General features: G+C 63.6%; 150 protein-coding genes, 17 tRNA genes and 2 pseudogenes (1 of these 169 only partly in view). 115 read left to right on the top strand and 54 right to left on the bottom strand.

What is annotated here, in order from left to right; genetic code table 11:
• From IX761_RS01840 to IX761_RS01815, 6 genes are all read left to right on the top strand, one after another.
• The coding region (locus IX761_RS01840; protein WP_228533146.1) for a heavy metal translocating P-type ATPase at window positions 1-2,457 on the top strand (2,457 nt) is incomplete at its 5' end.
• Window positions 2,439-2,651, top strand: coding sequence for a cbb3-type cytochrome oxidase assembly protein CcoS (gene ccoS / locus IX761_RS01835; RefSeq protein WP_194787836.1), 213 nt, complete (start codon window positions 2,439-2,441; stop codon window positions 2,649-2,651). The genes IX761_RS01840 and ccoS, both read left to right, overlap by 19 nt.
• Complete coding sequence (locus IX761_RS01830) at window positions 2,644-3,327, top strand: sulfite exporter TauE/SafE family protein (RefSeq protein ID WP_194787835.1); 684 nt, start codon at window positions 2,644-2,646, stop codon at window positions 3,325-3,327. Before ccoS ends, IX761_RS01830 begins: the two co-directional genes overlap by 8 nt.
• Window positions 3,328-3,539: 212 nt before the next feature.
• A complete protein-coding gene (gene hemN / locus IX761_RS01825) occupies window positions 3,540-4,922 on the top strand; it encodes an oxygen-independent coproporphyrinogen III oxidase (protein WP_194787834.1) in 1,383 nt (460 codons plus the stop codon).
• 187 nt (window positions 4,923-5,109) lie between these two features.
• Window positions 5,110-5,844 carry a Crp/Fnr family transcriptional regulator FnrA gene (fnrA, locus tag IX761_RS01820; protein ID WP_194787833.1) on the top strand — a complete coding sequence of 245 codons (735 nt, stop codon included), beginning with the start codon at window positions 5,110-5,112 and terminating at the stop codon, window positions 5,842-5,844.
• Window positions 5,845-5,898: 54 nt separating this feature from the next.
• Complete coding sequence (locus IX761_RS01815) at window positions 5,899-6,447, top strand: adenine phosphoribosyltransferase (protein ID WP_038705708.1); 549 nt, start codon at window positions 5,899-5,901, stop codon at window positions 6,445-6,447.
• A gap of 90 nt (window positions 6,448-6,537) precedes the next feature.
• Here the strand turns inward: IX761_RS01815 and recR are convergent, their stop codons facing one another.
• From recR to dnaX, 3 genes are all read right to left on the bottom strand, one after another.
• A complete protein-coding gene (gene recR / locus IX761_RS01810; protein WP_194787832.1) occupies window positions 6,538-7,140 on the bottom strand; it encodes a recombination mediator RecR in 603 nt (200 codons plus the stop codon).
• An 88-nt stretch (window positions 7,141-7,228) separates the two neighbouring features.
• Entirely contained in the window at window positions 7,229-7,564 is a 336-nt protein-coding gene (locus IX761_RS01805; protein ID WP_194787831.1) for a YbaB/EbfC family nucleoid-associated protein, read from the bottom strand.
• Between the two features lie 73 nt (window positions 7,565-7,637).
• Entirely contained in the window at window positions 7,638-9,674 is a 2,037-nt protein-coding gene (gene dnaX, locus IX761_RS01800; protein ID WP_194787830.1) for a DNA polymerase III subunit gamma/tau, read from the bottom strand.
• A 132-nt stretch (window positions 9,675-9,806) separates the two neighbouring features.
• Between dnaX and IX761_RS01795 the strand changes: the two genes are divergently transcribed.
• Window positions 9,807-10,586: a substrate-binding periplasmic protein gene (locus IX761_RS01795; protein ID WP_194787829.1), complete on the top strand. Its 780-nt coding sequence runs from the start codon at window positions 9,807-9,809 to the stop codon at window positions 10,584-10,586.
• 210 nt (window positions 10,587-10,796) lie between these two features.
• On the opposite strand, the gene IX761_RS27050 is transcribed toward IX761_RS01795, so the two are convergent.
• The 3 genes and pseudogenes from IX761_RS27050 to IX761_RS01785 all read right to left on the bottom strand — a co-directional run bounded on the left by IX761_RS27050 (window position 10,797) and on the right by IX761_RS01785 (window position 11,768).
• Window positions 10,797-11,222: an integrase core domain-containing protein gene (locus IX761_RS27050; protein ID WP_228533145.1), complete on the bottom strand. Its 426-nt coding sequence runs from the start codon at window positions 11,220-11,222 to the stop codon at window positions 10,797-10,799.
• Between the two features lie 31 nt (window positions 11,223-11,253).
• Window positions 11,254-11,415 (bottom strand): annotated as a pseudogene (locus IX761_RS27475) (hypothetical protein); the annotation flags it as partial.
• Between the two features lie 59 nt (window positions 11,416-11,474).
• The gene (locus IX761_RS01785; RefSeq protein ID WP_194787827.1) at window positions 11,475-11,768 is read right to left on the bottom strand and encodes a transposase; all 294 of its coding nucleotides are present in this window, start codon (window positions 11,766-11,768) and stop codon (window positions 11,475-11,477) included.
• Window positions 11,769-12,064: 296 nt separating this feature from the next.
• Between IX761_RS01785 and IX761_RS01780 the strand changes: the two genes are divergently transcribed.
• A complete protein-coding gene (locus IX761_RS01780) occupies window positions 12,065-12,301 on the top strand; it encodes a hypothetical protein (protein WP_194787826.1) in 237 nt (78 codons plus the stop codon).
• Window positions 12,302-12,484: 183 nt separating this feature from the next.
• Window positions 12,485-12,817 carry a ribonuclease E inhibitor RraB gene (locus IX761_RS01775; RefSeq protein ID WP_194787825.1) on the top strand — a complete coding sequence of 111 codons (333 nt, stop codon included), beginning with the start codon at window positions 12,485-12,487 and terminating at the stop codon, window positions 12,815-12,817.
• A 174-nt stretch (window positions 12,818-12,991) separates the two neighbouring features.
• Here the strand turns inward: IX761_RS01775 and IX761_RS01770 are convergent, their stop codons facing one another.
• Window positions 12,992-13,792: a cytochrome c gene (locus IX761_RS01770; protein WP_194787824.1), complete on the bottom strand. Its 801-nt coding sequence runs from the start codon at window positions 13,790-13,792 to the stop codon at window positions 12,992-12,994.
• A 528-nt stretch (window positions 13,793-14,320) separates the two neighbouring features.
• Between IX761_RS01770 and IX761_RS01765 the strand changes: the two genes are divergently transcribed.
• Window positions 14,321-15,055: an amidotransferase gene (locus IX761_RS01765; protein WP_194787823.1), complete on the top strand. Its 735-nt coding sequence runs from the start codon at window positions 14,321-14,323 to the stop codon at window positions 15,053-15,055.
• A 120-nt stretch (window positions 15,056-15,175) separates the two neighbouring features.
• Here the strand turns inward: IX761_RS01765 and IX761_RS01760 are convergent, their stop codons facing one another.
• The 3 genes from IX761_RS01760 to IX761_RS01750 form a co-directional block, all read right to left on the bottom strand.
• Complete coding sequence (locus IX761_RS01760) at window positions 15,176-16,147, bottom strand: magnesium and cobalt transport protein CorA (RefSeq protein ID WP_194787822.1); 972 nt, start codon at window positions 16,145-16,147, stop codon at window positions 15,176-15,178.
• An 88-nt stretch (window positions 16,148-16,235) separates the two neighbouring features.
• Window positions 16,236-16,955 carry a lysophospholipid acyltransferase family protein gene (locus IX761_RS01755; protein ID WP_194787821.1) on the bottom strand — a complete coding sequence of 240 codons (720 nt, stop codon included), beginning with the start codon at window positions 16,953-16,955 and terminating at the stop codon, window positions 16,236-16,238.
• A gap of 250 nt (window positions 16,956-17,205) precedes the next feature.
• Window positions 17,206-17,895: a crotonase/enoyl-CoA hydratase family protein gene (locus tag IX761_RS01750; protein ID WP_194787820.1), complete on the bottom strand. Its 690-nt coding sequence runs from the start codon at window positions 17,893-17,895 to the stop codon at window positions 17,206-17,208.
• Window positions 17,896-18,185: 290 nt separating this feature from the next.
• Here IX761_RS01750 and IX761_RS01745 point away from each other — a divergent pair.
• Together IX761_RS01745 and IX761_RS01740 are read left to right on the top strand one after the other, a co-directional pair.
• Window positions 18,186-18,275, top strand: a tRNA-Ser gene (locus tag IX761_RS01745).
• Between the two features lie 161 nt (window positions 18,276-18,436).
• Window positions 18,437-19,333, top strand: a complete 897-nt coding sequence (locus tag IX761_RS01740) for a class I SAM-dependent methyltransferase (protein WP_194787819.1) — start codon at window positions 18,437-18,439, stop codon at window positions 19,331-19,333.
• Window positions 19,334-19,340: 7 nt separating this feature from the next.
• Here the strand turns inward: IX761_RS01740 and IX761_RS01735 are convergent, their stop codons facing one another.
• Window positions 19,341-21,473 carry a TonB-dependent siderophore receptor gene (locus tag IX761_RS01735; protein WP_194787818.1) on the bottom strand — a complete coding sequence of 711 codons (2,133 nt, stop codon included), beginning with the start codon at window positions 21,471-21,473 and terminating at the stop codon, window positions 19,341-19,343.
• A 246-nt stretch (window positions 21,474-21,719) separates the two neighbouring features.
• The gene (locus tag IX761_RS01730; protein WP_194787817.1) at window positions 21,720-22,097 is read right to left on the bottom strand and encodes a hypothetical protein; all 378 of its coding nucleotides are present in this window, start codon (window positions 22,095-22,097) and stop codon (window positions 21,720-21,722) included.
• Between the two features lie 443 nt (window positions 22,098-22,540).
• Between IX761_RS01730 and IX761_RS01725 the strand changes: the two genes are divergently transcribed.
• From IX761_RS01725 to IX761_RS01705, 5 genes are read left to right on the top strand one after another with little or no spacing between them, the layout of a single operon-like run.
• Window positions 22,541-23,998: a serralysin family metalloprotease gene (locus tag IX761_RS01725; RefSeq protein WP_194787816.1), complete on the top strand. Its 1,458-nt coding sequence runs from the start codon at window positions 22,541-22,543 to the stop codon at window positions 23,996-23,998.
• A gap of 54 nt (window positions 23,999-24,052) precedes the next feature.
• A complete protein-coding gene (locus tag IX761_RS01720) occupies window positions 24,053-24,430 on the top strand; it encodes an AprI/Inh family metalloprotease inhibitor (protein ID WP_194787815.1) in 378 nt (125 codons plus the stop codon).
• Between the two features lie 43 nt (window positions 24,431-24,473).
• Window positions 24,474-26,195, top strand: a complete 1,722-nt coding sequence (locus IX761_RS01715) for a type I secretion system permease/ATPase (protein WP_194787814.1) — start codon at window positions 24,474-24,476, stop codon at window positions 26,193-26,195.
• Window positions 26,192-27,484, top strand: a complete 1,293-nt coding sequence (locus tag IX761_RS01710) for an HlyD family type I secretion periplasmic adaptor subunit (RefSeq protein ID WP_194787813.1) — start codon at window positions 26,192-26,194, stop codon at window positions 27,482-27,484. Before IX761_RS01715 ends, IX761_RS01710 begins: the two co-directional genes overlap by 4 nt.
• A gap of 15 nt (window positions 27,485-27,499) precedes the next feature.
• Entirely contained in the window at window positions 27,500-28,843 is a 1,344-nt protein-coding gene (locus IX761_RS01705) for a TolC family outer membrane protein (protein ID WP_194787854.1), read from the top strand.
• Window positions 28,844-29,117: 274 nt separating this feature from the next.
• Here the strand turns inward: IX761_RS01705 and IX761_RS01700 are convergent, their stop codons facing one another.
• The gene (locus tag IX761_RS01700; RefSeq protein WP_194787812.1) at window positions 29,118-30,308 is read right to left on the bottom strand and encodes an MFS transporter; all 1,191 of its coding nucleotides are present in this window, start codon (window positions 30,306-30,308) and stop codon (window positions 29,118-29,120) included.
• 108 nt (window positions 30,309-30,416) lie between these two features.
• Here IX761_RS01700 and IX761_RS01695 point away from each other — a divergent pair, with 108 nt between their 5' ends.
• Window positions 30,417-31,298, top strand: a complete 882-nt coding sequence (locus IX761_RS01695) for a LysR substrate-binding domain-containing protein (RefSeq protein ID WP_194787811.1) — start codon at window positions 30,417-30,419, stop codon at window positions 31,296-31,298.
• A 199-nt stretch (window positions 31,299-31,497) separates the two neighbouring features.
• On the opposite strand, the gene IX761_RS01690 is transcribed toward IX761_RS01695, so the two are convergent.
• Window positions 31,498-32,247, bottom strand: a complete 750-nt coding sequence (locus tag IX761_RS01690; RefSeq protein ID WP_194787810.1) for a 3-oxoacyl-ACP reductase family protein — start codon at window positions 32,245-32,247, stop codon at window positions 31,498-31,500.
• Between the two features lie 124 nt (window positions 32,248-32,371).
• Here IX761_RS01690 and IX761_RS01685 point away from each other — a divergent pair, with 124 nt between their 5' ends.
• Window positions 32,372-33,301: a LysR family transcriptional regulator gene (locus IX761_RS01685; RefSeq protein WP_194787809.1), complete on the top strand. Its 930-nt coding sequence runs from the start codon at window positions 32,372-32,374 to the stop codon at window positions 33,299-33,301.
• Between the two features lie 71 nt (window positions 33,302-33,372).
• Here the strand turns inward: IX761_RS01685 and IX761_RS01680 are convergent, their stop codons facing one another.
• Both IX761_RS01680 and IX761_RS01675 read right to left on the bottom strand, forming a co-directional pair.
• Entirely contained in the window at window positions 33,373-33,855 is a 483-nt protein-coding gene (locus tag IX761_RS01680; RefSeq protein ID WP_194787808.1) for a GreA/GreB family elongation factor, read from the bottom strand.
• Window position 33,856: 1 nt separating this feature from the next.
• Window positions 33,857-34,255, bottom strand: a complete 399-nt coding sequence (locus tag IX761_RS01675) for a hypothetical protein (protein ID WP_194787807.1) — start codon at window positions 34,253-34,255, stop codon at window positions 33,857-33,859.
• Window positions 34,256-34,391: 136 nt separating this feature from the next.
• Between IX761_RS01675 and earP the strand changes: the two genes are divergently transcribed.
• Both earP and efp read left to right on the top strand, forming a co-directional pair.
• Window positions 34,392-35,510: an elongation factor P maturation arginine rhamnosyltransferase EarP gene (gene earP, locus IX761_RS01670; RefSeq protein WP_194787806.1), complete on the top strand. Its 1,119-nt coding sequence runs from the start codon at window positions 34,392-34,394 to the stop codon at window positions 35,508-35,510.
• A 48-nt stretch (window positions 35,511-35,558) separates the two neighbouring features.
• A complete protein-coding gene (gene efp / locus IX761_RS01665; protein WP_060483780.1) occupies window positions 35,559-36,128 on the top strand; it encodes an elongation factor P in 570 nt (189 codons plus the stop codon).
• A gap of 226 nt (window positions 36,129-36,354) precedes the next feature.
• Here efp and IX761_RS01660 read toward each other — a convergent pair whose 3' ends face one another.
• From IX761_RS01660 to IX761_RS01650, 3 genes are all read right to left on the bottom strand, one after another.
• Window positions 36,355-36,783, bottom strand: a complete 429-nt coding sequence (locus IX761_RS01660) for an organic hydroperoxide resistance protein (RefSeq protein WP_023632623.1) — start codon at window positions 36,781-36,783, stop codon at window positions 36,355-36,357.
• Window positions 36,784-36,912: 129 nt separating this feature from the next.
• Window positions 36,913-37,368, bottom strand: coding sequence for a MarR family winged helix-turn-helix transcriptional regulator (locus IX761_RS01655; protein WP_194787805.1), 456 nt, complete (start codon window positions 37,366-37,368; stop codon window positions 36,913-36,915).
• Between the two features lie 55 nt (window positions 37,369-37,423).
• Window positions 37,424-38,380: a LysR family transcriptional regulator gene (locus tag IX761_RS01650; protein WP_194787804.1), complete on the bottom strand. Its 957-nt coding sequence runs from the start codon at window positions 38,378-38,380 to the stop codon at window positions 37,424-37,426.
• Between the two features lie 115 nt (window positions 38,381-38,495).
• Between IX761_RS01650 and IX761_RS01645 the strand changes: the two genes are divergently transcribed.
• Window positions 38,496-39,245, top strand: a complete 750-nt coding sequence (locus IX761_RS01645; protein ID WP_194787803.1) for a sulfite exporter TauE/SafE family protein — start codon at window positions 38,496-38,498, stop codon at window positions 39,243-39,245.
• A 66-nt stretch (window positions 39,246-39,311) separates the two neighbouring features.
• On the opposite strand, the gene IX761_RS01640 is transcribed toward IX761_RS01645, so the two are convergent.
• On the bottom strand, window positions 39,312-40,163 hold the full coding sequence (locus tag IX761_RS01640; protein WP_194787802.1) for a LysR substrate-binding domain-containing protein: 852 nt from the start codon (window positions 40,161-40,163) through the stop codon (window positions 39,312-39,314).
• Window positions 40,164-40,259: 96 nt separating this feature from the next.
• Here IX761_RS01640 and IX761_RS01635 point away from each other — a divergent pair, with 96 nt between their 5' ends.
• Together IX761_RS01635 and IX761_RS01630 are read left to right on the top strand one after the other, a co-directional pair.
• Window positions 40,260-40,478, top strand: coding sequence for a DUF1127 domain-containing protein (locus IX761_RS01635; RefSeq protein ID WP_194787801.1), 219 nt, complete (start codon window positions 40,260-40,262; stop codon window positions 40,476-40,478).
• Between the two features lie 266 nt (window positions 40,479-40,744).
• Window positions 40,745-41,965 (top strand): winged helix-turn-helix domain-containing protein, encoded by a 1,221-nt coding sequence (locus IX761_RS01630; RefSeq protein WP_194787800.1) that lies wholly within the window; start codon window positions 40,745-40,747, stop codon window positions 41,963-41,965.
• Here the strand turns inward: IX761_RS01630 and IX761_RS01625 are convergent.
• The gene (locus tag IX761_RS01625) at window positions 41,946-43,292 is read right to left on the bottom strand and encodes a class II 3-deoxy-7-phosphoheptulonate synthase (protein ID WP_194787799.1); all 1,347 of its coding nucleotides are present in this window, start codon (window positions 43,290-43,292) and stop codon (window positions 41,946-41,948) included. The genes IX761_RS01630 and IX761_RS01625 overlap by 20 nt on opposite strands.
• A 115-nt stretch (window positions 43,293-43,407) precedes the next feature.
• Here IX761_RS01625 and IX761_RS01620 point away from each other — a divergent pair, with 115 nt between their 5' ends.
• Both IX761_RS01620 and IX761_RS01615 read left to right on the top strand, forming a co-directional pair.
• Window positions 43,408-44,163 carry a spermidine synthase gene (locus tag IX761_RS01620; RefSeq protein ID WP_194787798.1) on the top strand — a complete coding sequence of 252 codons (756 nt, stop codon included), beginning with the start codon at window positions 43,408-43,410 and terminating at the stop codon, window positions 44,161-44,163.
• 408 nt (window positions 44,164-44,571) lie between these two features.
• Window positions 44,572-46,294, top strand: a pseudogene (locus IX761_RS01615) (DEAD/DEAH box helicase).
• Between the two features lie 47 nt (window positions 46,295-46,341).
• Here IX761_RS01615 and IX761_RS01610 read toward each other — a convergent pair.
• From IX761_RS01610 to IX761_RS01585, 6 genes are all read right to left on the bottom strand, one after another.
• Window positions 46,342-48,009 carry a lipase family protein gene (locus IX761_RS01610; protein ID WP_228533170.1) on the bottom strand — a complete coding sequence of 556 codons (1,668 nt, stop codon included), beginning with the start codon at window positions 48,007-48,009 and terminating at the stop codon, window positions 46,342-46,344.
• A 513-nt stretch (window positions 48,010-48,522) separates the two neighbouring features.
• Window positions 48,523-49,338, bottom strand: a complete 816-nt coding sequence (locus IX761_RS01605) for a hypothetical protein (RefSeq protein WP_228533144.1) — start codon at window positions 49,336-49,338, stop codon at window positions 48,523-48,525.
• Window positions 49,339-49,341: 3 nt separating this feature from the next.
• Window positions 49,342-50,115, bottom strand: a complete 774-nt coding sequence (locus tag IX761_RS01600; protein ID WP_194787796.1) for a hypothetical protein — start codon at window positions 50,113-50,115, stop codon at window positions 49,342-49,344.
• A gap of 14 nt (window positions 50,116-50,129) precedes the next feature.
• Window positions 50,130-50,951, bottom strand: a complete 822-nt coding sequence (locus IX761_RS01595) for a DUF4123 domain-containing protein (RefSeq protein WP_194787795.1) — start codon at window positions 50,949-50,951, stop codon at window positions 50,130-50,132.
• On the bottom strand, window positions 50,948-53,002 hold the full coding sequence (gene tssI / locus IX761_RS01590; protein ID WP_194787794.1) for a type VI secretion system tip protein TssI/VgrG: 2,055 nt from the start codon (window positions 53,000-53,002) through the stop codon (window positions 50,948-50,950). The genes IX761_RS01595 and tssI overlap by 4 nt, the downstream gene beginning before the upstream one ends.
• A gap of 137 nt (window positions 53,003-53,139) precedes the next feature.
• Window positions 53,140-53,892 (bottom strand): DODA-type extradiol aromatic ring-opening family dioxygenase, encoded by a 753-nt coding sequence (locus tag IX761_RS01585; RefSeq protein ID WP_194787852.1) that lies wholly within the window; start codon window positions 53,890-53,892, stop codon window positions 53,140-53,142.
• A 100-nt stretch (window positions 53,893-53,992) separates the two neighbouring features.
• On the opposite strand from IX761_RS01585, the gene IX761_RS01580 reads away from it, so the two are divergent.
• A complete protein-coding gene (locus IX761_RS01580) occupies window positions 53,993-54,640 on the top strand; it encodes a thiopurine S-methyltransferase (protein ID WP_194787793.1) in 648 nt (215 codons plus the stop codon).
• A gap of 142 nt (window positions 54,641-54,782) precedes the next feature.
• On the opposite strand, the gene htpX is transcribed toward IX761_RS01580, so the two are convergent.
• Window positions 54,783-55,670, bottom strand: a complete 888-nt coding sequence (gene htpX / locus IX761_RS01575) for a protease HtpX (RefSeq protein WP_194787792.1) — start codon at window positions 55,668-55,670, stop codon at window positions 54,783-54,785.
• A gap of 392 nt (window positions 55,671-56,062) precedes the next feature.
• On the bottom strand, window positions 56,063-57,274 hold the full coding sequence (locus IX761_RS01570) for a pyridoxal phosphate-dependent aminotransferase (RefSeq protein ID WP_194787791.1): 1,212 nt from the start codon (window positions 57,272-57,274) through the stop codon (window positions 56,063-56,065).
• 166 nt (window positions 57,275-57,440) lie between these two features.
• On the opposite strand from IX761_RS01570, the gene msrB reads away from it, so the two are divergent.
• Window positions 57,441-57,836, top strand: a complete 396-nt coding sequence (gene msrB, locus IX761_RS01565) for a peptide-methionine (R)-S-oxide reductase MsrB (RefSeq protein ID WP_194787790.1) — start codon at window positions 57,441-57,443, stop codon at window positions 57,834-57,836.
• 12 nt (window positions 57,837-57,848) lie between these two features.
• Entirely contained in the window at window positions 57,849-58,337 is a 489-nt protein-coding gene (locus IX761_RS01560; RefSeq protein ID WP_194787789.1) for a glutathione peroxidase, read from the top strand.
• Here IX761_RS01560 and IX761_RS01555 read toward each other — a convergent pair.
• Window positions 58,327-60,681, bottom strand: coding sequence for a hybrid sensor histidine kinase/response regulator (locus IX761_RS01555; protein WP_194787788.1), 2,355 nt, complete (start codon window positions 60,679-60,681; stop codon window positions 58,327-58,329). The genes IX761_RS01560 and IX761_RS01555 overlap by 11 nt on opposite strands.
• Before the next feature lie 172 nt (window positions 60,682-60,853).
• Here IX761_RS01555 and IX761_RS01550 point away from each other — a divergent pair, with 172 nt between their 5' ends.
• Together IX761_RS01550 and IX761_RS01545 are read left to right on the top strand one after the other, a co-directional pair.
• Window positions 60,854-61,741 carry an ATP-binding protein gene (locus IX761_RS01550; RefSeq protein ID WP_194787787.1) on the top strand — a complete coding sequence of 296 codons (888 nt, stop codon included), beginning with the start codon at window positions 60,854-60,856 and terminating at the stop codon, window positions 61,739-61,741.
• A complete protein-coding gene (locus IX761_RS01545; protein ID WP_194787786.1) occupies window positions 61,742-62,224 on the top strand; it encodes a GAF domain-containing protein in 483 nt (160 codons plus the stop codon).
• A 129-nt stretch (window positions 62,225-62,353) separates the two neighbouring features.
• On the opposite strand, the gene IX761_RS01540 is transcribed toward IX761_RS01545, so the two are convergent.
• Window positions 62,354-63,121 (bottom strand): hypothetical protein, encoded by a 768-nt coding sequence (locus IX761_RS01540; protein ID WP_194787785.1) that lies wholly within the window; start codon window positions 63,119-63,121, stop codon window positions 62,354-62,356.
• Window positions 63,122-63,543: 422 nt separating this feature from the next.
• Here IX761_RS01540 and IX761_RS01535 point away from each other — a divergent pair.
• The 5 genes from IX761_RS01535 (at window position 63,544) to IX761_RS01515 (ending at window position 64,103) form a co-directional block, all read left to right on the top strand.
• A tRNA-Glu gene (locus IX761_RS01535) sits at window positions 63,544-63,619 on the top strand.
• A 2-nt stretch (window positions 63,620-63,621) separates the two neighbouring features.
• A tRNA-Gly gene (locus IX761_RS01530) sits at window positions 63,622-63,697 on the top strand.
• A gap of 92 nt (window positions 63,698-63,789) precedes the next feature.
• Window positions 63,790-63,865: transfer RNA gene (locus tag IX761_RS01525), tRNA-Glu, on the top strand.
• 4 nt (window positions 63,866-63,869) lie between these two features.
• A tRNA-Gly gene (locus IX761_RS01520) sits at window positions 63,870-63,945 on the top strand.
• A gap of 82 nt (window positions 63,946-64,027) precedes the next feature.
• Window positions 64,028-64,103 (top strand) — tRNA-Gly (locus IX761_RS01515).
• 47 nt (window positions 64,104-64,150) lie between these two features.
• Here IX761_RS01515 and IX761_RS27370 read toward each other — a convergent pair.
• The 5 genes from IX761_RS27370 to IX761_RS01485 form a co-directional block, all read right to left on the bottom strand.
• Window positions 64,151-67,774 carry an RHS repeat-associated core domain-containing protein gene (locus IX761_RS27370; protein ID WP_194787784.1) on the bottom strand — a complete coding sequence of 1,208 codons (3,624 nt, stop codon included), beginning with the start codon at window positions 67,772-67,774 and terminating at the stop codon, window positions 64,151-64,153.
• A 1,763-nt stretch (window positions 67,775-69,537) separates the two neighbouring features.
• Window positions 69,538-69,942, bottom strand: coding sequence for a hypothetical protein (locus IX761_RS01500; protein ID WP_194787782.1), 405 nt, complete (start codon window positions 69,940-69,942; stop codon window positions 69,538-69,540).
• Window positions 69,943-69,965: 23 nt separating this feature from the next.
• Entirely contained in the window at window positions 69,966-71,696 is a 1,731-nt protein-coding gene (locus tag IX761_RS01495) for a hypothetical protein (RefSeq protein WP_194787781.1), read from the bottom strand.
• 11 nt (window positions 71,697-71,707) lie between these two features.
• Complete coding sequence (locus IX761_RS01490; protein ID WP_194787780.1) at window positions 71,708-72,817, bottom strand: hypothetical protein; 1,110 nt, start codon at window positions 72,815-72,817, stop codon at window positions 71,708-71,710.
• Window positions 72,818-72,841: 24 nt separating this feature from the next.
• The gene (locus IX761_RS01485) at window positions 72,842-74,326 is read right to left on the bottom strand and encodes a hypothetical protein (protein WP_194787779.1); all 1,485 of its coding nucleotides are present in this window, start codon (window positions 74,324-74,326) and stop codon (window positions 72,842-72,844) included.
• Window positions 74,327-74,491: 165 nt separating this feature from the next.
• On the opposite strand from IX761_RS01485, the gene IX761_RS27470 reads away from it, so the two are divergent.
• Window positions 74,492-76,537, top strand: coding sequence for a hypothetical protein (locus IX761_RS27470; protein ID WP_194787778.1), 2,046 nt, complete (start codon window positions 74,492-74,494; stop codon window positions 76,535-76,537).
• On the top strand, window positions 76,507-79,089 hold the full coding sequence (locus IX761_RS01475; RefSeq protein ID WP_194787777.1) for an RHS repeat protein: 2,583 nt from the start codon (window positions 76,507-76,509) through the stop codon (window positions 79,087-79,089). The genes IX761_RS27470 and IX761_RS01475 overlap by 31 nt, the downstream gene beginning before the upstream one ends.
• 24 nt (window positions 79,090-79,113) lie before the next feature.
• Here IX761_RS01475 and IX761_RS01470 read toward each other — a convergent pair whose 3' ends face one another.
• Window positions 79,114-79,524 carry a PA2817 family protein gene (locus IX761_RS01470; RefSeq protein ID WP_194787776.1) on the bottom strand — a complete coding sequence of 137 codons (411 nt, stop codon included), beginning with the start codon at window positions 79,522-79,524 and terminating at the stop codon, window positions 79,114-79,116.
• A gap of 176 nt (window positions 79,525-79,700) precedes the next feature.
• On the opposite strand from IX761_RS01470, the gene IX761_RS01465 reads away from it, so the two are divergent.
• Window positions 79,701-81,974: a hypothetical protein gene (locus tag IX761_RS01465; RefSeq protein ID WP_194787775.1), complete on the top strand. Its 2,274-nt coding sequence runs from the start codon at window positions 79,701-79,703 to the stop codon at window positions 81,972-81,974.
• Window positions 81,971-84,430, top strand: coding sequence for a hypothetical protein (locus IX761_RS01460; protein WP_194787774.1), 2,460 nt, complete (start codon window positions 81,971-81,973; stop codon window positions 84,428-84,430). The genes IX761_RS01465 and IX761_RS01460 overlap by 4 nt, the downstream gene beginning before the upstream one ends.
• A gap of 47 nt (window positions 84,431-84,477) precedes the next feature.
• Here IX761_RS01460 and IX761_RS01455 read toward each other — a convergent pair whose 3' ends face one another.
• Window positions 84,478-86,925, bottom strand: a complete 2,448-nt coding sequence (locus IX761_RS01455) for an acyl-CoA dehydrogenase (protein ID WP_194787773.1) — start codon at window positions 86,923-86,925, stop codon at window positions 84,478-84,480.
• A gap of 289 nt (window positions 86,926-87,214) precedes the next feature.
• Here IX761_RS01455 and IX761_RS01450 point away from each other — a divergent pair, with 289 nt between their 5' ends.
• The 3 genes from IX761_RS01450 to IX761_RS01440 all read left to right on the top strand — a co-directional run bounded on the left by IX761_RS01450 (window position 87,215) and on the right by IX761_RS01440 (window position 89,682).
• Complete coding sequence (locus IX761_RS01450; protein ID WP_194787772.1) at window positions 87,215-87,838, top strand: glutathione S-transferase; 624 nt, start codon at window positions 87,215-87,217, stop codon at window positions 87,836-87,838.
• A gap of 135 nt (window positions 87,839-87,973) precedes the next feature.
• A complete protein-coding gene (locus IX761_RS01445; RefSeq protein ID WP_194787771.1) occupies window positions 87,974-88,906 on the top strand; it encodes an ABC transporter ATP-binding protein in 933 nt (310 codons plus the stop codon).
• Entirely contained in the window at window positions 88,903-89,682 is a 780-nt protein-coding gene (locus IX761_RS01440; RefSeq protein ID WP_194787770.1) for an ABC transporter permease, read from the top strand. The genes IX761_RS01445 and IX761_RS01440 overlap by 4 nt, the downstream gene beginning before the upstream one ends.
• Here the strand turns inward: IX761_RS01440 and IX761_RS01435 are convergent.
• Window positions 89,566-90,192 (bottom strand): DUF2062 domain-containing protein, encoded by a 627-nt coding sequence (locus tag IX761_RS01435; RefSeq protein ID WP_194787769.1) that lies wholly within the window; start codon window positions 90,190-90,192, stop codon window positions 89,566-89,568. The two genes, IX761_RS01440 and IX761_RS01435, sit on opposite strands and share 117 nt — an antisense overlap.
• A gap of 142 nt (window positions 90,193-90,334) precedes the next feature.
• Between IX761_RS01435 and IX761_RS01430 the strand changes: the two genes are divergently transcribed.
• The 8 genes from IX761_RS01430 to murB all read left to right on the top strand — a co-directional run bounded on the left by IX761_RS01430 (window position 90,335) and on the right by murB (window position 97,496).
• Window positions 90,335-92,545: a DNA internalization-related competence protein ComEC/Rec2 gene (locus IX761_RS01430; RefSeq protein ID WP_194787768.1), complete on the top strand. Its 2,211-nt coding sequence runs from the start codon at window positions 90,335-90,337 to the stop codon at window positions 92,543-92,545.
• Window positions 92,546-92,960: 415 nt separating this feature from the next.
• A complete protein-coding gene (locus tag IX761_RS01425; RefSeq protein WP_138221286.1) occupies window positions 92,961-93,596 on the top strand; it encodes a MotA/TolQ/ExbB proton channel family protein in 636 nt (211 codons plus the stop codon).
• The gene (locus IX761_RS01420; RefSeq protein WP_194787767.1) at window positions 93,593-94,027 is read left to right on the top strand and encodes an ExbD/TolR family protein; all 435 of its coding nucleotides are present in this window, start codon (window positions 93,593-93,595) and stop codon (window positions 94,025-94,027) included. The genes IX761_RS01425 and IX761_RS01420 overlap by 4 nt, the downstream gene beginning before the upstream one ends.
• A complete protein-coding gene (gene lpxK / locus IX761_RS01415) occupies window positions 94,027-95,037 on the top strand; it encodes a tetraacyldisaccharide 4'-kinase (protein WP_194787766.1) in 1,011 nt (336 codons plus the stop codon). Before IX761_RS01420 ends, lpxK begins: the two co-directional genes overlap by 1 nt.
• 32 nt (window positions 95,038-95,069) lie before the next feature.
• The gene (locus IX761_RS01410; RefSeq protein WP_011532874.1) at window positions 95,070-95,255 is read left to right on the top strand and encodes a Trm112 family protein; all 186 of its coding nucleotides are present in this window, start codon (window positions 95,070-95,072) and stop codon (window positions 95,253-95,255) included.
• Window positions 95,252-96,016 (top strand): 3-deoxy-manno-octulosonate cytidylyltransferase, encoded by a 765-nt coding sequence (gene kdsB / locus IX761_RS01405; RefSeq protein WP_194787765.1) that lies wholly within the window; start codon window positions 95,252-95,254, stop codon window positions 96,014-96,016. The genes IX761_RS01410 and kdsB overlap by 4 nt, the downstream gene beginning before the upstream one ends.
• On the top strand, window positions 96,016-96,480 hold the full coding sequence (locus IX761_RS01400; protein ID WP_194787764.1) for a low molecular weight protein-tyrosine-phosphatase: 465 nt from the start codon (window positions 96,016-96,018) through the stop codon (window positions 96,478-96,480). The genes kdsB and IX761_RS01400 overlap by 1 nt, the downstream gene beginning before the upstream one ends.
• Window positions 96,477-97,496 (top strand): UDP-N-acetylmuramate dehydrogenase, encoded by a 1,020-nt coding sequence (gene murB / locus IX761_RS01395; protein WP_194787763.1) that lies wholly within the window; start codon window positions 96,477-96,479, stop codon window positions 97,494-97,496. Before IX761_RS01400 ends, murB begins: the two co-directional genes overlap by 4 nt.
• Before the next feature lie 172 nt (window positions 97,497-97,668).
• Here the strand turns inward: murB and rne are convergent, their stop codons facing one another.
• Window positions 97,669-100,845: a ribonuclease E gene (gene rne / locus IX761_RS01390; RefSeq protein WP_194787762.1), complete on the bottom strand. Its 3,177-nt coding sequence runs from the start codon at window positions 100,843-100,845 to the stop codon at window positions 97,669-97,671.
• A gap of 794 nt (window positions 100,846-101,639) precedes the next feature.
• On the opposite strand from rne, the gene rluC reads away from it, so the two are divergent.
• The 3 genes from rluC to IX761_RS01375 are packed head-to-tail and all read left to right on the top strand — an operon-like array spanning window position 101,640 to window position 104,267.
• On the top strand, window positions 101,640-102,593 hold the full coding sequence (gene rluC / locus IX761_RS01385) for a 23S rRNA pseudouridine(955/2504/2580) synthase RluC (protein ID WP_194787761.1): 954 nt from the start codon (window positions 101,640-101,642) through the stop codon (window positions 102,591-102,593).
• A gap of 4 nt (window positions 102,594-102,597) precedes the next feature.
• A complete protein-coding gene (locus IX761_RS01380) occupies window positions 102,598-103,278 on the top strand; it encodes an HAD family hydrolase (protein ID WP_194787760.1) in 681 nt (226 codons plus the stop codon).
• A gap of 2 nt (window positions 103,279-103,280) precedes the next feature.
• The gene (locus IX761_RS01375) at window positions 103,281-104,267 is read left to right on the top strand and encodes a S49 family peptidase (RefSeq protein ID WP_194787759.1); all 987 of its coding nucleotides are present in this window, start codon (window positions 103,281-103,283) and stop codon (window positions 104,265-104,267) included.
• A 139-nt stretch (window positions 104,268-104,406) separates the two neighbouring features.
• Here the strand turns inward: IX761_RS01375 and IX761_RS01370 are convergent, their stop codons facing one another.
• The gene (locus tag IX761_RS01370) at window positions 104,407-104,985 is read right to left on the bottom strand and encodes a Maf family protein (protein ID WP_194787758.1); all 579 of its coding nucleotides are present in this window, start codon (window positions 104,983-104,985) and stop codon (window positions 104,407-104,409) included.
• A gap of 96 nt (window positions 104,986-105,081) precedes the next feature.
• Here IX761_RS01370 and IX761_RS01365 point away from each other — a divergent pair, with 96 nt between their 5' ends.
• The 12 genes from IX761_RS01365 to IX761_RS01310 all read left to right on the top strand — a co-directional run bounded on the left by IX761_RS01365 (window position 105,082) and on the right by IX761_RS01310 (window position 114,934).
• Entirely contained in the window at window positions 105,082-105,609 is a 528-nt protein-coding gene (locus IX761_RS01365) for a YceD family protein (protein WP_194787757.1), read from the top strand.
• A 13-nt stretch (window positions 105,610-105,622) separates the two neighbouring features.
• The gene (gene rpmF / locus IX761_RS01360) at window positions 105,623-105,805 is read left to right on the top strand and encodes a 50S ribosomal protein L32 (protein WP_008096416.1); all 183 of its coding nucleotides are present in this window, start codon (window positions 105,623-105,625) and stop codon (window positions 105,803-105,805) included.
• A 3-nt stretch (window positions 105,806-105,808) separates the two neighbouring features.
• A complete protein-coding gene (plsX, locus tag IX761_RS01355) occupies window positions 105,809-106,819 on the top strand; it encodes a phosphate acyltransferase PlsX (protein WP_194787756.1) in 1,011 nt (336 codons plus the stop codon).
• Between the two features lie 156 nt (window positions 106,820-106,975).
• Window positions 106,976-107,914 carry an ACP S-malonyltransferase gene (gene fabD / locus IX761_RS01350; RefSeq protein ID WP_194787755.1) on the top strand — a complete coding sequence of 313 codons (939 nt, stop codon included), beginning with the start codon at window positions 106,976-106,978 and terminating at the stop codon, window positions 107,912-107,914.
• 16 nt (window positions 107,915-107,930) lie between these two features.
• Window positions 107,931-108,671, top strand: coding sequence for a 3-oxoacyl-ACP reductase FabG (gene fabG / locus IX761_RS01345; protein WP_194787754.1), 741 nt, complete (start codon window positions 107,931-107,933; stop codon window positions 108,669-108,671).
• Between the two features lie 204 nt (window positions 108,672-108,875).
• Window positions 108,876-109,112 carry an acyl carrier protein gene (gene acpP, locus IX761_RS01340; RefSeq protein WP_054893073.1) on the top strand — a complete coding sequence of 79 codons (237 nt, stop codon included), beginning with the start codon at window positions 108,876-108,878 and terminating at the stop codon, window positions 109,110-109,112.
• Between the two features lie 168 nt (window positions 109,113-109,280).
• Window positions 109,281-110,525 (top strand): beta-ketoacyl-ACP synthase II, encoded by a 1,245-nt coding sequence (gene fabF, locus IX761_RS01335; RefSeq protein WP_194787753.1) that lies wholly within the window; start codon window positions 109,281-109,283, stop codon window positions 110,523-110,525.
• Window positions 110,525-111,340, top strand: coding sequence for an aminodeoxychorismate lyase (gene pabC, locus IX761_RS01330; RefSeq protein ID WP_194787752.1), 816 nt, complete (start codon window positions 110,525-110,527; stop codon window positions 111,338-111,340). Before fabF ends, pabC begins: the two co-directional genes overlap by 1 nt.
• A gap of 4 nt (window positions 111,341-111,344) precedes the next feature.
• Window positions 111,345-112,511, top strand: a complete 1,167-nt coding sequence (gene mltG / locus IX761_RS01325; RefSeq protein WP_194787751.1) for an endolytic transglycosylase MltG — start codon at window positions 111,345-111,347, stop codon at window positions 112,509-112,511.
• On the top strand, window positions 112,508-113,140 hold the full coding sequence (gene tmk / locus IX761_RS01320; protein ID WP_194787750.1) for a dTMP kinase: 633 nt from the start codon (window positions 112,508-112,510) through the stop codon (window positions 113,138-113,140). Before mltG ends, tmk begins: the two co-directional genes overlap by 4 nt.
• Window positions 113,133-114,119 (top strand): DNA polymerase III subunit delta', encoded by a 987-nt coding sequence (locus IX761_RS01315; protein WP_194787749.1) that lies wholly within the window; start codon window positions 113,133-113,135, stop codon window positions 114,117-114,119. Before tmk ends, IX761_RS01315 begins: the two co-directional genes overlap by 8 nt.
• A gap of 32 nt (window positions 114,120-114,151) precedes the next feature.
• Window positions 114,152-114,934 (top strand): TatD family hydrolase, encoded by a 783-nt coding sequence (locus IX761_RS01310; protein ID WP_194787748.1) that lies wholly within the window; start codon window positions 114,152-114,154, stop codon window positions 114,932-114,934.
• 276 nt (window positions 114,935-115,210) lie between these two features.
• Here IX761_RS01310 and IX761_RS01305 read toward each other — a convergent pair whose 3' ends face one another.
• The gene (locus IX761_RS01305; protein ID WP_194787747.1) at window positions 115,211-116,353 is read right to left on the bottom strand and encodes an aminotransferase class V-fold PLP-dependent enzyme; all 1,143 of its coding nucleotides are present in this window, start codon (window positions 116,351-116,353) and stop codon (window positions 115,211-115,213) included.
• A gap of 73 nt (window positions 116,354-116,426) precedes the next feature.
• Here IX761_RS01305 and IX761_RS01300 point away from each other — a divergent pair, with 73 nt between their 5' ends.
• The 5 genes from IX761_RS01300 to IX761_RS01280 all read left to right on the top strand — a co-directional run bounded on the left by IX761_RS01300 (window position 116,427) and on the right by IX761_RS01280 (window position 119,929).
• The gene (locus tag IX761_RS01300; RefSeq protein WP_194787746.1) at window positions 116,427-117,062 is read left to right on the top strand and encodes a TetR/AcrR family transcriptional regulator; all 636 of its coding nucleotides are present in this window, start codon (window positions 116,427-116,429) and stop codon (window positions 117,060-117,062) included.
• Window positions 117,063-117,191: 129 nt separating this feature from the next.
• Window positions 117,192-118,160, top strand: a complete 969-nt coding sequence (locus IX761_RS01295; protein ID WP_194787745.1) for a GTP 3',8-cyclase MoaA — start codon at window positions 117,192-117,194, stop codon at window positions 118,158-118,160.
• A gap of 66 nt (window positions 118,161-118,226) precedes the next feature.
• Window positions 118,227-118,832 (top strand): DUF4823 domain-containing protein, encoded by a 606-nt coding sequence (locus IX761_RS01290; protein ID WP_194787744.1) that lies wholly within the window; start codon window positions 118,227-118,229, stop codon window positions 118,830-118,832.
• 11 nt (window positions 118,833-118,843) lie between these two features.
• The gene (locus IX761_RS01285; RefSeq protein WP_194787743.1) at window positions 118,844-119,404 is read left to right on the top strand and encodes a DUF1285 domain-containing protein; all 561 of its coding nucleotides are present in this window, start codon (window positions 118,844-118,846) and stop codon (window positions 119,402-119,404) included.
• 120 nt (window positions 119,405-119,524) lie between these two features.
• Complete coding sequence (locus tag IX761_RS01280; RefSeq protein ID WP_416366751.1) at window positions 119,525-119,929, top strand: cupin domain-containing protein; 405 nt, start codon at window positions 119,525-119,527, stop codon at window positions 119,927-119,929.
• Window positions 119,930-119,984: 55 nt separating this feature from the next.
• Here the strand turns inward: IX761_RS01280 and IX761_RS01275 are convergent.
• Together IX761_RS01275 and IX761_RS01270 are read right to left on the bottom strand one after the other, a co-directional pair.
• A tRNA-Asn gene (locus IX761_RS01275) sits at window positions 119,985-120,060 on the bottom strand.
• Window positions 120,061-120,121: 61 nt separating this feature from the next.
• Entirely contained in the window at window positions 120,122-121,318 is a 1,197-nt protein-coding gene (locus tag IX761_RS01270; RefSeq protein WP_194787741.1) for an amino acid aminotransferase, read from the bottom strand.
• A 289-nt stretch (window positions 121,319-121,607) separates the two neighbouring features.
• Here IX761_RS01270 and uvrB point away from each other — a divergent pair, with 289 nt between their 5' ends.
• Window positions 121,608-123,623, top strand: a complete 2,016-nt coding sequence (uvrB, locus tag IX761_RS01265) for an excinuclease ABC subunit UvrB (protein WP_194787740.1) — start codon at window positions 121,608-121,610, stop codon at window positions 123,621-123,623.
• 167 nt (window positions 123,624-123,790) lie between these two features.
• Here uvrB and IX761_RS01260 read toward each other — a convergent pair whose 3' ends face one another.
• Both IX761_RS01260 and IX761_RS01255 read right to left on the bottom strand, forming a co-directional pair.
• The gene (locus IX761_RS01260) at window positions 123,791-125,281 is read right to left on the bottom strand and encodes an MDR family MFS transporter (protein ID WP_194787851.1); all 1,491 of its coding nucleotides are present in this window, start codon (window positions 125,279-125,281) and stop codon (window positions 123,791-123,793) included.
• Between the two features lie 49 nt (window positions 125,282-125,330).
• Complete coding sequence (locus IX761_RS01255) at window positions 125,331-126,386, bottom strand: HlyD family secretion protein (RefSeq protein ID WP_194787739.1); 1,056 nt, start codon at window positions 126,384-126,386, stop codon at window positions 125,331-125,333.
• Between the two features lie 143 nt (window positions 126,387-126,529).
• On the opposite strand from IX761_RS01255, the gene gltX reads away from it, so the two are divergent.
• The 12 genes from gltX (at window position 126,530) to IX761_RS01195 (ending at window position 133,024) form a co-directional block, all read left to right on the top strand.
• Complete coding sequence (gltX, locus tag IX761_RS01250; protein WP_194787738.1) at window positions 126,530-128,011, top strand: glutamate--tRNA ligase; 1,482 nt, start codon at window positions 126,530-126,532, stop codon at window positions 128,009-128,011.
• Window positions 128,012-128,293: 282 nt separating this feature from the next.
• Window positions 128,294-128,369, top strand: a tRNA-Ala gene (locus IX761_RS01245).
• A 73-nt stretch (window positions 128,370-128,442) separates the two neighbouring features.
• Window positions 128,443-128,518: transfer RNA gene (locus IX761_RS01240), tRNA-Glu, on the top strand.
• Window positions 128,519-128,571: 53 nt separating this feature from the next.
• Window positions 128,572-128,647: transfer RNA gene (locus tag IX761_RS01235), tRNA-Ala, on the top strand.
• A 42-nt stretch (window positions 128,648-128,689) separates the two neighbouring features.
• Window positions 128,690-128,765: transfer RNA gene (locus IX761_RS01230), tRNA-Glu, on the top strand.
• A gap of 66 nt (window positions 128,766-128,831) precedes the next feature.
• Window positions 128,832-128,907: transfer RNA gene (locus tag IX761_RS01225), tRNA-Ala, on the top strand.
• Window positions 128,908-128,949: 42 nt separating this feature from the next.
• Window positions 128,950-129,025 (top strand) — tRNA-Glu (locus IX761_RS01220).
• 169 nt (window positions 129,026-129,194) lie between these two features.
• The gene (locus IX761_RS01215; protein ID WP_194787737.1) at window positions 129,195-129,734 is read left to right on the top strand and encodes a TetR/AcrR family transcriptional regulator; all 540 of its coding nucleotides are present in this window, start codon (window positions 129,195-129,197) and stop codon (window positions 129,732-129,734) included.
• A gap of 25 nt (window positions 129,735-129,759) precedes the next feature.
• Entirely contained in the window at window positions 129,760-130,593 is an 834-nt protein-coding gene (locus tag IX761_RS01210; RefSeq protein WP_194787736.1) for an alpha/beta fold hydrolase, read from the top strand.
• A gap of 325 nt (window positions 130,594-130,918) precedes the next feature.
• Window positions 130,919-131,353: an acyl-CoA thioesterase gene (locus tag IX761_RS01205; protein ID WP_194787735.1), complete on the top strand. Its 435-nt coding sequence runs from the start codon at window positions 130,919-130,921 to the stop codon at window positions 131,351-131,353.
• A 52-nt stretch (window positions 131,354-131,405) separates the two neighbouring features.
• Window positions 131,406-132,377 (top strand): tRNA dihydrouridine synthase, encoded by a 972-nt coding sequence (locus tag IX761_RS01200; protein ID WP_194787734.1) that lies wholly within the window; start codon window positions 131,406-131,408, stop codon window positions 132,375-132,377.
• Between the two features lie 203 nt (window positions 132,378-132,580).
• A complete protein-coding gene (locus IX761_RS01195; protein ID WP_194787733.1) occupies window positions 132,581-133,024 on the top strand; it encodes an Hsp20 family protein in 444 nt (147 codons plus the stop codon).
• Window positions 133,025-133,291: 267 nt separating this feature from the next.
• On the opposite strand, the gene IX761_RS01190 is transcribed toward IX761_RS01195, so the two are convergent.
• On the bottom strand, window positions 133,292-136,588 hold the full coding sequence (locus tag IX761_RS01190) for a PAS domain S-box protein (RefSeq protein ID WP_194787732.1): 3,297 nt from the start codon (window positions 136,586-136,588) through the stop codon (window positions 133,292-133,294).
• Window positions 136,589-136,653: 65 nt separating this feature from the next.
• The gene (locus IX761_RS01185; RefSeq protein WP_194787731.1) at window positions 136,654-137,532 is read right to left on the bottom strand and encodes a LysR family transcriptional regulator; all 879 of its coding nucleotides are present in this window, start codon (window positions 137,530-137,532) and stop codon (window positions 136,654-136,656) included.
• A gap of 130 nt (window positions 137,533-137,662) precedes the next feature.
• Here IX761_RS01185 and leuC point away from each other — a divergent pair, with 130 nt between their 5' ends.
• From leuC to IX761_RS01085, 20 genes are all read left to right on the top strand, one after another.
• Window positions 137,663-139,096 carry a 3-isopropylmalate dehydratase large subunit gene (gene leuC, locus IX761_RS01180; RefSeq protein ID WP_194787730.1) on the top strand — a complete coding sequence of 478 codons (1,434 nt, stop codon included), beginning with the start codon at window positions 137,663-137,665 and terminating at the stop codon, window positions 139,094-139,096.
• Window positions 139,093-139,737 carry a 3-isopropylmalate dehydratase small subunit gene (gene leuD, locus IX761_RS01175; RefSeq protein WP_194787729.1) on the top strand — a complete coding sequence of 215 codons (645 nt, stop codon included), beginning with the start codon at window positions 139,093-139,095 and terminating at the stop codon, window positions 139,735-139,737. The genes leuC and leuD overlap by 4 nt, the downstream gene beginning before the upstream one ends.
• Window positions 139,738-139,900: 163 nt before the next feature.
• Window positions 139,901-140,665 (top strand): class I SAM-dependent methyltransferase, encoded by a 765-nt coding sequence (locus tag IX761_RS01170; protein WP_194787728.1) that lies wholly within the window; start codon window positions 139,901-139,903, stop codon window positions 140,663-140,665.
• Window positions 140,666-140,718: 53 nt separating this feature from the next.
• Window positions 140,719-141,801, top strand: a complete 1,083-nt coding sequence (gene leuB, locus IX761_RS01165; protein ID WP_194787727.1) for a 3-isopropylmalate dehydrogenase — start codon at window positions 140,719-140,721, stop codon at window positions 141,799-141,801.
• A gap of 60 nt (window positions 141,802-141,861) precedes the next feature.
• A complete protein-coding gene (gene asd, locus IX761_RS01160) occupies window positions 141,862-142,974 on the top strand; it encodes an aspartate-semialdehyde dehydrogenase (RefSeq protein ID WP_194787726.1) in 1,113 nt (370 codons plus the stop codon).
• 305 nt (window positions 142,975-143,279) lie between these two features.
• Window positions 143,280-144,284, top strand: coding sequence for an aspartate-semialdehyde dehydrogenase (locus IX761_RS01155; RefSeq protein WP_194787725.1), 1,005 nt, complete (start codon window positions 143,280-143,282; stop codon window positions 144,282-144,284).
• Window positions 144,285-144,356: 72 nt separating this feature from the next.
• A complete protein-coding gene (locus tag IX761_RS01150; RefSeq protein WP_194787724.1) occupies window positions 144,357-147,035 on the top strand; it encodes a FimV/HubP family polar landmark protein in 2,679 nt (892 codons plus the stop codon).
• Window positions 147,036-147,228: 193 nt separating this feature from the next.
• Window positions 147,229-148,083, top strand: a complete 855-nt coding sequence (gene truA, locus IX761_RS01145) for a tRNA pseudouridine(38-40) synthase TruA (RefSeq protein ID WP_194787723.1) — start codon at window positions 147,229-147,231, stop codon at window positions 148,081-148,083.
• A gap of 60 nt (window positions 148,084-148,143) precedes the next feature.
• Window positions 148,144-148,764, top strand: coding sequence for a phosphoribosylanthranilate isomerase (locus tag IX761_RS01140; RefSeq protein WP_194787722.1), 621 nt, complete (start codon window positions 148,144-148,146; stop codon window positions 148,762-148,764).
• Window positions 148,765-148,983: 219 nt separating this feature from the next.
• The gene (accD, locus tag IX761_RS01135; protein WP_194787721.1) at window positions 148,984-149,877 is read left to right on the top strand and encodes an acetyl-CoA carboxylase, carboxyltransferase subunit beta; all 894 of its coding nucleotides are present in this window, start codon (window positions 148,984-148,986) and stop codon (window positions 149,875-149,877) included.
• Window positions 149,877-151,184: a bifunctional tetrahydrofolate synthase/dihydrofolate synthase gene (gene folC, locus IX761_RS01130; RefSeq protein ID WP_194787720.1), complete on the top strand. Its 1,308-nt coding sequence runs from the start codon at window positions 149,877-149,879 to the stop codon at window positions 151,182-151,184. The genes accD and folC overlap by 1 nt, the downstream gene beginning before the upstream one ends.
• Window positions 151,168-151,830: an SPOR domain-containing protein gene (locus IX761_RS01125; protein WP_194787719.1), complete on the top strand. Its 663-nt coding sequence runs from the start codon at window positions 151,168-151,170 to the stop codon at window positions 151,828-151,830. Before folC ends, IX761_RS01125 begins: the two co-directional genes overlap by 17 nt.
• Window positions 151,831-152,015: 185 nt before the next feature.
• Entirely contained in the window at window positions 152,016-152,570 is a 555-nt protein-coding gene (locus IX761_RS01120) for a CvpA family protein (RefSeq protein ID WP_194787718.1), read from the top strand.
• Between the two features lie 42 nt (window positions 152,571-152,612).
• On the top strand, window positions 152,613-154,118 hold the full coding sequence (gene purF / locus IX761_RS01115; RefSeq protein WP_194787717.1) for an amidophosphoribosyltransferase: 1,506 nt from the start codon (window positions 152,613-152,615) through the stop codon (window positions 154,116-154,118).
• 16 nt (window positions 154,119-154,134) lie between these two features.
• Window positions 154,135-155,346 (top strand): O-succinylhomoserine sulfhydrylase, encoded by a 1,212-nt coding sequence (locus IX761_RS01110; RefSeq protein ID WP_194787716.1) that lies wholly within the window; start codon window positions 154,135-154,137, stop codon window positions 155,344-155,346.
• Entirely contained in the window at window positions 155,346-156,116 is a 771-nt protein-coding gene (locus IX761_RS01105; protein ID WP_194787715.1) for an SDR family oxidoreductase, read from the top strand. The genes IX761_RS01110 and IX761_RS01105 overlap by 1 nt, the downstream gene beginning before the upstream one ends.
• Window positions 156,117-156,347: 231 nt before the next feature.
• Window positions 156,348-156,423, top strand: a tRNA-Val gene (locus tag IX761_RS01100).
• Window positions 156,424-156,502: 79 nt separating this feature from the next.
• A tRNA-Asp gene (locus IX761_RS01095) sits at window positions 156,503-156,579 on the top strand.
• 83 nt (window positions 156,580-156,662) lie between these two features.
• Window positions 156,663-156,739, top strand: a tRNA-Asp gene (locus IX761_RS01090).
• Between the two features lie 142 nt (window positions 156,740-156,881).
• Window positions 156,882-156,958 (top strand) — tRNA-Asp (locus IX761_RS01085).
• A gap of 83 nt (window positions 156,959-157,041) precedes the next feature.
• On the opposite strand, the gene IX761_RS01080 is transcribed toward IX761_RS01085, so the two are convergent.
• Complete coding sequence (locus IX761_RS01080; protein ID WP_194787714.1) at window positions 157,042-157,776, bottom strand: hypothetical protein; 735 nt, start codon at window positions 157,774-157,776, stop codon at window positions 157,042-157,044.
• A gap of 200 nt (window positions 157,777-157,976) precedes the next feature.
• Between IX761_RS01080 and IX761_RS01075 the strand changes: the two genes are divergently transcribed.
• On the top strand, window positions 157,977-158,855 hold the full coding sequence (locus IX761_RS01075) for a DUF2242 domain-containing protein (RefSeq protein WP_194787713.1): 879 nt from the start codon (window positions 157,977-157,979) through the stop codon (window positions 158,853-158,855).
• 165 nt (window positions 158,856-159,020) lie between these two features.
• On the opposite strand, the gene IX761_RS01070 is transcribed toward IX761_RS01075, so the two are convergent.
• Both IX761_RS01070 and IX761_RS01065 read right to left on the bottom strand, forming a co-directional pair.
• Window positions 159,021-160,106, bottom strand: a complete 1,086-nt coding sequence (locus IX761_RS01070; protein WP_194787712.1) for an AraC family transcriptional regulator — start codon at window positions 160,104-160,106, stop codon at window positions 159,021-159,023.
• Window positions 160,107-160,110: 4 nt separating this feature from the next.
• On the bottom strand, window positions 160,111-161,223 hold the full coding sequence (locus IX761_RS01065) for a nitrilase-related carbon-nitrogen hydrolase (protein WP_194787711.1): 1,113 nt from the start codon (window positions 161,221-161,223) through the stop codon (window positions 160,111-160,113).
• Between the two features lie 272 nt (window positions 161,224-161,495).
• Here IX761_RS01065 and katB point away from each other — a divergent pair, with 272 nt between their 5' ends.
• Complete coding sequence (gene katB / locus IX761_RS01060; protein WP_194787710.1) at window positions 161,496-163,037, top strand: catalase KatB; 1,542 nt, start codon at window positions 161,496-161,498, stop codon at window positions 163,035-163,037.
• Window positions 163,038-164,041: 1,004 nt separating this feature from the next.
• Here the strand turns inward: katB and IX761_RS27295 are convergent.
• Entirely contained in the window at window positions 164,042-164,170 is a 129-nt protein-coding gene (locus IX761_RS27295) for a hypothetical protein (protein WP_267241026.1), read from the bottom strand.
• 109 nt (window positions 164,171-164,279) lie between these two features.
• Here IX761_RS27295 and IX761_RS01055 point away from each other — a divergent pair, with 109 nt between their 5' ends.
• Window positions 164,280-166,316 (top strand): NADPH-dependent 2,4-dienoyl-CoA reductase, encoded by a 2,037-nt coding sequence (locus tag IX761_RS01055; protein WP_194787709.1) that lies wholly within the window; start codon window positions 164,280-164,282, stop codon window positions 166,314-166,316.
• A gap of 115 nt (window positions 166,317-166,431) precedes the next feature.
• On the top strand, window positions 166,432-167,325 hold the full coding sequence (locus IX761_RS01050; RefSeq protein WP_194787708.1) for a 1-aminocyclopropane-1-carboxylate deaminase/D-cysteine desulfhydrase: 894 nt from the start codon (window positions 166,432-166,434) through the stop codon (window positions 167,323-167,325).
• Here IX761_RS01050 and IX761_RS01045 read toward each other — a convergent pair.
• A complete protein-coding gene (locus IX761_RS01045) occupies window positions 167,316-167,861 on the bottom strand; it encodes a cytochrome b (RefSeq protein ID WP_194787707.1) in 546 nt (181 codons plus the stop codon). The genes IX761_RS01050 and IX761_RS01045 overlap by 10 nt on opposite strands.
• A gap of 175 nt (window positions 167,862-168,036) precedes the next feature.
• On the opposite strand from IX761_RS01045, the gene IX761_RS01040 reads away from it, so the two are divergent.
• Window positions 168,037-169,659, top strand: a complete 1,623-nt coding sequence (locus IX761_RS01040) for a WG repeat-containing protein (RefSeq protein WP_194787706.1) — start codon at window positions 168,037-168,039, stop codon at window positions 169,657-169,659.
• Between the two features lie 47 nt (window positions 169,660-169,706).
• Here IX761_RS01040 and IX761_RS01035 read toward each other — a convergent pair whose 3' ends face one another.
• The gene (locus IX761_RS01035) at window positions 169,707-170,687 is read right to left on the bottom strand and encodes a DUF1853 family protein (RefSeq protein ID WP_194787705.1); all 981 of its coding nucleotides are present in this window, start codon (window positions 170,685-170,687) and stop codon (window positions 169,707-169,709) included.
• Between the two features lie 44 nt (window positions 170,688-170,731).
• Between IX761_RS01035 and IX761_RS01030 the strand changes: the two genes are divergently transcribed.
• The 6 genes in view from IX761_RS01030 to pepN are tightly spaced (at most 13 nt apart) and all read left to right on the top strand, a layout consistent with a single transcriptional unit that may run on beyond the window.
• Window positions 170,732-171,622 (top strand): NAD(+) kinase, encoded by an 891-nt coding sequence (locus tag IX761_RS01030; protein ID WP_194787704.1) that lies wholly within the window; start codon window positions 170,732-170,734, stop codon window positions 171,620-171,622.
• Window positions 171,622-172,593 (top strand): metallophosphoesterase, encoded by a 972-nt coding sequence (locus IX761_RS01025; RefSeq protein ID WP_194787703.1) that lies wholly within the window; start codon window positions 171,622-171,624, stop codon window positions 172,591-172,593. Before IX761_RS01030 ends, IX761_RS01025 begins: the two co-directional genes overlap by 1 nt.
• Window positions 172,590-173,462, top strand: a complete 873-nt coding sequence (locus IX761_RS01020) for a rhomboid family intramembrane serine protease (RefSeq protein WP_194787702.1) — start codon at window positions 172,590-172,592, stop codon at window positions 173,460-173,462. Before IX761_RS01025 ends, IX761_RS01020 begins: the two co-directional genes overlap by 4 nt.
• A gap of 13 nt (window positions 173,463-173,475) precedes the next feature.
• A complete protein-coding gene (locus tag IX761_RS01015; RefSeq protein WP_051099822.1) occupies window positions 173,476-173,736 on the top strand; it encodes a YeaC family protein in 261 nt (86 codons plus the stop codon).
• A complete protein-coding gene (locus IX761_RS01010) occupies window positions 173,733-174,563 on the top strand; it encodes a DUF2797 domain-containing protein (RefSeq protein WP_125463278.1) in 831 nt (276 codons plus the stop codon). Before IX761_RS01015 ends, IX761_RS01010 begins: the two co-directional genes overlap by 4 nt.
• 12 nt (window positions 174,564-174,575) lie before the next feature.
• Window positions 174,576-174,963: the 5' portion of an aminopeptidase N gene (gene pepN / locus IX761_RS01005; protein WP_194787701.1), read on the top strand. 2,270 nt of this gene lie beyond the right edge of the window; only the first 388 of its 2,658 coding nucleotides appear in the window; it begins with the start codon at window positions 174,576-174,578; the stop codon falls past the right edge of the window.

Below are 174,963 nucleotides of genomic sequence, written 5' to 3'. Positions count from 1 at the left end.
CCCTGCTACCACTGCGCCCTGCCCGTCCCCGCCGGCAGCCGCTTCACCGCCGTGGTGCTCGGCGAGCCCCGGGCGTTCTGCTGCCCGGGCTGCCAGGCAGTAGCCGAGTCCATCGTCGCCGGGGGCCTGGAGCACTACTACCAGCACCGCAGCGACAACAGCGCCAACCCCGAGGCACTGCCGCGCCAACTGCAGGACGAACTGGCGCTGTACGACCGCGATGATGTGCAACAGACCTTCGTGCGCCACGAGGGTGAACTGGCCGAAGCCACCCTGCTGGTCGAAGGCATCAGCTGCGCCGCCTGCGGCTGGCTGATCGAGAAACACCTGCGCAACCTGCCCGGCGTCGCCGAGGCGCGCCTGAACCTGTCCAACCACCGTTTGCTGGTCAGCTGGGCCGACAGCCAGCTACCGCTGTCGAAACTGTTGGCCGAGCTACGCCAGATCGGCTACGCCGCCCACCCCTACCAACCCGACCAGGCCGCCGAACAATTGGCCCGGGAAAACCGCAGCGCCCTGCGTCGCCTGGGCGTAGCAGGCTTGCTGTGGTTCCAGGCGATGATGGCGACCATGGCTACCTGGCCGGAATTCAACATCGACCTGTCGCCCGAGCTGCACACCATCCTGCGCTGGGTCGCGCTGTTCCTCACCACTCCCATCGTGTTCTACAGCTGCGCGCCGTTCTTCAAGGGTGCTGCCCGTGACTTGCGTACTCGCCACTTGACCATGGACGTGTCGGTGTCGCTGGCCATCGCGCTGGCCTACTGCGCCGGGATCTGGACCGCGATCACCGGCCATGGCGAGCTGTATTTCGACACCGTGGGCATGTTCGCCCTGTTCCTGCTCACCGGCCGCTACCTGGAGCGCCGCGCCCGCGAGCGTACAGCGGCGGCCACCGCGCAGTTGGTCAACCTGCTGCCAGCCTCGTGCCTGCGCCTGGGCGGCGACGGCCAGGCCGAACGCATCCTGCTCGGCGAACTCAAGTGCGGCGACCGGGTGCAGGTGCTGCCTGGCGCGGTGATCCCCGCCGACGGGCGCATCGTCGAAGGCCGCTCCAGCGTCGACGAGTCGCTGCTGACCGGTGAATACCTGCCCTTGGCGCGTCGCACGGGCGACCACGTCACCGGTGGCACCCTCAATGTCGAGAGCACCCTCACTGTCGAGGTCCAGGCCCTGGGCCAGGACTCGCGCCTGTCGGCCATCGTCCGCTTGCTGGAGCGGGCCCAGTCGGAGAAACCACGGCTGGCGGAAATCGCCGACCGCGCCTCGCAATGGTTCCTGCTGTTCACCCTGGTGGCGGCGGCGGTGATCGGCCTGGTGTGGTGGCAACTCGATGCGCCGCGGGCGTTCTGGATCGTCCTGGCCATGCTGGTCGCCACCTGCCCCTGCGCCCTGTCGCTGGCCACCCCCACCGCCCTCACTGCGGCCACCGGCACCCTGCACAAGCTCGGCCTGCTGGTGACCCGCGGCCATGTGCTGGAAGGGCTGAACCAGATCGACACGGTGATCTTCGACAAGACTGGCACGCTCACCGAGGGGCGCCTGGCCCTGCGCAGCATTCGCCCGCTGGGGGGGCTCGACGCGGACCGCTGCCTGGCCCTCGCCGCCGCCCTGGAGAACCGTTCCGAGCACCCCATCGCCCGCGCCTTCGGCCGTGCCGCCCAGCCTGCCGAGCAGGTTAACGCGGTGCCGGGGCTGGGCCTGGAAGGCGACCTTGCGGGCCAGCGTCTGCGCATTGGCCAGGCCACCTTCGTCTGCGCCCTCAGTGGCACAGAGGTGCCCGCCGTGCCCGAGCCGCGCGGCCAGTGGTTGCTGCTGGGCGACCGCCAGGGCCCGCTGGCCTGGTTCGGCCTGGACGACCGCCTGCGTGACGACGCTGCGGACCTGGTGGCCGCCTGCAAGGCGCGCGGCTGGCAGACCCTGCTGCTGTCCGGCGATAGTTCGCCGATGGTCGCCGAGGTGGCCGCGCAGCTGGGGATCGACCAGGCTGTCGGCGGCCTGCGCCCGGACGACAAGCTCGAGCGCCTGCACACACTGCAAGCCAAAGGGCGCAAGGTGCTAATGCTGGGAGACGGGGTCAACGACGTGCCGGTACTGGCCGCCGCCGATATCAGCATCGCCATGGGCAGCGCCACCGACCTGGCCAAGACCAGTGCCGACGCTGTGCTGCTGTCCAACAACCTGCAGGCGCTGGTGCAGGCCTTCACCCTGGCCCGCCGCACCCGGCGCAACATTGTCGAGAACCTGCTCTGGGCGACCCTGTACAATGGCCTCATGCTGCCGTTCGCCGCCCTCGGCTGGATCACCCCAGTGTGGGCGGCAATCGGCATGTCGGTCAGCTCGCTGATCGTGGTTCTCAACGCCCTGCGCCTGACCCGGCTGCCCTCGGGCACGAGGCTGGCCGCCAATGAGCCACCGTCGCTGGGAAGGAAAACACTATGCCCGCCCTCTACGTGATGATCCCCGCCGCCCTGCTGCTGGTCGGCGTTGCCGTGTACATCTTCTTCTGGGCAGTGGACAGCGGCCAGTACGACGACCTTGAAGGCCCGGCCCACAGCATCCTGTTCGACGACCAGGATCCGCGCCACCAGGCCGCGGCCAAACACGCCGAAGCACAGCCCGACGACAAGGACCCAAAGCCCAGTGCCTGACCTGATCCCCCTGCTGGGTTCGGCCCTGGTACTTGGCTTGCTCGGTGGTGGCCACTGCCTGGGCATGTGCGGCGGCCTGATGGGCGCCCTCACCCTTGCCATTCCCCCGGAGCAACGCGACCGGCGCCTGCGCCTGCTGCTGGCCTACAACCTTGGGCGCATCCTCAGCTACGCCGCCGCCGGCCTGCTGCTGGGCCTGGCTGGCGTGGCCGTGGCCAGCAGCCCGCTGGCTACCGGGCTGCGGGTGATCGCGGCCTTGTTGCTGATCGCCATGGGCCTGTACCTGGCCGGCTGGTGGAGCGGGCTGACCCGCATCGAGGCATTGGGGCGCGGCCTGTGGCGCCATGTGCAGCCGCTGGCCACACGTCTGTTGCCGGTCTCCAGCCTGCCCCGCGCCCTGCTGCTCGGCGCGCTGTGGGGCTGGCTGCCGTGCGGGCTGGTGTACAGCACCCTGCTGTGGGCCGCCAGCCAGGGTGATGCGCTGCACAGTGCAGCGTTGATGCTGGCGTTTGGTGTCGGGACCTGGCCGGTGTTACTGGCCACCGGGTTGGCGGCAGAGCGCGTGGGGAGCGTGTTGCGCAACCGCAGTGTGCGCATGGCGGGTGGGGTGATGGTGATGTTGTTCGGCCTGTGGACCCTGCCAGGGCCGCACCAGCATTGGCTGATGGGGCACTGACACAACCCTCGCCCTGTAGCAGCGGCCTTGTGTCGCGAAAGGGCTCCGCATCATGCAAAATTGTCGGGGCCGCTGCGCGGCCCTTTCGCGACACAAGGTGCGCTCCTACAGGGATCCTTGAACGCGCCGACTGCCCTTGATGCAAGTCAACATGGCATCGCCATGACAGCCCTAGACTCCGGACACTGCCGCTCTATCCGGGGACTGCCCACATGCTCGACGACCTACGCTGGGACGCCGACCTGATCCGTCGCTACGATCTGGCCGGGCCACGCTACACCTCCTATCCGACCGCCGTGCAACTGCACGGCGAAGTGGGCTCGTTCGACCTGCTCCACGCCCTGCGCGAGAGCCGTCGTGCCACGCGCCCGCTGTCGCTGTACGTGCATGTGCCGTTCTGCGCCAACATCTGCTACTACTGCGCCTGCAACAAGGTCATCACCAAGGACCGTGGCCGCGCCGCGCCCTACCTGCAACGCCTCGAGCAGGAAATCCAGCTGATCGCCTGCCACCTCGACCCCAAGCAACGGGTCGAGCAGCTGCATTTCGGCGGCGGCACGCCAACCTTCCTCAGCCATGTGGAACTGCGCCAGCTGATGGCCACCCTGCGCCAGCACTTCAACCTGCTGGACGACGACTCCGGCGACTACGGCATCGAGATCGACCCGCGCGAAGCCGACTGGTCGACCATGGGCCTGCTGCGTGAACTGGGTTTCAACCGGGTCAGCCTGGGCGTGCAGGACCTGGACCCGGCCGTGCAGCGCGCGGTCAACCGCCTGCAGAGCCTGGAACAGACCCGCACCCTGATCGAGGCGGCGCGCACCTTGCAGTTCCGCTCGATCAACCTCGACCTGATCTATGGGTTGCCCAAGCAGACCCCGGAGGGCTTCGCCCGCACCGTCGAAGAGGTAATCCGCCTGCAACCCGACCGGCTGTCGGTGTTCAACTATGCCCACCTGCCCGAGCGCTTCATGCCGCAGCGGCGCATCGACAGCAGCGACTTGCCGACCCCCGCCACCAAGCTGGAAATGCTGCACGCCACCATCGACCAGCTGACCGCCGCCGGCTATCGCTACATCGGCATGGACCACTTCGCCCTCCCCGACGACGAACTGGCCATCGCCCAGGAGGAAGGCACCCTGCAACGCAACTTCCAGGGCTACACCACCCATGGCCACTGCGACCTGATTGGCCTGGGGGTCTCGGCGATCAGCCAGATCGGCGACCTCTATTGCCAGAACAGCAGCGACCTGAGCACTTACCAGGACACCCTTTCCAGCGCTCAACTGGCGACCCAGCGCGGATTGCTGTGCAACCAGGACGATCGGCTGCGCCGGGCGGTGATCCAACAGCTGATCTGCCATTTCGAACTGGATTTCGAAACGATCGAACAGCAGTTCACCGTCGATTTTCGCGGCTATTTCAATGCGCAATGGCCGCAGCTACAGGCCATGCAGCGCGACGGCCTGATCAGCCTCGACAGCAAGGGCATTCGCATCCTGCCGGCCGGCCGCCTGTTGGCGCGCTCGGTATGCATGGTGTTCGACGCCTACCTCGCGCAGCAGAACCACCAGCGCTTTTCGCGGGTGATCTGAGGCGATTGAGGCGTTTCACCGCATGGACAGCTCGCCCTCAGGGGCACACTATGGACAGTCGAAAGGTACCGGAAACACTCACTCCGGACCGTCGCCAGCACGCACCAAACAAGTGCACGCTGGCCTCCAGCCTACGCCGTAGGTTACCCTTACGGCTTATGTGTGCTTTCCCACAAGGATCGAAGAAATGTCCGAGCCAGTAAAACTGCGCCCACACAACCAGGCCCACTGCAAGGATTGCAGCCTGGCCCCCCTGTGCCTGCCCCTGTCCCTCAACCTCGAGGACATGGACGCACTGGATGAAATCGTCAAGCGCGGCCGCCCGCTGAAAAAGGGTGAGTTCCTGTTCCGCCAGGGTGACAATTTCGGCTCGGTTTACGCAGTACGCTCCGGCGCCCTCAAGACCTTCAGCTTGAGCGACGCTGGCGAAGAGCAGATCACCGGCTTCCACCTGCCCAGCGAGCTGGTCGGCCTGTCCGGCATGGACACCGAAGCCTACCCGGTATCGGCCCAGGCCCAGGAAACCACGTCCGTTTGCGAAATCCCCTTCGAGCGCCTCGACGAGCTGTCGGTGCAGCTGCCCCAGCTACGCCGCCAGCTGATGCGCGTGATGAGCCGCGAAATCCGCGATGACCAGCAGATGATGCTGCTGCTGTCGAAAAAGACCGCCGACGAGCGCATCGCCACCTTCCTGGTCAACCTGTCCGCGCGCTTCCGTGCCCGCGGTTATTCGGCCAACCAGTTCCGCCTGAGCATGTCGCGCAACGAGATCGGCAACTACCTGGGGCTGGCGGTCGAGACCGTGTCCCGGGTGTTCACCCGCTTCCAGCAGAACGGCCTGATCAAGGCCGAGGGCAAGGAGGTGCATATCCTCGACCCGATCCAGCTGTGCGCGCTGGCCGGCGGCGCGATCGAGGCCTGACAACGGCCGGATCAGGGTATACTGGCGCCTTGGTTTTTCCAGGATACCCGCCCCATGCACAGCGACACGTTCGACCTCAAAGCCCTGATCCGCCCGGTAGTGGACTTCCCCAAGCCGGGTGTGATCTTCCGCGACATCACCCCACTGTTCCAGTCGCCGCGCGGGCTGCGCTATGTCGCCGACCAGTTCATCGAGCGTTATGTCGAGGCTGAGTTCAGCCACATCGGCGCCATGGATGCGCGGGGCTTCCTGATCGGCTCGATCATCGCCCACCAGCTGAACAAACCACTCATTCTGTTCCGCAAGCAGGGCAAGCTGCCGGCCGACGTGCTGTCGGAGGGTTACCAGACCGAGTACGGCGAGGCCTTCCTGGAAGTGCACGCCGACAGCCTGTGCGACGGTGACTCGGTGCTGATCTTCGATGACCTGATCGCCACCGGCGGCACCCTGCTGGCCGCGGCCAACCTGGTGCGCCGCACCGGCGCCCAGGTGTTCGAAGCGGCGGCAATCATCGACCTGCCGGAGCTGGAAGGCTCGCGGCGGTTGCAGGCGGCCGGGGTACCGACCTTCTGCCTGACCGAGTTTTCGCTCAGCGAGTATTGACGTTCAGATCCATTTGCCGGCAAGCCGGCTCCTACAGGCATTGTGCTTCACCTGTAGGAGCCGGCTTGCCGGCGAAAGGTTCTTATCGAATCAAAGCGAAATCGGCCTGCGCCCAGCAAATGCGTGGGCCAACGTCCCGCCATCCACCAGTTCCAGCTCGCCCCCCAGCGGCACGCCATGGGCGATACGCGTGGCCGCCAGGCCCTTCTCGGCCAGCAGCTGGGCGATGTAATGGGCGGTCGCCTCCCCTTCCACTGTCGGGTTGGTCGCCAGGATCACCTCACTGAAGGTGCCCTGCTCGTCGATCCGCGCCATCAACTGCGGAATGCCGATCGCATCCGGCCCCAGGCCATCGAGCGGCGACAAGTGGCCCTTGAGCACGAAGTATCGCCCGCGATAGCCGGTCTGCTCCACCGCGTACACGTCCATCGGCCCTTCCACCACGCACAGCTGCGTGTCGTCACGGCGCGGGTCGGCGCACTGTGGGCACAGCTCCTGTTCGGTCAGGGTGCGGCACTGGCGGCAATGGCCGACACCGTCCATGGCCTGGCTCAGGGCCTGGGCCAGGCGCGTGCCGCCGCTGCGGTCACGCTCCAGCAGTTGCAAAGCCATGCGCTGGGCGGTTTTCTGGCCGACGCCGGGCAGGATGCGCAAGGCGTCGATCAGTTGGCGGATCAAGGGGCTGAAACTCATGTGTGCGTGCCTGCCAGTTCAGGAAACAGAATGAACAAGGGAGCAACGACCGCCTGGCCGTTGCTCCCCCGGGATGACGCGAAGTGGATCAGAACGGCATCTTGAAGCCTGGCGGCAGCTGCATGCCGGCCGTCATGTTGCCCATCTTGTCCTGGCTGTTCTGCTCGATCTTGCGCACGGCGTCGTTGAGCGCGGCAGCGATCAGGTCCTCGAGCACTTCCTTGTCGTCGGCGTCGGTCGACATCAGGCTCTGGTCGATGCTGACGCGCTTGACGTCATGGCGACCGGTCATCACCACACTCACCAGGCCGCCGCCGGACTGGCCGGTGACTTCGGCGTTAGCCAGCTCTTCCTGCATCTTCTGCATTTTTTCCTGCATCTGCTGGGCCTGCTTCATCAGGCCGGCCATGCCACCTTTCATCATGGGGTATTCCTCGATTGGGTCATGTAATGCGGCGCAGGCTACAAACCCTAGCACCGGCCGCATGGTTCATTGGTCATTGGCCCTGGGTGGCCAAGGCGTCCACAGGTTCAATAGTATCCTGCCGTACCGTCGCGCCGAACTGGCGGATCATCTGCTGGATGAGCGGGTCCTGCTCGATCGACAGCACCGCGTCGCTCTGACGCTCGGCGCGTTTGCGCGCGGCGGCCTGGGCTGGCGTCTCCTGCTCCGGGCGGATCAGCTCGATCTTCAGGCGGATCTCACGCCCCAGTTGCTGGTTGAGGGCATCGTTCAGGCGGCGTTGCTGTGTGCTGTTGAACAATGCGCCCTGGCCTGGGTCCAGGTGCAGCAGCCAATCGTCGCCGTCAGCGGCGATCAGCGTACAGTTCGCGGCGATGTTGCCTGTCATACCGGAGACAGGCAACTGTGGGAATAATTCCAGCCATTGCAGGGCCAGGCCCGTGGCCGGCATGGCCGCAGGCAGCGGTTCAGGGGCTTTGGCCGGTTCGTCTTCCTGTACATGCTCGGCCAGCTCGTCCAGGTAGCTGAAGCCGGCCGGGTCGCTTTCGGCGACGTAATAGTCTTCGTCCGCCGGCGGCTCGTCGTCGCGCTCCATCCCCACTGGGTTGTAGCCGGACGGGTCGAACGGAGGCTCATCGTAGTCCGGTTGGCCGGCGGCAGGCGCAGCAACGCTCGCCTCGACCACTGCGGGCTCGGGATGCGGCGGCTCGAAGGCCGGCACAGGCGGCGCAGAGGGCTCTTCCCACGGCAGGTCGATCACTGGCTCGACCGGCTCAGGCTCGGCTGCCGGGGCCGGCTCAGGCTGCGCGGCAGGTGCTTGGGCAACAGGCTCGGCCACGACCGGTGCCGCTGCCGGGGCCGGCACGGCAACAGGTGCAGCGGGCGCTTTCACAGGCACTGCCGCTGCTGCCACCGGTTGGGCCGGATCAGCTGTGGCCTGGCTGATCCCCACCGGCTTTAGCACAGGTTTCGGTGCGTCATCGGTATCGGCCGGGCGGAACGCCAGCATGCGCAGCAGGACCATCTCGAAGCCGCCACGTGGGTCCGGCGCGAGGGGCAGGTCGCGACGACCGATCAGGCCCATCTGGTAGTAGAACTGCACGTCTTCGGCCGGCAGTGCCTGGGCCAGCGCCAACACGCGCTCGCGGTCGCCCTGGCCATTGTCGACCGCTTCGGGCAGCGCCTGGGCGATGGCCACCCGGTGCAGCACGTTGAGCATCTCTGACAGCACGCCGTTCCAGTCCGGGCCTTGCTCGGCCAGATCGCGCACGGCTTCGAGCAGCGCCCTGGCATCGCCTTCGAGCAGCGCTTGCAGCACACCATACACCTGGCCGTGATCGAGGGTGCCGAGCATCGCCCGCACATCGGCGGCCAGCACCTTGCCTTCGCCAAAGGCGATGGCCTGGTCGGTCAGGCTCATGGCGTCGCGCATCGAACCGTCGGCGGCGCGGCCCAGCAGCCACAGGGCATCGTCCTCGAAGGGAACGTTCTCGGCGCCCAGCACGTGGGTCAGGTGCTCGACCACCCGCTCCGGGCTCATGTTCTTCAGCGAGAACTGCAGGCAGCGCGACAGGATGGTCGCCGGCAGCTTTTGCGGGTCGGTGGTGGCGAGGATGAACTTGACGTAGGGCGGCGGCTCTTCCAGCGTCTTGAGCAAGGCGTTGAACGAGTGCGTCGAGAGCATGTGCACTTCGTCGATCAGGTAGACCTTGAAGCGCCCACGGCTGGGGGCGTACTGCACGTTGTCGAGCAGTTCGCGGGTATCTTCGACCTTGGTGCGGCTGGCGGCGTCGATCTCGATCAGGTCGACGAAGCGACCCTCGTCGATCTCCCGACACACCGAGCACGTCCCGCACGGGGTGGAGGTGATGCCGGTCTCGCAGTTCAGGCACTTGGCGATAATACGGGCGATGGTGGTCTTGCCCACCCCGCGGGTACCGGTGAACAGGTAGGCGTGGTGCAGGCGCTGGTTGTCCAGGGCGTTGATCAAAGCCTTGAGCACATGGGTCTGGCCGACCATTTCGCGGAACGAGCGCGGGCGCCATTTACGTGCAAGAACCTGATAACTCATCAAAAAACCATCGTGACCGGAGCGGGCGGAAAGAGCGCTAATGCTAGCGGAGCGAGGGGGAAATTGCACCCTGCCGATCTCGTCTAAGCTCTGTAGCGGGCCTACGACATGACTGATCAAGGAGGATGGGACATGCGCCGAGCCCTGGCCCTCCTGTTGTTATGCAGCACTTGCAGCCTGGCCGAGCAGCCGGTGCTGCGCTTTTCCATCGCCGAAAGCTGGAGCATGCCCTTGATGCGCACCGAGCAGGAACAGCCGGTGGAGGGCATCCTGTTCGAGCTGATGCAGGCCATCGCCCGTGAGGCTGGCGTGCGCCCGCAGTATCACGTGATGGCCCGGCTGCGGCTGCAAGAGGCGATCGAGCATGGCGATATCGATGTGCGTTGCTATGTCTCGACGCAGTGGCTGACCGACCGTCCCGGCGACTACCTGTGGAGCATCCCGCTCCTTGAACAGCGTGACCTGCTGGTCGGCCGGCCCGGCAACAGCGGCCCTGTCACACCCGACAACTTGCCGCGACAAGCCATCGGCACGGTGCTTGGCTACAGCTACCCTACCCTCGACCCCCTGTTCGCTCGCGGCCAGCTGTTGCGCGAGGACAGCCGCAACCAGCTACTGGCCTTGCAGAAACTGCAGGCTGGGCGTTATCGCCACGCGGTCAGCAACCAGCTGTCGCTGCAATGGTTCAACCGCCAGTTGCCAGTGCAGCAACGGTTGCAGGGGCTGGCGGTGCTGCAGGAGCAGGCATTGGGCTGCATGGTGCGCAATGACCCGTCACTGCCGACGCAGGCAGTGTTGCGGGCCTTGGTGCGGCTGAAGCAGGCCGGGGAGATCGAACGGATCGTGGGGCGGTATACCGAGAGTGCGGTAGCGCCCACCGAAGGCCCTGCCTTCACGCATACCTCGGAGTGACGAGGGCCGGCCTGCGGCCTGCGAGGAAGATGGTGATACCGATCAGGATCAAGCCGATTGCCGCGCCTTGCAGGCCATTCAGCGCCAACTTGTAGGACATGCTCAAAGACACAACTGCCGGACACCGCTCCATGCTGGTACTCCCGATTGGTTGAGAGTCGACAAGGTAAATGTGGGCCTGTCCCGTGACAACGGACGCCAAAAAGCTGGCTATTTAGCCTTCTGCCTTAAGCTCTTGGCATATTCGTTCGGAGAACGGTAGCCAAGGGCGGAGTGCAGCCGACAGCTGTTGTAAAAACNATGAACATAGCTGGCGATGGCTAGTTGAGCATGTCGTTTACTGGGATATGCACTGAATGCTTCTTCCCTTTTCAGCGTAGCGAAGAAGCTCTCAGCCACTGCGTTGTCCCAGCAGTTTCCCTTTCGGCTCATGCTTTGCGTGAAGTCTTTCCTGGCCAGTACCGATTGGAAGCGGCTGCTCGCATACTGACGCCCCTGATCCGAATGGAACACCACTCCTGTTGGCCCCGGGCATGCGTTCCAGGCATTCAGCAGGGCACTTTCCACCAGGCTGTCTGGCATTCGATCCGACAGGCTGGAAACCGCCTTTGGATCGGCCTCGAATTCGCTCTTCATGCATCAATCGACTCACCCGCTTGTGGCCCACTGCATACTCGCTCTGGCGCAAAGCAGCTACCAACCGTGGGCGACCGTACGTGTTTCGGCTAGCTGCGTAAGCTTTACGCAACTCGCGGCGAATCTCCGCGTCAGGATCCGGGCGTGGCTGGCGACGCAGAAAATCGTAGAAACCCGAAGCCGAGACAGCCATCACCCGGCACAACACGCGTACCGGGTACAGAGTCCGTTGGGTAGCGACGAAGGCGTATCTCACCTGGACTCTTTGGCAAAGAACACTGCCGCCTTTTTTAAGATTTCACGCTCCATCTTGAGCTCAGCGATTTCGGCTCGTAACCGCGCTAGTTCGCTGTCTTCCTTGGTGATGGTTTTACGCTCGGGAGAGCTCAGCGGCAGGCCTTTACGCGTAGCATCAACCCAGTTGTCGAGCGTTTTGACGGACATCTCAAGCTGACGTGCAGCTTCAGTTCTGCCAACGCTTTCGGCTAGAGCTACGGCTTGCGTTTTGAACTCATCGGTGTAGTTGCGGCGAGTACGTGGGTACATGGCGACCTCCAAGAGAACGATGTAAGTATCGCTTCTTGGCGTCCGTTGTCAGGGGACAGGCCCATGCCTACTTTTTCCAAGAAAAAGTAGGCCGCCGTAAGGGCGGAAAGATGAATGAGCGTCTCCATCGCCAATGAATATTCACTCAATACCAATACCCGCACCCTAACTGCTCGACCTCGACCCCCACGCCTTTTTTGCGCCTACGGTCCATCCCCGCTGAACAACAGCCCAACACCGCGGTCAAGCAAGATACGGATATCACTCACCGTTGTGCCACCAGCGAGGGCTGATCAATGAAAGAGTGGGAAGTCATCTTTGCCGACCAGAAGGGCGAACCGACGTCGCTGCTGTTGCGGGCCGAGCAATGCCCCAGCGAGGAAGACGCGGCACGGGCCATTCGTTCGCATCTGTTCCCGGTCATGGACGAACTGGACCTCAACGACTTCCAGGACCGCACCATTTCCCCCACGGCACGCTGGCTCAAGGAACAGAGTGGCGTGGTCATCACCAGCATCCACGAGGCGCCCTGAACGGCGCCGCTCTGGCGGTGTGCCCCTACAGGCACTACGCTGCTTGAAGGCGCGGGCTTCATCTGCGGGTCCGCGTCGTCTTCATTCGCGTCTTGCATCAGCTCGAAATGCCCGGCCCGACACAGGCCAGGCAGGTGCGTTGTGCACGGAAAGTCTATCCATTGCTTTGCAGGAGGACGTTTCATGAGCAGCCAGAACGACGATATCAGCAGCAGTGTCCTGCGCCAGATGAAAGCTGGCGGTTTCGATTTCACCCGCATCCATCCCATCGAGTTCTATGCCGTGTTCCCCGACGAAGCCGGGGCGCGCCGAGCGGCGGGGCAGTTCCGTGGCGAGTCGCTCAATGCCCAGGTCAGTGAGCGCGACGATGGCGCCTGGCACCTGGAACTGAGCAAGGTCATGTATGCCACCTACGGCGGCATCGATGCCTTCGAGGCGTCCTTCGAGCGCGTGGTCTCGCCCTACGGCGGTGAGGTCGAGGGCTGGGGCGTCAAGCAGGAACGGCCGATCGCCTAGGCAGGCGGTTGCTCTTGCGTCTCGGTCGATGCCCGCAGCTTGACACAATCTGTGTAGGAGCGGCCTTGTGTCGCGAACGGGCCGCGCAGCGGCCCCCGCGATCTTGAGGTTGCCCGGGACCCGGGGCCGCTGCGCGGCCCTCTCGCGACACAAGGCCGCTCCTACAGAAGTCAATCAGGGTTTACGCCCAGCCATATGCTTCAGATACGCCAACAGCGCATCCAGCTCCGCCTCGCTCAGCACCTCTCTGGAGAACCCCGGCATCCGCGCCTGTGGCCAGCGCCTCAGGCTCTGCGGATCGCGGATGTACTGGCGCAGGAACGCCGGTTGGAAGTACTCGGTGGGGTTGTGCGGCAGGTTCAGGTCGGGGCCGAACTGCGCGTCGCCCGCACCGTTGAGACGATGGCAGGCCAGGCAGTTCTGCTGGAACAGGGCGAAGCCCTGGCGCACCGGGTCCTGGGCGGGTAGCGCGGGGTCGGGCAGCAGCGCGGGGAAGCGCGCCTCGACCGTCGCCAGACGGCGAATCGTGGCGATCTGGAAGGGCCATTGCTCGGGGCGGATGCCACTGGCTTGTGGGGCGGTCCAGACCAGGTAGAACGGCCCGGCGCTCGGTTTGCCAGGCGCCAGCGGCGGCCAGGGCTGGGCGGGGTCCTCGACGGCCAGCCAGGCCTGTGCCGGGCCTTCTTGCAGCAGCGGCCCGGCCGGCATCTCGGCGGCGAAGCCATCCAGGGCCACGGCCTGCAAGTGGTCATCTGCGCCAATGCCTTCGAGCAACACCGCCAGCGGCACCGCGCGGTAATGCATGGCGCGCTTGTAGGCCACATCCTGATCGATGGTGATGTCACGGGCTTGAGGGTGGGCGAGCAGTTGTGCGCTCTGCCACTGCTGGCGCTTAGCGCCCAGCTCCAGGGTCAACTGTGCAGCTGACAACGGCAGCGTGAACAGCAGGCAGAGCAGGGTGAGGCACAGGCGCATGAGGCATCTCCAACCGTTGAGGTCGGCAGGTTACCTGCGCGTGGTCGGAAAAGGCCACAGCTGTCATCAGCCGAACAGTCGAGTGAGGTTCGGCAGGATCAGCAGCAGTGTGGTGGCGAACAATATGAGCCCGGCTTGGCGTACTTTCGATTGTCTGAACATGGCGGACCGCCTTCTTGTTGTTATTCCTGAATAACCCTTGGCTTCCCTGTCTGGCGTCGGGTCGATCGCAGTGGCACTTACACGTGCCGTTGCTGCTTGCCTCTTGTTTCTGGGTATACAACCAACAGTAGGGGGCACGTCAGCCATGTTTCAGAACCCTTTGTTCTATTGGTTTTTATATCGATTCTTTTGGGTTTTAAGGCCACTGGCCAGCTCGCTGGCACGCTGGGGCTAGACGAGTGCGCGCGGGGGGTTACCAAGGGTTACAGGGCCTACCGTTCGTCCGGACATCCTACTTGCTTGTAGGCATCTTTCGCGTCAGTCTTTACAGCAAATCCCACCCACATGTCGTTCAGGACTACCGCTATGTCGTTACGCATCTGCATCCTTGAAACCGACGTCTTGCGACCGGAGCTGGTTGCGCAATACCAAGGCTACGGAAGGATGTTCGAGCAGCTGTTTTCGCGCCAGCCGATTGCCGCCGAATTCGATGTCTACAACGTGATGAAAGGCGACTACCCTCCTGACGGCAAAACCTTCGACGCCTACCTGGTAACCGGCAGCAAGGCCGACTCGTTCGGTGACGACCCGTGGATCCAGACCCTCAAGGCGTACCTGCTCAAGCTGTACGAGCGCGGCGAGAAGCTGCTGGGGGTGTGCTTCGGCCATCAGCTGCTGGCCCTGACATTGGGTGGCAAGGCCGAACGTGCCGACAAGGGCTGGGGCGTGGGTATCCATCGCTACAGCCTGGCGGCCCATGCGCCGTGGATGGACCCGGAGGTGACCGAGCTGACCCTGTTGATCAGCCACCAGGACCAGGTTACCCAGCTGCCTGATGGCGCCACGGTGATCGCGTCCAGCGATTTCTGCCCGAATGCCGCCTACCACATCCGTGACCAGGTGCTGTGCTTCCAGGGGCACCCGGAATTCGTCCACGACTATTCCCGGGCACTGCTTGACGCACGCCAGGACTACCTGGGCGACGAGGTCTACCAGAAGGCCGTGGCCAGCCTGGCGACGGAGCACCAGGGGGATATGGTGGGCGAGTGGATGATGCGTTTCGTCCAGCGCCCGGCCAAGGCTGACGGCAACGCAGCTTGATCCAGCGAGGCCGCTTTGCGGCCTTTTCGCCGGCAAGCCGGCTCCCACAGGCTTGGGAATGCCGATCCTTTGTGGGAGCCGGCTTGCCGGCGAAAGGGGCGCAAAGCGCCCCCAGGAAACTCAAAGCCAGCCCGAACGCTTGAAGCTGTAGAACAACCCCGAGCACCCCAGCCCGATCACCCCAAGCACGCCGAAATAGCCGTAATGCCAGCCCAGCTCCGGCATGTTCTGGAAATTCATCCCGTAGATCCCGGCAATTGCCGTGGGGAATGCCAGGATCGCCGCCCAGGCGGCGAACTTGCGCTGGGTGATGCTCTGGCGTGACGACTCCAGCAGCATGCCGATCTCGATGGTCTGGCTGGCGATATCACGAATGCCGGCCAGGTCTTCCATCTGCCGCGTGACATGGATCTGCACGTCACGGAAATACGGTCGCATGTTCTTGTCGATGAACGGGAAGCTCAGGCGTTGCAGTTCCTCGCTGACCTCGACCATCGGCGCCACGTAGCGGCGCAGGCGCAGGATGTCGCGGCGCAGGCTGTGCAGGCGCTGGATGTCCTCTTCCATGAGCGAGCCGCTGAGCACGCTCTGTTCAAGCTCTTCGATCTCGCCGTGGATCGCCTCGCTGACCGGCTGGTAGTTCTCGGTCACGAAGTCGAGCAGGGCATACAGCACGAAGTCCTCGCCGTGCTCGAGCAGCAGCGGCCGCGCCTCGCAGCGCTGGCGCACCAGGGCGTAGGATTTCGAGTGGCCGTTGCGGCAGGTGATGATGTAGCCATTGCCGGCGAAGATATGCGTCTCGATGAACTCCAGCTTGCCCTCGTGGCGCACTGGCGAGTAGGTGACGATGAACAGCGCGTCGCCGAATGTTTCGAGTTTCGGCCGGCTGTGCTTTTCCAGGGCATCCTCGATGGCCAGCTCGTGCAGGCCGAACTGGCGCTGCAGGTTGGCCAGTTCCTCGGCGTTGGGCTCTTCCAGGCCGATCCAGACGAAGTGCCCGGGCTTGCGTGCCCATTCGGCGCCTTCGTCGATGCTGATGTTGGTGACTTTCCTGCCGGCGCTGTACACCGCAGACGCGACGACTCGACCCATGGTTGTCCGCTTGTTTGGTTGAACACGAAAGACAGCTTGGGCGCAGTGTTCGCGCAGGGCAACCCGCAGGGATGAAGATTTGCCTGCCTCAGCTGCCCGCCAGCTCGCTTTCCATATGGTCGATGCAATGCTGCATCTGCGCCCGGCACTGCTCGATCAGCGCCGGCAGGTCTTGCTGGGTCAGGCCGGCGGTGGCGATCGGTGCCAGCGAACGGATGATCACCCTGCGCTGGCGCCAGCTGTTAAGGTTCAGCCGCCGCGTATAGCGGCTGACGCACACGGGCACGATCGGCACACCGGCCTCGAGTGCCATGTGGAACGCCCCCTTCTTGAACGGCAACAGCTGTTCGCCCGGGTTGCGTGTGCCTTCCGGGAAAATCCAGATCGACGTGTCGTCCTGCAGGGTGCGGGTGGTCGCCTGCATGGCCCTGCGCGCCTGGTAGCTGTTCTGACGGTCGATCAGCACATTGCCGCCCAGCCAGAACAGTTGGCCGAACAGTGGGACCCAGCCCAGGCTCTTCTTGCCGATTGCCACGGTACGCCGCGGCACCACCTGGCCAATGATGAACAGGTCGTAGTTGGACTGGTGGTTGGCGATGATCACGCAGCCCGGGGGCTGGTCCCACAGCGGGCCGACCTCGGCCTGGACCTTGATGCGCATGAACCAGGCGGCGGGCACGCTGTAGAGGCGGGCGAACAGGCGGCTGTTGTCGGGGTTGAATGGGCGCAGCAGGCCGATCAACAGGCCCAGCACGCCGACGAGCAGGAAATGCAGCCCCAGCAGGAGCATGCGAAGCAGATAAAGCATGGTACGACTCACACAGGACGATCGCGGCGCAGTGTACGGACGTGCACTGTTTGCGGCAAACGCCATGGAGAGTTCTTGATGCGCTGTCTGTAGGAGCGGCCTCGCCGGGGCGCNGGACCGTTCGGAAAGGGCTGCATAGCAGCCCCAGGTTTTCAAGTTCGCCTCAAGACTGCCGGGGCCGCTCTGCGGCCCTTTCCGAACGGTCCAGCGCCCCGGCGAGGCCGCTCCTACAGGTGATCGAGGTGGGCAATCAGCCCAAGTGGTTCTGATCCGCCAGGATCGCCTCGTCCAGCACTTCCAGCAGGCCCTTGCGCACTTTGAGCTTGGTGTTCTTGTGCGCCAGCATGTTCAGCTTCTTCATCTCGCGGGCAACCGCGAATGCGGTTTCCATCAGTTGCTCGGCTGGCACCACCTTGTCGAGGAAGCCGGCATCGACCGCACCCTGCGGGTCGAACACTTCGGCATTGTTCACCGAGCGCTGGAAAGCCGCGCGGCTGAGGCGGTCACGGGCCAGCTCGATGCCGGCGTGGTGCATGGTCATGCCGATCTGCACTTCGTTCAGGCAGATCTTGTACGGGCCTTCCACGCCAATGCGGTAGTCGCCCGACAGCAGCAGGAAGGCGCCCTTGGCCACGGCGTTGCCGGGGTTGGCGACGATCACCGGGAAGGGGTGCGAGAGCAGGCGGCGGGCGAGGGTGGAACCTGCGGTGACCAGGCCGACGGCTTCTTTAGGGCCGGCGGTCATCACTTTCAGGTCGTAGCCGCCGGAGAGAATCCCCGGCTGGCCGGTGATGATCACCACCGCGCGCTCTTCCACCGCGCGATCCAGGGCAGCGTTGAAGGCTTTGATGACATCCGGCGAGATGGCGTTGACCTTGCCGTTGTTCAGGGTCAGGGTGGCGATGCCGTCTTCGGCGTGGTAGGTAATCAGCTCGCTCATGGCAGAGTCCTTTGGGTAACGTGGCGACGACGTTACCCAGCAGCGTCTGCCAGGTAAAGCGTCAAGACTGACTGGTCGGTCAGCGCCAGGCCGTTATCCCGTGCGCAGTCGGGGCGGTGTGTTGGGCGGCGGTAAAAGCGCAGGGCACAATGGCAGCATTGCCTTGATTGGCCACGGATTTTGCCTGGCAGGCTTAAGCGCATGAAAATTCTGAAAAAAATGCTTGCCAAAGGAAAGAGCTTCTACTAAATTAGCGCGCCTCGACAGGCTGAACAGCTTGAAGAGAAAACGGTGAAGTGTCCGAGTGGTCGAAGGAGCACGCCTGGAAAGTGTGTATACGAGAAATCGTATCAAGGGTTCAAATCCCTTCTTCACCGCCACATTCTGCGAAAAGCCCCCGAATCGAAAGGTTCGGGGGCTTTTTGTTTTGGCCTGTCATCAGGCCGGTGTGGGCGCCTACTGGTATTTCTGCCAGTTGGAAAGGCCGTTGCACAGCGTTAGCGTGACCTCCAGGTCAGGAAACATGGGCTGGAGGTATCCAGTGACTACCCTTGCATCGTTGTTTGCGGATTGCCATGAAGAACTCGAGCATGGTGACCCCGTACACGCTATCGCGCTGCTCTCGGAAGGGCTCACCGAGTACCGGCTGGAGATGGCCGAAGATCAGTGGCAAGGCCATGTGCTCCAGGCGTGCCGGGCGCATCCGCTGGATGCGCTGCTGCTCGAGGACCCCTACACTCGCCGCGCCCGGCAGCGACCTCGCGGATATGCAGGCGACGCGGTGATGATGGACTACGCCTACTTTCGCACCCCGCCAGAGGGTTGCAGCGAGATGGGCAGGCGGGTGTTCGGCGCCGTGGTCGCCTCGCCCAACTCGGCGAGCGTGCGTTGGCGGCGGGAACATATCGCCGGCTTGATCGACGCCGAGGCGCGGCTGCATGGCTCACTTTCGGTGTTGGCCGTTGCCTGTGGTCATTGCCGCGAGGGCTTGTTGCTGCGCGGCGACACGTTGCAGGCCATCGAGGAGTTCGTCGCCTTGGACCAGGATGCCCGGAGCCTCGAGGTGGTGCGCAGAACCTTGCTGGCACACGTCGTGCCGCTGAGGGCGGCGGCGCAATCACTGGCACGCAAGCCGGGTTTGTACGGGTTCGACTTCATCTATTCGGCGGGGCTCTACGATTACCTCGATGAGCCGGCCGCCGTCGAGCTGACCCGCCTGCTGGTGGAGCGAGCCGCACCGGGCGGCACCGTGCTGGTCGCCAATTTCACCCCGGATAACTGGGGGCGTGGCTACATGGAAGCGTGCATGGACTGGCGGTTGGTCCTGCGCAACCGTGAGGACATGCGGCGGCTGGTACCCACCCAGCGGGTCGCCCACAGCTGCCTGTACTTCGACCCCTATCGCAATGCCATCTACCTGAAGATCATCAGGGCCTGAACCCGGCTCAGAAACTCACCGATGCCGACAGGCGTGCCGTGCGCGGCGCACCCTGGAACAGGTAGTTGTCGCCCAGGTAGTCACCCACGTCGCGCCAGTAGCGCTTGTCGAAGACGTTGTCCACGGTCAGGCGCAGCACCGTGTCGTATCCACCGATGCGGGTGCGGTAGCGGCTGCCGATATCGAACACGGTATAGCCGCCAACCTCGACATTGCCGGCTTGGCTGGCGTACTTGCTGGCGCTGTAGCGGGCACCACCCAGCAAGGCCAGGCCAGGCACCGGCAGGGCGTAGTCGGCTTGCAGCGCGGCGCGCAGGCGGGGCACGTTGATCGCCTGGTGGCCTTCGTAGGCGTCGGTGTCGCTGTTCTGCACCCGGGCGCGGATCGCCGCGGCGCTGGCCTGGAGCTGCAGGTTCGAGGTCACATGGCCGCTGGCGCCCAGTTCCAGCCCGGTATTCTTCTGCTGGCCCTGCTGCACGTAGGTGAAGGTGCCATCGCCTTCGGGGCGGGCGTACTGGTAGGCCTGGCGGATCTGGAACAACGCGGCGCTGAAGCTCATGCCCTGCCAGTCGCGCTTGATGCCCAGCTCCAGCTGGCGCGACAGGGTCGGGGCGAGGATCTCGGCGGCGTTGCTGGCGAACCAGGGCGCCGTGCCACCGGCGGACAGGCCCTTCGAATAGCTGGCGTAGAGCGTGGTGTCCGCTTGCGGCTTGTAGATCAGTGCGGCATTGGGCAGCAGCTGGTACTGCTGGGTATGGCGGCCGGCGACACCGGTTTCGCTCCAGGTCTTTTCGTCCAGGCGCACTTCACGGGCACCGATGACGGCCTGCCAGTGTTCGTCGAAGGTGATGCGGTCGCTGATGAACAGGCCGTACTGGCGGCTGTCCAGGCGGCGTTCGCTGGCGCCGATGGGTTTGTCGGACGGTGCCAGTGCGGGGGCGCCGGTGTAAATATTGCCGGTGCCCAGCCATTGGTTGTAGTACGGCCGCTGATCCAGCGTACGGCGCTGGGCGCTGGCGCCGACGGTCAGTTCATGGCCGACTCCGAATGCATCGAAACGCCCATCGAGCATGGCCTGGGCCTCATCGATACGGCGGGTATCGTCGGGGCTGCGGAAATCGTAGATGTCGTAGTCGCCGTTGCTGCCGAAGAATGCGCCCTCGCTCGAGCCCCAGGCAAACGCACTGTAGTCGTCGATCACCACCTTGCTGCGCGACGCACTGAGGGTGCCATTCCAATCGTCGTTGAAGCGGTACTTGAAGCGCCCGCCAAGGTTCAGCGAATCGTTCTGCACAGGCTTGGCCCAATCCTGCCAGGCCAGGTGATCCTTCGGGTCGACGTGGTGGGGCAGCTGGGTGCCGCCGAGCAACTGATAACCCGGCACCGAATACTGTTCGCGGTGTTGGTACTCGGCGTCCAGTTCCAGCACCGCGTCGGGGCTGATCTGCCAGTCGACGGCCAGCGAGGCGAAATCGCGCTTGCCGTCGGCGTGGTCGACGTAGCTGCGGATGTCCTCATGGGCCAGGTTGACCCGCAGGCCGAACTGGCGCTCGGCGCCGAACCAGCCGCCCAGGTCGGTGGCCAGGTAGCGCTCGCCCTGTTCGTTGGTGGACGCCGTGACCGTGCGCACATCTTCGGCACGCTTGGTCACGTAGTTGACCAGCCCGCCGGGCTCCGACACGCCGCTTTGCAGCCCGGACAGCCCCTTGAGCAGTTCCACCTGCTGCTTGTTCTCCAGCGCCACGTTCTGCTCGCCGGCGATGGTCTGGCCGTTGATGCGGTAGCTGCTGGCGGCATTGAGCTCGAAGCCGCGTACGTTGAAGTTCTCGTAGTAGCCGACCGGCGCGTAGCTGTCGCCCACCGAGGCATCGCTTTGCAGCACTTCGCCCAGCTTGCGCACCTGGCGGTCGTCGAGCAGTTCGCGGTTGAACACGCTGACCGCGGCCGGGGTGTCCAACAGCGGGGCATTGTGCAGGCCGCCGACTTGCGCCTCGCGGGCCTGGTAACCCTCGTTGCCATAGGATTCGGTGACGCGCACCGGCGCCAGGGTCACGCTGTCGTCGGCCAGGCCGTGGGCACTGTGCAGAGCCAGGCCGAGGCCGAGCAGGCCAAGGGGCAGGCGAGGGCGAAGCGGGGTCATGCGGGGCTCCTTGATGGAAGCGACGCGGCCGTTATGGTTCGGCGGCTGTCGTGCAGGCAAAAGGGCGCCATGGTAGCAGGCAGCTGGCAAACAGCATGCTTGTTTGTGGAGGGGCGCTACGCGCCCCATCGCCGGCAAGCCGGCTCCCACAGGTAAGCGCCAATCTTGAGAATGGCGCGGGCGGGGTGGGAGCCGGCTTGCCGGCGATGGGGCGGTAATGTGTTAACGGATGGGGCGCGGGTAAATTCAGGCGGCGGCGGGGCGTTGATGGCGGCGCCAGCTGTCGTCGATCTTCGACCAGGTCTTGCCATCGGTGATGGCCATCAACTTGCGGCCATCCTTGAAGGTGGCGAGGAAGGTGACCTCCTCTTCCTTGCCACCCAGCAGCAGGCCGGCAAGCAAGCCCACAGGGCCTGCCACCAGTGCGCCGGCCACCCCCCATCCCAGGGCGCCGCCCAGGCTGCGGGTGGATTCGAGGTTGGCCAGTTTCAAGTCCTGGATGCGCGTCAACGAGATGCGCTCGCCGGGCGAGGGGCTACGCGGGGTCTTGAGTGTGAGCGCTCCGTTGCGATACTCGCCTTCACCTTGCAAGAAATCGCCGGATTGCACCGTGAGTCTTGTCATCGTGTCGTCCTGTCAGTGAAAGGTCTGCGACCAGCGCCTACTGAGCGCCGAGGGCGTCTGCAAGTCAACGGCCAGGCGACGGAGGGTCGTGCGGCCGGTTGTCGCGTAGTAAAGCGCCTAAACGAAATAACGGTTCGAATGAACATCGGCAGGTCGCGTTTTCGTAATTAAACTTCGAGGCGATGACCAAAAACTTCTCGGTCATTAATAGGGCTCATGGTTTTATTGGCATATTGCGGGGCATTGCAGTTTGCGCAAATCGGTGCGGATCAGGTGCCATTTTCACAAACGAAAAAATGGCGTCAGAAAACGCTGGACAGGAAGTTTCAGTTTGTGTCAGTTTTTTTCCCGCCTCATAAGGGCGAGTGACAGGATGAACTCGCCAAGTGGGAGACTCCTGTCTGACATCAACCTGCTTTTTTGTACACAAGGAAGTAACCTGCATGTCGAAAGTCAAAGAAAACGCAATTCTCTCGGCCACTTCCGCGTTGCAACCGCACGGTCCGAGTACCTCTGCCGGCCTGATCAACAGCTTCGCCCATCAGTACGATCGTGGCGGCGCCAACGTCAACGGCAAACCGTCCTACACCGTCGACCAAGCCGCCGATTTCATCCTGCGTGATGGTGCGGCCTGGAAAGACCTGAACAAGGACGGCACCATCAGCCTCACCTACACCTTCCTCAACCGCGCACCGTCGGACTTCTACAGCCGCGAACTGGGCAGCTTCAGCCAGTTCAGCAGCCTGCAGAAAGAACAGGCCAAGCTCGCCATGCAATCTTGGGCGGACGTGGCCAAGGTGACCTTCACCGAGGCGGCGTCGGGTGGCGATGGCCACATGACCTTCGGCAACTACAGCGCCAACGACGGCGGAGCGGCCTTCGCCTACCTGCCGTTCGACCAGCCGGGCTCGCACAAGGGTGAATCCTGGTACCTGATCAACAGCGGCTACCAGGTCAACACCAACCCGGGCACCGGCAACTACGGGCGCCAGACTCTCACCCACGAGATCGGCCACGTGCTCGGCCTGTCGCACCCCGGCGACTACAACGCCGGCAACGGCAACCCGACCTACCGTGACGCCACCTACGCCCAGGACACCCGCGGCTACAGCGTCATGAGCTACTGGAGCGAAAGCAACACCGGGCAGAACTTCGTCAAGGGCGGCGGGCAGTACTACGCCTCGGCCCCGCTGATGGACGACATCGCCGCCATCCAGAAGCTCTACGGCGCCAACTATGCGACCCGTTCCGGCGATACCACCTACGGCTTCAACTCCACCGCCGATCGCGACTACTTCTCGGCCACCTCGGCCTCGTCGAAAGTCGTGTTCGCGGTGTGGGACGGTGGCGGCAACGATACCCTCGACTTCTCAGGGTTCACCCAGAACCAGAAGATCAACCTCAACGAGACATCGTTCTCCGATGTGGGCGGTATGGTCGGTAACGTGTCGATCGCCAAGGGCGTCACGGTCGAGAACGCCTTCGGCGGCTCAGGCAACGACCTGTTGATCGGCAACGCGGTAGCCAACGTGCTCAAGGGTGGTGCCGGCAACGACATCATCTACGGCGGCGGTGGCGCCGATACCCTGTGGGGCGGCAGCGGCGCGGACACCTTCGTGTTCGGTGCCGTCAGTGACTCCAGCAAGGCCGCGCCGGACCGGATCATGGACTTCACCTCGGGTCAGGACAAGATCGACCTGTCGGCCATTGCCGCGTTCGCCGTGAACAAGCTGCCGCTGACCTTCGTCAACGCCTTCACCGGGCATGCCGGCGAGGCGGTGCTGAGCTACGACCAGGCCACCAACCTGGGCAGCCTGGCCATCGACTTCACTGGGAACAGCCTCGGCGACTTCCTGGTGAGCACCGTTGGCCAGGCCGCTGTCACCGACATCGTGGTCTGATGCAACAGGGGGCGGCGCTTGCGCGTCGCCCCTTGCCGTTGATGAGGCAGGTACATGAAAACAACCGTGCGTAGGGTCGCGCAGGCCGCGATCACGCTGATGTCGATGACCGAGGTAGCCATGGCCAGCAGCCTGTTACTCCCCAACGCCGCGCAACTGGCCGGCCGTTGGCAGCTGTACCCCGAACACCAGCAGGCCCAGGCCTGCGACCTGCGCCTGCAAGCCAGCGAAGGCAAGCTTGAAGGCGACCTGGCATGCGCCGAAGGTTTGCTGGGCTTGCGCCCCGGCAGCTGGCTGGTGACCCCCGACACCCTGGCCCTGGTAGGCGGTGACGGTAGCAGCGTGGTGCACTTCAGCCGCGAAGGTGCCCAGCGCTATGCCTGGACCACCCCCGACGGCAAGCAACTGGTGCTCGAGCGCCTGGACCAATAACCCCGGCTGGAACTTAGAAAGTTCCAGGCCGACAGGGCGAATTATGAAACTACCGAGCAACAAGCCCGGGGCGCCCTTGTGGGCGGCGCTCGGCCAATACAAGTCGACATTGATCAGCGTGGGTTGTTTTACCGCGTTGATCAACCTGCTCATGCTGGTGCCATCGATTTATATGCTGCAAGTGTACGACCGTGTACTGAGTTCGCAGAACACGACAACTTTGTGGATGCTGACGCTGATGGTCGTCGGTTTCTTCGTTTATATCGGTGCGCTGGAAGCGGTGCGCAGTTTCATTGTTATTCGCGTGGGCAATCAGTTGGAGAAAGGTTTCAACTTGAATGTCTACCGCGCCGCCTTCGAGCGTAACTTGCGCCAGCGCGACGGTGCCGCCGGGCAGGCCCTGGGCGACCTTACGCAACTGCGCCAGTTCGTCACTGGCCCGGCGCTATTCGCCTTCTTCGATGCGCCGTGGTTCCCGCTGTACCTGGCGGTGATTTTCGTCTTCAACGTGTGGCTGGGCGTCATGGCCTGCGTCGGTGCGCTGCTGCTGATCGCCCTGGCCGTGCTCAACGAGCGCCTGACCCACAACACCTTGGCCGAGGCCAGCGACTACCAGCAGCAGTCCACGCTGTTGGCCGGCAGCCAATTGCAGAGCGCCGAGAGCATCCAGGCCATGGGTATGCTCGGTGCCCTGCGCCAGCGCTGGTTCACCTTGCATGGGCGTTTTCTCGACCTGCAGAACAAGGCCAGCGACACCTCGGCGGTGATCACCGCCACCAGCAAGGGCCTGCGCCTGTGCCTGCAATCGCTGGTGCTGGGGCTGGGCGCGTTGCTGGTGATCGAGGGGCAGATGACCCCGGGCATGATGATCGCCGGCTCCATCCTCATGGGCCGGGTACTCAGCCCGATCGACCAGTTGATCGCCGTGTGGAAGCAGTGGAGCGGGGCCCAGCTGGCCTACCAGCGCCTGGACAGCCTGCTGCGCGAGCACCCCGAACCACCGGCACCGATGCCGCTGCCGGCGCCCAGCGGGCAACTGGCGGTGGAGCAGATCAGCGCCGGCCCGCCCGGGCGCAACCTCGCCACCTTGCAACAAGTGAGCTTCGCCTTGGCACCCGGCGAGCTGCTGGGCGTGCTTGGCGCTTCGGGCTCGGGCAAGTCGACCCTGGCCAAGGTGCTGGTGGGCGTGTGGCCGACCCTGGCCGGCCATGTGCGCCTGGATGGCGCCGAACTCAAGCAGTGGGACCGCGAGGCCCTTGGCCCGCATATCGGTTACCTGCCGCAGAACATCGAACTGCTGCGTGGCAGCATCGCCGAGAACATTGCCCGCTTCGGCGAGCTGGATGGCCACAAGGTGGTCGAAGCAGCCCGCCTGGCGGGGGTGCACGAGTTGATCCTGCGCCTGCCCCAGGGCTACGACACGCGCCTGGGCGAGGCGGGCGCCGACCTGTCCGGTGGGCAGAAGCAGCGCATCGCCCTGGCCCGGGCCCTGTACGGCAACCCGTGCCTGATCGTGCTCGACGAACCCAACTCCAACCTCGACAGCCCCGGCGAAGCAGCACTGGCCAGTGCGCTGCAGCAGCTCAAGGCCCAGGGCCGCACGGTGGTGCTGGTGACCCACCGCAGCGCGGCGCTGGCCCAGGCCGACAAGCTGCTGGTGATGAACGAGGGCCGTATGCAGGGCTTCGGCCCGGCCCGCGACATTCTTCACGCCCTGGGCCAAGGCCCGGCGCAACGCCCGTTGCAAGCAGGAGGTGGCGCATGAGCCGGCATGAGCGAGGAGCACGTTTCCATGTACGCCTGGGTTGGCTGCTGACCCTGGCCGGCTTTGGCGGTTTCATGGCCTGGGCCAGCCTGGCGCCGCTCGACCAGGGCGTGCCGGTGCAGGGCACGGTGGTGGTGTCGGGCAAGCGCAAGGCCGTGCAGTCGATGGCCCCAGGCATGGTCAGCCGGATCCTGGTCAGCGAAGGCCAGCAGGTCCGCCAGGGCGAGCCGTTGTTCCGCCTCGACCGTACCCAGGTGCAGGCCGACGTCGATGCCTTGCAGGCCCAGTACCGCATGACCCGCGCCAGCCTGGCGCGCTGGCAGAGCGAGCGCGACAACCTTGGCCAGTTGCAGTTTCCTGCCGAGCTCAGTGCCGATGCCGACCCGCGGCTGGGATTGATCCTGGAGGGCCAGCGCCAGCTGTTCGACAGCCGTCGCCAGGCCCTGGCCCGCGAGCAGGGCGCGTTGGCCGCGAGCATCGATGGCTCGCAGGCGCAACTGGTCGGCATGCGCCGGGCGCGCACCGACCTGCAGGCCCAGGTCGACTCGCTGCGCGAGCAGCTGGACAACCTGCGCCCGTTGGCCGGCGATGGCTATATCCCGCGCAACCGGGTGCTGGAGTACCAGCGCCAGCTGTCGCAGGTGCAGCGCGACCTGGCGCAGAACGCCGGGGAAAGCGCGCGCCTGGAGCAGGTGATCGTCGAGGCCCGGCTCAACCTGCAGCAGCGCCGCGAGGAGTACCAGAAGGAGGTGCGCACTCAGTTGGCCGAGGCCCAGGTCAAGGCCGCGACCCTCGAACAGCAGCTCAACTCGGCACGTTTCGAGTTGCAGCACAGCGAGATCCTCGCCCCGGCCGATGGCATCGCCGTCAACCTCGGGGTGCACACCGAAGGTGCCGTGGTGCGTGCCGGCGACACCCTGCTGGAGATCGTCCCGCAGGGTACGGCGCTGGAGGTGGAAGGGCGCCTGCCGGTCAACTTGGTGGATAAGGTCGCACTGCAACTGCCGGTGGATATCCTGTTCACTGCCTTCAACCAGAACCGCACGCCCCGGGTCACGGGGGAGGTGGCGCTGGTGTCGGCCGACCAGTTGATTGACGAGCGTACCGGCCAGCCCTACTACGTGCTGCGCAGCACGGTCAGCGACGAGGCGTTGGCGCGTCTGGAGGGCTTGACGATCCGCCCGGGCATGCCGGCGGAGCTGTTCGTGCGCACCGGCGAGCGCTCGCTGCTCAACTACCTGTTCAAACCCCTGCTCGACCGCGCAGGCACCGCTTTGACCGAACAATAAGGATTGCCCGTGAAGATGTTTCCACTGATCGGGCTGCTGGCGGCCTGTGCCTGGCTGCCCACGGCCGCGCAGGCGGCCATGGGGCCGTTCCAGGTCTACGAGCAGGCACTGCGCCGCGACCCGACCTATCTCGCCGCGTTCAAGCAGCGCGAGGCCGGCCAGGAGTACCGCGCCATCGGCCGCGCCGGCCTGCTGCCGAGCCTGTCGTACAACTACAACAAGGGCCGCAACGACTCCGAGGTGCGCTACCTGGGGGATTCACGCCGCCAGCAGGAGGACCGCAACTACAACAGCATGGGCTCGACGTTCATCCTCCAGCAGCCGTTGTTCGACTACGAAGCCTACGCCGCCTACAGAAAAGGCGTGGCCCAGGCGCTGTTCGCCGACGAAAGCTTCCGCGACCAGAGCCAGCAACTGCTGGTGCGGGTGATGACCAGCTACACCCAGGCGCTGTTCGCCCAGGACCAGATCGCCATCAGCGTCGCCAGCAAGCAGGCCTACCGCCAGCAGTTCCAGCAGAACCAGCGCCTGTTCGACGCCGGTGAAGGTACCCGCACCGACATCCTCGAAGCCCAGGCGCGCTACGAGCTGGCTGACGCCGAGGAAATCCAGGCACGCAACGACCAGGATGCGGCGCTGCGCGAACTGGGGGCGCTGATCGGCGAGCCGGCGGTGCGGGTCGAGGACCTGGCGCCGCTGCACAGCGGCTTCGCCCTGCCGATGGTCGAACCTGAAGGGTATGACGCCTGGCAGACCCGGGCACTGGCCAACAACCCGCAACTGGCGTCATCACGCCAGGCCATGGAAGTGGCGCGCTACGAGGTCGAGCGCAACCGCGCCGGGCACTTGCCGAAAGTTACCGCCTACGCCAGCTCCCGGCGCCAGGAGTCGGACAGCGGCAACACCTACAACCAGCGCTATGACACCAACACCGTGGGCATCGAAGTGAGCGTGCCGCTGTTCGCCGGTGGCGGCGTGTCGGCCTCGACCCGCCAGGCCAGCCGGCACCTGGAACAGGCCGAGTACGAGCTGGACGGCACCACCCGCAGCACGTTGATCGAACTGCGCAAGCAGTACAACGCCTGCCAGTCCGGGGCCAGCCGCCTGCGTGCCTACGAGCGAGCATTGGTGGCAGCCGACGCGCTGGTGGTGTCGACGCGCAAGAGCGTGCAGGGCGGCGAGCGGGTCAACCTGGACGTGCTCAATGCCGAACAGCAGCTGGCCACCACCCGGCGCGACCTGGCCCAGGCGCGGTATGACTACCTATTGGCGTGGATCAAGCTGCACTACCAGGCGGGGGTGTTGAGCGAAACGCAGCTGGCGCGGGTGGATGAGGCGTTTGGGCTGGGCAAGTCTTGAGGGGGGAGGCTGTTCTTGGAGCTGTGGGAGCAACTGTCTTATGCAGGATGCCTGTAGGAGCGGCCTTGTGTCGCGAAAGGGCCGCAAAGCGGCCCCTGGTTTCTCTGTGGCATTAAAAATTGCCGGGGCTGCGATGCAGCCCTTTCGCGACACAAGGCCGCTCCTACAAAAAGCGGTGCAAGACAGTTGCTCCCATAGGGTTAGTGTCGGACGTGCATCGTCTGTAGGCGCCGGCCTTGCCGGTAAACGGGCCGGAACATTCAAAACCTATTGATCATGCGTGTGCCGGCGCTGCCCTGACCCGTTTGCGCTCCGCCAGTCCCCACACCGCCAGCGCCACGGCCCCGATCACCACCCCGGCGACGACGATGCCGTTCCAGCCATGCACCTCGAACAACTGCGTGCCCAGCAACGAGCCCAAGGCCCCACCGATGAAGTAGCAGGTGATGTAGCCGGCATTGAGCCGCGTACGCGCCTCGGGGCGCAGTACGATCACCGCGTTCTGGTTGCTCACATGCACCAGTTGCACCGCCAGGTCCAGTAGCAGCACGCCCAGCAACAGTGCCGCCAGCGAGCTTTGCGCGAAGGCCAGCGGCAGCCACGAAACCAGCAGCGCCACCAACCCCACCGTGGTACCCAGCGAGCCCTTGCCGCGGTCGGCCAGGCGCCCGGCCCAGTTGGCCGCCAGCGCCCCGGCCGCGCCGGCCAGGCCGAACAGGCCGATGACCGCGTCGGAGTAGTGGTAGGGCGCCTGGCTCAAGAGGAACGCCAGCGGCGTCCAGAACAGCGCGAACAGGCTGAACGCCAACAGCCCCAGCAGCGAGCGCAAGCGCAGCACCGGCTCTTCGACGAACAGGCGGAACACCGAGCCGATCAGCGCCGGGTACTTCAGCCCGGCATGGCTGTGGTGTGTCGGCAAGCTGCGGTACAGGGCCAGGGCAGTGATCGCCATCAGCACCGCAGCCAGCACGTAGATGCTGCGCCAGCCGCCCAGTTCGGCCATGAGGCCGGCGGCGGTGCGTGCCAGCAGGATACCCAGCAGCAACCCGCTCATCAGCGTGCCCACGGCCCGGCCACGCTGTTCGGGGGCGCTGAGGGCGGCGGCCATGGGGACGAGGATCTGCGCCACCACCGAGAACAGCCCGGTTAAAGCGGTGCCGAGGATCAGCCAGGGCAGGCTGGGGGCGCAGGCGCTGATCACAAGGCCCGCGGTGGCGATCAGCACCATGGTGACGATCAGCCGACGCTGTTCGAACAGGTCGCCCAGTGGCGCCAGCAGCAACAGCCCAGCGCCGTAGCTGAGCTGGGCGGCTATGACGATGGTGCCGGCGCCGGCGGTGCTCAGGCCGAACTGCTCGGCGATGCTGTGCAGCAGGGGTTGGGCGTAGTAGTTGCTGGCCACTGCCAGGCCGGTGGCGGTGGCCATCAGCAGGATTAGGGCGCGGCTTAGTGTGGGGGTGTTCATGGGGTCTCTCGCGGCAGGCAAGGTGGAATGGCGATCAGTATCGGCATGTGTCATGGATGACGCCAATGTATAGTTTTCACATTATCCATCTCGAAAGCAGATAGATCGATGAACCTCAAGCAACTGGAATATGCCCTGGCCGTGGCTGACACCGGCAGTTTCACCCGCGCCGCCGAGCGTTGCCATGTGGTGCAGTCGGCGCTCAGCCACCAGGTGGCGCGGCTGGAGGCGCAACTGGGGGTGAGCCTGTTCGAGCGCAGTTCGCGGCGGGTACGGCTGACGCCGGCCGGCGAGGCCTTCGTGCTCAGTGCACGGCCGGCAGTCGAGGCGGCCAGGCGTATTGCCGACGATGTGGCGGCGGCCTGCGGGCAGGTGCGCGGGCGCCTGACCATCGGTGAGATCAGCTCGTTGACCGCGCTGGACCTGGTCGATGTGCTGGCGGTGTTCCACCGGCGCTATCCAGACGTCGACGTGCGCTGGCTGACCGCCAAGAGTGAATTGCTGATGGCCGATGTCTGCGAGCGGCGCCTGGATGTGGGCTTCGTCGGCCTGTGGCAGGGCGAGGTATTGCAAGGCGTGCACCATCGCTTGCTGGCGCGTGAGGAGCTGGTGGCGGTGCTGCCGCTTGGTCATGCCTTGGCGCAGCGAACGCAATTGGCCCTGGCGGACCTGGCCGGCGAGGTGCTGGTGGACTTCCCCGAGGGCACCGGCGCGCGCCGGCAGACCGACGAAGCGTTCCTGGCCGTGGGGGTGGAGCGTCGGGTGCAGTTCGAGATCGGCCATATTCGCCTGGTGGAGAAGTTCGTCCAGCGCGGCATGGCCGTGGGGCTGGTGCCCGAGCGTATTGCCCAGGGGTTTGAGGGTGTCGCCATGGCGCGCCTGGCGGATGCGCCGGTGCGCCACTTGTATGCGGTGTGGTCGCCCAGCCCGACGCCTGCGGCGCGGGCGTTTCTGGAGTTGATGGAGCAAAGCTTGAGTGCAGATGGCTGAGTAGATGGCTTCCTGTGCTGGTTTGCGCATTCACTGTAGGAGCGGCCTTGTGTCGCGAAAGGGCCGCAAGGCGGCCCCAGGTTTTTGCGCAACCACATAAATTGCCGGGGCTGCTGCGCAGCCCTTTCGCGACACAAGGCCGCTCCTACAGCAGACGAGCAACCCATTACGTGCCGGCTTGCATCAGAGTCAACCTGTCTCAGGCCGCGAAGCCACCATCGGCCAGCAGGCTGGCGCCAGTGATGTAGCCAGCCTCAGGCCCTGCCAGATACGCCACGAAGCTGGCGATCTCTTCCACATGCCCGTAGCGCCCGATGGCCATCAGCGGGATCAGGCTGTCGGCGAACTCGCCACTGGCCGGGTTCATGTCGGTGTCAACCGGGCCGGGTTGCACGTTGTTGACGGTGATCCCTTGGGGGCCCAAGTCACGGGCCAGCCCCTTGGTCAGCCCGACCAGCGCCGACTTGCTCATGGCGTAGGGGGCGCCGCCGGCGAACGGCATGCGCTCGGCGTTGGTGCTGCCGATGTTGATGATTCGCCCGCCCTTGCCCATGTGCTTGACCGCGGCCTGGGTGGCGACGAACACGCTGCGCACGTTGACGGCCAGCAGGCGGTCGAAGTCGGCCAGGTCGAACTCGGCCACCGGTGCCACCGCCAGCACGCCGGCGTTGTTGACCAGGATATCGAGGCCGCCGAAGGCCTTGGTGGTGTCGGCCACTGCCTGTTGCACGGCGTGGGTATCGGCGCTGTCGGCGCGCAGGGCCAAGGCCTGGCCGCCGTTGCCGTTGATCTCGCCGGCCAGGGCTTCGGCGGTTTGCGCCGAGCTTACATAGGTGAACGCGACCTTGGCGCCATCACGGGCCAGGCGGCGCACGATGGCCGCGCCGATACCACGGGAACCGCCCTGGACCAGGGCCACCTTGCCGCTGAGGGGAAGTGCTTGGGACATGCTGATCTCCAGTATTCAAGCAAGGCCGGATGCCTTGGATGGGCGCAGTATCGACCGATGATTGCTCACTGATAAGCTGGTAATCACGATCATCTGAGTAAACCGTTGGTTGGGAATCGAAGCCATGGAATCGTTCAGTCACCTTGAGTGCTTTGTCCGCAGCGCCGAAGTGGGCAGCTTTGCCGAAGCCGCCCGGCGCCTGTCGCTGACCCCAGCGGCGGTCGGCAAGAACGTCGCCCAGCTGGAAGCGCGGCTGGGGGTGCGGTTGTTCCAGCGTAGTACCCGCAAGCTGACCCTGACCGAGGCCGGGCAGCGATTTCTGGGGGAGGTGAGCGACAGCCTGCGCACCATCCAGTACGCCATGGCCAACCTGGCCAGCGCCGAAGGCCAGCCGGCCGGGCTGTTGCGGGTGAGCATGGGCACGGTGTTCGGGCGCTTGTACGTGCTGCCGCTATTGGGTGAGTTCCTGCGTCGATACCCGGCGATCACCCCGGACTGGCATTTTGACAACCGCCAGGTCGACTTGATCGGGCAAGGCTTCGATGCCGCCATCGGTGGAGGCTTCGAGCTGCCGCTGGGGGTGGTGGCGCGCAAGCTGACGCCCGCCCATCGGGTGCTGGTGGCGGCCCCGGGGTACTTGCAACGGCACGCACCGATCGAGCATCCGCAGGCGCTACAGGCCCATCAAGGCATCCTTATCCGTTCGCCGCAGACCGGGCGGGTGCGTTCATGGCCGCTGACCAGCCGCTGGCAGGAGCAGTGCCCGCTGCAATTGCCGCAGACCATGACCATGAGCGACTCCGACGCCGCCTGCGCGGTGGCCGAGCAGGGGCTGGGCATTGCATTGGTGAGTCTGCCTTTTGCCGTGCCCTATCTGAGCGAGGGGCGGCTGCAGCGGGTGCTGCCGGACTGGTACGTGGACGACGGCAACATCAGCCTGTATTACGCCGAGCACAAGCTGTTGCCGGGCAAGACCCGGGCGTTCATCGATTACGTGGTGGAGCGGTTTGCCGAGCAAGGGCTGACCCAGCGGTTCAATGCGTTGCATCAATGATCGCGGGGCAAGCCCGCTCCCACAATCCAGTCCACCCTGTGGGAGCGGGCTTGCCCCGCGATAGCGATGGATCAGGCGACCGCGACGATGAACTGAACCTGCATCACACCATTCACCACCAGGCTCACCTCGTCATCCACTCGCTTGCCGACCAGTTGCTGCCCCAGCGGTGCGCGCGGGGTGATCACCGTCACCAGCCCATCGCCTTCGCCGATCTTCAGCCCGGCACCCTCGGGCCCGAGGAACAGCAAGCGCTGCTGGCCATCCTCATCTTCCAGCGTCACCAGGCAGCCGATCTGGATGCCCCGCGCCGGGTCGTAGTCGCGCAACAGCAACTGCCGGTAGGTCTGCAACGCCTGGCGGATCTCGGCGGTGCGCCGGGCCTGGCCGGTGGCGAGATACGAGGCTTCCAGCCCCAGGGTGTCGTATTTGTTCTCGGCGATGTTCTCTTCGGCGGTGGCCGTTTCGTAGGCGGTCTGGGCCGCCTGGCGCAACAGTTCCATGTCCTGCTCGAGCTGGGCGACGATGTGGTGCAGCAGTTGGCCCTTGTCCATGTCAGTAGCAGAACTCCAGTACATTGGCCTGGCTCTTGTCGGTCGGCGCGGTGCGGTTCTGCTGCAGCCAGAACTGACACTTGGGGTTGTTCAGGTTGCGCGGGCTGCGCTCGGCGGTTTCGGCGGCCTGTTGCAGTTCCTGCTGGTGCAGGATGTCTTTGTAACGCTCGAACATCTGCGCCTGGGCATCGTCCACTTGGGTGGCAGGCACGGCCGGCGCCGGTTGCACGATGGCCGGGGCGATGGCCTGGGCCACCGGCTGCACCTGCTCCGGCCACAGGCGCAGGCCCAGCCACAGGCTCAAGGCGATGGCGACGGCGCCCAGCCACAGGCCGAGGGCGACGCACAGGATCAGTTGCAGGGGCTTGAGGGTAATGGTCAGTTCGCGGCGGCGGGGCATGGCAGCCTCCTTGGCAGGGCGGGGCGGTGGCGGCATTGTCGCATGGCGTGGCAGGTTTTTTTAGCGCGGTGCTTTTGTTGTGGCCGGTTTGTCCGCAAAATTCGCGGTCTTTTTTCACGGGTAGCGAAACGTGGCGATGAAAACCACCTGGGACATCTTCTGCACGGTCGTCGACAACTATGGCGACATCGGCGTCACCTGGCGCCTTGCTCGGCAGTTGGTGGCCGAGCACGACCTGGCGGTGCGCCTGTGGGTGGATGACTTGGGGTCTTTCGCGCGCCTGTGCCCGCAGCTGGACGTCACGGCCGAACAGCAATGGCAACAAGGTGTCGAGGTGCGGCACTGGGCTGCTGAATGGCAGGGCGCAGAGCCTGCCCAGGTGGTGATCGGCGCCTTCGCCTGCCAATTGCCGCCCGCGTTCGTCGAAGCCATGGCCAGGCAGCCCAAGCCGCCCCTGTGGTTGAACCTGGATTACCTCAGCGCCGAGGACTGGGTCGAGGGTTGCCATGGGTTGCCTTCGCCCCAGGCTAACGGGCTGCGCAAGATCTTCTTCTTCCCCGGTTTCACCGCCAAGACCGGTGGCCTTCTGCGCGAAACCTCGTTGCTGCCGCGCCGCGAGGCGTTCGAGCGTGCCAGCTTCCTCGCCGGGTTGGGCGTTGCGCCCCAGCACGGTGCGCGACTGGTTTCGTTGTTCGCCTACGAGAACCCGCAACTGGGCAACTGGCTCGATGTGCTGGCTGGCGATACGCAGCCTACTCACCTGCTGGTGCCTCAGGGCCGCATCCTCGCCGACCTGGGCCACTGGCTGGGTGAGGCGGATTTGCCGGTCGGTGCGCTGCACCGGCGCGGGAGCTTGACCGTGCAGGTGCTGCCCTTCGTCAGCCAGGACGATTATGACCGGCTGCTGTGGAGCTGCGACTTCAATGCGGTACGGGGCGAGGATTCGTTCGTGCGTGCGCAGTGGGCCGGCATGCCGATGCTGTGGCACATCTACATCCAGGACGAGAACGCTCACTGGGAGAAGCTCGAGGCGTTCCTGGCGGTGTATTGCCTTGGCCTGTCGGCTGCCGCCGGGCAGGCACTGAGCGCACTGTGGCGGGCGTGGAACATGGATCGGCCCATGGGCCAGGCCTGGCAGGCGCTGCAGCCGCACTGGGAGGAAGTGCGCAGGCACGCCCGCCAATGGTGCGCCGAACAGGCCGCTCAGCCGGACCTCGCCACGAAGCTGGTACAGTTTTACCGAAATTCGCTATGATACGCGGCCTCGATTTTTATAAATCCATCCAGATTCGGATACTTCGTAATGAAAACTGGTAAAGAACTGAAACCCGGTACCGTACTGCGGATCGACAACGACCCGTGGCTGGTTCAGAAAGCTGAGTTCACCAAGTCGGGCCGTAACAGCGCGATCATGAAGACCAAGCTGAAGAACCTGCTGACCGGCTACAAGACCGAAACCGTATACGGTGCGGACGACAAGCTGGACGACGTGATCCTGGATCGCAAAGAAGCGACCCTGTCGTTCATCAGCGGTGACTCGTACACCTTCATGGACACCACCGACTACACCATGTACGAACTGAACGCCGAAGACATCGACGCCGTTCTGCCGTACATCGAAGAAGGCATGGAAGACATCTGCGAAGCCGTGTTCTTCGAAGGTCGCCTGGTTTCGGTAGAACTGCCGACCACCATCAGCCGTCAGGTCGTCTACACCGAGAACGCTGCTCGTGGCGACACCTCCGGCAAGGTCATGAAGCCTGCCAAGCTGAAGAACGGTACCGAGATCTCGGTTGCCGACTTCATCCAGATCGACGAGTGGATCGACATCGACACTCGCGACAACAGCTTCAAGGGCCGTTCCAAGAAGTAATCCTTCTTGCGATGCGCACGAAAAACCCGGCCTTGGCCGGGTTTTTTTGTGCCTGGGAACTCGCGTTGACTCGTTCCCGTGTAGGAGCGGCCTTGTGTCGCGAAAGGACCGCAAGGCGGTCCCCGGGTTAACCCGCATGCAACTGGCGCCTGTTCCATCGCCGGGGGCGCTTCGCGCCCCTTTCGCGACGCAAGGCCGCTCCTACAGCGGCCAGGTTGCCTGAGTGTCAGACCGTCACATGCAAGCGCACATCCACATTGCCGCGGGTGGCATTGGAGTAAGGGCAGACCTTGTGCGCCTTCTCCACCAACCCTTCGGCGTCGGCCTGGGCCAGGCCCGGCAGGTTGATGTGCAGGTCGATGTCCAGGCCGAACCCGCCTGGGATCTGGCCGATGCCGACCTTGGCGGTGATCGAGGCGTCGGCGGGCAGGGCTTTCTTCTCCTGGCCGGCAACGAACTTCAGCGCGCCAATGAAGCAGGCCGAGTAGCCGGCAGCGAACATCTGCTCGGGGTTGGTGCCATCACCACCGGCGCCGCCCAGCTCCTTGGGGGTGCTCAGCTTGACTTCCAGCTTGCCGTCGCTGGAGCGGGATTTGCCGTCGCGACCGCCGGTAGAGGTGGCTTCTGCGATGTACAGCGGAGTGACCTTTTGCATCTTGAGCCTCGCTTGCGTGCTGTGCGCCGTGGCGCTGAGTGGGTGTGGGATTAACTTAGTGCACAATTATTTTGTGCGCAAGTTAAATTTTCGACCCTTCATCCGAACGGCCACAGCACAGCATAGTCGTCAGAGGTTTTTTTGCAGGTTCGCGCGCAGTTCGATCAGTTCGGCTTGCAGCTTGGCGAGTTGCTCGACCGTGCGGCCGCTGGCCTTGAGGATGCAGTGCGGCACCTCGCGGGCCTGTTGTTGCAGCGTGCGGCCCTTGTCGGTCAGCTGAACCAGCACGACCCGTTCGTCCTCGCGGCTGCGGGTGCGCTTGAGCAGGCCTTCGCTTTCCAGGCGCTTGAGCAGCGGGGTGAGCGAGCCCGGGTCGGTGAGCAGGTGCTGGCTGATTTCGCCCACGGTCAGCCCGTCCTGCTCCCACAGCACCAGCATGGCCAGGTATTGCGGATAGGTCAGGCCCAGCGCCTGCAGCAGCGGCTTGTAGACCTTGGTCATCAGCAGCGAAGTGGAGTGCAGGGCGAAGCACACCTGGTTGTCCAGCAGCAACTCGTCGCAGGGGGCTTGGGTGTCGGCGTTCATGCAGGTCCTTGGAATCGGTGAGAAGTAAAATCTAGCACGCTGAAGGTTAGCGCGCTCATTGCCAGCGCAGCTCGCTGCGCAGCGCCAGGTCCCAAGGGGGCACCGGGCTGAAGCGGCTCTTGAGGAATTCGAGCAGCAAGCGGCTGCGAGAGTTCGTTTCATGTGCCAAACGCAGCGCATAAATGCCGCTGGACTCGGGCGCGGGCAGGCCGTTGTCGCAGAACAGCGGCAGCAGTTCGCCGCGTAGCAGGTAGTCGCTGATCAGCCAGGTGGGCAGGTGAGCCACGCCCAAGCCGGCCAGGGCACCGAACAGCAGGGTCTCGGCATTGTTGGCGGTCATGCGCATGCGCGCTGGGCGGTACAGCCGGGCCTGGCCGTCAATGGCGAAGCGCCAGGCGAAAGGGGGTGCCAGGCCGTCCCAGTCCAGGCCGTCGTGCTCGGGCAGCTCACTGGGGCAGGCCGGCACGCCGCGGCTGGCCAGGTAGGCGGGGCTGGCGCAGGCGATACGCACCATGTAGGCCAGCGGTGTGGCCACCAGGCGGGTATCAGCCAGGGGGCCGGCGCGCAGCACCAGGTCGACTTCGCCCAGGTGGCTGCCGTGCAGGTCGACGAAGCTGTCAATCAGCCGCAGTTGCACGTCGAGCCCGGGGTAGGCGACCAGGAAGTCGGCGATGGCCGGCGCCAGGTGACGACGGCCGAAGGCGGCTGGCGCGTCGATGCGGATCAGCCCCTCGGGGGCGTTGCTCAGCGACACCGCCTCGGCGCGGGCCAGGCGCAATTCTTCGATGATGCGCCGGGCGCGCTCGGCGAAGGCGTTGCCCGCCGGGGTCGGGCGCACGGCATGGGTGCTGCGGGCGAACAGGCGGCTGCCCACGGCGTTTTCCAGGCTGTCGATGCGCCGGGCCACGGCCGAAGGGGTCAATGGATGGCGGCGGGCGGCGGCGGAGAAACTGCCGGTTTCCAGCACGTCGAGGAACAGGCTCAGTTGTTCGGTGAGGATGTCGGGGCTCATGGTCTGGCTGCTTATGCAAGAAGCGCACAGCCATTGTGCGCTGCTGTGCGTTTCCCCGCCAGCCGCGACTGCGTAGCATGCCGTTCATTCTCTGCAGCAGGTGGACGAGGGCCGGATGATCGAGTGGTTGATGTATATCGTGTTGGGCGCGGCGCTGGGCACCGTGGGCGGCCTGTTTGGTATCGGTGGCGGGCTGATCGCGATTCCGGCGCTGGGCGTGCTGTTCGGCCTTGACCAGCAACTGGCCCAAGGCACGGCGCTGGTGATGGTGGTGCCCAACGTGCTGCTGGCGCTGTGGCGCTACCACCAGCGCAACCGTATCGAGCTGCGCCATGCCGTGCCGCTGTCGCTGTGCAGCCTGGTGTTCGCCTGGCTGGGGTCGATCTGGGCGGTGGGCATCGATGCGCAGTCGATGCGCCTGTATTTCGTCGGCTTCCTGGTGGCGCTGGCGATCTGGAACGTGGCGCGGATGTTCCTCAAGGTGACGCCGCCGAGCAGCGAGCTGCGCTACCCGTGGCCGTGGCTGGGGGTGTTGGGCGGCTTTGCCGGGACCATGGGCGGGTTGTTCGGTGTGGGTGGTGCGGTGGTGGCCACGCCGATCCTCACCAGTGTGTTCGGCACTACCCAGGTGGTGGCCCAGGGCTTGTCGCTGGCGTTGGCGGCGCCGAGCACCATGGTGACCTTGCTCACCTATGGCCTGCACCAGAGCGTGGACTGGAGCATTGGTGTGCCGCTGGCGGTGGGCGGGCTGCTCAGCATCAGCTGGGGGGTGAAGCTGGCCCATGCCTTGCCGGAGAAGGTATTGCGCACGCTGTTCTGCGTGTTCCTGGTGGTGTGCGCGGTGATGCTGGGGTTCGAGCTTTGATTCCCAGGGGCCGCTGCGCGGCCCATCGCCGGCAAGCCGGCTCCTACAGGGCGGGGCGATTCAGGATTATTTGAATCCCTCGACGATGTACTCGGCCATGCAGTCGGTGATCGGCGATTGCTGATGCAGGCTGCGCAGCAGCATCACATTGGCCATGTGCAGCTGGGGCAGGCCGTCGTCCTCACCGAGGATGCGCAGCTCGCCACCGACCAGGCTGTGCAGTTGCGCGGTCACCGCCAGGCCGGCGCTGACGATGGCGAAGATCGCCGCCAGGCTCGGGCTGGTGTAGGCGATGCGGTATTCGATGCCCTGGTGCTCCAGGGCGTTGCAGGTCCAGGCGCGGCAGAAGCAGTCGGTGTTGAACAGCGCCAGCGGCATCGGGCGCTGGTCCTGCGGGCAGAAGCCCCGAGCCGCCGCCCACACCAGACGCTCCTGGCGCAGCAGCTGGCCGACTTCATTGCCCGGCTCGCGGGTGACGATGGTCAGGTCCAGGTCCTGACGCAGCATCAGTTGCTTGGACGAGTCGCAGTGCACCTCGACATGAATCAGCGGGTAGTCCTGGGCGAAGCGGGTGAGGATGCCGGGTAAATAGCGCATGGCGTAGTCGTCCGGCGTGCCGATGCGCACCACTCCGACCATGTGCGGCATGCGCAGGGTGTTGAACACCTCGCCATGCAGTTTGAGGATGCGCCGGGCATAGCCCAGCAACACCTCGCCCTCGGCGGTCAGGCGCACCTGGCGGCCATCGCGTTCGAACAGCTGGCGCTGCAGGATGTCCTCTTCCAGGCGCTTCATCTGCATGCTGACCGCCGACTGGGTACGGTTGACCACTTCGCCCGCGCGGGTGAAGCCACCTTGCTCGGCGATGGCGACGAAGGTGCGCAGCACATCGGCGTCGAGGCTCTGATACTGGGACATGGCATCAATCTCCGAGATGCATGGCATCAGAAACATTCGTTGGATTGATCTTAGGCCTGGGCAGAGACTGGAGCCATCCACAAGGAGGGCGTCAAGATGAAAGGTCATTTCAATGCTGCTCACCAACCTGTGTCGACCCTGAACCATTGGTTGCACGATGCTGGCGGTGTGTTCCTGCGCTGGTACGAGTTGCACCGCCAGCGCGAAGAACTGGCGCGCCTGAGCGATGCCACGCTGCACGACCTGGGGCTGTCGCGGGCGGATATCCAGCAAGAGGCCGACCGGCATTTCTGGGAGGATCCGCTGCGTAAGTGAGAAGGGTGAGGACCTCGCTGGGTGCTTCGCGGCCAAAGCTCCCACATCTTGCGCGGTTTTTTGTAGGAGCGGCCTTGTGTCGCGAAAGGGGTGCGCAGCGCCCCCAGGATCTCGAGTTCGCCCAAGATCGCTGGGGCCGCTCTGCGGCCCTTTCGCGGCACAAGGCCGCTCCTACAAAAGACCGCGTAAGATGTGGGAGCGGCTTTAGCCGCGAATGCTATGGTGCACACAGCAGAAGGGTTGCAGATCAACCGGAGGTACAGGCTTTGCCCCTCGAACTGTCCATCCAGCAGGCCCGCCGCCTGGCGTTGTCCGCCCAAGGCTTCGGCAAGTCCCTCAATACCCCGGCCACTTCGGCCAGCCTCAACCGGCTGTTCCAGCGCCTGGGCGTAGTCCAGATCGACTCGGTCAACGCCCTGATCCGCTCCCACTACCTGCCGCTGTTCTCCCGCCTCGGCGACTACCCGGTGCATTTGCTCGACCAAATCGCCTGGGGCAAACGCCGCCAGCGCCGGCTGTTCGAATACTGGGGCCATGAAGCCTCGCTGCTGCCGCTGGAACTCTACCCGCTGATGCGTTGGCGCATGGCCCACGCCGCCAATGGCCAGGGTATCTATCGCCAATTGGCGGCGTTCGGCCGTGAGCGCCGCGAGGTGATTGATCGCGTGCTGGCGGCAGTGCGTGAGCAGGGCGCCCTGGGGGCGGGCAGCCTGTCGACCCGTGAGGAGCGGGCAGGCCCGTGGTGGGATTGGAGTGAGGAAAAGCACGCATTGGAATGGTTGTTCGCCGCAGGCGAGGTCACCGTGGCCGGGCGGCGAGGCTTCGAGCGCCTGTATGACCTGCCGGAGCGTGTGCTGCCGACTCAAGTCTTCGATCAACCCATGCCCACCGAGGGCGAGGCGCACCAGGGCTTGATACTGCACGCCGCAGGCGCCCTGGGCGTGGCCACCGAGCAGGACCTGCGCGACTACTTCCGCCTGTCACCGCAGCAGAGCAAGGCCGCCGTGGCCGAGTTGCTGGCGGACGGGCGCTTGCAGGCGTGTTCGGTGCAGGGCTGGAAGCAGCCTGCCTACCTGGCGGGCACGCCGCGCATCCCTCGGCGTATCGACGCCAGCGCCTTGCTCTCGCCCTTCGATTCGCTGGTATGGGAGCGCAGCCGCACCGAGCGGCTGTTCGACTTCCGCTACCGCCTGGAGATCTACACCCCGGCACACAAGCGCGTGTACGGCTACTACGTGCTGCCGTTCCTGTACCGCGAACGCATCGCCGCACGCCTGGACCTGCGCGCCGAACGCGCCAATGGGTGCCTGGCGGTGCATGCCGTGCATGAGGAGCCAATGGGGCTGGACGAAGAAGGCTATCAGAGCTTGGCCGCGCACTTGTACAGGCTGGCCGATTGGCTGGGACTGGCGCGGGTGCAGCTCAACTGCCCCCGTACCGAGGGCAGTCGGCTGCGTCAGGCGTTGCTCAGCGGCGCACCTGCTTGAGGGTTTCGGCGATCAGGAAGGCCAGTTCCAGCGACTGATCGGCGTTCATGCGTGGGTCGCAGTGGGTGTGGTAGCGGTCCGACAGCGCATCCTCGGTGATCGGCCGGGCGCCGCCGATGCATTCGGTGACGTTCTGCCCGGTCATCTCGATGTGAATGCCGCCGGCGTGGCTGCCTTCGGCCTGGTGCACCTGGAAGAACTGCTTCACCTCGTCGAGGATCTGCGCGAAGTCGCGGGTCTTGTAGCCGCTGCTGGCCTTGATGGTGTTGCCGTGCATCGGGTCGGAGCTCCACAGCACCTGGCGCCCCTCGCGCTCGACGGTGCGGATCAGCCCCGGCAGGTGGTCGCCGACCTTGTTGGCGCCCATGCGCACGATCAGGTTGAGGCGGCCTGGGTCGTTGTCCGGGTTGAGCACGTCGATCAGGCGGATCAGCTCCTCGGTGTTCATGCTCGGGCCGACCTTGACCCCGATCGGGTTGTGCACCCCGCGCAGGAACTCGACATGGGCGCCGTCCAGCTGGCGGGTGCGGTCGCCGATCCACAGCATGTGCGCCGAGCAGTCGTAGTAGTCGCCGGTCAGGCTGTCGCGGCGCACGAAGGCTTCTTCGTAGTTGAGCAGCAGCGCTTCGTGGGCGGTGAAGAAGCTGGTTTCACGCAGCTGTGGCGCGGTGTCCAGGCCACAGGCGCGCATGAACGCCAGGGTTTCGTCGATGCGGTTGGCCAGTTGGTGGTACTTGTCGGCCAGCGCCGAGTTGGCGATGAAGTCCAGGTTCCACTTGTGCACCTGGTGCAGGTCGGCAAAGCCGCCCTGGGCGAAGGCGCGCAGCAGGTTGAGGCTGGCGGTGGCCTGGTGGTAGGCCTGCAGCAGGCGCTCGGGGTCGGGCACACGACTGGCGGCATCGAAGCCGATACCGTTGACGATGTCGCCGCGGTAGGCGGGCAGGGTGATGTCGCCGATGGTTTCGTCATTGGCCGAGCGCGGCTTGGCGAACTGGCCGGCCATGCGCCCGACCTTGACCACCGGGCAGCCGGCGGCGAAGGTCATGACGATGGCCATCTGCAGCAGCACCTTGAACGTGTCGCGAATCTTCGCCGCCGAGAACTCGGCGAAGCTCTCGGCGCAGTCGCCGCCCTGCAGCAGGAACGCGCGGCCCTGGGTGACCTCGGCGAACTGACGGCGCAGCTCGCGGGCTTCGCCGGCGAACACCAGCGGCGGGTAGCTGGCCAGGGTCTGCTCGACCTTCAGCAGGTGGGCGGCGTCGGGGTAGACGGGTTGCTGCTGGATCGGCAGGGCGCGCCAGCTGTCAGGGCTCCAGGGTTGGTTCATCACAGGCTCTATATAGATGTCGGTTCAGGCGTGCCTGCCATGGTACAGCCGCCAGGCGGCTTGTTGCACCACCGGCATTGGCGGACAATGCGCGTTTTTGCGCAAGGGTGGTGGGATGGCGACGGAGCGGGAAGAGCGGCTGCTGGCACGGGTGGAGGACGCCTTTGGCGTTATCAGCGTGTACGAGGTGGACGATTACCGTTTCCTCGAGTTCGGCGACGCCATCGAGCAGAGCTGCACCTTCACTGCCGACCCCAGCTGGCTGGAGTACGACTACACCCGCGCGATGCTGGTGGGCGCGTTGTGTCATGCACAGCCGGAGAGCGCGCTGTTCCTGGGCCTTGGCGCTGGCACCCTGACCCAGGCCTGCCTGAAGTTCCTGCCGCTGGAGGATGTCGAGGCCATCGAGCTGCGCCCCGACGTGCCGCGCCTGGCCATGGAGTTCATGGGGCTGGACGACGACCCACGGTTGTACGTGCGGGTGGGCGATGCCATCGAACTGCTGCCGACGGCGGAAAAGGCCGACCTGATCTTTGTCGACCTCTATACCGACCATGGTCCCGGCGTTGGCCACCTGGCCTGGACCTTCCTGGAAAACTGCCAGAAGCAACTAAACCCAGGTGGCTGGCTGGTGATCAACCAATGGGCCAGTGACGATGGCCGGCCGCTGGGCGCCGCCTTGCTGCGTGGGCTTTACCACCGTCATTACTGGGAATTGCCGGTGAAGGAGGGCAATGTGATCCTGTTGGTGCCTGCCGATCTGGATCAGCAACTGGACATCGATAGCCTGCGCGCCCGGGCCGAGGCGCTGGCGCCTCGCTTGGGGTATTCGCTGGAGTACCTGATCAAGGCCGTGCGACCGGCCACTTGATACACTGGGGGGCGCTTAGCGCCCCTATCGCTGGCAAGCCAGCTCCCACAGCGACCGCGCTGACTTCAAGCCTTGCCCAATTCTTGTGGGAGCTGGCTTGCCAGCGATGAAGGCAATAAACGATGTCAAAGGGAAACGTTTCAGCCGCTGCCGGATGGTCGCCACATACTGGCCTTTCCCGCTGAAATATTTCTCACGGTTCCAGGCAATTTCGTATATAGTACGCGCCGGTCTTTTAGCGGACCTCAAAATCAGGTGGTGCAAATCCTCCGAACCCAGCTTCGGCTGCGCGTCCGCTAGCCGGACCTTCCCAAGACGTTCCCATTTTCAATCGTTTTCGCAAATCCCCGCCGCCAAAGCTGCCTGGGTGACCGTTCCGGTCTTTCAAGGCATGTGCAGCTTTGGAGCATGGGTCTTTGCGGATGCACCTAGAGGCAGACCCATGACCCAGGAAACCGGCGGATTCGCCGCTCTCGATCTCAATCCGAATATCGTTGCTGCTGTTCTGGCCACCGGCTACGAAGAGCCTTCGGCTATTCAGCATCAGTCGATCCCGATCATCCTCGCCGGTCACGACATGATCGGCCAGGCGCAGACTGGCACCGGCAAGACCGCTGCCTTCGCCCTGCCGATCCTCAACAAGATCGACGTGAGCAAGCGCGAACCGCAAGCCCTGATCCTGGCGCCAACCCGTGAGTTGGCGCTGCAAGTAGCCACCGCTTTCGAAACCTACGCCAAGCAGATGCCGGGCGTTAACGTGGTGGCTGTTTACGGTGGTGCCCCAATGGGCCCACAGCTGCGCGCCATTCGTAACGGCGCACAGATCGTCGTCGCCACCCCTGGCCGCCTGTGCGACCACCTGCGCCGCGACGAGAAAGTCCTGTCCACCGTGCAGTACCTGGTACTGGACGAAGCGGACGAAATGCTCAAGCTCGGCTTCATGGACGACCTCGAAGTGATCTTCGACGCCATCCCTGCGTCGCGCCAGACCGTGCTGTTCTCCGCCACCCTGCCGTCGTCGATCCGTTCGATCGCCGAACGTCACCTGCGTGAACCCAAGCACGTCAAGATCCAGAGCAAGACCCAGACCGTCACCGCGATCGAGCAGGCCCACCTGATGGTCCACGCCGACCAGAAGATCCCGGCCGTGCTGCGCCTGCTGGAAGTCGAAGAGTTCGACGCGCTGATCGCCTTCGTGCGCACCAAGCAAGCCACCCTGGACCTGGCCGCCGCGCTGGAAGCCAAGGGCTACAAGGCTGCCGCGCTGAACGGCGACATCGCCCAGAACCAGCGTGAGCGCGTGATCGACTCGCTCAAGGACGGCCGCCTGGACATCGTCGTCGCCACCGACGTCGCTGCCCGTGGCCTGGACGTACCGCGCATCACCCACGTGTTCAACGTCGACATGCCGTACGACCCAGAGTCCTACGTGCACCGTATCGGCCGTACCGGCCGTGCCGGTCGCGATGGCCGTGCACTGCTGCTGGTCACCCCGCGTGAGCGCCGCATGCTGCAAGTGATCGAGCGTGTGACCGGGCAGAAGGTTGCCGAAGCTCGCCTGCCTAACCCGCAAGCGGTGCTCGATGCACGCATCAAGAAGCTGACCAAGAGCCTGGCGCCGCTGGTGGCCGAGTCCGAGGCCAGCCATGGCGAGCTGTTCGACCGCCTGACCGCCGACCTGGGTTGCAGTGCCCGCGCACTGGCTTCGGCCCTGCTGCGCAAGGCCACCAACGGTCAAGCGCTGGACCTGGCCGCCGTCGAGCGCGAGCAGCCGCTGGTGCCGACCTACAACCAGCGCGAGCGCAGCAGCGGTGAGCGTGCCGAGCGTGGTGAGCGCAGCGAGCGCAGTGCCGGTGACCGCGAGCGTCGCGCGCCGATGCCGCTGGCCGAAGGCCGCGTGCGTTGCCGTACCGCCCTGGGTGCCCGTGACGGTATCGCCGCCAAGAACCTGCTGGGCGCGATCCTCAACGAAGGTGGCCTGGCCCGTGACGCCATCGGCCGCATCCAGGTACGCGACAGCTTCAGCCTGATCGAGCTGCCGGAAGATGGCCTGGAGCGTCTGCTGACCAAGCTCAAGGACACCCGCGTGGCCGGCAAGCAGCTGAAGCTGCGTCGCTACCGCGAGGACTGATCCTCACGCTGCACTGAAAAATCCCCGGCCTTGGTCGGGGATTTTTTTTACACCAGGTCCAGCGGGTCATCCAGGCTGGCGAGGATCTGGTCGTAGGTGACCACCTCGATGTCCGGCAGCTTGGGTTTGAGCTCGGTGGGGGCCTGGGCCAGCTGTTCCAGGCGCTGGTTCGCCGGGTGCGCTTGCCAGCGGGCCAGGGCTTGTGCGAGTTGGGGGTGGCCGGCCAGCGAGCCGTAAACGTCCGCTGCGCTGATGGGCTTGTGGCGCAAGGTGTTCAGGCGCTCGCGGGTGGCCTGGATCTGCCGGATCTCGAAATCGAGCATGCCCAACTCGTGGGCCCGGCGCGCAGGGTAACTGTGCAGGAGGCTGGCGCGGCGGTTGTCGAATTGTTTTTTGATCGACGCCAGCGCTTCGTCGACCAGCGCGAGCTCGCGCAGGGTCACCGCCGGGGACTGGTTCTCCTGTGCCTGCTGGAAGCGGCGCAGGGTGGCCCAGCAACCCGGGACATAACTGGTGACCATGGTGTGGTCGTCGGCACCCAGTATCAGGCCCAGCAGGGCCCGCTCCGGAAGGCCATCCCTGGCGTGCAGCACCTGGTTGCACAAGGCGCGCTCGGTGATGGCCTGGCAGCCCGGCGACCAGAGGATCGCCGAGCGGGTGCCGTCGGGGAAACGCATGGGCATAAAGTGCAGCAGGTTGCCGTGGTGTTCGTATTGCTCGCCATCGCGGTTCACCAAACCTGCTTGCAGCATGTCGAGACCGAACGGGGCGCGGGCCAGGGTGGCGAGCAGGCCGGCCTTGAGCACGCCCCAGCGGGTGTTCAGCCAGGGAGGTGGCAGGCTCGGCACCGGGTCGTTGGCGAAGACGATGCGGTGGTGGACCAGGTCGGCGGCGCCGTTCATGAAGGCAGTGTCGCCGGCGCGTGGGGCGCCATAGGTGTAGAGCTGCAGGGTTGGACGGTCATCCCTGCGACGGAGCATTTCGGCGAGTAGCAAAGCCACCGCGCCGCCGAGGCTGTGGCCGCAGATGAACAGTTGCTGGGATTGGTGAAACTTCTCCAGGTAGCCGGAGACGAACTGGTAAGCCTTCTGGGCCGATTCGTAGAAGCCCCGATGCACCTGCCCCTTGCCCTCTGTAAACGGCACCTGTAGTGCATCGAGATCACGGATGACGTCTTCGGGCATTTCGCTGGTGCCGCGAATGGCGATGAGCATCACTTCGGCGTTGTGGGTAATGATCGCCTGGGTATCGGTGGCGTAGTTGTCGCCTCTGTCGTCAAGGAAATGAATGTTGGCGGGGTTTTCCTGATCCTTTCCCAATGCTGGGTCGTTGGCAGCGTACAACTCGGGGTCGAACGGCACGACCTCCCAGCGCTCGGAGTAGGGCACATCTTCGTAGAGTGGGTAACATGGCTGCTGCTGGGCAGCATCCACGCGCCAGATCTCCTTGGAGCTGGCCAGCGCTTCGCCAAACCAATTGCCCATGGTTGGCACGTGGGGGAAGCTGACCGCAGGCGCCAGCACCGGGTGCTCGTCGGGCTCCTGGCCGAAGGGGTTGTAACTGAGCGTTGCCATCAGGGCCAGCTGGTACAGGTTCAGCGCACAGAATGCAGGGTCGAAGGACAGCATTGGCCTGAGTGCCCGCAAGGGGCGGACCTCCAATACGGTGTGCTTGCCTGGCATCAGCCCGACGCCGTACTGGCCATGCTCCTCCATGATCACGTTGATGGCTTTTGAGGGCGGGAAGGTGCGCGCGAACAGGGGCGGAAGATGACTGTTGTGGCGGACGAGCTCTCGGACTTCCACTTGGTAGAAGTGGTCAGCGTGGGCTTGGGCAGGGTTGCTTGTGGTTCTGGAGGCGTCGGGATTCAGGTGGCAGGTGTTTTCGGCGCGGGTTTGAAGTTCGGTTATTGGTAAGGGTTAGTTGTCTCGGGTCTGCAGCTTTGTATAAAGGTCATTGTCACCAATGTACTCGCTAATGAATCGTAAGATTATGGGGCCAATAAAGTGATTTTTGATTTCTCCCTTTCCGTCCATATCGAGAAAGTCGCGGTATGTCTCTCCCTCTATGTCGCAGGCTTCATAGCTTGAGCCAGCGTAAGGGCTTCCACTACCAAATTCGTCAACCAGTTGGAAGCTGGTACAGGCTCCCCGTGTTGGGCATGCCAACATAGTGCTGTTCAGGGGGTGAAGCATTTCGTCGTGTAGTTTCTTGCCTGTGCTCATTGCTCATTCCTTGCAGGCTGGGTAAATATTGCAAAGTCTTCCATCGGGCATGATGAACTCGCTGAAGTCTGTGTGGTTTCCTCGGCAGTAGCCGCTCAAATCGTGCATGCCTTTCCCTAGGCAGCGCTTCCAACCAATGGGGAACTCCACCCAAGTGTCTTTGAAGTAGGGGCGTTCCGTATCCGCGAGTCGTAAATTCATTCTGATTGTTTTGCCGGGTAGTTGGTCAAGTGTGTAAGCGGCGAAAGGATGGCCGCGACCTTTTTCCCCGCGTTCATTATCTTTCTTGCAGTCAAGGATCTTGCGAATATGTCTGTCTTTCCCGGCTGTGCGGAACAACCATTGGCATACCCCATAAAAGGTATCCTCGGTGTCGGACTGCAGCGTGCGTCGGTATTTTTCTTCCAGTGTCACATATGTGCCAATGTTGGCCGAGTCGCCGTGTTGTTGGTGAAATTTATCGCCATAGGTTGCGGTGATCGTGATTTTTATCCTGTCCAGTATCATCTGGCAGCCCTTGATGACTTTGCGGATTTCGACAATGGCTACCGGGTTGTAAGGTACCCCTCGCTTTCGATTGAATGACGGCATAGTCCGGCGCCAGTCTGTCACCGAGCACTCTGTTTCAGGGTCGGGCACATACACCGTCGAGGCAGTGTAGGAAAAATTGGGGGGGAGTTCGCCAATCAAGGTGAACGTATTGGGTTCCTTATCGGTGCATCCGTTCAAGAATAAGATGCCCGTACACATCAACACTGTAATTGCGGAGGTTTTCATCTTCGTCCCTGCTCTAAAATCGATAGCCCTGGCTCTGCTCATTGATTACTCCTTGCAGCCAGGGTAAATCGTGCACAACCTTCCATCGGGCATGATGAATTCGCTGAAGTCTGTGTGGTTTCCCCAGCAGTAGGCATGAAGATCGGCCATTCCCGTACCTAGGCAGCGCTTCCAGCCATTGGGGAACTCGACCCAGGTATCCTTGAAGTAGGGGCGCTCTGTGTCTGCGAGTCGTAAATTCATTCTGATTGTTTTGCCGGGTAGTTGGTCAAGTGTGTAGGCGGCGAAAGGATGGCCGCGACCTTTTTCCCCTCGTTCATTGTCTTTCTTACAGTCAAGGATCTTGCGAATATGTCTGTCTTCCCCGGCTGTCCGGAACAACCATTGGCATACCCCAAAAAAGGTGTCCTCGGTGTCGGATTGCAGCGTGCGTCGGTATTTTTCTTCCAGTGTCACATATGTGCCAATGTTGGCCGAGTCGCCGTGTTGTTGGTGAAATTTGTCTCCATAAGTGGCATTTATAGTTATTTTTATATGGCTGAGTACCATCTGGCAGCCTTTGATGACTTTACGAATTTCGAAAACGGTTACTGGGTTGTAGGCTTCCCACCACCTTTGATTGAATGCAGGCATAGTCCGGCGCCAATCTGTCACCGAGCACTCTGTTTCCGGGTCGGGTACATACACCGTCGAGGCGGAGTAGGAAAAGTTGGGGGGGAGTTCACCGATTAGTGTGAAGGTGTTGGGTTCCTTGTCGGTGCATCCGCTCAACAATAGGATGCCCACGCACACGAACCCTTTGATTACCGTGCTTTTCATCTTTACCCCTGTACTCAAATCACTGTATGCCGACGCAAGCGATCCACATGGGCCTGGGGCAGTTCGCCGGGTAGCGGCGCGCAGTGCCGCGGCAGTTCGAAGCCTGGCGCGCCAAGGCTGAGCACCAGCAGGCACTCGATCTGTACCGGCGCCAGCCACCCCCAGTCCTGCGCCCGCTGCAACTGCCGTTGCAGCCAGGCACGTGGCGGTTGGCGTTCGGCCAGGGCCAGGTATGCCGCCAGGTGGTGGCTGTAGAGGTAACGATGGGCATTGGCCCGGGCCACCTGGCCGGTGACATTCGGCACGGGCAGTTGCAGCCAGGCGGGCGCGGCCGGCAACGGATGGGGGCCAGGTGCGGGGTTGTCCAGCGTGGCCCAGGCCTGGCCTTGCCAGTAACACACACTGATGGCCTGCCCGAGGTAGGCCGGCAAGCTCGCCCGCGCCGCAGCCAGGCCACGGGCCAGCACGCGGTTGTCGTGGAAGCGGTACAGCGCTCGCTGTGGCGGCTCGCCGACCAGCAAGCGGGCGCGCCAGTGCTCGACCCAGGCGGGCAGGTCGCCCGGCGCCAGGCTGGCCAGCCAGCCCCAGTGATCGTCCGGCAGCTCCAGCAGCGGCTGGATCAGCCGCACCTCGGCCTCGCCGACCAGGAAGCAGGCCGGCCCATGCAGGGCCAGGTAGGCGGCGTCGGTCTGCTGGTACAGCACCTGCCGGCGATCGGGGGGCAGGCTGCCCATCAGCGCCTGGCGCGCCTCAACCTGGGCGTCCAGCACCAGGGCGATGTCGCGGCCCAGGGCGCGTTGCTGGGTGATCCACTGCCAGGGGGTGATCGTGCTCATCGGGCACCTCCCGTCGGCAGGCACTGGCCGTCGCGGCAGCTTTCGCACAACGGGCAGTAGTCGCTGGCAGTGGCCTGGCTGGTGCTCAACAGCGCCAACTGCCAAGCCGAGACGGGGGCCGACAGCGCCACCGGCGCAGCCTGTGCGGTGTGCTGCCCCGGCAATGCCGGGGCGGTCGGCAGGCCTGGGACGGGCGCGCCACCGATCTGCACCGGGCTGCTGGCGAAGATACCGCTGGCGTTGATCAGCAGGTGCTGGCCCGCGACCTTCAGGCTGATGCTGTTGCCGCCCTCCACCAGCACCTCGCCATCGGCACTTACCTGCACCCGCTGGCCGGCGTGCTGCAACAGCACCGTGCCGACACGGGTGTGGCTGGCCTGCTCGACGGTCAGGTGGTCATCGGCGCGCAGCAATACCTTGCGTGCGCCGGTGACGGTGCGCTGGTCTTCGTCTTCCAGGGTGACCTGGCTGGTGCCTTTGATCAGCGCATGGCGCTGGCGACCGATGTGCAGGTGGCTGTCGTGTTCGATGCGCAGCTCCAGGTCGCGCTGGGCGCGCAGGTAGACCCGTTCGTGGCCGGCGCGGTCGTCCATGGACAGCTCGTTGTAGCCCCCACCACCGCCCAGGCTGCGGCTGCGCAGCACGGTGCGGCTCTTGTAGTCGGGCAGCGGGTAGGGCGGTAGGTGCAGGCTGTCGGGCAGGCAACCGCTGATCACCGGTTGATCGGGGTCGTCGTCGAGGAAGCTGACCAGCACGGCCATACCGACCCGGGGCACGGTCAACGCGCCATGGCGGTCGCCCGCCCAGCCCGAGGCGACCCGCAACCAGCAACTGCTGTGCTCGTCACCCTGGCCTTCACGGTCCCAGTGGAACTGCACCTTGACCCGGCCGAAGGCATCGCAATACACCTCCTCGCCCTGGGGGCCGGTTACCCGGGCTTCCTGGCTGGCCGGCACGCGGGGTTTGAAATGGGTCAGGGGCGGGCGGTAGATCATGTCCCAAGGCTGGGCGCGGAAGGTGTTGGTGTAGCGTGCCGCGGTGTCGGCGCTGGCGTTTTCTTCCAGCGCCTGGGGCTGGTGCCCTTCGTGGTGCACGTGGGTCAGTAGCCACAGCTGGTTGCAGGCCGCCTGTGGGTGGCCGGTCAAGGTCAGCAGGCGGCCGCTGCTCAGCCCGGAATCGTCACTGACCCCTTCGGCGGTGCAGTGCTGGCTGCGGCAGCGTTCCAGGGTGCGCTGGGCGAGGGCGCGGCCGCGGGTTTGGTCGAGGGTTTGCAGCAGGTTGCCGGGGTAGGCGAAGTGTTCCCGTGCCGGGGCGTCGCCAGCGCGGCTGGCATAGGCCAGCGTGGCGGCGCTCTTGCGAAAGTCGTGGTCGCGCAGTTCGACCCGCTCGACGGTGGTTTGGTACGCCAGGGAGAACGCGCAGGCCGCCGGGGCATCGGCCTGCATACCGTTTTCCTGTACGAAGGGGAGCGGCCGGGCCAGGTGGGGGAAGTGCATCTGGTGATCGCTGAACACCACGCAGTGGTCATCGGGTGTGTGTTCAAAGCGGTAGTGGATGCCGTCTTCCTGGCACAGTCGCTCGACGAAGGCCAGGTCGGTCTCGCCGTACTGCACGCAGTAGTCGCGCGCCGGAAAGGGCGCTTCGAGGCGCAGCTGACAGGCATCGGCGAGGATGCCGTGTTCCTTGAACACCTGGCCGATGATCTGCGCTACGCTGCGTTGCTGGAAGATCCGGTGGTTGTGGCGCAGCCCCAGGCGCGCCATGTGCGGCACCAGCCGCAGGTGGTAGTGGGTCAGGCGCTGGCCAACGCTGCCCAGGCTGGCCCGGCTGAGCAGGCCGTGGATGCCCCGGCGCTGGCCGTCGAAAGCGAGGAATGCCGGTTGGTCGAGCAGGGCCTGCAACGGCAGGCTGGCGCTTTCGCTGACCAGTTCGATATCGAAGGCAAAGAGGGTGCTGATGCCTTCGTCACCGCGGAAGGCGAGCACCTGGGCGTCGCGAGGCAAGGCGTCGGCGTGCAGGCGCAGACGCTCGGTAGGGGCTGGGTTGAACATCCGGTGTCCTTGTTGGTGCGGCAAAAACCGAAACCTAACAGTGACAACCGGAGGGGTGGTGTAGGAGCCTTCCGATGCTCTGGAAGGGTTAATCCCAGTGCGACGCAGGCCTCTTCAAGGTGCTGTAGGACGGCTACTCAATCGAACCGATAGATGTCCATGCCCAGCGCCCCCAGGGTGAAGCCCTGGTGCACGATCCCGAAGCGCTCGCCGGCGCCCTTGGCAAAGTACAGCGGCAACAGGTGCTCGTCGCTTGGGTGGTTGCGCACCGCGAACGGCGCTTGCTGGCGGTAGTCCAGCAATGCCGCCTGGTCGTCCGCTTGCAGCTTCTCCACTACCCAGTCGCGAAACGCCAGCGCCCAGGGCTCGATGGCATCGGGCCCGGCGTGCCAGTCCAGCTCGCCGAGGTTGTGGGTGATGCTGCCCGAGCCGATCAGCAGGATGTCTTCCTCGCGCAGCGCCGCCAGCGCCGCGCCGACCTTCAGTTGCAGCGCCGGGCCGGCCTGGCTGGGCAATGACACCTGGATCATTGGGATATCCGCTTGCGGGTACATCAGCGACAGCGGCACCCAGGCGCCGTGGTCGAAGGGCCGTTTGTCGTCCAGCTTGGCGCCCAGCAGCTCGGCCACCCGGCTAGCCAGCGCCGGCTCGCCCGGGGCGGGATACTGCACGGCGTACAGTGCCGCCGGGAAGCCGCCAAAGTCGTGCCAGGTCTGCGGTTGCGGGTTGCTGGTCACCAGCAGCTCACGGCTTTCCCAGTGCGCCGACACCACCACGATCGCCTTGGGGCGGGGCAGGGCGCGGGCCAGGCCGGCCAGGGCCGGGCCGCTGGCGCCGGGTTGCAGGGCGAGCATGGGGGAACCGTGGGAGATGAACAGGCTGGGCAGCATGGCGAGGTCCTGGCGAGTAAGATGACTCATCTTCGATCAGGCAACGATCGAGATCCAATATAAGTTTTGCAGGCTATCCATCGAAAAACCGGGAGGAAACATGGAGTCAGCGTTCTGGCACAAGCGGTGGGCAGACAACCAGATCGGTTTTCACCAGGCGCAGGTGAACCCTTATTTGCAGGCGCACTGGCCGGCGTTGGGGCTGGCACCTGGGGCGCGGGTGCTGGTGCCCTTGTGTGGCAAGAGCCTGGACTTGGTGTGGCTGGCCGCCCAGGGGTATCGGGTGCTGGGGGTGGAGCTGTCGCGCAAGGCGGTGGAGGGCTTCTTCGTCGAGCAGGGGTTGGCCGCTGAAGTTTCACGCAGGGGCGCTTTCGAAGTGTGGCGTGGCGGCGAGGTGGAGTTGTGGTGTGGGGATATCTTCGACCTGCGTGTCGAGGACGTGGCTGACTGTACCGGGCTGTACGACCGGGCGGCGCTGATTGCCCTGCCCCCCGCGATGCGCGAGCGCTACATGGCGCTGCTGGATACGCTGCTGCCGGCCTGCAAGGGCTTGCTGGTGACGCTGGACTATGACCAGGCGTTGATCGACGGGCCGCCGTTTTCGGTGAGTGACGAAGAGGTACGCCGAGGTTTTGCCGACTGGCAGGTCGAGGAGGCCGGACAGGCTCAGATCATTGCCGACAGCCCGAAATTTCAGAGTGCCGGGGTTTCCAGCCTGGTTGAGCGGGTTTATCGCATAGGTCGTTGACCGTAAGGGCCTTATCGCCGGCAAGCCGGCTCCCACAGAAACAAAGCTGAGCCTGCTGTGGGAGCCGGCTTGCCGGCGATGAGGCCGATACAGGCCCACGAAAAAGGGCGACCGAAGTCGCCCTTTTTCATACTGCCTGTGATCAGCCGCGACGGCTCAGTGCGTCGATGCGGTCTTCCAGCGGCGGGTGGCTCATCAGCAAGCCGGCCAGGCCGTGCTTGAGGCCGCCGTTGATGCCGAACGCCTTGAGGGTGTCGGGCATGTGCACCGGCAGGCCCTGCTCCGAGCGCAGGCGCTGCAGCGCGCCGATCATCGCCCCGGTGCCGGCCAGCTGGGCGCCGGCTTCGTCGGCGCGGAATTCGCGGCGGCGCGAGTACCACATGACGATGATGCTGGCGAGGATGCCCAGCAGCAGCTCGGCGACGATGGTGCTGACGAAGTAGGCGATGCCGTGGCCCTCTTCGTTCTTGAAGATCACCCGGTCGACGAAGTTGCCGATGATGCGGGCGAAGAACATGACGAAGGTGTTCACCACGCCCTGCACCAGCGCCATGGTGACCATGTCGCCATTGGCCACGTGTCCGATTTCGTGGGCCAGCACGGCGCGCACCTCGTCACGCGAGAAACGCTCCAGCAGGCCCTGGGAAACCGCCACCAGCGCGTCGTTGCGGTTCCAGCCGGTGGCGAAGGCGTTGGCCTCGTAGGCGGGGAAGATACCCACTTCCGGCATCTTGATCCCGGCCTCGCGGGACAGCTCCTCGACGGTCTGCATCAACCACTGCTCGTGGTGGGTGCGGGGCTGGGTGATGATCTGGGTGCCGGTGCTCATCTTCGCCATCCACTTGGAGATGAACAGCGAGATCAGCGAGCCAGCGAAACCGAACACGGCGCAGAAGACCAGCAGCTGGCCGAGGTTCAGATCGACCCCGTTGGCCGCCATGAACCCGTTGAAGCCCAGCAGGCTCAGGGTAATGCTTGCAACCAGCACCACCGCGAGGTTGGTGGCTACAAACAACAGAATGCGCATCATGGTTGTGACGTTCTCCTGACGGATAAGATTGTTGCGTACTGCGGGGTATATAAGGGGGAGGCCGCACCGATTCAATCGGGCGACTATTTCAAACTGTGTACGCGGGGAGTATGGCAGAGGATGCCGAGGGGGCCGTCAGATAGAGCGTTGCAGGATGTAAGAGGAGATCTGTGAGGGCGTAGGGGGCCACAATCGCCGGCAAGCCGGCTCCTACGTTAGGGCTTGCACGCTTTGTGTAGGAGCGGCCTTGCCGGGGCGCCGGATCGGCCGGAAAGGGCTGCGCAGCAGCCCCGGCAATTTATGCGAAAACGCAAAAACTGGGGCCGCTTCGTGCCCCTTTCGCGACACAAGGCCGCTCCTACAGGGGCCTTGCGAGCCACCAGTCAGGGGGCTTACTGCGAATAAGTGCGCAGGAAATTGCCGATGCGGCCGATGGCCTGCTCCAGGTCATCCACCCGTGGCAGGGTGACGACGCGGAAGTGGTCCGGCCATGGCCAGTTGAACGCGGTGCCCTGGACGATCAGCAGCTTTTCCGAGAGCAGCAGGTCGAGGGCGAACTTCTCGTCGTTGAGGATCGGGCACACTTTCGGGTCGATGCGCGGGAACGCATACAGTGCGCCCATCGGTTTGACGCAGCTCACGCCGGGGATGGCATTGAGCAGTTCGTAGGTGCGGTTGCGCTGCTCCAGCAGGCGGCCTGGCGGCAGCACCAGGTCGTTGATGCTTTGGTAGCCACCCAGGGCGGTCTGGATCGCGTGCTGGGCCGGTACGTTGGCGCACAGGCGCATGTTGGCCAGCATGTCGATGCCTTCGATGTAGCTCTGGGCGTGCTGCTTGGGCCCGGAGATGATCAGCCAGCCGGAGCGGAAACCGGCTACGCGGTAGGACTTGGACAGGCCGTTGAAGGTCAGGCACAGCAGGTCCGGGGCCAGCGACGCGGTGCTGATGTGCACGGCCTCGTCGTAGAGGATCTTGTCGTAGATCTCGTCGGAGAACACCACCAGGTTGTGCTGGCGCGCCAGCTCCAGCATGCCCAGCAGCAGTTCCTTCGAATAGACCGCGCCGGTCGGGTTGTTCGGGTTGATGATCACCAGGGCCTTGGTGTTCGGGGTGATCTTGGCCTTGATGTCGTCCAGGTCGGGGAACCAGTCGGCCTGCTCGTCGCACAGGTAGTGCACCGGCTTGCCGCCAGCCAGGCTCACCGCGGCGGTCCACAGCGGGTAGTCGGGGGCCGGGATCAGCACTTCGTCGCCGTTGTTGAGCAGCGCCTGCATCGACATCACGATCAGCTCGGACACGCCGTTGCCGAGGTAGATGTCCTCGATGCCGACACCTTCGATCTCTTTTTGCTGGCAGTACTGCATCACCGCCTTGCGCGCGCTGAACAGGCCTTTGGAGTCGCTGTAGCCCTGGGCGGTGGGCAGGTTGCGGATCACGTCCTGGAGAATTTCGTCCGGCGCCTCGAAGCCAAACGGCGCCGGGTTGCCGATGTTCAGCTTGAGGATGCGGTGGCCTTCCTCTTCCAGGCGTTTGGCGTGCTTGAGCACAGGGCCGCGAATGTCGTAGCAGACATTGGCGAGCTTGTTCGATTTGCTGAACTGCATGATGTGATCCCGATTGGACAAGGCGCGGCGCGCCGCCGGCGAAAGGTTTGAAAAGGGCGAGGCGCATGCCAGACTGGCTGGCTTGGAAAGCCAACTAATATACGTTCCACCCGCGCCATAAAGAAAGACGGCGCGAGGTGAAATTCAGCCTGCCGAGGTGCGCAACATGCAAAAGATCGACAAGACCCTGGAAGAATGGCGCGCAATGCTCGACCCCGCCCAGTACCAGGTGTGCCGGCTCAAGGGCACCGAGCGGCCGTTCAGCGGCAAGTACAACAGTGAGCGCCGCGACGGCATCTACCACTGCATCTGCTGCGACCTGGCGCTGTTCGACGCCAAGACCAAATTCGACTCCGGCTGCGGTTGGCCGAGTTTCTACGCACCGATCGAAGAAGCCGCGATGATCGAGATCCGCGACACCTCCCACGGCATGATCCGCACCGAGGTCACCTGCGCGCAGTGCGATGCCCACCTGGGCCACGTATTTCCCGACGGCCCACCACCGACTGGCCTGCGCTACTGCATCAATTCGGTGTGCCTGGACCTCAAACCACGCGACTGAAGGAGCACGAGCATGGCCGATGCATTGCTGGATATCCCCTGCGTCACCCTCAAGGGTGAGCAGAAAGTGCTGGGCGATTTCGCCGGCAAGGCGCTGCTGGTGGTCAACACCGCCAGCCAGTGCGGTTTCACCCCGCAGTACAAAGGCCTGGAGCGCCTGTGGCAGGCGCACCGCGAGCAGGGGCTGGTGGTGCTGGGCTTCCCCTGCAACCAGTTCGGCAAGCAGGAGCCGGGCGACGCCAGTGAAATTGCGCACTTCTGTGAGATGAATTTCGGCGTCAGCTTCCCGCTGTTTCGCAAGATCGAGGTCAACGGCACCGGCGCTCACCCGCTGTTCGTCGAGCTCAAGCACCGTGCCCCTGGCCTGCTGGGTACACAGAAGATCAAGTGGAACTTCACCAAGTTCCTGGTCGATCCCGCCAGCGGCAAGGTCACGCGCTACGCGCCGACCACCAAGCCTGAGGCCCTGGAAGCCGATATCGAGCGCCTGCTCAAGCGTTGACGGGCACCCAGTGGTCGATCAGCGCCAATAGCTCTTCGCGGCGGAACGGCTTGGCCAGGTAGTCGTTCATGCCCGCGGCGCGGCAGCGTTCGCGTTCCTCGGGCATGGCGTTGGCGGTCAGCGCGACGATGGGCAGCGCTGGCCAGCGCCCGTCCTGGCGGATACGCCGGGTGGCTTCGTAGCCATCCATGATCGGCATGTTGCAATCCATCAGCACCAGGTCGAAGGCGCCCTGTTCCAGGCGCTCCAGCGCTTCGGTGCCGTCGGCGGCGACCTGCACCTGGCAGCCGAGCTTGCCCAGCATTCCCTTGGCCACCAGTTGGTTGACCGGATTGTCCTCCACCAGCAGCACGCGCGCGCGCCGCTCCTGGGCTACGACCCGCTCGTGGGGCAGCGGTGCGTTGGGTTCGCCGTGCAGGGTTCGGCGCAAGGTCTGGTAGAGGGCATTGCGTGCCAGCGGCCGGGCCAGTTGGTGCAAGGGGGCCAGTTGCGTGGCCTGCTCGCCGGGCAGGAAGCTGCCATAGGCGGTCACCAGCAGGATTGGCGTGCGCAGGGTAGGGCGTAGCGCGAGCACATGATCGAGCTCGTCGGTGATCAGCAGGTCCGCGGGCGCCCCGGCGAGTGCATCGGCAGCGTCGACGCGCGCGTAGTCCAGCCCCCAGCGCGGCAGCAGGCCTTGTAGCAGCTCGGCCAGGCCACTGCCCACATTGGTCAGCGCGACCACGCGCCCGGCCAGCGGCACCGGGGGGATTGCCTCGGTGTGCGCGGGCAGCGGAAGCTCGGCGCAGAAGCGGCTGCCAAAGCCGGTTTGCGACTGGATGTGCAGGTGGCCCTGCATGGCCTTGCACAAGTTGCGGGTCAGGGCCAGGCCCAGGCCGGTGCCGCCGTACTGGCGGGTGATGCCGGCGCCAGCCTGGGTGAACGGCTGGAAGATCCGCGCCTGCGCCTCCTCGGGGATACCGATACCGGTGTCGCTGACCTCCAGGCGCACACCGCCGACGATGCAGGCCAGGCGCAGATCGACGCGGCCGAAGCGGGTGAACTTGAGCGCGTTGGACACCAGGTTGCTGACGATCTGCCGCACCCGCGTCGGGTCACCCAGCACCGAGCTGGGGAAGTTCGGGGCGATCAGGCAGGTCAGCTCGACGCTGGGGGCGGCGTTCTGCGACAGCAGGTTGGCGGTGTCCTCGACCATCGCGCCGAGGTCGAAGGGGATGCGCTCAAGCTCCAGCTGGCCGGCATCGAATTTGGAAAGATCGAGGATATCGTTGAGCAGCTCGACCAGCACCTTGCCTGAGTCGTGGGCGATCGACAGCTGCTGGCGCTGCTCGGCGGCCATGAGGTTGTCCAGGGCCAGGGCGATCATGCCCAGCATGCCGTTGAGCGGGGTGCGGATCTCGTGGCTCATGTTGGCGAGGAAAGCGGCGCGCGCCTGGGCCATGTCCAGGGCGCGCTGGCGCGCTTCGTCCAGCTCCTGGTTGGACTGGCTCAGGCGGCTGTTGCTGGCCTTGAGCTCGGTGGTGCGGGCCGAGACGATGTCCTCCAGCTCGTTGAGGTACTGCGTCAGGCGATTCTCGGCGTTGCGCCGCTGCTGGATCTCGGTGGCCATGCTGACGAACTGCTGGTTGGTGGCCTTGACCAGTACGCCGATCTCGTCGTTCTCGTGGCCCTTCGGGCAGTCCACCCGGGTTTGCCGTGGGGTGCGGGCATCGCCGCCGCTCAGCGCGCTGATCACCGTCACCAGGGGTTTGGTCAGCATCAGGTAGAACAGCCCCAGGAGGATGCCGGTCAGTACCAGGCTGCGGGCAAAGCCGTTGACCAGGGTGACCCCGGCGCGGTCGAGGAAGCGCCCGCCGAAGGCAAAGGTATCGACGTCCAGGTACAGGGTGCCGAGGTATTCATCGGGCATGTGGGCGAGGAACAGGCGGTCCTGGAACTGGCGCTGTTCGCCGAACAGGAAGTCCGACAGTGGCCGGTAGCGGCTTTCCAGGCGCGGGCGCTGCACGTCGGCCAGCACCGTGTCGTTGTTGTCGATCAGCCGCACGCGGATCAGCGCCGGGGATTTGAGCAGGCCACCGGTGAGTTCCTGGGCCAGTTCCGTGTCGATGTTGTAGGCGATGCGCGAAGCGGTGTCATGGCTGATTTTCAGCAGCGTCTGTATTTCACGGTTGATGGACGCGTCTTCGCTGGCATAATCGATGCCGATCTGGATGAGACTGAGCAATGTTCCCAGGATGAAGCCGACCAGGACTGTCAACCGGGCTTGCTTGTATGACAGGCGATTGGTGAACTTGATATCCATGGGTCCCAAGCCGGTGATGTGCTCCGTGCGCTGCGCAAGCATAGCCGATCAGCCCTGGCTGCTGGCGGGTCTGTCAAACATTCAGCCTTGACTGCCATTGCGGGGCAAGCCCGCTCCCGCGTGATCGCTGAGCGCCTGCTCACTGACGGTGTGGGAGCGGGCTTGCCCCGCGATGGTGGTCCGACGCTCTCATTGCCTGCTTTCAGGAGTCATCATGGACCCCCGCCTTATCGCTTTCCTCGACCGCGCCGAATCCGTCCTTGCGCGCCTCGAACCCTTGCTGCCCGCCCCACGCCCGGACATTGACTGGCGCACCACGCTCGCCGCCCGCTGGCAGCGCGATGGCCGTAGCGGCTACCTGATGCCGCTCGAGGTCAGCCTCGACATCCGCCTGTCCGACCTGATCGGCGTGGACCAGCAGCGTGACCAGTTGGGTCGCAACACGCATCAGTTCATCAACGGCATGCCGGCCAATCACGCCTTGCTGTGGGGCTCGCGCGGCACCGGCAAGTCGTCGTTGGTGCGCGCGTTGCTGGCCGAGCACGCAGGCGAAGGCCTGCGCCTGATCGAGATCGAGCGCGACCACCTGGCCGACCTGCCGCGGGTGGTCGAACAACTGAGCAAGCTCGAACAGCGCTTCATCCTGTTCTGCGACGACTTGTCGTTCGAAGCCGGGGAGGGCGACTACCGGGTGCTCAAGAGCGTGCTCGACGGCTCGCTGGAGCAGGCGCCGGACAACGTCCTGCTGTACGCCACCTCGAACCGTCGCCACCTGGTGCCGGAGAAACAGAGCGACAACGAGAACTGGAAGATGGTCGACGGCGAACTGCACCCCAACGAAGCGGTGGAGGACAAGATCGCCCTGTCCGACCGTTTTGGTCTGTGGCTGTCGTTCTATCCGTTCTCGCAAGAGCACTTCCTCAACGTGGTCGAGCACTGGATCGGCCAGCTGGCGCGCCCGGCCGGGCTTGCCTGGCAGCGTAGCGAAGCGCTCGATATCCTCGCCGTGCGCTGGGCTACTGGCCGCGGCAACCGTAATGGCCGTTGTGCCTATCAGTTCGCCCGCTACTGGGTCGGGCTGCAATTGCTGGAGCAGAAATAAATGATCGACCTCAACGCCAGTGGCCAAGGCCTCGATGGCTACGGCCTGCTGGCCGCGCAAGTGCAGGCGCTGTTCGCCGACGAGCGCGACTTCATCGCCAATGCCGCGCAGTTCTCGGCCTTCCTCTACAGCCAGGTGGATGACCTGAACTGGGCGGGCTTCTACCTCAACCGTAATGAAGAACTGGTGCTCGGCCCGTTCCAGGGCCAGGTGGCCTGCGTGCGCATTGCGTTCGGCAAGGGCGTGTGCGGCGCGGCGGCGGCCACCCGACAGACGCAGCGCGTGGAGGATGTGCACGCGTTCCCCGGGCACATCGCCTGCGACAGTGCGTCGAACAGTGAGCTGGTGATCCCGCTGGTGAAGGCTGGGCGGCTGATTGGCGTGCTCGACCTGGACAGCCCGAAGCTGGCGCGTTTCAGCGAGGCCGACCAGGTTGGGCTGGAGCGACTGGCGGCGATTTTCCTGGAATTGACCGACTGCTGAAATGAACAAGGGGCCTGCGAAGGCCCCTTTGTTTTGCATCGTGCGTACCGGCCTCATCGCCGGCAAGCCGGCTCCCACAAGGTCCTGTGGGAGCCGGCTTGCCGGCGATGAGGTTTAACGACAATCGGATCAGTCGTAGATGACCTTCTTCTTCCAGGTCTCGTCATCGTCGGTCTTCAGGCCCTGGGTCAGTGCATTCTGCTCGTCTTCGGCCGGCTCCATCTGGTCCAGCACCTGGGCATTGGCCCGGTTCAGCAGCTTCTCCATATACGTGAGCTGCTCTTCGTACTGCTTCGGTTCGGGCTGCTTGCGCAGGTACTGCACGCCGCGCTCGAAGGCCAGGCGGGCCTGGCCGGGCTGGTTCTGTTGCAGTGCTTGCTGGCCGAGGTTGTTGAAGAACTCGATGTGCAGCAGCACCAGGATGTGGCGGATCTCTTTGACCCAGTACTTGCCTTCGTTGGTGGCCAGGAAACCCTCTTGCGTGGCGCGCACGATCTGGTTGTGCAGCAGCTCGAGCAGGAAACGCACATCCTTGGCCTTGGCCTCGGTGTGGATAGGGGCGGGCGGGTTGCTCACCGGCAGCTTGTCGCCCTGGGCGATCAGGCCTTCGAGTTCGCCGATGCGGGCTTTGAGTTCGGTGCTGTGCTTGTCCAGGTTCAGCTGGCGCTGGTTCAGGTTGAGCTCCAGGCGGGTCAGCAGCAGCTTGAGCGCCGGGGTCATGAACTGGCCGGGGAAGGTTTCGGTGATCTCGCCGCAGCGGCGCAGGCGATCGGCCAGCTCGACCTTCAACCGCGCGCGTTCGAGCTTGCCGTTCTCGACCACGTTGTTGAGGTAGCCGATCACGATCAGCAATGCGATGCCCGCAACGATAAGCAGGGTGATCAGAAGTGGTGTCACCGTTAACGCCTCATGAAGAAGTTTTGCATCTATCGAGAGTGTAGTGAGTTCGCTGTAAAGCGAACAGTACAGCCTGGCGGAAGCGCGGTGTGGGTAACCCCGCGCCCACAAGGCGGGCTATCAACCTGTGGGGGCGGGTTTAGCCGCGATGGGGCCGTGCAGGCGCTACTGCTTTATATGTCGGCCAAGGTCTCGATTACTCAAGGTGGTGGCGCTTTGATATGAGCTTGCCGGGCTGCCGTCAGAAAATCAACGTCAAACCTCGGACGCATCCTGCATTAAGCTGCCTCAGTACGGGAAGTCATTGATTTAAATAAATTTCTACAAAGGGGTTGACGGCTTTCCATGGCATCCATAGAATGCGCGCCACTTGCAGCGTAAAGCACTAAGCGAAACGCGGCAGGGAGTGAAGATGTAGCTGTGTCCCCTTCGTCTAGTGGCCTAGGACACCGCCCTTTCACGGCGGTAACAGGGGTTCGAGTCCCCTAGGGGACGCCAATGCGGGAATAGCTCAGTTGGTAGAGCACGACCTTGCCAAGGTCGGGGTCGCGAGTTCGAGTCTCGTTTCCCGCTCCAGTTTCTCCGGCACTGCTTCGGCAGGGCAGGAAAAGAAAATCCAGGCTGAATCGTGAGGTTCATGTACTGGTGCGCTGCAAAGCGTCGGCTTAGTCCCCTTCGTCTAGTGGCCTAGGACACCGCCCTTTCACGGCGGTAACAGGGGTTCGAGTCCCCTAGGGGACGCCAAATTGCGGGAATAGCTCAGTTGGTAGAGCACGACCTTGCCAAGGTCGGGGTCGCGAGTTCGAGTCTCGTTTCCCGCTCCAGTTTCAATGGCGTCGTTCTTGACGGTGCAGGTGGTGAAGGTCTTCAAGGCGCTTCACGCCAAATGCGGTAAAGCTTCAAATTGCGGGAATAGCTCAGTTGGTAGAGCACGACCTTGCCAAGGTCGGGGTCGCGAGTTCGAGTCTCGTTTCCCGCTCCAAATCTAAAACGCCACTTCTTATGAAGTGGCGTTTTTTTTTGCCTTGCTCAAGCCTGTGATTCGGCGCTGCGAATCTGCGAAGGGATGATCGAGGGGCGTGCCGATCCTGATCCGCTCACCGATGAGATGGACGGCCTGCCGCCGAGGTTCCGCGAACTGGTGCCTGGGGGGGCAGAGGGTTCGGGGGGGGCGGAGGCTTCCATATAGCTCAGGGCTCCGGATGCTGAGGAGCGGCGCTGCATTGTCGCGGCGGGCTGGCTGAGCAGGCTGGCGGACGAGGATCTGCGGCTCGCAGCCACCGCTGTCGCCGCCACCTTGCTGGCGATCAGCGGGCTTTTCGATAGCGAAGCGAATGTTGACGTAAGGTCGACAATACCCAGTCCGATTGATACATAGTCCATGACATCCGCAGCTCTTATGAGCTTCTCATCGCTCGTTGTCAGCGCTGCAGCGCTGACAGCCAGGCTGCTGGCATTCAGGGCCGTACCGATTAGGTTCATTAGCGTGATGAACGCTGGGGCGCTACCGACTGCTCCGATACCTAGGCTAGCGATCGAAAGGAGCAGCGACAGGCCGCCTTTGATAAACAGGTCATTCTTTGCTTTCTCTCTGGCTGCCTGTTGCTGCCTCTCGAACTCCATTGATTGATAGCGCAGATACCTTTGCGCTTCGCTTTCATACGCCGATGTGAGTTCGATACCTTGGGCAGAGCTCGACTGCTGGTAGTCCGAGGCGCTGGCAATGCCCTGTGCGCTATGGCCCGTGGGGTCGTTGAAAGCAATCGGATTAGCGTTGGCGTAGCCATAGCAGGACAGTCCGCCTCCATCGAAGGGGCTCATGGAGTCTGGGCTATTGAAGCGCAGCTGCTTGGGGTTGAGGGCGCGATAACCGCTGCCCAGAAGGTACCAGCCGGTGGCCGGGTCGATGTACTCGCCGTTGAAGCCCAGCAGGCTGGCCCCCTGCGCCAGCGGGTAATGGCCGCCATAGGCGAGGTAACTGGTATCGCTGCGTGTGTCGTGGGTTGCCTCGCTGATCACGCTGACATTGGCGTTGGTCTGCAGCAGCAGGATGTCATCGCCCGTTTGCTGGGCAAACGGTGTACCCAAGGCACGCAGCCACTGGGTTTTGCTGGCGCCGCGGATGGCGAAGCTCAAGCGGTTCTCTTCGAATACCAGCAGAGTCTCTTCGTTTGCGTCGTGCTGGGTTGCCAGTAATTGCCCGAGTGCGTCATACCGATAGGTACTGTTGCTCCTGCCTAGTGCATCCTCCGCCGTGACCTGCTGCAGATGGCCGAGCGCGTCGTAGATCATCGTTCGGCCGAGTTCGTCGCGTTGCAGGTGGCCGTCTTGCGTATAGCTCAGGGGCAGTGGTTGCTTGTAACGGGGGGGGATGTAGACGATCTCCTTGAGTTGGCACGGGTCATCGGGCGCGGCAAGGAACAGGGTGTGTTCAGCGTCAGCGTTCGCGAACTCGTTCCTACAGTAGAAGATGTTGTCGTACGGGTCGTAGAGGAACGTCTGATGCTTGATGGTCCGCCCCAGTTCGTCCTTGGGCTGTTTCTGGCCACGGTACTTGAGCGTGGTCAGCCTTTTGCGTTCGTCATAACCGAACGTTTCCTGCAGCAGCAGCGTTTGGCCCTCCATCAGTTCCCGGTGCCTGAGCAGATCGCCGGGGCCCCAGGTCTGCTGCAGCGTGCGTTCGGCTTGCCGTTCAAGCTTCAGTGTGCGGGATACTTCCCGATCATGCTCGTCATAGCTGATGACGGTGGTGGCGACTGGCGTGGCGGCGCCGCTTTGCTCGACCTCGAAGCGGTTTGGGCGCCCCAGTGGGTCGTAGCTCACATTCACGCTGAATGCACCCTGCCTGACACTGTGCAGGCGACCGTGGTCATCGTATTGCCACTGGGTGGCGAGGCTGCCGGTCGCTGTCTGTAACAGGGCGCGCCCGGCGCTTGAAAACTGTTTTTCACGCTTGAACACGCAGGTGCCGTCTACACACCACTCTTCAAGCTTCAGGCGGTTGTTCCAGTCGTATGCGTAGCGGCGCTGGCCATGCTCGTTGGTAGCACTGACAAGCGTCGCGCGAACATCATCGAAGGCGAAATCGGATTGATAGGTATCTTCTACGGTGATGGCGGTGGGTGAGTCGGTGAGTTGCGGGTTGTAACTGAGGTCGACGGCCCTGGCGGCGGCGGTGGTCCGTCGGTTGGCAAGTGACTTGCCAGCCGGATAGTCGAGTGTTTCCGTGCGCATGCCTGCTGTGGTGGACTTGAGACGGCCCACGCCATCGTGAACCCTGGTGCCGAGTGTCACGGGCGTGCCGGCGACGCCGGGAGGGGCTACAGCCATGACCCTGATTGCCGCGGCTAACGTTTGAGGGCTGTGAGCGGCATAGTCGCGCAAGACCCTGGTGTTGTCTGGGAGGCGTACCTGCGTGACACGTCCAAAGGCATCGTAGGTGTTGAGGGTTTTATATCCATACGCGTCTCGCTGCACCACGCACTGCCCGAGCCCGTCGTACTCGAATCGCTCTACTTCGGTCGCAGTGCCCGCCGTTCCAAGCCTTTGCGTTCTTTCCGGTTTGTCGAACAGGTTGATCCACTGCTTGCGTTTGCTGCTGGTTGCCCCGTCTTTCCCTGCTGCCTGTCGCCAGGTTTGCACAATGCGGCCTTTGTACCCACCGGGGCCGTGCAGTTCGGTGTCTGTATGCTGCTGGGTCCCATCGGGCAACGTGACGCAGTTCTGATGGCCCCAATGGTCGTAGGTAGAGTGCTGCGTCAGCTGGGTCAGTCGCGTCGCTCCGTTGTAATCGAACTGTGTCGTGGTGGTTTGCCTGCCCTGCGTGTCGTACTCGATATGGCGGATATCGAATGCCTGTTTGCGGGTGGCGTCGCTGGTGTCATCGATATGGTCACGCGCTTCCCTTACCAGGCGGGTCAAGCCGTCGAGGTAGGTGATCATGGTGACACCGTGGGAAGTGGTGAGTTGCTGCTGCGCTCGGTCGCGGTCTACGGCGCATAGTGTGTAGCTGTAAGTGCGCGTCGCGGCGTACTGAGTGGTTGGCGCTACTGTTTCGCTGACGAGCCGGCCAAGCACGTCATACACGAAGTGCATCTTCGTGCCTTCTTCATCCTCGCTGAGCAACGGCTCGCCAGTGAGCAGGGAGCGTTCGCTGCGGGTGATCTTGTAGACGCCTTTTAGCGCTTCGTTGTCGGGGTCATATTCATGCCCCATCACCGTCTGCTCGATGCTGAGCACCGTCTGCTCGGCCTGATCACTACCGAAGCCAGTGGCCGTGCCCAGTGCGTAGGCGTAACGGGTCATGGTGGTCAGCCCGTTCATGGTCAGCGCCTGGCTGTGTAACCGGCCATGGATGAACGCGTCGTTACTGTCGTCGTAGTAAGTGTGCTGGATGCTTTGCAGCGTGCTGGCCTGTTCCCCTGTCATTTGCTCCAGCAGCTCCTCATCGACCACGTGCCAGCTCTGGTCCTGGGTATTGCCTGGCAGTGCGGCCAGGGTGCGGTAGCGGTAGCGGGTGCGCAGGGTAGGTGCTTGGGCACCGGGCCCGGGCGTGGTGGTCTTGCTCTTGAGGTGGCGCGCGAAGCCGTCCGGGTCGGCGGGGCAGTCGCTGCCTTCACCGGTGCTTGGGTACCACAGGCTGGTTTCGATCACCCCGTTGGGCTGCTCTTCGGTATGCAGGTTACCGTCGTCGTGGTAGGTGCGCTTGATGACTTCCTGGCGTTCATCGCCACTGCTGCGCTTGCGCCAGCGGGTAGTGGTGTCCTGGGGCAGCTGGCAATCGGCGCGCTGGTCCTTGAACGGNTGCGCAGGGTAGGTGCTTGGGCACCGGGCCCGGGCGTGGTGGTCTTGCTCTTGAGGTGGCGCGCGAAGCCGTCCGGGTCGGCGGGGCAGTCGCTGCCTTCACCGGTGCTTGGGTACCACAGGCTGGTTTCGATCACCCCGTTGGGCTGCTCTTCGGTATGCAGGTTACCGTCGTCGTGGTAGGTGCGCTTGATGACTTCCTGGCGTTCATCGCCACTGCTGCGCTTGCGCCAGCGGGTAGTGGTGTCCTGGGGCAGCTGGCAATCGGCGCGCTGGTCCTTGAACGGCTTGGCCGGGTCATAGGAATACGTGGTCAGCACCGTGCGCAGGTGCTGGTCGTCATCCGGCCCTTGTCGTTCCTGCTCCCAGGCCAGCAGGTGGAACTTGTTGAACTGCCGTTCGAGGGTGCGGGCCACCGAGCCGTCGGCAGCCAGCAGTTGCTCCACCGAGCCATAGCGGTAGCTGCCGGAGTGCCGGTAGAGGATATCCAGGCCGGGGGTGGGGTCTGGATCGCCCAGCGGCAGGTTGGCGCCGAGGAAGTTGTTGCCGGCCTGGTAGTCGGCATCGCCGGTGGTGAGTGCGTAGCTGTAGGTGAAGACCTGGTTGCAGGGTTTGTTGGCCGCCGCCGGCCCATCCTTGTCGCCAGGGCGGATCTCGTGCCGGGCGACCCGGGGCAGCCGGCCCGAGATGCCATTGGAGAAGCCGTGGCCCTCAGGGTCGTATTCGATCAGTTCCCAGGCACCGGTGGGCGTACGCACCTCGGTGAGGCAGTCGTGGCCGTGGTGGCTCTCGTAGCGGAAGCGCCATTTGCCCTGGTTGCCGCCCACGCTGGGCAGTTGCAGTTCGGTGACCTTGCCCTCGCCATCCAGCTGCAGGACGAAAACGGCTTGCTGCTGGGGTGCACCGGCGGGGTTGAGGGTGATCGTCAGCGCGGTGGTCGTGCGTTCGACCGTCAACAGGTCGAGGTAGTTGCCGTCGGCATCGGCGCCCTGGATGGAGGCCAGGCGGTAGTGGGTCTGATTGAACAGTTCGGTGAGGGTGTACTGACAGTGGCCCTTGGAGAGCTCAACGAACTGTGCGCGCTTGCCGCTCGTCTCGATGAAAGGCGTGTAGGCCAGCTTCAGCGGTCGGGTCTGGGCGGTACGTATCTGCGCAGGCAGGTACAGCGGGCGGCTGGCTTCGAGGCGCTGAAGCTTTTCGATCAGCCCGGAGCGGTGCCTGACCTCGTAGTACGCTTCAGTCCCGGGTTCAGTCTTCCTGTACAGCTTGAAACTGTCGAGTTTCTTCTCGTCCATGAACAGCTCGGTGCCGACCGGTTCTTTGGCCTGGAAGCTTTCACCGGTGTGCAGGGCGACCACCTGGTTTCCCGGATCGAACTGCGACAGCTGCAGGTTCCAGCCTTTGCCGTAGCCGGAGTCCTGGGTGTTGAGCGGGTTGAAGAACAGCGCAAGGTTCAGCGCCGGCCCCAGCAAGGCGTTGGCTTCTACTTCCGGCAGGGTGAGGGACACCGTGTACTGGCCGGTGCGCGGATCCACACCGCTTTGCAGGAAACTCATGAAGTTGAAGGCGTTGGAGTGGACGGCGGTGGATGTGCTCATGATCGCTCCGTGGTGTCAGTTTACTTCTATATATTGGGGGTCCCAGATGAAATTTATAAAGGTAATGCTGTCCCATTGTGCGCCACGTATTTGTTGGGAGTCTTTGTAGAGTCCAGGGGCGCAAGGGCGGCGTGTAGCTGCATCCCTTAGATACTTAAAGGGAAGCCAGTCAGTAGTTGTCCGGTGGTGGTTTGTTTTGAAATTATAAGAGTTTTCATATGGGCCTTGGTACATATCGGTGATAAGGGAAAAGGTATAGCCGGAAGGAATGTCAGCAAGTTTTATATACTTTCCTTTGTGGTGGGCGCCAAACCAGGCACCTACGTTCATTTGAAAGGTTTCCCCGGGGCGATATTCTTCAACCCAGTAAGTCAGCCGAGTCCTGGGGGTCGGCAAGCTAGTTGACAGGTAGATTCTCATGGGTACCTCAGTGGCGGCAGTGGTTAAATCAACTGGTCGCGATGGCGCGCCTGTTTTTTGGGGATAAAGCCAATTATTTTGCTGAATGCATTGCCGTAGTGGTCATGGAATTCAAAGCGCAGGTCACTGCTGTAGTGTCTTAAGATTTTGTTGCGTTCCACATCGCTGGCCTTGTAAAGGGGGATGTCGGAAAAGCGATGAACCGAGATCATGACCTGATGTTCCTTAAGGTCGCCATCGAACGTGTGATCTAGCTTCGAGTTGAATAGCCCCATTTTCGTCAATTCGTCATCGAATACAACTAATTTATCCGTTAGCTCCTCTGGCTTGAGCACAATCGCGGTGACACTGCAGAACTCTTCGATCGGTGCGTCACGCTCAAAGCGGACAATGGAATTGCGCGGTACCCATTGGCCGGCTTCGTTCTTGCCTTTTACCGAACAGTCTTTGAACGGTGCGCTGGGGTCGGATGCCAGAATGAAATATTCGTACGTGTCGAGATTCATGTCGTAGGGGTAGAATTCGCTGGTGTCATCGAACCCTCCTCTGGCGCCTGCTGTGAGGGTCAGGCGAGGCGCACTGAAGTCCAGTATGGCCACTTCGAAGGCATTCTTGCTTTGCGTGAAGTAATGCCACCAGCCCAGGGCGTCACAGAAGCCTGCATAAAATTTCTTGGTCGTGGTCTGCGGCGCCCGGCTATGCAGATAGAACCGTTTGGCGGTATTCGGGATAGCGGTGTCAGTTGCGCCGCTCGGTGAAATTTTGGCCGTATCGTAATCTTTATTTCGATCTGTGGTGCACGCCCAGTGAGCCCCGTGCAAGACTGGCGCCGCGCTAGGGGGAAGCACCTGCGTCTGCTGATGGCTGCGGTAGTCGAAGAATCGCAGTTTCGCCCACTCTTCGTCAGGCAGCTCTCCCTTATCGGTCGTGGCTTCGATATCGACGATCAGTTGCTGTGCACCATTACCGTACATGAAGGCTCTTACCGGGCGCAGGTTGCCGAATTCTGAAACTTCCACCTTGGTGTTTGTAAGTCTCGTCCAATATCCCTGCGGTGCGATGGCTGCGGGGGCGTGAGAGAGCGTGGCGTGGGCCTCGACATAGATCACGTCGTTGTGAACCAGTGTGCAGGTCACCCTGGAGGTGCCGTCGTGTTGCCCATTGGCCGTATACAAGCCGTCTTCGCTGATCTGCCCGGCAGTGCAGGTCCAGAGGCGTTTGGCCACGGGGATAAGCCGAGGGTCTGCCATGAACTGCGCCTGGTCCTTGTCCGAGACCCTCGAAAGCGCATCAGGATACAGGGCCAACTGGTCGAACCCGGAACGGGCCGGCGAGCCGTGAAGCGTTGACTCATCACTCCGGTCGCTGCCGTCACGAACTTGCCAGGAGGGATCCCAGTCCCATGAAATATGCGTGAATTTACTTGCCGATGAAGTATAGTGGCGGCCAGTTTTCCTGAGCCCCGCTGCCACTTCATAATTTGGGCTGGTCATGAGCGATGTGAAATCGATGACGCCAGTGGTGGTTGAAAAATGAGTGGTTACCACATTTGCAGTGTTCAGGTATTCGCCCTCATCGTCGGTTTGAATAAAACCGATGCTGCAGCCCGAGGGTACTTCAGATAATTTCAGGTACTGGGCGCCACTGCCACCCCCCATGTGGTGCCTGCACGAATGGACACCCTGGCCATGCTCGACAACTACGAACCATGAACTAGTGTCGAAATTTTCTTCATTGGAGTAGTAAATTCTCATGGCCTTGCCCTCTAGGTGAACATGTCGCGGTGACCGTTCTGGCCTTTGTTAGGGAAAGCAAGCGTTTTTCTGATGATGCTCCCGCGGAGGTCACGGAACGTCAATGTCAAACCTTGGCCATACCGGTTGAGCAGTGCCTCGCGCCGGTCAGGGGGGATGTGTTCCGCGCGGATGTCGTTGAAGCGATGGATCGAAACAATCACCGTATCCTGTTCCAGTTCACCCATAAACGCTTGTTGTAAATGGTTGCCAAATACGTGTTGAAACTCAGGTTCGAGCAACCATGGGTCGAAGCGTATGTGGCGCTGATTTTTTTCTGTGACAACACCCGTCACGGTGCACATGACTTCAAGGGACGTGTCGCGCTCGAAGCGCACGATGGAACAGCGGTTTGCGGGTGGTTGAGCCGTATTGCTATCGCCAACCTCACACTGGATGAACCCACCGGGTACGCGAACCGTGACGTACTCAGTGGTGACAGGGTTGAAGTCGTAGGGGTAGCTATCGTTCGTTTCTTCCGGAAGTTTGTAGTAGTTGAAGCCCGCTATTCTTTTAGTGGAAATTTCAGGGATGGCTTCAGGTTCCTCTTTGCTAACTTTTACTTTTATCGGCATTTCTGTGAATGTATGATCCGTGCCGTCAGCCAGGGTCAATCTTATATAGAATCGGGTTTCGGGAGTGGTAGACGGGGCCGCGCAATGCAGGTACAGCACCCTGCTGCTGCCATATTCCCGGTAATTTTCCTCATTGATATGGTGTTGACGGACAAGCGCTTGGGCGAAGCCCAAACTTCTGAACCAGGTATACGCCCAATCGCCATCCTTGCCCTCCAATATCAATGGCCTGTCTTCGACCACGGGCAGAGGTGCGACGGGGGCGCCATCGAGGTCAAGCAATCTCAGGCTATCCCACTCTTCAGGTGATACATCGCCTTCGGCGCGCCACAGCGTTACCCGGATGGCAAGTTGTTCTGCCCCATTGGGCCGCAACTCGCCTGTCCTGAGGTCGGTATCGGTCGAGGGAAAACCGTCAAGGGTGATCTGGGCGTGCGGCACTAAGGGTGCCAAGGGGGGCAGGCCATCAAAGGGTGGTGTTTGCGCAGAGGGGAGAGATGTCATCATGCGGTCCTCGGGCGGGGCGTTTAGTCAGTACACCAACTGCAACGTGGCCGATCTGAAGGCACGTTGCGCTGTTCCCTGGGCGAACGTCACGTGCCCTGTGAAAATCATGTAGCTTCCCGGTTCGACCTGGGCAAGTTCATTCGTGTTGAGCGGTGCACTCACGTACTGCTGTTCAACTTCGGTTTTGCCGATTACAAAACGGTCGAGGAACGTGATGGTTCTTCTTCTTTCGTTATTACGATCTTTCAGTGAAACAGAGAGCGAGACATGCTGGCCTTCGGCCATGAATGGCCACCTTTCAATACAGACTGTTGTGGTACTTGCCAGCGCCTTTAAAGAGAGCGTCGAGCCGTCAAGCGATTCCGGACATTGAAGGGTTGGCATCGAGGCGAGGGGGATGGGCACTGTGAAGACCGAGTACACAGCGGAGCGTTCGTAGCGTTTGCCGTCGTTGACTTCGTAATAGAAGTTCAGTGTCGTGCCCACGTAGGCAGCAAAATCTTCAACCGGCACCCTGAAGTGCAAGGCGGCTTCACCTTCCACAGGTTTATAGAGCATGCGGGTGAGTACCTGCTGCTGCTGCGTGGCGATGCAGATGAACACGCAGGTGTTATCGATGTCGGCCTCATGCGGAATACGCAGAACCGCACCCTGGCGTAACTGGATTGCCTCGATCTGATTGCTTTCGGCGCCGATAAGTACTGGGGCAGGGAGGTGACGTGGGGCGCGCTCGCCTACCTTGAACATGGTTGAAGGCTCCGACGCCCATGCCCAATCCACCCCCGCTACCTGGTATCTGAATTCTACGTATTTACCCAAGTGTCCGTTCAACCAGTCGGGGTCGAGCTGGAAACGCCGGTAGTTATCGTTGCGGGCTATTGTGTTATGGGTAGACCACAGAATGGCTACATCCAAGGGCGGCAAGTCTTCGGCGTCCCCGGGCTGGTAAAAGATTCGGGCGATCAGCAGGCATTCATCATTGTCCTCGAAACTGTCGTAGGGGGCCGTGACCTCGGAGTGATACGCAGGATCAAGCAGGTCGTCCGTAAGCCCTTCGACATAGGGAGGCGCTAATAACGCGACAGAGTGATGTTCAACAACCTCGAACTGCTTTGCATGGGAAGAGGCAACCACCTCACCGTTTCGCTCGACGAAAAACTGTGCGGTCCCAGTGCTGCCCTTGAGCGCATTGATTTTTCCGGCATCTAGCGTTTTAGCAATGACGGTGTCGAGTGCCTCAACGTGGGCTTCGAACTCATACTTATAATAGAAACTTCCGCCAATGTAGCCACTCCAGACAAATATGACGCGGTCACCCAGGCGCATCTCGCTATGGGGTAGAGCAACAAATGTACCTGGGAGTTGATCCAAATCCGTCGTGGATATTTTTGCATCATGGCTCGGAATGACATGCACCCAAGCCTGTTCTGCCCTATTCGTTGACTCAACAGAAAAGCGGGGGCTGATGGCCGTGGTGTCGGGTGTATCTGCTTGGCTGCCGTATGTCATATGGCCTACTTCCGATGTGTTGGCGACTTGAGACCGGTCCTCATGTGAGCGTTTTACTGGCACCACGGCCAGAGCGAAACTAGCAAAAATGCCAGGTGTGTTTTGTACGACCTGTTGTTAGCGTGCCCATGGCGTTTTTGATTATTCCTCTGCGAGAGGTCATCCATGAGCACATCCACCGCCGTCCACTCCAACGCCTTCAACTTCATGAGTTTCCTGCAAAGCGGTGTGGATCCGCGCACCGGCCAGTACACGGTGTCCCTCACCCTGCCGGAAGTCGAAGCCAACGCCTTGCTGGGGCCGGCGCTGAACCTTGCGCTGTTCTTCAACCCGCTCAACACCCAGGACTCCGGCTACGGCAAAGGCTGGAACCTGCAGTTGTCGCAGTTCGACCCGGAAAACCAGGTGGTCGCCCTGCACACCGGCGAAAGCTTCAAGGCCACCCGGACGGCGGGCACCGAGCTGTTCATGGAGGAGAAGAAGCTCGACAGTTTCAAGCTGCACCAGAAGGCCGAGCCTGGAACAGGCCTGGCGTATTACGAGGTCAGGCACCGCTCCGGGCTGATCGAAAAGCTTCAGCGCTTCGAAGCCAGCCGCCCGCTGTACCTGCCCGCAGAGATACGTACCGCCCAGACCCGGCCGCTGAAGCTGGCCTACACGCCTTTCATCGAGACGAGCGGCAAACGCGCACGGTTCGAGAAGCTCTTCAAGGGCCGCTTTCAGTACACCCTCACCAAGCTTTTCAATCGGTTCGCATGGTTCGAGAAGCTTTTCAAGCGCCACTGTCAGTACACCCTCACCGAACTGTTCAATCAGACCCACTACCGCCTGGCCTCCATCCAGGGCGCCGATGCCGACGGCAACTACCGCGACCTGTTGACGGTCGAACGCACGACCACCGCGCTGACGATCACCCTCAACCCCGCCGGTGCACCCCAGCAGCAAGCCGTTTTCGTCCTGCAGCTGGATGGCGAGGGCAAGGTCACCGAACTGCAACTGCCCAGCGTGGGCGGCAACCAGGGCAAATGGCGCTTCCGCTACGAGAGCCACCACGGCCACGACTGCCTCACCGAGGTGCGTACGCCCACCGGCGCCTGGGAACTGATCGAATACGACCCTGAGGGCCACGGCTTCTCCAATGGCATCTCGGGCCGGCTGCCACGGGTCGCCCGGCACGAGATCCGCCCTGGCGACAAGGATGGGCCGGCGGCGGCCAACAAACCCTGCAACCAGGTCTTCACCTACAGCTACGCACTCACCACCGGCGATGCCGACTACCAGGCCGGCAACAACTTCCTCGGCGCCAACCTGGCGCTGGGCGATCCAGACCCCACCCCCGGCCTGGATATCCTCTACCGGCACTCCGGCAGCTACCGCTATGGCTCGGTGGAGCAACTGCGGGCTGTCGACGGCTCGGTGGCCCGCACCCTCGAGCGGCAGTTCAACAAGTTCCACCTGCTGGCCTGGGAGCAGGAGCGACAAGGGCCGGCTGACGACCAGCACCTGCGCACGGTGGAGACCACGTATTCCTACGACCCGGCCAAGCCGTTCAAGGACCAGCGCGCCGATTGCCAGCTGCCCCAGGACACCACTACCCGCTGGCGCAAGCGCAGCAGTGGCGATGAACGCCAGGAAGTCATCAAGCGCACCTACCACGACGACGGTAACCTGCATACCGAAGAGCAGCCCAACGGGGTGATCGAAACCAGCCTGTGGTACCCAAGCACCGGTGAAGGCAGCGACTGCCCCGCCGACCCGGACGGCTTCGCGCGCCACCTCAAGAGCAAGACCACCACGCCCGGGCCCGGTGCCCAAGCACCTACCCTGCGCACCCGCTACCGCTACCGCACCCTGGCCGCACTGCCAGGCAATACCCAGGACCAGAGCTGGCACGTGGTCGATGAGGAGCTGCTGGAGCAAATGACAGGGGAACAGGCCAGCACGCTGCAAAGCATCCAGCACACTTACTACGACGACAGTAACGACGCGTTCATCCATGGCCGGTTACACAGCCAGGCGCTGACCATGAACGCCCCGCCGACCCGGACGGCTTCGCGCGCCACCTCAAGAGCAAGACCACCACGCCCGGGCCCGGTGCCCAAGCACCTACCCTGCGCACCCGCTACCGCTACCGCACCCTGGCCGCACTGCCAGGCAATACCCAGGACCAGAGCTGGCACGTGGTCGATGAGGAGCTGCTGGAGCAAATGACAGGGGAACAGGCCAGCACGCTGCAAAGCATCCAGCACACTTACTACGACGACAGTAACGACGCGTTCATCCATGGCCGGTTACACAGCCAGGCGCTGACCATGAACGGGCTGACCACCCTGACCCGGTACGCCTACGCACTGGGTACGGCTACTGACTTCGGTAGTGATCAGGCCGAGCAGACGGTGCTCAGCATCGAGCAGATGGTGATGGGGCATGAATATGACCCCGACAACGAAGCACTAAAAGGCGTCTACAAGATCACCCGCAGCGAACGCTCCCTGCTCACTGGCGAGCCATTGCTCAGTGAAGACGACAAGGGTGTGAAGATCAGCTATCAGTACGATGTGTTGCGTCGAGTGACAATGGAAACGGTCGCGCCTGACGACGATGAGTTCAAGGCCGAGCGTATCTACAGCTATACGCTTTGCGCAACCGACCAAGACCGGGCGCAACAGCAGCGAACGGATGTGAATGGGGTCGTGACAACCACCTATACCAACGGTTTGAACGGCCCCGTCAAAGAGATGCGCAACGATCTCGATAATGCTGTACCCCCAGCTCAGCCGAAAGTTCGTGATCTGTATGAAGCGACTTTCGATTTCTTCGGTCGGTTGCTGAGTGAAACCGAAGTTGATTGGCTGAGCGAGAACACAGAGGCGGATCTCAAGCTTTCCCGCACGTATGACTACGACCTGTGGGGGCAGCAACGCTCAGTGACAGGCCCGGACGGCGTACAGGTCGTGGAGGAGAACGATCCGGTTGGTGAGCCGAATCCCGATCTCCCGTCAGGGCCTCGTCAACGGATAACCCGGCAGTATCGGTTGGCGGCAGGCGGGGCGAAGAGCGGCATCATCAAGACGTGGGTGAACCTGTTCGGTGAAGCTGAGCGAATAGAACGCCTTGAGTGGTCGGGTACGGGCAATGATTACAGCGAGCGCATGATCAGCCTGCAAGTCAATGCGTACGACGGCCTGGGGCGCCTCCTGCGGGAGACGACTGGTTTTGTTCCGAAAAGAACAAATGCCTATACCTACGACCCTTACAACCGACTGCTGGAACATACCTTGCCCGAAGGGGCCAAGGTGCTCCGTGAATATGCAGAGCACAGCAGCGCCGACTTGCCCACGGTCATCAAAGTGTCTGGGGTGGTGTTGGGGCTACAGGCGTTCGACGGTCTTGACCGCCGAATCAGTGCCACCACTGGAGGGCGGGTAACTACCTACCAGTATGAGCAGGGTGAGCGGCAACCCAAGACCGTGCATACGCCAATGGGCGATATCGAGTACAAATATGAGTTGAGATTGAGCGAGGAGCCGAAGGAGCGAGCTTTCATCGATGTCGGTAAACAGGGTGGCACGCCCCAGCGCAGCTCGGAGTCGTTATTCGAGCGCAATAAAAGAAATGCCCGCTTGGAGGCCTGCAGTGTGGGGGAAGAGGCTTTCTTCCGTGAACACTACACAAACGGCACCTTGCACAAGGAAAGGCGGCACCAGGGAGGGCAAGACTATGCGATGACGTACGGTCATAGCCAGCGCGGCCGCGAGACCTTTTTCAAGGATGTCAACGACAATTGCCAGACGTATCTGTATGGCAATGAGCCCGGTACACCGGCTCACGGTCAGTTGGTCAGCACCGAGATCGCAGGCGTCTTGCAGGGGACTTTCGAGTACGACGACTTCGCGCGTATGGCGAACTACACAACCACGGACACTGTTGGTAATCAGTCGATTGAAACGCTACTGGCCTATGACCCATTTGATCGGGAAATACAGCGTACTTTCATATTCACCGACAACGGGCAGAGGACGCAGCAGACCCTGGTTCAGGAATACGATGATCGGGATGCCATGACCAAGCGCACCTTGACGCAGAATTTGCCTTTGCCAGAAAAGCTGCTGCGCCAAGAAAAGTACGGGTATGACCTTGACCAGCGGCTCACCTCCTACGAGTGCGAGGGCCCCGAATGCCCACTCGACCCAGCAGGTAATGTCATCCGCTCGCAAACCTTTATCCACGACGTCTACAACAACATTGAGGTCTTGATTACGGAGCGTGTTGGCGGGCCGGGTGAATTTTCGATTTACCATTTCTCCGCTGTTGATCCCGCGCAGTTGGTTGCCATTGAAAGTCTTCCGTTTGCCGCCAACGTGAAGCTGTTCGGCCTGTCCCGCGAGCAGGCGTTGAGGTTGTTTGACGCCGCCCCGCCACAGCACAGGCGGCGTATCGAGCTGGAATACGATGCCAATGGCAATTTGACCCGTGATGAACAGGGCCGTGTCATGGAGTATGACCGCTTCAATCGCCTGCTTAAGGTCACAGTGCCCGCAGCAGATGGCGAGCTTGTAGAGGCGCAGGCATACGGCTATGACGGCACGGACATCCTCACGCGAACAACTCAGGCCAATCGCACAGAGCAGCGTTTCTATCAGAGCGGTAATGCGTCAGTCGTTGGGGACATCACTATCGTCCGTGGGGCAGGAGGCCAGCCCTTGGCCGAGTCCCAGCCGACCGAGGCTGCCCAGCACAGTGTGCAGGATCCCAGCCCCTGAGCCTGGCCGCTGGTCAATACAGGGTCAGTGCTGACGGCCTTCGCCGGCCTGGCCCAACAGCTGCTTCTCCTGGTGCCAATCGAACGGCTCGTCATTCTGTTCGGCTTCATAGCGTCGTTCTTCCAGGGCCTGGTACAGGGCCAGTTCCTCATCGGGCATGAAGTGCAGGCAGTCGCCAGCGAAGAACCACAACAGGTCGCGCGGTACCAGGTGAGCGATCTGCGGGTAGCGCTGGATTACCTGGCAGATCAGGTCCTGGCCCAGGTACTGGCTTTCGAGTGGATCTTGCGGCAACAGGGTGAGCAGTTCGTCGAAGCGTTCGAGGAACAGGGCGTGGCTTTCTTCCGGCACCTGCTCGGCCTCGCCCAGCGCCACCAGGATGGTGCGCAGGTGGTGGAGCAGTTGCAGGTGGTAGTCCAGGTGGGGGGTGGCCATGGCGGGGTCCTCGGGTGGTTGAAGCGGGGGCGGAGTATACGCCGGATGGCTGGCTACGGCACGGTTTGATCTCAAGGCGCGATGGTGCTTGCGCCCAGGTTTTGCGAGCGATTTGCAGCACACCCCTCGGCTTGTACAGGCTTTGGAGCCTGGGGCAATAACACGGGAGAATGTTGATGGATAACGATGTTCCTGATGCGGTCGAACGCTGGATGCTCTCGGACCCCGAGCAATTGGGGTGGGACATGATCATCGCGCTGCCCTTTGAACTGATCAATCGGGGGATCAGGCACGATGACCTCCGACGACACAGAGAGGGCCTGGTTATCCAGGGGCTCAATGGGAGTGATCAGTATGAGGGCTTGACCTACTCATTTGAGGGGTATCGACTTACCACCACTGTGCTGGCACTGCATGAAATCACCTATGACAACCCCAGGATCAATGTGCAAATGCATTTGACCGGAGGGGTTAGCCTGCTGAGCGACGCGGGGGGTGAAATCATCGAGTTGGCGGAGCATGGCCCGTTGACCGGGTACCGTGCGCAGATGGAGGTTCGGTTGCGAGTGGAGGGCTCAAACCTGGTGATGGATCTGAGCCAGGGGCTGAGCCATGAGATGCCCCTGGGTAACTCGGACATCGAGCATCAGCGTGGCGCTAAAATATTGCGACAGATGTTTAGCGGTTTGGAGGTAGGTCTTGCTCGGGTGCCTTTGCTCAGCCTATCGAACAAGAGGGACGATGCTTTTCGTCAACCCGTCGATATCAAGGTAGGTACCCAATCTGGAGCCAAGCAGCAAGCGGTGGTGCTGTTTACCACGTTCCAGCATGGTGCGGCGGGTTTCAGTCCACCTGCGGGCGGGAATGATTTCCCCACTTTGCTGATGGAGGGCACCGATCAACAGAATAGTTGTGCAATCTTGCTGTCCAGACGGCTACTTTGCCGCACGGTCTACGGCCCGGCTGTCCTTGGCATGTTTCCCACCGGCACATTCAGCTACAGCAATGGCGACGATGATCGGCAGTCCATCATGCAGGTGGAGCAAGGCGTGTTACAGGTGCCGGGTGCAAGCATGCATCTCGAAACAGGTGACTATGAGTTTTCTTCCTTCAACCTTGACGTCGGGCAAAGCGAAGGTGCGTTTCGCATCGACTTTGGCGCAGCAGGTGTAACCCAGCGATGGCAACCCACATACAGTGTGATGTGCCGGTATCGGCAGTTGGGCGAACCAGACTGGCGTAGCGAGACCATCACTGCCGCGCCGGACCTCACCTACACCTTCGTATTGCAAGGGGACGCCAGTGTCGAGGGCAAGCTGAAAGGGCGTTTGGACATGCAGCTGTCGGCCTCCGGCGAGGCGCAGCATACTGCAGTTGATTCGATGAACTACGCAATCAACAGAAGCATTATCAATGCCTTGGCGCAAAAGCTGACGGCTCACGCCATCGAGCCATTGAACGCAAGCCTGACGCTGCCAGGCCCAGGCTTGTTCAAGCCCAACCTGTATCGGCTACCCAATGGTGTTGCACTCTGGGGTAGCGTGGCACCTGACCAGAGTTTGCGTATCGTCGAGGATGATGTGCAGGTCGCCGCAGGCCAAACCCAGCAGTTCACGGTCATGCCTGAGCCCTCCGTAATTGAATGGCGCGTTGCTGCGTTGGGCGAATACACAGGCGCGGTGGGCGTTATCGATTCGCGGACTGGTCTTTACCAGGCCCCCGACGCCGACGAACTCAAAGGAAACACCGTGCCGGTGTGTGTAACGGCGACTGATGCCGCCAACGGGCAAACCAGCGAAGTGCTGATGATCGTGCACGGCCATGCCTTGGCCATCACCCCACGATTCAGGTTGGTGGCGCCGGGGCAGGGTTACGAGCTGCAGGTCACAAGTTTAGGTGACACGGATATCGAGTGGTCAATCAAGAATTTACAGGGGGGGCTTAGGGGCAGTCTCAACGTCATTGCGCCTGGGCGTGCCCAGTATGTTGCGCACGAGGCGCAGAACGATGTGTTCTATGTACTCGATGAGATTCAAGTGCTCAGCACCATTACCGGCGCAGTAAGTACGGCTCATGTACTCGTCAGGCACGATCACGGGCAAATGGTCCTGATTCCAGACCCTTACGAGGGCGTACCTGGTCGCCCGATGCGGTTGACTGCCTGGGATACCGCATGGGGTGTTCAGGTGCCAGCGACGTGCACCTTGCATGGGCCTGGGCGCATAGAGAACGAGTTGAACGGGGAAGGGTTGCTCTATTACCCAGACCTCGAGTCTGGTGAGCGCAGTGTGCTCATCATGGGGAGATTGGAAGACCAGTACGGTGTGATCGAGGGGCACCTGACCCTCGCATTGCCATTGTCTCAGGGGGTTAAGCAGCACGTGCCGCAGGCCTCGATCATGCAGCGTGAGCGACAACATTCACTGGCTCCGCGGAGAAGAATGCCATGAGCCAGCAAACCCCAGAAGAGCTATTGCAGTGGTTGCGTCAGAAAAGCCGGTTATTCGGTTGGGACGCCATTGTTGCGATCGACCTCGACGTCATCAATCGATTGCTGGCGTACGAATACAGCCGGCGATTCCATAAAGACAGTTACCTGAAGCCGATCACTGCAGCCGTGCCGGCCATAGAAGGCCTCAGGCAGCACCGCTTGCATGATGTGCTGCTGGATGCTCCGCGGCTTGCCTTCGGTACTGCCGATCTGACGGATCCCCAGGCCAGCCTGGGCATGAACATCATTCGCGGCAGCCTGGTGAGCCTGGCCAGTGAGCAGGCGAACGGCTTGCAGTACTGGGTACCGTACCGAGTCGACTGGATCGATCCGCGTCAGCAGGCGCGGTTGAGTCTGATCCTCAACCTCGAGGAAGTGCCGGGTACTATCGACCGCGATCGTCGCATCTTGCTCGACTTGAGCAAAAGTGATGACTTCGAACTGGACTTGGCGCCTTGGCCGGGGGACAAGCGTGAGGGAGGGATGCTGTTCAAGAAGTTGTTCAACGACTTGGCGGACGAGGAGCGGTTTCTTGAGTTGGGGAGGGTTGGGGCGGCAGGCCTCGACTGGATGAAACCCAAGCTATTCACGCTGCGAACCCAATCGAACCCTACTCATGATGGGGGCGCACTGTTGGTGTTCGTCGCCATGCACATGAGGGCGCCAGGGAGCATGCCTGGAGCGGATAGTGATTTTCGTTACCTACTGCCGGGTACCGGTTCAAGTGCCGCAACGATAACGGTACTCGCCGACCGGGTGCGAGTAGCTGCTGGGCAGCTGTCAAAGGGCCTGCAAAACGTTAGATTCGTTGGGATGGAGGAGAGTATTGATGGCAGCGGTCAATTGAATGGCTGGACGATGTATAACCCATCGTATTATGTTGGTCAGCACAGTATCATAATATCAAAGTGGCTTGGCGTTATTGCGATGGAGACCAGCCTGCCTATAGATGCTGAAGATTTTTTGATGGCGTCGGAGACGGTAAGTGTTTCGCAGGTCGGGCGTCGATTGGAGTTGAGTTGGCCTGCCTATATCAATTTGAGGTACGCGCTGAAAGATATTGTCGTGAGGGAGTTTTTTAACGAAGTTAGTTACAGGGAAGACTATATAGCTAATGGGTATCGTCACTATTTTGATTGGCGGAGTCTCGGAGCTTCGAGCCCAATGCAGGTTGTGTATGAGCTTTCTGATGAGTATGATGAGGAGCCAGTGCTGAAGCTGGAGCGTTTCAGCCTAGTGCCCGGGGCTTTGACTGAAGATAACGATAGTGGCCTCGTATCTAAACCCTTTGAAGATAACTCTGCGCAGGCTCCTTATCTGGATCCGCATAGATTGAGCTATGTGCAAAGATTGGTGGGGGACGCTTCATCATTTTTGCGAGAGACTTGGCGATCCCTGCTTAATGATATCTTGGTGGGTCTGGAAAAAGGATTTACTGCTTCGGAATTCATCCAGCCTGTCGTTGAGGATTTAGTTAAACTTAATCTTTCGCTTGAGCCGGAAAAGATAAGAATTGGCATCCCTTCTGATATTGCTTATTTTGGGAAGTTGGAGGGTGGTCGTTCGCCTGTATTGCCTGACGCTGAGGTCAGACTGCTGGCAGGCAGCAAGCACACGTTCAGGCCCGTCCCTGCGGTTGTCGTCACGTATTGGAGCCTTACACTACTGGAGCCCTACAGCGGTGATCCCGGCAGAATCGATCTACTCGGTAACTATACGGCTCCATCATTCGAGCGAATCAAGGGCACCTCCCTGCGCGTGTTGGTTACGGCGCATAACTTATACGGCTCAAGTGCTACTTTGGTAACAGTCTTGAAACACAGCATGAGCCTCAGCCCGCAGATCGAGGTGTGCCTGCCGAACAGCCAGGTTCACATCAAGGCGGGTACGCTGGGCAAGGAAGAGGACGTGCAGTGGGCTATCGCATCTTCCCAGGCGCGTGGGCAATTGTCTGAAAGCCACGGTGTGCGCAATACATATACCGCCGGTACACCTGGGAATACCGAGGCTTTCCTCATCGAAAGAATCGAAGCAAGTGATGGTGCGAGTTCTGCGCACACCTACATCGTCACGAAATCCAGCGGAGCTCTTCGCCTGCAACCTATACGTGTGCACGCGTGGCACGAAACCGAGGGTTGGGTTCGGCTTCGCATCGAGATAGGCAACCAGGATCGGGAGGCCGAATGGTCCATTCTCAATGAGGGCGCGGGCACCGTCGTGGCTGAGGGGCTGGACGGCCTGTACCGCAGCGATCCGAATGCCGATGACCGTTATGTGCTGGTTCAAGCGAAGGTGGAGGGAAGGGGGACCGCTTATGGTCTGATCATCTTGCCACTGCCATTGCGCGAACTTCGCGAGACCTACGAGGCTCTGATCGAGGTCGCAACAATCCCGGACGAAAAGCCAGCTGATTAGGTTGTTCAGGGCAGACAGCCGTCCTGGCGATGCTGTCTGCCCGACATTCAGCGTACCTTACCTGGCGTTGGCGCCAGCACTTGTCGCTCGAACGCATCCACATCAATGACCCGGCGTAGTGCCGTTTCGGCAGACTGCAAACGTGCGGCTTCGTCGAGCTGAAGAATACCGGCCGTGATCGCCGCGTCGCTCATCGACTGTCCTGGCGTTTGCGTTACCTTGCCTTCCTTGACCGCCTGATGCAGCACCTTGCGCAGTGGCGCCACTTCCTCAAGCAGGTCACTGGCCCGTTGCAACGCCGCCACCGGGTCCCCCTCGGCCTGCGGCCGGAAGCACCCGGCCAGCAGTTCTTCGAGCGCCGAGTCGCCTTTGCGCCGCCCGATCAGCTCGGCCACCTCGGCGTCCAGTTCGTCGCTCGGGCCGGTATGCCGGCGGCCAAACGGGAACACCAGCAGGCGCAGGGCACAGCCAACGAAACGGTTGGGGAAGTTGTCGAGCAGCTTGTCCAACGCTTGCTCCGACTGCCCCAGGCTTTCTTCCATGGCCCAGCGCAGCAGTGGTCGCATGTGTTCGGGCGAGCCCAGGTCGTGGTAGCGCTTGAGCGCGGCACTGGACAGGTACAGGTAGCTGAGCACATCGCCCAACCGCGCGCTGAGCCGCTCGCGGCGCTTGAGCGCGCCGCCGAGCAGCATCATCGACAGGTCGGCCAGCAGGGCAAATGCGGCGGCCTGGCGGTTGAGGGCGCGGAAATAGCCCTGGCTCAGGGCATCCCCCGGCACCCGCTCGAAATGCCCAAGACCCAGGCCCAGCACCAGGGTGCTGGCGGCATTGCCAGCGGCGAACAGGATGTGCTGCATCAACAGGTCGTCGAACTCCTTCAGCGCATGATCGTGGTCCTCGCGCCCGACCAGGGCCATTTCCCGCAGCACGAACGGGTGGCAGCGGATGGCGCCCTGGCCGAAGATCATCAGGTTGCGCGAGAGAATGTTGGCACCCTCGACGGTGATGAAGATCGGCGCGCCTTGCCAGTTGCGGCCCAGGTAATTGTTCGGGCCCATGATGATCGCCTTGCCGCCGTGCACGTCCATGGCGTGCTGGATGCATTCGCGGCCGCGCTCGGTGAGGTGGTACTTGAGAATGGCCGACAGTACCGAGGGTTTTTCGCCCAGGTCCACCGCCTTGGCGGTGAGCAGGCGGGCGCTGTCCATCAGCCAGGCGTTGCCACCGATGCGCGCGAGAGACTCCTGGATGCCCTCGAATGCCGCCAGCGGCACGTTGAACTGTTCGCGGATGTTGGCGTACTGGCCGGTGACCAGGCTGGTGTATTTGGCGGCACCGGTACCGACTGCCGGTAGCGAGATCGAGCGCCCAACCGACAGGCAGTTCATCAGCATCATCCAGCCCTTGCCGAGCATCTCCTGGCCGCCGATGAGCTGCTCCAGTGGCACGAACACATCCTTGCCGCTGTTGGGGCCGTTCATGAACGCCGCACCCAGGGGGAGGTGGCGCTTGCCGATTTCCACGCCGGGGGTGTCGGTGGGGATCAGGGCCAGGCTGATGCCCAACTCTTCCTGCTCACCGAGCAGGTGATCCGGGTCATAGGCCTTGAACGCCAGGCCCAGCAGGGTGGCGATGGGGCCGAGGGTGATATAGCGCTTTTCCCAGTTCAGGCGCAGGCCGATGACCTCTTCACCCTGCCACTGGCCCTTGCACACGATGCCGGTGTCGGGCATCGCGCCGGCATCGGAGCCGGCCAGTGGGCCGGTGAGGGCGAAGCAGGGGATCTCGTCGCCACGGGCCAGGCGTGGCAGGTAGTGGTTGCGTTGCGCGTCGGTGCCGTAGTGCAGCAGCAGTTCGGCAGGGCCCAGGGAGTTGGGCACCATCACCGTCGAGGCCAGGTCGCCGCTGCGGGTGGCCAGCTTCATCGCCACTTGCGAGTGGGCGTAGGCGGAGAAGCCCTTGCCGCCATATTCCTTGGGGATGATCAGGGCGAAAAAGCCGTGCTGCTTGATGTGCGCCCAGGCCTCAGGTGGCAGGTCGAGGTCCTGGCCGATCTGCCAGTCGCTGACCATGGCGCAAAGTGCTTCGGTGGGGCCGTCGATAAAAGCTTGTTCTTCTTCGGTGAGTTGCGGCGCGGGGTAGGCGAGCAGGGTGTTCCAGTCCGGGCGGCCGCTGAACAGGTGCCCGTCCCACCACACGGTGCCGGCGTCGATGGCTTCGCGTTCGGTCTGCGACATGGGCGGCAGGGTGCGCTGGAACCACTTGAACACGGGGGCTGTGAATACCTTGCGGCGCCATTCGGGCAGGGCGACGAAGGCGACCTTCAGGGCGATCACCGCCCAGATCAGGGTCAGCAGCCAGCCGGGTGCGTGGCTGAAGATACCCATCAGCAGGGTGTAGGCGGCCATTGCCGTGAGAATCTGCAAAGGGGGCAGGCGGCGGTGCGTGAGATACGCAGCGCCCAACACCAATACCAGCAACCACAACAGCAACATGATCCTTCCTCCTTGGAACCTTGGGCATTCAGCCGACCCACAGAGCTTAGACGGGCTGGGGGGCTTGCCTAGGAGATGACAGGCAGGAGTGTTGGGAGTTCTGCGCGACATGTGTTGGATTGTCGATTTTGGGGCCGCGGTGAGGCCCATTCGCGACACAGGTTTACGCGGTCCTCTGTAGGAGCGGCCTTGTGCCGCGAAAGGGCCGCGCAGCGGCCCCCGGGTTTCACTGGCAGCGAGAAACGCTTGGAGTAGACTGTCCCCCTCCCGCATTCATAAGGACGTTGCCATGCTGAAGATCTGGGGCCGCAAGAATTCGAGCAATGTGCGCAAGGCGTTGTGGATCGCCCACGAACTGGGCCTGGATTTCGAATCCATCGACGCCGGCGGCGCTTTCGGCGTGGTCAACGAGCCGCATTACCGGGCACTGAACCCCAACGGCCTGGTGCCCATGCTCGAAGACGGCGACCTGGTGCTGTGGGAATCCAACACCATCGTCCGTTACCTGTGCGCCGAGTACGGCCAGGAGCAGGGTTGGTACCTCGACGACCCACGCCAGCGCGCCCTGGCGGACAAGTGGATGGACTGGACCACCTCATCCTTCGCCACCCCGTTCCGTCCGTTGTTCTGGGGCCTGCTGCGCACCCCCGAAGACCAGCGCGACTGGGTGGCGATCAACGCCGCGCACAAGCAGTGCGCCCAGCTGCTGGCGATCGCCGACGAAACCCTGGCCACTCAACCCTACCTCTCCGGTGACCAGATCGGCATGGGCGACATCCCACTGGGCAGCTTCATCTACGCCTGGTTCGAAATGCCCATCGAGCGCCCGGCCATGTATCACCTCGAAGCCTGGTACGAGCGCCTGAAACAGCGCCCGGCCTACCAGGCGGCGGTGATGACCGCCCTGACGTGACGCCACTTCGATAGTCATTATCAATAGATGTGACTGTACTTGTGCGGCCGGCCCTTGCACCATGGCCGCACTCACTGCGCCAGTGACTTTGCCTGGCGTGTCCTGAACCATTCTTTATTCGGTACGTGACCCGCTATGAGTTCCGCCCTGTCCATCCGACAGCTGACCAAGACCTACGGCAACGGTTTCCAGGCCCTCAAGGGCATCGACCTGGATGTTTCCGAAGGCGACTTCTTCGCCTTGCTGGGCCCCAACGGCGCCGGCAAATCCACCACCATCGGCATCCTTTCCACCCTGGTGAACAAGACCAGCGGCACGGTCAACGTGTTCGGCCATGACCTGGACCGCGAGCCGGCGGCGCTCAAGCGCTGCCTGGGCGTGGTGCCCCAGGAATTCAACTTCAACCAGTTCGAGAAGACTTTCGACATCGTCGTGACCCAGGCGGGCTATTACGGCATCCCGCCCAAGCTGGCCAAGGAGCGCGCCGAGCAGTACCTCACGCAACTGGGTTTGTGGGACAAGCGTGACGTGCAGTCGCGTTCGTTGTCCGGTGGCATGAAGCGCCGCCTGATGATCGCCCGGGCGCTGATCCACGAGCCGCGCCTGCTGATCCTCGACGAGCCGACCGCGGGGGTGGACATCGAGCTGCGTCGTTCGATGTGGAGCTTCCTCACCGAGCTCAACCAGAAGGGCATCACCATCATCCTCACCACCCACTACCTCGAAGAGGCCGAGCAGTTGTGCCGCAATATCGGCATCATCGACCACGGCGCAATCGTCGAGAACACCAGCATGCGCCAGTTGCTGGGCAAGCTGCATGTCGAGACCTTCGTCCTCGACCTCAAGCACGACCTGCCCGCCGCCCCTGAGCTGCACGGTTACCCGTGCCGGCTGATCACCCCGCATACGCTGGAGGTGCAGGTGGAAAAGGATATCGGCATCACCGCGCTGTTCGGCCAGCTGGCGCTGAAGAACATCGAGGTGCAGAGCCTGCGCAACAAGACCAATCGACTCGAGGAGTTGTTCGTGTCCCTGGTGGAAAAGAACCTGTCGAAGGTGGCTGTATGAGTGTGGAACTGCGCACCAACTGGGTCGCCCTGAACACCATCGTCTACCGCGAGGTGCGGCGCTTCCTGCGCATCTGGCCGCAGACCCTGCTGCCGCCAGCGATCACCATGGTCCTGTACTTCGTGATCTTCGGTAACCTGATCGGCCGGCAGATCGGCGACATGGGTGGTTTCACCTACATGGAGTACATCGTGCCGGGGCTGATCATGATGTCGGTGATCACCAACTCCTACGGCAATGTGGTGTCGAGCTTCTTCGGTAGCAAGTTCCAGCGTTCGATCGAGGAGCTGATGGTGTCACCGGTATCGCCACACACCATCCTGGTCGGTTACGTGCTGGGTGGGGTGCTGCGCGGGTTGGCGGTGGGGGTGATCGTCACGATCCTGTCGCTGTTCTTCACCCACTTGCAGGTGCATCACCTGGGTGTGACCGTCGTCGTGGTGCTGCTGACGGCGACGATCTTCTCGCTGCTGGGCTTCGTCAACGCGGTGTTCGCGCGCAACTTTGACGATATCTCGATCATCCCGACCTTCGTGCTGACGCCACTGACCTACCTGGGTGGGGTGTTCTACTCGATCACCCTGCTGCCGCCGTTCTGGCAGACCGTGTCGCTGGCCAACCCGGTGCTGCACATGGTCAACTCGTTCCGCTACGGGATCCTAGGGGTGTCGGACATCAGTATTGGCACCGCGATCACCTTCATGCTGGTGGCCACCGCGCTGCTCTATGTGCTGTGCATCCGCCTGCTGGTCAGCGGCCGTGGCATGCGGGCGTAGGCAGCGGCACTGGCGCCGGCGCCACTGCCGGCCCACCCACCAACGCCAGTAGAACTGGGTGGTGAAGTAGGCGAGCACGCCGAGCACCACCCCGCATACCACCGAGCCTAGTAGAAAGGGTTGCCAGATCGTCGCGAGCTGGTCGGTGACCCAGTCCATGGTGATCTCTTCGGGCAGTGTGCGTGGCGGCACCTGCAGCAGCCAGGCGCCGGTCATGTAGGTGACGAAGAACACCGGTGGCATGGTCAGCGGGTTGGTCAGCCACACCAGGCTCACCGCGATGGGCAGGTTGCCGCGCACTGGAATGGCCAGGGCGGCGGCCAGCAGCATCTGCATGGGGATGGGGATCAATGCGGCGAACAGGCCGACCCCCATGGCCCGTGCCACCGAATGGCGGTTGAGGTGCCAGAGGTTGGGGTCATGCAGCAGCTTGCCGAAAAAGCGTAAGGATTTGTGTTCCCTGATGCTGGTCGGGTCCGGCATGTAGCGTTTGAACAGACGGCGCGGCATGTGGGCTCCCGGCGAGTCGAAGGGCGTCAGTATGCCCTGATTGAACCGCAGCCTCGTTCAGAGTTTGTGACAATTGTTTAGCAAGATTTCCCCCTCAATCGACTAAGCCTCAGGGGCGGTTTCGCTTCTGGAGCTCTATCTCATGCGCACAGGGATGCTTGCGCTCGCACTCGGGCTGTTGAGCCTGCGTTTTCTGCCCGTGCTGCCGTCGGTCGGCTGGCTGGTGTCGCTGCTTTTGCTTGCCATTGTCTGCCTGCGTACGCGGGGGTGGCCGGTGGGGTGTTACTTGCTGGGGCTGTGCTGGGCCTGCTGGACGGCGCAGCAGGCCCTGGACGATCGCCTGGCGCTGCCATTGGACGGGCGCACGTTATGGCTGGAAGGGCGGGTAACGGGGCTGCCGGCGCGCTCCGCGGAGGGGGTGCGCTTCGAACTTGAGCAGGCGCGGTCACGGCGTGCCGAATTACCCACGCGCCTGCAACTGAGCTGGTTCGACGGCCCTGAGGTGCGCGCCGGGGAGCGCTGGCGGCTGGCGGTCAGCCTGCGGCGTCCACACGGCCTGCTCAACCCCCATGGCGCGGATCGCCAGGCCACCCTGCTGGCGCGCAGGGTCGGCGCGACCGGTACGGTCAAGGCCGGTGAACGGCTGGGGGCGCCCGCGAATGACTGGCGCGATGGCATCCGCCAGCGGCTGCTGGCTATCGATGCCCACGGGCGTGAGGCGGCCTTGGCGGCGCTGGTGCTGGGCGACGGCGCCGGGCTGGCGCGGGAGGATTGGCACACCCTGCAAGCGACCGGCACGGTCCATCTGCTGGTGATCTCCGGGCAGCATATCGGGCTGTTGGCGGGGTTGGTCTACGGGGCGGTGGCGGGGCTGGCGAGGTTGGGCGGCTGGCCCCGGCGCCTGCCCTGGTTGCCCTGGGCGTGCGGCCTGGCCCTGGGGGCGGCGCTGCTGTATGGCTGGCTGGCGGGGTTTGCTGTGCCGGTGCAGCGCGCCTGCCTGATGTTGGCGGTGGTGCTGCTGTGGCGCCTGCGCTTTCGTCATCTGGGGGCCAGCCTGCCGCTGCTGTTGGCGCTGGTCGGGGTGCTGCTGGTCGAGCCGCTGGCCAGCCTGTTGCCGGGTTTCTGGTTGTCGTTCGCCGCCGTGGCAGTGCTGGTGCTGTGCTTTGCGGCCCGCCTGGGTGCCTGGCGCCCGTGGCAGGCCTGGACCCGCGCCCAGTGGGTGATTGCCGTGGGGTTGTTGCCGGTGCTGCTGGCGCTGGGGTTGCCCGTCAGCCTGACGGCGCCGCTGGTCAACCTGCTGGCCGTGCCGTGGATCAGCCTTGGCGTATTGCCGCTGGCGTTGCTGGGTACCGCCGCGCTGCCGGTGCCTGGGGTGGGGGAAGGGCTGCTGTGGCTGGCGGGGTTCTCGCTGGACGGCTTGTTCCGCCTGCTGGAGCAGGGGGCGCGGTTGCAGCCGGCCTGGTATCCCGAGCCGTTGCCGCTGTGGGCGTGGCTGCTGGTGGCGTTGGGTGCGCTGCTGGTATTGCTGCCACGTGGCGTGCCAATGCGTGTGCCGGGTGCAGTGATGTTGCTGGCGCTATGGGCGCCGCGCGAACAACTGCCCCATGGCCAGGCCGAGGTGTGGCAACTGGATGTCGGGCAAGGGCTCGCGGTGGTGGTGCGTACCCGTCATCACGCGTTGCTGTATGACGCCGGGCCGGCGCGGGGCGACAGCGACCTGGGCGAGGGCGTAGTGCTGCCGACCCTGCGCCGGCTAGGTGTGAAGCAGCTGGACCTGATGCTCATCAGTCATGGGCATGCCGATCATGCCGGCGGAGCGGCGGCCGTTCGTCGCGGCCTGCCCGTCAGCCGGGTGCTGGCGGGGGAGGTCGAAGGCCTGGAGCCGGCGCAGCGCTGCGCCAGTGGTGAGCGCTGGCAATGGGACGGTGTGACGTTTTCGCTGTGGCACTGGCCTGTAGGGCCCAACAGCAACGAGCGCTCCTGCGTGCTGAAGGTCGAAGCCAACGGCGAGCGCTTGCTCCTGGCCGGCGACATGGAGGCGGGGGCGGAGCAGGCCTGGCTGGCGTCGGTGGACGACCCACGGATCGACTGGTTGCAGTCACCGCACCATGGCAGCCGCACGTCATCCACCGAGCCGTTCATCAAGGCGCTGGCGCCGCGTGGGGTGCTGATCTCGCGTGGCAGGCACAATGGTTTCGGGCATCCCCATGGGCAGGTGATCGAGCGCTATCGGCGGCATGGCGTGAGCGTTCATGACACGGCGTTGGAGGGGGCGCTGCGGTTGTGGTTGGGGCGCCATGTCGGGGTGGAGGGCGTGCGGGGGCAGCGGCGGTTCTGGCGCGATCAGCAATGAACATGTGTCGCGTGTTGGGAGTGCATGCCTTGGGTGATGTGGTGGGGCGAAGATCGAGCGCCGCNCGNGCGGCGCATCGCTGGCAAGCCAGCTCCCACATCTGTTTCGGGCCAGTTATTTCTGGTCCATCTCCACTGTCCGCCTTGTTTGTACGACGCGGTTTCAGGGTTGGCGCTACCGTCGCCCCACATGACTCAAGCCATGCACCAAGGCGGACAGTGGAGACCTCACAGGATGGATTGGCCCGAAATAAATGTGGGAGCTGGCTTGCCAGCGATGCGCCGCGCGGGCGGCGCTCGATCTTCGCCCCACCACAAACTCCAAGGCGGACCCTTCGATTTCCCTGACCTCCGGCAGATGAGCCCCTGGCGCACGTATGGTAGAGTGGCGGCCTTTTTCCGAGGGGATGCTTACTGTGTGGGAATTGGTCAAGTCCGGTGGCTGGATGATGCTGCCGATCATCCTGAGCTCCATCGTCGCCATGGCGATCGTCGTCGAGCGCCTGTGGACCTTGCGCGCCAGCCGTGTCACCCCACCGCACCTGCTGGGCCAGGTGTGGATGTGGATCAAGGACAAGCAACTGACCAGTGACAAGCTCAAGGCCCTGCGTGCCGATTCCCCTCTGGGTGAAATCCTCGCCGCGGGCCTGGCCAACTCGCGTCATGGCCGCGAAATCATGAAAGAGTGCATCGAAGAAGCCGCCTCGCGGGTCATCCACGAGCTGGAGCGCTACATCAGCACCCTCGGCACCATCGCCGCCATGGCCCCGCTGCTCGGCCTGCTGGGCACCGTGCTGGGCATGATCGACATCTTCAGTGCCTTCATGGGCTCGCAGATGACCGCCAACGCCGCCGTGCTGGCCGGCGGTATCTCCAAGGCGCTGGTCACCACCGCGGCCGGCCTGATGGTCGGCATCCCGGCGGTGTTCTTCCACCGGTTCCTGCTGCGCCGCATCGATGAACTGGTGGTGGGCATGGAGCAGGAGGCAATCAAGCTGGTGGAAGTGCTGCAAGGCGACCGCGAAGTGGAAGTGGCGGGAGGCAAGGCGTGAAGTTCCGGCGCAACCGCCAGCGCGAGAACGTCGACATCAACCTGGCGTCGCTGATCGACGTGGTGTTCGTGCTGCTGCTGTTCTTCGTGGTCACCACCACCTTCACCCGCGAGACGCAGTTGCGTGTCGAGCTGCCCGAGGCCAGCAGCGCGGCCCCGGCGCAACCTGATGACGGCAAGCTGATCGAGGTCACCATCAGCGCCGACGGTGTGTACTCGGTGAACAACCACCTGCTGCCCAAGAGCGACCTGGCCACCCTGAGCGAGGCGATCGAGAAGGAATCCGGCGGCGACATCACGCTGCCGCTGGCGATCAGCGCCGATGGCAAGACCCCGCACCAGGCCGTGGTCACTGCAATGGATGCGGCCGGCAAGCTCGGCTTCAGCAAGTTGCGCATGACCACCGTCGAGGCCGCGCAGGGCACTCCCTGATGGCGTTCGCCGACCGTCTGCTTGCCGCCTGGTATGCCGGGCACCCGGCCCTGGCACTGCTGCGCCCGCTGGAGGCCCTGTACCGCCGCGTGGTGATGGGCAAGCGCGCGCGTTTCCTCAGTGGCCAGAGCGCCAGCTACCGCGCCCCGGTGCCGGTGATCGTGGTAGGCAACATCACCGTGGGCGGCACTGGCAAGACGCCGATGATCCTCTGGCTGATCGAGCACTGCCGCCGGCAGGGGCTCAACGTCGGCGTGGTCAGCCGTGGCTATGGCGCCAAACCCCCTGAATACCCTTGGCGCGTCGGCGCCGACCAGCCGGCCGAGCAGGCCGGTGACGAACCCCTGTTGATCGTCCAGCGCACCGGTGTGCCGCTGATGATCGACCCCGACCGTTCCCGCGCCGTGCAGGCGCTGTTGGCCAGCGATGCGCCGGACCTGATCCTCTGCGACGATGGCATGCAGCACTATCGCCTGGCCCGCGACCTGGAACTGGTGCTGATCGATGCCGCCCGTGGCCTGGGCAACCGCCGCTGCCTGCCCGCCGGGCCGTTGCGTGAGCCGGCCGAGCGCCTGCACGAGGCCGACGCGGTGCTGTTCAACGGCGCCGAGGCCGACCGTGACGGTGGTTTCGCCTTCCACCTCGCTCCGTCGGCGCTGATCAACCTGCGCAGCGGCGAGCGCCGCGACCTTGACCTGTTTCCCGCTGGCCAGGCGTTGCATGCCGTGGCCGGTATCGGTAACCCGCAACGTTTCTTCAACACCCTGCAGGGGCTAAACTGGCAGCCGCTGCCGCACCCCTTCGCCGACCACGCACCGTACAGCCGCGAGGTATTGTCGTTCAGCCCGGCGCTGCCGCTGGTGATGACCGAGAAGGATGCGGTGAAGTGCCGGCCGTTCGCCGCCGACGATTGGTGGTACCTGGCCGTCGATGCCGTGCCTTCGCCTGCGTTCAGTGCCTGGTTCGACCTTCAGCTCGACCGCTTGCTGCCTGGGCGCCCCCGCACCTGAGCCTTTTCAATTTCCGCCTCAAGGAAACCTCCATGGACACCAAACTGCTCGATATCCTGGCCTGCCCGATCACCAAGGGCCCGCTCAAGCTCAGCGCCGACAAGACCGAGTTGATCAGCAAGGGCGCGGGCCTGGCCTATCCGATCCGCGACGGCATCCCGGTGATGCTGGAAAGCGAGGCGCGCACCCTGACCGACGAAGAGCGCCTGGACAAATGAGCCTGGACTTCACCGTGGTGATTCCCGCCCGGCTGCGCTCCACGCGCCTGCCGGGCAAGCCGCTGCTGCCGATCGCCGGCAAGCCGATGGTCCAGCATGTGTGGGAGCAAGCTCGCAAGAGTGGCGCAAAGCGGGTGGTCATCGCCACCGACGATGCCAGCATTGTCGAGGCTTGCCAGGCGTTCGGCGCCGAAGTGCTGCTGACCCGCGCCGACCACGAGTCGGGCACCGACCGCCTGGCCGAAGTGGCCGCCCAGCTTGGCCTGGCCGCAGATGCCATCGTGGTCAACGTGCAAGGCGACGAGCCGCTGATCCCACCGGTGATCATCGACCAGGTGGCGGCCAACCTCGCCGAGCACCCTGAAGCGGGCATCGCCACCTTGGCCGAGCCGATCCATGAGCCGGACACCGTGTTCAATCCCAACGCGGTCAAGGTCACCAGTGACAAGCACGGCCTGGCCCTGACCTTCAGCCGCGCGCCGCTGCCCTGGGCCCGTGACACCTTCGCCACCGCGCGTGATGTGCTGCCCGAGGGCGTGCCATACCGCCGCCATATTGGCATGTACGCCTACCGCGTAGGCTTCCTTCAGGACTTCGTCGCTTGGGGCCCGTGCTGGCTGGAACAGACCGAGGCGCTGGAGCAACTGCGCGCCCTGTGGCACGGCGTGCGCATCCATGTCGCCGACGCCATCGAGGCCCCGGCCGTGGGCGTTGACACGCCTGAAGACCTGGAGCGCGTTCGGCGCTTGCTGGAGGCCTGATGCGCGTCCTGTTCGTCTGCCTCGGCAACATCTGCCGTTCGCCCACCGCCGAAGGCGTGCTGCGCCACCAGTTGCAGGCCGCAGGCTTGAGTGAGGTGGTCCATGTGGCCTCCGCCGGCACCGGCGACTGGCATGTGGGCAAGGCGCCCGACAGCCGTACCTGCAAGGCCGCGCTGGCGCGTGGCTATGACCTGTCGCGCCAGCGGGCGCAGCAGGTCAAGGTGGCGCATTTCGCTGAATACGACCTGATCCTGGCCATGGACAAGAGCAACCTGGGCAACCTGCAGGCCCTGCGCCCGCACACCGCCAAGGGTGAGCTCGACCTGTTCCTGCGTCGTTACGGCGCGGCCCTGGACGAAGTGCCGGACCCTTACTACGGCGGCGCCGAAGGCTTCGAGCAGGTCCTGGACCTGATCGAGGCGGCCTGCCGCGAGCTGGTCGTGGAAATCAAGGGGCGGCTATGACGGGTAACTGGCAGGAGCAGGTATCGCTCAAGCCCTACAACACCTTTGCTATCGACGCGCGCGCGCGCTACTTCACCCAGGCCCACGACGATGCCCAGGTGCGCCTGGCGCTGGCCCGCGCCAGCGAGCGGCAGTTGCCGGTGCTGGTGATCGGTGGTGGCAGCAACCTGCTGCTGACCCGCGACATCGATGCCCTGGTGCTGCACATGGCCAGCCGTGGCCGCCGCCTGCTCAGCGATGATGGCGAGCAGGTGGTGGTGGAAGCCGAAGCCGGCGAGCCCTGGCATCCGTTCGTGCAATGGAGCCTCGAACAGGGGTTGTGCGGGTTGGAGAACCTCAGCCTGATCCCGGGCACCGTCGGCGCCGCACCGATGCAGAACGTCGGCGCCTATGGGGTGGAGATCAAGGACGTGTTCGCCGGGCTGACTGCGCTGGATCGCGAGACGGGCGAGTTGCGTGATTTCTCGCTCGAGGAATGCGCCTTCGCCTACCGCGACAGCGTGTTCAAGCGTAACCCGGGGCGCTGGTTGATCCTGCGTGTGCGCTTTGCCCTGAGCCGCACGTTGCAGGCGCACCTGGACTACGGCCCGGTGCGTCAGCGCCTGCTGGAGCAGGGCGTGGAGCAACCGACGGCCAAGGCGATCAGCGAGGCGATTTGCAGCATCCGCCGCGAGAAGCTGCCAGACCCGGCCGAGCTGGGTAATGCCGGGAGCTTCTTCAAGAACCCGGTGGTGTCGGTGGCGGTGGCCGAGCGGATTCGCGCGCAGCATCCGACGGTGGTGGCTTATCCACAGGCCGATGGCCAGGTGAAGCTGGCGGCGGGCTGGTTGATCGAGCAGGCAGGGTGGAAGGGGTACCGTGACGGCGATGCCGGCGTGCACCGCTTGCAGTCGTTGGTGCTGGTGAACTATGGCCAGGCGAGCGGGGCGCAGTTGCATGCCCTGGCGCAGCGGATCCAGGCGGATATTCTCGAGCGATTCGGGGTGAAGCTGGAGATGGAGCCTAACCTGTACTGACCTGCCGGTCTCCATCGCGGGGCAAGCCCGCTCCCGCAACGAGTTTCATGCCCAGATTGTGGGAGCGGGCTTGCCCCGCGATCACCAGCTAAGCCGGTGCCATTGATCCGCTAGCCAAAGAAAAAGCCCCGCCAGTTCGCACTGGCGGGGCTTTTTCATTCAGCCGTTGGCATCAACCGTGGTGAGGCTTGTGCTCTTCGGTGGTTTCCAGGGCTGGTGCGGCTTCTGCGGCGGCCTCGGCAGCAGCGGCGGCTGCGGCTTCGGCTTCACGCTTGCGGCGGCGCACTTCACGCGGGTCGTTCGGCGCACGGCCGTTCGCCAGCATGATGGTGGACGGCTCGGCCGGCGCTTCTTCGACCGGGGCCTGCTCGACGACCGCTGGCGCGGGCTCGGCCACCGGGGCCTCGACCACTTCAGGCTGGGCTTCGACGACAGCGGCCGGTTGCTCGGCGACGGGCGCTGCTTCGGCGACCGCTGCTTGCTCGATGTCGCTGGCTTGCACCGCAGGGGCTTGTTCCACCGCTGCAGGTTCGACGGTTGCTTCGACGACAATTGCAGCCTGCTCGGCGACAACTGCTTCGATCACAGGCTGCGGGGCGGCCTCGACCACGGGCTCGATGCTCGGCTCGACGGCGACGACCGGCGCGCTGACAGGCTGCTCGATCACCGGAGCGATCTCGACCTGTTCGGCGACGGTTTCCGCGACTTCGACCTTGGCGTGTTCGACCACTTCAGTGGCGCGTTCGGCCTGCTGGTTGGCCTGGGCTTCGGCATCGGCGCTGATGTTGCTGGTGGCAACGGCGGCGGTGACGGCGATGCCGGCGGCCAGTTCGGCACCCAGCTCGGTGGCCTGGTGCTGTTGTGGTTGCTGCTCTTCGCTGCCGTCCTCGTCACCTTCGATCAGCTCGCCATTGGCGTTGCGCTGGCGTTCGCGACGGTTGCTGCGACGACGCTGGCCACGGGAGCGACGACGTGGGCGCTCGCCATCGGCACCTTCCTGCTCGTCCTGCAGCAGTTCTTCACCTGGCAGTTGCTCTTCGGTCAGCTCGGCGGCCTGTTCGGCAGCTTGCTCGTCAGGGCGCGGTTGGCGCTCTTCGCGTGGCGGGCGTGGCTGGCGTTCTTCACGTGGTGCGCGCTCTTCGCGCGGGGCACGTTCCTCACGCGGGGCGCGTTCTTCGCGTGGCGCGCGTTCTTCACGCGGTTGACGCTCTTCACGGGGTGCGCGTTCTTCGCGGGCTACACGTTCTTCGCGTGGTGCGCGCTCTTCGCGGGCTTCGGCCGGTGCGGCGTCCAGCGGCTCGCGCAGTTCGCGCACGCGCTCTTCACGGTTGCCGCGGCGGTCTTCGCGTGGCTGGCGTGGCTGACGCTCTTCGCGTGGTGCGCGCTCTTCACGTGGTGCACGCTCTTCACGTGGTGCACGTTCCTCGCGCGGGGCGCGTTCTTCACGTGGCTGGCGTTCTTCGCGCGGGGCACGCTCGGCGCGCTCTTCGCGCGGCTTGCGGTCTTCGTCGCGACGACCGTTGCGGTTGCGGCTCTGCTGGCGGCCGTTGCGGCGCTCCTCGTTGCGCGCTGGGCGCTCGGTGGCAGGCTTCTCGGCGGCTACGGTCGGGGCGACGACAGGTTCGTCCTTGCCGGCGAACAGGCTGACCAGCGACTTGACCAGGCCTTTGAACAGGCTTGGCTCCGGTGCGCTCGGGGCTGGGGCCGGGGCGGTGACGGGCTGCTGCTCCTCGCTGCTCGGTGCCGGTGCGTTGGCACGGGCAGGCGCAGTCTTGACCGCGGCTTCCTGGCGCACCAGGGTGCGGGTGGCGGTCGGTTGCGCCGGCTCTTCGCTCTCGGCGGCGGCGATTTCGTAGCTGGACTGGTTGTTCAGCACTTCCGGGTTGTCGTCGCGCAGGCGCTGGACTTCGAAGTGCGGGGTTTCCAGGTGATCGTTCGGCAGGATGATGATGCGCGCGCGAGTGCGCAGTTCGATCTTGGTGATCGAGTTGCGTTTCTCGTTGAGCAGGAACGCGGCCACCGGGATCGGCACCTGGGCGCGCACTTCAGCGGTGCGGTCCTTCAGCGCTTCTTCCTCGATCAGGCGCAGGATCGCCAGCGACAGCGACTCGACGTCACGGATGATGCCGGTGCCGGAGCAGCGTGGGCAGACGATGCCGCTGCTTTCGCCCAGCGATGGGCGCAGGCGCTGACGGGACATTTCCAGCAGGCCGAAGCGCGAGATGCGGCCCACCTGCACGCGGGCGCGGTCGGCTTCCAGGCATTCACGCACGCGCTCTTCGACGGCGCGCTGGTTCTTGGCCGGGGTCATGTCGATGAAGTCGATGACGATCAGGCCGCCGATGTCACGCAGGCGCAGCTGGCGGGCGATCTCTTCGGCCGCTTCCAGGTTGGTCTGCAGGGCGGTTTCTTCGATGTCGCTGCCTTTGGTGGCGCGCGCCGAGTTGATGTCGATGGACACCAGGGCTTCGGTCGGGTCGATGACGATGGAGCCGCCGGAGGGCAGGTCGACTACGCGCTGGAAGGCGGTCTCGATCTGGCTTTCGATCTGGAAGCGGTTGAACAGCGGCACGCTGTCTTCGTACAGCTTCACTTTGCTGGCGTACTGCGGCATCACCTGGCGGATGAAGGTCAGGGCTTCCTCTTGCGCATCGATGCTGTCGATCAGTACTTCGCCGATGTCCTGGCGCAGGTAATCGCGGATGGCACGGATGATGACGTTGCTTTCCTGGTAGATCAGGAACGGCGCGGCGCGGTCTAGCGAGGCTTCCTTGATGGCGGTCCACAGCTGCAGCAGGTAGTCGAGGTCCCACTGCATTTCTTCGCTGCTGCGGCCCAGGCCTGCGGTGCGCACGATCAGGCCCATGTCGCCAGGAACGGTCAGGCCGTTCAGGGCTTCGCGCAGTTCGTTGCGCTCTTCGCCTTCGATGCGGCGGGAGATGCCACCAGCGCGCGGGTTGTTGGGCATCAGCACCAGATAACGGCCGGCCAGGCTGATGAAGGTGGTCAGGGCGGCGCCTTTGTTGCCGCGCTCTTCCTTCTCGACCTGGACGATGACTTCCTGGCCTTCGCTCAGTACTTCCTTGATGTTGACCCGGCCTTCAGGGGCTTTCTTGAAGTACTCGCGGGAGATCTCTTTGAGCGGCAGGAAGCCGTGACGTTCGGAGCCGAAGTCGACGAAGGCGGCTTCAAGGCTGGGCTCGATCCGGGTGATCTTGCCTTTGTAGATGTTGGCCTTTTTCTGCTCACGGGCACCGGACTCGATGTCCAGGTCGTAGAGGCGTTGGCCGTCCACCAGGGCTACACGCAACTCTTCGGGTTGAGTTGCGTTAATCAGCATTCTTTTCATGTTGTACCGTCGGTTTCCGGGCTGCCGGAAACGGCGTTCGGCACACACGACTTTTCAAGAAAGTGCCAAGGTGCGCAAAGGGTGGCGGGCCACCCCCGTGTCTGGCGACGTTCGGCACCAGCCGGTTGCCCAGCCTGCCGTTGTCGCGACGACGCGTCCTGTTCCATGGTGCCAAAAGGCCTGTCGAGCTCTTCGAACGTGATCCGAATCAACCGAGCGGGCCTGGTGCACTCAGTCAGGAGGAGGAATCAACCTGTCGTCCGTGGACGCCACGAGGGCGTCTGTTCAGGACCTTGTCTGCTCATCGCCCGTACATTGGGTCAATGGGCTGACGCAGTGCCACACGGTCCGATGGCTGTGCATCTCCACCCTGCACGTATCCCTTGAAAATTCGGTGCTGCCGCGCGCTGAATCCGCAACGGGTTGCATTTTTCGCCAGCCCTATACCAGGCTGGCGCCATAACATGTCCAAGGCAGGTATTTCCGGGGCACTTCGCCTGAATGCACGGAAACGTCGGAGGCGGGCAGAGGTACGGCGAAAAGAAGCGGGTAAGCAGGTGAAACACCGCACTTGTCGTTTTTTTTCGGTCTTCTCTACACGGCGCTGGTGGCGATTCCAGGCATTCATTAAACTGGCGAACGCTCCGTAGGACGGCCTCGCGTCCTCGGGATTGCGATGGTCAGGGCCGGCTGTAGAGCCTGTTGCCGCTGGCCTGCCGCTTTTGGCGGCGTTCGCGACTATAGCAGTAATGATTAAGTGCTTCAATTCCATAAAAAATTGTTATGATCCCGCCATGACGACCAATACCCCCCCGACTTCCGGCGTTCAGCTGATCGAAGTCGCGCCGGAACTTGCCGGCCAACGCATCGACAATTTCCTCATCACGGCCCTCAAGGGCGTGCCCAAGACCCTGGTCTACCGCATCCTGCGCAAGGGTGAGGTGCGGGTCAACAAGGGCCGGATCAAGCCCGAATACAAGCTGCAGGCCGGCGATATCGTGCGGGTGCCGCCCGTGCGCCTGCCCGAGCGCGACGAGCCGGCGCCGGTGGCCCAGGGTCTGCTGCAGCGCCTGGAAGCCGCGATTGTCTATGAGGACAAGGCGCTGATCGTGATGAACAAGCCTGCAGGCATCGCCGTGCATGGCGGCAGCGGCCTGAGCTTCGGGGTGATCGAGGCGCTGCGCCAGTTGCGCCCGGATGCCAAGGAGCTGGAGCTGGTGCACCGCCTGGACCGTGACACCTCTGGCCTGCTGATGATCGCCAAGAAGCGCAGCATGCTGCGCCACCTGCATGCCGCCCTGCGCGGCGATGGCGTGGACAAGCGCTATATGGCGCTGGTCCGTGGCCACTGGCCGACCGCGAAGAAACAGGTCAACGCCCCCTTGCAGAAGAGCAACCTGCGCTCGGGCGAGCGCATGGTCGAGGTGAGCGAAGAGGGCAAGGAAGCGCTGACGATGTTCCGTGTGCTGCGCCGCTTTGGTGAGTTCGCCACCATCGTCGAGGCGCGGCCGATCACCGGGCGTACCCATCAGATTCGTGTGCATACCCTGCACGCCGGGCACATGATCGCCGGCGACAGCAAGTACGGCGACGAGGATTTCAGTCGCGAGATCCGCGAGTTGGGCGGCAAGCGCCTGTTCCTGCACGCCTACCAGCTCACCGTGCCGCTGCCCGATGGTGGCGAGCTCAAGCTGGAGGCGCCGGTAGACGAAATGTGGGCCAAGACCATCGAGCGGCTGGCGTCCTGACCCCATGAGCAAACCTTATGACCTGCTGATCTTCGACTGGGACGGTACCCTGGCCGACTCCATCGGGCGCATCGTCGAGGCCATGAACGTGGCGGCCGAGCGCGCGGGGGAGGGCGCCAGTAGCGATGCGGCGATCAAGGGCATCATCGGCCTGGCGCTGGGGGAGGCGATCGCCACGCTCTATCCCCATCTCGATCCGGTGCAGGTGGAGGTTTTCCGGCAGCACTATGCCGACGTCTATATGGCCCTGGATCAGCAGCCATCACCGCTTTTCGAGGGGGTGGTCGAGTCGCTGGAAGCCTTCCGTGGCGAGGGCTATCGCCTGGCGGTGGCCACCGGCAAGGCTCGGCGCGGGCTGGATCGGGTGCTCAGGGCCAATGGCTGGGAAGGCTATTTCGACATCACGCGCGCTGCTGACGAGACCCGTGGCAAGCCGCATCCGCTGATGCTTGAAGAAATCCTCGCGCATTGCCGGGTCGAACCTGGGCGGGCGCTGATGGTCGGAGATTCGGCGTTCGACCTGCAAATGGCCAGCAATGCCGGTATGCACTCGGCGGCGGTCGGCTACGGCGCCATGCCGTTGCAGGCACTGGCTGAATTCGGGCCGCAGGTGTGTATCGATCATTTCTCTCAATTGCGCGAATGGTTGGCGGGTTGCGCGCAAAACAACTTCCAAGGTAGGTGAGCATGGCTGACGAGTGGAAAGCACCCGACTCCGAAGAGGGTGGTGAGGAGCGCAAGAGCTGGAAGCTGCTGGAGAAGACCCTGCTGGCGGGCGTTCAGGAGCAGCGGCGGGCGCGGCGCTGGGGGATTTTCTTCAAGCTGCTGACCTTTCTCTACCTGTTCGGCATCCTGTTCCTGTTCTCGCCGTTGATGGATATGGACAAGGCGGCCTCGCGCAGTGCCAATCACACCGCGCTGGTCGAAGTGCGCGGGATGATTGCCGACCAGGAGCCGGCCAGTGCCGACAATATCGTCAAGAGCCTGCGTGAGGCGTTCAAGGATCCCAAGACCAAGGGTGTGGTCCTGCGCATCAACAGCCCGGGCGGCAGCCCTGTGCAGTCGGGCTACATCTATGACGAGATCCGTCGCCTGCGCGGCGAGTACCCGGATATCAAGCTGTACGCGGTCATCGCCGACCTGGGGGCGTCAGGCGCCTACTACATTGCCAGTGCCGCCGACGAAATCTATGCCGACAAGGCTAGCCTGGTCGGCTCCATCGGCGTGACGGCGGCGGGTTATGGCTTCGTCGGCACGATGGACAAGCTGGGTGTGGAGCGGCGCACCTATACCGCCGGTGAGCACAAAGCCTTCCTCGATCCGTTCTCGCCGCAGAAGCCGGAGGAGACGGCGTTCTGGCAGGGTGTGCTGGACACCACGCATCGCCAGTTCATCGCCATGGTCAAGCAGGGGCGGGGTGATCGCCTGAAGGACAAGGAGCATCCGGAGTTGTTCAGCGGGCTGATCTGGTCGGGCGAACAGGCCAAGGCGCTTGGGCTGGTGGATGGCTTGGGCAGTGCCAGCTATGTCGCTCGCGATATCGTCGGGGAGAAGGAGTTGGTGGACTTCACCGTGCAGGAGTCGCCGTTCGATCGTTTCTCCAAGCGTATCGGTGCCAGTGTGGCCGAGCGTCTTGCGCTGTACATGGGCTTGCAGGCGCCTTCACTGCGTTGATCTGGCATCGTTAGGGCTGTTTCGCAGCCCTTTCGCCGGCAAGCCGGCTCCCACTCCGACCGCGCCATGCTCAAGACTTGCGCTATGCCTGTGGGAGCCGGCTTGCCGGCGATGAGGTCGGCGCCGCTGCCTCCGGGTCTCAAGGTATCTGCACGCCTTCCTTGTGCAGCATGTCCACCAGGCGAATCAAAGGCAGCCCGATCAGGCTCGTGGCGTCGCAGCCGTGGGTGCTCTGGAACAGGCTCACCCCCAATCCCTCCGCCTTGAAACTGCCAGCACAATCCAGTGGCTGTTCGGCTGTCACGTAGCGCTCCACGCGCTCGCGGTCCAGTTCGCGCATCGTTACCGTGAACGGCACGCAATCGACCTGGCATTGCCCTGTGGTGCTATTGAGCAGTGCCAGCCCGGTGAGGAAGGTGACCTGCTGCCCGCTGGCTTCCAGCAACTGCTCGCAGGCGCGCTCGAATGTGTGGGGTTTGCCGAGGATCTGCTCGCCAAGCACGGCGACCTGGTCGGAGCCGATGATCAGGTGGCCTGGGTGGCTGCCGGCCAGTGCCTGGGCCTTTTGCCTGGCCAGGCGGCGCACCAGCTCGTTTGCGGGCTCGTTTTCCAGGCGCTGCTCGTCTAGGTCGGGGCTTGCCCAGGTGAAGGGCAGGCGCAGGCGGGTGAGCAGTTCGCGTCGGTACGGTGAGCTGGAAGCCAGTAACAAGGGAAGCATGGTAGACTCCTGGGCAATTGACCCGAATTCTAACATGCGAGATGCACCGAATTTCCCTTTGACAGGGAGGGGGTGCATCCCTAGAATGCTGCGCCTATGTTGAATGACCCGATTCCACCTCACGTTGACCCGCGCAAATTGGCTGATCGTGGCGTAACCCTCGAAGGTTCGCTGCAACTCGCTGATTTGGAAAGACTCTGCGACCCGCTTTCCGACAATGTCGGTACGGTGCAGGCGAAGTTCGATTTTGAACGAGATGAACAGCACGTGGTGGTTATCCACAGCGAGCTGGATGTCGAAGTCAAGATGGTTTGCCAGCGTTGTCTTGAGCTGGTCACCCTTCCAATCCACAGCGAATGCACATACGCCGTGGTGAAGGAGGGTGCGAATACCCAGTCGTTGCCGAAAGGCTATGACGTGCTGGAACTGGGCGAAGATCCTTTGGATCTGCAGGCGCTGGTCGAGGAAGAGCTGTTGCTGGCCCTCCCCATCGTGCCTGCTCATCATCCGGAAGAATGCCAGCAGCCGGCGGGCTTGGATGAGCCCGAACCGAGCAAGGACGAGGTATCGCGGTCCAACCCGTTCAGTGTATTGGCGCAGTTAAAGCGTGACCCAAACGTTTAGGAGTTAATCAATTATGGCTGTTCAGCAGAACAAAAAATCCCGCTCTGCCCGTGACATGCGCCGTTCGCACGACGCCCTGTCGGAAAACGCCCTGTCGGTAGAGAAGAGCACCGGTGAAGTACACCTGCGTCACCACGTTTCGCCAGAAGGCGTATACCGTGGTCGCAAAGTGATCGACAAGGGCGCTGACGAGTAATCCTTGTCCGCTCAGATCATCGCGATCGACGCAATGGGCGGGGACTTCGGTCCCCGCAGCATTGTCCAGGCTAGCCTAGCCTGCCTTTCGGCTACCCCCTCGCTGCACCTGACCCTCGTCGGTCAACCCTCCCTCCTTGAAGAGCTTGTCAGCGGCCAATCGGCTGCGGATCGCGCGCGCCTGCAAATCGTTGCGGCCAGTGAGGTGGTCGGGATGGACGAGCGGCCCTCCCAGGCGTTGCGTGGCAAGCCCGACTCGTCGATGCGCATCGCCCTCGAACTGGTCCGTGACGGCAAGGCCCAGGCGTGCGTGAGTGCCGGCAATACCGGTGCGCTCATGGCCCTGTCGCGCTTCGTGCTCAAGACCTTGCCCGGCATCGATCGCCCGGCGATGGTGGCGGCGATTCCCACCCAGGCCGGCTATTGCCAGCTGCTCGACCTGGGCGCCAACGTCGATTGCAGTGCCGAAAACCTCTACCAGTTCGCCGTGATGGGCTCGGTGGCCGCCCAGGCCCTGGGTGTGCAGCGGCCGCGGGTGGCGCTGCTCAATATCGGTACCGAGGACATCAAGGGTAACCAGCAGGTCAAGCTGGCCGCCAGCCTGTTGCAAAGCGCCCGGGGGCTCAACTACATCGGTTTCGTCGAGGGCGACGGGTTGTACCGTGGCGAGGCGGACGTGGTGGTGTGCGACGGCTTTGTCGGCAACATCCTGCTCAAATCCAGCGAAGGCCTGGCAACCATGATCGGTGCGCGCATCGAGGCGTTGTTCCGGGGTGGAATGCTGGCGCGTGCCGCCGGGGCGATGGCCATGCCGCTGCTCAAGCGCCTGCAGGCCGACCTGGCGCCGGCGCGGCACAATGGCGCCAGCTTCCTCGGCTTGCAGGGGATCGTCATCAAAAGCCATGGTTCTGCCGGTGTGCAGGGTTTCCAGAGCGCGATTCAGCGTGCGTTGATCGAGATCCAGGAGAACCTGCCGCAACGCCTGCATGGCAGGCTGGAGGATTTGTTGCCGTAGTGGCCGTGCGGGAAAAACAAAGACTTTGGGCATATCGCCCATGAAGTGCTTAAATGTGACCGCTTGGTCCGCCGCACCATCCAAGTTTTCAGATTTCGCGCTCGGCCTTTGGCCTGGCGCACCCTATCCGACGACAAGATCATAAGGGCTTGTTCAATGTCTGCATCCCTCGCATTCGTCTTTCCCGGTCAAGGTTCCCAGTCGCTGGGCATGCTCGCCGAGCTCGGCGCTGAAAAGCCGGTAATCGTCGAAACCTTCAAGGAAGCTTCCGAGGCTCTGGGCTACGACCTGTGGAAGCTGGTCCAGGAAGGTCCGGAAGAACAACTCAACCAAACCGACAAGACTCAGCCGGCCATCCTCACCGCCTCCATCGCCCTGTGGCGCCTGTGGCTGGATGAGGGTGGCGCGCAGCCGGCCTTCGTCGCAGGCCACAGCCTGGGTGAATACAGCGCCCTGGTCGCTGCTGGCAGCCTGTCGCTGAAGGACGCCGTTCGCCTGGTCGAGCGCCGTGGCCAGCTGATGCAGGAAGCCGTGCCGGCCGGTCATGGCGCCATGGCCGCCATTCTTGGCCTGGACGACGCCGTCGTGGTTGAGCTCTGCGCCAAGGCCGCCGAAGATGAAGTGGTCAGTGCGGTGAACTTCAACTCGCCGGGCCAGGTGGTGATCGCCGGCAACAAGGCCGCCGTGGATCGCGCCATGGAACTGTGCAAAGAGGCCGGTGCCAAGCGCGCCTTGCCGCTGGCGGTCAGTGTGCCGTCGCATTGCGCACTGATGAAGCCAGCCGCCGAGCGTTTCGCCGAGTTCGTCAACGCCATCGAGTGGAAAGCACCGCAGATTCCGGTGGTGCAGAACGTCACTGCCGCTATCGCTGCCGACCTCGATGCACTCAAGCAAGACCTGCTGGCACAGCTCTACCAGCCTGTGCGCTGGGTTGAATGCGTGCAGGCCCTGGCCGCGCGTGGCGCGGTGAACCTGGTCGAGTGTGGTCCAGGCAAGGTCCTGGCTGGTCTGAACAAGCGTTGCGCCGACGGTGTGACCACCTACAACCTCAATACCCCTGACGCCGTCGCCGCCACCCGTGCGGCGCTGGCCTGAATCTGGAGACGCTTGCATGAGCCTGCAAGGTAAAGTTGCACTGGTTACCGGCGCCAGCCGTGGCATCGGCCAGGCCATCGCCCTCGAACTCGGCCGCCAGGGCGCGACCGTGATCGGTACCGCCACCTCGGCCTCCGGCGCCGAGCGCATTGCCGCCACCTTGAAAGAGCACGGCATCAACGGCACCGGCATGGAGCTGAACGTGACCAGTGCCGAATCCGTCGAGGCGGTACTGAGCGCCATCGGCGAGCAGTTCGGTGCGCCGGCCATCCTGGTCAACAACGCTGGCATCACCCGTGACAACCTCATGCTGCGCATGAAGGACGACGAGTGGTTCGACGTGATCGATACCAACCTCAACAGCCTCTACCGTCTGTCCAAGGGCGTGCTGCGCGGCATGACCAAGGCACGCTGGGGTCGTATCATCAGCATCGGTTCGGTGGTGGGTGCCATGGGCAACGCCGGCCAGGCCAACTACGCGGCCGCCAAGGCTGGCCTCGAGGGCTTCAGTCGCGCCCTGGCGCGTGAAGTGGGTTCGCGTGGCATTACCGTCAACTCGGTTACGCCAGGCTTCATCGACACAGACATGACCCGCGAGCTGCCTGAAGCGCAGCGCGAAGCCCTGCAGAAGGAAATTCCGCTGGGCCGCCTGGGCCAGGCCGACGAGATCGCCAAGGTGGTTTCGTTCCTGGCTTCCGACGGCGCAGCCTACGTTACCGGTGCCACTGTGCCGGTGAATGGCGGGATGTACATGTAAAAACCGCAATGCAATGTGACGGATCGCTTCAAAAAAGAGTCATACTGCGAGCCTAAAATCCGTTATAAAGCTGCAATCAGATTCCAGGCAGAGGGTTGAGTGATCGGGTGAAGGACGCGATACGCTTGAAAAGCAGGCGTCTTTCTATAAACTTGGTCACCGGCCAGCTGCCTGACATATGTCCATTAGGAGTGAAAACTAGGTATGAGCACCATCGAAGAACGCGTCAAGAAAATCGTCGCCGAGCAACTGGGCGTCAAGGAAGAGGAAGTCAAGAACGAATCGTCCTTCGTCGATGATCTGGGCGCCGACTCGCTTGACACCGTTGAGCTGGTGATGGCTCTGGAAGAGGAATTCGAGACCGAAATCCCTGACGAAGAAGCCGAGAAGATCACTACCGTTCAAGCTGCTATCGACTACGTCAACAGCCACAAGGCTTAAGACGCTGTAGTCGACGCTTCTTGTCGGGGAAAACCGCACTGCCTTCGCTGGCGTGCGGTTTTTTCTTTGCAAGACGCCGATCCGTGAGCTGTTAGAGCTTGTTGCCATTTCATTCCATTGCTTTGAATGCAATGGCAAGAAACTCTGTTATTGAAAAAGGAGAGTACTGTGTCGCGTAGACGCGTCGTGGTCACCGGTATGGGTATGCTGTCGCCACTGGGTACCGATGTACCAAGCACCTGGCAGGGCATTCTGGCTGGCCGCAGTGGCATTGGTCCGATCGAGCATACGGATCTGTCTGCCTACTCCACCCGTTTTGGCGGCTCGGTGAAGGGCTTCGAAGTCGAGCAGTACCTGTCGGCCAAGGAAGCGCGCAAGCTTGACCTGTTCATTCAATACGGCCTGGCGGCCGGTTTCCAGGCAGTGCGCAACGCCGGCCTGGAGGTCACCGACGCCAACCGTGAGCGCATCGGCGTGGCCATGGGCTCTGGCATCGGCGGCCTCACCAACATCGAAGAGACCAGCCGTACCTTGCACGAGCAAGGCCCGCGCCGGATCTCGCCGTTCTTCGTGCCTGGCTCGATCATCAACATGATCTCCGGTTTCCTGTCGATCCACCTGGGGTTGCAGGGGCCGAACTACGCCATCGCCACCGCCTGCACTACCGGCACCCATTGCATCGGCATGGCCGCGCGCAACATCGCCTACGGCGAAGCCGACGTGATGATCGCTGGCGGCGCCGAGATGGCGGCCTGTGGCCTGGGCATGGGCGGTTTCGGTGCCTCCCGCGCGCTGTCGACCCGCAACGACGAGCCGGCCCGTGCCAGCCGTCCGTGGGACAAGGGCCGTGACGGTTTCGTGCTGTCGGACGGTGCCGGTGCCCTGGTGCTCGAAGAGCTCGAGCACGCCAAGGCGCGCGGCGCGACCATCTACGCCGAGCTCGTTGGTTTCGGCATGAGCGGTGATGCCTACCACATGACTTCGCCCCCCGACACCGGCGAAGGCGCTGCCCGCTGCATGGCCAACGCCTTGCGCGATGCTGGTATCCAGCCGGAAGAGGTCAGTTACATCAATGCCCATGGCACCTCGACGCCAGCCGGCGATGTGGCCGAAGTGGCGGCGATCAAGCGGGTGTTCGGCGAGCACGCCTACAAGCTGGCAGTCAGCTCGACCAAATCGATGACTGGCCACCTGTTGGGGGCTGCCGGGGCGGTGGAGGCAATCTTCAGCGTGCTGGCGATCAACAGTCAGATGGCGCCGCCAACCATCAACCTGGACGAGCCGGACGAAGGTTGTGACCTTGACTTCGTGCCGCACCAGGCACGCAGCATGCCGATCGATGTGGTGTTGTCCAACTCGTTCGGCTTCGGTGGCACCAACGGCTCGCTGGTATTCCGCCGGTTCGCCGACTGATGCACAGCTGGATCGACGGCCAGGAAGCGACTGCGGTCAACCTGCAGAACCGCGGCCTGGCCTACGGTGATGGGCTGTTCGAGACCATTGCCGTGCGAGGTGGCAGGCCCAGCCTGCTCACGCGACACCTCGACCGCCTGGCGCTGGGTTGCCAGCGCCTGGCGATCGAAGTCGACCTGACGCTCGTTCGCAATGAACTGTTGCAGTTCGCCAGCCAGCTGGGCGAGGGCGTCGCCAAGCTCATGCTTACCCGCGGCGATAGCCTGCGGGGCTATGCCCCGGCAGTCGGTGCACCGGCACGGCGCATCCTCCAAGGCGGCCCGTTGCCCACTTATCCTGCGCAGAATGCCGAGCATGGCATCCGCGTGTTCCCTTGCCGCACACGCCTTGCGGAACAACCGTTGCTGGCAGGCCTCAAACACCTCAATCGCCTCGAGCAGGTGTTGGCCCGTGCCGAATGGCAGGACGCCGCGTTTGCCGAAGGCCTGATGCGTGACAGCCAAGGGCGGGTGATCGAAGGGGTATACAGCAACCTGTTCCTGGTGCGCGAGGGTACGTTGCTGACCGCCGACCTGAGCCGATGCGGCGTGGCCGGTGTGATGCGTGCGGCGCTGCTGGAGCAGGCGGTTGCCCTGGGCATACCCGCACAGGTACGTGACCTGGCGCTTTCGGAGCTTGAGCAGGCCGATGAAGTCTTCGTCTGCAACAGCGTCTATGGTGTCTGGCCCGTGCTTGAATTCACCTCGCTGAACTGGCCGGCGGGGCCACTCACCCGTAAACTGCAGGCCGTTGCCCGTACGTTACTGGATACCTGAATTCGTGAGACGCAAATTCCTGCTGCTGCTGGAAATGAGCTTGATCATCGCCGGCCTGGCGCTGGGCTGGGCTGCCTGGAAGGTCAACTCGGTCCTGGAGCAGCCGCTGCAAGTGGCACAGGAGCGCATGCTCGACGTGCCCAACGGCACCACACCCAATCGCATGTTCTACCGCATGCAGGCTGAAGGTCTGCTTGAAGACCCGGTGTGGCTACGCCTGTACTGGCGCTTCAACATGGCCGGTACCCCCCTGCACACCGGCGAGTACCGCCTTACCCCGGGCATGACTGTGGGCCAGCTGTTCGATGCCTGGAAGCGTGGCGACGTGGTGCAGTACAACCTGACCCTGGTTGAAGGCTGGACCTTCCGTCAGGTGCGCGCTGCCGTCGCCAAGCACGAGAAGGTCAAACATACGTTGGAGGGCTTGTCCGACGAAGAAGTGATGGACAAGCTCGGCCATACCGGTGTTTTCCCCGAAGGTCGTTTTTTCCCCGATACCTATCGCTTCGTGCGTGGCATGAGCGACGTCGAGCTGTTGCAGCAGGCCTACATGCGCCTGGAGGAAGTGCTGGCCAAGGAGTGGGCCGAGCGCACCACCGACCTGCCATACCGCGACCCCTATCAGGCGTTAATCATGGCCTCGCTGGTAGAGAAGGAAACCGGCATTCCCCAGGAGCGCGGGCAGATTGCCGGGGTGTTCGTGCGGCGCATGCGCCTGGGCATGATGCTGCAGACCGACCCCACCGTGATCTACGGCATGGGCGAGCGCTACAACGGCAAGATCACCCGTGCCGACCTGCGTGAGCCAACGCCGTACAACACCTACACCATGACCGGCCTGCCACCGACGCCCATCGCCATGGTCGGGCGCGAGGCGATCCATGCCGCGCTGAACCCCAGTGATGGCTCGAGCCTGTACTTCGTGGCCCGCGGCGACGGTAGCCATGTGTTCTCCGACGACCTGGACGATCACAACAGCGCCGTGCGCGAGTTCCAGCTCAAGCGCCGTGCGGACTACCGCTCCAGCCCCGCGCCCCAGGAGCCCGCCGCGCCAGACGCCAGCGAGCCACCGGCCCCGACGCCCATGCCCGAGGGCGACACGGCTGCCCCCACCGATGAATCCGCGCCGGCCGATGCACCGGCGCCAGACGACAGTAAGGAACGCTCGTGAGCGGTTTGTTTATCACCCTGGAAGGCCCCGAAGGCGCGGGCAAGAGCACCAACCGCGAGTACCTGGCGGCGCGTCTGCGCGAGCACGGCATCGATGTGGTGATGACCCGCGAGCCCGGCGGCACACCGCTGGCCGAGCGTATTCGCGAGCTGCTGCTGGCCCCCAGTGACGAGGTCATGGCGGTCGATACCGAGCTGCTGCTGATGTTCGCCGCCCGCGCCCAGCACCTGGCCGAGGTCATTCGCCCGGCGTTGGCCCGCGGCGCCGTGGTGCTGTGCGACCGCTTCACCGATGCAACCTATGCCTACCAGGGCGGTGGTCGTGGCCTGTCGGTGGAGCGCATCGCCATTCTCGAGGCGTTCGTCCAGGGTGAACTGCGCCCTGACTTGACCTTGGTTTTCGACCTGCCGGTGGAAGTCGGCCTGGCCCGCGCCGCGGCCCGTGGCCGGCTGGACCGTTTCGAGCAGGAAGGCCAGGCGTTCTTCGAAGCCGTGCGCCAGGCCTACCTGCAGCGTGCAGGTCAACAGCCGCAGCGCTACAGCCTGCTGGACGCCGCGCAGCCGCTGGAGGCGGTACAGCGGGCCATCGATGCGTTGCTGCCGGGCATCCTGGAGCGTTGCCGTGGCTGAAGCCTACCCCTGGCAGCAGGCATTGTGGCAACAGATGGCTGGCCGCAGCCAGCATGCCCACGCCTACCTGCTGCACGGGCCTCAGGGGATCGGCAAGCGCGCCTTGGCCGAGCGGCTGATGGCGCGCTTGTTGTGCCAGCAGCCCAATGGGCTGGATGCCTGCGGTCAGTGCAAGGCATGCCTGCTGCTCAAGGCTGGCAGCCACCCGGACAATTTCGTACTGGAGCCGGAAGAGGCCGACAAGCCGATCAAGATCGACCAGGTGCGCGACCTGGTGTCGTTCGTGGTGCAGACTGCCCAGCAGGGCGGGCGCAAGGTGGTGCTGATCGAGCCGGTGGAGGCGATGAACATCAATGCCTCCAACGCGCTGCTCAAAAGCCTCGAGGAGCCTTCTGGCGACACCGTGCTGCTGCTCGTGAGCCACCAGCCCAGTCGTCTGCTGCCCACCATCAAGAGCCGTTGCCAGCAGGTCGCCTGCCCGCAACCCAGCCTGGCCCAGAGCCGCGCCTGGCTGGCCGATGCCCTTGCCGACAGCACCGACGACGAGCGTGAAGAACTGCTGACGCTGGCCGCCGGTTCGCCGTTGATGGCCGTCAGCCTGCAGGCGCAGGGTGTGCGCGAGCAGCGCGCGCTGGTCACCGATGGCGTGAAGAAGCTGCTCAAGCAACAGCAATCACCCAGTCAGCTGGCCGAGTCTTGGAAAGACGTACCGCTGCTGTTGCTGTTCGACTGGTTCTGCGACTGGTCGCACTTGATCCTGCGTTATCAATTGACCCAGGACGAGGAAGGGTTAGGCTTGAGCGACATGCGCAAGGTGCTGCAGTACCTGGCGCAGAAAAGCCGCCAGGGCAAAGTGCTGGAGGTCCAGGCGTGGATCCTCGAGCAGCGCCAGAAAGTACTGGGCAAGGCCAACCTCAACCGCGTGCTGCTGCTCGAAGCCTTGCTTGCCCATTGGCTGCAACTGCCGGGCGCTCGCTGATCCCACCGTTCATTGATGTGTGTCGTATTCCCATGCTCGTAGATTCCCATTGCCACCTCGATCGTCTTGACCTGAGTGCCCACCAAGGCTCCCTCGATGCCGCCCTCCAGGCGGCGCGCGAGCGCGGGGTAGGGCACTTCCTGTGCATCGGCGTGAGCGCCGAAAACGCCGGTGCGGTCAAGGCGCTCAGCGAACAGTACGCCGATGTGGACTGTTCGGTGGGGGTGCATCCGCTGGACCTTGCCCCGGGTGAAACCCCGGCGCTGGAATGGCTGCTGCGCGAACTGACCCACCCGCACGTGGTGGCCATCGGCGAGACTGGCCTGGACTATCACTACGAGCCAGAGGCCGCCGAGTTGCAGCAGGCTTCGTTCCGCCTGCATCTGGAGGCCTCGCGCCAGACCGGCAAGCCGGTCATCGTGCATACCCGCGCGGCGCGAGCCGACACCCTGGCGTTGCTGCGCGAGGCCAGCTTGCCACAGGCCGGTGTGCTGCATTGCTTCACCGAGGACTGGGAGATGGCCAAGGCGGCGCTCGACCTGGGTTACTACATCTCGTTGTCGGGTATTGTCACGTTCCGCAATGCCGACGCGTTGCGCGAAGTGGCCCGGCAGGTGCCTGTCGACCGCCTGCTGGTGGAAACCGACTCGCCGTACCTGGCGCCCATCCCTTATCGAGGCAAGCCCAACCTGCCGCAGTACGTGCGCGAAGTGGCCGAATACGTTGCCTCGCTGCGTGGGGTGAGCTATGCGCAGCTGGCCGAGCAGACCACCGCCAACTTCAAGCGGCTATTCCCCTTGGCACGCGTCGCCTGATCCTGCCAGCGGCCCTGTGGGAGCCGGCTTGCCGGCGATCAGGAGTCGCACCGATCACTTGCCGGAACCCAGGCAAAAAAAACCCGGGTTCTGGGGGGGGAATCCGGGTTAAGACCATTAGGAGTAAAACAAAGGTACGCGGTCCCTGGGCACCTTTATCGGCGCGCCACTTGGGGGGGATGCGCCGCGCCAACACTTCAAGTATTGGTCAGGTTTCGCGCCCCGCCAGCGTTCGCTGGTCGTTTTTTAAACAGATTTGGAATACGTGCGCGGCCCCTAGGGCGATCCATGCATGGCGATGTGCCGGACCTGTCGCAGCGCATCGTCGATCAGGCGTTCATCGGTATAGAAATGTGGGGAAAAACGCACTCCAGGGCCGCGTTGGGCGCAGATAACCTGATTGGCGGTCAAGGCTCGATAAATGTCGGCGTTGGCTCTGCCATCCACACTGAAATTGACGATGCCGGCGCGGCGCTCCGGATCCGTTGGGCTGTGCAGCTGCACCCCGGGAATCGCCTCGAGGCCCATGTGCAATTGTGCGATGCGCTGCTCGAGCAGCTTGGCCACCCTCGGCATGCCGACATCTTCCAGCAGTGACAGACTGGCCTCCAGCGCACAGGCGCCGAGCATGTTCGGGCTGCCAGGTTCGAAGCGCCGGGCGCTGGGGGCGGGTTGCCACTGGCGACGTTCGAAGTCGCCCAGGTGCTCGAGCATGTGCCAGCCGTAGTTATGCAACTTCAACTGTCGACGCAGTTCGCTGCGGCAATAGAAAAACCCTAGGCCCTCGGGGCCGAGCATCCATTTGTGGCCGTCGGCCATGGCGAAATCGCAGGTATAGGCCTGCACGTCGAAGGGCAGGGCCCCTACCTGCTGGATCGCATCGACGCAAAACAGCACGTTCCTCGCGCGACAACCCTGGCCCAGGCGAGTGAGGTCCAGGCGCAGGCCGCTGGCGAACTGCACGGCGCTGACCGCAAGCAGGCGGGCGCGGTGGCCGCAGGCAGCCAGCAACGCGGCTTCTGGATCGTCTACTGCCAGTTGCACTTCGATCACTTCGACGCCCTTGTCCGCCAGGGCCTGCCACACCACGCGGTTGGAGGGAAACTCCTCGTCGCTGATGATCACCTGGTCGCCGTGCCGCCACTCAAGACCAAAGGCCACCAGCGACAAGGCCTGGGACGTATTGCCGACCAGCGCGATATCGCCTGTGCTCGGTGCGTTGACCAGCCGCGCCAGGCGCTCGCGCAGGCGCCGCTCGGTCGCCAGCCACGCCGGATAATCGCTGGCACCTCGCCGAGCGTTGTCTTGGGCGAAGCGCGCCACAGCCTCGGCAGTTCGCCGCGGCCAAGGGGCGATGGCAGCGTGGTTCAGATAGCACAGGCCCGGGGCGTGTTCGAACTCATCGTGAAACAGAGACATGGTTGGAAGATCCGTGCAATTTGCCGCCAGTTAGGCATAATAATCCGCTTCGATTGTCATCCTAGTCCTACCTATGCACAAAGAACCTCGTAAGGTCCGTGAGTTTCGCCGCCGCGAGCAGGAAATCCTCGACACGGCGCTCAAGCTGTTTCTCGAACAGGGTGAAGACAGTGTCACCGTCGAGATGATCGCCGACGCCGTGGGCATCGGCAAAGGCACGATCTACAAGCACTTCAAGTCCAAGGCCGAGATCTACCTGCGGCTGATGCTCGATTACGAGCGCGACCTGAACGAGCTGTTGCATTCGGCGGACGTCGACCGTGACAAGGAAGCCCTGTCGCGCGCCTATTTCGAGTTCCGCATGCGCGACCCGCAGCGCTACCGCTTGTTCGACCGCCTGGAAGAGAAGGTGGTCAAGGGCAACCAGGTGCCTGATATGGTCGAGCAGCTGCACAGCATTCGCGCCTCGAACTTCGATCGCTTGACGCAATTGATCAAGGGGCGCATCAGCGAAGGCAAGCTCGAGGACGTGCCGCCGTACTTCCACTACTGTGCGGCCTGGGCGTTGGTCCATGGCGCGGTGGCGCTGTACCACTCGCCGTTCTGGAGCAACGTGCTGGAGGATCAGGAAGGTTTCTTCCAGTTCCTCATGGATATTGGCGTGCGCATGGGCAACAAGCGCAAGCGCGACCCCGAAGCCGCGAACTGAAGCGCTCTGTGTGGTGCCGCCGGTCCTCGGCGGGCACCGCACTGTCCTGGCTGCGACATGAAAGCTTGCAAATTCCTGATTTATGAGTCAGGTTTTGCCGGCCAGATTTATCCATGCCGGAGTCACCCCATGATCGTCGATCGTCAAGGCAGGCGCTTTCGCAACCTGCGCGTCAGTCTGACTGCTGCCTGCAACTACGCCTGCACCTATTGCGTGCCTGACGGCAAGCGCTTGGTCGCGGCGCAGGACGAGCTTGATGCCGAGGCCCTGGCGCGTGGCGTCGCGTATCTGGTCGAGGCCGCCGGCATCGAACGTCTGCGCATCACGGGTGGAGAACCCTTGGTCAGCCCGCGCCTCGAAGCCTTCCTGGGCGCCGTGTCCGGGCTTGGGCTCGATGACATCAGCCTCACCACCAATGGCCAGTTACTCGCCCGCAAGCTACCGCTGCTGCGCGATGCCGGTATCCGCCGGCTGAATGTCTCGCTCGACACCCTCGACCCGATGGCGTTTCGCCGTATCGCCCGTGGCGGCGACCTGGCCAGTGTGCTGGACGGCATGGCCCAGGCCAGCGCCGCCGGCATGGCGATCAAGGTCAATATGGTGCCCATGCGCGGGCACAACCTCGACCAGGTCTTGCCGCTGCTGGACTATTGCCTGGAACGAGGCTACGAACTGCGTTTCATCGAGCTGATGCGCATGGGCCACTTGGCCCGCGACAGCAACGCCTTCCTGCAGCAGTTCGTGGGGCTGGAGCAGTTACTGGCGCTGATCGGTGATGCTCATGACTTCGAGCAGGCACAGCGCCCGGTGGATGCTACCGCGCTGCGCTACCGCATTCCCGGCAAGGGCCACTTCGGGGTGATCGCCAACGAAAGCGTTCCGTTCTGCCGTGCCTGTTCGCGGCTGCGGTTGTCTTCGACGGGTTGGTTGCATGGATGTCTGTCGTCGAGTAACCGCCACTATGTCGGCGACCTGCTCGGCAAGCCGCGCCACCAAGCCCTTCCAGCCTTGCAGCGGTTGCTGGTGAAGGCCTTGGCCGACAAGCAGGACCTGGCATTTTCCGGGGATGTGATGGTGATGAAGGTGATCGGCGGCTGACTCTGGCGCAAAAGCTGCATCTGGCGGCTATTCGCCGGTTTTTCGTCACCGGCCTCTGGAGGAAAGATGCGTAGCCTGGTCTTGCTGCTGGCGCTGATGGCGTTGGGCGGCTGCATGAATGTCAGCGATATGGGCGAGGGCGTCCGTTACCACATGAGTGACGCGGGCCTGCTGGATCACAGTGACACCACCCGTACCCTGTCGGTGCGCCTGCAGCCCGATTCGTTCATCTTCATCGGCCAGGGCGCTTTCATGCCGCCAGGCAAAGGGCCGCAGCCGAAGCAGAACGCCGTGGCCGACGAGGCCTTCAAGAGCTTCGTCGAGTACTTCCCGCTGGTACGTCGTGCCCAGGGCCCGCTAGGGCTTGAGGATGCCATCGCCGAAGCCCGTTCGGTGGGCGCCGACTATGTGTTGTACACCCGCTTCGCCCGTACCGACGACCGTATCGGCAATGGCGACGAATGGTATGACGAGCAGGCCGTCGATCGCCTGGGCTGGGACACGGGCGTGGTGCAGATGATGCTGATCGAGACCAGCACCCGCTACCTGATCGACACCGCGCGCATCAAGAGCCGTGGCGGTTTGTTGACGTTCCACGACAACAGCCCGCAGGATTTGCTTGCCGCGCCCATGCGCGAGTACGCTCGTAGCCTCCTGGGCATGAGCAACTGAACGAGCGCGCTATGAGCGATACCGGCAAGGCCAACGATCTTCTCGGGCAGATCCCCGCACACAAGGGGCTGCCCCCGGTGCATCTGTGGAGCCCGGACTTCTGTGGTGATATCGACATGCGTATCGCCCGCGACGGCACCTGGTACTACCTGGGCACGCCGATCGGGCGCAAGCCGATGGTCCGGTTGTTCTCCACCATCATTCGTCGCGATGGCGACGACTACTTCCTGGTCACGCCCGTGGAGAAAGTTGGCATCCGGGTCGATGACGCACCGTTCGTTGCCGTGCTGATGGAGGTGCAAGGGCAGGGCGAGCAACAAGTGCTGCGCTTCACCAGCAACGTCGACGACCAGGCCGAGGCCGGCCCGGAGCATCCGCTGCGGGTGGAGATCGACCCTGTAACTGGCGAGCCCGCTCCTTACCTGCTCATGCGCAGCAACCTCGAGGCACTGATCCATCGCAACGTCTTTTACCAGTTGGTCGACCTGGCGGTACCCAGGCTGATCGACGGTGAAACGTGGCTCGGCGTGTGGAGCCATGGCCAGTTCTACCCGATCGGGCGTGATGCCTGATTGCTGATCGGCCTCCTGCTTTTTCGCGATATTGGCCGTTTCTCCAAGGATGGGCCGCGCATAACCTGAAGGTATCAACCCCTCAGGAGATCGCTGTCCATGAATCCTTCCCGTCTTTGCATGTCCCTTCTATTGGCCTTCGGTCTGCTCGGCGCTCAATCGGCTGCCTGGGCGCACGGCGAAGCGCAGCACCCTGACCAGGTGAAGATCCTGCAAGAGCAACTCCCCACCAACGCACCCGGCAAGAAGGCCGTGATGCTCACCGTCAGTTATGCGCCTGGAGAGGCTTCGCCTGCGCATCAGCATCCGGGGGCGGTCATGGCGTATGTGCTGGAAGGTGCGGTGACCTCGAAGCTCAATGACGAAGCGGAAAAAACCTATAAGGCGGGTGAGTTCTGGTACGAGGCGCCAGGCACCGTGCACAGTGTGTCGCGCAACGCCAGCAAGACGCAGCCTGCGAAACTGCTGGTGTGGAGCCTGGTGGAGGAGGGCAAGCCGGTCACTGAGCCCTTGGCGAAACCCTGACGCACAGGCAATAAAAAACCTCCAGTGCTTGCGCATCTGGAGGTTTTTCAATGTTTGGCTCCGCGACCTGGACTCGAACCAGGGACCCAATGATTAACAGTCATTTGCTCTACCGACTGAGCTATCGCGGAATCTGCGCGTATCTTACCGAGCGGCCGAGGGAAGTCAAGCTTCCCTCGGACAATCAAGTAGTTAGAGCACTTCGACGATGGCCTTGGTGACCACGTGGATGTTGCTCTGGTTCAGCGCGGCCACCGCGATGCGGCCGGTGTCGAGGGCGTAGATGCCGAACTCGTTCTTCAGGCGCGCCACTTGCTCCACGGTCAGGCCGGAGTAGGAGAACATGCCGGCCTGGCGGCCGACGAAGCTGAAGTCGCGCGAGGCGCCGTACTCGGCCAGCAGCTGGACCATCTGCTTGCGCATGCCGTGGATGCGGGTGCGCATCTCGGCCAGCTCGGTTTCCCACATCTGGCACAGCTCTGGGCTGTTGAGCACGGTGGCGACGATGGTCGCGCCGTGGGTCGGCGGGTTGGAGTAGGTGGTGCGGATCACCCGCTTGATCTGCGACAGCACGCGGGTGCTCTCGTCTTTCGAGGCGGTGACGATCGACAGCGCGCCAACGCGCTCGCCATACAGCGAGAACGACTTGGAGAACGAGCTGGACACGAAGAACTGCAGGCCCGACTCGGCGAACAGGCGCACGGCGAAGGCGTCTTCGGCGATGCCGTCACCAAAGCCCTGGTAGGCCATGTCGAGGAACGGTACGTGACCCTTGGCCTTGACCACTTCCAGCACGTTCTTCCAGTCGTCCAGCGACAGGTCGACGCCGGTGGGGTTATGGCAGCAGGCGTGCAGGACGATGATCGAACCCGACGGCAGGCTGTTCAGGTCCTCGAGCATGCCGGCGCGGTTGACGTCGTTGCTGGCGGCATCGTAGTAGCGGTAGTTCTGCACCGGGAAACCAGCAGTTTCGAACAGCGCGCGGTGGTTTTCCCAGCTCGGGTCGCTGATGGCGACCACGGCGCCTGGTTGCAGGCGCTTGAGGAAGTCGGCGCCGATTTTCAGAGCGCCGGTACCGCCAACGGCCTGCACGGTGACCACGCGGCCTTCGGCCAGCAGCGGCGACTGCGCGCCGAAGATCAGCTTCTGCACGGCCTGGTCGTACTGGGCGATACCATCGATCGGCAGGTAGCCGCGGGAGGCGTGCTGGGCGGCACGGGTGGTTTCGGCTTCGATCACTGCACGCAGCAGCGGGATGCGGCCTTCCTCATTGCAGTACACGCCCACGCCCAGGTTGACCTTGTCGGTGCGGGGGTCGGCGTTGAATGCTTCGTTGAGGCCCAGGATAGGGTCGCGGGGTGCCAGCTCGACAGCGGAAAACAGGCTCATTGTTACCTTGGCTCTGATAGGAGAGTGATAGGGGTCGCCACGCTCCAGCCGAATGCACTGAAGCGGTGCACAAACGGGGAGTCAGTATAGTGATACCGCCCGGTCACCGCGACAGTCTGGCGCAGCTTTTCCGGCTGTTTGCGCAAATATTTTTCGACCATTGGTCGAAATGCCCGGTCCATTGCGGTAAGCGTTCGCAGGCTGGCCTTGAAACCCGAGCCCGGCGCGCACATTTGCGTATAGACTACTGGCTAAATTTACAGTTGCCGCGACATCCACGAGGTTCGTCATGTCCGAGTTCCAGCTCGTCACCCGATTCCAGCCGGCCGGCGACCAGCCCGAGGCCATCCGCCTGATGGTCGAGGGCATCGACGCCGGGCTTTCGCACCAGACGCTGCTCGGGGTGACGGGGTCGGGCAAGACCTTCAGCATCGCCAACGTCATTCAGCAGGTGCAACGCCCAACGCTCGTGCTGGCGCCAAACAAGACCCTGGCAGCCCAGCTGTATGGCGAATTCAAGGCGTTCTTCCCGAACAACGCGGTCGAGTATTTCGTCTCCTACTACGACTACTACCAACCCGAAGCCTACGTGCCGTCGTCGGATACCTTCATCGAGAAGGACTCCTCGATCAACGACCACATCGAGCAGATGCGCCTGTCGGCGACCAAGGCGCTGCTGGAGCGGCGCGACGCGATCATCGTCACCACCGTGTCGTGCATCTATGGCCTGGGCAGCCCCGAGGCATACCTGAAAATGGTCCTGCACGTCGACCGAGGCGACAAGCTCGACCAGCGTGCACTGTTGCGCCGCCTGACCGAGCTGCAGTACACCCGCAACGAGATGGACTTCGCCCGCGCCACCTTCCGTGTGCGCGGCGACGTGATCGACGTGTTCCCGGCCGAATCGGACCTGGAAGCCATCCGCATCGAACTGTTCGACGACGAGGTGGAGAACATCGCCGCCTTCGACCCCCTCACCGGCGAGGTGATCCGCAAGCTGCCACGGTTCACCTTCTATCCCAAGTCGCACTACGTGACGCCGCGCGAGACGCTGCTCGAGGCGGTCGAGGGGATCAAGGAGGAGCTCAAGGAGCGCCTGGAGTACCTGCACAAGGCCAACAAGCTGGTCGAGGCCCAGCGCCTGGAGCAACGCACCCGCTTCGACCTGGAGATGATCCTCGAGCTGGGTTACTGCAACGGCATCGAGAACTACTCCCGCTACCTGTCCGGGCGCCCGGCCGGCGCGCCGCCACCGACACTCTACGACTACCTGCCAGCCGATGCCTTGCTGGTGATCGACGAATCCCACGTCAGCGTGCCCCAGGTCGGCGCCATGTACAAAGGCGACCGCTCGCGCAAGGAAACGCTGGTGGAGTACGGCTTCCGCATGCCGTCGGCGCTCGACAACCGCCCCATGCGCTTCGATGAGTGGGAGGCGGTCAGCCCGCAGACCATCTTCGTTTCCGCCACGCCCGGCCCTTATGAAGCCGAGCATGCCGGGCGAGTGGTCGAGCAGGTGGTGCGCCCCACCGGCCTGGTCGACCCGCAGGTCGAGGTACGGCCGGCGCTGACACAGGTGGACGACCTGTTGTCGGAGATCGGCAAACGTGTCGCCCAGGGCGAGCGGGTGCTGGCCACCACGCTGACCAAGCGCATGGCCGAGGACCTCACCGATTATCTCGCCGACCACGACGTGCGTGTGCGTTACCTGCACTCGGACATCGACACTGTCGAACGAGTGGAGATTATCCGCGACCTGCGCTTGGGCACCTTCGATGTCTTGGTGGGCATCAACCTGCTGCGCGAAGGGCTGGACATGCCCGAGGTGTCGCTGGTGGCGATCCTCGACGCCGACAAGGAAGGTTTCCTGCGCTCCGAGCGCTCGCTGATCCAGACCATCGGCCGCGCCGCGCGCAACCTCAACGGCAAGGCGATCCTCTACGCCGACAACATCACCGGCTCCATGCAGCGCGCCATCGACGAGACCGAGCGGCGTCGAGCCAAGCAGGAGGCCTTCAACGCCGCGAACGGCATCGTCCCCCAGGGCGTGGTCAAGGACATCACCGACATCATGGAAGGCGCCACCGTGCCGGGTGCGCGCAGCAAGAAGCGCAAAGGCATGGCCAAGGCGGCGGAGGAGGCCGGGCGCTACGAGGTCGAGTTGCAGACCCCGGCCGAGATCACCAAGCGTATCAAGCAGCTGGAAGAGAAGATGTTCCAGTTCGCCCGCGACCTGGAGTTCGAAGCCGCGGCGCAGTTGCGCGACGAGATCGGCAAATTGCGCGAGCGCCTGATCGCCAGTTGAAGACCAGTGTCGGCACGATCTCTGTAGGAGCGGCCTTGTGTCGCGAAAGGGCTGCGCAGCAGCCCCCGACAATCTCGTGACATCCATGGATCGTGGGGCCGCTCCGCGCCCCTTTCCGGCCGGTCCGGTGCCCCGGCAAGGCCGCTCCTACAGGGGATGCACCTGGCTCAATGCGCCTCACCGGCCTTCAACCCCTGCGGCAGCTTTCTGGTCAACAACACCGCCAACATGCTCACCGCCAACCCGATCCCGACAAAATGGAAGGCATCGTTGTAGGCCATGATCATCGCCTGCTGATGGGTGATCTCGCTGAGCTTGCCCAGCGCCGCGCTGTCGTTGCCTAGCCGCTCGGTCAGTTGCGCCAGACGCTCGGCCACCTGCGGGTTGCTCGGCACCACCGCCTCGCGCAGATAGTCGAAATACACCTTGGCCCGTGCATCCAGCAGCGTCGCCAGCAAGGCGATGCCGATCGCCCCGCCCAGGTTGCGCAAAATGTTGAACAGGCTCGAAGCCGACCCTGCGTCCTGCGGCTGGATATACGCGGTGGCGATCAGCGAGATGGTCACCATGATCATCGGCTGGCCGAGGGCTCGAATCACCTGGATCTGGTTGAACTGCGGCCCGGCAAAGTCCGGGTTGAGCACCCCCGAGCTGAAGCTGGCCACCCCGAACAGGCAAAAGCCCAGGGCGCACAACCATTTTGGCGAGATCACCTTCATCAGCAGCGGCACCAGCGGAATCAGGAACAGCTGCGGCACCCCCATCCACATGATCACTTCGCCGATCTGCAAGGCGTTGTAACCCTGGATCTGCGCCAGATACAGCGGCAGCAGGTAGATCGAGCCGTACAGCCCCACGCCCATGCCCAGGCTGGCGATGCTCGACAGGCCGAAGTTGCGGTTGCCCAGGATGCGCAGGTTGATCAGCGGGTTAGGGCGCGACAGTTGCAGGATCACGAACAGGATCAGGCTGAGCAGGGCAACGGTACCCAGGCTGACGATCAGGCCGGATTCCAGCCAGTCCTTGCGGTGGCCCTCCTCAAGAAACACTTGCAGGCAACCCAACCCCAGGCCGAGGGTGACGATGCCGGCGTAATCGGTGCTTTTCAGCAGCTCCCAATGTGCTTCTTTCTTTTCCAGCCCGTACATCAAGCCAGCGATCATCAGCAGCCCTGGTGGGATGTTGATGTAGAAGATGTACTCCCAGCCCCAGTTCTCGGTCAGCCAGCCACCGAGGGTCGGGCCGATCGACGGGGCAAAGGTGGCGGTCATGGCGAACATCGCCATGCCCTTGGCGCGGTGATGCTCGGGCAGTTTGATCAGGGTCAGGGTGAATGCCAACGGGATCAGCGCGCCGCCGGTGAAGCCCTGCAACGCGCGGAACACGATCATGCTTTCCAGGTTCCAGGCCATCGAGCACAGCAGCGACGAGGCCAGGAAACCCAGCGACACCCACACTGCCAGGCGCCGGGCCGAGAGCAGCTGCACCAGCCAGGCGGTCAGCGGGATCATGATGATCTCCGCCACCAGGTAGGAGGTGGAGATCCACGAGCCTTCCTCCAGCGTGGCCGACAGCGCACCCTGGATGTCCTTGAGCGACGAGTTGGTGATCTGGATATCCAGCACCGCCATGAACGCGCCGAGCATCACGCTCATCACCGCGATCCAGTCGCGCCGGGTCGGTTCCGCGCTGGGGCGCAGCAGTTGATCACCGGCCATCGCGGCTGTCGTCGTCGCTGCGCAGGTCGACGGTGGCGGTCACCGACATGCCTGGGCGGATGCGGCCATGCAGCGGGTTGTCGGCGGCGAAGGTCAGCTTGACCGGAATGCGCTGCACCACCTTGGTGAAGTTACCGGTGGCGTTGTCCGGCGGCAGCAGGCTGAACTGCGCGCCGGAGGCGGCGAACAGGCTGTCGACGCGGCCTTCGATGGGCGTGTCGGGGTAGCTGTCGAACAGCAGTTCGGCACGCTGGCCGGGGTGCATCTTGCCGATCTGGGTCTCCTTGAAGTTGGCCTGCACCCAGATGTCTTCGTCGGGGACGATCGACAGCAGGTAGGCGCCGGCCTGCACCACCTGGCCATTGCGCGCGCTGCGCTGGCCGATGGTGCCGCTGATCGGCGCGTGGATCTCGCTGCGGGTCAGGTTGAGTTCGGCCTGGGCCAGGTCGGCGCGGGCATTGGCGATTTGTGCGTCGAGGCGCTTGAGCTCGGCGCTCAGCGCGTCGACCTGCTGGCGCTGGCCCTTGAGATCGGCCTGGGCCTTGTCGACCTGGGAGCGGGCCACATGGCTTTCCGCCGACAACGTGGTGACCCGTTCTTCGGAGACGAAGCCGGGCTTGCGCAGGGCCTGGGCGCGGTTGAGGTCGAGCTGCGAGCGGTCAAGGGTGGCCTGGTTGGCCGCGACCTGGGCCTGGCCGGCGGCGATCAGGCTGCCCTGTTGCGCCAGCCGGCTCTGCGCCTGCACCAGCTCTGCCTCGCGGGTGGCCAGCGCGGCGCGAGCGCGGGCCACGGCCAGTTCGAAGTCGGCCACTTCCAGGCGCACCAGCAGGTCGCCTTGGTTGACGTGCTGGTTGTCCTCCACCCGGACCTCGTCGATGCGTGCGCCCAACTGGCTGGAAACCCGGGTGATCTCGCCCTGCACATAGGCGTTGTCGGTGCTCTCGTAGAAGCGCCCCTTGAAGTACCAGTGGGCGAGGAAGGCAAGCCCGACCAGTGCGACCAGGGTGAGGAAGACCAGCAGGCGACGTTTGAGTTGAGCGGGCATGAGGACTATGGTTCCAAAAATGTAAGCAAATTTAACAGCTGCAACGGGCGTCGTCACAAGTGACGATCGCGCCATTGCTGGAGCCGAGTGCCTGCTCCCTGCTAACATCCCGCCTTTGTTTCACTCTTCGTTCGAGACTCACAATGACCACCGTTCGCACGCGTATCGCGCCTTCGCCCACTGGCGACCCCCATGTCGGCACCGCCTACATCGCCCTGTTCAACTACTGCTTCGCCAAGCAGCACGGCGGTGAGTTCATCCTGCGTATCGAAGACACCGACCAGTTGCGCTCCACCCGCGAGTCGGAACAACAGATCTTCGACGCTCTGCGCTGGCTGGGCATCGAGTGGAACGAAGGCCCGGACGTTGGCGGCCCGCACGGCCCCTACCGGCAGAGCGAGCGTGGCGAGATCTACGCCAAGTACGCCAAGGAGCTGGTCGACGCCGGCCACGCCTTCTACTGCTTCTGCACCGCCGAAGAGCTGGACCAGATGCGTGCCGAACAAATGGCCCGTGGCGAGACCCCGCGCTACGACGGCCGCGCGCTGCTGCTCAGCGATGAGGAAGTGCAACGCCGCCTGGCGGCGGGTGAATCGCACGTGATCCGCATGAAGGTGCCGAGCGAAGGCGTCTGCGTGGTGCCGGACATGCTGCGTGGCGATGTCGAGATCCCATGGGACCGCATGGACATGCAGGTGCTGATGAAGAACGACGGCCTGCCGACGTACTTCCTGGCCAACGTGGTCGACGACCACTTGATGGGCATCACCCACGTGCTGCGTGGCGAAGAGTGGCTGCCCTCGGCACCGAAACTGATCAAGCTGTACGAGTACTTCGGCTGGGAGCAGCCCAAGCTCTGCTACATGCCGCTGCTGCGTAACCCGGACAAGTCCAAGCTGTCCAAGCGCAAGAACCCGACCTCGGTCACGTTCTACGAGCGCATGGGCTTCATGCCAGAAGCGATGCTCAACTACCTGGGCCGTATGGGCTGGTCCATGCCCGACGAGCGCGAAAAGTTTTCCCTGGCCGAAATGGTCGAGCACTTCGACCTGTCGCGCATCTCGCTGGGTGGCCCGATCTTCGACATCGAGAAGCTGTCCTGGCTCAACGGCCAGTGGCTGCGCGAGCTGCCGGTGGAAGAGTTCGCCGCGCGTGTGCAGAAGTGGGCGTTCAACAGCGACTACATGATGAAGATCGCCCCGCATGTGCAGGGCCGGGTCGAAACCTTCAGCCAGGTCGCCCCACTGGGTGGTTTCTTCTTCGAAGGCGCGTTGAAACTCGACGCCAAGCTGTTCGAGAGCAAGAAGTTGTCGGCTGACCAGGTGCGCCAGGTGATGCAGTTGATCCTGTGGAAACTGGAAAGCCTGCGTCAGTGGGAAAAGGACCGCATCACAGCCTGTATCCAGGCCGTGGTCGAGTCGCTGGAGCTGAAGTTGCGCGATGCCATGCCACTGATGTTCGCCGCCATTACCGGTCAGGCCAGCTCGGTGTCGGTGCTCGATGCCATGGAAATCCTCGGCCCGGACCTGACCCGCTACCGCCTGCGCCAGGCCATCGACCTGCTGGGTGGCGTGTCGAAGAAGGAAAACAAGGAGTGGGAGAAGCTGCTGGCGAACATCGCCTGATAGCTTTTCTATTGCTTACCCTGTGGGAGCGGGTTTAACCGCGAATACGATGGTGCTTGCACTACAGCTTTCGCGGGTGAACCCGCTCCCACAGGGGCGCAACATCAGGATTCAGCAGGGCAGGGCGGTAAGTGATTGTTATCTGTGAAAAAACTTTTGAATATTTTCAAAAATTCGTTTGACAGCCCTGCAATCGGATCTTAATATGCGCCCCGTCCACAGCGATGAACGCAAACGAAACGCCAGGCACCCAGCCAGCGCTTCGGTTCAGAGCGACATTGTGGGGCTATAGCTCAGCTGGGAGAGCGCCTGCATGGCATGCAGGAGGTCAGCGGTTCGATCCCGCTTAGCTCCACCAAATTCCGCTTAACGGCTTTAGGTCGGTAAGCAAGACTGGGTCCAGCAACCGGGTCTTGAAGGTAAGAAGGTTCGTCCCCTTCGTCTAGTGGCCTAGGACACCGCCCTTTCACGGCGGTAACAGGGGTTCGAGTCCCCTAGGGGACGCCAGTTTTGCACAAGCGATGTTTCAGGATGTCGCTGGGCCGAGAGGCTAGAAATCCGGGGCTATAGCTCAGCTGGGAGAGCGCCTGCATGGCATGCAGGAGGTCAGCGGTTCGATCCCGCTTAGCTCCACCAATTTTGCCGCGTTGCGTGAAAATGCAACGGCACGAAGGTTACGTCCCCTTCGTCTAGTGGCCTAGGACACCGCCCTTTCACGGCGGTAACAGGGGTTCGAGTCCCCTAGGGGACGCCACTTTTACCCGCGTTTTGCGGGAGTTGAAAGGCTCATCATCAGATGGATGAGCCTTTTGTTTTACTCGGGGCTATAGCTCAGCTGGGAGAGCGCCTGCATGGCATGCAGGAGGTCAGCGGTTCGATCCCGCTTAGCTCCACCAATTTTGCCGCGTTGCGTGAAAGCGCAACGGCACGAAGGTTACGTCCCCTTCGTCTAGTGGCCTAGGACACCGCCCTTTCACGGCGGTAACAGGGGTTCGAGTCCCCTAGGGGACGCCATTTTTTACCCGCGTTTTGCGGGACTTATAAGGCTCATTCGCTTATTGAATGGGCCTTTTGTTTTTTCTGCTCCCTCTAAAACTTCATTAGCCGATCAGCGGTTGCACATTCTGCTTGCCAGAAAATATTACAGGCATAATATGTCGCTCATAATATTTCGAGGTGAGCCATGAGCGACAAGAAGACCAAGACCCGCGAACGCATCCTGGAAGCGGCACGTGGCGCGCTGATCCAGCACGGCCCGGCAGAGCCGAGCGTCAGCCAGGTCATGGGCGCCGCCGGCTTGACGGTGGGTGGCTTCTACGCCCACTTCGACAGCAAGGACGCGCTCATGCTCGAGGCCTTCCGCCAGTTGCTCTGCGAGCGCCGGGCCCTGCTGGCCGCGGCGGACCCGAACCTTGACGGCGCTGGCCGCCGTGCGCTGGTGGCTGCCTTCTACCTGTCGCGCAAGCACCGCGATGGCGAGATAGAAGCCTGCCCGCTACCCAATGCGCTCAGCGAAATGCAGCGCCTGCCGGACGCGTTTCGCGAGGTGCTGGTGGAACACATCGAGCTGATGACCGCACAGATGGTCGACCGCCCCGAGGACATCGACAAGGCCCTGGCCGATTTCGCCCTGATGGTTGGCGGCCTGGCCGTCGCCCGGGCGCTGGGTACTGGCGAGCTGTCCGACCGTGTCCTGCGTGCCGCCAAATCGGCGGTGATTTGAGCAACCCCACCCCTGGAGCATGGCGATGACTACCCTGAGCTGGATTCGCGGCGTCAATGGCACCCTCGGCCACCTGGTCCCTGAACATGTCGCCGGCAAGATGCGCCGCGCCTTCATGACCCCGCGCACGCTGCCACCGAGGCAGTGGGAGCTGCCGCTGCTGGCTCGCGCCGAGCGCATCACCTTGCGTTTCGGGCTGTCGGCGCTGCGCTGGGGGCAAGGCCCGACCGTGTTGCTGATGCACGGTTGGGAAGGGCGGCCCACCCAGTTCGCCGCGCTGATCGAGACGTTGGTTGCTGCGGGCCATACCGTGGTGTCGCTGGAAGGGCCCGGCCATGGCCGCTCGCCCGGGCATCAGGCGAATGTGGTGCTGTTTGCCCGCGCGCTGCTGGAAGCCGCCGCGGAGTTGCCGCCACTGCGCGCGGTGATTGGCCACTCCATGGGTGGCGCCAGTGTGATGCTGGCGTTGCAATGGGGGCTGCGTGCCGAAGCAGCGGTCAGTATCGCCGCGCCAGCGCAACTGCTTGGGGTCATGCGCGGTTTTGCCCGCCGTCTGGGGCTGCCGGCGCGTGCCAGGGCGGCGTTCATTCGCCAGGTCGAGCGTGACATCGGCGTGCAGATTGCGCGGCTGGATGTCGCCGGTTACCAGCTGGACCTGCCGGGCCTGGTGGTGCATGCCAGCGATGACGACATGGTGCCGGCCAGTGAATCGCAGGTCATTCACAAGGCGTGGTTCGACAGCCGCTTGCTGACACTGGAGGCGGGTGGCCACTTGCGTGTGCTGGCCGATCCACGCCTGGGTGAGGCGGTGCTCGAACTGCTGGCGCGCACCAATCTGCGGGCGCGGCAAAGCGCCTGAGGCCTGTTCGCCGGCAAGCCGGCTCCTACGGGCCAATCGCTAGCCCATGCATTGCGGTAATCCCTGTGGGAGCAACTGTCTTGTACAGATCTTCTGTAGGAGCGGCCTTGTGTCGCGAAAGGGCCGCAAAGCGGCCCTAGGCTTCCTGTGTGGCATTCACGATTGCTGGGTCTGCGATGCAGCCCTTTCGCGACACAAGGCCGCTCCTACAGAGACCGCGCAAGATGCGGGCTTGCCGGCGATTGGCCGGCAAGATCCTGCGCAAAGACTGGACATCCCGCGGCAATGCCCTGCTAAATCCGGGTTTTACTTCAAGGAAGCGGGCATGAGCTGGGATCTCGCAGCACCTTTCATCATCGACCTTCGCGTCGGCAGCGAGGATATCGATGGCCTCGGCCACGCCAACAACGCGGTCTACGTCACCTGGCTGGAGCGCTGCGCCTGGCGTCACTCGCAGCGCCTGGGCCTGGACCTGGCCGAATACCGCCGCCTGGACCGGGCCATGGCCGTGGTTCGCCATGAAATCGACTACCTCGCCGCCGCCTACGAAGACGACGAACTGCAACTGGCCACCTGGATCATCGACTGGGACCAGCGCCTGCGCATGACCCGCCGTTTCCAGCTCAAGCGCCCGAGCGATGGCGTCACCCTGCTGCGCGCGCAAACCACCTTCGCCTGCATCGAGCTGTCCAGTGGCAAGCCCAAGCGCATGCCGGCGGAATTCATCGACGGCTACGGCCCGGCGCTGATCGGCAGCTGAAAAGCGGCGGATCTTTGTTAGACTGCCGCCTTTTTCGCCCCGAGACCCTCACATGCAAATTGCCCTGGCCCCGATGGAGGGGCTGGTCGACAACATCCTGCGCGACGTCCTGACCCGGGTGGGAGGCATCGATTGGTGCGTCACCGAGTTCATCCGCGTCTGTGACCGCCTGTTGCCGGAATCCTCGTTCGACAAACTGGCCCCGGAGCTGCGCCAGGGCGCACGCACCGCAGCCGGTGTGCCGATGCGTGTGCAGTTGCTCGGTTCGGACCCGGTGTGCCTGGCCGAAAATGCGGCGCTGGCCTGTGAGCTGGGGGCGCCGGTGATCGACCTGAACTTCGGCTGCCCGGCCAAGACCGTCAACAAGTCGCGCGGCGGCGCCGTGCTGCTCAAGGAACCGGAGCTTCTGCATACGATCGTGCGCGAAGTGCGTCGTGCAGTACCTGCACATATCCCGGTGACGTCGAAGATGCGCCTGGGCTTCGACAGCCCGGATGGCGCGCTGGAGTGCGCAACGGCGCTGGCCGAAGGCGGTTCGGCGCACCTGGTGGTGCATGCGCGGACCAAGGTCGAGGGCTACAAGCCGCCGGCCCACTGGGAGTGGGTGGCGCGGGTACAGGATGTGGTCAAGGTGCCAGTGTTCGCCAATGGTGAAATCTGGACCGTCGACGACTGGCGGCGTTGCCGCGAGGTGAGCGGCGCCGAGGACATCATGCTGGGGCGCGGCCTGGTTTCGCGGCCGGACCTGGCCCTGCAGATCGCCGCTGCCCGTGACGGTCGTGACTACGAACCGATGAGTTGGGGTGAACTGCTGCCGCTGCTGCGCGAATTCTGGCGCCAGGCCCAGGACAAACTGTCACCGCGATATGCGCCGGGGCGGATGAAACAGTGGCTGGCGATGCTGACCCGTGGCTATCCAGAGGCGGTGGCGTTGTTCGCCGAGCTGCGCCGGGAGGATGATTGCCAGAGGATCAGTCGGTTGCTTGGGGTTGGTATGCCGGCCATCGAGACCTGTGTCGCCTGACATGGCGCAATCGCGGGGCAAGCCCGCTCCCACGGTTCTACATGGCCTGTGGGAGCGGGCTTGCCCCGCGATGAATTCACCGCGATAACAGAATTTCCGCTTTTCCCCTTGAAAGCGTTTCACCAGGCCATATCTCTTGAGTACGCGATGCCGAAGTCGGGTCGCGTAATGACCTACTTGCTGAATCTCAGGAGTTAATGACCATGACCACCGCTTTCTCTCTCGCCCCGCTTTTCCGCAATTCCGTCGGTTTCGACCGTTTCAACGACCTGTTCGAAGCCGCCGCCCGCAACGAGGCCGGTAGCAGCTACCCGCCCTACAACGTGGAAAAGCACGGCGATGACCACTACCGCATCGTGGTTGCCGCAGCCGGCTTCCAGGAGCAGGACCTCGACCTGCAGGTCGAAAAAGGCGTGCTGACCGTCACCGGTGGCAAGCGCGACAACAGCAACGAAGGTGTCACCTTCCTGCACCAGGGCATCGCCCAGCGCGCCTTCAAGCTGTCGTTCCGCCTCGCCGACCACATCGAGGTCAAGGGCGCGGGCCTGGCCAACGGCCTGCTCAGCATCGAGTTGCTGCGCGTCGTGCCGGAAGAGGCCAAGGCCAAGCGCATCCCGATCAATGGCGACAAGCCTGCGCTGAACTGAGTTCGGCGGGATGAACGAAAGGGCACCTTCGGGTTAATGCCAGTCAGTTAAGCCACATTTGGGGCTGCTTCGCAGCCCTTCGCGGGCAAGCCCGCTCCCACAGGTACAGCGCATATGTTGAGAAATGCGCAATCCTGTGGGAGCGGGCTTGCCCGCGAAGGGCCGCAAAGCGGCCCCAGATTTTAGTTACGCCGCCGACATCGCTGGGGCTGCGTTGCAGGCCTTTCGCGGCACAAGGCCGCTCCTGCAGGGCATGCGCCGCGCTGATCAATAATCCGCCGGTGCCTCCAGCAACATCTGCCGGAACTCCGGCAACGGCAGCGGCCGGCTGTGCAGGTAACCCTGGTACAGGTGGCAGCCCAGGCGTTCGAGAAACTCCAGCTGCTCGGTCAACTCCACGCCCTCGGCGATCACCGCCAGCTCCAGGCTGCGCGCCATGGCCACGATGGCGCGGACGATCTCGGCGTCGTTGGGGTCGACCGGGGCATCGCGCACGAACGTCTGGTCGATCTTCAGCGCGTCCACCGGCAGGCGCTTGAGGTAGGTGAGCGATGAGTAGCCGGTACCGAAGTCGTCCATGGCGAAGCTCACGCCGTAGCGCTTGAGCTCGCGCATCTTGCTGATGGTGTCTTCCAGGTTCTGGATGACGATGCCCTCGGTGATCTCCAGTTTGAGCATGTGCCGCGGCAGGCGGTAGTCGTCGAGGCTGCGCAGCACCCGTTCGACGAAATCGTTCTGGCGGAACTGCCGGGGGCTGATGTTGACGCACAGGCTGAACTCGTCGGCGTCGATCAGCCTGTCCTGCAGCATGCGCGCACAGGCGTCGCAGGCTTCGTCGAGGATCCAGCTGCCCACTTCGAGGATCAAGCCACTTTCCTCGAGCACCTGGATGAACTGCGCCGGCGGTTGCTGGCCCAGTTGCGGGTGATGCCAGCGCAACAGCACCTCGGCACCCACGATACGGTTGTCGCGCGCGTCGACCTGGGGCTGGAAGTGCAGCGCCAGTTCACCCCGGGCCAGGGCCAGGCGCAGGTCGCTCTCCATGCGCAGGCGCTCGCTGGCGGCTTTCTGCATGGTGGTGTGGAACAGTTGCGTGGTGTTGCGCCCGGAATCCTTGGCCCGGTACAGGGCGATGTCGGCGCGCTTGAGCAGGTCGGCGGGGGTGGCGCCATGGTCGGGGATCAGCGCCACGCCGATGCTGGGGGTCACTTGCAGGCGCTGGCCGTCCAGCGACATGGGCTCGGCGAGCAGTTCGCGCAGGGTATCGGCCAATTCGCGGACCTTGCTCTCCACCAGCTCGCGGCTGCCCTCCAGGCCGCTGAGCAGCACCACGAACTCATCGCCGCCCAGGCGCGCCACGGTGTCCTCCAGGCGCACGCTGGCTTCCAGGCGCGCGGTGATGATCTTCAACACCGTGTCGCCGACCGGGTGGCCGAGCGAATCGTTGATGTGCTTGAAGTGGTCGAGGTCGAGGAACAGCAGCGCACCGCGCAGGTTGTGGCGCTTGAGCAGGGCGATCTGCTGGCTCAGGCGGTCCATCAGCAGGGCACGGTTGGGCAGGTTGGTCAGCGGGTCGTGGTAGGCCAGGTGGCGGATCTGCGCCTGGGCATTCTTCAGCAGGCTGACATCCCGCGCGGTGAGCAGCAGGCAGTCGGTTTCGTTGAGGCTGATCGGCTCCACCGACACTTCCACGGTGAGGATGTCGCCGCGCTTGTTGCGCCCGAGCATCTCGCGGTGGTGCACCCGGCCGCGCTCCTTGAGCTCGTTGAGCAGGGCGGCGCGCTGCTTGTCGTCGGCCCACAGGCCCAGCTCGTAGACCGTGCGTCCCACCACATCGCTGGCACTGTAGCCGGTCAGCCGGCAGAAACCGTCATTGACCTCCAGGTAGCGACCGCTGCGCCGTTCGGTGATGGTGATGGCGTCGGGGCTGGAGTGGAAGGCCTTGGCGAATTTCTCCTCGCTGGCCTTGAGCGCGGCTTCGGCGCGCTGCTGTTGGGTGATGTCGCGCAGGGTGGTGACACTGCAGGGCTGGCCGTCGACGCTGATCAGGCGGCTGGCGATCACGCAGGTGAGGGCGGTGCCGTTGCGGTGGTTGACGCCCACCGCCACATTGCTCAAGGCCTGGTCGCGGATCACCCGTTCGATGCGCTGGGCGCGTTCGGCCGACTCGGCCCATAGGCCCAGCTCTTCGGCGGTGCGGCCAAGCACCTGGTCGGCTTGCCAGCCGAAGGTGTGGCTGAAGGCGGGGTTGATCTCGATGAACTGGCCGGTGTCCTGGCGGGTCACGCAGATCGGGTCGGGGCTGACCTGGAACAGGCTGGCAAATTTCTCTTCCGAGGCGGTCAGGCGCTGTTCGCGTTCCACCTGGTCGGTGATGTCGAGCAGGGTGCCGGCCATGCGCAGCGGGTTGCCGTGCTCGTCCCGGTACAGGCGCGCGCGGCTTTCGATGTAGCGCGAGGCGCCGTTTTCCAGCTGCACGTGGTAGGTGATCTGGTAGTTGCCAGCCGGGCCTTCGCGCAGGCTGCGGTAGGCGTTGCGCATGGCCGAGCGCTCGTCTTCCGGCACCCCCTCGAAGAACGAATCGAACGACTCGTGGAAGGGCACCGGGTCAAGCCCGTGCAATTGGGCAGCGCGGGCCGAGCCGTAGAGCATGCCGCTGGGGATGTGCCAGTCCCAGGTGCCCAGCTGCGCCGAGTCCAGGGCCAAATCCAGGCGTTCCTGGCTGTCCTTGAGCGCCTGCTCGGCGCGTTTGCGCTCTGTGGTGTCGATGAAGGTGCTGATCAGGTAGGTGATGCCCTCCAGCTCGATGCCCTGGGTGCAGAGGATGCCGTCGTGGACCTTGCCGCTGGTGGCGCGGAACTGCACCTCCATGATCAGCGGCCCACTGCCGGCGCGTGTGGCCTCCAGCACCTGGTGGCGCTGCTCGGGGTTGACCCACAGGCCAAGCTCGACGCTGGTCTTGCCGACCACCTGGGCGCCTGGCCAGCCGAACATGTCCTCGAAGTGCTGGTTGACCTCGATGATCAGGCCATCGTGGCGGCGGGTGAGAAGGATGGCGTTGGGGCTCAGGTGGAAGAGGGTGGCAAAGCGCTTTTCCGAATTGATCAGCGCATTTTCCCGTTCGCGCTGGCGGGTGATCTCGCGGATCACCCCGATCATCTGCCGCCGGCCATGGGCGTCGTGGGTCAGGCTGCCGTTGATTTCCAGCCAGTGCACGCTACCGTCCTGCCAGCGGATGCGGTGACGCATGGCTTGCTCGATGGGTTCGCCGTTGACCACCGCCTGGAACACCTGGCGGGTGCGGGCGCGATCCTCTTCGGGGAGCAGGTCGAGGTAATCGATGTCGTTGGGCAGCGGGCGTTGCGGGTCGAAGCCGAACAGCGCCTGGGTGCCGCGCGACCAACTGACCCGGCCCGTCTCGATATCCCAGAGCCAGGCACCCAGGCGTGCACCGTTGAGCGCGGCCAGCAGCTGCGGCGCGTTCTGCCAGGCCTGTTCCGATTCCTGTGGATCGGCCGCAGGAATGCGCGGCAGGCGCGGAAAGCGGTTTGCTGATTTGGGCATCTTTACCAGACCTTTGGCGGATGACGCGTCCTTGTGGAATGTAATGCCGTGCTGACGACGAGCGGTCAGGCGGGCCCCGCGTGGCTGTCGAGCAGGGCCATGAAGGCCCGGGCCGCGTTCGAAAGCGTGCGCTCCGTGTGCAGGATGTAGCCTAGCTGGCGCGACAGCCGTATGCCGGGCAGGGCGATGGGCGCCACCTGCTCATCCAGCATAGTACGTGGCAGCACGCTCCACGCCAGGCCGATGGAGACCATCATCTTGATGGTTTCCAGGTAATTGGTGCTCATGGCGATGTTCGGGGTCAGGCCTTGGCTTTCGAACAGCCGTTGGACGATGTGATGGGTGAAGGTATTGCCGCCGGGGAACACCGCCGGGTGGCGGGCCACGTCGGCCAGGCTGACCTGGCCGTCACGGGCCAGCGGGTGTTCGGGCGCGGCGACGAAGTCCAGGGCGTCATCCCACACGGCCACCGCCTTGACCAGGTGGTGCGGCTCCGGCGCCAGGGTGATCACGGCGATTTCCGCCCGGCCATGGAGGATTTCGTCATACGCCTGCTCCGAATCCATGAACTGGATGTCCAGGGCCACCGCCGGGTGCTGGCGGGTGAACGCCCGCAGCAAGGGGGGCAGGCGGTGCAGGCCGATGTGGTGGCTGGTGGCCAGGGTGAGGCGACCGCTCACCTCCCCGGTGAGGTTGGTCAGCGCGCGGCGGGTATCATCGAGCACATTGAGGATCTGGTAGGCGCGGGGCAGCAGGGCGCGGCCAGCTTCAGTCAGCGTGACCTCACGGCCCAGGCGGTCGAACAGGCGTACGTCCAGTTGCTGTTCCAGCCCGGCGATGCGTTTGCTGATCGCCGGTTGGGTGAGGTGCAGGCGTTCGCCGGCGCCGGAGAAGCTGCCGGTTTCGGCAATCGCGATGAAGGCGCTGAGGTTGGCCAGGTCCATCGTTCGAATTCCTGATGGTTATGCAAAGCATGAAAATTATGAATTTGAGTTATTCAATCTATCGCCATAGCATCGTCCGTACAAGCCAAGGGGTCTTTGGCATAGAAAGACGCTGATGAGGAACAGTCTGATGGCTGGCAAAACGCTCTACGACAAACTCTGGGACGCCCATGAGGTGAAACGCCGCGACGACGGCTCGTCCTTGATCTACATCGATCGCCATATCATCCACGAAGTGACGTCGCCCCAGGCCTTCGAAGGCCTGCGCCTGGCCAGCCGCAAGCCGTGGCGCATCGATACCAACATCGCCACGCCCGATCACAACGTGCCGACCACGCCTGAGCGCAAGGGCGGTATCGAGGCGATCGTCGACCAGGTGTCGCGCCTTCAGGTGCAGACCCTCGACGAGAACTGTGACGAATATGGCATCGTCGAATTCAAGATGAATGACGAGCGTCAAGGCATCGTTCACGTCATCAGCCCGGAGCAGGGCGCCACCTTGCCCGGCATGACCGTGGTCTGCGGCGACTCGCACACCTCCACCCACGGCGCCTTCGGTGCCCTGGCCCATGGCATCGGCACTTCCGAAGTCGAGCACGTGCTCGCCACCCAGTGCCTGGTCGCCAAGAAAATGAAGAACATGCTGGTGCGCGTCGACGGCCAGTTGCCGTCTGGCGTGACCGCCAAGGACATTGTCCTCGCCGTGATCGGCAAGATCGGCACCGCCGGTGGCAATGGCCATGCCATGGAGTTCGCTGGCAGCGCCATCCGCGAGTTGTCGATGGAAGGCCGCATGACCATCTGCAACATGTCCATCGAAGCTGGCGCCCGTGTGGGCCTGGTCGCCGTGGATGACACCACCGTTGCTTATGTGGAAGGCCGCCCCTACGCACCGAAGGGCGCGCAGTGGACGCAAGCCGTGCAGGCCTGGCAAGGCCTGGTGTCCGACGCCGACGCTGTGTTCGACACCGTGGTCGAGCTCGACGCCGCGCAGATCAAACCGCAGGTCAGCTGGGGCACCTCGCCCGAGATGGTCCTGGCCGTCGACCAGCGCGTGCCGGACCCGGCCGCCGAGCCTGACTTGATCAAGCGTGGCTCGATCGAGCGCGCCCTCAAGTACATGGGCTTGGCCGCCAACCAGGCGATCACCGATATCAAGCTCGACCGCGTGTTCATCGGTTCGTGCACCAACTCGCGCATCGAAGACCTGCGCGCCGCCGCCGAGATCGCCAAGGGCCGCAAGGTCGCCGCCAACGTCAAGCAGGCGCTGGTGGTACCGGGTTCGGGCCTGGTCAAGGCCCAGGCCGAGCGTGAAGGCCTGGACAAGATTTTCCTTGAAGCCGGCTTCGAATGGCGTGAACCGGGCTGCTCCATGTGCCTGGCGATGAACCCGGACCGCCTGGAGAGCGGCGAGCATTGCGCGTCCACCTCCAACCGCAACTTCGAAGGCCGCCAGGGCGCCGGTGGCCGAACCCACCTGGTCAGCCCGGCCATGGCCGCCGCCGCCGCGGTGACTGGCCACTTCATCGATGTCCGCGAGTTGATCCAAGGGAGCGCAGCATGAAAGCCTTTACCCAGCACACCGGCTTGGTCGCGCCATTGGATCGCGCCAACGTCGACACCGACCAGATCATCCCCAAGCAGTTCTTGAAGTCGATCAAGCGCACCGGCTTTGGCCCCAACCTGTTCGACGAGTGGCGCTACCTGGACGTCGGGCAACCTTACCAGGACAACAGCAAGCGCCCGCTGAACGAAGACTTCGTGCTCAACCACAAGCGCTACCAGGGTGCCAGTGTGTTGCTGGCCCGGGAGAACTTCGGTTGCGGCTCCAGCCGTGAGCACGCGCCATGGGCACTCGACGAGTACGGTTTCCGCAGCGTGATTGCGCCGAGCTTCGCCGACATCTTCTTCAACAACAGCTTCAAGAACGGGTTGTTGCCGATCATTCTCGACGCTGCCGAAGTCGACGAGCTGTTCAAGCAGGTCGAAGCCAACCCAGGCTACCAACTGACCATTGACCTCGATGCCCAGGCGGTGACCCGCCCGGATGGCAAGGTACTGAAGTTCGAGATCGACGCGTTCCGCAAGCACTGCCTGCTCAATGGCCTGGACGATATCGGCCTGACCCTGCAGGACAGCGACGCGATCAAGGCATTCGAAGGCAAGCACCGCGCCAGTCAGCCCTGGCTGTTCCGCGACGCCTGAAGTTAGTAGGTGACATTGCCGGCCTCTTCGCGGGCAAGTCGCAGCGGCGAACCGCCGCTCCCACAGGGATAACACTGATCCTCGAGGCGGTGCAGCACCTGTGGGAGCGGGCTTGCCCGCGAAGAGGCCGGAACAGGCAACACACAACCCAAAGGATCTCCCCATGACCCGCACCACCCACACCGACGTGGTCCAACGCCAGTTCGGCGAGCAGGCCAGTGCCTACCTCAGCAGCGCCGTGCACGCCCAGGGCAGCGAATTCGCCTTGCTGCAGGCCGCACTGGCGGGGCAGGGCGCGGCCCGTTTGCTGGACCTGGGTTGCGGCGCCGGTCATGTCAGTTTCCACGTCGCGCCGCTGGTCGGCGAAGTGGTGGCCTATGACCTGTCGCAGTCGATGCTCGACGTCGTGGCGGCTGCGGCTAAAGAGCGCGGCCTGGCCAACATTCGCACCGAATGCGGCGCCGCCGAACGCCTGCCGTTCGCCGATGCCAGCTTCGACTTCGTCTTCAGCCGCTACTCGGCGCACCACTGGAGCGACCTGGGCCTGGCCCTGCGCGAAGTGCGGCGGGTATTGAAGCCAGGTGGGGTGGCGGCCTTCATCGACGTCATGTCACCAGGCAGCCCGTTGCTCGACACCTACCTGCAAACGGTCGAGGTGCTGCGTGACACCAGCCATGTGCGCGACTACAGCGCCGCCGAATGGCTGCGCCAGGTCAGCGAAGCCGGCCTGCATGTGCGCAGCCATACCCGCCAGCGCCTGCGCCTGGAGTGGCAGTCCTGGGTCGAGCGCATGCGCACCCCCGAGTCGCTGCGGGTGGCCATCCGCCAGTTGCAGCAGGCCATGGGTGAGGAAGTACGGCAGTATTACCAGGTTGAAGCCGATGGCTCGTTCAGCACCGATGTGCTGGTACTCTGGGCCGAACGCTGATTATTTACGACGGGGCCGAGGCGGCCGCGTCGCTTTGATGGATAGAGGAAAGCATGAGCAAGCAGATTCTGATTCTCCCAGGTGATGGCATCGGCCCGGAAATCATGGCCGAGGCGGTCAAGGTGCTGGAGCTGGCCAACGACAAGTTCCAGCTCGGCTTGAGCCTCGCCCACGACGTGATCGGTGGCGCCGCCATCGACCAGCACGGCGTACCGTTGGCTGACGAGACCCTGGAGCGCGCGCGCCAGGCCGATGCCGTGCTGCTGGGCGCCGTGGGCGGCCCGAAGTGGGACAAGATCGAGCGTGACATCCGCCCTGAGCGCGGTCTGCTGAAGATCCGTTCGCAACTGGGCCTGTTCGCCAACCTGCGCCCGGCGATCCTCTACCCGCAACTGGCCGATGCCTCGTCGCTCAAGCCCGAAATCGTCTCCGGCCTGGACATCCTCATCGTCCGTGAGCTGACCGGTGGCATCTACTTCGGTGCGCCACGCGGCCAGCGCGAGCTGGAAGGCGGCGAGCGCCAGGCCTACGACACCCTGCCATACAGCGAAAGCGAAGTGCGCCGCATCGCCCGCGTCGGCTTCGACATGGCCCGCGTGCGTGGCAAGAAGCTGTGCTCGGTGGACAAGGCCAACGTCCTGGCTTCCAGCCAGCTGTGGCGCGAAGTGGTCGAGGACGTGGCCAAGGATTACCCGGATATCGAACTGAGCCACATGTACGTCGACAACGCTGCCATGCAGCTGGTGCGCGCGCCCAAGCAGTTCGACGTGATGGTCACCGACAACATGTTCGGCGACATCCTGTCGGATGAAGCTTCCATGCTCACCGGTTCCATCGGCATGCTGCCGTCAGCGTCGCTGGATGCCAACAACAAGGGCATGTACGAGCCCTGCCACGGCTCGGCCCCGGACATCGCCGGCCTTGGCATCGCCAACCCGCTGGCGACCATTCTTTCGGTGTCGATGATGCTGCGTTACAGCTTCAACCAGACCGCTGCCGCCGAGGCGATCGAGAAGGCCGTGAGCGTGGTGCTGGACCAAGGCCTGCGCACCGGTGATATCTGGTCTGCCGGTTGCACCAAAGTCGGTACGCAGGAAATGGGCGACGCAGTAGTCGCAGCGCTGCGGAATCTGTAATCTCTCTGGCCCGCCACCAAAACCTGGTGGCGGCCCACTTTTAGCAAAGGTGTAGTTGCGATGAAACGTGTAGGTCTGATCGGTTGGCGTGGAATGGTCGGTTCCGTGCTCATGCAGCGGATGCTCGAAGAGCAGGACTTCGACCTGATCGAGCCTGTGTTCTTCACCACCTCCAACGTGGGTGGCCAAGGTCCGAACGTGGGCAAGGATACTGCCCCGCTCAAGGATGCCTACAACATCGAAGAGCTCAAGACCCTCGACGTCATCCTGACCTGCCAGGGCGGCGACTACACCAACGAAGTGTTCCCCAAGCTGCGTGAAGCCGGCTGGCAGGGCTACTGGATCGATGCCGCCTCGTCGCTGCGCATGCAGGACGACGCGGTGATCATCCTCGACCCGGTCAACCGCAAGGTCATCGACCAGCAGCTGGATGCGGGCACCAAGAACTACATCGGTGGCAACTGCACCGTCAGCCTGATGCTGATGGGCCTGGGCGGCCTGTTCGAGGCCGGCCTGGTCGAGTGGATGAGCGCCATGACCTACCAGGCGGCCTCTGGGGCCGGCGCGCAGAACATGCGCGAGCTGATCAAGCAGATGGGCGCCACCCATGCGGCCGTGGCCGATGACCTGGCCAACCCGGCCAGCGCCATCCTCGATATCGACCGCAAGGTCGCCGAAGCCATGCGCAGCGAAGCCTACCCCACCGAGAACTTCGGCGTGCCGCTGGCTGGCAGCCTGATCCCGTGGATCGACAAGGAACTGCCGAACGGCCAGAGCCGCGAAGAGTGGAAGGCCCAGGCCGAGACCAACAAGATCCTCGGCCGCTTCAAGAGCCCGATCCCGGTGGATGGCATCTGCGTGCGCATCGGCGCCATGCGCTGCCACAGCCAGGCGCTGACCATCAAGCTGAACAAGGACGTGCCGCTGGCCGATATCGAAGGCATGATCAGCCAGCACAACCCTTGGGTGAAGCTGGTGCCGAACCAGCGCGAGATCAGCATGCAGGAGCTGAGCCCGACCAAGGTGACTGGCACCCTGAACATCCCGGTGGGCCGTCTGCGCAAGCTGAACATGGGTTCGCAGTACCTGGGTGCTTTCACTGTAGGTGACCAGCTGCTGTGGGGCGCGGCCGAGCCGCTGCGTCGCATGCTGCGGATTTTGCTGGAGCGGTGATCGCGGTGGTTTGATCGTCGGTTTGAAAAAGCCCGTGCCATGAGAAGTGGCGCGGGTTTTTTTATGGGGGTAAGTTTTTCAAGGGACCTAAATGTGACCGCGTGAGGGCAGCCAGGTGCTTGCCGGTGTTTTTTTAGCGCCCTTGAGATCGAGCGCCGCCCGCGCGGCGCTCGATCTCAAGGGCGCTGCAAGAACACCGGCAAGCACCTGGCAGCCCTCACTGCAAGCCAAACCTACCGCCCACCCTACAATCCAAGTAAAGTGCCGCTCCCCGCCGCACCGCAGAACGCAAAAGGAAGCAACCCATGACCACCCCTCCAGCCATCGCCGTAGTAGGCGCCACGGGCACCGTAGGCGAAACCCTCGTGCAGATCCTCGAGGAACTGGCCTTCCCAGTGTCCACCTTGCACCTGCTGGCCAGCATGGAATCGGCGGGCAGCAGCGTCATGTTCGCCGGCAAGAAGCTCAAGGTCCGCGAGGTGGACAGCTTCGATTTCGCGCAAGTGCAGCTGGTGTTCTTCGCCGCCAGCCCCGCCGTCAGCCGCAGTTTCGCAGCAAAGGCCAAGGCCGCCGGCTGCGTGCTGATCGACTTGTCCGGCGCCCTGGAAGGCGCGGTGGCATTGGTCCCTGAAGCCAATGGCGAACTCGCCGCAAAGCTTGCGCAACCCGCACTGGTCACCAGCCCCTGCGCCGGTGCCGTGGCGCTGGCCGTGGCGTTGGCGCCGCTCAAGGGCCTGCTCGACATCGAGCGGGTCCAGGTCCACGCCTGCCTCGCCGTCTCGGAGCAGGGCAGGGAGGCAGTCACCGAGCTGGCTAGGCAAACCGCCGAACTGCTCAACGCTCGCCCGCTCGAGCCGCGCTTCTTCGACCGCCAGGTGGCCTTCAACCTGCTGCCTCAGGTCGGCACCCCCGACGAACAGGGCCATACTGCGGTCGAACGCCGCCTGGTCAGTGAGCTGCGGCAATTGCTGGGCCTGCCAGAATTGAAGATTTCCGTGACCTGCATTCAAGTCCCGGTGTTTTTCGGCGATAGCTTCAGTGTGGCGGTGCAGAGCCGTCGCCCGGTCGACCTGGTGGCAGTCAACGCCGCGCTGGAATCTGCCGAGGGCATCGAACTGGTCGAGCCCGGTGATTATCCGACACCTGTCGGTGACGCAGTGGGCCAGGACGTGGTCTATGTTGGTCGTGTACGCCATGGTGTCGACGAAGACCAGCAGCTCAATCTCTGGCTGACCACCGACAATGTGCGCAAGGGCGCGGCGCTCAACGCCGTGCAGGTGGCGCAATTGTTGATTAAACACATGGCGTAAAAGATACTGACCAGCAATTTTGTCCTGCACCACAACAGGGTTTTTGGGACGGTTCTTACAAGGGAAGAGTTCATGCTTCGAATTCGCAAACTGGTTCTGGCCATCGCGGCAGCGTCGGCGCTGTCGTCCGGCGTGGCGAACGCGCTCGGGTTGGGGGAGCTGACCCTCAAGTCGGCGCAGAACCAGCCGCTGGATGCCGAGATCGAACTGCTCGACGTGCGCGACCTCAGCGCGGCGGAAATGGCGCCAAGCCTTGCCTCGCCGGAAGAGTTCGCCAAGGCCGGGGTGGCCTTCCCGCCTTATCTCGAAGACCTCACCTTCACCCCAGTGATCAACCCCAATGGTCGCAGCGTGCTGCGGGTCACCTCCAGCAAGCCGTTGCCGGAGCCGGTGGTGAAGTTCCTGGTGCAGGTGATGTGGCCTCAAGGCCGTTTGCTGCGTGACTACAGCATGCTGCTCGACCAGGCCAAGGCCCAGGGCAGCCAGGCGGCCCCGGCGGGCATCAACCCCGCCGTGAGCACGGGCAGCTACACCACCAAACGCCGCGACACCCTCTGGCAGATTGCCGCGCGCAACACGCAGGGTGGCTCGGTGCAGCAGACCATGCTGGCGATCCAGGCGCTGAACCCGGACGCGTTCATCGGCAACAACATCAACCAGCTGAAGATCGGGCAAGTCCTGCGCCTGCCCGATCAACAGCAGGTCCAGAGCATTGCGCAACCAGAAGCCAACCGCGAAGTGGCCGAACAGTACGCCGCCTGGCGTGAGGGCCGCCGCCTCGGGCCGCGCGCCCGCCAGCTCGACGCCACTCGCCGTGGCGAGGCCGGCGAGGCGCCGGCGCGCATCGCCCAGGGCGACAACCTGCGCCTGGTAGCCCCGGGCGGCAAGAGTGCGGCCGGTGGCAGCAAGGCGCTGAACGACAAGCTGGCGGTGGCCCAGGAAAGCCTGGACACCAGCCGTCGTGACAACGAAGAACTCAAGAGCCGCATGACCGACCTGCAGAGCCAGCTGGACAAGCTGCAGCGTCTGATCCAATTGAAGAATGACCAGCTGGCGCGCCTCGAGGCCCAGAACGCGGAGCCCCAGGCGCCCGCTACGGCACTCCCGGGCGAGCCGGCCCCTGCGCAACCCGCGGTCAACGCACAGCTGACCCCGGCAGAACCGGTGGTCACGCCGTCCCCCGCGCCGGTCGATACCGCGCCGCAAGCCGCTGCGCCCGCCACCGACGAACAGGGGATGCTCGACGAGCTGCTGGGCAACCCCGTGCTGTTGGGCCTGGTCGCAGGTTCTGCGTTCCTCGTCCTGCTTCTGCTCCTGCTGCTCCTGGCGCGCAAGCGCAAAGCCCAGCAGGAAGCCGAGAAACACCTGCGCATGGCGCGTGCCCTGTCCGAAGAAAGCGAGCGCAGCCCCGACCTGGACCTGCCGCCCAGCAGCTTCGATGGCCTGGAAGTCTCGGCGCCGAGCGTGACCCTGTCGCCCGCCGTGGTTGCCGCCTCCGCGGCCGCCGCAACGGCTGCGGAAAAGCCTCAGGCACCGATCACTCCAGCTGTCGATCCGCGCGCCGCGTTGCTGGCCGAGGTCGACGAGAGCCTGGCCCGTGGCCGTCTGAACCACGCCGCCGACCTGCTGGAAGCTGCCGTGGCCTCCGAGCCTCAGCGCAGTGACCTGCGCCTGAAACTGATGGAAGTCTACGCCCGCCAGGGTGACCAGGACGCTTTCGTCGGCCAGGAGCGCAAGTTGGCGTCGAACGAGGAGAATCAGGCCGAAGTCGCCGCACTCAAGGAGCGTTTCCCGGCCATGCTCGGCGTCGCTGCCGTGGTGGCCGGTGCAGCGGGTGCCGCGGCATTGGCTGCGGAACTGGACGAGCAGTATGTCCAGGACCTGTTGCAGGACCCGGCGCCGACAGCCGAGGACGAGCCTGCGCCCGTCGTGGCTGCTGAGCCTGAAGTGGTTGCCGAGCCCGCTCCCGAGCCGGCTCCCGCTGTCGAAGAAGACGACCTGGACAGTGCCTTCGACCTGAGCCTGGGCGATGACCTGCCAGCGGACGACGCGTTCGACCTGCCTGAGTTGGATGAGGCAGCCGCTTTTGAAGCGCCTGTGGCGGCCCAGGAGCCTGTAGCGGTCGAGCCGCCGGTGATGGCACAAGAGCCTGAGCCGGTAGAACCCACCGCTGTCGCCACCGATGCCGACGATGATTTCGAGGCATTGCTGGCCCAGGCCCAGGCACCGGTCGAGCAGCTGCCGGCGGACGACGACCTGGCCGATTTCGATCTCGATGTCGGCGAACCTGCGGTTGCGAACGACGGCGAAGAAGCGCCGGTGGACGTGGCTGCCGAGCTGGCGGCCTTCGAGGCCATGCCGGAGTTCGACCCGATCTCCGAGCTGGAGCTGCCGGAAGACTTCGACCTGTCGTTGTCGCTGGATGACGACTCGCCAGCGGCGAAGAACTTCGCCTCGGAGCTGGACGATGTCAACGCCGAGCTCGACAAACTGTCGCAGAGCCTCGAAACGCCCTCGCTGGAGCCACAGTTCACCGCCGAAGACGCAGCCCAGGAGCCCGAGCCGCTGGACGACCTGGACTTCGACTTCTTCTCCGGTGCCGACGAAGTGGCCACCAAGCTGGACCTGGCGCGCGCCTACATCGACATGGGCGACCACCAGGGCGCGCGTGACATCCTCGACGAAGTGGTCAAGGACGGCGACGACAACCAGCGCCAGGAAGCCAACGACATGCTCTCGCGCCTGGTCTGAGTGCTTTTCCGGCCCTATCGCTGGCAAGTCGCAGCGGCGAACCGCAGCTCCCACATGGACCTTCGCTGACCTTGTGGGAGCTGGCTTGCCAGCGATAGGGCCGCAACGGTCGACCAATCAACGGCAGCCCACCTCGGCTGCCGTTGTCGTTATAATCCCCGCCATTTCGTATCACCCCACAGGTTTCCCGCTCTTGGACATCATCGACACCGCCGCCGCCGAATCCGCGGCCGAAGGCTACTCCCGCATCGCTTTGGGCGTGGAATACAAAGGCTCGCGCTACCGCGGCTGGCAGCGCCAGGCCAGTGGCGTGCCCAGTGTCCAGCAGGCGTTGGAGCAGGCGCTGACGAAGGTGGCCAACGAGCCGATCAGCGTGATCTGTGCCGGGCGCACCGACGCCGGTGTGCATGGCTGCGGGCAGATCGTGCACTTCGATACCCGCGCCGTGCGTGACGAGCGCGCCTGGACCCTGGGCAGCAACTTCAACCTGCCCCACGACATCAGCGTGGTCTGGTCGCGGCCGATGCCGGCGCACTTCCATGCCCGCTTCAAGGCCACCGCGCGGCGTTACCGCTACGTCATCTACAACGACCCGATCCGCCCGGCACACCTGGCCGAGGAGGTGACCTGGAACCATCGCCCGCTGGATGTAGAGCGCATGGCGCTGGCCGCCCAGCATCTACTGGGTACCCACGACTTCAGCGCCTTCCGCGCCAGCCAGTGCCAGGCCAAATCGCCGATCAAGCACATCCACCACCTGCGCGTCACCCGGCATGGCCAGATGATCGTGCTGGACGTGCGCGCCACCGCCTTCCTCCACCACATGGTGCGCAACATCGCCGGGGTGCTGATGACCATCGGTGCCGGCGAGCGCCCGGTGGAATGGGCGCGGGAAGTGCTGGAGGGGCGCAACCGCCGTGAGGGCGGGGTGACCGCCCACCCGTACGGCCTGTACCTGGTGCAGGTGGAGTACCCAGAAGAGTATGACCTGCCGCAGCGTTACATCGGCCCACACTTTCTTAGCGGCTACGAGGCCCTGGCGGACTGACGGGGCAACCGTCATTTGCTACCATCGGCGCTTTCACCGATCACTCAAGGTTCGCCGTCCATGAGCAACGTTCGCAGCAAGATCTGCGGGATTACCCGCATCGAAGATGCCCTGGCTGCGGTCGAGGCCGGGGCCGATGCCCTGGGTTTCGTCTTCTATGCGAAAAGCCCACGGGCGGTGGATGTACGTCAGGCCCGGGCGATCATTCGCGAGCTGCCGCCATTCGTGACCACGGTGGGTTTGTTCGTCAACGCCTCACGCTGCGAGCTCAACGAGACGCTCGAAGCCGTCGAGCTGGACCTGCTACAGTTCCACGGCGATGAAAGCCCGGCTGATTGCGAGGGCTATCACCGGCCCTGGGTGAAGGCGCTGCGCGTGCGCCCCGGCGATGACCTCGAGGCCGCCTGCCAGCACTACGCCGGCGCTCGCGGCATGTTGCTGGACGCCTATGTGCCCGGCGTGCCCGGTGGAACCGGCGAAGCTTTCGACTGGTCACTGATACCCAAGAAACTGAGCAAACCGATCATCCTCGCTGGAGGCCTGTCAGCCGACAATGTCGCCCAGGCCATCCGCCAGGTACGCCCTTATGCGGTGGATGTCAGCGGCGGGGTGGAGCAGGCCAAGGGCATCAAGGATGCCGCCAAGATCGACGCCTTCATGCGTGCGGTGAAACAGGCGTGAACACGGATGTGACGGCTGGCCGCGCGCCATCGTCCATAGTTTTCGCAGCCCGGTGCTGCCAGGCCGCGCCAGCGCGCGGGGTAAACCGGGGAAAAATTGCAGATGGGTGGGTGCACGGCGCTGCCGTGGCCGGCTCATCGTCGCGCTACAGAAGAATTTGAGTTCAAGGGCAGGGCGGGGCCGCGCAGGTCCCCCAGGCCAAAACTGGAGAAAGCAAGCATGAGCAACTGGTTGGTAGACAAACTGATCCCTTCGATCATGCGTTCCGAGGTGAAGAAGAGCTCGGTACCGGAAGGGCTGTGGCACAAGTGCCCGTCCTGCGAGGCCGTGCTGTACCGTCCGGAGCTGGAAAAGACCCTCGACGTCTGCCCCAAGTGCAACCACCACATGCGCATCGGCGCACGTGCACGCATCGACATCTTCCTCGACCAGGGTGGTCGCACCGAACTGGGTGCCGACCTTGAGCCGGTCGACCGCCTGAAATTCCGTGACGGCAAGAAGTACAAGGACCGCCTGACCGCCGCGCAGAAGCAGACCGGCGAAAAAGACGCGCTGATTTCCATGAGCGGCACCTTGATGGGCATGCCGATCGTGGTCAGCGCCTTCGAGTTCTCGTTCATGGGCGGCTCCATGGGCGCCATCGTCGGTGAGCGCTTCGTGCGTGCCGCCAACTACGCGCTGGAGCATCGCTGCCCGATGGTCTGCTTCTCCGCCTCCGGTGGTGCGCGCATGCAGGAAGCGCTGATCTCGCTGATGCAGATGGCCAAGACCTCCGCCGTGCTGGCGCGCCTGCGCGAAGAAGGCATCCCGTTCATCTCGGTGCTGACCGACCCGGTCTACGGTGGTGTTTCCGCCAGCCTGGCGATGCTCGGCGACGTGATCGTCGGCGAACCCAAGGCGCTGATCGGCTTCGCCGGCCCGCGGGTGATCGAGCAGACCGTGCGTGAAAAGCTGCCGGAAGGTTTCCAGCGCAGCGAGTTCCTGCTGGAGCACGGCGCCATTGACCTGATCATCTCCCGTGACGAACTGCGCCCGCGCCTGGCGCGCCTGCTGGCGCAGATGACTGGCCAGGCAACCCCGGCAGAAGCCCGTGAGGCGGCTGCGGTAGCGTGATGAGCCAGCGCAATCTGGGCGAGTGGCTCGCCTACCTCGAACAGTTGCACCCTACGGCCATCGACATGGGGCTTGAGCGTTCCCAGCAGGTGCTGGCGCGCCTGCAGTTGGGCAAGCTGGCGCCGCGCGTGGTGACGGTCACCGGCACCAACGGCAAAGGCTCCACCTGTGCCTTCGTGGCCTCGCTGCTGCGCGCCCAGGGGCTCAAGGTCGGGGTCTACAGCTCGCCGCACCTGTTGCGTTACAACGAGCGCGTGCTCATCGATGGCGTCGAAGCCACCGATGAGCAGCTGTGCGAAGCCTTTGTCGCTGTCGAGGCGGCGCGCGGCGATACCTCGCTGACCTATTTCGAGATGGGCACCCTGGCGGCGTTCTGGCTGTTCAGTCAGTCGCAACTGGATGCCGTGGTGCTCGAGGTGGGCCTGGGCGGCCGGCTGGATACGGTCAATGTGGTGGATGCCGACATTTCGCTGGTCACCAGCATCGGTGTCGATCATGTCGACTACCTGGGGGACACCCGCGACTTGGTGGCCTTCGAGAAGGCTGGGATCTTCCGCCAGGGCAAGCCGGCCCTTTGCGGCGACCTGGATCCGCCGCAACCCTTGCTGGACAAGGCGAGCGAGCTGGCTTGTCCGTTGTTCCTGCGTGGGCGCGACTTCGACCTGGCCAGTACCGAAAACCACTGGCAGTGGCGTGGCCGCAAGGCCGACGGCACGCCGTTGGAGTTGCGCGACCTGCCGCTGCTCGACCTGCCTATGGAAAACGCAGCGTTGGCCCTGCAGGCCTTTGCGCTGATGGAGCTGCCATGGGATGAGGCGCGGGTGAGGCAGGCGCTGCTGGACACCCGCATCACCGGTCGGCTGGATCGGCGGTCGTTGGTATTCAAGGGCAAACGCGTTGAGTTGCTGCTGGATGTGGGCCATAACCCGCATGCGGCCGAGTATTTGGCGCGCCGCTTGGCGGCCCGCCCGCCGAAAGGTCGGCGCCTGGCTGTGTTCGGCCTGTTGGCCGACAAGGATCTGCAAGGTGTGATCGAGCCCTTGCAGGGTTTGGTCGGGGATTGGGCGGTGGCACCGCTGGACACGCCACGCAGCCGCCCGGCTGAGGAACTGGCCAAGGCCTTGACGAACCTCGGTGCGACAGTGAAGTCTCACCCCAGCGTCGATGCTGCCCTCGAAGGGCAGTGCGTCCAAGCGACGGCGGATGACCAGATCCTGCTGTTCGGTTCGTTTTTCTGCGTCGGCGAGGCCCTGGCCTGGCTCGAACGGCAGGCCCCCGAGGATGGAGTAGATGGCAGTGCTGGATAAAGGGATGAAGCAGCGCATGGTCGGTGCGCTGGTGCTGGTGGCGCTGGCGGTGATCTTCCTGCCGATGCTGTTCACCCGCGAGGACGAGATGCGCCAGGTGCGCGTCGAGGCGCCGGAGGCGCCAGCCATGCCAACCCTGCCCCAGGTGCAGGTCGAACCGGTCCAGGTGCCCGAGCCGCAGCCGTTGCCGGATGAGCAGCCACCGGTGGTGGTCAACGAATCCACGGCACCCGTGGCCACGCCCAGCCAGCCGATCACGCCGTCACCGCAGGTTCAGGCGCAGCCCAAGCCGCAAACGCCGGTGCCGACACCCAAGGTCGAAGCCAAGCCTGCGCCGGCAACCGCACCGGTCGCACCAACGGTGGCGACCAAACCGGCCGCGCCTTCGAAGATCGACGTCAACGGCCTGCCGGTGAGCTGGTCAATCCAGCTGGCCAGCCTGTCCAACCGCGCGGGCGCCGACAAGCTGCAGAGCACCCTGCGTAGCCAGGGCTACAACGCCTACATTCGCTCGGCGGATGGCATGAACCGGGTGTATGTCGGGCCGTTGATCGAGCGGGCCGAGGCTGAGCGCCTGCGTGACGTGATCAGTCGCCAGCAGAATCTCAAGGGCATCGTGGTGCGCTTTCAGCCAGAGCGCGGCTAAGATGCTCGCGGGGCCAGCCCGCTCCCACGATCAGCGTGGGAGCGGGCTGGCCCCGCGATGAGGTTTGCAGGCGGTAAAGCTGTCCTGTGGGTCAGCCCGCAGCCCTTCAAACACCTGACATTCCGCTTACCCCAAGCCCCTTGCTCTGGTAAAATGCGCCGCCTCAAACGTCGGCAGGCAGCACCGTGGCATTTACCTGGGTTGATTGGGCGATCATCGCGATCATCGCCATTTCCTCACTGATCAGTCTCAAGCGTGGCTTCGTCAAGGAAGCCCTGTCGCTGGTCATCTGGATTGTCGCTGGAGCACTGGCCTGGATGTTCGGTGGCTCGCTGTCGGTGTACCTGGAAAGCTATATCCAGACACCCTCGATGCGCACCATCGCCGGCTGTGCCATTCTCTTCGTCGCCACCCTGCTGGTGGGGGCGATGCTCAACTTCCTCATCGGCGAGCTGATTCGCGTGACCGGGCTGTCCGGCACCGATCGCTTCCTCGGCATGGCCTTCGGCGCCGCGCGTGGGGCCTTGCTGGTGGTGGTGGCCGTCGGGCTGCTCAGCCTGGGGCCGGTGCAACAGGATCCGTGGTGGCAGGAATCGCGCCTGATACCACAATTTCTATTGGTAGCCGACTGGTCGAAGAACTTCATTCTCGGGTTCACCGGCCAGTGGATGTCCAGTGGGGTCAGCGCACCCGTTGACCTTCCGTTCAAGGAGCAGTTGCTCGGGCCTTCCAAGCCCTGAGCGCGCTTCACTCAAGTTTCATCAAAGTAGGGGTTGCGTCGCATGTGTGGCATCGTCGGTATCGTCGGTAAGTCGAACGTCAATCAGGCGCTGTATGACGCGCTTACGGTCCTCCAGCACCGCGGCCAGGACGCTGCCGGTATCGTGACCAGCCATGACGGCCGGTTGTTCCTGCGCAAGGATAATGGCCTGGTGCGCGACGTCTTCCAGCAGCGCCACATGCAGCGCCTGGTCGGCAGCATCGGTATCGGCCATGTCCGCTACCCGACCGCCGGTAGCTCCACCTCGGCCGAAGCCCAGCCGTTCTACGTCAACTCGCCCTACGGCATCACCCTGGCGCACAACGGCAACCTGACCAACGTCGAGCAGTTGGCCAAGGAGATCTACGAGTCCGACCTGCGCCACGTCAACACCAACTCCGACTCGGAAGTGCTGCTGAACGTGTTCGCCCACGAACTGGCCGTGCGCGGCAAGCTGCAGCCGACCGAGGAGGATGTGTTCGCTGCGGTCTCCCACGTGCACAGCCGCTGCGTCGGCGGCTACGCGGTGGTGGCGATGATCACCGGCTACGGCATCGTCGGCTTCCGTGACCCCAACGGTATCCGCCCGGTGGTGTTCGGCCAGCGTCACACCGACGAAGGCGTGGAATACATGATCGCCTCGGAAAGCGTGGCGCTCGACGTGCTCGGCTTCACCCTGATCCGCGACCTGGCGCCGGGCGAAGCGGTGTACATCACCGAGGAAGGCCAGCTGTACACCAAGCAGTGCGCCGAGCACCCGAAACTGCAACCGTGCATCTTCGAGCACGTCTACCTGGCCCGTCCCGATTCGATCATGGACGGCGTCTCGGTGTACAAGGCACGCCTGCGCATGGGCGAGAAGCTGGCCGAGAAGATCCAGCGCGAGCGCCCCGAGCACGACATCGACGTGGTCATCCCGATCCCGGACACCAGCCGCACTGCAGCGCTGGAGCTGGCCAACCACCTGGGCGTCAAGTTCCGCGAAGGCTTCGTCAAGAACCGCTACATCGGCCGTACCTTCATCATGCCCGGCCAGGCCGCGCGCAAGAAATCGGTGCGCCAGAAGCTCAACGCCATCGAGCTGGAGTTCCGTGGCAAGAACGTGATGCTGGTGGACGACTCGATCGTGCGCGGCACCACCTGCAAGCAGATCATCCAGATGGCCCGCGAAGCCGGCGCCAAGAATGTCTACTTCTGCTCCGCGGCCCCCGCGGTGCGCTACCCCAACGTCTACGGCATCGACATGCCGAGCGCTCACGAACTGATCGCCCACAACCGTACCACCGAACAGGTGGCCGAGTTGATCGGTGCCGACTGGCTGATTTACCAGGACCTGCCGGACCTGATCGAATCGGTCGGTGGCGGCAAGATCAAGATCGAGCATTTCGATTGCGCAGTGTTCAACGGTGAATACGTCACCGGCGATATCGACGAAGCCTACCTCGACCGTATCGAGCAGGCCCGTAACGACCTGGCCAAGGTGAAAACCCAGGCGGTCAGCGCGATCATCGACCTGTACAACAACTGACTTTGGGAGCGACGGCATGACGGATCAATGGGATGCCGGGCGACTGGACAGTGACCTCGAGGGTGTCGGTTTCGACACCCTGGCGGTGCGCGCCGGTCAACACCGCACACCGGAAGGCGAGCACAGCGAAGCGCTGTTCCTGACCTCCAGCTACGTGTTCCGCACGGCCGCCGACGCCGCCGCGCGGTTTGCCGGTGAGACGCCGGGCAACGTCTATTCGCGCTACACCAACCCGACCGTGCGCGCCTTCGAGGAGCGCCTGGCGGCGATGGAAGGCGCCGAGCAGGCAGTGGGCACCTCCACTGGCATGGCAGCGATCCTCGCCGTGGTCATGTCGCTGTGCAGCGCTGGCGACCACGTGCTGGTCTCGCAGAGCGTGTTCGGCTCGACCATCAGCCTGTTCGAGAAGTACTTCAAGCGCTTCGGTGTGCAAGTGGACTACGTGCCGCTGGTCGATTTGAGCGGTTGGGAAAGGGCCATCAAGGCCAACACCAAGCTGCTGATCGTCGAATCGCCGTCCAACCCACTGGCGGAACTGGTCGACATCACCGCGCTGGCCGAGATCGCCCATGCCCGTGGCGCCATGCTGGTGGTGGACAACTGCTTCAGTACGCCGGCCTTGCAGCAACCGCTCAAGCTCGGTGCCGACATCGTGTTCCACTCGGCCACCAAGTTCATCGACGGCCAGGGCCGTTGCATGGGCGGTGTGGTCGCTGGCCGTGCCGAGCAGATGAAGGAAGTGGTGGGCTTCCTGCGCACCGCCGGGCCGACCCTCAGCCCGTTCAACGCCTGGATCTTCACCAAGGGCCTGGAAACGCTGAAGCTGCGCATGCGTGCGCACTGCGAGAGCGCGCAGGTGCTGGCCGAATGGCTGGAGCAGCAGGAGGGCGTCGAGAAGGTGCATTACGCCGGCCTGCCGAGCCACCCGCAGCACGAACTGGCCAAGCGCCAGATGAGTGGCTTCGGTGCGGTGGTGAGCTTCGAGGTCAAGGGTGGCAAGGAGGGCGCCTGGCGCTTCATCGATGCCACTCGAGTGATCTCGATCACCACCAACCTGGGTGATAGCAAGACCACCATTGCTCACCCGGCCACCACCTCCCACGGCCGCTTGTCGCCGCAGGAGCGTGAAGCCGCTGGTATCCGTGACAGCCTGATCCGGGTTGCCGTGGGCCTGGAAGACGTGGCCGACCTGCAGGCGGACCTCGCCCGTGGGCTGGCCGCGCTGTGATGGAAATCCGCGGCGATGCGCCCAGCCATAACGGTCGGGTAGCCCTGGTCACCGGTGCCGCCCGCGGCATCGGCCTGGGCATCGCCGCGTGGCTCATCTGCGAAGGTTGGCAGGTGGTGCTCAGCGACCTCGATCGCCAGCGTGGCGCCAAGGTGGCAAAGGCACTCGGCGACAATGCATGGTTCATTGCCATGGACGTGGCCGACGAGGCGCAGGTCAGTGCCGGGGTGTCCGAGGTGCTGGGCCAGTTCGGCCGGCTGGATGCGCTGGTCAGCAATGCGGCCATCGCCAACCCGCACAACCAGACGCTGGAGAGCTTGTCGCTCGCCCAGTGGAACCGTGTGCTGGCGGTCAACCTCAATGGCCCGATGCTGCTGGCCAAGCACTGTGCGCCTTACCTGCGTGCCCATGGCGGCGCCATCGTCAACCTGACCTCGACCCGGGCGCGGCAATCCGAGCCGGATACCGAGGCCTATGCGGCGAGCAAGGGTGGCCTGGTGGCGCTCACTCATGCCCTGGCCATGAGCCTGGGGCCGGAGATCCGCGTCAATGCCGTCAGCCCGGGATGGGTCGATGCCCGTGATCCGTCGCAGCGCCGTGCCGAGCCGTTGACCGAAGCCGACCATGCCCAGCATCCAGCGGGCAGGGTAGGGACAGTGGAAGACGTGGCGGCGCTGGTGGCCTGGTTGCTCTCGCGCCAGGCAGGGTTCGTCACCGGACAGGAGTTCGTGGTCGATGGCGGGATGACCCGCAAGATGATCTACACCTGAGCTGCAAGCTATCAGCCTCAAGCTACAAGAAGGGACCGTGAGGTCCCTTCGTTCGTTGAAGGGGCAAGTAGCGTAGTACAAGCGGCTGGCTTTTTCTCGCCACTTGCAGCTAGCGGCTTACAGCTTTTTTGCCCTTTTTTAAAAAAACTTCAATGGGGGTATTGACTTAGCATCGGTACCTGCGTAAATTTCGCGGCCTCAGCGAAGCAAACGCAACAAGCAACATCGCGGGGGTGATTAGCTCAGCCGGGAGAGCATCTGCCTTACAAGCAGAGGGTCGGCGGTTCGATCCCGTCATCACCCACCACTTCCTGAGAACGTTTCTAGCCCAGCAGTTTCGAAAGAAGCGGTTGGCAGAGAGGAACAGGACGCAAGTCCAGCTATGCGCGGCGGTAGTTCAGTCGGTTAGAATACCGGCCTGTCACGCCGGGGGTCGCGGGTTCGAGTCCCGTCCGCCGCGCCATTTTTCTCCAGATGGGTGTTCGCACCGATCTGAGGCCTAACGGCCAGATCCCAGTTTCAATCAGGTGCAAGCCTGAACGATACGCAGCGGTAGTTCAGTCGGTTAGAATACCGGCCTGTCACGCCGGGGGTCGCGGGTTCGAGTCCCGTCCGCTGCGCCATCTTCTGTTTCGAGTCCCTTGAACAGCTCGAAGCAACACAGCAAAGGCGATCTCGCATCGCTTTTTTTGTGCCTGGCTTTCGTGTCATTGACGCTTGAAAGCCTGGATCCCAGTTTCAATCGGGTGCAAGCCCGAGCGATACGCAGCGGTAGTTCAGTCGGTTAGAATACCGGCCTGTCACGCCGGGGGTCGCGGGTTCGAGTCCCGTCCGCTGCGCCATATCCTGCTTTGAGGTCCCTTGAACACCTTGAAGCTAAAAAAAAGCGACCTTAGGGTCGCTTTTTTTTTGCGCCTCGAAGCGCTCAATTGTTCGGCTTGACGGGGCATTGCTCGCAGTTTTCCTTGGCCGCGTGCGCCAAGGCCCGCATCAGTTGGCCAAACTCATCTTGGCGTCCAGCCTGTGCGCCATCTGCAAAGTTGCACTCGCCGATACGCTTGGCCATGGCCAGCGTTTCTTGCAGCGGCGAGCAGATGTGTCGGATAAGCAGCCAGATCACCAGGCAGCCCATCAGTAGCGTGGCACAGGACACTGTGATCATCAGTTGCCAGTGCGACTCGATCTCGGCAGCTCTGCGCTCGTTTTGAAGTTTGATCAGCTCGTTGACCTGGGCGATGGCCTTGAGAATCTCATGGTTCAGCAGCTTGCCGGCAGGGCCTGTGAGCAGTTGCGAGTCCTTCTCCAGGCTGTGCTGCAGGGCGTGCAGGTAGTCCTTCATGATACGGCGGATGCTGACAAGGATGCTTTGGGCCTGGGGGGAGGGCATCGTCGCCAGGTTCTCGTCGAGCAGTTCGTGCAGGTCCCAATGCGCCTTTTGCAAGGTTTCTAGTTCGGTAGGGTCGCTGTTCAGTGCGTAGGCCAACTGCGAGGCACGCATCGTGTTGAGGTTGTCGAGGATGTAGTTGACCGACACTAAGCGCTCGGCCCTGAACGTCAGGGCGCCCAAGCTTAGGCTGGAGGTCAGGGTGAGCAGGACCACCAATAGCAGCAAGGGTGTAAGGCAGAGCAGTAGTTTCAGGCGTACCGAAAGATTGTTCATCCGTTTTCCGAAAGCTTTTGTGAGAAATGAATGAGCCTAACGTGGGCCTCCTCTCATTTAGGTAAGGTGAGTTCGTGTTTGATGTAGGAAAGGTCGTTGTTTGGTCGAGGGGTCTTTACATGAACCTTGCATGTTCAAGGTTTCAGTGGCCACTGAATGTGTTGCACAATAGGCACCGTTCGATTTACCCGGAATTCACGATGTCCAGATCATCCGTCTACGGTGCGCTCGGGCTGGCCCTGGTGCTGGCAGGCGTTTCCGGTTGCTCCACGAAGAAAGCCGCTGTGTACGAGCACGAGAACTTCGACGACTCGGGGACCTTCTCGCGCAGCTTCCCGGTCAGTGAGGGTGGTTCCTGCGAGGCTGCCCGTCGTGCGCTGCTCAGCCAGGGCTACATCATCACCAGCAGTGATGCCAACCAGGTGGCCGGCAACAAGAGCTTCCAGCAGACCGCCGAAAACCACATGCAGATCAGCTTCAACATCACCTGCGTGCCAGACATGAGCGACAAGCAGCGTTCGACCATGTTCGCCAACGCCCTGCAGGACCGCTACACCCTGAAGAAGTCCAACACCTCCGCCAGCCTGGGGGTCGGGGTGCTCGGCTCGGTGTCGATGCCGATCGGCTCAACCGACGATTCCATGGTCAAGGTCGGCAGCGAGACGGTCACCGCACCGCAGTTCTACGACCGTTATTTCGCCCTGGTGGAAAGCTACCTGCCCAAGCCAAAGAAAGTGAAGAAGCCGGACACGCCCGTCGAACCGCCCAAGGTTGAAAAACCAGCGCCGGACCTGGGCCTGCCGGAGCCTGCGCCGGCTTCGTTGACGCCTGGTCAGCCAGGGGCGACCCCGCTGGCGGTCAGTGCACCGGTTGCGACCGAAGCCACACCAGCAGCTGCACCGAGCAGCGTGGCCGCTACCGCCCAGCCTGCGGCAAGCGTGCCAGCCAGTGAAGCGCCCGCAGCGCCGGTGGTCGACGACAGTCAAGGCTCGCAGCCGGTAGCTCCGCCCGTCGAGGCCACGCCGATCCAGGTGCAGCAGCCAGCACCGCAGAGCGAGCCAGCACCGGCCGCATTGTGAGTCGCCGCTAACTTGCCAGCGCTCTGCTACGTTTATCGTTCATGGGGTTGTCACCCGTCTGTCACCTGGCCGGTTTAGCTTGACGGCAGACCCAGGAACGACGAACGAAGCGAGAGGATGCACGGCGATGGACGATTATCAGGAAGAATTGCTTGAATTCCAGGCTTACGAGCTGGACGTACCGGAGCCGGCGGACGACGCCACCGAGCTCTGACCCCCCCGCCGCTGATCGCGGCGAAACGCCCCTGGGGTCAACCCTGTCCAGCGCTTGAACGCGCGCTGGAAGGCCTCGGCCGAGGCAAACCCCAACAGATAGGCGATCTCGCCAAAAGCCAGCTCAGTGTCGCGAATATAGGTTTCGGCCAGGTCGCGGCGGGTGTCATTGAGCAGGTCGCGAAAGCGCGTGCCTTCTTCGGCGAGCCTGCGGCGCAAGGTCCAGGTGGGCAGTTGCAGATGCTGCGCCACTTCCTCCAGGTCCGGTTCACGACCGCCATTGAGCAGCGGCCCCAGCAGGTCGACGATACGTTCGCCCAGATTACGCACGCGCGTGCGCTGTATCAGCTGCGCTTCGCACAGTTGCAGCAGGTGCTGCCAAGTGCTCGGGCAGTGCTGGGGGTTGGGCAACGCCAGCGTGGCCTGGCCCAGGCGCAGCTGGTTGGCCGGGGCGGCGAACTGCACGCTGCCACTGCACAGCGGTTGGTACTGATCGGCGTAGGCGGGCGCTGCGAATTCGATCTCCAGGCGTTCGGCCTGCACCGGCCTGCCGGCCAGGCTGGACAGCTGCGCCAGCCAGCCACCGAGCAGCGAATCGACCACGAAGCGGTTATAGCCGTTGTACGGGCTGATGGAGTAGAAGCGCAACCAGGCACCCTGCGGGTCTTCATGGAAGCTTGAGTGGCCCCGGTAGTTGGCAGCGTACAGCGGTTCGAAGCGCAGCAAGGTACGTGCGGCGTCGCCCAGGGTCGGGGCCTGAGCGGCCGTTACCCCGGCCAGCCCGGCTTGGGCCAGGCGGCTCAGTTGCCCCATGCGCAGCCCCAGGGCCGGTTCGCCGCACAGGGCGATGGCGGCATGCCCCAGGTGCATGTAGCGCGGGATCGACAGCCGCGCACCGGGCTCGGCCAGGCGTTGCTGATCCAGCCCATAGCGCAGCAGCAGCGGTTGTGGGTCGTGGCCAAGCTGGGCGAGCGCTTCAGCCAGCGGCTGGACAAAACCTACCGACAGGTCACCCAGGCGTACACGGGGGCGGGGCATCTGCTTACAGCCACAGGTTGAGCAGACGGGCGCCTTGGCTGGCGCTGCCTGCCCACAGCGTGCCGGCCTGGCTGGCGTAGCCTTGGCCATCGCCGGCTTGTTCCCAGAACTGGCCACGCAGGAAAACGCTCATGCTTGCAGCACCGTCGCTGGCCTGCTGGGTCAGTTGCTGCCAGGCGGCCTGTTCGCTGACCTCGCCGCGCCGCAAAGGCAGCGCGGCTGCAGCAGCCTGGTGGCGGTTGCCGCGCCAGGGTGATTGCCAGCTGTGCTTGCCGCTGAGAAACGCCGGATTGGCGATCATCTGCGCCGATGCCAGCTGCTTGTAGTTGGCCGGGTACCAACTGTCGCTGCCCACCAGTACGCCCAGGCGCCCGGCGGGCGTGTGCAGCACCTGCAAAGGTTGCTGGCGTCCATCGTGGACATAGCGGCGAGTCTCGCTGTCTGGGTACTGTTGGTACTGCGGCTGGCCCAGTACACGGCCGTCACCGGCGAACACCAGGCTGCTGTTGAACAGCGGACCGTTGCCGGTACGCAGCATGCCATCCTTCACATAGGGGGCGGGCAGGACAATCGAGCCGGCTACCAGCGTGACGCCGAACTCGCGCGCCAACCCACTGAACAGCTGCTGGTAATCGGCGGCCATCTGCGTTGCCTTCATGCGCAGGTGCGCGTCGGTGCGACGATCATCGCCGCTGGCTGAAAGCATGGCCAGGCCATAGCGCACCGGGTTGCTCAGTTCCAGCCACTGCCAGGCCTCGCGGTGGCGGGTCACCTGGTACAGCTCGTTCTTTTCGCCGCGGGCCCACAGCCAGGTGCCGATGTGTTCGGGCAGCACCACCACCGTGCGGGCGTTCACCAGACCCTGGTCGCGGGCCTGCTGCAAGTAGGCTGACAACTTGCGGTGCAGGCGCGAGAGATTCTGGTAGTCGCCGGGGTACAGCAGCGGTTCGATGCCTAGCAGGTTGCCGTGTTCGCCTGGCACGCCCTGGTTGAGCGCCAGTTCGATGCGCAGGTCGGACAGGTAGTGGCCTTCCGGACGCTGCAGGGTCCAGAAACCGTAGCCGCAGAGGCCGGCGATGACGACCAGTGCCAGGGCGCTGGCGAGCAGTTTTCGCATGGCTTTAGTGTTCGTGAAAAAGTGAAAGGGTCGCCCTGCAAGCATGGAAGACCCGAGAGAGTGGAAGGGTAATGGATAAGGTGGGGCGATGGTAGACGGGGCGGTTCGGGCAGGGCAAAACCGGAGGCTGTCTCATAGCAGAAATGCATAAAAAGTCAGATTGAAATTACCAATAGCGTTCATGGGTAGGATCAATTTAGAGATTGCGCCCGAGCTCCTTACCTTTTCCCGGCGCATCAAGACGCCTGTGATAGAGCAATTAGGAGTAACCCATGATCCCTCTGTTCAAACTTTTCCAGCCGGGCCGACTGCTGGTGGCAAGTACCCTGGCCGCCAGCCTGCTGTCCTTGTCCGTGCAAGCCGCCACACTGACCCGCGACAACGGCGCGCCGGTTGGGGACAACCAGAACTCGCAGACCGCCGGCCCCAACGGTGCGGCCCTGCTGCAGGACGTGCAGTTGCTGCAGAAACTGCAGCGTTTCGATCGTGAGCGCATTCCGGAGCGCGTGGTACACGCGCGCGGCACCGGCGCCCACGGCCAGTTCACCGCCAGTGCCGATATCCGCGAGCTGAGCATGGCCAAGGTGTTCCGCCCCGGCGAGCAAACGCCTGTGTTCGTGCGTTTCTCCTCGGTGGTCCACGGCAATCATTCGCCGGAAACCCTGCGAGACCCACGCGGCTTCGCTACCAAGTTCTACACCGCCGATGGCAACTGGGACCTGGTCGGCAACAACTTCCCGACCTTCTTCATCCGTGATGCGATCAAGTTTCCCGACATGGTCCACGCGTTCAAGCCCGATCCGCGCAGCAATCTGGACGACGACGCGCGTCGCTTCGATTTCTTCTCCCATGTACCGGAAGCCACCCGCACCCTGACCCTGCTGTATTCCAACGAAGGTACCCCGGCCAGTTATCGCGAGATGGACGGCAACAGCGTGCACGCCTACAAGCTGGTCAATGCCAAGGGCGACGTGCATTACGTGAAGTTCCACTGGAAGAGCCTGCAAGGGCAGAAGAACCTCGACCCGAAACAGGTCGCGCAGATCCAGGGGCGTGACTACAGCCACATGACCCACGACTTGGTCAGCGCCATCAGCAAAGGCAACTTCCCGAAATGGGATTTGTACATCCAGGTGCTCAAGCCTGAGCAACTGGCCAGTTTCGACTTCGACCCGCTGGATGCGACCAAGATCTGGCCGGGCGTGCCTGAGCGCAAGATCGGCCAGATGGTGCTCGACCGCAACGTCGACAACTTCTTCCAGGAGACCGAGCAGGTGGCCATGGCGCCCTCGAACCTGGTCCCGGGTATCGAGCCTTCCGAGGACCGCTTGTTGCAAGGTCGTCTGTTCGCCTATGCCGATACCCAGATGTATCGGGTCGGCGCCAATGGCCTGAGTTTGCCGGTCAACCGCCCGCGCACCGAGGTGAACTCGCTGAACCAGGATGGTATGGCCAATCACGGGCACACCAGCACTGGCGTGAACTACCAGCCCAGCCGCCTGCAACCGCGTGAGGAACAGGCCAGTGCCCGCTATGTGCAGACTGCGTTGAGCGGCACCACGCAGCAGGCGAAGATCCAGCGTGAGCAGAACTTCAAGCAGACTGGCGAGTTGTTCCGCTCGTACGGCAAGAAGGAGCAGGCTGACCTGATCAACAGCCTCGGTGAGGCGCTGGCGATCGCTGACGAGCAGAGCCGTTACATCATGTTGTCGTACTTCTACAAGGCCGATGCCGACTATGGGGCTGGGTTGGCCAAGGTGGCCAAGGCGGACCTGGGGCGGGTGCGGCAGTTGGCGGCCAAGTTGCAGGACTGAGGTGTCGGGAGGGGCTGCGAGTATGACTTTCCATCGAGGTTGTTCACGCTGTTTCGGGGTGGTCGGCCATGTGCTTTATGTTGGTTCGCCTCAGGAGAGGAGATGGCTGTCCTGAAGCGGTGGTTAGTTGGTTAGGTGGTTTTGAAAGTTGTGAGCATATCCATTTGCTTTATTGACGCTGATTCACCTTTCCGCCCTTACGGCGGCTTACTTTGGTCTTGGCCAAAGTAAGCAAAGCCGCTCGCTCCCATCATCCGGCCCCTACGCTTCGCTTCGGGGTTCCCTCACTTCGGTCTTGCTCCCGGGAGTACGCACCGAAGGGCCATCCATGGCCCATCGGTGCTCGACGGGCATCCATGCCCGTCGCCTCCCTCCGCAAGCCCTCCGATCGGCCTCCTGAAGTCGCGAAGTTAGGGGTGGCGCCTATATTGGCGCTGCTGTCGCTAGTTGATTGCTTTGTTGAACTTCAAATTGCAATCGCTGGCAAGTCGCAGCGGCGAACCGCAGCTCCCACAGGATGGCGCTGAACTCGAAACTCACGCGGTCACTGTGGGAGCCGGCTTGCCGGCGATGAGGCCATTACAAACAATATATCAATAACAATTAAACACGATCCGCTCTTGCTCTTGCTCTTGCTCTTGCTCTTGCTCTTGCTCTTGCTCTTGCTCTTGCTCTTGCTCTTGCTCTTGCTCTTGCTTCTAAGCGCGCGATAGTCCAGTCACCGCCAAACGCGACTTCAGGAGGCCGAACGTAGGACTTGCGGAGCGGGGCGATGGGCATGGATGCCCATCGAGCACTGATGGGCCATGGATGGCCCTTCAGTGCGTCCACGCGGGAGCAAGGCCGGAGTGAGGGAACCCCGAAGCGCAGCGTAGGGGCCGGATGATGGGAGCAGGCGGTTTTGCCTACTTTTTCCAAGAAAAAAGTAGGCCGCCGTAAGGGCGGAAAGGTGAATCAGCGTCTCCATCGCCAATGGATATTCACTCATCAACAAAACCCACACACTAAAAATCGACCTCGACCTCGACCTCGACCTCGACCTCGACCTCGACCTCGACCTCGACCTCGACCTCGACCCAATGAGCCCCCCCCCCACTGCGCAAAAAGATCATCAACTTGTAAGTTTTGATCATTGAGCCCGTTCAAACGCCTGTTTAATGTCGGCATCAGACAAACGACGGGCCCCGCCAACCGGACAGAGGCGCCCGCATCCCGTGATCACGCCACCTGTGGAGTCCATCCATGGCTACCGACCGTTACCCACACCTGCTGGCCCCCCTCGACCTGGGCTTCACCACCCTGCGCAACCGCACCCTGATGGGCTCGATGCACACCGGCCTGGAGGAGCGCCCGGGCGGCTTCGAACGCATGGCAGCGTATTTTGCCGAGCGCGCCCGCGGTGGGGTTGGCCTGATGGTCACCGGCGGCATCGCACCCAACGACGAAGGCGGGGTGTACTCCGGTGCAGCCAAGCTCAGCACCGAGGAAGAAGCCGATAAACACCGCGTCGTCACCGAGGCGGTGCATGCCGCAGGCGGCAAGATCTGCCTGCAGATCCTGCATGCCGGCCGCTACGCCTACAGCCCAAGGCAAGTAGCGCCCAGCGCCATCCAGGCACCGATCAACCCGTTCAAACCCAAAGAGCTGGACGAAGAGGGCATCGAGAAACAGATCGCCGACTTCGTCACCTGCGCCAGCCTCGCCCAGCGCGCCGGCTACGACGGCGTCGAGATCATGGGGTCGGAAGGCTACTTCATCAACCAGTTCCTCGCCGCCCACACCAACCACCGCAGCGACCGCTGGGGCGGCAGCTACGAGAACCGCATGCGCCTGGCGGTGGAGATCGTGCGCCGGGTGCGCGAGGCGGTGGGGCCGAACTTCATCATCATCTTCCGCCTGTCGATGCTCGACCTGGTCGAGGGCGGCAGCAACTGGGACGAGATCGTGCTGCTGGCCAAGGCCATCGAGCAAGCCGGCGCCACCCTGATCAATACCGGTATCGGCTGGCACGAAGCACGCATCCCAACCATCGCCACCAAGGTGCCGCGCGCGGCGTTCAGCAAGGTCACCGCCAAGTTGCGCGGCGCGGTGAGCATCCCGCTGATCACCACCAACCGCATCAACACCCCGGAAGTGGCCGAGGCAGTACTGGCCGAAGGCGACGCCGACATGGTCTCCATGGCCCGGCCCTTCCTCGCCGACCCGGACTTCGTCAATAAGGCCGCTGCTGGGCGCAGCGACGAGATCAACACCTGCATCGGCTGCAACCAGGCCTGCCTGGACCACACCTTCGGTGGCAAGCTGACCAGCTGCCTGGTCAACCCACGCGCCTGCCACGAGACCGAGCTGAACTACCTGCCGGTGCTCAACGTCAAGCGCATCGCCGTGGTCGGTGCCGGCCCCGCCGGCCTGGCCGCCGCCACCGTGGCCGCCGAGCGCGGGCACCAGGTGACCCTGTTCGACGCCGCCAGTGAAGTCGGTGGCCAGTTCAACGTGGCCAAGCGCGTGCCGGGCAAGGAAGAGTTCTTCGAAACCCTGCGCTACTTCCGCAACAAGGTGAGAAGCACCGGCGTCGACCTGCGCCTCAATACCCGTGTCGATGTCTCGGCGCTGGTGGCAGGCGAATTCGATGAGATCATCCTGGCCACCGGTATCGCCCCGCGCACCCCGGCCATCCCGGGCATCGACAACGCCAAGGTGCTCAGCTACCTGGACGTGCTGCTCGAGCGCAAACCGGTGGGCGAGCGGGTGGCGGTTATTGGCGCCGGCGGCATCGGCTTCGATGTGTCCGAATACCTGGTGCACAAAGGTGTGGCCAGCAGCCAGGATCGCGATGCGTTCTGGAAGGAATGGGGCATCGACACGCAACTCGAGGCCCGTGGTGGCGTGGCTGGTGTCAAGGCCGAGCCGCACGCTCCGGCGCGTCAGGTGTACCTGTTGCAGCGCAAGAAAACCAAGGTCGGCGACGGCCTGGGCAAGACCACCGGCTGGATTCACCGCACCGGGCTCAAGAACAAGCAGGTGCAGATGCTCAACAGCGTCGAGTACCTGAGCGTGGACGATGCTGGCCTGCATGTGCGCATCGGCGAGGGCGAGCCGCAGTTGCTGGCGGTGGACAACATCGTCGTCTGCGCAGGGCAAGACCCGCTGCGTGAGCTGCACGAGGGGTTGCTGGCAGCGGGGCAGTCGGTACACCTGATCGGGGGCGCCGATGTGGCCGCCGAACTGGATGCCAAGCGCGCGATCAACCAAGGGTCGCGGTTGGCTGCCGAGCTGTGATCGCCTGAGACTACGCAATCGCGGGGCAAGCCAGCTCCCACGGGAATTCACATTTTCCTGTGGGAGCGGGCTTGCCCCGCGATGCGCTTTTACCGGTAACTGATAGACTCGCGCCATGCCCGAGTTCTCTCTGCCCCAAGCCCCCCTGCAACGTCTCGACCTGCCTTGGTTGCAGCAAGCTGGTATCGAAGCCGCCACCCTGCGCCTGGACCTGATCGACCCGCTGATCAGCGGCAACAAATGGTTCAAGCTGCGCCACCACCTGCTCGAAGCACGCCAAGCCGGATCACCGGGTCTGATCAGCCTCGGCGGCAATCATTCCAATCACCTTCATGCCCTGGCAGCCGCCGGCAAACGTTTTGGCTTCGCCACTGCGGGGCTGCTGCGCGGGCATGAGCAGGACACGCCGACGGTGCGTGACCTCAGGGCACTGGGCATGCAGCTGCACTGGCTGGGATACGGCGGCTACCGGGCCCGGCACAATGTCGATTTCTGGTTACCTTGGCACGAACGTTATCCAGGCTGGCACTGCATCCCTGAAGGCGGTGGCGGCCTGTTGGGCGCCCAGGGTTGCGCGCTGATCGTGATGCAGTGTCGCGCGCAGTTGGCCTTGCTGGGTTGGCAGGACTACGACGCCTGGTGGCTGGCCGCCGGTACCGGCACCACGTTGGCGGGCCTGGTATTGGCGGAGGCGGGCGCCCATCCGGTGCATGGCGCGCTGGCGGTACCGCTGGATCACGGGGGGCCAGAAACCGTCGCATCGCTGTGCGGCGCGCAGGGTTACACGCTGCATGAGGCGAGCCGTGGTGGCTTTGCCCGTATCGACGACGAACTGCTGGCTTTTATCGCCGAAACCGAACAACAGGCCGGCATGCCGCTGGAGGCGCTGTACACCGGCAAGGCCCTGCTGGCCCTGCGTGACCAGGTCGAGGCCGGGCGTTTCACGCCCGGCACCCGCCTGGTGTTCCTGCACACCGGCGGTTTGCAGGGGCGGCGCGGTTACTTGTAGGGCAGCATGCGCAACAGCGTATTGTCGCGGCGCACGAAGTGGTGATAGAGCCCGGCCACCGCGTGCAGGCCGATCAGCCAGTAGCCCCAGCTGCCGATGCGCTCATGCCAACCCTTGATGAACTTGGCCAGGTCCGCATCCGGCCCGACGATGGCCGGCAACTCCAGGCCGTAGAACGGGATCGGCTTGTCGGCGGCGCTGAGGATCGCCCAGCCGGCCAGCGGCAAACCGATCATCATCAGGTACAACAGCAGGTGCACCAGGTGCGCAAGGCCGGTCTGCCAGGCCGGTGGCCGCGGCACGATCGGCGGGGTAGGGCGCGACAGGCGGATCGCCAGGCGCAGCCAGACCAGCACGAACACGCTCAGGCCGAGCATGAAGTGCAGCTCTTTCATCAGGTCGCGTTCGGCACTGCCCTTGGGGAACAGGCCGCGCAGCTCGATACAGGCGTAGACGGCCGCCAGCAGCACCAGCATCAGCCAGTGCAGGGCGATCGACAGCCGCGGGTAGTGGGCCGCAGGGGTGGATGAAACCATGGTGGGTCCTCGTCATCAGGTCGAAAGAGGCGCTCTTGCCGGCGCCTGCCCTTCACTCTAATCGGTGCCGTGCACCTGTGTTTGCTTCAGATCTATGGCGCAGTGCCGACATAGCGAATCGAGTGATAGCCATGCGCCTTCACTCGTTTTCCAACGCACAAGGATGCTGTGTCTGATGAAACACCTCTTTACCGCCCCCCGCGCGGCGCTGCTCTGCGCCCTGCCCATGCTGCTCGCCGGTTGCGACCAACAACCTCCCGCAGCCGCTACCCCTCCCGTCGCCGCCATGACCATTCCGCTGTGCGTGAATGATGAATGCGCAGTGCTCGACCAGAATGGCGCGTTCCGCGTTGCCCCCGGCAGCGAATACACCCAGATCTATACCCAGCCGTTCACCGACGCGTTCATTTTCGGTCGCGGTGACTATTGGCACCTGGCCAGCGGTGACGGCAAGCGGGTGATCCGCGCCGACATCACCGACTCGCTCTACGCCTTGACCCCCGGCCTGTTCGGCTTCGTGCGCGATGGCAAGGTCGGGGTGATGGACGAGCAGGGCAAGGAAGTCCAGCCGGCCATTTTCGATACGGTCTTTGTCGGCGGCGATAACCAGTTCATCGTCTACGAGATCGACGAACTGCGCGGCATCCTCACGCCCAAGGGCGAGAAGGTCAGCGAGGCGGTATTCGACTCGACGTACGTGCGCGAAGACTTCGCCAAGCGGGGCAACTGGGTACTGGCCGAGCGCCAGGAACAACATTGGGGCTACAACCTGCAGACCCAGGTGCTGCGCCAACTTGACTTCGACACCATCCTCAGCGCTGCCGACGAGCATCTGGTGGTGTCGCGCGAGGGCACTACCGGCAAGGGCCTGGCCGATGCCGCCGGCAACCTGGTGATCCCGTTCGGCAGGTATTGGCTGGGCATGCCCGGCGGTGGCCTGGTGGCTTTCCGTGACGGTTACGACAAGCCCTGCGGCTACCTGGACTACCAGGGCAAGGTGGTCATCGAGGCGCAGTACCAGAGCTGCGAAACCTTCGGCAAGACCGGTGGCATGGTCCAGCTCCAGGGCGACGACGGTGGCCGCGGCAAGGCCGGCATGATCGGGCAGGACGGCAAGTGGCTGATCGAACCCGAGTTCGACTCGGTCGGCGACGCCGGTATGGGCCTGCTGGGCATGAGCGGTCATCGTGCCGGCTTCAACCACATCGGCAAGCTGCAGAATGCATTCCAGGCCACCTACGGGACCGTGGACCTGGACCAGGGCAAGGTGCTGTTCCAGCCGACCTACCAGCAGATCGGCCTGGTCGCGCCCAAGCGTTTTGCCTTCACCGAGCTCAAGTCGCCGCGCAAGACCGTCAAGCTGTTCGGCATGCCAAGCGAGGCGCCTACCTTCGGCCTGATGGACGACCAGGGCAAGGTGCTGGTCAAGCCGGAACAATACGTCTCGTACAAGCTGCTGGCCGACGGTCACCACCTGCTGGCGGCCGAGGGCAGCAGTACCGATGCCTTGCGCGCGCTCTACGACCTCGACGGCAAGCTGCTGGTGCCGGCCAAGTGGCAGGACGTGACGGTCGATGAGGCGCGCGGTGCGATCTTCGGCTATCGGGTAGAAGGCAACGGCGATGATGCCGTGCGTACCTTGCGTGCCCTGTATCGCCTCGACGGCAGCGTGGTGTTCGACACCAACCGCTTGCCCTGCGGCGCGGAACAGGTGGTCGACGGCAAGGGCCAGGTGCTGTGGCCGAAGGACGCCCAGGCCTACTGCCCGGCCCCGGAACCGGTCGCCGAGGCATCCTGAGCCTGGTGTTCGCCTGACTGGCCCCTGTCGCGCCTGCGGCAGGGGCTTCAGCGCGGGGGCAGGTGTGGCCAGCTGTCGGCGACCAGGAATACCCGCTCGACTTCCTCCCACGCCCCGTCGTCCTGCTCCTCCAGCCTCGCCAGCAGATGCGCGGGTGCATGGGGTTCCAGTGCCGCCTGCCAGGCCTCGAAGCGGGTCGCGCTCCAGCAGTCTTGCGCAGCTACCCGTGCAGGGGCCAGCCAGGCCTGGCGGGGCAGGGGCAGCCAGCGGTGGTGCGGCTGGGCGAGCCAGTCGCGTCGATGCAGCCAGCCGCCACGCAGGTGTTCGGGGTTGGCACCCGCCGGCGCCAGGGTATGCCCCGCCACCGGGTAGAACAGGTAGCCGCCCAGCCACAAATGCCCCTGCACCTGGTCGAGCCCCAGCCTGGCCAGCACTTCGCGCCCTTGTGGGCCTCTGGACATCGGCAACTGGTGCTCGGCCAGGTGCGCCAGCTTGCGCCCCAGGCGGTCATGGCAGCCGGGCCCGAGCCAGTGTTCGGGGTCGCGGCCGTCGGCGTCGGGCGGGCCGAGGTAGAGTTTGATCGCCAGCTCCAGGTGATGGTCACCCTCACAGTCGCGCAGCAGGATGTCCAGTTCGCCGAGGGTATGCCCACCTTCACGGATCGCCAGGTTGGCCGCCAGCAGTTCGATGCCTGGGGCCTGGCGCAAGGTGAACTGCCACAGTGCTTCGTAGTACAGGCCCAGGCGCCGGCTGGTCAGGCGCGCGAGCCAGTCCAGCAGCGGTGTGGGTGCCTGGTCCAGGGCCCGCAACCAGTCGGCCAGGCGCCCAGGGTCGGCGGCCCAGTGACTGGCCCGCAACGGGTGGCGCTGGGGGCCGGGTGCCTCACGCAGCAGCGGCGGCGACAAGATTACCCAGGCCAGGTCGCGGACCGCCGGATGGCGCAACTGGCGGGGCAGGGTGTGAAGGTCGGCGAAGGGCATCATCCCGCGAGCATAGCCGGTTTGCCGCTGGCCCGTGCTTTCGCCCATAATTCCGCCATCGTCACCCCGCCGCAGAGCCTTGCAGGAGCACCATGGAGCAATTTCGCAATATCGGTATCATCGGACGCCTTGGCAGCTCCCAGGTGCTCGACACCATTCGCCGACTGAAAAAATTCCTCCTCGAGCGCCACTTGCACGTGATCCTCGAGGACACCATCGCCGAAGTGCTGCCCGGCCATGGCCTGCAGACCTCCACCCGCAAGCTGCTGGGCGAGGTGTGCGACCTGGTCATCGTCGTCGGCGGCGACGGCAGCCTGCTCGGCGCCGCCCGCGCCCTGGCCCGGCACAACATCCCGGTACTAGGCATCAACCGTGGCAACCTGGGCTTTCTCACCGACATCCGCCCCGACGAGCTGGAAGAGAAAGTCGCCGAGGTGCTCGACGGCCACTACCTGGTGGAGAACCGCTTCCTGCTGCAAGCCGAGGTGCGCCGCCACCACGAGGCCATTGGCCAGGGCGACGCGCTCAACGATGTGGTGCTGCACCCGGGCAAGTCGACGCGGATGATCGAGTTCGAGATCTACATCGATGGCCAGTTCGTCTGCAGCCAGAAGGCCGACGGCCTGATCATCGCGACGCCCACCGGTTCCACCGCCTACGCGTTGTCGGCTGGTGGCCCGATCATGCACCCCAAGCTCGACGCCATCGTCATCGTGCCGATGTACCCGCACACCTTGTCGGGGCGGCCGATCGTGGTGGACGGCAACAGCGAGCTGAAGATCGTCGTGTCCAAGGACCTGCAGATCTACCCGCAGGTATCCTGTGACGGCCAGAACCACTTCACCTGCGCCCCCGGCGACACCATCACGGTGAGCAAGAAACCGCAGAAACTGCGCCTGATCCATCCGCTGGACCACAATTACTACGAAGTCTGCCGCACCAAGCTCGGCTGGGGCAGCCGCCTGGGAGGCAGGGACGACTGATGCTCGATCCGGCGCGCAGTTTCGACATCATCGGTGACGTGCACGGCTGTGCACTGACCCTCGAGCGCCTGCTCGACGCCCTCGGCTACAAACGTGTGGGCGGTGTCTGGCGCCACCCACGGCGCCAGGCGTTGTTCCTCGGTGACATCGTCGACCGCGGCCCGCGCATCCGCGAGGCGCTGCACATCGTCCACGACATGGTCGAGGCCGGCCAGGCCTTCTGCATCATGGGCAACCACGAATACAACGCCCTGGGCTGGGTCACGCCGGCCTTGCCGGGCAGTGGCAAGGCCTACGTGCGCGAGCACACGCCACGCCATGCCCGGCTGATCGACGAGACCCTCACCCAGTTCGCCCAGCACCCCGGCGACTGGCACGACTTCATCCAGTGGTTCTACGACATGCCGCTGTTCGTCGACGCCGGGCGTTTCCGCCTGGTGCATGCCTGCTGGGACCCGCAACTGATCGAGCCGTTGCGCCAGCAATACCCCAATGGCTGCATCGACGAGCATTTCATCCAGGCCTCGGCGGTATCCGGTAGCTTCGCCGCCACGGTGTGCAACCGCCTGCTGCGCGGCACCGACATGCGCCTGCCGGACGGCCTCACGCTGACCGGTGGCGACGGCCTGACCCGCGCCTTCTTCCGCACCAAGTTCTGGGAAGAAGACCCGCAAACCTATGGCGATATCGTCTTCCAACCCGATGCGTTGCCCGACGAGGTGGCACGCGCGCCGCTCAGCCATTCACAGAAAAACGCCCTGTTGCGCTACTCGGAGGACGAACCCTTGCTGTTCGTCGGCCACTATTGGCGCAGCGGTCGCCCGGCGCCGATCCGCGGCAACCTGGCTTGCCTGGACTACAGCGCGGTGCTGTATGGCAAGCTGGCCGCCTACCGGCTGGATGACGAAACCCGCATCGACCCGCACAAGTTCGTCTGGGTCGATGTCGAACGCCCGCAGGCCAACCAATGAACCTGGTCGAGGCGCAGCGCCTGCCACTGGACGTGGACCTGCGCGGCTTCCTCGACCTGCTGACACGCCTGGAGCTGCCGCATCACCTGAGCGAAGAGGATGGCCAGCAGATCCTCTGGGTGCCGGAGCCTGCGGCCGAACAGGTGCGCCAGCTGTACAAGCGCTTCCCCGACGGCGAGGCCGAGGTGCGCAGGGGCCGCAAGGGCGTCAGGATCACCGAGCGGCGCCCGCCACTGCGCGAGCAACTGCGCGCGGCGAAGATGACGGGCGCGGTGCTGTTCGTCACGTTGCTGGTGGCGATCGTCACGCTGCTGGGTGAAAACCTGCGTACCCTTGGCTGGTTCACGTTTCTCGAGTTTCACGTCCAGGGCGATTACCTGGTGTTCACCCCGTTCTTGCATGAAATGGCGCAAGGGCAATGGTGGCGGCTGGTGTCGCCGATGCTGATTCATTTCGGCTGGCTGCACCTGACGATGAACGCCCTGTGGTACTGGGAGCTGGGGCGACGCATCGAACAACGGCAAGGGAGCTTGATGCTGCTGGGGCTGACCTTGCTGTTCAGCCTGGTGTCGAACCTGGCGCAGCACTTCACCAGTGGGCCGGGCCTGTTCGGTGGCCTGTCGGGCGTGCTGTACGGGCTGCTTGGGCATGTCTGGCTGTACCAGCGCCTGGCCCCGGACAAGGCCTACCGGCTCCCCCCCGGCACGGTGGGCAGCCTGCTGATCTGGCTGCTGGTGTGCCTGTCGGGGGTGATCAGCCTGCTGGGCTTTGGCGAGATTGCCAACGCCGCGCACGTGGGCGGGTTGCTCATCGGATGCCTGACCGGGCTCTTGGGCGGAGTGCTTGCGAGGCGTAGACTGTCGGCCTGACTGAGGAGACACCATGTCCACTTTTGCGCAAATGATCGAAAACATCACCCCCGAGATCTACGAAAGCCTGAAGACGGCCGTTGAAATCGGCAAATGGTCTGATGGCCGCAAGCTCACCGCCGAGCAGAAAGAACTGTCGCTGCAGGCCGTGATCGCCTGGGAGATGAAGAACCTCCCCGAAGACCAGCGCACCGGCTACATGGGCCCGCAAGAGTGCGCCTCGAAGTCCGCGCCAATCGCCAACATTCTGTTCAAGTCGGACTCGGTACATTGATCGAACTCGCTCGTGGCTCTTTGAGCAAGATGGCGGTGCGCCTGGAAGCACCGGTCGTTCAATACAGTTTCCGCCTGGACGACACCCAGGTGCCGGTGAACCCGCTGATCGGCCAGTCGATCCGCCTGGAGTACCTCGGCGCCATCCACTGCACCCACTGCGGCAAGCGCACCAAGACCAGCTTCAGCCAGGGTTACTGCTACCCGTGCATGACCAAGCTGGCCCAGTGCGACGTGTGCATCATGGCCCCGGAGAAATGCCACTACGACGCCGGCACCTGCCGCGAGCCGTCGTGGGGTGAGCAGTTCTGCATGACCGACCACGTGGTGTACCTGGCCAACTCGTCGGGCATCAAGGTCGGCATCACCCGCGCCACGCAACTGCCCACCCGCTGGCTCGACCAGGGCGCGAGCCAGGCGCTGCCGATCATGCGCGTGGCCACCCGCCAGCAATCCGGGCTGGTCGAAGACATCCTGCGCAGCCAGGTGCCAGACCGCACAAACTGGCGCGCGCTGCTCAAGGGCGACGCCGAGGTGCTCGACCTGGTGGCCATCCGCGAGCAGATCTTCGACGCTTGCGCCGACGGCATTCGTGGCTTGCAGGAGCGTTTTGGTTTGCAGGCCATCCAGCCGCTGCCCGACGCTGAAGTGGTGCAGATGCGCTACCCGGTCGAGGCCTACCCGAAAAAGATCGTCAGCTTCAACCTCGACAAGGACCCGGTCGTGGAAGGCACGCTGCTCGGCATCAAGGGCCAGTACCTGATCTTCGACACCGGCGTGATCAACATTCGCAAGTACACGGCCTATCAACTGGCCGTGCTCCAGTAAAGGATCGTCACCATGCGTACCGAACAACCGCAAGTGATCTACCTCAAGGACTATCAGGCCCCCGACTACCTGATCGACGAGACCCACCTGACCTTCGAGCTGTTCGAGGACCACACGCTGGTGCACGCGCAATTGGTCATGCGCCGCAACCCCGAGCGTGGCGCCGGCCTGCCGCCGCTGGTGCTCGACGGCCAGCAGTTGGAGCTGCTGAGCGCTTCGCTGGATGATCAGGAACTGCAATCGGGCGACTACCAGCTCGACGACAGCAGCCTGACCCTGCACCCGAAAACCGAGCGCTTCACCCTCGACACCAGCGTGAAGATCCACCCGGAAAGCAACACTGCGCTGGAAGGCCTGTACAAGTCCGGCAAGATGTTCTGCACCCAGTGCGAGGCCGAGG

Source organism: Pseudomonas sp. UFMG81 (assembly GCF_015354575.1).
Classification (GTDB): Bacteria; Pseudomonadota; Gammaproteobacteria; order Pseudomonadales; family Pseudomonadaceae; genus Aquipseudomonas.
The sequence above is the reverse complement of the archived record's forward strand: the minus strand, read 5'-3'. Positions and strand labels throughout refer to the sequence as shown.

Bases quoted from the DNA above. Each gene is read 5' to 3' on its own strand.
- murB (WP_194787763.1), top strand. From the start codon at position 96,477: ATGACGGGTAACTGGCAGGAGCAGGTATCGCTCAAGCCCTACAACACC.
- IX761_RS01705 (WP_194787854.1), top strand. From the start codon at position 27,500: ATGTTTCCACTGATCGGGCTGCTGGCGGCCTGTGCCTGGCTGCCCACG.
- IX761_RS01025 (WP_194787703.1), top strand. From the start codon at position 171,622: ATGCTCGATCCGGCGCGCAGTTTCGACATCATCGGTGACGTGCACGGC.
- IX761_RS01785 (WP_194787827.1), bottom strand. From the start codon at position 11,768: ATGTACCCACGTACTCGCCGCAACTACACCGATGAGTTCAAAACGCAA.
- IX761_RS01105 (WP_194787715.1), top strand. From the start codon at position 155,346: ATGGAAATCCGCGGCGATGCGCCCAGCCATAACGGTCGGGTAGCCCTG.
- IX761_RS01450 (WP_194787772.1), top strand. From the start codon at position 87,215: ATGCTGAAGATCTGGGGCCGCAAGAATTCGAGCAATGTGCGCAAGGCG.
- IX761_RS27470 (WP_194787778.1), top strand. From the start codon at position 74,492: ATGAGCACATCCACCGCCGTCCACTCCAACGCCTTCAACTTCATGAGT.
- fnrA (WP_194787833.1), top strand. From the start codon at position 5,110: ATGTCCGAGCCAGTAAAACTGCGCCCACACAACCAGGCCCACTGCAAG.
- IX761_RS01755 (WP_194787821.1), bottom strand. From the start codon at position 16,955: ATGCTTTATCTGCTTCGCATGCTCCTGCTGGGGCTGCATTTCCTGCTC.
- IX761_RS01560 (WP_194787789.1), top strand. From the start codon at position 57,849: ATGGCCGATGCATTGCTGGATATCCCCTGCGTCACCCTCAAGGGTGAG.
- IX761_RS01500 (WP_194787782.1), bottom strand. From the start codon at position 69,942: ATGAGAATCTACCTGTCAACTAGCTTGCCGACCCCCAGGACTCGGCTG.
- kdsB (WP_194787765.1), top strand. From the start codon at position 95,252: ATGAGCCTGGACTTCACCGTGGTGATTCCCGCCCGGCTGCGCTCCACG.
- leuB (WP_194787727.1), top strand. From the start codon at position 140,719: ATGAGCAAGCAGATTCTGATTCTCCCAGGTGATGGCATCGGCCCGGAA.
- IX761_RS01040 (WP_194787706.1), top strand. From the start codon at position 168,037: ATGAAACACCTCTTTACCGCCCCCCGCGCGGCGCTGCTCTGCGCCCTG.
- rluC (WP_194787761.1), top strand. From the start codon at position 101,640: ATGACGACCAATACCCCCCCGACTTCCGGCGTTCAGCTGATCGAAGTC.
- earP (WP_194787806.1), top strand. From the start codon at position 34,392: ATGAAAACCACCTGGGACATCTTCTGCACGGTCGTCGACAACTATGGC.
- IX761_RS01725 (WP_194787816.1), top strand. From the start codon at position 22,541: ATGTCGAAAGTCAAAGAAAACGCAATTCTCTCGGCCACTTCCGCGTTG.
- uvrB (WP_194787740.1), top strand. From the start codon at position 121,608: ATGTCCGAGTTCCAGCTCGTCACCCGATTCCAGCCGGCCGGCGACCAG.
- leuD (WP_194787729.1), top strand. From the start codon at position 139,093: ATGAAAGCCTTTACCCAGCACACCGGCTTGGTCGCGCCATTGGATCGC.
- IX761_RS01660 (WP_023632623.1), bottom strand. From the start codon at position 36,783: ATGCAAAAGGTCACTCCGCTGTACATCGCAGAAGCCACCTCTACCGGC.
- rne (WP_194787762.1), bottom strand. From the start codon at position 100,845: ATGAAAAGAATGCTGATTAACGCAACTCAACCCGAAGAGTTGCGTGTA.
- IX761_RS01720 (WP_194787815.1), top strand. From the start codon at position 24,053: ATGAAAACAACCGTGCGTAGGGTCGCGCAGGCCGCGATCACGCTGATG.
- IX761_RS01305 (WP_194787747.1), bottom strand. From the start codon at position 116,353: ATGTCTCTGTTTCACGATGAGTTCGAACACGCCCCGGGCCTGTGCTAT.
- leuC (WP_194787730.1), top strand. From the start codon at position 137,663: ATGGCTGGCAAAACGCTCTACGACAAACTCTGGGACGCCCATGAGGTG.
- ccoS (WP_194787836.1), top strand. From the start codon at position 2,439: ATGCCCGCCCTCTACGTGATGATCCCCGCCGCCCTGCTGCTGGTCGGC.
- purF (WP_194787717.1), top strand. From the start codon at position 152,613: ATGTGTGGCATCGTCGGTATCGTCGGTAAGTCGAACGTCAATCAGGCG.
- pabC (WP_194787752.1), top strand. From the start codon at position 110,525: ATGCACAGCTGGATCGACGGCCAGGAAGCGACTGCGGTCAACCTGCAG.
- IX761_RS01495 (WP_194787781.1), bottom strand. From the start codon at position 71,696: ATGAGAATTTACTACTCCAATGAAGAAAATTTCGACACTAGTTCATGG.
- IX761_RS01625 (WP_194787799.1), bottom strand. From the start codon at position 43,292: ATGAACCAACCCTGGAGCCCTGACAGCTGGCGCGCCCTGCCGATCCAG.
- IX761_RS01215 (WP_194787737.1), top strand. From the start codon at position 129,195: ATGAGCGACAAGAAGACCAAGACCCGCGAACGCATCCTGGAAGCGGCA.
- IX761_RS01780 (WP_194787826.1), top strand. From the start codon at position 12,065: ATGAAAGAGTGGGAAGTCATCTTTGCCGACCAGAAGGGCGAACCGACG.
- IX761_RS01445 (WP_194787771.1), top strand. From the start codon at position 87,974: ATGAGTTCCGCCCTGTCCATCCGACAGCTGACCAAGACCTACGGCAAC.
- IX761_RS01065 (WP_194787711.1), bottom strand. From the start codon at position 161,223: ATGCGAAAACTGCTCGCCAGCGCCCTGGCACTGGTCGTCATCGCCGGC.
- IX761_RS01585 (WP_194787852.1), bottom strand. From the start codon at position 53,892: ATGCTGCCCAGCCTGTTCATCTCCCACGGTTCCCCCATGCTCGCCCTG.
- acpP (WP_054893073.1), top strand. From the start codon at position 108,876: ATGAGCACCATCGAAGAACGCGTCAAGAAAATCGTCGCCGAGCAACTG.
- fabG (WP_194787754.1), top strand. From the start codon at position 107,931: ATGAGCCTGCAAGGTAAAGTTGCACTGGTTACCGGCGCCAGCCGTGGC.
- IX761_RS01620 (WP_194787798.1), top strand. From the start codon at position 43,408: ATGGCGACGGAGCGGGAAGAGCGGCTGCTGGCACGGGTGGAGGACGCC.
- IX761_RS01640 (WP_194787802.1), bottom strand. From the start codon at position 40,163: ATGTCCCAGTATCAGAGCCTCGACGCCGATGTGCTGCGCACCTTCGTC.
- IX761_RS01300 (WP_194787746.1), top strand. From the start codon at position 116,427: ATGCACAAAGAACCTCGTAAGGTCCGTGAGTTTCGCCGCCGCGAGCAG.
- IX761_RS01750 (WP_194787820.1), bottom strand. From the start codon at position 17,895: ATGAGCGAGCTGATTACCTACCACGCCGAAGACGGCATCGCCACCCTG.
- IX761_RS27295 (WP_267241026.1), bottom strand. From the start codon at position 164,170: ATGATCAAAACTTACAAGTTGATGATCTTTTTGCGCAGTGGGGGGGGG.
- IX761_RS01030 (WP_194787704.1), top strand. From the start codon at position 170,732: ATGGAGCAATTTCGCAATATCGGTATCATCGGACGCCTTGGCAGCTCC.
- IX761_RS01770 (WP_194787824.1), bottom strand. From the start codon at position 13,792: ATGCGCCTGTGCCTCACCCTGCTCTGCCTGCTGTTCACGCTGCCGTTG.
- IX761_RS01440 (WP_194787770.1), top strand. From the start codon at position 88,903: ATGAGTGTGGAACTGCGCACCAACTGGGTCGCCCTGAACACCATCGTC.
- IX761_RS01815 (WP_038705708.1), top strand. From the start codon at position 5,899: ATGCACAGCGACACGTTCGACCTCAAAGCCCTGATCCGCCCGGTAGTG.
- IX761_RS01570 (WP_194787791.1), bottom strand. From the start codon at position 57,274: ATGCAGTTCAGCAAATCGAACAAGCTCGCCAATGTCTGCTACGACATT.
- IX761_RS01700 (WP_194787812.1), bottom strand. From the start codon at position 30,308: ATGAACACCCCCACACTAAGCCGCGCCCTAATCCTGCTGATGGCCACC.
- IX761_RS01580 (WP_194787793.1), top strand. From the start codon at position 53,993: ATGGAGTCAGCGTTCTGGCACAAGCGGTGGGCAGACAACCAGATCGGT.
- IX761_RS01150 (WP_194787724.1), top strand. From the start codon at position 144,357: ATGCTTCGAATTCGCAAACTGGTTCTGGCCATCGCGGCAGCGTCGGCG.
- IX761_RS01460 (WP_194787774.1), top strand. From the start codon at position 81,971: ATGAGCCAGCAAACCCCAGAAGAGCTATTGCAGTGGTTGCGTCAGAAA.
- IX761_RS01295 (WP_194787745.1), top strand. From the start codon at position 117,192: ATGATCGTCGATCGTCAAGGCAGGCGCTTTCGCAACCTGCGCGTCAGT.
- IX761_RS01285 (WP_194787743.1), top strand. From the start codon at position 118,844: ATGAGCGATACCGGCAAGGCCAACGATCTTCTCGGGCAGATCCCCGCA.
- IX761_RS01555 (WP_194787788.1), bottom strand. From the start codon at position 60,681: ATGCTTGCGCAGCGCACGGAGCACATCACCGGCTTGGGACCCATGGAT.
- IX761_RS01775 (WP_194787825.1), top strand. From the start codon at position 12,485: ATGAGCAGCCAGAACGACGATATCAGCAGCAGTGTCCTGCGCCAGATG.
- IX761_RS01185 (WP_194787731.1), bottom strand. From the start codon at position 137,532: ATGGACCTGGCCAACCTCAGCGCCTTCATCGCGATTGCCGAAACCGGC.
- IX761_RS01080 (WP_194787714.1), bottom strand. From the start codon at position 157,776: ATGAACAATCTTTCGGTACGCCTGAAACTACTGCTCTGCCTTACACCC.
- IX761_RS01045 (WP_194787707.1), bottom strand. From the start codon at position 167,861: ATGGTTTCATCCACCCCTGCGGCCCACTACCCGCGGCTGTCGATCGCC.
- IX761_RS01280 (WP_416366751.1), top strand. From the start codon at position 119,525: ATGTCCCTTCTATTGGCCTTCGGTCTGCTCGGCGCTCAATCGGCTGCC.
- IX761_RS01070 (WP_194787712.1), bottom strand. From the start codon at position 160,106: ATGCCCCGCCCCCGTGTACGCCTGGGTGACCTGTCGGTAGGTTTTGTC.
- fabD (WP_194787755.1), top strand. From the start codon at position 106,976: ATGTCTGCATCCCTCGCATTCGTCTTTCCCGGTCAAGGTTCCCAGTCG.
- IX761_RS01190 (WP_194787732.1), bottom strand. From the start codon at position 136,588: ATGCCCAAATCAGCAAACCGCTTTCCGCGCCTGCCGCGCATTCCTGCG.
- IX761_RS01635 (WP_194787801.1), top strand. From the start codon at position 40,260: ATGAAAGGTCATTTCAATGCTGCTCACCAACCTGTGTCGACCCTGAAC.
- IX761_RS01015 (WP_051099822.1), top strand. From the start codon at position 173,476: ATGTCCACTTTTGCGCAAATGATCGAAAACATCACCCCCGAGATCTAC.
- efp (WP_060483780.1), top strand. From the start codon at position 35,559: ATGAAAACTGGTAAAGAACTGAAACCCGGTACCGTACTGCGGATCGAC.
- IX761_RS01610 (WP_228533170.1), bottom strand. From the start codon at position 48,009: ATGGAGGAGCATGGCCAGTACGGCGTCGGGCTGATGCCAGGCAAGCAC.
- IX761_RS01310 (WP_194787748.1), top strand. From the start codon at position 114,152: ATGCTCGTAGATTCCCATTGCCACCTCGATCGTCTTGACCTGAGTGCC.
- IX761_RS01455 (WP_194787773.1), bottom strand. From the start codon at position 86,925: ATGTTGCTGTTGTGGTTGCTGGTATTGGTGTTGGGCGCTGCGTATCTC.
- htpX (WP_194787792.1), bottom strand. From the start codon at position 55,670: ATGATGCGCATTCTGTTGTTTGTAGCCACCAACCTCGCGGTGGTGCTG.
- IX761_RS01655 (WP_194787805.1), bottom strand. From the start codon at position 37,368: ATGAACGCCGACACCCAAGCCCCCTGCGACGAGTTGCTGCTGGACAAC.
- IX761_RS01715 (WP_194787814.1), top strand. From the start codon at position 24,474: ATGAAACTACCGAGCAACAAGCCCGGGGCGCCCTTGTGGGCGGCGCTC.
- IX761_RS01605 (WP_228533144.1), bottom strand. From the start codon at position 49,338: ATGAGCAGAGCCAGGGCTATCGATTTTAGAGCAGGGACGAAGATGAAA.
- IX761_RS01205 (WP_194787735.1), top strand. From the start codon at position 130,919: ATGAGCTGGGATCTCGCAGCACCTTTCATCATCGACCTTCGCGTCGGC.
- IX761_RS01155 (WP_194787725.1), top strand. From the start codon at position 143,280: ATGACCACCCCTCCAGCCATCGCCGTAGTAGGCGCCACGGGCACCGTA.
- IX761_RS01075 (WP_194787713.1), top strand. From the start codon at position 157,977: ATGTCCAGATCATCCGTCTACGGTGCGCTCGGGCTGGCCCTGGTGCTG.
- IX761_RS01370 (WP_194787758.1), bottom strand. From the start codon at position 104,985: ATGCTTCCCTTGTTACTGGCTTCCAGCTCACCGTACCGACGCGAACTG.
- IX761_RS01050 (WP_194787708.1), top strand. From the start codon at position 166,432: ATGCCCGAGTTCTCTCTGCCCCAAGCCCCCCTGCAACGTCTCGACCTG.
- accD (WP_194787721.1), top strand. From the start codon at position 148,984: ATGAGCAACTGGTTGGTAGACAAACTGATCCCTTCGATCATGCGTTCC.
- lpxK (WP_194787766.1), top strand. From the start codon at position 94,027: ATGGCGTTCGCCGACCGTCTGCTTGCCGCCTGGTATGCCGGGCACCCG.
- asd (WP_194787726.1), top strand. From the start codon at position 141,862: ATGAAACGTGTAGGTCTGATCGGTTGGCGTGGAATGGTCGGTTCCGTG.
- IX761_RS01485 (WP_194787779.1), bottom strand. From the start codon at position 74,326: ATGACATACGGCAGCCAAGCAGATACACCCGACACCACGGCCATCAGC.
- IX761_RS01545 (WP_194787786.1), top strand. From the start codon at position 61,742: ATGATCGACCTCAACGCCAGTGGCCAAGGCCTCGATGGCTACGGCCTG.
- IX761_RS01290 (WP_194787744.1), top strand. From the start codon at position 118,227: ATGCGTAGCCTGGTCTTGCTGCTGGCGCTGATGGCGTTGGGCGGCTGC.
- IX761_RS01140 (WP_194787722.1), top strand. From the start codon at position 148,144: ATGAGCAACGTTCGCAGCAAGATCTGCGGGATTACCCGCATCGAAGAT.
- IX761_RS01055 (WP_194787709.1), top strand. From the start codon at position 164,280: ATGGCTACCGACCGTTACCCACACCTGCTGGCCCCCCTCGACCTGGGC.
- IX761_RS01200 (WP_194787734.1), top strand. From the start codon at position 131,406: ATGCAAATTGCCCTGGCCCCGATGGAGGGGCTGGTCGACAACATCCTG.
- IX761_RS01680 (WP_194787808.1), bottom strand. From the start codon at position 33,855: ATGGACAAGGGCCAACTGCTGCACCACATCGTCGCCCAGCTCGAGCAG.
- IX761_RS01465 (WP_194787775.1), top strand. From the start codon at position 79,701: ATGGATAACGATGTTCCTGATGCGGTCGAACGCTGGATGCTCTCGGAC.
- IX761_RS01380 (WP_194787760.1), top strand. From the start codon at position 102,598: ATGAGCAAACCTTATGACCTGCTGATCTTCGACTGGGACGGTACCCTG.
- IX761_RS01795 (WP_194787829.1), top strand. From the start codon at position 9,807: ATGCGCCGAGCCCTGGCCCTCCTGTTGTTATGCAGCACTTGCAGCCTG.
- IX761_RS01600 (WP_194787796.1), bottom strand. From the start codon at position 50,115: ATGAAAAGCACGGTAATCAAAGGGTTCGTGTGCGTGGGCATCCTATTG.
- IX761_RS01735 (WP_194787818.1), bottom strand. From the start codon at position 21,473: ATGACCCCGCTTCGCCCTCGCCTGCCCCTTGGCCTGCTCGGCCTCGGC.
- IX761_RS01410 (WP_011532874.1), top strand. From the start codon at position 95,070: ATGGACACCAAACTGCTCGATATCCTGGCCTGCCCGATCACCAAGGGC.
- hemN (WP_194787834.1), top strand. From the start codon at position 3,540: ATGCTCGACGACCTACGCTGGGACGCCGACCTGATCCGTCGCTACGAT.
- IX761_RS01550 (WP_194787787.1), top strand. From the start codon at position 60,854: ATGGACCCCCGCCTTATCGCTTTCCTCGACCGCGCCGAATCCGTCCTT.
- IX761_RS01430 (WP_194787768.1), top strand. From the start codon at position 90,335: ATGCGCACAGGGATGCTTGCGCTCGCACTCGGGCTGTTGAGCCTGCGT.
- IX761_RS01690 (WP_194787810.1), bottom strand. From the start codon at position 32,247: ATGTCCCAAGCACTTCCCCTCAGCGGCAAGGTGGCCCTGGTCCAGGGC.
- IX761_RS01710 (WP_194787813.1), top strand. From the start codon at position 26,192: ATGAGCCGGCATGAGCGAGGAGCACGTTTCCATGTACGCCTGGGTTGG.
- recR (WP_194787832.1), bottom strand. From the start codon at position 7,140: ATGAGTTTCAGCCCCTTGATCCGCCAACTGATCGACGCCTTGCGCATC.
- IX761_RS01035 (WP_194787705.1), bottom strand. From the start codon at position 170,687: ATGGGCGAAAGCACGGGCCAGCGGCAAACCGGCTATGCTCGCGGGATG.
- folC (WP_194787720.1), top strand. From the start codon at position 149,877: ATGAGCCAGCGCAATCTGGGCGAGTGGCTCGCCTACCTCGAACAGTTG.
- IX761_RS01805 (WP_194787831.1), bottom strand. From the start codon at position 7,564: ATGATGAAAGGTGGCATGGCCGGCCTGATGAAGCAGGCCCAGCAGATG.
- IX761_RS01375 (WP_194787759.1), top strand. From the start codon at position 103,281: ATGGCTGACGAGTGGAAAGCACCCGACTCCGAAGAGGGTGGTGAGGAG.
- IX761_RS01365 (WP_194787757.1), top strand. From the start codon at position 105,082: ATGTTGAATGACCCGATTCCACCTCACGTTGACCCGCGCAAATTGGCT.
- IX761_RS01650 (WP_194787804.1), bottom strand. From the start codon at position 38,380: ATGAGCCCCGACATCCTCACCGAACAACTGAGCCTGTTCCTCGACGTG.
- IX761_RS01110 (WP_194787716.1), top strand. From the start codon at position 154,135: ATGACGGATCAATGGGATGCCGGGCGACTGGACAGTGACCTCGAGGGT.
- msrB (WP_194787790.1), top strand. From the start codon at position 57,441: ATGCAAAAGATCGACAAGACCCTGGAAGAATGGCGCGCAATGCTCGAC.
- IX761_RS01195 (WP_194787733.1), top strand. From the start codon at position 132,581: ATGACCACCGCTTTCTCTCTCGCCCCGCTTTTCCGCAATTCCGTCGGT.
- IX761_RS01125 (WP_194787719.1), top strand. From the start codon at position 151,168: ATGGCAGTGCTGGATAAAGGGATGAAGCAGCGCATGGTCGGTGCGCTG.
- gltX (WP_194787738.1), top strand. From the start codon at position 126,530: ATGACCACCGTTCGCACGCGTATCGCGCCTTCGCCCACTGGCGACCCC.
- IX761_RS01675 (WP_194787807.1), bottom strand. From the start codon at position 34,255: ATGCCCCGCCGCCGCGAACTGACCATTACCCTCAAGCCCCTGCAACTG.
- katB (WP_194787710.1), top strand. From the start codon at position 161,496: ATGATCCCTCTGTTCAAACTTTTCCAGCCGGGCCGACTGCTGGTGGCA.
- IX761_RS01400 (WP_194787764.1), top strand. From the start codon at position 96,016: ATGCGCGTCCTGTTCGTCTGCCTCGGCAACATCTGCCGTTCGCCCACC.
- IX761_RS01645 (WP_194787803.1), top strand. From the start codon at position 38,496: ATGATCGAGTGGTTGATGTATATCGTGTTGGGCGCGGCGCTGGGCACC.
- IX761_RS01760 (WP_194787822.1), bottom strand. From the start codon at position 16,147: ATGGGTCGAGTCGTCGCGTCTGCGGTGTACAGCGCCGGCAGGAAAGTC.
- IX761_RS01490 (WP_194787780.1), bottom strand. From the start codon at position 72,817: ATGATGACATCTCTCCCCTCTGCGCAAACACCACCCTTTGATGGCCTG.
- IX761_RS01470 (WP_194787776.1), bottom strand. From the start codon at position 79,524: ATGGCCACCCCCCACCTGGACTACCACCTGCAACTGCTCCACCACCTG.
- rpmF (WP_008096416.1), top strand. From the start codon at position 105,623: ATGGCTGTTCAGCAGAACAAAAAATCCCGCTCTGCCCGTGACATGCGC.
- tssI (WP_194787794.1), bottom strand. From the start codon at position 53,002: ATGTTCAACCCAGCCCCTACCGAGCGTCTGCGCCTGCACGCCGACGCC.
- IX761_RS01435 (WP_194787769.1), bottom strand. From the start codon at position 90,192: ATGCCGCGCCGTCTGTTCAAACGCTACATGCCGGACCCGACCAGCATC.
- IX761_RS01210 (WP_194787736.1), top strand. From the start codon at position 129,760: ATGACTACCCTGAGCTGGATTCGCGGCGTCAATGGCACCCTCGGCCAC.
- IX761_RS01020 (WP_194787702.1), top strand. From the start codon at position 172,590: ATGAACCTGGTCGAGGCGCAGCGCCTGCCACTGGACGTGGACCTGCGC.
- IX761_RS01255 (WP_194787739.1), bottom strand. From the start codon at position 126,386: ATGCCCGCTCAACTCAAACGTCGCCTGCTGGTCTTCCTCACCCTGGTC.
- IX761_RS01270 (WP_194787741.1), bottom strand. From the start codon at position 121,318: ATGAGCCTGTTTTCCGCTGTCGAGCTGGCACCCCGCGACCCTATCCTG.
- IX761_RS01595 (WP_194787795.1), bottom strand. From the start codon at position 50,951: ATGAGCACGATCACCCCCTGGCAGTGGATCACCCAGCAACGCGCCCTG.
- IX761_RS01685 (WP_194787809.1), top strand. From the start codon at position 32,372: ATGGAATCGTTCAGTCACCTTGAGTGCTTTGTCCGCAGCGCCGAAGTG.
- IX761_RS01730 (WP_194787817.1), bottom strand. From the start codon at position 22,097: ATGACAAGACTCACGGTGCAATCCGGCGATTTCTTGCAAGGTGAAGGC.
- IX761_RS01170 (WP_194787728.1), top strand. From the start codon at position 139,901: ATGACCCGCACCACCCACACCGACGTGGTCCAACGCCAGTTCGGCGAG.
- IX761_RS01765 (WP_194787823.1), top strand. From the start codon at position 14,321: ATGTCGTTACGCATCTGCATCCTTGAAACCGACGTCTTGCGACCGGAG.
- IX761_RS01695 (WP_194787811.1), top strand. From the start codon at position 30,417: ATGAACCTCAAGCAACTGGAATATGCCCTGGCCGTGGCTGACACCGGC.
- dnaX (WP_194787830.1), bottom strand. From the start codon at position 9,674: ATGAGTTATCAGGTTCTTGCACGTAAATGGCGCCCGCGCTCGTTCCGC.